Source organism: Cytobacillus sp. FSL R7-0680 (genome assembly GCF_038009245.1).
In the GTDB taxonomy this organism is placed as follows: Bacteria; Bacillota; Bacilli; order Bacillales; family Cytobacillaceae; genus Cytobacillus; species Cytobacillus kochii.
Map to the genome: position 1 here is coordinate 1,324,187 of NZ_JBBPAO010000001.1, position 230,686 is coordinate 1,554,872.

At 35.9% G+C, this 230,686-nt stretch carries 206 protein-coding genes, 2 pseudogenes and 1 riboswitch (2 of these 209 cut by a window edge); of the genes and pseudogenes, 54 read left to right on the forward strand and 154 right to left on the reverse strand.

What is annotated here, in order from left to right:
- The 10 genes from mug to MKY26_RS06705 all read right to left on the reverse strand — a co-directional run.
- Positions 1-431, reverse strand: the 5' portion of a protein-coding gene (gene mug, locus MKY26_RS06660) for a G/U mismatch-specific DNA glycosylase (protein WP_328198079.1). 76 nt of this gene lie to the left of the window's left edge; only the first 431 of its 507 coding nucleotides appear in the window; the start codon lies at positions 429-431; the stop codon falls past the left edge of the window.
- 242 nt (positions 432-673) lie between these two features.
- The gene (gene pbfA, locus MKY26_RS06665; protein ID WP_328198077.1) at positions 674-2,032 is read right to left on the reverse strand and encodes a (R)-1-hydroxy-2-aminoethylphosphonate ammonia-lyase; all 1,359 of its coding nucleotides are present in this window, start codon (positions 2,030-2,032) and stop codon (positions 674-676) included.
- The gene (gene phnX, locus MKY26_RS06670; RefSeq protein WP_095373179.1) at positions 2,022-2,840 is read right to left on the reverse strand and encodes a phosphonoacetaldehyde hydrolase; all 819 of its coding nucleotides are present in this window, start codon (positions 2,838-2,840) and stop codon (positions 2,022-2,024) included. Before phnX ends, pbfA begins: the two co-directional genes overlap by 11 nt.
- Complete coding sequence (locus MKY26_RS06675) at positions 2,840-3,931, reverse strand: 2-aminoethylphosphonate--pyruvate transaminase (protein WP_328198076.1); 1,092 nt, start codon at positions 3,929-3,931, stop codon at positions 2,840-2,842. The genes phnX and MKY26_RS06675 overlap by 1 nt, the downstream gene beginning before the upstream one ends.
- Before the next feature lie 14 nt (positions 3,932-3,945).
- A complete protein-coding gene (locus MKY26_RS06680) occupies positions 3,946-4,935 on the reverse strand; it encodes an extracellular solute-binding protein (protein ID WP_340975126.1) in 990 nt (329 codons plus the stop codon).
- A 16-nt stretch (positions 4,936-4,951) separates the two neighbouring features.
- Positions 4,952-6,574: an ABC transporter permease subunit gene (locus tag MKY26_RS06685; protein WP_341094033.1), complete on the reverse strand. Its 1,623-nt coding sequence runs from the start codon at positions 6,572-6,574 to the stop codon at positions 4,952-4,954.
- A complete protein-coding gene (locus MKY26_RS06690; protein ID WP_307318444.1) occupies positions 6,567-7,319 on the reverse strand; it encodes an ABC transporter ATP-binding protein in 753 nt (250 codons plus the stop codon). Before MKY26_RS06690 ends, MKY26_RS06685 begins: the two co-directional genes overlap by 8 nt.
- Positions 7,320-7,650: 331 nt before the next feature.
- The gene (locus tag MKY26_RS06695; RefSeq protein ID WP_095373175.1) at positions 7,651-8,421 is read right to left on the reverse strand and encodes a DeoR/GlpR family DNA-binding transcription regulator; all 771 of its coding nucleotides are present in this window, start codon (positions 8,419-8,421) and stop codon (positions 7,651-7,653) included.
- A 255-nt stretch (positions 8,422-8,676) separates the two neighbouring features.
- The gene (locus tag MKY26_RS06700) at positions 8,677-9,945 is read right to left on the reverse strand and encodes a TRAP transporter large permease (RefSeq protein WP_095373174.1); all 1,269 of its coding nucleotides are present in this window, start codon (positions 9,943-9,945) and stop codon (positions 8,677-8,679) included.
- The gene (locus MKY26_RS06705; RefSeq protein ID WP_095373173.1) at positions 9,942-10,490 is read right to left on the reverse strand and encodes a TRAP transporter small permease; all 549 of its coding nucleotides are present in this window, start codon (positions 10,488-10,490) and stop codon (positions 9,942-9,944) included. The genes MKY26_RS06700 and MKY26_RS06705 overlap by 4 nt, the downstream gene beginning before the upstream one ends.
- Positions 10,491-10,683: 193 nt before the next feature.
- Between MKY26_RS06705 and MKY26_RS06710 the strand changes: the two genes are divergently transcribed.
- The 3 genes from MKY26_RS06710 (at position 10,684) to MKY26_RS06715 (ending at position 13,581) form a co-directional block, all read left to right on the forward strand.
- Entirely contained in the window at positions 10,684-11,712 is a 1,029-nt protein-coding gene (locus MKY26_RS06710) for a DctP family TRAP transporter solute-binding subunit (protein ID WP_322909409.1), read from the forward strand.
- Between the two features lie 81 nt (positions 11,713-11,793).
- Positions 11,794-11,964: a DUF4083 family protein gene (locus MKY26_RS23380; protein WP_416337090.1), complete on the forward strand. Its 171-nt coding sequence runs from the start codon at positions 11,794-11,796 to the stop codon at positions 11,962-11,964.
- 774 nt (positions 11,965-12,738) lie between these two features.
- Entirely contained in the window at positions 12,739-13,581 is an 843-nt protein-coding gene (locus tag MKY26_RS06715) for a DUF2935 domain-containing protein (protein WP_095373170.1), read from the forward strand.
- Positions 13,582-13,903: 322 nt separating this feature from the next.
- Here MKY26_RS06715 and MKY26_RS06720 read toward each other — a convergent pair whose 3' ends face one another.
- From MKY26_RS06720 to MKY26_RS06750, 7 genes are all read right to left on the reverse strand, one after another.
- Positions 13,904-14,338: a peptidylprolyl isomerase gene (locus tag MKY26_RS06720; RefSeq protein ID WP_095373169.1), complete on the reverse strand. Its 435-nt coding sequence runs from the start codon at positions 14,336-14,338 to the stop codon at positions 13,904-13,906.
- Between the two features lie 340 nt (positions 14,339-14,678).
- Entirely contained in the window at positions 14,679-15,221 is a 543-nt protein-coding gene (locus MKY26_RS06725; RefSeq protein ID WP_095373168.1) for an HD domain-containing protein, read from the reverse strand.
- Between the two features lie 465 nt (positions 15,222-15,686).
- Positions 15,687-17,762: a transglycosylase domain-containing protein gene (locus tag MKY26_RS06730; protein ID WP_341094061.1), complete on the reverse strand. Its 2,076-nt coding sequence runs from the start codon at positions 17,760-17,762 to the stop codon at positions 15,687-15,689.
- A 106-nt stretch (positions 17,763-17,868) separates the two neighbouring features.
- Positions 17,869-20,106: an AAA domain-containing protein gene (locus MKY26_RS06735; protein WP_307313710.1), complete on the reverse strand. Its 2,238-nt coding sequence runs from the start codon at positions 20,104-20,106 to the stop codon at positions 17,869-17,871.
- A gap of 87 nt (positions 20,107-20,193) precedes the next feature.
- Positions 20,194-21,003 (reverse strand): alpha/beta fold hydrolase, encoded by an 810-nt coding sequence (locus MKY26_RS06740; protein ID WP_157734011.1) that lies wholly within the window; start codon positions 21,001-21,003, stop codon positions 20,194-20,196.
- A 199-nt stretch (positions 21,004-21,202) separates the two neighbouring features.
- Entirely contained in the window at positions 21,203-21,781 is a 579-nt protein-coding gene (locus MKY26_RS06745) for a TerD family protein (RefSeq protein WP_095373166.1), read from the reverse strand.
- Between the two features lie 28 nt (positions 21,782-21,809).
- The gene (locus tag MKY26_RS06750; RefSeq protein WP_095373165.1) at positions 21,810-22,391 is read right to left on the reverse strand and encodes a TerD family protein; all 582 of its coding nucleotides are present in this window, start codon (positions 22,389-22,391) and stop codon (positions 21,810-21,812) included.
- A 365-nt stretch (positions 22,392-22,756) separates the two neighbouring features.
- On the opposite strand from MKY26_RS06750, the gene MKY26_RS06755 reads away from it, so the two are divergent.
- A complete protein-coding gene (locus tag MKY26_RS06755) occupies positions 22,757-23,452 on the forward strand; it encodes a hypothetical protein (protein ID WP_341094071.1) in 696 nt (231 codons plus the stop codon).
- 626 nt (positions 23,453-24,078) lie between these two features.
- On the opposite strand, the gene MKY26_RS06760 is transcribed toward MKY26_RS06755, so the two are convergent.
- On the reverse strand, positions 24,079-24,915 hold the full coding sequence (locus MKY26_RS06760) for a LysM peptidoglycan-binding and 3D domain-containing protein (RefSeq protein ID WP_095373163.1): 837 nt from the start codon (positions 24,913-24,915) through the stop codon (positions 24,079-24,081).
- A gap of 300 nt (positions 24,916-25,215) precedes the next feature.
- Here MKY26_RS06760 and yhfH point away from each other — a divergent pair, with 300 nt between their 5' ends.
- Positions 25,216-25,347: a protein YhfH gene (yhfH, locus tag MKY26_RS06765; protein WP_224936580.1), complete on the forward strand. Its 132-nt coding sequence runs from the start codon at positions 25,216-25,218 to the stop codon at positions 25,345-25,347.
- Between the two features lie 118 nt (positions 25,348-25,465).
- Here yhfH and MKY26_RS06770 read toward each other — a convergent pair whose 3' ends face one another.
- Positions 25,466-25,657, reverse strand: coding sequence for a cold-inducible protein YdjO-related protein (locus MKY26_RS06770; protein WP_095373161.1), 192 nt, complete (start codon positions 25,655-25,657; stop codon positions 25,466-25,468).
- A gap of 120 nt (positions 25,658-25,777) precedes the next feature.
- Between MKY26_RS06770 and MKY26_RS06775 the strand changes: the two genes are divergently transcribed.
- Complete coding sequence (locus tag MKY26_RS06775) at positions 25,778-25,924, forward strand: hypothetical protein (protein WP_095373160.1); 147 nt, start codon at positions 25,778-25,780, stop codon at positions 25,922-25,924.
- A 29-nt stretch (positions 25,925-25,953) separates the two neighbouring features.
- Here the strand turns inward: MKY26_RS06775 and MKY26_RS06780 are convergent, their stop codons facing one another.
- Positions 25,954-26,106 carry a hypothetical protein gene (locus MKY26_RS06780; protein WP_157733977.1) on the reverse strand — a complete coding sequence of 51 codons (153 nt, stop codon included), beginning with the start codon at positions 26,104-26,106 and terminating at the stop codon, positions 25,954-25,956.
- A 734-nt stretch (positions 26,107-26,840) separates the two neighbouring features.
- The gene (locus tag MKY26_RS06785; protein WP_341094103.1) at positions 26,841-28,994 is read right to left on the reverse strand and encodes a collagen-like triple helix repeat-containing protein; all 2,154 of its coding nucleotides are present in this window, start codon (positions 28,992-28,994) and stop codon (positions 26,841-26,843) included.
- Positions 28,995-29,546: 552 nt separating this feature from the next.
- On the opposite strand from MKY26_RS06785, the gene MKY26_RS06790 reads away from it, so the two are divergent.
- Positions 29,547-31,031, forward strand: a complete 1,485-nt coding sequence (locus tag MKY26_RS06790) for an aldehyde dehydrogenase family protein (RefSeq protein ID WP_224936585.1) — start codon at positions 29,547-29,549, stop codon at positions 31,029-31,031.
- A 43-nt stretch (positions 31,032-31,074) separates the two neighbouring features.
- Here the strand turns inward: MKY26_RS06790 and MKY26_RS06795 are convergent, their stop codons facing one another.
- The 3 genes from MKY26_RS06795 to MKY26_RS06805 all read right to left on the reverse strand — a co-directional run bounded on the left by MKY26_RS06795 (position 31,075) and on the right by MKY26_RS06805 (position 32,481).
- On the reverse strand, positions 31,075-31,833 hold the full coding sequence (locus MKY26_RS06795) for a MerR family transcriptional regulator (protein ID WP_341094111.1): 759 nt from the start codon (positions 31,831-31,833) through the stop codon (positions 31,075-31,077).
- A 72-nt stretch (positions 31,834-31,905) separates the two neighbouring features.
- Positions 31,906-32,142 (reverse strand): hypothetical protein, encoded by a 237-nt coding sequence (locus MKY26_RS06800; protein ID WP_341094113.1) that lies wholly within the window; start codon positions 32,140-32,142, stop codon positions 31,906-31,908.
- Between the two features lie 210 nt (positions 32,143-32,352).
- Entirely contained in the window at positions 32,353-32,481 is a 129-nt protein-coding gene (locus MKY26_RS06805) for a hypothetical protein (RefSeq protein ID WP_263624167.1), read from the reverse strand.
- 390 nt (positions 32,482-32,871) lie between these two features.
- Here MKY26_RS06805 and MKY26_RS06810 point away from each other — a divergent pair, with 390 nt between their 5' ends.
- The gene (locus tag MKY26_RS06810; protein ID WP_341094124.1) at positions 32,872-34,494 is read left to right on the forward strand and encodes an ABC-F family ATP-binding cassette domain-containing protein; all 1,623 of its coding nucleotides are present in this window, start codon (positions 32,872-32,874) and stop codon (positions 34,492-34,494) included.
- Between the two features lie 129 nt (positions 34,495-34,623).
- Here MKY26_RS06810 and MKY26_RS06815 read toward each other — a convergent pair.
- The 9 genes and pseudogenes from MKY26_RS06815 to MKY26_RS06855 all read right to left on the reverse strand — a co-directional run bounded on the left by MKY26_RS06815 (position 34,624) and on the right by MKY26_RS06855 (position 46,343).
- Positions 34,624-35,093, reverse strand: a pseudogene (locus MKY26_RS06815) (DUF523 domain-containing protein).
- A gap of 143 nt (positions 35,094-35,236) precedes the next feature.
- The gene (locus MKY26_RS06820; RefSeq protein ID WP_341094127.1) at positions 35,237-36,424 is read right to left on the reverse strand and encodes a D-alanyl-D-alanine carboxypeptidase family protein; all 1,188 of its coding nucleotides are present in this window, start codon (positions 36,422-36,424) and stop codon (positions 35,237-35,239) included.
- A gap of 227 nt (positions 36,425-36,651) precedes the next feature.
- Entirely contained in the window at positions 36,652-37,596 is a 945-nt protein-coding gene (locus MKY26_RS06825; RefSeq protein ID WP_095373153.1) for a glycine-rich domain-containing protein, read from the reverse strand.
- Between the two features lie 200 nt (positions 37,597-37,796).
- Complete coding sequence (locus MKY26_RS06830; protein WP_341094131.1) at positions 37,797-38,996, reverse strand: DHH family phosphoesterase; 1,200 nt, start codon at positions 38,994-38,996, stop codon at positions 37,797-37,799.
- A gap of 74 nt (positions 38,997-39,070) precedes the next feature.
- Complete coding sequence (locus MKY26_RS06835; RefSeq protein WP_322909426.1) at positions 39,071-40,402, reverse strand: YjiH family protein; 1,332 nt, start codon at positions 40,400-40,402, stop codon at positions 39,071-39,073.
- A gap of 78 nt (positions 40,403-40,480) precedes the next feature.
- On the reverse strand, positions 40,481-41,779 hold the full coding sequence (hutI, locus tag MKY26_RS06840) for an imidazolonepropionase (RefSeq protein WP_095373151.1): 1,299 nt from the start codon (positions 41,777-41,779) through the stop codon (positions 40,481-40,483).
- Between the two features lie 22 nt (positions 41,780-41,801).
- Positions 41,802-43,478, reverse strand: coding sequence for a urocanate hydratase (gene hutU, locus MKY26_RS06845; protein WP_341094142.1), 1,677 nt, complete (start codon positions 43,476-43,478; stop codon positions 41,802-41,804).
- Between the two features lie 427 nt (positions 43,479-43,905).
- Positions 43,906-44,859 (reverse strand): phosphoglycerate dehydrogenase, encoded by a 954-nt coding sequence (locus MKY26_RS06850; RefSeq protein ID WP_095373149.1) that lies wholly within the window; start codon positions 44,857-44,859, stop codon positions 43,906-43,908.
- Positions 44,860-44,888: 29 nt separating this feature from the next.
- A complete protein-coding gene (locus MKY26_RS06855; protein WP_341094147.1) occupies positions 44,889-46,343 on the reverse strand; it encodes a helix-turn-helix domain-containing protein in 1,455 nt (484 codons plus the stop codon).
- A 137-nt stretch (positions 46,344-46,480) separates the two neighbouring features.
- Here MKY26_RS06855 and MKY26_RS06860 point away from each other — a divergent pair, with 137 nt between their 5' ends.
- Positions 46,481-46,930 carry a cupredoxin domain-containing protein gene (locus MKY26_RS06860; protein ID WP_095373146.1) on the forward strand — a complete coding sequence of 150 codons (450 nt, stop codon included), beginning with the start codon at positions 46,481-46,483 and terminating at the stop codon, positions 46,928-46,930.
- A 470-nt stretch (positions 46,931-47,400) separates the two neighbouring features.
- On the opposite strand, the gene safA is transcribed toward MKY26_RS06860, so the two are convergent.
- On the reverse strand, positions 47,401-47,967 hold the full coding sequence (gene safA, locus MKY26_RS06865; protein ID WP_445293137.1) for a SafA/ExsA family spore coat assembly protein: 567 nt from the start codon (positions 47,965-47,967) through the stop codon (positions 47,401-47,403).
- Positions 47,968-48,339: 372 nt separating this feature from the next.
- Between safA and MKY26_RS06870 the strand changes: the two genes are divergently transcribed.
- Entirely contained in the window at positions 48,340-48,939 is a 600-nt protein-coding gene (locus MKY26_RS06870) for an undecaprenyl-diphosphatase (RefSeq protein WP_095373144.1), read from the forward strand.
- Between the two features lie 349 nt (positions 48,940-49,288).
- On the opposite strand, the gene nadE is transcribed toward MKY26_RS06870, so the two are convergent.
- From nadE to MKY26_RS06890, 4 genes are read right to left on the reverse strand one after another with little or no spacing between them, the layout of a single operon-like run.
- The gene (gene nadE / locus MKY26_RS06875; protein WP_341098672.1) at positions 49,289-50,110 is read right to left on the reverse strand and encodes an ammonia-dependent NAD(+) synthetase; all 822 of its coding nucleotides are present in this window, start codon (positions 50,108-50,110) and stop codon (positions 49,289-49,291) included.
- Between the two features lie 17 nt (positions 50,111-50,127).
- Positions 50,128-51,603, reverse strand: a complete 1,476-nt coding sequence (locus tag MKY26_RS06880) for a nicotinate phosphoribosyltransferase (protein WP_095373142.1) — start codon at positions 51,601-51,603, stop codon at positions 50,128-50,130.
- Between the two features lie 22 nt (positions 51,604-51,625).
- Positions 51,626-52,168 (reverse strand): cysteine hydrolase family protein, encoded by a 543-nt coding sequence (locus MKY26_RS06885; RefSeq protein WP_095373141.1) that lies wholly within the window; start codon positions 52,166-52,168, stop codon positions 51,626-51,628.
- A 14-nt stretch (positions 52,169-52,182) separates the two neighbouring features.
- On the reverse strand, positions 52,183-52,938 hold the full coding sequence (locus tag MKY26_RS06890) for an NUDIX hydrolase (RefSeq protein WP_341094163.1): 756 nt from the start codon (positions 52,936-52,938) through the stop codon (positions 52,183-52,185).
- A gap of 156 nt (positions 52,939-53,094) precedes the next feature.
- Between MKY26_RS06890 and MKY26_RS06895 the strand changes: the two genes are divergently transcribed.
- Both MKY26_RS06895 and MKY26_RS06900 read left to right on the forward strand, forming a co-directional pair.
- Positions 53,095-53,586 carry a DinB family protein gene (locus tag MKY26_RS06895; protein WP_341094167.1) on the forward strand — a complete coding sequence of 164 codons (492 nt, stop codon included), beginning with the start codon at positions 53,095-53,097 and terminating at the stop codon, positions 53,584-53,586.
- A gap of 95 nt (positions 53,587-53,681) precedes the next feature.
- Positions 53,682-54,275 (forward strand): biotin transporter BioY, encoded by a 594-nt coding sequence (locus tag MKY26_RS06900; RefSeq protein ID WP_341094169.1) that lies wholly within the window; start codon positions 53,682-53,684, stop codon positions 54,273-54,275.
- Positions 54,276-54,579: 304 nt separating this feature from the next.
- Here the strand turns inward: MKY26_RS06900 and MKY26_RS06905 are convergent, their stop codons facing one another.
- The 3 genes from MKY26_RS06905 to crcB (MKY26_RS06915) form a co-directional block, all read right to left on the reverse strand.
- Positions 54,580-55,509 (reverse strand): lysylphosphatidylglycerol synthase domain-containing protein, encoded by a 930-nt coding sequence (locus MKY26_RS06905; protein ID WP_307313650.1) that lies wholly within the window; start codon positions 55,507-55,509, stop codon positions 54,580-54,582.
- Between the two features lie 103 nt (positions 55,510-55,612).
- On the reverse strand, positions 55,613-55,963 hold the full coding sequence (gene crcB / locus MKY26_RS06910; protein ID WP_341055748.1) for a fluoride efflux transporter CrcB: 351 nt from the start codon (positions 55,961-55,963) through the stop codon (positions 55,613-55,615).
- Positions 55,956-56,339: a fluoride efflux transporter CrcB gene (gene crcB / locus MKY26_RS06915; RefSeq protein WP_341055750.1), complete on the reverse strand. Its 384-nt coding sequence runs from the start codon at positions 56,337-56,339 to the stop codon at positions 55,956-55,958. Before crcB (MKY26_RS06915) ends, crcB (MKY26_RS06910) begins: the two co-directional genes overlap by 8 nt.
- Positions 56,340-56,434: 95 nt before the next feature.
- Between crcB (MKY26_RS06915) and MKY26_RS06920 the strand changes: the two genes are divergently transcribed.
- A complete protein-coding gene (locus MKY26_RS06920) occupies positions 56,435-56,977 on the forward strand; it encodes a YhcN/YlaJ family sporulation lipoprotein (protein ID WP_095373137.1) in 543 nt (180 codons plus the stop codon).
- Positions 56,978-57,233: 256 nt separating this feature from the next.
- Here MKY26_RS06920 and MKY26_RS06925 read toward each other — a convergent pair whose 3' ends face one another.
- The 7 genes from MKY26_RS06925 to MKY26_RS06955 all read right to left on the reverse strand — a co-directional run bounded on the left by MKY26_RS06925 (position 57,234) and on the right by MKY26_RS06955 (position 62,569).
- On the reverse strand, positions 57,234-57,437 hold the full coding sequence (locus tag MKY26_RS06925) for a DUF6501 family protein (protein WP_095373136.1): 204 nt from the start codon (positions 57,435-57,437) through the stop codon (positions 57,234-57,236).
- A 115-nt stretch (positions 57,438-57,552) separates the two neighbouring features.
- Complete coding sequence (locus MKY26_RS06930) at positions 57,553-57,741, reverse strand: hypothetical protein (protein WP_095373135.1); 189 nt, start codon at positions 57,739-57,741, stop codon at positions 57,553-57,555.
- A 72-nt stretch (positions 57,742-57,813) separates the two neighbouring features.
- Positions 57,814-58,683 carry a gamma-glutamylcyclotransferase gene (locus MKY26_RS06935; RefSeq protein WP_307313644.1) on the reverse strand — a complete coding sequence of 290 codons (870 nt, stop codon included), beginning with the start codon at positions 58,681-58,683 and terminating at the stop codon, positions 57,814-57,816.
- Positions 58,684-58,925: 242 nt separating this feature from the next.
- On the reverse strand, positions 58,926-60,569 hold the full coding sequence (locus tag MKY26_RS06940; RefSeq protein ID WP_322909434.1) for an AMP-binding protein: 1,644 nt from the start codon (positions 60,567-60,569) through the stop codon (positions 58,926-58,928).
- A gap of 241 nt (positions 60,570-60,810) precedes the next feature.
- Positions 60,811-61,281: a GNAT family N-acetyltransferase gene (locus tag MKY26_RS06945; protein WP_328198042.1), complete on the reverse strand. Its 471-nt coding sequence runs from the start codon at positions 61,279-61,281 to the stop codon at positions 60,811-60,813.
- Between the two features lie 25 nt (positions 61,282-61,306).
- The gene (locus MKY26_RS06950; protein ID WP_095373132.1) at positions 61,307-61,810 is read right to left on the reverse strand and encodes a GNAT family N-acetyltransferase; all 504 of its coding nucleotides are present in this window, start codon (positions 61,808-61,810) and stop codon (positions 61,307-61,309) included.
- 15 nt (positions 61,811-61,825) lie between these two features.
- Positions 61,826-62,569, reverse strand: coding sequence for a VOC family protein (locus MKY26_RS06955; protein ID WP_341094210.1), 744 nt, complete (start codon positions 62,567-62,569; stop codon positions 61,826-61,828).
- A 257-nt stretch (positions 62,570-62,826) separates the two neighbouring features.
- Between MKY26_RS06955 and sda the strand changes: the two genes are divergently transcribed.
- On the forward strand, positions 62,827-62,958 hold the full coding sequence (gene sda, locus MKY26_RS06960) for a sporulation histidine kinase inhibitor Sda (protein WP_095373130.1): 132 nt from the start codon (positions 62,827-62,829) through the stop codon (positions 62,956-62,958).
- Positions 62,959-63,643: 685 nt separating this feature from the next.
- Here the strand turns inward: sda and odhB are convergent.
- Together odhB and MKY26_RS06970 are read right to left on the reverse strand one after the other, a co-directional pair.
- Positions 63,644-64,891: a 2-oxoglutarate dehydrogenase complex dihydrolipoyllysine-residue succinyltransferase gene (odhB, locus tag MKY26_RS06965; protein WP_095373129.1), complete on the reverse strand. Its 1,248-nt coding sequence runs from the start codon at positions 64,889-64,891 to the stop codon at positions 63,644-63,646.
- Between the two features lie 16 nt (positions 64,892-64,907).
- Complete coding sequence (locus MKY26_RS06970) at positions 64,908-67,742, reverse strand: 2-oxoglutarate dehydrogenase E1 component (protein WP_095373128.1); 2,835 nt, start codon at positions 67,740-67,742, stop codon at positions 64,908-64,910.
- A 436-nt stretch (positions 67,743-68,178) separates the two neighbouring features.
- Here MKY26_RS06970 and MKY26_RS06975 point away from each other — a divergent pair, with 436 nt between their 5' ends.
- Positions 68,179-68,370, forward strand: coding sequence for a small, acid-soluble spore protein, H family (locus MKY26_RS06975; RefSeq protein ID WP_095373127.1), 192 nt, complete (start codon positions 68,179-68,181; stop codon positions 68,368-68,370).
- Here MKY26_RS06975 and MKY26_RS06980 read toward each other — a convergent pair.
- Complete coding sequence (locus MKY26_RS06980; RefSeq protein ID WP_095373126.1) at positions 68,367-68,696, reverse strand: DUF3889 domain-containing protein; 330 nt, start codon at positions 68,694-68,696, stop codon at positions 68,367-68,369. The two genes, MKY26_RS06975 and MKY26_RS06980, sit on opposite strands and share 4 nt — an antisense overlap.
- 869 nt (positions 68,697-69,565) lie before the next feature.
- On the opposite strand from MKY26_RS06980, the gene qoxA reads away from it, so the two are divergent.
- Genes qoxA through qoxD form a run of 4 tightly spaced genes read left to right on the forward strand, consistent with a single transcriptional unit; the run spans position 69,566 to position 73,360 of the window.
- Positions 69,566-70,480 carry a cytochrome aa3 quinol oxidase subunit II gene (gene qoxA, locus MKY26_RS06985; protein ID WP_341094233.1) on the forward strand — a complete coding sequence of 305 codons (915 nt, stop codon included), beginning with the start codon at positions 69,566-69,568 and terminating at the stop codon, positions 70,478-70,480.
- A gap of 44 nt (positions 70,481-70,524) precedes the next feature.
- The gene (gene qoxB, locus MKY26_RS06990; RefSeq protein ID WP_307313633.1) at positions 70,525-72,471 is read left to right on the forward strand and encodes a cytochrome aa3 quinol oxidase subunit I; all 1,947 of its coding nucleotides are present in this window, start codon (positions 70,525-70,527) and stop codon (positions 72,469-72,471) included.
- A complete protein-coding gene (qoxC, locus tag MKY26_RS06995) occupies positions 72,471-73,067 on the forward strand; it encodes a cytochrome aa3 quinol oxidase subunit III (RefSeq protein ID WP_095373124.1) in 597 nt (198 codons plus the stop codon). Before qoxB ends, qoxC begins: the two co-directional genes overlap by 1 nt.
- 2 nt (positions 73,068-73,069) lie before the next feature.
- The gene (gene qoxD, locus MKY26_RS07000) at positions 73,070-73,360 is read left to right on the forward strand and encodes a cytochrome aa3 quinol oxidase subunit IV (RefSeq protein WP_095373680.1); all 291 of its coding nucleotides are present in this window, start codon (positions 73,070-73,072) and stop codon (positions 73,358-73,360) included.
- A 31-nt stretch (positions 73,361-73,391) separates the two neighbouring features.
- Here the strand turns inward: qoxD and MKY26_RS07005 are convergent, their stop codons facing one another.
- Positions 73,392-73,664, reverse strand: a complete 273-nt coding sequence (locus MKY26_RS07005; RefSeq protein ID WP_095373123.1) for a hypothetical protein — start codon at positions 73,662-73,664, stop codon at positions 73,392-73,394.
- A 337-nt stretch (positions 73,665-74,001) separates the two neighbouring features.
- Here MKY26_RS07005 and MKY26_RS07010 point away from each other — a divergent pair, with 337 nt between their 5' ends.
- Both MKY26_RS07010 and MKY26_RS07015 read left to right on the forward strand, forming a co-directional pair.
- The gene (locus tag MKY26_RS07010) at positions 74,002-75,699 is read left to right on the forward strand and encodes an AAA family ATPase (protein WP_341055758.1); all 1,698 of its coding nucleotides are present in this window, start codon (positions 74,002-74,004) and stop codon (positions 75,697-75,699) included.
- Positions 75,700-76,258: 559 nt separating this feature from the next.
- Entirely contained in the window at positions 76,259-77,116 is an 858-nt protein-coding gene (locus tag MKY26_RS07015) for an ATP-binding protein (RefSeq protein WP_180316964.1), read from the forward strand.
- Between the two features lie 180 nt (positions 77,117-77,296).
- Here MKY26_RS07015 and MKY26_RS07020 read toward each other — a convergent pair whose 3' ends face one another.
- The 10 genes from MKY26_RS07020 to MKY26_RS07065 form a co-directional block, all read right to left on the reverse strand.
- Entirely contained in the window at positions 77,297-78,076 is a 780-nt protein-coding gene (locus MKY26_RS07020; RefSeq protein ID WP_095373121.1) for a divergent polysaccharide deacetylase family protein, read from the reverse strand.
- Between the two features lie 57 nt (positions 78,077-78,133).
- On the reverse strand, positions 78,134-79,213 hold the full coding sequence (locus tag MKY26_RS07025; RefSeq protein WP_095373120.1) for a YkvI family membrane protein: 1,080 nt from the start codon (positions 79,211-79,213) through the stop codon (positions 78,134-78,136).
- Positions 79,214-79,302: 89 nt separating this feature from the next.
- Positions 79,303-80,409, reverse strand: a complete 1,107-nt coding sequence (gene menC / locus MKY26_RS07030) for an o-succinylbenzoate synthase (protein WP_095373119.1) — start codon at positions 80,407-80,409, stop codon at positions 79,303-79,305.
- Complete coding sequence (locus tag MKY26_RS07035; RefSeq protein WP_307313626.1) at positions 80,406-81,242, reverse strand: GNAT family N-acetyltransferase; 837 nt, start codon at positions 81,240-81,242, stop codon at positions 80,406-80,408. The genes menC and MKY26_RS07035 overlap by 4 nt, the downstream gene beginning before the upstream one ends.
- A gap of 3 nt (positions 81,243-81,245) precedes the next feature.
- A complete protein-coding gene (locus tag MKY26_RS07040; RefSeq protein WP_341094262.1) occupies positions 81,246-82,382 on the reverse strand; it encodes a M20 peptidase aminoacylase family protein in 1,137 nt (378 codons plus the stop codon).
- A gap of 12 nt (positions 82,383-82,394) precedes the next feature.
- Positions 82,395-83,240: a MurR/RpiR family transcriptional regulator gene (locus MKY26_RS07045; RefSeq protein ID WP_307313622.1), complete on the reverse strand. Its 846-nt coding sequence runs from the start codon at positions 83,238-83,240 to the stop codon at positions 82,395-82,397.
- Between the two features lie 405 nt (positions 83,241-83,645).
- Positions 83,646-84,722 carry an ABC transporter substrate-binding protein gene (locus tag MKY26_RS07050; RefSeq protein ID WP_341094269.1) on the reverse strand — a complete coding sequence of 359 codons (1,077 nt, stop codon included), beginning with the start codon at positions 84,720-84,722 and terminating at the stop codon, positions 83,646-83,648.
- Positions 84,719-85,519 carry an ABC transporter permease gene (locus MKY26_RS07055; protein ID WP_095373115.1) on the reverse strand — a complete coding sequence of 267 codons (801 nt, stop codon included), beginning with the start codon at positions 85,517-85,519 and terminating at the stop codon, positions 84,719-84,721. The genes MKY26_RS07050 and MKY26_RS07055 overlap by 4 nt, the downstream gene beginning before the upstream one ends.
- Positions 85,516-86,322 carry an ABC transporter permease gene (locus MKY26_RS07060; RefSeq protein WP_095373114.1) on the reverse strand — a complete coding sequence of 269 codons (807 nt, stop codon included), beginning with the start codon at positions 86,320-86,322 and terminating at the stop codon, positions 85,516-85,518. Before MKY26_RS07060 ends, MKY26_RS07055 begins: the two co-directional genes overlap by 4 nt.
- Entirely contained in the window at positions 86,312-87,418 is a 1,107-nt protein-coding gene (locus tag MKY26_RS07065) for an ABC transporter ATP-binding protein (RefSeq protein WP_095373113.1), read from the reverse strand. The genes MKY26_RS07060 and MKY26_RS07065 overlap by 11 nt, the downstream gene beginning before the upstream one ends.
- A gap of 153 nt (positions 87,419-87,571) precedes the next feature.
- On the opposite strand from MKY26_RS07065, the gene MKY26_RS07070 reads away from it, so the two are divergent.
- Both MKY26_RS07070 and MKY26_RS07075 read left to right on the forward strand, forming a co-directional pair.
- Entirely contained in the window at positions 87,572-88,648 is a 1,077-nt protein-coding gene (locus MKY26_RS07070; protein WP_341094295.1) for an endospore germination permease, read from the forward strand.
- Between the two features lie 5 nt (positions 88,649-88,653).
- Positions 88,654-90,102 (forward strand): spore germination protein, encoded by a 1,449-nt coding sequence (locus MKY26_RS07075; RefSeq protein ID WP_341094303.1) that lies wholly within the window; start codon positions 88,654-88,656, stop codon positions 90,100-90,102.
- Between the two features lie 324 nt (positions 90,103-90,426).
- Here MKY26_RS07075 and MKY26_RS07080 read toward each other — a convergent pair whose 3' ends face one another.
- Positions 90,427-91,554 carry a metallophosphoesterase gene (locus tag MKY26_RS07080; protein WP_341094312.1) on the reverse strand — a complete coding sequence of 376 codons (1,128 nt, stop codon included), beginning with the start codon at positions 91,552-91,554 and terminating at the stop codon, positions 90,427-90,429.
- A 230-nt stretch (positions 91,555-91,784) separates the two neighbouring features.
- Here MKY26_RS07080 and MKY26_RS07085 point away from each other — a divergent pair, with 230 nt between their 5' ends.
- Together MKY26_RS07085 and MKY26_RS07090 are read left to right on the forward strand one after the other, a co-directional pair.
- Positions 91,785-92,099 carry a hypothetical protein gene (locus tag MKY26_RS07085; RefSeq protein WP_095373109.1) on the forward strand — a complete coding sequence of 105 codons (315 nt, stop codon included), beginning with the start codon at positions 91,785-91,787 and terminating at the stop codon, positions 92,097-92,099.
- Between the two features lie 43 nt (positions 92,100-92,142).
- Positions 92,143-93,162: an AI-2E family transporter gene (locus MKY26_RS07090; protein WP_095373108.1), complete on the forward strand. Its 1,020-nt coding sequence runs from the start codon at positions 92,143-92,145 to the stop codon at positions 93,160-93,162.
- A gap of 247 nt (positions 93,163-93,409) precedes the next feature.
- On the opposite strand, the gene sipW is transcribed toward MKY26_RS07090, so the two are convergent.
- From sipW to MKY26_RS07115, 5 genes are all read right to left on the reverse strand, one after another.
- The gene (gene sipW / locus MKY26_RS07095) at positions 93,410-93,958 is read right to left on the reverse strand and encodes a signal peptidase I SipW (protein ID WP_340975192.1); all 549 of its coding nucleotides are present in this window, start codon (positions 93,956-93,958) and stop codon (positions 93,410-93,412) included.
- Positions 93,959-94,390: a hypothetical protein gene (locus tag MKY26_RS07100; RefSeq protein WP_095373106.1), complete on the reverse strand. Its 432-nt coding sequence runs from the start codon at positions 94,388-94,390 to the stop codon at positions 93,959-93,961. It abuts the gene before it with no gap.
- Between the two features lie 61 nt (positions 94,391-94,451).
- The gene (locus MKY26_RS07105) at positions 94,452-96,029 is read right to left on the reverse strand and encodes a M4 family metallopeptidase (RefSeq protein ID WP_180317078.1); all 1,578 of its coding nucleotides are present in this window, start codon (positions 96,027-96,029) and stop codon (positions 94,452-94,454) included.
- A 37-nt stretch (positions 96,030-96,066) separates the two neighbouring features.
- The gene (locus tag MKY26_RS07110) at positions 96,067-96,657 is read right to left on the reverse strand and encodes a CalY family protein (protein WP_307313603.1); all 591 of its coding nucleotides are present in this window, start codon (positions 96,655-96,657) and stop codon (positions 96,067-96,069) included.
- A 473-nt stretch (positions 96,658-97,130) separates the two neighbouring features.
- On the reverse strand, positions 97,131-98,090 hold the full coding sequence (locus MKY26_RS07115; RefSeq protein WP_341094346.1) for an MBL fold metallo-hydrolase: 960 nt from the start codon (positions 98,088-98,090) through the stop codon (positions 97,131-97,133).
- A gap of 191 nt (positions 98,091-98,281) precedes the next feature.
- On the opposite strand from MKY26_RS07115, the gene MKY26_RS07120 reads away from it, so the two are divergent.
- A complete protein-coding gene (locus MKY26_RS07120) occupies positions 98,282-98,911 on the forward strand; it encodes a helix-turn-helix transcriptional regulator (protein ID WP_328198011.1) in 630 nt (209 codons plus the stop codon).
- A 306-nt stretch (positions 98,912-99,217) separates the two neighbouring features.
- On the opposite strand, the gene MKY26_RS07125 is transcribed toward MKY26_RS07120, so the two are convergent.
- Entirely contained in the window at positions 99,218-99,829 is a 612-nt protein-coding gene (locus MKY26_RS07125) for a superoxide dismutase (protein WP_095373101.1), read from the reverse strand.
- 418 nt (positions 99,830-100,247) lie between these two features.
- Here MKY26_RS07125 and MKY26_RS07130 point away from each other — a divergent pair.
- A pseudogene (locus MKY26_RS07130) lies at positions 100,248-100,864 on the forward strand (NUDIX hydrolase).
- Between the two features lie 45 nt (positions 100,865-100,909).
- Here the strand turns inward: MKY26_RS07130 and trhO are convergent.
- The 6 genes from trhO to MKY26_RS07160 all read right to left on the reverse strand — a co-directional run bounded on the left by trhO (position 100,910) and on the right by MKY26_RS07160 (position 105,499).
- Positions 100,910-101,872: an oxygen-dependent tRNA uridine(34) hydroxylase TrhO gene (gene trhO / locus MKY26_RS07135; RefSeq protein WP_341094356.1), complete on the reverse strand. Its 963-nt coding sequence runs from the start codon at positions 101,870-101,872 to the stop codon at positions 100,910-100,912.
- 13 nt (positions 101,873-101,885) lie between these two features.
- Complete coding sequence (locus tag MKY26_RS07140; RefSeq protein ID WP_095373098.1) at positions 101,886-102,149, reverse strand: DUF1450 domain-containing protein; 264 nt, start codon at positions 102,147-102,149, stop codon at positions 101,886-101,888.
- Positions 102,150-102,241: 92 nt separating this feature from the next.
- Positions 102,242-103,297 (reverse strand): undecaprenyldiphospho-muramoylpentapeptide beta-N-acetylglucosaminyltransferase, encoded by a 1,056-nt coding sequence (locus tag MKY26_RS07145; RefSeq protein WP_445293138.1) that lies wholly within the window; start codon positions 103,295-103,297, stop codon positions 102,242-102,244.
- Positions 103,298-103,344: 47 nt separating this feature from the next.
- Complete coding sequence (locus MKY26_RS07150) at positions 103,345-103,713, reverse strand: DUF4363 family protein (protein WP_341094372.1); 369 nt, start codon at positions 103,711-103,713, stop codon at positions 103,345-103,347.
- A complete protein-coding gene (locus tag MKY26_RS07155) occupies positions 103,714-104,442 on the reverse strand; it encodes a DUF421 domain-containing protein (protein WP_095373096.1) in 729 nt (242 codons plus the stop codon).
- Between the two features lie 301 nt (positions 104,443-104,743).
- The gene (locus tag MKY26_RS07160) at positions 104,744-105,499 is read right to left on the reverse strand and encodes an exodeoxyribonuclease III (protein WP_341094383.1); all 756 of its coding nucleotides are present in this window, start codon (positions 105,497-105,499) and stop codon (positions 104,744-104,746) included.
- Between the two features lie 116 nt (positions 105,500-105,615).
- On the opposite strand from MKY26_RS07160, the gene MKY26_RS07165 reads away from it, so the two are divergent.
- Positions 105,616-106,056, forward strand: a complete 441-nt coding sequence (locus MKY26_RS07165) for an OsmC family protein (RefSeq protein ID WP_307313581.1) — start codon at positions 105,616-105,618, stop codon at positions 106,054-106,056.
- Positions 106,057-106,110: 54 nt separating this feature from the next.
- Here the strand turns inward: MKY26_RS07165 and MKY26_RS07170 are convergent, their stop codons facing one another.
- Positions 106,111-106,980, reverse strand: a complete 870-nt coding sequence (locus MKY26_RS07170) for a LysR family transcriptional regulator (protein ID WP_322909447.1) — start codon at positions 106,978-106,980, stop codon at positions 106,111-106,113.
- A gap of 116 nt (positions 106,981-107,096) precedes the next feature.
- On the opposite strand from MKY26_RS07170, the gene MKY26_RS07175 reads away from it, so the two are divergent.
- Both MKY26_RS07175 and MKY26_RS07180 read left to right on the forward strand, forming a co-directional pair.
- Positions 107,097-108,011, forward strand: a complete 915-nt coding sequence (locus tag MKY26_RS07175; protein ID WP_322909448.1) for a DMT family transporter — start codon at positions 107,097-107,099, stop codon at positions 108,009-108,011.
- 36 nt (positions 108,012-108,047) lie between these two features.
- Positions 108,048-108,479 (forward strand): terpene synthase, encoded by a 432-nt coding sequence (locus tag MKY26_RS07180; protein WP_307313575.1) that lies wholly within the window; start codon positions 108,048-108,050, stop codon positions 108,477-108,479.
- Positions 108,480-108,556: 77 nt separating this feature from the next.
- Here the strand turns inward: MKY26_RS07180 and MKY26_RS07185 are convergent, their stop codons facing one another.
- The 8 genes from MKY26_RS07185 to MKY26_RS07220 form a co-directional block, all read right to left on the reverse strand.
- A complete protein-coding gene (locus MKY26_RS07185) occupies positions 108,557-109,831 on the reverse strand; it encodes an MFS transporter (protein ID WP_157733968.1) in 1,275 nt (424 codons plus the stop codon).
- A gap of 160 nt (positions 109,832-109,991) precedes the next feature.
- Positions 109,992-112,364, reverse strand: coding sequence for a xanthine dehydrogenase family protein molybdopterin-binding subunit (locus tag MKY26_RS07190; protein WP_307313572.1), 2,373 nt, complete (start codon positions 112,362-112,364; stop codon positions 109,992-109,994).
- 14 nt (positions 112,365-112,378) lie between these two features.
- The gene (locus MKY26_RS07195; RefSeq protein WP_095373088.1) at positions 112,379-112,852 is read right to left on the reverse strand and encodes a (2Fe-2S)-binding protein; all 474 of its coding nucleotides are present in this window, start codon (positions 112,850-112,852) and stop codon (positions 112,379-112,381) included.
- Positions 112,845-113,738 (reverse strand): FAD binding domain-containing protein, encoded by an 894-nt coding sequence (locus tag MKY26_RS07200; RefSeq protein ID WP_095373087.1) that lies wholly within the window; start codon positions 113,736-113,738, stop codon positions 112,845-112,847. Before MKY26_RS07200 ends, MKY26_RS07195 begins: the two co-directional genes overlap by 8 nt.
- Positions 113,739-113,756: 18 nt before the next feature.
- Positions 113,757-114,206, reverse strand: a complete 450-nt coding sequence (locus MKY26_RS07205; RefSeq protein WP_095373086.1) for an SRPBCC family protein — start codon at positions 114,204-114,206, stop codon at positions 113,757-113,759.
- Between the two features lie 196 nt (positions 114,207-114,402).
- Positions 114,403-115,026: a nucleotidyltransferase family protein gene (locus MKY26_RS07210; RefSeq protein ID WP_341094419.1), complete on the reverse strand. Its 624-nt coding sequence runs from the start codon at positions 115,024-115,026 to the stop codon at positions 114,403-114,405.
- Entirely contained in the window at positions 114,998-115,795 is a 798-nt protein-coding gene (locus MKY26_RS07215; RefSeq protein ID WP_341094423.1) for an XdhC family protein, read from the reverse strand. Before MKY26_RS07215 ends, MKY26_RS07210 begins: the two co-directional genes overlap by 29 nt.
- Complete coding sequence (locus MKY26_RS07220) at positions 115,770-116,150, reverse strand: XdhC family protein (protein WP_307313562.1); 381 nt, start codon at positions 116,148-116,150, stop codon at positions 115,770-115,772. Before MKY26_RS07220 ends, MKY26_RS07215 begins: the two co-directional genes overlap by 26 nt.
- Positions 116,151-116,338: 188 nt before the next feature.
- Here MKY26_RS07220 and MKY26_RS07225 point away from each other — a divergent pair, with 188 nt between their 5' ends.
- Positions 116,339-117,112, forward strand: a complete 774-nt coding sequence (locus MKY26_RS07225; RefSeq protein ID WP_341094432.1) for a class I SAM-dependent methyltransferase — start codon at positions 116,339-116,341, stop codon at positions 117,110-117,112.
- A 289-nt stretch (positions 117,113-117,401) separates the two neighbouring features.
- Here MKY26_RS07225 and MKY26_RS07230 read toward each other — a convergent pair whose 3' ends face one another.
- Positions 117,402-118,052 (reverse strand): AAA family ATPase, encoded by a 651-nt coding sequence (locus MKY26_RS07230; RefSeq protein ID WP_095373677.1) that lies wholly within the window; start codon positions 118,050-118,052, stop codon positions 117,402-117,404.
- 199 nt (positions 118,053-118,251) lie between these two features.
- On the opposite strand from MKY26_RS07230, the gene MKY26_RS07235 reads away from it, so the two are divergent.
- The 5 genes from MKY26_RS07235 (at position 118,252) to MKY26_RS07255 (ending at position 123,741) form a co-directional block, all read left to right on the forward strand.
- The gene (locus tag MKY26_RS07235) at positions 118,252-119,316 is read left to right on the forward strand and encodes an AbrB family transcriptional regulator (protein WP_095373081.1); all 1,065 of its coding nucleotides are present in this window, start codon (positions 118,252-118,254) and stop codon (positions 119,314-119,316) included.
- A gap of 290 nt (positions 119,317-119,606) precedes the next feature.
- Positions 119,607-120,554, forward strand: a complete 948-nt coding sequence (locus tag MKY26_RS07240) for a MerR family transcriptional regulator (RefSeq protein WP_224938355.1) — start codon at positions 119,607-119,609, stop codon at positions 120,552-120,554.
- A 46-nt stretch (positions 120,555-120,600) separates the two neighbouring features.
- A complete protein-coding gene (locus MKY26_RS07245) occupies positions 120,601-120,765 on the forward strand; it encodes a hypothetical protein (RefSeq protein ID WP_157733964.1) in 165 nt (54 codons plus the stop codon).
- Positions 120,766-121,385: 620 nt separating this feature from the next.
- Positions 121,386-122,516 carry a CAP domain-containing protein gene (locus tag MKY26_RS07250; RefSeq protein WP_233435241.1) on the forward strand — a complete coding sequence of 377 codons (1,131 nt, stop codon included), beginning with the start codon at positions 121,386-121,388 and terminating at the stop codon, positions 122,514-122,516.
- 217 nt (positions 122,517-122,733) lie between these two features.
- A complete protein-coding gene (locus tag MKY26_RS07255) occupies positions 122,734-123,741 on the forward strand; it encodes an LLM class flavin-dependent oxidoreductase (RefSeq protein WP_095373080.1) in 1,008 nt (335 codons plus the stop codon).
- Between the two features lie 159 nt (positions 123,742-123,900).
- Here MKY26_RS07255 and MKY26_RS07260 read toward each other — a convergent pair whose 3' ends face one another.
- Positions 123,901-124,473, reverse strand: a complete 573-nt coding sequence (locus MKY26_RS07260) for a DUF1836 domain-containing protein (protein WP_341094458.1) — start codon at positions 124,471-124,473, stop codon at positions 123,901-123,903.
- Between the two features lie 129 nt (positions 124,474-124,602).
- On the opposite strand from MKY26_RS07260, the gene trhA (MKY26_RS07265) reads away from it, so the two are divergent.
- A complete protein-coding gene (gene trhA, locus MKY26_RS07265; RefSeq protein WP_095373078.1) occupies positions 124,603-125,250 on the forward strand; it encodes a PAQR family membrane homeostasis protein TrhA in 648 nt (215 codons plus the stop codon).
- A 94-nt stretch (positions 125,251-125,344) separates the two neighbouring features.
- Here the strand turns inward: trhA (MKY26_RS07265) and MKY26_RS07270 are convergent, their stop codons facing one another.
- Complete coding sequence (locus tag MKY26_RS07270) at positions 125,345-126,775, reverse strand: aldehyde dehydrogenase (RefSeq protein ID WP_341098674.1); 1,431 nt, start codon at positions 126,773-126,775, stop codon at positions 125,345-125,347.
- 25 nt (positions 126,776-126,800) lie between these two features.
- Between MKY26_RS07270 and MKY26_RS07275 the strand changes: the two genes are divergently transcribed.
- Positions 126,801-127,475 carry a lysoplasmalogenase gene (locus MKY26_RS07275; protein WP_322909455.1) on the forward strand — a complete coding sequence of 225 codons (675 nt, stop codon included), beginning with the start codon at positions 126,801-126,803 and terminating at the stop codon, positions 127,473-127,475.
- A gap of 140 nt (positions 127,476-127,615) precedes the next feature.
- A complete protein-coding gene (locus MKY26_RS07280; protein WP_157733963.1) occupies positions 127,616-127,765 on the forward strand; it encodes a hypothetical protein in 150 nt (49 codons plus the stop codon).
- Positions 127,766-127,815: 50 nt separating this feature from the next.
- Here the strand turns inward: MKY26_RS07280 and MKY26_RS07285 are convergent, their stop codons facing one another.
- From MKY26_RS07285 to MKY26_RS07300, 4 genes are read right to left on the reverse strand one after another with little or no spacing between them, the layout of a single operon-like run.
- Complete coding sequence (locus MKY26_RS07285; protein ID WP_095373075.1) at positions 127,816-128,499, reverse strand: ABC transporter permease; 684 nt, start codon at positions 128,497-128,499, stop codon at positions 127,816-127,818.
- A 12-nt stretch (positions 128,500-128,511) separates the two neighbouring features.
- Complete coding sequence (locus MKY26_RS07290; RefSeq protein WP_411675032.1) at positions 128,512-129,432, reverse strand: osmoprotectant ABC transporter substrate-binding protein; 921 nt, start codon at positions 129,430-129,432, stop codon at positions 128,512-128,514.
- Between the two features lie 16 nt (positions 129,433-129,448).
- Complete coding sequence (locus MKY26_RS07295) at positions 129,449-130,102, reverse strand: ABC transporter permease (protein WP_095373074.1); 654 nt, start codon at positions 130,100-130,102, stop codon at positions 129,449-129,451.
- A 15-nt stretch (positions 130,103-130,117) separates the two neighbouring features.
- Positions 130,118-131,257: a betaine/proline/choline family ABC transporter ATP-binding protein gene (locus tag MKY26_RS07300; RefSeq protein ID WP_095373073.1), complete on the reverse strand. Its 1,140-nt coding sequence runs from the start codon at positions 131,255-131,257 to the stop codon at positions 130,118-130,120.
- Positions 131,258-131,563: 306 nt separating this feature from the next.
- Here MKY26_RS07300 and MKY26_RS07305 point away from each other — a divergent pair, with 306 nt between their 5' ends.
- A complete protein-coding gene (locus tag MKY26_RS07305; protein ID WP_233435238.1) occupies positions 131,564-132,091 on the forward strand; it encodes a GbsR/MarR family transcriptional regulator in 528 nt (175 codons plus the stop codon).
- A gap of 117 nt (positions 132,092-132,208) precedes the next feature.
- Positions 132,209-133,231 (forward strand): DUF1646 family protein, encoded by a 1,023-nt coding sequence (locus MKY26_RS07310; RefSeq protein WP_340975218.1) that lies wholly within the window; start codon positions 132,209-132,211, stop codon positions 133,229-133,231.
- A 301-nt stretch (positions 133,232-133,532) separates the two neighbouring features.
- Here MKY26_RS07310 and MKY26_RS07315 read toward each other — a convergent pair whose 3' ends face one another.
- Both MKY26_RS07315 and MKY26_RS07320 read right to left on the reverse strand, forming a co-directional pair.
- Entirely contained in the window at positions 133,533-134,591 is a 1,059-nt protein-coding gene (locus MKY26_RS07315; RefSeq protein WP_340978542.1) for a DmpA family aminopeptidase, read from the reverse strand.
- Positions 134,592-134,640: 49 nt separating this feature from the next.
- Positions 134,641-134,841 (reverse strand): IDEAL domain-containing protein, encoded by a 201-nt coding sequence (locus MKY26_RS07320; protein WP_224938368.1) that lies wholly within the window; start codon positions 134,839-134,841, stop codon positions 134,641-134,643.
- A 253-nt stretch (positions 134,842-135,094) separates the two neighbouring features.
- Here MKY26_RS07320 and MKY26_RS07325 point away from each other — a divergent pair, with 253 nt between their 5' ends.
- On the forward strand, positions 135,095-136,273 hold the full coding sequence (locus tag MKY26_RS07325) for an MFS transporter (RefSeq protein ID WP_307313540.1): 1,179 nt from the start codon (positions 135,095-135,097) through the stop codon (positions 136,271-136,273).
- A gap of 157 nt (positions 136,274-136,430) precedes the next feature.
- Here the strand turns inward: MKY26_RS07325 and MKY26_RS07330 are convergent, their stop codons facing one another.
- From MKY26_RS07330 to MKY26_RS07440, 23 genes are all read right to left on the reverse strand, one after another.
- Positions 136,431-137,405 carry a bile acid:sodium symporter family protein gene (locus MKY26_RS07330; RefSeq protein WP_307313538.1) on the reverse strand — a complete coding sequence of 325 codons (975 nt, stop codon included), beginning with the start codon at positions 137,403-137,405 and terminating at the stop codon, positions 136,431-136,433.
- A gap of 119 nt (positions 137,406-137,524) precedes the next feature.
- Positions 137,525-137,812 (reverse strand): DUF3219 family protein, encoded by a 288-nt coding sequence (locus MKY26_RS07335; protein ID WP_095373069.1) that lies wholly within the window; start codon positions 137,810-137,812, stop codon positions 137,525-137,527.
- A gap of 229 nt (positions 137,813-138,041) precedes the next feature.
- Positions 138,042-139,394 carry an aspartate aminotransferase family protein gene (locus MKY26_RS07340; RefSeq protein WP_095373068.1) on the reverse strand — a complete coding sequence of 451 codons (1,353 nt, stop codon included), beginning with the start codon at positions 139,392-139,394 and terminating at the stop codon, positions 138,042-138,044.
- Positions 139,395-139,410: 16 nt separating this feature from the next.
- Positions 139,411-140,877: a CoA-acylating methylmalonate-semialdehyde dehydrogenase gene (locus tag MKY26_RS07345; protein ID WP_340975220.1), complete on the reverse strand. Its 1,467-nt coding sequence runs from the start codon at positions 140,875-140,877 to the stop codon at positions 139,411-139,413.
- A gap of 210 nt (positions 140,878-141,087) precedes the next feature.
- Positions 141,088-142,671 (reverse strand): PucR family transcriptional regulator, encoded by a 1,584-nt coding sequence (locus MKY26_RS07350; RefSeq protein WP_341051348.1) that lies wholly within the window; start codon positions 142,669-142,671, stop codon positions 141,088-141,090.
- A gap of 251 nt (positions 142,672-142,922) precedes the next feature.
- Positions 142,923-143,606, reverse strand: coding sequence for a 4'-phosphopantetheinyl transferase family protein (locus MKY26_RS07355; RefSeq protein ID WP_340975224.1), 684 nt, complete (start codon positions 143,604-143,606; stop codon positions 142,923-142,925).
- Positions 143,607-143,626: 20 nt separating this feature from the next.
- Positions 143,627-145,015 carry a DHA2 family efflux MFS transporter permease subunit gene (locus tag MKY26_RS07360; RefSeq protein ID WP_095373064.1) on the reverse strand — a complete coding sequence of 463 codons (1,389 nt, stop codon included), beginning with the start codon at positions 145,013-145,015 and terminating at the stop codon, positions 143,627-143,629.
- Positions 145,015-145,227, reverse strand: a complete 213-nt coding sequence (locus MKY26_RS07365) for an MbtH family protein (protein ID WP_095373063.1) — start codon at positions 145,225-145,227, stop codon at positions 145,015-145,017. Before MKY26_RS07365 ends, MKY26_RS07360 begins: the two co-directional genes overlap by 1 nt.
- Positions 145,224-152,330 (reverse strand): amino acid adenylation domain-containing protein, encoded by a 7,107-nt coding sequence (locus MKY26_RS07370; RefSeq protein ID WP_341094529.1) that lies wholly within the window; start codon positions 152,328-152,330, stop codon positions 145,224-145,226. The genes MKY26_RS07365 and MKY26_RS07370 overlap by 4 nt, the downstream gene beginning before the upstream one ends.
- Before the next feature lie 15 nt (positions 152,331-152,345).
- On the reverse strand, positions 152,346-153,230 hold the full coding sequence (locus tag MKY26_RS07375) for an isochorismatase family protein (RefSeq protein WP_341094538.1): 885 nt from the start codon (positions 153,228-153,230) through the stop codon (positions 152,346-152,348).
- A gap of 15 nt (positions 153,231-153,245) precedes the next feature.
- On the reverse strand, positions 153,246-154,862 hold the full coding sequence (locus tag MKY26_RS07380) for a (2,3-dihydroxybenzoyl)adenylate synthase (RefSeq protein ID WP_322909463.1): 1,617 nt from the start codon (positions 154,860-154,862) through the stop codon (positions 153,246-153,248).
- Between the two features lie 20 nt (positions 154,863-154,882).
- Positions 154,883-156,043, reverse strand: coding sequence for an isochorismate synthase (locus MKY26_RS07385; RefSeq protein ID WP_095373059.1), 1,161 nt, complete (start codon positions 156,041-156,043; stop codon positions 154,883-154,885).
- 21 nt (positions 156,044-156,064) lie between these two features.
- Positions 156,065-156,838: a 2,3-dihydro-2,3-dihydroxybenzoate dehydrogenase gene (locus tag MKY26_RS07390; protein WP_095373058.1), complete on the reverse strand. Its 774-nt coding sequence runs from the start codon at positions 156,836-156,838 to the stop codon at positions 156,065-156,067.
- 443 nt (positions 156,839-157,281) lie between these two features.
- Entirely contained in the window at positions 157,282-158,511 is a 1,230-nt protein-coding gene (locus tag MKY26_RS07395) for a Zn-dependent hydrolase (RefSeq protein ID WP_322909465.1), read from the reverse strand.
- A 21-nt stretch (positions 158,512-158,532) separates the two neighbouring features.
- Complete coding sequence (locus MKY26_RS07400) at positions 158,533-158,745, reverse strand: hypothetical protein (RefSeq protein WP_095373056.1); 213 nt, start codon at positions 158,743-158,745, stop codon at positions 158,533-158,535.
- Between the two features lie 13 nt (positions 158,746-158,758).
- Positions 158,759-160,231 carry an NCS1 family transporter gene (locus tag MKY26_RS07405; protein ID WP_322909466.1) on the reverse strand — a complete coding sequence of 491 codons (1,473 nt, stop codon included), beginning with the start codon at positions 160,229-160,231 and terminating at the stop codon, positions 158,759-158,761.
- A 92-nt stretch (positions 160,232-160,323) separates the two neighbouring features.
- Positions 160,324-161,733: a dihydropyrimidinase gene (gene hydA / locus MKY26_RS07410; RefSeq protein WP_322909467.1), complete on the reverse strand. Its 1,410-nt coding sequence runs from the start codon at positions 161,731-161,733 to the stop codon at positions 160,324-160,326.
- Positions 161,734-161,757: 24 nt separating this feature from the next.
- The gene (gene preA, locus MKY26_RS07415; RefSeq protein WP_322909468.1) at positions 161,758-163,044 is read right to left on the reverse strand and encodes an NAD-dependent dihydropyrimidine dehydrogenase subunit PreA; all 1,287 of its coding nucleotides are present in this window, start codon (positions 163,042-163,044) and stop codon (positions 161,758-161,760) included.
- 19 nt (positions 163,045-163,063) lie between these two features.
- Positions 163,064-164,431, reverse strand: a complete 1,368-nt coding sequence (locus MKY26_RS07420; RefSeq protein ID WP_095373053.1) for an NAD(P)-dependent oxidoreductase — start codon at positions 164,429-164,431, stop codon at positions 163,064-163,066.
- Positions 164,432-165,135: 704 nt separating this feature from the next.
- Positions 165,136-165,534, reverse strand: a complete 399-nt coding sequence (locus tag MKY26_RS07425; protein WP_322909469.1) for a VOC family protein — start codon at positions 165,532-165,534, stop codon at positions 165,136-165,138.
- Positions 165,535-165,826: 292 nt separating this feature from the next.
- Positions 165,827-167,713 (reverse strand): molecular chaperone HtpG, encoded by a 1,887-nt coding sequence (gene htpG / locus MKY26_RS07430; protein ID WP_095373051.1) that lies wholly within the window; start codon positions 167,711-167,713, stop codon positions 165,827-165,829.
- A gap of 112 nt (positions 167,714-167,825) precedes the next feature.
- Positions 167,826-168,611: an SDR family oxidoreductase gene (locus MKY26_RS07435; protein WP_095373050.1), complete on the reverse strand. Its 786-nt coding sequence runs from the start codon at positions 168,609-168,611 to the stop codon at positions 167,826-167,828.
- 12 nt (positions 168,612-168,623) lie between these two features.
- Entirely contained in the window at positions 168,624-169,490 is an 867-nt protein-coding gene (locus tag MKY26_RS07440) for a MurR/RpiR family transcriptional regulator (RefSeq protein ID WP_233435235.1), read from the reverse strand.
- Between the two features lie 223 nt (positions 169,491-169,713).
- Here MKY26_RS07440 and MKY26_RS07445 point away from each other — a divergent pair, with 223 nt between their 5' ends.
- Both MKY26_RS07445 and MKY26_RS07450 read left to right on the forward strand, forming a co-directional pair.
- Positions 169,714-171,090: an aspartate aminotransferase family protein gene (locus MKY26_RS07445; RefSeq protein ID WP_307313509.1), complete on the forward strand. Its 1,377-nt coding sequence runs from the start codon at positions 169,714-169,716 to the stop codon at positions 171,088-171,090.
- Positions 171,091-171,436: 346 nt separating this feature from the next.
- Positions 171,437-171,607, forward strand: a complete 171-nt coding sequence (locus MKY26_RS07450) for an aspartyl-phosphate phosphatase Spo0E family protein (RefSeq protein WP_095373048.1) — start codon at positions 171,437-171,439, stop codon at positions 171,605-171,607.
- 43 nt (positions 171,608-171,650) lie between these two features.
- On the opposite strand, the gene MKY26_RS07455 is transcribed toward MKY26_RS07450, so the two are convergent.
- From MKY26_RS07455 to tenA, 4 genes are all read right to left on the reverse strand, one after another.
- Positions 171,651-172,466 (reverse strand): ATP-grasp domain-containing protein, encoded by an 816-nt coding sequence (locus tag MKY26_RS07455; RefSeq protein ID WP_224938395.1) that lies wholly within the window; start codon positions 172,464-172,466, stop codon positions 171,651-171,653.
- A 577-nt stretch (positions 172,467-173,043) separates the two neighbouring features.
- On the reverse strand, positions 173,044-175,179 hold the full coding sequence (locus tag MKY26_RS07460; RefSeq protein WP_341094603.1) for a peptidoglycan D,D-transpeptidase FtsI family protein: 2,136 nt from the start codon (positions 175,177-175,179) through the stop codon (positions 173,044-173,046).
- A 295-nt stretch (positions 175,180-175,474) separates the two neighbouring features.
- Positions 175,475-176,755 (reverse strand): MFS transporter, encoded by a 1,281-nt coding sequence (locus tag MKY26_RS07465; RefSeq protein ID WP_307313499.1) that lies wholly within the window; start codon positions 176,753-176,755, stop codon positions 175,475-175,477.
- A 300-nt stretch (positions 176,756-177,055) separates the two neighbouring features.
- The gene (gene tenA, locus MKY26_RS07470; protein WP_095373668.1) at positions 177,056-177,745 is read right to left on the reverse strand and encodes a thiaminase II; all 690 of its coding nucleotides are present in this window, start codon (positions 177,743-177,745) and stop codon (positions 177,056-177,058) included.
- 122 nt (positions 177,746-177,867) lie between these two features.
- Positions 177,868-177,977, reverse strand: a riboswitch (TPP riboswitch).
- Positions 177,978-178,325: 348 nt separating this feature from the next.
- On the opposite strand from tenA, the gene trhA (MKY26_RS07475) reads away from it, so the two are divergent.
- A complete protein-coding gene (trhA, locus tag MKY26_RS07475; protein ID WP_307313496.1) occupies positions 178,326-178,961 on the forward strand; it encodes a PAQR family membrane homeostasis protein TrhA in 636 nt (211 codons plus the stop codon).
- A 122-nt stretch (positions 178,962-179,083) separates the two neighbouring features.
- Here trhA (MKY26_RS07475) and MKY26_RS07480 read toward each other — a convergent pair whose 3' ends face one another.
- The 8 genes from MKY26_RS07480 to MKY26_RS07515 all read right to left on the reverse strand — a co-directional run bounded on the left by MKY26_RS07480 (position 179,084) and on the right by MKY26_RS07515 (position 188,400).
- A complete protein-coding gene (locus MKY26_RS07480; RefSeq protein ID WP_095373044.1) occupies positions 179,084-179,830 on the reverse strand; it encodes a GNAT family N-acetyltransferase in 747 nt (248 codons plus the stop codon).
- Positions 179,831-179,967: 137 nt separating this feature from the next.
- Positions 179,968-181,455 (reverse strand): AbgT family transporter, encoded by a 1,488-nt coding sequence (locus MKY26_RS07485; RefSeq protein ID WP_095373667.1) that lies wholly within the window; start codon positions 181,453-181,455, stop codon positions 179,968-179,970.
- A 345-nt stretch (positions 181,456-181,800) separates the two neighbouring features.
- Entirely contained in the window at positions 181,801-183,123 is a 1,323-nt protein-coding gene (locus MKY26_RS07490; RefSeq protein WP_095373043.1) for a hypothetical protein, read from the reverse strand.
- A 78-nt stretch (positions 183,124-183,201) separates the two neighbouring features.
- Entirely contained in the window at positions 183,202-184,491 is a 1,290-nt protein-coding gene (locus MKY26_RS07495; RefSeq protein WP_095373042.1) for an amidohydrolase, read from the reverse strand.
- A gap of 15 nt (positions 184,492-184,506) precedes the next feature.
- Positions 184,507-185,703 carry a M20 metallopeptidase family protein gene (locus MKY26_RS07500; RefSeq protein ID WP_095373041.1) on the reverse strand — a complete coding sequence of 399 codons (1,197 nt, stop codon included), beginning with the start codon at positions 185,701-185,703 and terminating at the stop codon, positions 184,507-184,509.
- 152 nt (positions 185,704-185,855) lie between these two features.
- The gene (locus MKY26_RS07505; protein WP_095373040.1) at positions 185,856-186,908 is read right to left on the reverse strand and encodes a bifunctional transcriptional activator/DNA repair enzyme AdaA; all 1,053 of its coding nucleotides are present in this window, start codon (positions 186,906-186,908) and stop codon (positions 185,856-185,858) included.
- A gap of 120 nt (positions 186,909-187,028) precedes the next feature.
- Positions 187,029-187,601, reverse strand: a complete 573-nt coding sequence (locus tag MKY26_RS07510; protein ID WP_095373039.1) for a histidine phosphatase family protein — start codon at positions 187,599-187,601, stop codon at positions 187,029-187,031.
- Between the two features lie 334 nt (positions 187,602-187,935).
- Positions 187,936-188,400 (reverse strand): GNAT family N-acetyltransferase, encoded by a 465-nt coding sequence (locus MKY26_RS07515; protein WP_322909473.1) that lies wholly within the window; start codon positions 188,398-188,400, stop codon positions 187,936-187,938.
- A 218-nt stretch (positions 188,401-188,618) separates the two neighbouring features.
- Between MKY26_RS07515 and MKY26_RS07520 the strand changes: the two genes are divergently transcribed.
- The 3 genes from MKY26_RS07520 (at position 188,619) to MKY26_RS07530 (ending at position 192,318) form a co-directional block, all read left to right on the forward strand.
- Positions 188,619-189,335 (forward strand): NAD-dependent deacylase, encoded by a 717-nt coding sequence (locus MKY26_RS07520; RefSeq protein WP_322909683.1) that lies wholly within the window; start codon positions 188,619-188,621, stop codon positions 189,333-189,335.
- Between the two features lie 487 nt (positions 189,336-189,822).
- Positions 189,823-192,039 (forward strand): MMPL family transporter, encoded by a 2,217-nt coding sequence (locus MKY26_RS07525; RefSeq protein WP_341055873.1) that lies wholly within the window; start codon positions 189,823-189,825, stop codon positions 192,037-192,039.
- A 60-nt stretch (positions 192,040-192,099) separates the two neighbouring features.
- Positions 192,100-192,318, forward strand: coding sequence for a methionine aminopeptidase (locus MKY26_RS07530; RefSeq protein WP_095373037.1), 219 nt, complete (start codon positions 192,100-192,102; stop codon positions 192,316-192,318).
- Positions 192,319-192,391: 73 nt separating this feature from the next.
- Here the strand turns inward: MKY26_RS07530 and MKY26_RS07535 are convergent, their stop codons facing one another.
- From MKY26_RS07535 to MKY26_RS07550, 4 genes are all read right to left on the reverse strand, one after another.
- Positions 192,392-193,486: a metallophosphoesterase gene (locus MKY26_RS07535; RefSeq protein ID WP_340975249.1), complete on the reverse strand. Its 1,095-nt coding sequence runs from the start codon at positions 193,484-193,486 to the stop codon at positions 192,392-192,394.
- Between the two features lie 161 nt (positions 193,487-193,647).
- Positions 193,648-193,908, reverse strand: a complete 261-nt coding sequence (locus MKY26_RS07540) for a hypothetical protein (protein ID WP_289433941.1) — start codon at positions 193,906-193,908, stop codon at positions 193,648-193,650.
- 43 nt (positions 193,909-193,951) lie between these two features.
- Positions 193,952-194,968 (reverse strand): FecCD family ABC transporter permease, encoded by a 1,017-nt coding sequence (locus MKY26_RS07545; RefSeq protein WP_445293139.1) that lies wholly within the window; start codon positions 194,966-194,968, stop codon positions 193,952-193,954.
- 2 nt (positions 194,969-194,970) lie between these two features.
- Entirely contained in the window at positions 194,971-195,993 is a 1,023-nt protein-coding gene (locus MKY26_RS07550; protein WP_445293124.1) for a FecCD family ABC transporter permease, read from the reverse strand.
- 109 nt (positions 195,994-196,102) lie between these two features.
- Here MKY26_RS07550 and MKY26_RS07555 point away from each other — a divergent pair, with 109 nt between their 5' ends.
- Positions 196,103-197,074: an ABC transporter substrate-binding protein gene (locus MKY26_RS07555; RefSeq protein WP_370873272.1), complete on the forward strand. Its 972-nt coding sequence runs from the start codon at positions 196,103-196,105 to the stop codon at positions 197,072-197,074.
- Positions 197,075-197,121: 47 nt separating this feature from the next.
- Here MKY26_RS07555 and MKY26_RS07560 read toward each other — a convergent pair whose 3' ends face one another.
- Positions 197,122-197,880 carry a TerC family protein gene (locus MKY26_RS07560; protein WP_095373031.1) on the reverse strand — a complete coding sequence of 253 codons (759 nt, stop codon included), beginning with the start codon at positions 197,878-197,880 and terminating at the stop codon, positions 197,122-197,124.
- A 299-nt stretch (positions 197,881-198,179) separates the two neighbouring features.
- Between MKY26_RS07560 and MKY26_RS07565 the strand changes: the two genes are divergently transcribed.
- Positions 198,180-198,425 (forward strand): methionine aminopeptidase, encoded by a 246-nt coding sequence (locus MKY26_RS07565; protein ID WP_095373030.1) that lies wholly within the window; start codon positions 198,180-198,182, stop codon positions 198,423-198,425.
- A gap of 307 nt (positions 198,426-198,732) precedes the next feature.
- On the opposite strand, the gene fsa is transcribed toward MKY26_RS07565, so the two are convergent.
- The 5 genes from fsa to ileS all read right to left on the reverse strand — a co-directional run bounded on the left by fsa (position 198,733) and on the right by ileS (position 207,163).
- Entirely contained in the window at positions 198,733-199,392 is a 660-nt protein-coding gene (gene fsa / locus MKY26_RS07570; protein ID WP_095373029.1) for a fructose-6-phosphate aldolase, read from the reverse strand.
- A gap of 75 nt (positions 199,393-199,467) precedes the next feature.
- Entirely contained in the window at positions 199,468-200,883 is a 1,416-nt protein-coding gene (gndA, locus tag MKY26_RS07575; RefSeq protein ID WP_095373028.1) for an NADP-dependent phosphogluconate dehydrogenase, read from the reverse strand.
- A 150-nt stretch (positions 200,884-201,033) separates the two neighbouring features.
- Positions 201,034-202,233: an NAD(P)/FAD-dependent oxidoreductase gene (locus tag MKY26_RS07580; RefSeq protein ID WP_341094670.1), complete on the reverse strand. Its 1,200-nt coding sequence runs from the start codon at positions 202,231-202,233 to the stop codon at positions 201,034-201,036.
- Between the two features lie 118 nt (positions 202,234-202,351).
- A complete protein-coding gene (locus MKY26_RS07585) occupies positions 202,352-203,554 on the reverse strand; it encodes an MFS transporter (protein ID WP_095373026.1) in 1,203 nt (400 codons plus the stop codon).
- 546 nt (positions 203,555-204,100) lie between these two features.
- Complete coding sequence (ileS, locus tag MKY26_RS07590; protein ID WP_341094694.1) at positions 204,101-207,163, reverse strand: isoleucine--tRNA ligase; 3,063 nt, start codon at positions 207,161-207,163, stop codon at positions 204,101-204,103.
- Positions 207,164-207,635: 472 nt separating this feature from the next.
- On the opposite strand from ileS, the gene MKY26_RS07595 reads away from it, so the two are divergent.
- A complete protein-coding gene (locus tag MKY26_RS07595) occupies positions 207,636-209,681 on the forward strand; it encodes a molybdopterin-containing oxidoreductase family protein (protein ID WP_341094698.1) in 2,046 nt (681 codons plus the stop codon).
- A gap of 380 nt (positions 209,682-210,061) precedes the next feature.
- Here the strand turns inward: MKY26_RS07595 and pstB are convergent, their stop codons facing one another.
- From pstB to MKY26_RS07615, 4 genes are read right to left on the reverse strand one after another with little or no spacing between them, the layout of a single operon-like run.
- A complete protein-coding gene (pstB, locus tag MKY26_RS07600; protein WP_095373024.1) occupies positions 210,062-210,880 on the reverse strand; it encodes a phosphate ABC transporter ATP-binding protein PstB in 819 nt (272 codons plus the stop codon).
- A 17-nt stretch (positions 210,881-210,897) separates the two neighbouring features.
- Complete coding sequence (gene pstA / locus MKY26_RS07605) at positions 210,898-211,722, reverse strand: phosphate ABC transporter permease PstA (RefSeq protein ID WP_095373023.1); 825 nt, start codon at positions 211,720-211,722, stop codon at positions 210,898-210,900.
- 1 nt (position 211,723) lies between these two features.
- Positions 211,724-212,629 (reverse strand): phosphate ABC transporter permease subunit PstC, encoded by a 906-nt coding sequence (gene pstC, locus MKY26_RS07610; RefSeq protein ID WP_233435231.1) that lies wholly within the window; start codon positions 212,627-212,629, stop codon positions 211,724-211,726.
- 43 nt (positions 212,630-212,672) lie between these two features.
- Positions 212,673-213,515, reverse strand: a complete 843-nt coding sequence (locus tag MKY26_RS07615; protein WP_328197906.1) for a phosphate ABC transporter substrate-binding protein — start codon at positions 213,513-213,515, stop codon at positions 212,673-212,675.
- A gap of 312 nt (positions 213,516-213,827) precedes the next feature.
- Here MKY26_RS07615 and MKY26_RS07620 point away from each other — a divergent pair, with 312 nt between their 5' ends.
- Positions 213,828-214,205: a nucleotide excision repair endonuclease gene (locus MKY26_RS07620; RefSeq protein WP_095373021.1), complete on the forward strand. Its 378-nt coding sequence runs from the start codon at positions 213,828-213,830 to the stop codon at positions 214,203-214,205.
- Positions 214,206-214,349: 144 nt separating this feature from the next.
- Here the strand turns inward: MKY26_RS07620 and pssA are convergent, their stop codons facing one another.
- The 5 genes from pssA to MKY26_RS07645 form a co-directional block, all read right to left on the reverse strand.
- On the reverse strand, positions 214,350-215,045 hold the full coding sequence (gene pssA / locus MKY26_RS07625) for a CDP-diacylglycerol--serine O-phosphatidyltransferase (protein ID WP_095373020.1): 696 nt from the start codon (positions 215,043-215,045) through the stop codon (positions 214,350-214,352).
- A gap of 147 nt (positions 215,046-215,192) precedes the next feature.
- Positions 215,193-216,227 carry a CaiB/BaiF CoA transferase family protein gene (locus MKY26_RS07630; RefSeq protein WP_095373019.1) on the reverse strand — a complete coding sequence of 345 codons (1,035 nt, stop codon included), beginning with the start codon at positions 216,225-216,227 and terminating at the stop codon, positions 215,193-215,195.
- A 26-nt stretch (positions 216,228-216,253) separates the two neighbouring features.
- Positions 216,254-217,807 (reverse strand): fatty acid--CoA ligase, encoded by a 1,554-nt coding sequence (locus MKY26_RS07635; RefSeq protein ID WP_341094742.1) that lies wholly within the window; start codon positions 217,805-217,807, stop codon positions 216,254-216,256.
- Between the two features lie 21 nt (positions 217,808-217,828).
- A complete protein-coding gene (locus MKY26_RS07640) occupies positions 217,829-218,980 on the reverse strand; it encodes a thiolase family protein (RefSeq protein WP_095373017.1) in 1,152 nt (383 codons plus the stop codon).
- A gap of 13 nt (positions 218,981-218,993) precedes the next feature.
- On the reverse strand, positions 218,994-220,139 hold the full coding sequence (locus tag MKY26_RS07645; protein ID WP_341094758.1) for an acyl-CoA dehydrogenase family protein: 1,146 nt from the start codon (positions 220,137-220,139) through the stop codon (positions 218,994-218,996).
- A 235-nt stretch (positions 220,140-220,374) separates the two neighbouring features.
- Here MKY26_RS07645 and MKY26_RS07650 point away from each other — a divergent pair, with 235 nt between their 5' ends.
- Positions 220,375-220,803, forward strand: coding sequence for a MarR family winged helix-turn-helix transcriptional regulator (locus MKY26_RS07650; RefSeq protein WP_095373015.1), 429 nt, complete (start codon positions 220,375-220,377; stop codon positions 220,801-220,803).
- Between the two features lies 1 nt (position 220,804).
- On the opposite strand, the gene MKY26_RS07655 is transcribed toward MKY26_RS07650, so the two are convergent.
- Positions 220,805-221,533 (reverse strand): class I SAM-dependent methyltransferase, encoded by a 729-nt coding sequence (locus tag MKY26_RS07655; RefSeq protein WP_341094772.1) that lies wholly within the window; start codon positions 221,531-221,533, stop codon positions 220,805-220,807.
- A gap of 161 nt (positions 221,534-221,694) precedes the next feature.
- Between MKY26_RS07655 and MKY26_RS07660 the strand changes: the two genes are divergently transcribed.
- Positions 221,695-221,982 carry a hypothetical protein gene (locus MKY26_RS07660; protein WP_095373013.1) on the forward strand — a complete coding sequence of 96 codons (288 nt, stop codon included), beginning with the start codon at positions 221,695-221,697 and terminating at the stop codon, positions 221,980-221,982.
- A gap of 50 nt (positions 221,983-222,032) precedes the next feature.
- Here MKY26_RS07660 and MKY26_RS07665 read toward each other — a convergent pair whose 3' ends face one another.
- From MKY26_RS07665 to MKY26_RS07690, 6 genes are all read right to left on the reverse strand, one after another.
- The gene (locus MKY26_RS07665) at positions 222,033-223,808 is read right to left on the reverse strand and encodes an L-lactate permease (protein ID WP_095373012.1); all 1,776 of its coding nucleotides are present in this window, start codon (positions 223,806-223,808) and stop codon (positions 222,033-222,035) included.
- A gap of 265 nt (positions 223,809-224,073) precedes the next feature.
- Positions 224,074-224,844: an IclR family transcriptional regulator gene (locus tag MKY26_RS07670; RefSeq protein WP_095373011.1), complete on the reverse strand. Its 771-nt coding sequence runs from the start codon at positions 224,842-224,844 to the stop codon at positions 224,074-224,076.
- Between the two features lie 33 nt (positions 224,845-224,877).
- Positions 224,878-225,654 carry a fumarylacetoacetate hydrolase family protein gene (locus MKY26_RS07675; protein ID WP_095373010.1) on the reverse strand — a complete coding sequence of 259 codons (777 nt, stop codon included), beginning with the start codon at positions 225,652-225,654 and terminating at the stop codon, positions 224,878-224,880.
- A 116-nt stretch (positions 225,655-225,770) separates the two neighbouring features.
- Positions 225,771-227,948 (reverse strand): malate synthase G, encoded by a 2,178-nt coding sequence (locus MKY26_RS07680; protein ID WP_341094796.1) that lies wholly within the window; start codon positions 227,946-227,948, stop codon positions 225,771-225,773.
- A 109-nt stretch (positions 227,949-228,057) separates the two neighbouring features.
- Positions 228,058-229,515: an FAD-linked oxidase C-terminal domain-containing protein gene (locus MKY26_RS07685; protein ID WP_307313442.1), complete on the reverse strand. Its 1,458-nt coding sequence runs from the start codon at positions 229,513-229,515 to the stop codon at positions 228,058-228,060.
- On the reverse strand, positions 229,512-230,686 hold the 3' portion of the coding sequence (locus MKY26_RS07690; RefSeq protein WP_307313441.1) for a (Fe-S)-binding protein. Its footprint extends 166 nt past the window's final position; the window shows 1,175 of its 1,341 coding nt (coding positions 167-1,341); its start codon lies off the right edge, out of view; the stop codon is at positions 229,512-229,514. The genes MKY26_RS07685 and MKY26_RS07690 overlap by 4 nt, the downstream gene beginning before the upstream one ends.

Genomic DNA, 230,686 nt, shown 5'->3' on the forward strand with positions numbered 1-230,686 from the left:
GATGAAGGTGCAACAAAATCAATTACACCTGGTACAACCGATTCGCTCTGAAATCCCCAAGATACCTTCTTTTTCTTACTAAATTCTTGATATACACCTTTCCCTACATAACAGGCCACTTCAGGTTGATATTTTTTTAGTTTTTCTAATAGTTCTAATCTACCTGCTTGATATTCTTCCTTCGTAATATCGCTAGCCGCTTTAGTTGGTCTTGAGACAATATTTGTTAAACCATATCCTAATTGAAGTAATTGATGATTTTCTTCTGGTAAGTAAACCCGTTCAGTCAGCCCAGATTGATAGAGGATTTTCCAAAACCGGTTATGACGGTTGGCATAATGAAATCCAGTTTCTGCAGACTTTACACTCGGGTTAAACCCAATAAATATGACTTTTAAATCCTTTTTGAGATGATCATCTATCGGTTTCATTTATCTTTACTCCTTTTATTTTTTCATACAATAACCATAGCATGTGAATAATCATTTTTGCATTGATACAATCTACAATTTTTTTGAGTGGAAGAAAAAAAGACATTTACAATCTTAAAAATGGACAGTGATTATCCTTACAATCATTTTCATCATTTAAAGTGCTGTTTAGACGATTTCTTAATTTTTATGATGTTGCACTTAACAGAAGACAAAAAACCCTCTCAAATAATGAGAGGGTTTTATGCTTGATATGCTCTCAAGCCATTCTCCAATAACTCAATAGCTAAGCTTGCTTCTTTCTCTTTGATAATAAGGGGTGGATGCCATGTGATGCAATTGCCAGCTGCTACTTTAAACGATAGACCATGCTGCAAACAGTAGTAGAGAAGAAACTCGGTCAACTGCTCATCTTTTTCTTTTGTGTCTCGGCTTTTAACAAGCTCGATCGTTATTAACAATCCGCAGATTCGTAAATCCCCAATGCAAGTATACTGCTCCGCTAGTTTCTTTAACTTAGCCGCCATGAATTGAGATTGGCTCAAACTATTTTCTTTTAACCTGTAATCGTCAATATAGTTAAGCATGGCAACGATAGCCGCACTGCCTATTGCTGGCTTTTCATGTGTATAATGACCGAGTGAAACTTCTGCCGCCGTATCAAGCACTTTTTTCACTAAAACAGCAGCTTGTGGCACGATGCCTCCGCCTAATCCTTTTCCCAATACAAGGATATCTGGCTCAATATCATATAATTGATGCACATAACATTCACCGCTTCGGTAAAAGGCGGTTGGAATCTCATCAAAAATGAGTAGGATTCCATGTTCGTCACATATTTTTCTTAACCTTTTAAAATAAGATCGTGGAGGAATATGCGTGTCTGTTGCTCTAATTGGCTCTAGTAAGATGCAACTAATATTCCCTTCATTTATAATCACATACTCCAGATAATTTAACGACTTTTCAGCGATATCTTCTGGTGAGCTTGCACCAAAGACATTCCGGTAGGACTGGTAGGACATTACTTTAATCATCCCAGGTAACATCGGACCAATACCGTTTTTAAATACAGACTCTCCTCCCGCAGAGATTGCATCTAAGCCAGCCCCATGAAATGACTCCCACATGGAAATCACTTTATGATTGCCAGTCACTTTTCTAGCAATTTTCATAGCAAGTCCCACTGCTGCACTGCCTGATGGAACGAATAATACTTTGAAATCTTTTGAGATCGTCTTCTCTACTAACCTTTCTCCTGCCTCCATCGCAATGTCAGCAGTAAATCTCCGCGGAATAAAAGGCAAAGTACTCATTTGTTTCGTGATAGCTTCAATCACATACGGATTTTTATAGCCGACTTGATGCAAGCTATTGCCATGGAAGTCTAAATAACGTTTTCCCTCTCGATCGATTAAGTAGCAACCGTCTGCGTCAACAATGGTTTGTAGACAAGGAGTCGACATCGATTGCCTTATAAAGACCGCTTCGTCGCGCCAAAGTGTTTCTCGACTTACCTGATCAAGTGAATGATTCCACCTCATCCGTGAAGGGCTATTATTCACGTCTCCTTCACGGTGAAGTGCTTCTTTATTTTTCAATAGCTTCCCTTTCCTTCCCGGATCCTTGAAGATTAATTGTTTCTATCAGTGAAGGTAATTCTGTCATTGTCTCAATTGTAAAATCAGCCCCTGCGCTTATAAAGGCTTCTTTTGTTCGTGCCATTTCTCTCTGTTGTTCCTCTCCAGATAATTTGTTAAATTCATTGGCTGATAAGCCCATTTCAGAACTACCAACTATCACCCCAACCGTCCATACGCCGGCTTGCGCACCTTCTTTCATATCTGAAATCGTGTCTCCAACCTTCACGACGTTTTTCACACTCGATACTTTTAATGCCTGCAAGTTTTTAAAGATCATAAACGGATACGGTCGACCGTACGAATCGGTATCATCAGCCGTAAAGTAACAATCAGGTGTATAGCCTTTTTCCTTTGCTAAGGGTACAACAATATCCATCATTGTGCTCGTATAGCCTGTCGTTGACCCTATTTTCAAACCATTTGCTCTTAACTCTTTAACCGTTTCGACCACCCCAGCTATCGGATCAGTAAAATGAGCTAATGACTGCAATAAAGCCGGTTCGAATTTGCTATACAACCTTTCTACATCTGTTTCAGTGAATGGCTTGCCATTTTCTTCTTCCCAAAGACATGCAATCCGGGGCATCGACAGCATGGCGCGAATATGATCGATCTTTAGCATGCCCATTGGTTCTCTCGCCTCTGCCATCGTCACCTCAATACCCGCATCTTTAAAAATATCAATAAAGACATTTACAGGTGCAAAACAACCAAAATCTACTGTCGTACCCGCCCAATCAAATATTACTGCTTCTATTTTTTTCATTATGCTTTCACTCCCAAATAGTTTTCGATAATGTCACATAAACGGTTAATATCTTCTTCGTAAATTTCGCCAATATTGCCCATTCTAAAAGTATCTTCATCAGTTAGTTTTCCTGGATAAATAACAAACCCATGTTCTTTCATATAATCATAGAAAGCTTGAAAACTAAATTGATCGTTCGGATAAATAAAGGAAGTAATAATTGGTGATTGTTTGTCCTCACTAATATATGTATCAAATCCAATGGCTTTCATTCTCTTCCTTAATAACTGATTATTATTTCGGTATCGTTGTTCACGAGCAGGAATCCCTCCTTCTGTATCCAGTTCATCCAAGCTCTTCCCGAAAGCAGCAACGACATGAGTTGGTGAAGTATAGCGCCATTTACCATCTTTGTCCATCACTACCCATTGATCATATAAATCGAGTGAAAGGCTTCGTGCATTACCTTTACAAGAGATGATTTTCTCTCTTTTAGCAATCACAAATCCGAACCCTGGCACTCCTTGAATACATTTGTTCGCACTGCTTATTAAGAAGTCAATTCCAAGTGCAGGTATATCAATTTCCATTCCGCCAAAGCTTGACATTGCATCAATAATTAATGTTTTATTTGTTTCTTTAGCAACGTTGGCGATCATCTCAAGTGGATTAAGAATACCTGTCGTTGTTTCACAATGGACCATGACGATATGTGTAATTTCGTTATCTAAAGACAATAAATTTTTAATCTCTGCTTCTTTCGGATATTCATTATAGGCAACAGCGTAATGCGTATGCTTGATACCAATATAGTTAACGATTTTGACCATCCTCTCACCATAGGCACCGTTCGTAATAATCAATGCTTTATCTTCTTTACTAAAAGCAGAAGTCATAACTGATTCCACTGTAAAAGTGCCGCTTCCTTGCATCAAGACAACGGTATAGTCATCATTTTCTGCATGAGCAAGTTTTAATAAATCTGAGCGAATTTTTTGCGTAATTTGCTTATAATCATCATCCCAAGTACAACGATCAAACAACATTTCTCTTTTAACCGCCTCTGTCGTTGTTAATGGACCCGGTGTTAATAATTTATATTGTTTCATTCGTAAACTCTCCTTTATTTAGCTGAATTAAAGAATGCTTGATGTTTCTCTAATAACTCTACTGTCATTGGTTCTGAGAATATTTTTTGATTGCTAGCAATGTTTTCATCTGCAACCGTCTCGCCATCGTATAAAGCAACTGGATAATAGTCGATTAAACCTTCTCTCGCTTCTTTTACCAGAACTTCAGCCATTTCTTCCGCTAATTTTTTTTGCCCTTCACCTTTATCAATGACGGCAATCGATTCTGTAGTTGAGAAGTTCCCTTCTGTTGGATCGATAAAATCAATTGGTGCGCCTCCCGTTTTTGCAGCAACCGCTTGATGACGCAATCCAAATCCAACCGCGACTTCCCCTGCTTGCACCTTTTTAATAGAACCAGAACCTGAACTTTCTAAATGGGGCCCTGCATTTTTTATAATCCCAGCCATTACCTTCTTACCAGTTTCTTCTCCATACTCACTAATAATTGCCTGAATAAGCATCCATCCTGTGGAAGAATCCATAATATTAGGAATTGACACTAAGCCTTCGTATTGTGGTTCTGCCAACTCTTTTATTGAGGTCGGGACTTCTAGCCCTTTTTGCTCTAAAAGAGAAGTGTTATAAAATAACGAACCAGTATTAGCTAATAAAGGAGTATAAAAGTTAGGATATTCTTCTAAACTACTTGTATCGAAACTTAAATCTTTAAACATGTCATGTTGCTTTTCAGCACTTTCTAAAAAGTAAGAGCTCATTGTGACGATATCTGCTTCAATACTTTTCCCTTCTGCTAATAATTTTCCTCCTAATTCTGATGTTCCTAATGATTGAATTAAATAGTCTCCTTCAAAGCCAGCATCGTTTAATGTTTCTTCCATCACGTTTACTGCTTCTTCATCACCATTTGATAAGATCACGACTTGATTACTGTCACCACTTGCTGCCTCCCCTCCACATCCAGCTAGAATCATGACGATAGCAACTGACAAGAGTGTGAACCATTTTTTATTTTTTCTCATGTTACATCCCTCACTTTTATATATTTTTTAATGATCTTCTTTTTTGTAAATAATCACAGAGTAGTTTGATAATGAGATTAGTGAAGAAGATCAGTAAAGATAGTACAAAAATGTCATTAAATTTAGCAAAGTGCTGTAGTTCTTTGATCTTACTTGAAACAAGCGATGTTTGAGCAGATACGAGAAAAATAATTCCGCTAATCGTGACCATCGCATTGATAAAATAATAACTAAACATTTCTATCACTGTGCCCCAAGAGTTTGGCAGAATCACTCGGTAAATCGTTTTAAACCAACTATCTCCGAGTAATCCTCCCGTTGTTTCCCATGTCGGGTTCATCTTAGATAGAGAATTTTTCGCCATTAAGTAAGGCGTTGTGTAGTAGTGGACAATATTGCATACAATAATAATGATAAACGTGCCTTTTAGACTACTATTATTGAAAAGTAATAGATACGATAGACCAAGTACCATACCAGGCAAGGTATTTGTAATCATTGAAACAATATCAAACGCGCCTTTTCCTTTTATCTTTGTTCTCGCATTAATAATCGCTGAACTGTAGGCTATCAATATCCCAAATAATGTCGTAAAAAGAGCAACGATTAGAGAATTCTTATACACACCAATGAGGTCATTTGATTGAAATACATTGATGAGATGATTCCATGTAAAAGTTGAATCGTAAGGAAAACTTGTTAAAAACGGTGCAATGAACATCACCAGAAAGACAGATAACATACCAATGATGACAATGGAAGATAATAACGCAAAACTCATATCTCTGCCTTTATGTTCAACCATTTCAATCTCAGTGAATTTGTCATAATGGAAATTGAATCGTTCTAAATATTGCAGTAAAAAAACACCGAATAAGGCTGGTAAGAGCATTAATATAGCGATGACTGCCCCATGGCTGAAATTCGGGATTGAACCAAGCATCACTTGATAAAGTTGAGTAGAAACAACCGAGTATGTTCCGCCAATTGAAGCTGGTATCCCATAATCAGTAAAACTTAGAATAAATGAGAGTACAAAGGCTCCACCTATAGCGCCAGTTAATGGACGTAAGATCGTATGAAAAAAACTTCTCCAAGTACCGTCTAACATCAACTTTGAAACAACCATGAATCTCTTATCTATATACATAAATGAGTTATTGATAATAAGAAAGGCAGCCGGTAAAGTGTAAATTGTATAGCCTAACAACAAGCCATTAAATCCATAGATATTAAATAAGGGTTGTCCCATGAGCTGCGTGATTAATCCTTGATTACCAAAAGAATACATAATCGCAAAACCGTATGTAATCGTAGGTAACAACATAGGAATAAGTATCCCAACTTTAATGATACTTTTAAAACGTTTTTCAATATTCGTACAATGTAATGCGTAAGCAATCATAAACGCTAACACAGTTGAAATTACGGCTGTTAATCCTGAAACTTTTATACTGTTCATGAACGCTGTTATTAGTTCGCCATTCGCTAGTACATTTATATAATTAGTTAATTCAAGGCCATTGGTTGTTTGGAAGGAGCGGTAGAATAATGCCAGCATTGGCGATACTAGAAATACCGAGAATAATAGGATGATAGCCATATAGATGACTTTCATTTCCAACTTGATATTAGGCATATTGCTCACCAAACAAATGAAAAATATTTTGCCTTTTAATGTGGAGTTGTTTGAGTATAAAATCTTTCACAAATTCATTATTCGGTTCATGAATGATTTCATGTGGGGTACCAAATTGTGACACATGACCTTGATTAATAATTAAAATTTTATCTGACAAAGTTAACGCCTCTTCCGGATCATGCGTAACAATAATGGTTGTCAATTGAAATTGCTTAGCAATCGACTTGATTCTTTCTTTAATGGACTCTTTTATCACCCCATCTAATGCACTTAACGGTTCATCTAATAGAAGAATTCTTGGTTTCATCACTAACGTTCTCGCAAGCGCGACTCTTTGTTTTTGCCCGCCAGATAGTTGACTGATTTTCTTGTCCAAATGTGGACCGAGCTCAAGGAAATCAATATATTCGTGTAATTCATTCTTTGAGTCCATAGATTTCTTATTCTTCAAGCCATATACAATATTTTCATAGGCGTTTAGATGGGGAAATAATGCATAATCTTGAAAAACAATATTAAAGCCCCTATCCTTCATCTTTACATTCGTTAAATCTTCATTCTCATAATAAATTTTTCCACTATCCATTTTTGTCAATCCTAAAATGATGTTTAATAACGTTGTTTTTCCACTTCCACTTTGACCAAGAAGTGACACGATTTCTCCTGGTTGTATTTCTAAATCAATATTTTCTAATACTGATTTGTTATGATATTTTTTAGATACATTCTCAAGTTTGAGCATATTTAAATCCTCCAATAGTTAGAAAATTCAGTATTTAAAACTGAGCATTCCCCTCTTTTAATCTCCAAATATTTACCAAGAGGAATGATAAAAAGTGTCACAATGATAAAAATTAACCATGTTATAGACCCTGTTACCGCCTACAAAAAATATTATCGCTGCTGAAGTAAGTCTCTTTACTTTAAAAACCGTTTTTCATAATTAAATCAGCATCTAGAAATCCTAACCACGATACAATAGTGCGGCAACCGGCATTGGAATAATCATTTTTCCATTCCCCTCTGAACTAAGGAGGGCAGCAATCAGCTACCTAAACTGCATCCCTCTCCTTTTAGCTCTGTATCCATTGTTCTTTAGTAAGGTCAACTGTGTCCGAATAATCGATATTCGTAATAAAGTAATTCACTTCTTCTAATGAGGCGATTTTATAATTGGCTACCTTATCCACCTTAGAATCATCACTTAGCACATAAGATTTTTTTGATTGCGAGATAAAAACTTGTGACAGAAGACATTTATCTAAGTCATAACTTGTAAATCCAGCTTGATTAGCCACACCGTCGATGGCAATAAATGCTTTATCGACATAAAATTCTTTTGCCATTTTTTCTGCCAAAGATCCGGTTGTACGGAAGTGATCATTACGAACATGTCCACCTAAGAAGATAAGTTCACCTGTGAAACTTCTTAACTCCTCTCTTTCCATTAATTTAATCGCGATGGGAAAGGAATTCGTTATCACTGTAATGCCTTCTTTCATTAATAAACCATCAGCCATCTGCATCGTTGTACTTCCTTCATCAATGAAAAGTACATCACCATCTTCAACAAGTGAAGCTGCTTTCTTACCAATCAATTTCTTTTCGTCGATATGAAGAATTTCTCTTTCAAACATCGACAATTCATTATTTACAGGCTCAACTTTGACTGCACCACCATGAACTTTTTTTATTTTATATTCATTTGATAATTCTTCTAAGTATCTACGAATGGTTTCCGTTGATACATGAAATTCTTTCGCCAATTGATTAACCTTCACTTGTCCAAACTCTTGGATTAAACTCATAATCTTCTTCTTTCTTTCTTCGGCTAGTAGAGACATCCATGTTTGCTCCCTTAATCAAAATTCTTTTGTTGTTTTACTTTGTTTTATTTTGTTTTATGTTGTTTTTTATTATATAAGCAAGAATATCACATGTATATCATCCTGTCAGAGAATCTCACAAACATTTACAAAACCTTAAATATCATTTACAACCGCTTAAAGGGTTTTACATATTTCTTATATTTGTTGATTTATAACAACACAAAAAGACCGCCAAAGACATTGCTTTGGACGGCTCTATTACTCAATGATTTACTCTGCTAACAGCAAAGAGATTTCAGGGAATATGATAACAAGAATCAGTGCAACCACCATAAGCAAATAAAAGGGAACCACACCTCTAATCACTTCACCAATTTTTTCTTTTGTAATTCCACTAACTACGAATAGATTTAGCCCTACCGGAGGAGTAATCATCGCTAACTCCATATTAATCGTCATAATAATGGCAAAATGTATGATATTGATATCAAACAATACTAATACAGGTAGTAAGATTGGCAAAGTGATTAAAATAATCGCTGTTGCCTCCAGAAACATCCCCAATAAGAAAAACATCAAGTTGACACCAATTATAAATATCCACTTATTTGCTGCACTAGCTTCAATCCATTGAGCAAAAATCTGTGGTACTTGTTCCGTTGTTAAGAACATCCCAAAAACCATGGCTGAAGCAATTACTAAGAAAATCATCGCAGTTATATTAATAGACTCTTTTAATACTTCTCGAAATTTATTAAAAGTCATCTCTTTGTAAATAAATATCGACACAATTAAACCGTATAAACAAGAAACAAAAGCTGCTTCAGTTGGCGTGACAGCCCCACTATAAATGCCACCTAAAATAAAAACGGGTAGTAAAAAGCCCCAGATTGCCTTATATGTCTTTTTCCATCTCAATTGAAAGGGAACTTTTTCTAATCTACCATAATTATGTCTCCTTGCATGAAATATAGCTGAACACAAAAGTAAACTTGTTAGTAGCAAACCAGGGATTATTCCTGCAGCAAATAATTTACCTACTGAGGCTTCTGCAACTGTTGCATAAATAATTAACGGAATGGACGGTGGGATTAATATACCTAGCGTTCCAGCAGCTGCCACTAAACCCATCGAATATCTTTTACTGTAACCTGCCTTTACCATCGCAGGAATCATAATCCCACCAATTGCTGCAGCTGTGGCTGGGCTTGAGCCTGAGATGGCAGCAAAAATCATGCAGGCAAGGATAGTGACAACAGCTAATCCACCGCGAAAATGACCGACCCATGATTTTAGTGCTTCAATTAAGTGAAAGGATATGCCACCTTTGGACATAATCACCCCTGCAAAAACGAATCCGGGAATCGCCATTAAAGTTGCTGAGTTTAAAGCATTAAACATCTTCAAACCAACCGTATAAAGCGTAAAATCTACCATAAATAAAGCAACGATACTAGATAGGCCAAGGCTGACTGCGATTGGAACTCTTAATAAACAAAGAATCGTAAATACAACAAAGAGGACAATAATCGCACTCATAAACTAACCCCCTTGTTATGATTTTCTCTATTTTGTTGTTCAATTTCTTCATATAATTCTTCTACTTCACCTGTTAACTCTTTCTTGTCTCCTTTAGCAGATCTATAAGCTTTTCTAATGAAGTAAAGCCCTAGTAGTCCCATACTGATAGGTAATACAAGTAAAGTAATCCAAATCGGAATACCTACGTCAACAGTTTCAGTACCTTGTACTCTTGTAAGCGTTACCAATTTAATGCTTGTAAACATTAAAAAAAAGGCAAAACCCGCACCGATACAATTGCTAATACAGTTAATAATCATTTTTGCTTTGTAAGATAAACGATCAAATAGGATTTCTACACTGATATGACGATTTTCTTTTAAAGCGATACCAAAACCCAAAAAGATGGACCAAACAATCAAAAATTCAAAAATCTCTGTCACCCAAGCTTGCGGCATATTGAGGATATACCGTGTAAATACCCCATACAGACTTACAAACACACCAGCAATAAATAACAAACCAGCCATTCCCTCTTCTAAGCTTGATAGTTTCTTAAGCATGACGATTATCAACTCCCTTTTGTAGATTGTATCCAATATTTATACTTTACTATAAAACAAATGAATAATAAACAGAATATTTATTTATTTTTATTTATTCACAATTTTCATTTATTTTGTTATAATTCTAGATATTGTATCCAATATACTATTTTGTAAGCGATTTCTTTTGTAACTTAGGGGGGGTTTTTCCATGTTAAGAGTAAAATCGATTTTTGTCCTTTGCCTTTTGATTATCGTTGGAACACTTCTGTCTGGTTGTCAAAGTCACCCTACACATGCAGATGCTACCCAAGTAAACGGCGTTCAAGCAATGACTATTAAGATATCCCACGTAGTTGCAGAAAATACCCCCAAGCATAAAGGGGCATTAAAAATGAAAGAAGTGATTGAAGAACAATCCAATGGGAAGATCCGAGTTGAGATTTTTCCTAATAGCTCCTTGTTCGGTGATAAAGATGAGTATCAAAACTTAATTGCCAATAATGTTCAATTCATCATGCCGGAAATGACAAAATTAGTTGGTTCTGAAGTCGGTTTTAATATTCCAGGTATGCCTTTTCTATTTGAAAATGATGAAGCTGCTGAAAATTTTTGGGATGGACCAAAGGGGAAAGAAGTATTAGCGCGTTTACAGAAAGATAAAGTATTAGGGTTAACCATGTGGCCAAACGGAGCCAAGCATGTGACAAATAATAACCGTACTATATCCTCTCCAAGTGATTTTGCTGGATTGAAAGTGCGGACAACTGGAGGGCAACTATTAGAAGAACTATATAAATCATTAGGGGCCGGCTCAAGTTCGATCCCTTTCGGAGAGCTATATACTGCCTTGCAACAAGGAACGGTCGATGGTCAAGATAACCCGTATAGCAACATCGAATCGAAAAAGTTTGCTGAAGTACAAGAGTACTTAACCATTATCGGTATGAACCGTGTTGACTATGCATTACTAACAAACACAACTTTTTGGGATGGATTAAATGATGAGAGCAAGCGTATTGTGCAAGCTGGAATCGACGCAGGTACAGAGATTGCTAGAGATTCTGCTGAAAAGCTCAATGATGAAGCTTATGTAAAAATACAAAATGAGAGCGATATAGAAATAAATGAACTGACTGATGAAGAGATAGAAGCTTTTAAAGAGCATTTACAGCCAGTGTATGATAAATGGAAGGAAATTATTGGCGAAGATATTATTGAGGATGCTGAAAAAAGATAATCCACATTTCCAATAATTACTATAACATGTATAATGGTTAGAAAGCGATTAAATGAGGTGATATAGGTAATGACTGGGGATATGGTCTTTCAACTAATATTGTTCCTCCTCCTTTTAGCTATTCTATTCATATTCACTGCCGCTGTAAAATTTCTTTTTCGGAAAAATAGTATGAAACCAAACCTTGAGGTAGAGCAAAAATTGGACCAAATTATAGAATTATTGCAAAGTGAAGCAAATAAGAAAAGATAGAAGGCGTTCTTTAATGGGCGCTTTTCTTTATTATCATGTTCTTATTCGTTTCTAAGAGATTTCCGCATTATAAAAGCTTTATCACCTTCTTCTATCATAAAAAATATTCATGTTTTTAAAAGTATCATTGTCATAATATAAGTGGTTACGATAAAAAACAATAAAAGAGTAATAGAAGGATAAAACATTGCGCTATATTCCTGCCTTCTGGTTATATAAGTTTGTCTAAACTGCTCTAAGCTTTCCAAGGACTTATTCTTAACTACCCCTTTTATAAGAGTATTTTCTACTTTTTCAGTTCCTTGTTACCATACTTCTGGCAATTCTACTTCGCTTTTTTCGATAAATTCCAAATCCCAAAATATTAGTAACAATATCCTGTATGATTATTTTGGTTATTGGCATACTCAGGTACTTATTTTTTTATTGATCGAGTGAAAGACCAATATTCGTTTTAATGTTAGGTGTATTTATCGTTTTTTATTCAACAAGTGGTGATGTGGTTTATTAGAAAAAGAGTGAAAACAATATGTTGGGAAGGTGACTTATTTGAAAAAATAACTCACTCCCTTTAATGATTTAACAATCCGGCGTTATCCTTGAACAAGGATAGCGCTCTTTTTTCATTAAAGGACCTTTTAAAGGAGGAGGCATTATTTCGTCCTCGTTATTTCATGATTTCAAAATAAAACGGAATTGCTTTAAGGCATATTCAAATGACTATGTAAATATGAATAGAATAGAACAGAAGAAGTATTTCAGGGAGGTTATTGAATGAACGGGGATGATACATCTTTGCATGCTGATACCGGTGTTACATCCGGATTGTTTGTTGAGAGATCTTTAAATGAAATTCGTTTTTGGGCTAGGATTATGAAAGAACATTCTCTATTTCTTCGATTAGGTTTTAGAGCAGAAGATACTCAACTAATTCAAGAGGCTAATCAATTTTATCGCTTATTTGAACAAATCGAACAAACTGCACATTCCTTTAATAATCAAACAGATCCCGAACAAATAAGAAGATTTAATTCAGAGGTACAACAAGCTGCAACTAATATTTTCGCATTTAAAAGGAAGGTGCTAGGACTAATTCTTACATGCAAATTGCCGGGGGCAAATAATTTCCCACTATTAGTGGACCATACAAGTAGGGAAGCTAATTATTTTAGAAAACGATTAATTGAATTAAATGAAGGGAAATTACAAGCGCTTCCAGATGCTATTATTAAAGAGAATGTCTTCTTCTTAAGGATTATGGCAGACCATGCAAAATTTATTGGTCATCTCCTTGATCCGTCAGAAAGGAAACTGGTTGATGTAGCACGGGATTTCAGCAATGATTTTGATCAATTGCTGTATCAAGCAAAGGACTTAGAATCTATGAGGCCACAATCTCAAACCGGTCCACTTTTAGATCAATTCCTGGATCAAAATCGGGTGTCAGTTTCATCTCTAAGGGACTTCAAGAAAACAGCCCGTGATTTAATTGAACAATGTAAAATTAAGAGTATTATTCATCCTCTGTTAGCCGACCATGTTTTCCGGGAAGCTGATAGGTTCCTAGAAATCATTGATATGTTTGACGCACATCTTACAGGTGGTTCCAAATCCTGATCAAAGACAGAAAATTTTGGCTAACCTTATATAACGAACGGGTGGCTTTCGTAAAAAGTAGAAAGGGTTCTACATATTAGTCATATCCAATATGTAGAACCTTTTCATTTTTCTATCTTTTTTAAATTTAGGTCTTGAAAAAAAAATCCCTTACTCTCTTTTTTAAACTTCATATTTTTTATCACAGTGCGAACATTTTATTTTTCTACTGAATGCGTTCATACTTTAAGCATATTCTTTCTTTTTTTTAAAAAAATAACCTAAACCATTCCTTTTTTAAAATAAAAAGCCCCTCATAAAAGAGGAGCCTTACTTAGCTTTATTAGTCTTCTACAACTACTTTTTCCATTACGTCACCATTTTTCATTGCTTTCACAGCTGGCATGCCAGATGTTACTTTTCCGAAAACAGTGTGTACACCATTTAGGTGAGGTTGTGGCTCGTGTACGATGAAGAATTGGCTTCCACCAGTATCTTTACCAGCATGAGCCATAGAAAGTGATCCTTCTTCATGTTTATGTGGATTTCCTTCTGTTTCACATTTGATTGTGTAACCTGGACCACCTGTACCATTACCAGTTGGACAGCCACCTTGAGAAACGAATCCAGGAATCACACGGTGGAAAGTTAACCCGTTATAAAAGCCCTCGTTAATCAACTTTTTGAAGTTTTCTACTGTACCTGGTGCTTCATTTGGGTATAATTCAAATTCAAGTTTTTCTCCATTTTGTAGCTGTATGTATCCTTTTTCAGACATGTATAACACTCCTTTATATTTCAAAATCTTTTCTATCATAACATTTTTTTATGTAAGAATAAAATCTGAAGGTTAATTAATTTAAATGAAGCATTTATTATGTACCAAATAAGCTTAAGAATAGTAATAAAAGAAATATGATCGATGCATAAAATGAGACATGGAGAAAAAAAGTAGTGAGGTTGAATTTTATTTCTTCAGTGTTAAAAGTTTGTCTTTTCGTCCGTTTTTGCATATCATCACCATCCTTATGTAGATGTTAATAATATTCGTTATTCATATGACAAAATCCTCCAACTTTAAGCAAAATAAATAGCCCTTCGTTTGTATGAAGTGCCATTTATTCAGCTTGTCTTTGCTGAAGTTGTTGAGTTAAATGACGATCAATGATACTGTCTAACTTTTGTAGACTTTGCCTTGCTTTGTCAGCAGTAATAGTCCGATAATGATGGGCTCCTCCTGGTTCTTCATCCTTTTCATCTGCTCTTTTAACAATGGATTGTAAGGCCGTACGATCCACTTCTCCACCTGGTAAGAAAGAATCAGTATGAAATAATATTGCAAGTGAGACTTGTTTGGCTCTAATCGGATTTTCACCTAAGCGAATCAGTAATTTATGGGCTCTTTCCGCTCCTTTGATCGCATGAATATCGTTTTTACGATATAACTCATAGTCCCATTTACCATTTTGATTATACCAAGTGTAATGACCGATATCATGTAAAAACCCTGCTTTTGCAGCTAAGTCGACATCCACATTTTCTATCTTTGCTAATTTCACTGCGTGATAAGCAACCGCTACAGCATGGGCAAGACCTGATCTTGTCACATATTTTTTGGCAATATGATGATCAAAAATATTAGTTAATGTAACATCTCTCATAAAAAATAACCTCCTCTTTTTATCCTTTACCATATTTATACCCCGCTAAACAAACGTTGGCTTATAAAGTTATCATATACATTATTATTGTCGAAAGTGTTAGGGCATATTATGTGGAAATTGATATTTTAACTATACATTTTACTTATTTTCTCTTAAAATTGCTAGTGTTTTGTTTGATTATCTAACAAAAATGTTTGTGAGCAATGTCTCTACCACCTCATAAAAAAACATCATTGACTCATCGTAAGAAAAAGACTGGGACAAAACTAAAATGATCTAACCTTAAAAACGAACAATCACCAATGATGTTCTATAAAAATCAGTTGTAAGAAAGCCCATTCCATTGCACTATTTTTTTATATAAGAATAAAAACACAAAAAAACCGAATGATTAGATATGTATACTACTAATCATTCGGATAAATCCTCAACTAGAATACTTAAGTCCCATCTACTTCCTTCTTAATTTACATATTGATTCCATTTATCGCGCAAGTATCTCGCGAAATCTTTTCCGTCTTCAATGCTTTCTTTCATAAATTCTTTCCAAACGGGTAGTTCTTCTTTTATTTTTTCCCCTAGTTTGTCAGATTGTTCTTTAATGGTTGTTTCCATTTTCTCTTTTGCTTTGTTAAAAGTTTCGCCCGTGCTGTTGTTGACTTCTTTAGGTTCAATAGCGCCTTCCATTACCGCTTTGAAAACCGGTACAACATTTGTCGAGGTGCTTCCTGATAAGTAATGTTCTCGGTCCGTTTTATCATACCCCAACCACACTGCGCCAACGATTTCATCTGTATAACCAACAAACCATTGATCTTTTGTTCCATTTAAATCAGCATATGGCAATTGAGTCGAACCTGTTTTCCCAGCAAGTGACACACCCTCTATTTTGGCACCTGCGCCGGTTCCATTTTCAATGACATCTTCAAGCATTGTATCCATTTTTTTTGCGACTGATTTTGATGTGACTTTTGTAGCTTTATCATCATGGGCAACAATCTCATTACCAGTTGGACCAACGATTTTCGTAATAAAATGAGCATCATACCGCTTCCCTTCATTTGGGAAAGTAGAATAAGCTTGTGCTAGTGTTAAAGGAGAAATCCCTTTATGCATACCACCTAAAGCAATACCTAAATACTCATCTTCCTTTTCATAAGGAATGCCAAATCGCTGCAAGGAATCTAACCCTTTCGTTAATCCGATTTGATCTAGTAACCAGACAGCAGGTGCATTAATAGATTCAGCAACAGCTTTTGTCATCTCTACTTCACCAAGGTATTGATCGTTCACATTTGTTGGTGTGTAGTCCCCATAAGTAACTTTTTCATCTTGTAACATTGAATCTGGCTCATAACCTTCTTCAAGCGCAGGGGTATAGGCAGCAAGCGGCTTTAAGGTTGACCCTGGTTGTGCCTTTATATGTGTGGCACGGTTAAATCCTCTAAAAACATGTTCACCTCGCCCACCAACCACTGCACGGACGCCACCAGTTTGTGGATCGAGTAGAACAGCTCCACTCTGAACAAGAGTACTTCCATTACCATTCGGGAATAGAGAGTCATTATGATAAGTCACTTCTAAATTTGCTTGGATATTTTGGTCCATTTGTGTATATATTTTATATCCTCTTGTGAAAATTTCCTCTTGAGTTAAACCATAACGGTTGATCGCTTCATCTAATACCGCATCTACATAGTAAGGGTATTGTCTCTCGAATGTATTTTTTTCCCCTTCTTTTAAGACAATCTCTTCAGCAACTGCTGTTTCGTACTCAGCAGTAGTAATCATGTTCAGTTCCTGCATTTTAGCTAATACGATATTTCTTCTTTTCATTGCGCCTTCATAGTTTTTATAAGGGTCCAGATAAGAAGGTGATTGCAATAAACCTGCAAGCATGGCTGATTCACTTATTGTTAACTCACCGACATTTTTACTGAAGTATTGGTTGGCGGCACTGTCAATTCCCCAGGCACCACTACCAAAGTAAACTTGATTTAAGTACATCTGTAGTATATCTTCTTTTTCATATTCTTTTTCAATTTCAACTGCAAGAAATAGTTCTTCTATTTTTCGGCGGTATGTCTGTTCGGATGTTAGTAGTGCATTCTTAGCTAATTGCTGTGTGACTGTACTACCTCCACCTGTGATTCTACCAGCAAATAGATTGCTTACAAATGCCCTTGTCATTCCTTTTAAATCAAAGCCATTATGTTGATAAAAGCGTTCATCCTCTATGGCAACAACCGCATTTGGTAAATGTTCTGGTAAATCTTCAAATGTTACTCCTTCACTACGATTTGTGGCAAAGCTTGACGCTTCATCCCCATCCTTATCATATATGATCGTAGACTGCTTTAATCCTTCTTGTAATGTAGAAACATTGGCATTTACGGCAAGAAAGGCAAAAAATAGAATCGCAAGTAAAATAAAAGTCAAACCTAATAATAATCCGATTTGCGTTAAATGATATCTTTTCCAAAACTTCTTTATCCATTGCCATAATGTTTTTAATCTCTCTTTTAGTTGAGCTTTCATTGTTTTACTCCTTCATATAAATGCAATAGTGAAAAGTTTTTATTTCCTCTCCTCTATTAAATAGAACGTAATAAATAAAAATAAGTTTCACTTTTATATTATTCTTCTACCAACCATTAGATTTAACCCAGTTGACTAATGTATTTGATATGATTCTTGCACTGACATAAGGGGGTAATAGATTAGTCATTGCTTCAAAAGGAGCTCCAAGCCATAAAATATCATCATCAATCAAGATAAAAGCAAAGCAAGGATGACCTTTTATATGATTAGCCGAAGGAAGCTCAGATAAATGAGACTCGCTACAAATCGTAAGTAAATTCCTTTTCATTAATGATCGAAATACCTCTATATAAGAGGACCCAACACTAAATATTTTCGGCAATCCAATGATTACTTGCTTCTTAGCATGATGTAAATCATATAGTAGGCGTTCACGCTTTTTAGCATAATGCCAAGACAATTTCGGATGAGAATGATTCATCCATTGCCCTATTTCAGCGGGGCCAATCACATGTCCTTCGCTCGTTTGATGTTGCCATAATTTTTTCCATATTTTCTTACTTGATACATGCTGCCTTATAAACGTACCATTTGCTATATGGATAAACTTTCCTTTTGTACGTGTGAGAGCAACATTTAATAATCGTTCACTATTTTGACCGGTTAATAACACACCTGGTCTCGTTTCAGGATCCCCATCGACTGTATCAAATATCATCATATCCTGTTCACTCCCTTGAAAGCGATGGACAGTCGCTGACACAATTTGCGCAGTCATTTTCTCTTTCTCATAGACTTCATCTAAGAACTGTGTCATTAATATCGCTTGTGCCCTATAAGGTGTAACATAGCCTATTGAGCGATTACCCGCCTTATAAGCTTCATGAATGAGTTGAAAAGAGAGCAATAGTTGCCATAGGTTCACACGTGAATGCGTTGATTTTTCCTTTATGCAATAGGCACCTGTACTTGATGTATCTAACAATATAGAGGCACGTTGAGGAAATGGATGACTTTCTACAATGTTCTCTCTCGTTTGATAGACAGATGGATGATCGACAACGAGGGATTGATAAATATATTCATTCGTGAATTTCGATATATCTGGGTGCATTCTTCTTTGTTCATTTAATAAGAACAACTGCGGATGCAGTTTCCCTTTATTCTCTTGACTTACAACACCGGCATGATGGAAAATATCTTCTTGCAACCATTTTTTTACTAAAGGATGCTTTGCTGAAGCTATTGGCGGTAGTTGTTTAAAATCTCCACAGATAATTGTCCGTTTTCCTAGTGAAGTCGCAAGGGCAATTTGAGGGATATATGCCATACTTGCTTCATCTAAAATGATATAGTCGAATTCATCTTCATAGATTAAGGTATCAGTTGCCATTTTCGCCAAGGTTGTGCCAATGATTCTTGATTGCTTTACTAGAGTATTTTCTTTTTTCTTTAGTTTTTCATGTAATGTATGAAGCTTTTTTTCTATTTCAACTAATTGCCTACTATCACGTTGGCTAAAGGAAGAGGATAGATCTAATTTTAATCCTGCTCTTTCCTCCATTAATTGATTTTTCTCTTCTATTAAATCACCATCGCTCATGTTCAATAAGCCAGTCGCTGTAATTGAAACAAACTGCTTCATGAATTCATCTGATTGTCTGCCATACCTTAATAGATCACCAAGATTGTATTTATCCTTTTTCAAGAGAAACTGATAAACTTCTGCCATGAGTACATCCACTGCTTGATTACTATGTGCGACAATTAATATCCGCTTCTTTTTTAAATATTGATTTGCAGCTACTCTTGCTAACGTATAGGTTTTACCGGTTCCAGGAGGTCCCCAAATATAAGTAATTGGATTATACTTCGATCGTAGTACTAACTCATGTAATGATGATTTAATTTTATCTTGCGGATGCTTTACCTCAGTTGAGGGATTCATTAGATGCTTTATTCTTACTCTTTTTTTCTTTTGATCCTTTATTTCCGCTATCCTCTGATAGAGTTGATCTAATAACTCCCAAGGGTCATGCTGCAAATGGGCTTCATGAATCTCTTCACCGAAATAATCTTCTATCGTTACAATAATATTTTTTCCTTCTACAGATACCATTCGGCCCTTTGACTTTCTTTCTCCCCAAAGAACGGTAATGGTTGAACCAATTGGAATTGATAATGGAAAATGGACTTCAAAGTAATAGCTATAGCCCTCTTTTGCATCTAATTTTCTTCCAGCAAAAATATGAAAACTCTTACTACCATATTGTTTTAAGTGACTGATTTCTGCTGCAATCGCTTTTTGCCACTCTTTTATATAAACTTTTGTTGATACCATTTGCTCATACTTCCTTTGTTTTCATTCATAAATATTTACTATACCATATTTACAAACAAGTAGACTCTGCTTGCAATAAAAAGGTAATTAGTCTTCAGCACCATACTCAGTACAAAATGATCTAATCTCGCTACATTCGTTTGGTAAATCACCTTTTAGTAACCACGTTTCAACGATATAAGTAAATAAGTCAGGTTTTGCCAAAGGAAATCCATGGCCAATTTTCAGTAAAGTCACGCCTTGGCAATTTAAATGTGAAGCTACAATGTCTGTTGCAGATTTTTTCATGACTGCTTTTTCTTTCTCACCGACAGTAACCAATATTTTAGTTTTTGCCATTTTAAATTCTTTAGGTATTCGAAACGACATGTTCTCTTGTAATACTCTCATGAGAGTTTCAATCTTCATTCGAGCACTTTCTTCATAATATTTGTCAAAGTAGGCTTCGTTCACATACAATATTTTAGCTTGGATCTTGGAGAAGTATTTATGTTTGATTAAAGGAAATGACCATTTAACTGTGGTTTTTATCAATTTTTCTGTGTATGGATATGGCCTGACCAACGCACTATTGATGATGGCGAAATCTATTAAATATGGTTTCATGCTTAATATTTGTATAATCACTTGAGCACCTAATGAAAAGCCGATTAATATTATTTTCTTACCGTTTGCTTTTTGTTCGAGTAAGTTTATAACTAATTCTGCACTACCTTTTATAGTAAATTTAATATCATCACTGTGCAAACCATGCTCAGGTAAATCTGGAACAATACAATAATAGTTCGAAAAAGGTTGAATTTGTTTATCCCACATCCAACCACTTACGCCACCACCATGTAAAAATACGATTAAAGAAGCACTTTTATCACCGTGTTCTGTATACTTCAAAGCCACTAATTTCACCTATCTTCCTTTAAAATATGACTGATTCATGTATACTTTTCTAATATGCTTTCAATATTAGGATTTTGCATATTTAGTTACTTATTATAGAACGTCCTTGTCGTAAAGAATGACTCTCTTCAATCAAAAATGAACCAGAGATATATGAAAGAGGCTCAATCATTTTTAAAAATGATTGAGCCTCTCTTCCTTATACTTCTAAGCCATAGTTTTTACATAATGCTGCTAGTCCACCTGAGAAGCCACTACCAATGGCATTAAATTTCCATTCGTTATTGTGGCGATAAAGCTCACATACAACAACAGCTGTTTCAATGGAAAAATCTTCTCCTAAATCATAACGTAGAAGTTCTTCATTTGTTTCTTCATTTACTAAACGGACAAACGCATTAGAAACTTGTCCGAAATTTTGCTTTCTTAATTCTGCATCATGAATGGTAACAGCAATTCCGATACGATCAACAGTTGAAGGGATTTTTGAAAATTCGACAATTAATTGTTCATCATCTCCATCTCCTTCACCGGTACGATTGTCTCCTGTATGAATGACCGAACCTGATGGATGTTCCAACTGATTGTAGAAAACAAAATCTTGATCTTGCTGGCAACGGTTTTGATGATCTGCTAAAAATGCAGAAGCATCTAGGTCAAAGGATTCCCCGCCATTATACTTATTTGTATCCCAACCGAGACCGATCACTGCCCTAGTTAATCCCGGGTTTGTTTTCGTTAAATCGATTCTTTGTCCTTTTGATAATTGAATAGCCAAAGAGACTCCCCCTTTTATCGCGTTAAGATTATCCTACTTGTAAGCCGTAATCAGTTGCAATTCTTGCCAAACCACCTTGATAGCCTGAACCAATTGCAGAGAATTTCCATTCGCCATTATGACGGTATAATTCCCCAACAATTACAGCTGTTTCAATAGAGAAGTCTTCTCCCAAATCATAACGAATCAATTCTTCATTGTTTTCTTCATTTAAGATACGAACATAAGAATTAGATACTTGTCCGAAATTTTGCCCTCTTCCCTCTGCATCATGAATCGTAATTACAAACGAGATTTTTGCAATAGAAGCAGGTACATTGGATAAGTCAACTTTTACACTTTCGTCATCGCCATCACCCACACCCGTGCGATTATCTCCTGCATGTACAACTGATCCATTTCCACCTTCTAATTGATTGTAGAAAATAAAGTCTTTATCCGAAGAACATTTTCCAGATTCATCTAATAAAAACACACTAGTATCTAAGTCAAAATCTTGGCCGCCATCATACTTATTTGTATCCCAACCAAGACCGATAACGACTTGAGATAGCCCTGGATTTGTTTTGGTTAAATCAATTTTTTGTCCTTTTGATAATGAAATTGCCACTTTTCATCTCTCCCTTTTCATTGAAAATTGTAAATATGTATACATTCAGTTTAAACGTTTATTAGAAAAACGTAAACTGATATACCCTCGCTTTTCTTCTTAAAAAACAAGTGAAAAAAACCTATTCAATTAGCATGGTTTCTTATGCTTATGGAAAATGGAGTTCTTTCATTTCTGACTCTCATTTTCTTTCGCATCCTGTCTATAGTACATACGTAAACTCCTGATAAATGGTTTCAAAAATTTTTCATTTAATAGGTGAGTGCCTATTATTGCCACAGTTTAACAACGACACTCATATGCTATAAAAACAGATCTGAAGGGAGGTTTATATTCTGTCTAAACATGAGCAAGTAACACCATCATTGTTTCTTAAGGAAAAAAACACTAGTAATCAAGATGTATATAGAAAAAATTATCTATCTGACCTTTTGGAAGAACAATCACAGCTTAATCATAAAGTATCAAAACAGCATCGCGATTTACAACATCAGTTAGAGGAGACGTATGAAGATTTAATGAGCTTTGCTAAAGATGAGAGTATACGCCACGAAAAAAATATACAGCAATACAATGAGGACTGGACTGCTCTTCAATCAGCCTACCAAGCTCAAGAGCAAAACCAACTCGAAATGAATGGTTATCTTCAACAAATTGAAAATAAAAACGAAGAATTACTAATTCAACTAAGAACTAGTCAGTCTTCATATGAAACTCTATTAGCACAATCATCTATTCAGGAAACAGCTATCTTAGAACTTTCACGAAAATTAGATAACCTTGAGAAACCGACTGAAAAAATCCTAGAGGAATTAACAGTCATTATCGATGATCAAGCTACTATTAAAGACAAAATAGAAACACAAGATATCTATCATCAATCTGTTATGGAAAAACTAGAATCTCAAGATGCACTTAATGAGAAATTATCAAGACAAATCGATCATTTAAAATCGATTATTTTTGAAAGAACAGCTTACCTTACAGAAAACTTTAAGTCACTTATTTCTCCAGTAAAAAGTTTTTTTGTTCATCATGAGGAGAAAAACAAAAATAAATAAGACCGGTTTATATTTTTCCTTGCGCGATGATTTTGGTTTATTTTAATTGCCTCATCGCGCATTTATTTCCCCGTTGCACTCATCATCCGTAATTTCAGAAATTACATAATATAGATTTCTTCGTTTTATTAGTAATTTAACGAATCTATTGAAATGAGTGTTGTTTTTTCCTCCACTGATATGTTAAATCACTATAATGATTATCACCTTTCTTTTTCTCATTTTCCTTTTTAATAATGACAAGTGCATTCAACTTGCATATTGTTTATGTTGGACCTTAAGGCAGGTTTGGCACAGTCCAATAAACAGAACCTGAGTCTATAATAATTTTTTTAGTAGAGAATAAGGATATATACTCCTAAAATCATAGCAAAAAATAACAAGGCAAAATAAGTTTAGTTCGTACATTGCCCAAGATGGTTGAGTAAAAAGGGGTTGTGCAACGTTCAAAGAAAAAAATATAATGAAACTTGAATACGAAATAGCAGTGATCACAACTCTTTCTTTCAGTCTAAGAAAGACCCATAGAGCAAAAAAATCCGAACACATAAACCTTTATAGGTTTAAAATGTGTTCGGACTTGTCAGCTAACTATCATACTAGTTTAACCATTTTCTATTTAACAATTAATCTAAGATTGTTACTTTTACTGATTGTCTACCATAATTAATGGCATCCTCTTTATTTGGAATAAAGATATCAATTTTATTTCCTTTAATTGCACCGCCAGTATCTCCTGCGATTGCTTCACCATAACCTTCTACATATACTTTTGTGCCAAGTGGAATAACATTTGGATCAACTGAAATGACCTTCGCATCTGGATTCTCTTTTAAGTTAATCCCAGTTGCTGTTACACCAGAACACCCCTCACAAGATGCTGTATATGCAGTTGCTTCCATTGTAATTTCTTTTGCTCCTTCTTCTGAAGGGGTATTGTTTGTATTTTTCTCTTCCTTAGGTGCATCTACTGTCTCTGCAGGTTCTTCTTTTGCCTGTTCTTTGTTCGTATCTTCATTCACCACTGGTTTTTCTTCTTTAGTTGGTGTAGATTCGGTATTTTCTACCGGAGTATGTACCGGGCTTTCTTTTACGATACTACTCGGTGCACCGGGATATACAACAAGCTCTTGGCCAGGGTGTATCACTTCTGAACTTAAATTGTTCCAGTTTTTTAATGAATCAACCTTCACATCAAGCTCTTTTGCAATGCCCCAAAGCGTGTCGCCTTTATTTACTTTATATTTTTCTTCCTCATATACGTTTAACACATCTTCAATATAAATTGTATTTGAAGATAAGTTATTCCACTCTTTAACCTGTTCAACTGTCGTATTGTATTTTTGTGAGATGCTCCATATTGTATCTCCTTTTTTGACAGTTACTTCCTCGGCTTGCACGCTTGCTGCAGCTCCTCCTGCAATAGTTGCTACAGCTAAAAATGATAATACTGATTTTTTCATTTCGCATAACCTCCTGTATAGCTTGTATTAGCTAACGGTGATAATCATAACAAAAGTTCGTTACAGGAAAAGAACAGGACAATAATAATCTAATGACTTATATAACAGAAGTTTAACAAAATGAGGGTTGTTGCTTAATAAATGTATTAATAGTAATTCTTTTTCCTTAAAATGAAAATTTTTCTTCCTTTTTATTAAAAAATTCAAAAAATAGGTACACATTTTTATTTTAATCGTGTATACTGTATCATAACAGAAGGAATAATAAAATAATTGTTATATAAAAGGAGATGGAAGAAAATGATGAGTCCAGTAGAATTTTTTCAAACTTTACCTAAGAAGGTATGCCCAGAGTGCGGTCAAATAATGGAGGAACAAGCGGAATCCTACTTAATGGAATGTGATCGTTGTCTTTCAAAAAAAGGTGAATAGAACGACAAAAACCGTGTAGTCGCTGTAGACTACACGGTTTTTGTATTAATCTTGCTAAAAATAAAGCGATTATCACAAAAATACTATGCTAATTGCTTTATTTTTAACTGGAGTCAAATTACATTAAGATTTCTGGGAGATCTCTTACTTCTAAAGTTGTGTCACTACCACATAAAGGGCATTTCAAATCTACAGATACAAAATCCTTTCTCATCCAGCCATTACATGTATTATCTAGACAAGCATATACATCCGTACTTAAAATCACTACTTCAGGTTTTTCTTCTTGTGCTTTTTTATTAAAAAACATCGTGATCCCCCTCTAAATTTTATCTTCTACTATTAGTATGGACAACTTTGCTTGGATTAATGAATTTAATTCTGTGTATTTTTTCGTAAGTAACGTAAACTATAAAAGAGGTGAATATAAATGTCATCAAAAGAAAAACGATATACAGTAGCAGGAACTGATATTAATGAAGTGAAACGACTGAATCAACAGTCTGGTTTATCTTATAATGAAGTGAAAGCATTATTAGCTGCAAAATATTTAAATTCAAAAAATGAGCGTAACTAAAGAAGCTGCCAGTAAGCAGCTTCTTTAACTTAATTCTGTGATTTTTTTCTTGGAATCGCGATGTCAATACCTTCAACAACATCCCAATTTTCATCTAAATTTTCTAAATCACCATTTAGCAAGGATAGATTCTCATAAAGATTTTTGGATTCACTTAAAGGCATATCCTCATACTCTTTCAAATCTGTTATCCTCCCTTCATGTAATACTATTGTGTTCAAATTTCACTGTTTCATACACTTCTCAAGCATTTATGTACTATTGTCCAACATGATTGCATAGATAGAAGCCATCACACTTGGAATCAATGGTCATCGATTTAAATAGCAGTGGAATAACTGTTCACATGATTAATATGAATACCTTCTTAGCTAAAAAAAGATAAGCCTATGACAAAAAACTTCTATTTCATTTTCATTAGACTTTTGCAGAATTTGACTGGTTAATGAATATTAACATGAACACAGGTAGGTTGAAGGCTGGAAGAAATAAAAAGATAAACTCGGAGGAAAATTCCAAAAATATAATGATTATTCTTTATTGAATACTTTTTTGCAAGTTGAAAGTAAATGGTTCCAACCTGAAGTTGCGGAAATTTGACAATGTAGCATAACAAAATTCAAAAAAATTAAAAACAGAAGTATTAAAAAATAATAAAGCAGCCATTACGGCTGCTTCGCGTTTTATTTATCGATCAATTTTAAGACAGTTTCGTATCCTGAACCCATATAATTAAACACAGTATCGTAAAAAATATGGATAACCTTATTTCTTCCTATTCTTTTTACCATAGGATTTATATTAAGAAGTTGTAACGTCATTATAACAAACCTCTATTATCTTATATTTATCCGTAAGTCCCATGTTGACATCCTCATTTGAAGGATAGCTTTTAACTTTTATTGATCTACTTTTGTTACGGAAAGCGTATTGCGTTAATATCGACATTTAAAGCACTTGAAGAGGTTACATTTGAAGCTACCGTATAAGCTATTCTAATTTCATATGTTGCAGTTCCAGTGACAGTAGCAGTATTTACATTGGTTGATGCAACAGGAAATCTTGATGTACCTGCCGAACTAACACTTCTTTGAACGGAACGCGTATCAAGTAAAGTCCCATTAAGATATAGCCTTATTTGGAAGGTGAAATTAGCATTGGCCGTAGTAATTACATCCACTGATATCGCATAGTCAATTTTAATGTTTTGAGCAACTGTAGTTGGTACATTTAATGTAGCCACTGTCGTTTCAGTTCCAGTAGTTATTAGCGCAATTGGCCCAGCTACTTCTGTAAAAAATAATTGAGATCCAGTTCCTGTGGCTCCCGTTACTCCGGTCGATCCTGTTGGACCGGTTGCACTTGTGACTCCTGTCACTCCTGTGGCTCCTGTTATTCCTGTTGGACCGGTTAATCCAGCCGTTCCTGTGGCTCCTGTTGTTCCTGTTATGCCAGTTATTCCGGTGGACCCTGTTATTCCCGTTGCTCCTGTTGGACCGGTTACTCCGGTCGTCCCGGTTGCGCCCGTTATTCCTATTACTCCTGTTGTTCCTGTGATTCCTGTTGCTCCGGTTATTCCTGTTATTCCGGTGGCTCCCGTTACTCCGGTTGCTCCTGTGATTCCTGTTGTTCCTGTTGTTCCTGTGATTCCTGTTGTTCCTGTGACTCCTGTGATTCCTGTTGCTCCGGTTATTCCGGTGGCTCCTGCGATTCCTGTTGCTCCTGTTATTCCGGTGGCTCCTGTGATTCCTGTTGTTCCTGTTGCTCCCGTTGTTCCAGTTAATCCGGTCGTTCCTGTTACTCCGGTTGTTCCTGTTGTTCCTGTGATTCCTGTTGTTCCTGTGATTCCTGTTGTTCCTGTTAATCCAGTCGTTCCTGTTACTCCTGTTACTCCTGTTATTCCGGTGGCTCCCGTTACTCCGGTGGCTCCTGTGATTCCTGTTGTTCCTGTGATTCCTGGTGCTCCGGTTATTCCTGTTATTCCGGTGGCTCCTGTTACTCCAGCCGTTCCTGTTGCTCCCGTTGTTCCAGTTAATCCGGTCGATCCTGTTACTCCTGTTACTCCGGTTGCTCCTGTGACCCCGGTTATTCCAGTCGTTCCCGTTGCTCCTGTTGGACCGATTACTCCGGTCGTCCCGGTAGCTCCTGTTATTCCGGTTTCTCCTGTGATTCCTGTTGCTCCTGTTATTCCCGTAGCTCCTGCGATTCCTGTAGCTCCAGTTACTCCTGCTGTTCCAGTTAATCCTGTTGGACCTGTATTACCTGTGACCCCGGTCAATCCGGTGGCTCCAGTTATTCCTGTTGTTCCTGTTAACCCTGTGGCACCTGTTATTCCGGTGACTCCCGTAGCACCGGTTAATCCTGTCACTCCAGTCGATCCTGTTGGACCAGTTAATCCGGTTATTCCTGTGTTACCTGCGATTCCTGTGGATCCCGTGGAACCGGTTACTCCCGTCGTTCCTGTTGTACCCGTTATTCCTGTTACTCCTGTTGTTCCGGTCGCTCCGGTTAATCCTATTGCTCCGGTCGCCCCTGTATTACCTGCAACTCCTGTGGATCCCGTGGCACCGGTTACTCCGGTCGCCCCCGTGGCTCCTGTAACTCCACTCAAACCTGTAATTCCACTAGCTGTCGCATTAAAACTCTCTGGGCCAACACGTGTTACATCTGAATTAACTGCACCAGTAATATTACGAACATAGGCAGTATATATTAAAAACCCAGAACCTTTGGGGACATTGTAATCTGAAGCGGAAAATGCGTACTCTTGAGGACCGTCCTCAGAACCATTAAGAACAATAGTCTTGATACCTGTAAAAATAGTATTAGCATTAGGATTAGTCCCTCGAACAATTTTTAATTCTACAAAATTTGTATAAGTACTGGCTGTGGGACTTAATTTTAAAGTAATAATACCGTCAAATTGAACACGAATGTTTGAAGTGGGGATTGCTTCACTAACATTAAGGCCAACTTGTCCCCAAATTTGGTAAGCAGATGAAGTTGGAATGTTTATAGAATTGGCATAGGAAGCATTTTGAGATATTATTCCATCAAAGAATTCTGGCATAGGTTGTCACCTTCCTTTTTATAGAGAATACAAGTGAATTTAATTTAAATTAACTTTCTAATTAATTTATGAAATTTGGAACAAAAGTGGAACGGCACATTTATTGATCTTTGAAAAAACTGAGATTAAATAAATGATAAAATTTTGTCGCATTTTAATTAAAAGTACAAGAAATAAATAAAAAAATTCGACATAAAATCTAAAAATAGAATTAAAGACCTTTTCCTATATGCTCATGAGTATGTTGAAAAAGTCATTTCTTGTTGGAATACAAATGTATTTTCACACGGCTCTAGGATGAATATAATACCTGTTAATCCACGCATACATATAGATATCAATTCCGATGTTAAACCTTTACATTAGTGCTGTCCGATAAATAGCTTCTTTCTTATATTCATTAAATGTTATGTCGAATATAGACGGAAAATTATAAATCTTCTTAGTTGATTTATAATTTTAAAAAATGGTACTATATTCATGTAAACGGTTTCTATGCTTAACAATTCCAGCCATGAGAGTACATAGACACTATTTTTAAGGAGGAATTCGATGAGTCAGTTAACTGTAAGTGTGAAAGAAAAGGTGGAGAAATTTTTAAGTGGAAAGAAAAAGCTGTATATTAATGGGGAGTTTGTCGAAAGCAAATCAGGCAAAACATTCGAATCATATAACCCAGCGACAGGTGAAGTACTCGCCCATGTTTATGAAGCTGACAAGGAAGACATTGATTTAGCGGTCAAAGCAGCTCGCGAGGCATTTGATAATGGTAAATGGTCAAAGATCTCTGCTGCACAACGCAGTCGACTTCTCTATAAACTTGCCGACTTAATGGAAGAGAATAGTGAAGAATTAGCACAATTAGAAACCTTAGATAACGGAAAGCCTATTAGAGAAACAACAAATGCCGATATCCCACTAGCTGTAGAGCATATGCGTTATTATGCTGGCTGGTCAACAAAAATCGTAGGACAGACGATACCGGTAAGTGGTCCATTCTTTAATTATACAAGACATGAACCTGTGGGAGTAGTAGGACAAATCATCCCATGGAACTTCCCATTGTTAATGGCTATGTGGAAAATCGGTGCAGCACTAGCTAGCGGTTGTACGGTTGTATTAAAGCCAGCTGAACAAACTCCTCTATCTGCTCTCTATTTAGCAGAACTAGTCGAGGAAGCTGGATTCCCTAAAGGTGTCATTAATATTGTTCCTGGATTTGGTGAAACGGCAGGTAGTCCATTAGTTGATCATCCATTGGTAGACAAAATTGCTTTTACTGGCTCTACTGAAGTCGGTAAATCGATTATGTCCAGTGCTTCTAAAACATTAAAAAGAGTAACGCTGGAGCTTGGCGGTAAATCACCTAATATTATCCTACCTGATGCTGACCTTTCAAAAGCGATTCCAGGGGCCCTAAATGGTGTCATGTTTAACCAAGGTCAAGTGTGCTGTGCCGGTTCTCGTGTGTTTATTCAGAAGAAACAATTTGATAATGTAGTGGCTGATATGGCAAGCCATGCTAAAAATATCAAACAAGGAGCAGGTATACATGCTGACACAGAAATTGGACCACTGGTGTCAACTGAACAACAAAAACGAGTCCTTGGTTATATTGAAAAAGGTGTAAGTGAAGGTGCAGAACTGGTCGTAGGAGGAACGAAACCACAGGATGATGGCTATTTTGTTTCACCAACAATCTTTGCTAATGTGCAAGATGACATGACGATTGCTAAGGAAGAGATATTCGGTCCAGTTATTTCCGCAATGCCATATGAAGATTTGGATGAACTTATTGATCGGGCTAATCGCTCAGAATATGGTTTGGCTGCGGGAGTATGGACACGTGATGTAGCAAATGCTCATTATATTGCAAATAAACTTCGAGCAGGCACTGTTTGGGTTAACTGTTATAATGCTTTTGATGCTGCTTCACCATTTGGTGGCTACAAACAGTCTGGAATCGGTCGTGAAATGGGTTCCTATGCTCTTGATAATTATACTGAAGTGAAAAGTGTCTGGATTTCAATGAAATAATATAGAATAAAAAAAGAGTAGCCAAAAAATGGCTACTCTTTTTTTAAGCATATGCTAAAATACTGTCTCTTAAAAGTCGAGCAGCCCCAACACCTGCTTTTTCATCGTAATATTGTGTAAATCTCTCATCAGCGATATACATGTCTGCCAAACCTTTATGTGCCTCAGAAGAATAAGTCGACCATGTATATTGTAACCATTTTTTGTGTAACATCACGATTTGCTTCGCATCTTCTTTTTGTTGATTTTTTTGTTGATTGAATTGTTTTAGTCTTTCAATCAATTCACTCTCAATCTCTTGCATTTCTTTATACTTTTCCTCAGACATTCCCAGCCATGATTTATTTGCCTCTTCTACTGCTTCCTCTCCATATTTTTCTCGAATTTCCTCTCCGAACTTGTTTTCGTTTTCCTCTATTCTCTTCTTTTTGAATGCGGCAAATTTTTCTTCGTTACTCATTTCTATCTCTCCTTTATGATAAGCAATTGTATCTTCAACTGCTTTTATTAGGCTGTCAATATGATGTCTTTTTTCTACTAATGCCTCATAATGCGTGTGTAATATACTTTGAATAGAAGAATCCTCAGATGATGACAAAATCTTTTGAATATCTGATAGCTTAAAATTTAATTCTCGATAGAATAAAATTTGTTGCAGCCTATCGATTTCTCTTGTTGAATAGAAGCGATAACCTGCCTCGTTGACATTTGCTGGTTTTAATAAATTTATTTCATCGTAATATCTTAATGTTCGCGTACTTACACCCGACATTTGAGCCATCTGTTTGATTGAATATAACATCACTTCACCTCCTAATCACTACACTAAATGTTGACGTTGCGTTAAGGTCAATAGAAAAATAAAATAACTTTTTTATTTTTTAGCTAGCCACATGGTCCAACGATCACTCTCCACAATCTTCTTATCACCTAACTGTTTATCTATATACTCAACTAATCTTTCTAATTGTACATCACCTAATTCATGAAGAATACTTCTGCCGCTCCTTGCTTTGATATCCTCAAGCAATGTTTCTTTTAGGGTATATGTGTTTCTTGTTTCCCAAAGCTTGAAAGTCTGTATATCAGTAAATCCTGTTTTCTGTAGCATGTTCTATACAATCGCATAATCATGTCTTCTTTGAACTTCTCTTGTTAATAAGTCAGGATACAAATCAAAAATAAAACCCCTTATATGTGTAGATGTTCCTTTCAAACAACAATCCTCTATTAAAAGATATTGAATATACTTATTGAATGTTAAAAAAATAGAGAGGTGAAAAATTCACCTCTCTAAAATAATCCTATGTAGTTACCATGCTTAGTTAGAAGCAGATGGCATTGCTTTACATGGCTGAATGGTTAATAATGATCTTGGTTTTGTAAGGCTCACTTTAATACCAGCTTTTTTTAAACGGTTCACTAAATCTACGATCTGTGTTTTCTCCATTTATAAAACTCCTTTTTTCCTGCCTTTATACTTTATATATTAAAGGATAATTATGAAAAAACTATGAACAATCCTTTATTTTTTTCCTTCTTTTATAACTTTTTTGTGAAAAAAGTATAAAAGGATTATGATTTTGTTGGATAAAGTGAAAACTTGCTTGTATGTATTGTCCAACGCATCGCATTGTCTATTTTATCATTACTTACCCTTTTAGAATTATGACAAAACCTCAACAATTTCATTTCAAACCATATGTATTTATATTCGCTTTAAAGGGGTAAAATCCCTCTATTTTTTCATGTTTTTCAAATAAATATGATCTAGATTAACACTGTGACTTGAGTTAATGTTATAATTTTATCGATTATGATGCATGGAGGAATATAATTAATGCTAACTGTTACAAACGTAGGTCTCCGCTATGGCGATCGCAAATTATTCGAAGATGTTAATATTAAGTTTACACCTGGCAATTGCTATGGTTTAATCGGCGCAAATGGTGCGGGTAAATCCACCTTTTTAAAAATTTTATCTGGCGAAATTGAATCACAGTCCGGGAATGTTAGCTTAGGACCAGGGGAACGGCTTGCAGTCTTAAAGCAAGACCATTTTGAATATGAAGAATATGAAGTATTAAAAGTGGTTATTATGGGTCATGCACGCCTTTATGAAGTAATGCAAGAGAAGGATGCTATTTACATGAAAGCAGATTTCTCAGATGAAGATGGTATGAGAGCTGCTGAATTAGAAGGTGAGTTTGCTGAGTTAAATGGTTGGGAAGCAGAATCCGAAGCGGCTATTTTACTTAAAGGTCTCGGCATTCCAGAAGAATTGCATATGAAGAAAATGGCTGATTTATCAGGTGGAGACAAAGTAAAAGTATTGCTTGCTCAAGCATTGTTTGGAAAGCCTGATGTTTTATTACTAGATGAACCGACGAACCACTTGGATATTAAAGCAATTGCATGGCTAGAGGAGTTTTTAATTAACTTCGAAAACACAGTCATCGTTGTATCTCATGACCGTCATTTCCTAAATAAAGTCTGTACTCATATTGCTGACTTAGATTTCGGTAAAATTCAAATTTATGTCGGTAACTATGATTTCTGGTATGAATCAAGTCAATTAGCACAAAGAATGGCACAGGATGCAAATAAGAAAAAAGAAGAAAAAATTAAAGAACTACAAAACTTTATTGCTCGTTTTAGTGCGAACGCGTCAAAATCTAAGCAAGCAACATCTAGAAAAAAATTACTTGATAAAATTTCTTTAGATGACATTAGACCGTCCTCAAGACGTTATCCGTATGTAGGGTTTTCACCTGACCGTGAAATTGGTAACGACTTATTAAGAGTAGATGGACTATCAAAAACAATTGACGGTGTGAAAGTGCTTGATAATATAAGCTTTATTATGAATAAAGACGATAAAATTGCCCTTGTTGGGACGAATGAACTTGCTAAAACAACTTTATTCAAAATTCTGATGGGTGAAATGGATCCAGATGAAGGCTCATTTAAATGGGGGGTAACAACTTCTCAAGCTTACTTTCCAAAGGATAACTCAAATTTCTTTGAAAATAGTGAGTTGAATTTAGTCGAATGGCTCCGTCAATATTCTCCTGAAGATGAAAGTGAAAGCTTCCTTCGTGGCTTTTTAGGTCGTATGCTCTTCTCAGGTGAAGAAGTATTGAAGAAAGCAAGCGTGCTTTCAGGTGGAGAAAAAGTTCGCTGTATGCTCTCAAAAATGATGCTAAGTGGTTCAAACGTTCTTTTACTTGACGAACCTACTAACCATTTAGACTTAGAATCCATTACTGCTTTAAATAATGGTTTAATTGCCTTTAAAGGTTCGATGATTTTTGCATCACATGACCATCAATTTATCCAAACGATTGCTAACCGAATTATTGAAATCACACCAAATGGTATCGTAGACAAACAAGTAACTTATGATGAATACCTTGAAAACGAGGAGCTACAAAAGCAAATCACCAAAATGTATCAGGCATAATTGTAAGAAAGCTGGTAGCCATATACGGCTACCAGCTTCTTTAAATGGATATGTAAAGTCGCGAATACCTGAGGACACTCAAAGTTGTATCTATAACAAACACCTACGTAAAAATACATAAATATATCCTTAGTTAATTTCAAGTATTGAATATTCATTAAAGTTATTTTCCGAAATGACTTTAAAACCATTTTTTCTTAATAAGGCTGTTGTGACACCATTACCAACTATTTGTACCCCTTTGAATTCTCCATTGTAAATAACTGAACTACCACATGATGGACTATTTTCCTTAAGGATAATTGTATCTGCTCCCAACTCTTGAGCTTTTTTTAATGCAGCATATGCACCGTTGATATATTGTTTTGTAACATCCTTACCTGACTTTTCGATCACTTTTGCTTTTCCGTCTAATACATCTTCACCATCTCCGCCCACGATTTCAGCTGGCTCTCTTGCGTCGTAAAACCTCCGAGTAATTCCGGACAAACAGTCATCGCTTGATTCTCTAATAAAAGTTTCTGGATTCTTTCGTCTAAACTATTAGATCCATTATATCTTACATTCATTCCTGCCAGACATGCACTTACTACTATCATGTTTTCACCGCCATTTGTTAGTCCCAAACAATCTTTTCTATTGATAATAGTAACATAATTCTTTCTTTTTAAAGTTATATTCTCACATTTACTCACATCTATATAAAAGCAAAAAAGCACAGTAAAGTTACTGCGCTTCCTTCCTACCATCTTCTATTATGGATATCATATCGGTTACGTTTCCTCATTTTTCGTATAAATAAGAAAACTACTATCAAAATGATGGCAACCGAGCCTATAGCAATATAAATAATAAGAGTCGTATTTTCCTTCTCAGTATCATCACTAGCTTCATTCATCGTATGATGGTTCGCTACCTCTTGTTTAGGCTGTTCTCTTTCCAAAGTTATTTCTTGTATCACTTTGTCATTATTATCCACGATTTCTAATACACCTTGATTATTTAAGTGTTCTGTAAATCCTTCAATCGGTAAAGATACCTTGTAGCTATTTTCTGTCGGTTGAAACACTTTTTCACCAACAAAATATTCTTGTTCAGGGACAAGTTCTTTATTTTCATAATGAGAGAAACTGTAATCAAAGATGGTTTTGGTGTCTTTATAAATATCACGTTTAAAATCTGCTTTCATAACAATCGCTGTTAATGCCAATTTCCCATTATCTGCAGTAGATGCGAGTGTTTGTTTAGATTCACTGACAAATCCAGTCTTCCCACCAGTAATCCATTCGTACGGTCTTTGTCCAGTTAGGAGTTGATGATGGCTAATGAGTGTCGTATCCCAAGATTCACCATCCCATTTTAATTCTACAGTACCGAAAACTTCAGCGAAGGTCTCGTTTTTCATAGCATAATTTGTAATGATTGCCATATCCTTTGCCGTTGTATAATGGTTTTCGGAAAATAATCCGTGGGGGTTCGTAAAATGAGTCTCGGTCACTTTTATTTTATTTCGCATGTAAGCATTCAATTTTTTCGAAAAATTCTCTTCATTACCTTCCAAATGAATGGCAATTGCCTTTGCCGCATCATTACCTGAGTTAATGAGCATTCCTTGAACGAGCTTTTTTAAAGTTACCTTCTCGCCCTCTTCTAAGTATACTTTTGTCCCATCAACATCTACTGCTTCTTTAGAAATTGTGACCACATCATTTAAGTTTCCGTTTTCAATTGCGTAAATAGCGGTTGCAATTTTAGTTAAACTTGCTGGATACATTTTTGTGTTTGCATTTTTTTCATACAATATAGCGCCCGTTTCTGTTTCCATAACGATTGCCGTTTCACTGACAATTTCTGGTTCATCATCCTTTGCATATGCTTGTGTACCTAATAACATGAGGAATAGGAAGATGATCATCCATTTTTTCTTCATTCATCCACTTCCATTTCTAGTGCTTTTTACCCTATTGAATTGTACCAAAAAAATTAGACTTAATTAAAGATGATAACAAATTGTTACATAATTGAAAGAACATTGTCGTATTTTGTAATAACTTAACTAATACTAGTGATCAGAACTAAACTTATTACGCACCTAATTTTTTGTCATAAAAAAGAGCATCCTTTATTTAGATGCCCTAATTTACTAATTATATGATTTTAACTACTGCCGCAGCCTCCACCGCAACTCCCACCTGAATCACCACTAGAACAAGAACTATCATTGGAAGGTGACGATGCATCACTAGCACAGGCAAAACCACTACATGAAGAAGAAATAAAGCTATTCTTAGCTATCTCTTCAGGTAAATAACTACTTACCGCTTCCTCAAAATTGTCATAATCATACATTGAAAAATAAATGCTTATAAAAAGAATACTTTGGTGGGGAAATACGGACTTTGATTGCAAACTCTTATCTTGATTTTCATGAAAATCAGTTGCTAATTTAATATTTTCTTTTATCGATTGAATTAATTCCAATTGGATATTCTTCCATTTAGAATGAGTCCGAAAATAAGTCATTAACAATTCTTTTTCACTTAAAGCTTTAAAATCAGCTATAATTTGCGGGTGCAAAGGTTTTCTCATAAAAGATCCCCATATTTTCACACTATTCTCAGATGGTTGGAAATAACTTAAATACAAAAAGTCAAAAAATGCTCTTTCATTATGTGCAGATTGATTGCCACCAATGTTAGGGGTATGGTGTAAATATTGACCAAATAATTGCTGGCAAAAATCAGCATATTTTTGTGTAAACAAAATCATTTCATGCCATAATGCATCTACTTTGCTACTATACATGGGTACTGTTTTAAACAAGCTACATAAAAAGAAATATCTTTTCAATTCCATGAAAAGCCAATCAAATTCATGATCTTTCCATTTTGGATGTTCTTTTAGCACACGATTTCTTAACTGCCTTTTATCACTTTCAGTAAATGAATTCTCTACTTGATGAACTAAAGAATGTGCTATCGGCTGAACTAAACCAAGATTATTCGGGATTGGCAATTCCTTTAAAGGTTTTACAGTCGGTTTTAAGAATTTGGCAAATACGAGAATCATGATGATAAATAAAATTATAAATAAGTACAACATTCTCTCTTCCCCCCTCTCGCTCATTATACACAAGATATTGGCACCCCACCATAAATTTGGAAGATTATAACCAAGCATTCAAAAGCGATGCTTTACCCCAAATTTTCCAAAAAAATTTTATCGTTAGGTTTTTTTCATTCAATGTTTAATCAAAATAAAAAACTCCTCGAAAGGTTTGCTATCTTTCGAGGAGCTATGACTTACTTATTCTTTTTCATATAATTATCGTATACATCATCTTTCGCTAACCAAGCAAAATCAGCTATCTTAATTGCATTCACTGCCGATTGGAAATCTTTAAATACTGTCGCATTTTCTTGATGATTCTTTTCTATTTTCCACTGCTCTTGTTTTTGGTAGATACGATAAATGTCACCAGAGCGTCCTTCATAAATCGTACCATTGCTATTTTCTTTTTGGTTGAATTTATTTTTAGGTGCATCAATTTTTAATGATTCTTCTGTGAATAATTCTACAACAAATTTTCTAAACGCCTCTTCATTCATCGTACAGCCTGATGCTTTTGCATGACCACCCCCACCGTACGTGCCTGCAACAGCCGAAACATCAATGTGATTGTGAATCGTTCTGAAGCTGACTTTGCGACCACCCGTATTAAGAATTGCAATATAATCTAAATGAGGGTATTCTTTTCCCAGCTCATTGCCGAGTTCGGAATGATAAGATTCCGCATGAACAACACCAACAATATGCTTATCAATCGACGCTTGGATAAGTTCTCTTTTTTTACGCTTAATATAGCGTTCAATTTTAGCTTCTTCCATTGATAATAATTTCGCTTCAAGCTCATCAAATTCAAAATCATCTGCGGTTTTTAATCTTTGCAGTATCATTTCTTCAAATTCTTCTATAGAAAACATATAAAATAAATCATTCAACTGCTTCGCTTTTACATTATTATTTTCGTCCCATTCCCAAGTATCATATTGTCGAACCAATTCAATGAATTGTTCAATGGACCTTTTTGGAGATAGTTTTTTTTGCTCAACAAAATACTCATATAATAATGACGTAGCACAAGTTTGTCTACCATCATCATATTGTACTGTTACTGTAGCCCATTCATATTCATTAAAGTGTAGGGCCGTTTTATGATGATCAATTAGTTGTGCATGACCACCCTGATTGACAAAATCATCTACTCTTTTCGTGTTATCTTCATTGATCGATAAGTCTGTTATGTAAAGCTTGGTATCTTTATGGTCCTTTTCAGAAAAAAACTTCTCGACTTTATAGTCTAAGCCTCCGACAGAATTATAATAAACTTGCCCTTCTTCTCCTAATGCTAGCTTGATTATAATACCACAACCAACACCATCTAAGTCGTTATGAGAATATAATTTATACATTACTTCACCCGCTGTTCTAGAATATTTCAATATGTATGCTCTCCCAAAAGAGTTAGTACTATTATATATGAAAAGAACCCTGCATGAAACCGCAGGGCATTAAATTAAAACAGAAGGTATGCAATAGGTGTAACAAGAATAAGAGCAAGCACTGTTCGTTCAAACCAAATAATCACCATTTGCCTAATGGTAATAGGAATATCAGTTGATAAAATGCAAGGAACTAAAGCCGAAAAGAAAATAATGCCGCTAACAGATACAACACCAATAATAAATTTTGTCATCAAAGCGGCTTCTGTCACTACCATAGAAGGTAAGAACATTTCAACAATCCCAACCGATGTCGCTTTTGCTGTTAGCATTGCTTCTGGTAATCCTAATATAGCTGTAAATGGATAAAATAAATATGCAAGCCAATCAAAAACTGGCGTGTATTCGACTAATACCAAGCCAATAAGCCCAATAGACATAATTGAAGGCAGAATGGACATCGTCATTAATACACCATCTTTTAAATTTTGTTTCACATTTTCAAATATTGATGGTGCTGAAGCAGCAGCTTTCATGGCTTCTTTCCACGCAGTTTTTAGCAGAGGTTTATCATATGCATCTTTCTCTCTCCTCACACCTTGATAATACTCATTTGACATGTTTCTAATTGGCCAAATTCTTACCGTAATTGCTGTTACTACAAATGTAATTATGAAGGATGTCCAAAAATAAATCGCCCACATAGACATTAAGTCTAACGCTTTAGCCACGACAATCATAAAAGTAACAGAAACAGTGGAAAACCCAGTCACTATAATTGCTGCTTCTTTCATTGAGTACTTACCTTCTTTAAAGATACGATTAGTAATTAAAATACCGACAGAATAACTACCGACAAAAGAGGCAACGGCATCAATCGCAGACCGTCCAGGTGTTTGGAAAATCGGTCTCATAACCGGTTTCATTATCACTCCGATAAATTCAAGCAGACCATAGCCTACTAATAAAGCTAAGAAGACAGAACCAATTGGAACTAATAAACCGACAGGCGTAACAAGACTATTAAATAAAAAAGGACCCATATTTGGGTCAAATATGAATGCGGGACCCAAGTTAAAATAAACCATAAATGCAATAACTACACCCAAAAGTTTTAAGAAGGAAAATACTGTTGTCACAATCGTTTCTTTCCAATTACCTTTTATAAAAGGATATAGGCCTCCTATCATGATAATCAATAGCAAATAATAAGGAACAACATTACCTAGAAGGTGGCGCAACCCACTCACAATATGATCGATCATGATGGAAGATTGCCCGTTCAATGTTATCGGAATAAAAAACATAAATATACCAATCATACTGTATATGAAAAACTTCCATACATGACTATTGGCGTTTTTCATTTGAGATTTGGTTTTTGGATTACTCAGTTCAGTTTCCATATTTCCTCACATCCTATCTTCCTTTAAATGTTATTTTTTATAAAAAGAGACTGGCACATACCAATCTCTCCCTTACTATTAGTGACTTTTAAGCTTGTTTGTTACTAGGGCACCATTGTCAATAACTATTCTTCCAGCTTTAATTACCGAATGCGTATGGTTCATTCCATATAAATATTGCGTTTGCATATAATTAGGTACATCAAGTATAAGAACATCTGCCTTTTTCCCTTCTTCCAGACTGCCAATCTCATGGCCCTTCCCAATCGCATGGGCAGCATTGATTGTTGCCGCGTAAATCGCTTCAGCAGGCGTTAAGCCCATATGCATACAAGCGAGATTCATCATAAAAGGTAATGAAGCTGTTGGTGAGGAACCAGGATTACAATCTGTAGACAAAGCAACTGCTACTCCTTCATCAATCATTTTACGACCATTTGCTGCTGCTTCCATTAAGAAAAAGGCTGTACCAGGAAGAAGAACAGCAATGACACCTGCTTCCGCCATTTTTTTAATCCCTTCATCTGATGCTTTCAATAAATGGTCAGCTGATATGGCACCTACTGCTGCTGCTAATTCTGCTCCACCATACGGTTCAATTTCATCTGCATGAATTTTTGGTATTAATCCAAGATTTTTACCAGCTAACAGTAACCTCTTCGATTGTTCAGGCGTAAACACTCCTCGTTCACAAAATACATCATTAAAAACAGCTAACTCTTCCTCTACCACAAGCGGGAGCATCTCATCGATGATTAGATCAATAAAAACATCTGGACGCTCCTTGTATTCTACAGGTATGGCATGTGCGCCCATAAAGGTGCTGACAATATCGATTGCATGAAGATGATTGAGTTCTTTAGCTACAAACAATTGCTTATACTCAGTTTCCCAGTCAAGGCCGTAGCCACTTTTTGCTTCAATCGTTGTTACACCGTGTATTAAAAAGCGATCTAACCGTTTTATACTCTCCTCCTTTAATTCATCTATTGTCGCTGCTCTCGTTTTAGTTGTGGTGGCATGAATGCCACCTCCGTTGTTCATGATTTCCATATAGGTGGCACCATTTAACCTCATATTAAATTCTTCTTCACGGCTCCCTGCATAAACTAAATGTGTATGTGGGTCCACTAATCCAGGCATGACCACTTTACCACTCGCATCAATTATCTCTGCTAAATTTATTTCCTGATGAAATTGGCTGAGCAATTCATCTGTTTCACCGATGGCGACTATTTGTTCATCTTTCATTAGTATCGCCCCATCATTAATGACGTGTAATTGATTCATTGCTGCTTTAACTGCTGGTTGTTGTGAATGTCCCTTTAATGTAAGTAGTTCATTCGCATGCTTTATAAACAAATAAGTTGAGCTCATTACCTCACCTCTCCTCTATCGATTATTTTTCGGTACCCCTCTTCAACATTGGTAAATGAATGCCTTTATCTATGGCCGTTTGTTTCGCAAGATCATAACCAGCATCAGCATGCCGAACTACACCCATACCAGGATCTGTTGTTAGCACTCGCTGTAATCTCTTCTCTGCTTGTTCCGTTCCATCAGCAACTATCACCATGCCAGCGTGTAAGGAATAGCCCATACCTACTCCACCGCCATGATGTACTGACACCCAACTAGCACCACCAACACTATTAATTAAAGCATTCAAAATTGGCCAATCTGCTACTGCATCACTGCCGTCCTTCATGGCCTCTGTTTCCCTATTAGGTGAGGCAACAGAGCCTGAGTCAAGATGATCTCGCCCAATTACGATTGGTGCTTTTAATTCACCAGATGCAACCATATCATTAATTATTTTTCCAAACCTTGCTCTTTCGCCATAACCTAACCAACAAATTCTTGAAGGTAACCCTTGAAATTGAATTTTTTCTCTAGCCATTTTAATCCAGTTACATAAATGCTTATTATCTGCAAACTCTCTTAAGATGACTTCATCTGTTTTATAAATATCCTCTGGATCTCCCGAAAGTGCTACCCATCTAAAAGGGCCTTTCCCCTCACAAAATTGTGGACGAATATAAGCAGGGACGAATCCTGGAAAGGCAAAAGCATCTTCCACACCTTCATCATGCGCGACTTGACGAATATTGTTACCGTAATCAAATGTAATCGCACCTTTATTCTGCATTTCAAGCATAGCAGCCACATGAATGGCAATTGACTTCTTAGCTTTTTGAACATAATCTTGTGGATTTTCAATTCTTAACTTGGCTGCTTCTTCCATTGAATAAGCAATTGGAATATAACCATTTAACGGATCATGCGCGGATGTTTGATCTGTTAATATATCAGGGATGAAACCGTCGTCCAACATTTGAGGGAGGATTTCAGCTGCATTTCCAAGCAAGCCAATTGACAGTGACTTTCCCTCTGCTTTTGCTTCCTGTGCAAGCACAATCGCTTCTTTCATATCGTAAACTTTTTTATCCAAATATTTTGTTTCTAATCTTCGGTCTATTCTCGTCTCATCTTTATCTATTGCAATACAAACACCCCCAGCCATTGTCACTGCTAATGGCTGCGCCCCTCCCATACCCCCAAGGCCCGATGTAAGTGTAATCGTTTGCTTTAAAGAACCATTAAAATGTTGCTTTGCCAGTTCTGAAAATGTTTCATACGTTCCTTGCACAATTCCTTGGCTGCCAATATATATCCAACTACCTGCAGTCATTTGGCCGTACATTATTAAACCTTTTTTGTCTAGTTCATGAAAGTGATCCCAATTTGCCCATGCAGGAACAATGTTAGAATTGGCAATTAATACTTTGGGTGCATCTTCATGTGTTTTAAAAACCGCAACAGGTTTCCCTGATTGCACAAGCAATGTTTCGTCATTTTCAAGCTGGTGAAGAGTTTCCATCAAACTATCGTAGCTCTCCCAATTTCGAGCCGCTTTACCAATCCCGCCATATACAATTAATTCATCAGGCTTTTCTGCGACTTCTTTATTTAAATTATTTCTTAACATACGAATAGCAGCCTCTTGAATCCAACCTTTTGAATGAAGTTCACTACCTGTATAATTAATAATTTCTCTCTTCACTTTTTCCATCATTATCCCTCCAACTCATTCATAAGTTTATTTTAACTTAGAATTTTCAGAATAAACCGTCTATTAATATTGGATTATTTATATTTTTTTGTGATTTGTTACTTTGATTTATATAGTTATTTATTCATTTATTTGATTTATATAAAAATATAAAGATTATATAACTAAACCATTTTAATTCTGCCGTTCTATTTTTATTATTCTTCTATTTATAAACCATCTAATTCTTTTTTGATCTGAACCAATTCCGTTTCTTTCACGGTAGAATTGCCTCTTTTAATTAATGTTGATTCTGCTCTCTTCATGCCAGACTCGACAATATGTTTAATGAGACTTTCCATGGATTGATTAATCGGCCAAAACAAAAAAATCCAAACAATCATTCTAGGTTTTAAGGAAAAATTGAATGATTGTTCAGATTGAGTTTTGTTTATGATTTCGAGACGAGATGTTCTAGCTGTTCGTCATTAATAAATCGTTGTATATTTTTAAGCGTCAGCTGGTTAATTCTTTGGACTGCTTCAAAAGTAGCCCCACCTATATGAGGAGTTGCTATCACATTTGCTTGTTTTGACAACTCCGTAATAGAAGGCTCTTTTTCAAAAACATCTAATGCAGCACCTTTAATCACATGATTTTTTAATGCTGCAAGCAGGTCCACTTCATTGACTAATCCGCCGCGTGAGATATTAATAAGAAACGCACTCGGCTTCATTTTTGCTAACGTTTTTTCATTTATTAGATGGCGATTTTTCTCAGATAACGACGTAGAGAGAATAATGTAGTCGGCAGTTGATAGTAAATCGTCAAGTTCAGTAAAGGTAACATTCAGCTCTTTCGCTTTTTCCTCGTTTCGGTAATGGCCGAAAGCAATGACTGACATATCAAAACCACTTGCTCTTTTAGCAATTGCTTGTCCGATTGCACCGAAACCAATAATCCCTAACTTTTTCCCGTAAACTTCGTTCCCCATAGAGAGCTGCCATTTACCATTTTTCATCTCATGATCTTTTTGCGCAATTTGTCTTGAAATTGACAATAATAACGAAAAGCCAAGATCTGCTGCGGAATGTGCATTTTCCCCTGGTGCATTTGTAACAACAATCCCTTTTTTCTCAGCATAGTTCACATCGATGTTATCGTACCCTGCTCCGAATTTAATAATGTACTTTAAATTGGGGGCATGGTCAATGACTTCTTGATCAATTTTCACAATAGCAACGACGATGATATCAACATCTTCGACTTCTTTTAATAACTGTGATTTTGTAAGTCCACTATCACTATGAACGAACTTCACTTCTGCATTTAACTGCTTCGCTTCTTCTATGATTGTCGGATATTCCTCGATAAAGGGATCTCTAATTAAATATAAAACTTTCATTTTCATCTTCACCTTTATGTTCATTTTTGTTAGTACGTACGACTGGTGTTTGCACGAAAAGTACTTGGAGAGCACTTCATGATTTGATTAAATACTTTATTAAAATATTGTTGATTACGATAACCACATTCTTTCGCAATTATTTTAATAGGAAGATTTGTTTCCGTCAATTGCTGGGTCGCCTTTTTTATACGACGCATCGTAACAATCTCTCTAAAGGATTGCTTATAATACTTCGTTAATAAGGAGCTAATATAGCTTGTATTACGATTAAATTTGGCAGCAATCATATCTAAGCTTATCTCTTTCTCATGATAATGTTCTTCTAGATAATGATATATTTGCTTGGCTAACTTCTCGGACTTCGAGTCTATTTGCATGTCTGTATCTATTAAACTAGCTATCAGCTTGATCATTTCTTCTATTACTCGATAAATAAGTGGTGAGTATAGAATCGTTTGGAATAACGCTTGATATTTTTCTTCCTTTTCTTTATCAATTAAATGCCTTGAAATCATGTATCGTCTAATTTGTGCCAAAATACTCGTTAACCTAATTCTAATAATAGCTGGATCAGGGTAAGGCGAAGTTAGACTTAAAAATTGCTCATATAGCCATGTTTTGATTGCTTTTATATCCCCTCGCCGTAAATAATCAATCCAAAACTCCTGCTCTTTTGGTGTTAAAAAAGGGTCAATACTCACCCATTCGTTTGCTGACCATGGAATAAGCTTATTTAGACCAGTGTAAAAAGAAAGCTCCATTCGTTGCTTAATCTTACCGTACTGTGATTGCAGTAGACCTGTATCATTTGTATTTCCTTCGGCTAAAATAATCGCTTCATTTGATTCTTTTTCCCATCCACGAATAAAGGTATGGCATTTTCTTAAAAGATCTTGGTCATTCTCCTCTACAAGGCACAAAATCATCTCAGGTAAAAGAAATACTTTTTTGACATTTGCCCATGAATGACCCATTACATATGTATATAACTTAAATATTTCATATGGATGAATAGTTCTCATTCCTATGACCTTTACATGATGGGCTTGATTTTTTTGCAGTAAGGTTCTATCTTCAGTATTGTCTTCTGCTATTTGCGCATGGTTCAGGCTTTTGCTATGCATACGATAAAGAATCTGAAGTGATCGAAGCACATCCTCTGGTGACACAGGTTTTACTAATAAATCACTCACTCCTATTTCAATGGCTTTCTTTGCTTGATCAAAAGTAGGTTCAATCGTCATTGCTAAAATTTTTATGTTTAAGATAGGCACAAGCTGTTTTAATTTCTTATATCCCACTGAATCGAACATTTCCATTTCCAACAATAAGAGATCCGGACTTTGTTTTTCCAAGGTTGTAAATACTGCATTTGTAGATGATCTTATTTCAATTTGCCAAGTAGGATATACGGTTTTAATTAACCATTTTAATCCCTCTGCATCGACGTTATCTCGATCAGCAATCAAAATTTTATACATTAAAATCATCTCCTTTTTATTATGTTAGCTTAAAATGCAAAAGTAAACAATTTTGAAAAAAAAGATAAAAATGAGACAAGTTCTGCTGTTCAACCTGCATACATATGAAGTACAACCTAATAATGAGGAGAGATAGAATGAAGTTTCTAATTATTACAAAGCAAACGATAATCACTGTTTTATTATTAATTGCCCTTATTGCATCTGCTTCGGTATGGCTTATATCAAAAAATGGGAGTTTAGCGGTGTTTGGGAATACGACAGAAACGACAAGGGAGATTGAAATGGTAACAACGGAATATAAAACAACAATGGAAAATGGGGAAGAAATGGAAGTCTATCGCTGGGATCCAGGAACTGTATTTTTAGAGGTCGGAGAAAAGGTCAATTTAAACATACTAGGTGTGATGGGTAAGGAACATTCCTTTTATATAGAGGGAACTGATATTAAAGGTGTGGTTCAAAAAGGAGAAGAAACTAAAGTCCCCCTCCAATTTGACGAAAAAGGTACCTATCAACTCATCTGCCATAACCATTCCCAAGAGGAAGATCACGGAAAAATGATTGCTTACATTGTTGTACAATAATTATCATTTTCTCTAAGAATATTCAACATAGACAATAGCCAATGAATAATGAAGCGAACAAATTGAATATACTTTTGATTTGTTCGTTTTCCTATTATAATCTCCTTTATGTATCCAGAGAATATCGCTTGGAAAAATCAAAAATCATAAACAACGATTCTATTTTCTTATAATTTAATTTTCAGGAGGGACAAAGGTGTCTAAAGATATGGTTTTTCTTTTTGGTGCTATCGTATCTATGATTGGGTTTCTTCTCCAACGAACTTATCAAACCTGCAAAAGAGATACATAGCCTTTATTATTTTTACCAGTATTCTGTTTTCAAGAATTTATTCGATAATAAATTCAATACAGTAAACTAGTTAAAGAGCGCTAAAACATAGCCTTAAAAAACACAATTCGGTAATCGCAATATGCTTCATAAAAAAACTGCCGTAACTCGTACGACAGTAGAATTTCCTTCTATATTATTATTTTGAAATAAACATTTGTGTCCAATAATGACCGTGAGAACCACCTTTAACATAACCAACACCAATCTCAGTGAACTGACTAGATAAGATATTTTTACGGTGTCCATCGCTATTCATCCATGCTGTTACAACAGCTTGTGCACTTGTTTGGCCAGCTGCAATGTTTTCCCCTGCTGCATTGTATGTTAGACCAAAATCTTTTATCATTTGAAAAGGAGTGCCATATATAGGAGATTGATGACTAAAGTAACGATGATCGATCATGTCTTGAGATTTAAAGCGTGCCACTCGCGCGAGCTCCCAATTTTCTTTTAATGGTTTTAAACCCACTTTAGCGCGCTCTTCGTTTACAAGCTGAACGACTTGAGATTCCATTGATATTGTTGCTTGAGCAGTGGATGGAATTTGAACTGTTTGACCAGGGTAAATTAGGTTGGGATTCCCAATTTGTTTATTAGCTTGAATAATCTCTTGCACCCCTACTTGATACTTCACCGCTATTTTCCACATTGTATCTCCGGATTGCACTGTATGTATGGTTTGAGCACTTGCTATATTTTTCATTCCAAAGACAAGAGTAACAGTTAACAAAAATAATGATAAGTATTTAGTTATTTTTTTCATATTCATATTAAACCAAAATCTATTAAACTATTATAGCGGTAATTGTTGCCTACATTGGGTAAAAGAAGCTTAGATAGTAAATGAAAGGTAATGCAGGAAAAATCATTACCTATAAATTTGAAATCTGCTCTGAATTTACTTTTTTACGTCATTAAAAATTTTATTGAACAATGGTGTAGGGAATTTGCCTTTATTCTCGTCTATTCTTATGATAATGTTAGTTACTTGTTAGAATCAGATGACAGCAATAGGAAAAATGATTATAATGGAGTAATGACACTAGAAACTGATAGAATAGAAAGGTATTGAGAGATGAACGAAATCAATATTAGTTTATTTAGAGGAATAAATGACCTAGGCTTTGAATATCCAGATTTGAACCCAATAATTGTTTTTATTGCCGAATATACCGTAATATTATTAGCCTTAATAACTTTGATGTATTGGTTTACACGTAAAACAAAACATCGCTATATGGTGATGACGGCAGGATTCACATTTATTTTAGCTGAAATTATTGGTAAGTTCGTTGTTAGCAAACTTCACTTTAACTACCAACCTTTTGTCGAATTGGATAATGTCAATCAGCTTATAGATAAAACGGCAAATAATTCTTTTCCAAGTGATCATACGATATTATTCTTTTCATTTTGTATCGTCTTTTGGTTATTTAATAAGAAAAATGTATTGTGGCCCATTCTTTCTGTATTAGTAGGTATCTCACGAATATGGGTTGGTGTTCATTATCCATTTGATGTGATAACAGGGGCACTCATTGCCATCATTTGTGCGATTATCATGTATAACCTTATAGGTAGAATGCAATTGTTCACGACACTTTTAGAAGTATACGAAAAAATAGAAGAAAAAGTATGGCCAAGAAAAAATAAAGGTAGACATGTAAATCGATAGAAGCGGGATGGATCTTTTTTAGATCCATTCTTTTTTTTCCTTTCTGTTATTGAACAAAAATAAGGGGAGATTATGTAGCATTTGCTCAATAATTTAGCGAAAATGCACAATGATTCGGTGAAAACGACTTATACTCGGTATTCATTCAGGTTTTCTATTTGAAGTAACGCAAACCGTTTTGGCCCGACTTTTACCTTCGTTTTATCTTCGTGATATGTTAACACTGTCTACTTATTTAGTTGTTTATTAGCTTTTAAATTCAGTAGATTGGTTATCCCCCTAATCATGTTGGTTAATTACACTTACCTGTTAAAAAAACAGACTGCCAACTAGCAGTCTGCCTACAAGATTATTTCCACCAATCGTCATGCATAGATGCTGGCATTTGTCTTTTATGTTCCGTTATGATATACCTTTGCTCAATTTTCTTTGCAGCTTCCGCACTGACTTCTTTTCCTTCTAAATAGTCATCAAGCTCATCATAAGTAATTCCTAGTTCTGTCTCATCAGCTTGTCCTGGTGTTTGATCAAGTAAATCTGCTGTCGGTACTTTCATATAGATGCTCTCTTCTGCACCTAGTTCTTTTAATAGAGCTTTACCTTGTCGCTTAGATAAGCCTGCTAGTGGCAATAAGTCTGCTCCTCCATCACCGTACTTTGTATAAAATCCTGTAACTGCTTCTGCAGCGTGGTCCGTACCAATTACTAAAAGACCCATTTCTCCACCGAAAATATATTGGGCAATCATACGTGTTCTTGCTTTCACATTCCCTTTATGGAAATCTTTTAGCTCAGCAATATCGGCCACTTCATTATATACTTTTTGAATCTCATCGACTGGTGATTTCACATTATAAACATATGTTTCATCCGGTTGAATAAATCGCAATGCTTTTTGTGCGTCATCTTCATCATGCTGTTCTCCGTATGGTAATCGAATCGCCACGAACTTGGCTTCATATCCTTCCGCCCGTAATTCTTCTACTGCTATCTGTGCTAATCGTCCGGCTAGTGAAGAATCTTGACCACCACTTATACCCAATACAAATCCTTTTGCACGAGCCTGCTTGACATAATTTTTTAAAAAATTGATTCGTTCAATGATCTCTTCTTTCGGATCAATCAATGATTTGACATTTAAAGCAGCGCGAATCTTATCTTGTATGGACATCATTCCTCATCCTTTCATCAAGCTTTAGCATTTAGGCTATCTTTAATTTTTTTCTTTATTGAATCAATCAGTTCTATTTTGTTATTCCAGCAATTTGGACTTAAATCTACAGGATATTCTTCCGGATTTAATGACCTTCTATACTCATGCCATAATAGAGATAGGTTTTCTTTCACATATCCTTGTATCTCTTGAAGACTAGGCTTTTCATAAACTAATTTTCCATCACTAAAAATGTCCTGATGTAAGTCTTTCGCTTCGAAATTGGTGACAAACTTACTAATATAGGTGTGGACAGGGTGGAACATTTTTAAACGTTCTTCTTCTTTAGGATTTTCACTCTCAAGCGCGATATAATCACCCTCTGATTTGTGATTTTCCCTATTTATAATTCGATAAACACGTTTCAAACCTGGGGTTGTTACTTTTTCTGGATTCCCACTAATTTTAATTGTATCTTCCATTTCCCCAGCTTCATTTTCTATAGACACCATTTTATACACAGCACCCAGTGCAGGTTGGTCATAACCTGTAATCAACTTTGTCCCAATACCCCAAGAATCAATTTTGGCACCTTGTGCTTTAAGATTCATAATTGTATATTCATCTAAATCGTTAGAAGCAACAATTTTTGTGTTAGTAAATCCAGCTTCATCTAACATTTTTCTAGCTTCTTTAGATAAATAAGCTAAGTCCCCGCTATCAATTCGAATACCGACAAAATTAATACGATCACCTAACTCTTTTGCTACCTTAATAGCCGTTGGTACACCAGAACGAAGCGTATCGTATGTATCAACAAGGAAGGTACAATCTTTATGTGTTTGTGCATATTTATGAAAAGCGATATATTCATTTTTATATGCTTGTACAAGTGAGTGAGCATGTGTCCCAGCTACTGGGATATTAAACATTTTACCAGCACGCGTATTTGACGTAGCCCCAAACCCGCCAATTACAGCTGCTCTTGCTCCCCAAACACCGGCATCCATTTCTTGGGCTCTTCGGGAACCGAACTCCATTGCCACACCATCATCTAACACTTCCATAATCCGTGCAGCTTTCGTAGCAATTAATGTTTGGAAGTTGATGATATTTAATAATGCTGTTTCTATTAATTGCGCTTGAGCAAGCGGTGCTTCAATTCGTACAATTGGTTCGTTGGCAAAAACAAGCTCTCCTTCAATCATTGAACGAATATTACCTGTAAAACGCAAATCCGCTAAATAATCAAGAAACGCTTCTGGATAGTGTAATTCATCTCGCAAATAAGCAATATCACTTTTAGAAAATTCGAACCCTTGCAGGTAATCAATGATGCGCTCAAGACCAGCGAACACGCCATAGCCATTCCCAAAAGGTAGTTTCCTAAAATAAATATCAAAAACCGCTTTTCTATCATGGATACCATCTTGCCAATAGGTTTGTGCCATATTAATTTGATATAAGTCTGTGTGTAATGCCATGCTGTCATCTGGATATGGCTTGTTCATACTATTTTATACCCCTTTTTCGTTATTTAACTATTGCATTCAGAGAACCACTAAAATGTTCGAGTGCCCATTTATGACCTATTTCGTTAAAACTTGCTGTAGCTCTTTCATAGACAACCATTGAAAACCCTTTGTTATAGGCATCTACAGCAGTGTGTAACACACATATATCTGTACAAACGCCAACTAAATGCAATTCGTTAATGTTTCGTTCTCTTAGTAAAAGTTCTAAATTCGTCCCGCAGAATGCACTGTACCTTGTTTTATCTAACCACTTTACATGCTCTAAACCCTTATTTTCCTCATAAACTTGTTTTAAATTACCATATAGCTCTCTACCTACTGTGCCGTTTATATTATGAGGCGGGTATAGCCTTGTTTCAGGATGAAAATGATCATTTTTTTCGTGTCTATCGATAGCCAAGATCGTTAAATCACCATTTTTGATAAAATCAGCTGTTATTCGTACAATTTCATCTTCAATAGCAATTGCCGGTTCCCCACAAGGTAATGCTCCGTTAACAAAATCATTGGTATAATCGATATTAATCAAAGCCCTTGCCACTAGTATCTCCCCCGTTATCTTTCTTGGTATCGACCTGTATATATAGGTTTCACTACTTCGACTTCATTAAACCTATATAATTGCGTTGCTTTTTTTGACGTTCTTTGCGTGGTTTTACCCTCAACCTTTTCTATAAAAGGAAGGGATTTAATTTTTCTAGCAAATGCTTGCTCATTTAGTATAGCGGGATCTTTTGTAACTGTTGATAATACGGCTTGTAATTCTGAATATGTAAATTCATCTTGTAATAAATTTTTTGCAGCTGTTGTTTGTAACAGCTCTCTTTTTATTACGCTCAATGCATCACAAATAATTTGTCGGTGATCAAATGCAAGTTCTAATTGCAGGACATCATGAATATTCACTAATTTAACGGCAGATGCGTCATCATTTGCATTCATTTCCCTTAAGTCTTCCTCAGAGATAATTGCATAATGCGCATTGGATATGATCCAACCTCTATTATCACGACCGGGTTCATCGTATATACCAAAATGCTTCATATGCACACAATCAATCCCAGTTTCCTCTTTTAATTCCCTAACAGCTGCTTGTAAGGCGTTTTCATGAACGCCAACAAAGCCGCCTGGCAGCGCCCATTTCCCTCCCTCTGTGTTTAACTCCCCTTCTTTATTCCACTTAGCTCTTTCAATTAACAAAAGGTTTAAGCTCATATCGGGTGGAGTAAATGGTTTAGATTCTTCTGTTACGATGGTAAAAACAGCAATATCTGCTGTATAGCCATCTGGTGTTCGATATTTTTTAGTCATAAGGTAATTGCCCCACCACCATGAATTAATTAACAACTTGATAATTGTTAATTATATTTTACCCTACTTTAAAGAAACTTCAACTCTAATGATTTATTTGATTGCAGGAGTTTTCTTTTTTCCTAAAGAATATATGAGAGGAGGAATAATACTTTTTTGGAAAGGAAAGAAACCATGATTGAAAACGTCTCGAATCATATACAAACAGTACGTTTATTAACAATCCAATCACTTGATAAAATAAATCCAGCATTCATTTCGACTGTACCAAAAGGATTTAATAATAATATTCACTGGAATTTCGGTCATATCGCTTATATACAGGAGAGACTTGTATTTGAACTAACAGGAGAGCGAATGGGGATTGGAAGTGAGTATGAAACATTTTTTGCTGCAGGTACTGCACCACATCTTTGGCAAGGGAATCCGCCATCTATTTTAGAAATCAAAGGTGTATTACAAGAACAGACAGAGAGAGTCATTTCCGTTACCAAAAACAAATTTACTAAAACCTTGCCAACCCCATTCACCAATAAAATGGGGATTACTTTTCAAACAGTTGGCGAATGTATCCTTTTTTCTACCTTTCATGAAGGGATGCATTTAGAAACAATTAAAAGAATATATAAAAGCACGATAAATAAGTAAACCAAAAACAAAACATAGTTGACATAAAAAACCCTCCAAATTATAATGTAAACTATATTATACATAAGGTTAACATTATAAATGAGGTGAAAGAATTGACGAAAGAACAATTACGATTAAGATCGCTCCTTACGACAGCATTATTCGCAGCTATTATTGGGATTATGGCACAATTAATTATCCCTTTGCCACTTGTCCCAATTACTGGACAAACATTAGCCATTGGATTAGCAGCCGTCATTTTAGGGTCGAAATATGGCACTTTTTCCGTACTCTTATATTTAGCCTTAGGATGTGCTGGCGTGCCCGTTTTTGCAGAGTTTTCTGCAGGTTTCTCAGTTATTGTCGGACCGACTGGTGGCTATTTAATTAGCTATATACCAGTAGTATGGATTATGGCTAAATACCTTGAGAAAACAAAATTCACATTTGCACATGCGCTTACAGCAAATATCATAGGTATGTTTATTACGTTAATTATTGGAACGGCGTGGTTAAAGTGGATGGCTGACTTAAGTTGGACCGCAGCATTTCTGTCAGGGTTCGCTCCATTTATTATCGGTGGTTTTATTAAAGCGTTGATGGCAGCATGGATTGGATTGCTAGTTAGAAAACGACTCATTAGTGCTCGATTACTTTTTACGAATCAATTATCAACTAAGGCAGTCGATAAAAGAGCCTCTTTTTAAAAAGTGAACGAATGCGCATACATCTAAATTGTGTGCGCATTTTACTTTTCAATATTATAATCTTACATTCCCTCTATATATACATTGGATTTAAACTGACACTGGTCTTAGTCCATTTCTCACTCCTAAGCTTACTACTTTCTCTTTGATTTTTTTCTATCTCCACAATCACATTTAATATGATTGATTAACACCGCCCTTTTTAAGCCCTCTTATCTCTAGTCTAACCAACTTTATATATTTGCCCACATTCCAGTATGCATGCAGTTTAAATCTAAATAGTCGATTTTTTATTATTTCATCCTTAGCTGAAAAAATTTTTTGTTTTTAAATGTCCACAAATAGTAGTCAAAACAACCGGTGTACCAACTACCGCAGGAATAAAGTAATAGCTAAGGCGATAAAACATTAAAACCATAAATGTTAATTCTGCAGGTATTCCGTGAGATTCAAAACCGATTAGAATAACTAAATCAAACGAACCAATTCCCCCCGGTAACATACTTATTATGCCAGCACAAGCAGCTACAATGACAATTGGGAAAACAGAAAATAAAGAAAAATTGACACCGACTATATTTAAAATACCCCAAATACAAATAACGACAAATATCCATTCAAACACAGAGATCATTAATAGTTCCGTTATAAACTCCCTCTTGATAGGCAAACTTTGCAGTTTTCTTTTAATAAAATAGACAAAAAGTAGTAGAGGGGTATAAAGCGCAACAATCCAAATAGCAAGATGAGCTAATCTTAACTCTGAGAAAAGTTCAGATCCATTGAATAATACAATCCAAGACAAGATGGATAAACCACAAAGATAAAATAATGACAGTTTAGCGATTACCTTAATATATGGGATATTATTGTCTAAGTAGGGGCGGTAATAAACCGTTCTTAATGTTGCGCCGGCTACCCCGCCAAACCCAATTAAGTTTGAGTAAGCATTTGCAGATAACGAATACCCTAACAGTTTTTGCATCGGAATTTTAACCTGCAGTAATCGATTTAAAATAACATCATAAAAAAACATTGGAGACAAACAAATTAATCCTAGAATAATAATGAAAAAAATCCGCCAAAATGAAAGCTCATCCAAATAATGCTCAAGTAAAGCCCAGTTGAAATCTTTAAAAAATTTATTTGCTTCCATTATTACAATGAGCAAAATAATACATGGCATAACATATTTTACTATTTGAATTAATTTTTGATTAGAAAAAATTGACACGATAATTCACCTTATTCACTACTTTTACAACCATTTTCATTCCCCTTTTGTTTCGATCCTATTAAATATGTATTCAATACTTGTCCATAAATGAACAACCGATTTATGGAAACATTATTAAGCCTAACATGAAAAGGGCTATCCCGCCTATATAAGTAACAAAAAAATATAAAAATGCCATCTTTTGTTTCTTCACAATTAATTCCACCATCTCCAACTGAACAGATGAAAAAGTTGTAAATGCCCCCAAAAAACCAACTACAAGTAAAGCTGATACATTTTCCCAATGTAGAAAGTGAACAACCACACCCATTAAGAAACAACCAAGTAAATTAACGATAACCGTTCCATAGGGAAAGAGTGAGTTGGTTTTGCTATTTATCAACGTTGATAAGGAGAAACGGGCTATTGCACCAAAAAATCCACCTATCATCACATAAAGTATTTCACTCATTTGTTCCCCTCACCTCTTTACGTTTACCAAAAACAATACCAAGATAGGCCATCACTAAACCTAGTGCGATATTAAATACGATATATACAAAAGCTTGAATGATAAATCCATTTTCAACTAATAAAACCGTATCCGCACTAACAGTCGATAATGTGGTAAATGATCCAATTACCCCTACAGTGATTGCTTGTTTAAGATTAGGATCAATCGGTAATGTGATGGACGATAAATAACCGAGAATAAAGGCACCAAACACATTAATTATCAAAATATCTAAAGGAAATGCACTCTGCCAAAACTGTCCGATGACAATTGTGATAGCAAACCTCATGCTTGCACCTATCATCCCGCCAATTCCAATATATAGATACTTCATCCTTTACCTCCTTGCTTCAAAAAAATTGTTTATGCATACTATCGATTAAATGAGCCAAGCTAACAGTGAAAGAAAAAAAGAAAGGATGTTAAAAGATGAAAGGTACAATCATTGCTGTTGCTCTTTCAAGTTCTCTACTATTAACAGCTTGTGGCATGAATAATGGACAAGATACGAACGACACTGCTTATAGAGCACCAGATATGCATGACCCCGCAAAAGTTGGATATGAAAGAAATGGTAACAATGATAGACCAAGTATTGACAACAATATTCATACTCGTAATGTCGATTATGATGGAACACAACATTCAATGAGGTTTGCCGATAAAACAGCAGATAATATTACACAAATGGACGAAGTTAAAAGAGCACGGGTTTTACTTACTGGCGACAATGCCTATGTGGCAGCAACCTTAGCGAATGGTAATGAATTAACACAAGATCTAGAAAAGAAAATCGCTGATCAAGTAAAATCAACTGACCAGAACATTGATGATGTCTATGTATCAGTAAACCCTGATTTCTACAACCGTGTGGACACATATGCAAAAGATGTTCGCAATGGAAAACCAATTGAAGGCTTCTTCGATGAATTTAGTGAAACAGTGAAACGAATGTTTCCTAATCATGAATAATGGTCAATTTATGGTCTGGTAGGGAATATCCCTATCAGTCCTAATTATACATAACAGATTTTGTAAGTATTAATCATAAAAAAACCTATTCCCATCCATTCAAGTAATGATAAAAATTCGGTTCAATGCTTTCCTCTATGGTCCCAGCTCTTTCATCACCTGCAAGAATTCTCAAAGGTACATTTTACATATATTATGAACTTAGCTATTTTATTGCACATGAAAAAGCTGTCAGTCAATCTGACAGCTTTTTGCCTTAAACTTCTTTAAAATAGTCTTTATAAAAACCACTAACTTTACCAGAGTTGTCAACAATGAAGAAAAACTCTTCTGTTTCATTTTTCACATCATAGATTTTTCCTTCAGTTAAAGCACGATTAACAATATATTTTGCTGCATTCGTATGTACACATTTTACCTTTTTTAACGTGTCACTTTCATGCCATGTTTGATGAATCATTTTTGCCACTCCTTATGTGTTCTCTTATACAGTGTAAAAAAATTAAATGTGTTCTGCAAGCTGTATAGTGATTTTTTTCTATTTAGGATGGTAAATACTTATTTGAAATGTGTTTTTATAGAAATACTTTTTGTAAAAAAGAAATTTTTTCCTTTTCAAAAGTATACATTTCACTTGTGAAAAAATCTTTAAATGTTATATATAGTATATCACAAATATAATCGACTCTAATCATTTCCAAGTATTGATAATGTTGCTTATCATAAACAATCTCAAAGAAGCATGTTTTCGTCAATTGTTTCATTTAGACGACCTTCTTTCATCTTTGGTGACATTGTTATATACCACCAAAGTAGCTTATAGTAAACTTCTTTGTTTAATTCACGACTCCAAGCTTATTTATCTCTTCTTTTAAATGCTGAACATATTTATAACTGAGTCTCCCTTCAGCTGCACGCAAAATCTCCCTCGCATAAAAGGATGGTGGTGAAGACTGGGGATTTTTATCATAAACATGGAAGGTTAACACATCTTTATATATTTCCCCTTCAATTGTCAAATTAACAAAAGTCGGTCGATAGTGACCAACAGTGACTCCTTCTCTTTGGAATAAATAATCTATTGCTTCTATCGGTAATTGATAAACAATACCTTCTGTTTCACCAGAACCTTCAATGATGTCCGCTCGATTCCCATCAGGTGCATAGAAATAATAGCCCATTTGATAGCCTTTTAATACACCTATACCGACGACATTTTTAAAAAAATGGCCAACTCCAGCTTTCATAAATCTTTCAGTATCCATACAAGACCCATATGCAAAATAGTAAAATGTCTTTGGGGAATTCATTTGCAGATTGTATACCTTCCAGTCTGAAACTTTAATTGCATCTTGCTGTAGACCTTCAGCGGGGGAAACATAAATAAAACCTTGTCGCACTCCCTGATCCGTATATACGTGTACTTTTTTTCTTACAGATAATGAATGCTTGTCATCTTTTACATACCCTTCTAAAACATCAATTGCCTCTAAATGTTCGGCACTTAAAACGTATAATTCTCCATATACTTTTTCAGCTAGTTTATCTGATAATTCGACTCTCGGATAACCATCACCCGTATCAAACATGACTCCATTTATCCAAGCTTGTTCGGCCACTAAACGAGCTTCAGTTAAATAATCATGATGGATCTCATTTTTTCGTAATGTGCCATACACAAAGAGGTGAATCGTTGCCATACCCATAAATGCGCTCCTTTATTGTCACTATAGTAATATACTTATTCTTCCTCCTCCTACAATATTCAACAATTCGAAAGTGATTCCCTCCATATTAACAATTTTTTACCATATTTTTACCTTAACTAAATATCACCAATATCCAATAAAGCTAAGCATTTGGGTGAATAAGAGACAAGGCAAACGATTTGCCTTGTCTCTTGTTCTTTACTCTCCACTTTTTATATTTGATTTCTTCTTTTCACTCATCATTTCTGTGCAGTAATAGATTGAATCGCTTGTTCCTTTAATTTGAATTTTTGTATTTTACCAGAAGCAGTCATTGGATATTCTTTCGTAAAAGTAATATGTTTAGGTATTTTATGCTTGGATATTCTGCCTTTACAATATTCTTTAACTTCTTCAGCCGTAATGTTGGCATAGTCTCTTAAAATAATCCATGCCATTACCTCTTCACCGTATATCTCATCAGGAACACCTACAACTTGAACATCTAAAATATCTGGATGACTATAGAGAAATTCTTCAATTTCTCTAGGGTATACGTTTTCTCCCCCTCTTATAATCATATCTTTCAGGCGACCTGTTATTTTACAATAACCATTCTCATCCATAATAGCTAAATCCCCAGTGTGCAACCATCCCTCTTTGTCGATAGCTTGTTCTGTCGCTTCGGGATTGTTATAATAACCTTTCATAACATGATATCCTTTTGTGCATAGTTCCCCTTGAGTACCAATTGGCACTTCATGTGCTGTCCCAGGTTCAACAATTTTCACTTCAACTTCTGGCAATGCTCGACCAACTGATTCCACGCGTAAATTAATAGGATCATCAGTGCGTGTTTGTGTAATAACTGGTGAAGATTCCGTTTGGCCATAACAAATTGTAATCTCTTCAATACCCATTTTTTCAATAACAGCCTTCATTACTTCAATCGGACAATTGGAACCAGCCATCACACCTGTTCGCAATGATTGTAAATTATATTTTGTGAAATTTTTGCTATTGATTTCAGCTATAAACATTGTTGGCACTCCATGAAGGGCCGTACATTTCTCTTGTTCAACCGTTTGTAAAACGGTATCAGGTTGAAATTCCTGTACAGGTACCATCGTTGCTCCAACTGACACACAAGCCAAGGTGCCTATGACACAACCAAAGCAATGGAAGAATGGTACAGGAATACATAGTCGATCATCTTTTGTGAGCTTCATACAAGCGGCAATATTTAATGCGTTATTCACGACATTACTATGTGTGAGCATAACGCCTTTCGGAAATCCAGTTGTTCCTGAGGTATACTGCATGTTAATCACATCATCCGGCTGAAGTGAAAGCAAACGCTCATTTAAACTCTCATCACTACATCCTTCACCAAGAGCTACAACATCTTCCCAACTGTAGGTGCCAGCAAAGCGCTTCTCTCCTAACACGATGACGTTTTTTAAAAAGGGAAGCTTGCTACATTTTAACTGGCCCGGCTGCGATGTTTTTAATTCTGGTGCGATTTTATAGAGAATATCAATATATGATTGGTCGCGGTATTTTTCCATTAAAATAATAGTGGTAGCATCAGATTGTTGTAATAGGTATTCAAGTTCAGCGGCTTGATAATTCGTATTGACAGTTACTAACACAGATCCGATTTTACCTGTTGCAAACTGAGCACTTACCCATTCAGGTGTATTAGAAGCCCAAATCGCTACATGTTCTCCTTTTTCTAAGCCGAGCTTCATAAAACCTTTAGCAACTGTACGACAATACTCATTAAAGCTATGATATGTGTACCTCAAACCTCTATCTGCATAGACTAATGCTTCATGATTAGGATTTTCTTCTGCTCTTTTTTCTAATAAATCGCCAATCGTTATATTTAATAATTCAGACATTTTTTTCCTCCTCAGAAAATTAAAATTGAAACGCTTTCATTTTTTTTATGCGAATTTTGAATGTATTATTTTAGTCCTTATCATTTTAAAGTCAATTTCAAAATAAACCAACCCAAGTTTCTAAATTTTCATATTCCGATGGTGCTTTATGTCCAACAGTTAAAAACAAATGTAGATTTATTCTAATAAAAATAAAAAAGCTCGAATATTTATATATTCGAACCTTCTCGTATAATTTCCTTTATTTTTTTCTTACCATTATATAAAAGTTTGTACTTTTTCTTTGAAAATGGTGTTGAATTCTAAAACCGAGTTTTTCATAGAGATGGATGGCTCGTTGATTAAAGGAAGCCACTGTTAACCTTATTGGGGTGCTTGGGAAGAGCCCTTCTATTTCCATAAGGATCGTGGTTAAAAAACTGCTTCCCAATCCCTTTCCTGTTAAATCCGGTCTCATCCCTATGCCAATATCAATGCAATCATCTATATATAGATGACTGCTATTCACCGGTACTCTTGCTGATTCACCGTAACAAAAAAAACCAATCATTTCTTCCTGTTTATATATACAAAAGTAGTTTCCCGTTAGCCACTCTTGTTTACTGTCTTCTGTTTGAGCGTGATTATAAAAATCGTAAGGAGATGGATATGTCCAAGAACTGAGGATGACTGCCTCGTATTCTTTTACTTTATTAAACGTAGTAGTTTCCATATCATTTTCCTCCAGTTTATCGTTATTAAAATAATTTCAACTCATATACAAGTTCTTCTTGGCGAGTGTCTTCAAACCACTCTTTTCCTAATAACGTAAACCCTAATTTTTCCATAATTCTTATGGATGCTTCGTTTTTTGGATCACATGAGGCTTGAATATATTTTACTTTTTTATGCCTTTTAGCTAATTTGATACAACCTGTGATAGCTTCTGTCGCATAGCCTTTATGCCAATACGATTTTCTGAAATGGGCAATTAATTCAATTCGTTTTACTGATGCATCAATATTAAACCCAGCCGCTCCAATAACTTCATTGTTTTTCTTATCTTTTAAACTATATACCGATAGGCCGTACTCTTTATGACAGTCTTCATACCATTTGACGATTTTAGGAATCTTAACGGAAGCAACTGCTCCTCCACTTCTGGCCATCACTTCCTGATTGCCCCAAATTTCATTCATTTGCTTAATATACTCTTTTTTAAATACAAAGAATGACATTCGTTTCGTTTCATATATGTGCATATGACACCCCTCTTTCTATAACGAATGATAAGAAGAGCCAAAGAGTTGTATTGTTTCCTCGTTGTTCAAAAAAGGTTGTAATGTGATATGAACGGGACGGTTCTTATTAGCGTATTTTTTGTTATATGCTGCAAACTCAAAGGATACGTCTGCAATCATAACGTTTGTACCGTGTTGTTTTCCTTGAAACAACTCACGCCATTCTGCAGCTGTTTCTTCAGGTGACTCTACAATATACTTAATGTCCTTTATTTTTGTATGGATAAGTTGTTGATCTATCATACCTAATGATTTGAATTCTTCATATCTCGTATGGTCATCTTGTTCCCATTGAATAAAAAAAGGAAAAGGCACTTCTCGTTTTGCTTGCAAAAATAGCATCTTCCATTTAATCATTTGCCCATCTGCCCTCATCCGTTCACCAGGAAAGATCGGATAGGTTTTATATCCCTTTTCATTTAATTCTTGCTTTAACGCTTCAATATTTTCTGTGCGAAAACATACTTGACCTAACCCCTCAAAAGTAGCTAAATCCTGTACAGCTTGTTGTACTAAAGGGTTATCTGATTGCATAGCAGTCGCTTTATTTTCTATTGCTAAAAATTCTATATAAGATGAGTTTAAGTACAATAAACTATTATATGTTCCCCATTTTTCATGCCTACCACCCTGAACCGCTTTTATATTCCTAACAGATAAGTAATCGATAATCTCTTGCGGATTTCGTTTAATAAAATGAACGATATGATCAAGTTGCATTGAAGGATACCCCTTTCATCAAAAGAAAATTCATCCAACTTTACCTTAGCTAAGATTAGTTTACCATAACTTTTCTACTTATCTATGAATGTTTTTCACTCAACTTTTACTTCTTAAATGAATTGTGTGTCCTTTATAAACATTTTACATTTCCTTAACAATTAAAATTTTTATACATTTCTCCTTTTCAAAACAGGGGATAACGTTTACAATAAATAAAAGAATATTCAATCCTTTACCTAGGAGGTATGTATCAAATGAAGATAATGAGTAATGAACAGTTGGTCGTCTCGTATCGTGATGCATTAAAGTCAGGTTCTGAAAAGGAATGGATTCGGATACTTAAAGATGAAATTCAAAAACGGGGATTAAAACCATTTAAAGAGTAAAGCATAAGGCGAGCAAATATTTGCTCGCCTTTTTATTTTTATCCTTTCGGTGACGCGGAAGATATCCATCTCATTTTAATTATCTTTGCTTTATTTCCTTAGTGGTTTGAATTTCATTATTTTGTAGTATCTGTTTATAGTCCATATCAGAAATAACACCTAGCTTTTTGAACAGTACGGAATATTTCAATATCCTATTTTTCCTTCCTCTCATAGTAATCACTCCTGCTTTTCTATCATAATATGCATTTTATCAATAAAGTTTCCTTCACGCAACATTTTTACATATCTAAAAATCTTTTTATCAAGTACATATCCCTTACTATTTCCTATAGTGCTTGAAATTATGATTAATAGTGAAGAATACATGATCTTTTTTTTAATGCAACAATAAAAGGTGTGAGTAGCATGTTGAAGAATGATATAGGAAAATGTGAATATTATTTGTTACCATCACCAATCTTGTTTTACTGCTAAAGGGCTGTGATTCTTCCTTTTGTGACAGGATCAAAGCTTTGATTTCTTCTCTTATAGAGGGATATTCCCCTTTTACAATACCCGTCGAGATTCAGATGAAGGCTTCAACCAAGGGTGACTTACAACAAAAAGCGAGGAAGTGAACAATAAATCGCTTCACTTCCTCGCTTTAAACCCTTTTGAGTATTAGTTTATTTTTTATTTTAAATTAAGCTTCAAATAATAAAGACTCAGGGTCTTCAATTAATTCTTTCACACGTTTAAGGAATGTTACTGCTTCTTTACCATCAACAATACGGTGGTCATAAGAAAGTGCAACATACATCATTGGGCGGTTTTCCATTCTTTCAGCATCAATAGCTACTGGACGAGTTTGGATAGAATGCATCCCTAGGATACCTACTTGTGGTCCATTAAGGATTGGTGTTGATAATAATGAACCAAACACACCACCATTAGTAATAGTAAATGTTCCACCTTGTAAGTCAGAAATAGCTAGTTTATTATCTCTTGCTTTTTTACCAAGGCCCATAATATCCTTTTCAATTTCTGCAAAGTTTTTACGGTCAGCATCTCTAACAACTGGAACTACTAAACCTTCATCTGTTGAAACAGCGATACCAATGTCATAGAATTTTTTAAGAACTAGTTGGTCGCCGTCAATTTCAGCGTTTAATAACGGGCTACGTTTAAGTGCTGCGACAACCGCTTTTGTGAAGAAAGACATAAACCCAAGTTTAACATCATTTTCTTCTTGGAATTTATCTTTACGTTTTTTACGTAAGTTCATTACATTTGTCATATCAATTTCATTGAATGTTGTTAACATAGCAGATGTTTGTTGAACTTCTACAAGTCTTTTCGCAATTGTTTGACGACGACGGCTCATACGGATGCGTTCTACTGGTTTTTCACTATTGGCATCAGTTGCTGCTGGCTTAGGAGCTGGCTTAGATGCAGCTTGTGGCTGCGCTGCTTGTGTCGCTTGATTTGGATCGTAGTTCGCAACATCTTGTGAACGTACTCTTCCCATAGGATCTGTTGTTGGAACTTCACTTAAATCGATTCCTTTTTCACGCGCCATTTTTCTAGCTGCCGGTGAAGCAATTGTGCGTTGTTTATTATCTTCCGCTGGTTTGGAATCAGCTGGTTTCGCTTCTTCTTTAACCTCTTGAGGTGCTTCCTCTTTTTTCTCTTCTGCTTTAGGAGCAGGAGCTTCTCCACCTTCACTTACAACTGCGATGGTATCCCCTACATTCACAGTGTCTCCTTCTTCTGCTTTTAATTCTGCAAGTACACCACTATATTCAGAAATGATTTCTACATTTACTTTGTCTGTTTCAAGCTCAACAACATAATCACCTTTATTGACTGTATCACCAGGTTGTTTTAGCCACTGAGCGACCGTACCTTCTGTAATTGATTCTGCTAATTCAGGAACTTTAATATCTGCCACAATAATTTCCTCCTTATTACTTACGTGTTAAAGATTCTTCAATAATTCTCTGCTGCTCTTTTTTATGCACGACTGGATCGCCTTCTGCTGTGCTTGAGCGGCGGCGTCTACCGATATAATTTACCTCTACTCCGTCAGGGGCAATATGTTTTAACCTTGGTTCAACAAAATTCCATGCGCCCATATTCTTCGGTTCCTCTTGCACCCAGATCATTTCTTCAAGATTTGGATAACGTTTTACTACTTCCGTAATGTCAGCAAATGGGAACGGATAAATCTCTTCTACACGTACAATATGGAACCACTCTTTATCTTCAATATCTTTTAATTTATCTTCTAAATCAATAGCCATTTTTCCTGATGTGAAAACAATTCTTTTCACTTGCTCTTTTTTCTCACCAAGGCCAGATTGCTCGAGAATCGAGTTAAACTGTCCTTCTGATAAATCTTTAGCAGTTGCAGCAACTGTAGGGTTACGTAAAAGACTCTTAGGTGACATTATGACCAATGGTCTTACTTCTTCCTGATTCAAAATCGCTGCTTGTCTTCTTAAAATATGGAAGTACTGTGCTGCTGAAGAAAGGTTAGCTACTGTCCAATTGTTTTCAGCTGCCAGCTGCAGGAATCTTTCTAATCTTGCACTTGAATGCTCTGGACCTTGTCCTTCATATCCATGTGGAAGAAGCATTACTAGACCAGATTTTTGTCCCCATTTCGCGCGACCAGCAGAAATGAATTGATCAAACATAACTTGTGCAGAGTTCGCAAAGTCACCAAACTGTGCTTCCCAAAGAACTAAAGTTTCTGGAGCTGACACATTATAACCATATTCAAAGCCTAGAACAGCCATTTCTGACAACGGGCTATTATGAACAGCAAATGAAGCTTTAGCTGTTGAGATTTGATGTAAAGGTGAGAACGATTTACCTGTCACTTCATCATGTAACATGATATTTCTATGGGCAAATGTTCCACGCTCTGAATCTTGACCTGTAAGTCTTACCGGCGTTCCATCTGAAATAATTGAAGCGAATGCTAATGTTTCAGCGTGACCCCAATCAATTTTCCCAACCTCTTCTAGTCCATTTTTACGACGTTGTAATATTTTACTTAGCTTTCTAAAGACTTTATATTCTTCCGGCCATTTTAGAAGTTCTTCATTCAATTGCTGTAAAGACTCTAATGGCACAGCAGTTTGAATGCTTGGTATACCATTTTCCACTGTCTCAGGTGGATTTAATTCAGTTGCATCTTCTTGTTTATCCGGCACTTTATCGTAAGCTTGCTGAAGTTTTTCAGCTACTTCCGAATGAATAGCAGTAACCTCTTCTTCTGATAAGTATTGATCTTTTTTTAATTTCTCACCATAAAGCTCTTTAATCGTTGGTCTTTTATGGATAATATTATACATCGCTGGGTTTGTGGTCATCGGCTCGTCCATTTCATTGTGACCAAAGCGGCGATACCCAATTAAGTCAATTAAGAAATCTTTATGGAATTTATCTCTATATTCAATAGCTAATTTAGCGGCATTGATGACTGCTTCGGGATCATCTGCATTTACATGCACGATTGGAACCTCATAGCCTTTGGCTAAATCACTTGCATATCTAGTCGATCTAGAATCATAAGATTCTGTTGTAAAGCCAATCGTGTTATTAGCAATAATATGGATGGAACCACCAGTATTATAGCCATTTAATTGACCAAGATTTAATGTTTCAGCGACAACACCTTGCCCTGGAAAAGCAGCGTCTCCGTGAATAATGATGGAAAGTGCTTCGTCGTAATTAACTTCTGGGAAACCACCAGTAGTACGTTTATCTTGAGCCGCTCTTGTATATCCTTCAACTACAGGACCAACGAACTCTAAATGGCTTGGGTTGTTCGCGAGTGTTAAGTTTGCAACTGTTGTATTTTCAGCCTTGATTTGTTTGTCTAATCCCAGATGGTATTTTACATCGCCTGTCCATCCATAGCTGATACCAATAGAACCTTCAGATGGGACAAGATCTTTGTTCGGCGCATGCTGAAATTCCGCGAATATCATCTCATAAGGCTTACCAAGTACATGAGCAAGCACATTTAAACGTCCGCGGTGTGCCATTCCAATATTTATTGTTTTTGTGCCATTCGCCACTGAACCTGATACAATTTCATCTAACATTGGTACCATCGTATCTAAACCTTCAATAGAGAAGCGTTTTTGACCGACGAAAGTACGGTGTAAGAATTTTTCAAACTCTTCTACTTCCGTTAATCTTTTGTACACTTTCGCTTTTTCAGGTTTTTGCAAGTTAAGTTTAAGGCTATTTGTTTCAACCTTGCGACGAAGCCAATCCTTTTCTTCTAAATTGTCAACATGAGTGAACTCAAATGCTAACGTATCCATATAAGCATTTTTTAAGTATTCAAATGCTTCTAATCCATCTCTTAACGGAATATTCGCATCTGTACATATAAGATGAGCTGGTATTGCACGTAAATCTGCTTCTGTTAATCCATAATTACTTAAATCAAAAATAGCAACATTCTTTTCTTCCCTATTAACTAGGGGATAAATATCAGCAGCTTTATGTCCGTTTGAACGAATAAAATCGGCAAGACGAATAGCTGATAAAGTTTTTTCAATTTGTGCTGGACTTACGCCAGTGCTTTCTGCTCCTAAACTTACAGGAGCTACCCCTGTTTGTTGCAATGGTGAACCATTAACCTCAAAATACTCTCTCATTTCTTGGTCAACTGATTCTGGATTTTCTAAATACATCTCATAAAGCTCGATTACATAGCCAAGGTTAGGACCATAAAAACTTTGTTCTAAAGGTCCGCTACCCTCTGAAGGCTTCTTCATGGAAAATTACCTCCACAACTCTTTTTTAAATATATTTGGATAATTTATTTCCGCCCCATATCCATTCTAGGATAGTAACAATATTATTTCGTATATTAAAATTCCGAATAATGTTAATTTCCAGAGGACGAAATGTTTCCTAAGCCATTTTACCACGTTAAAGGCGCATATACAAAGGGAAAAAAGAGAAAATCACGAAAATACAGCTAATATTTTTAGAAAAAATACTTATATTAAAAAAGTGAATTAATTTAATTCCTATATCACGCCTATTAGTGTAATAAATTGGAAAGATGAACTAACGTCTACAAGTTGATAATCATTCAACTTCTAAACCGTTTGCCTATTTAAGTATATATCAAAAGCCTTATTATTGGTAGAATTGTGCACTAAATATTCAAACTGAATAAAATACTACGAGAGAGGATGTGAACTTATGGATTTAGCTAGAGCGAGGGAACTACTAAAAAGTCAAAACGAATATGAAGTAACTTTCGATGGCGTAAATATCGTCATTGTCGATCTCTATGAATTAACTAAAATGGCAAGGGTGTGCGAAAGAAACAACGTAGATAAGAATCAAGTTGTTCCACTCGCACAATTAATAGAAGAAAATACAATACGTTAACGGTCCGTTTTTTTCGTTAAAATACGGACGATTTTCTCCGAATCTTTATCATATTCAATAAACACATAGAGCCCATATTCTATCTCCTGTTGACGCATCCAAAGTTTAAACTTTTCTATTTCTGTCTCATCCTTTACTTCTTTTCCAAGATGCTGATAATCAACAATATCTGCTGATGGATATTTTTCCTTTGCGATCATCATCGCTTCTTTACCCCATTTCGCATAAGAAGGTGCATCATAAACGGCAAAGCTTGTTTGAGGGCTTGAAATAAATATATAGCTAAACAACACTATGACAATTGAGAGAAACACTCTTTTCTCCATTTTCTCCTCACCTCTTCACTTTTATTTTTTGATGGAAATATTTATAGTTTTACTATCTTTTCAATGTTTATTCTTTATGAAAGTTTTTTTGGGAAATGGGTTATATAATGAAAGAAAAATTCAAAGCAAAACTTGCTAGTGCAAAAGTAAATATCAATAGATAAAGAAAAGCGGGCAAGTTAATGGTTAAAACTTGCCCGCTTTTCTTTATCTATTGTTCCATTAACCCTTATATCGTAAATGTCAACATAGCCTTTAAAAAATATAAGAAAATGTTCATTATTATTTCATTTGATTAGTTTTAGATATGATTATTTTAATAAAAGTAATCGTACAACATCTAAAACAAAAAGTGGAAGACATAAAGGCCTATTTTGTTCTCTCAAGTAAATCATCTATTTCAATTATTTCTATTAAATGATGAATATCATCAGTCGGGTTATATACACCGTCTAAAAATTGATCAATATCAAATTTCTTTAACAAGATAACCCTCCTCTTTTTTCATCCGTTTCAAAACCATTCGAAGACTTCACACTTTTTTTGTGGGTACTGTTAGTCAAATACACAACATCATTTATATTAATATAATAAATAAAGAAGCAACCTTTAAAATTTATTGAACGATGCAATATTCATTTTTCAGTTTTTTCTTAAAATAGAGTATTTAAATAATATTATTTTTTCTTTTTACTTTCAGTTTCATGAACATTTTGTGACCAAATTCATCATTTGTTCATGAACATTTTGTGACACCTATCACATTCAATTGTTTTTAACCATTTATGATACTAACATAGGGTTACAGGCGTGATATTCACGTTCAAATAAAACAATAGATTTTTAGAAAGATAGAAAGGGGTACATCAATGAAATTGAAAAGGGCTCTTTTATTGGCTATAGTTGCCATTGCCGCTGTACTTGCTGGGTGTGAACCACTTACTGTTCTAAATCCTAAAGGTCCACAGGCCGAAGTCCAGGCTAACGATATTATGATGTCCATATGGTTAATGTCTGGTATTGTTATTGTAGTTTTTGCAATGCTTGCATATATGCTCATTAAATTTCGTTCATCTAAACAAGGAAAAGATTATGAACCACCTCACATCGAGGGAAATAAATGGGTGGAGGCAGTTTGTGTCGGAATACCTGTACTAATTGTTGCTTATCTATCATTTGTTTCTGTCCAAAGTAACTATAAAGTTGAAGCAACACCACCAGGGTATGAAGATAAGGAGCCATTAGTTGTATATGCATCATCATCTAACTGGAAATGGCACTTCAGCTATCCTGAAGAAGATATTGAAACAGTAAATTACTTATATATACCTACAGATCGAGCACTTGAATTTAAACTTTACTCATTCGGTCCAATTACCAGCTTCTGGATTCCACAACTTGGCGGACAGAAATATGCAATGGCCGATATGGTAACAACATTACATTTAGCTGCTGATCATCCTGGTGAATTCATGGGTAGAAATGCAAACTTCAGCGGAAAAGGTTTTGCTGAAAATACGTTTGATGTAACAGCAATGTCTCCAGTTGAATTTGAGGAATGGGTAGATGAAGTTCATCAAACAGCTGATCCAATTACTGAAGATAAATTTGAAGAGTTACTAGAGCCAGGTCACTTAGGTAAGATGACCTTTACTGGCACTCATTTAGAGTTTAGCCCAGCACCTGAAGGGCATGAACATCATCAATCAAATGATGAAGATTCAGAAGAAAATCATGAAAATCATGATGAGCACGAAGGTCACACTGACCACAGTAGCCATTAATTAGATGAAGTGTCTATTGACATCTTCTGAAAGGAGTATACAGGATGGAGTTCTTTGAACGTTTTGCCATACCACATCCAAGTCCAGCTATTTATGCTTCAATGGTAGCAATTGCAATTGTTTCTATTGCCATTGTAGTTGGGATAACATATTTTAAAAAATGGGGTTATTTATGGCGTGAATGGTTAACAACTGTTGACCATAAACGATTAGGTATTATGTATATTATTGCAGCGATCCTCATGCTATTCCGAGGAGGCGCTGACGCAATTATGATGCGTGCGCAATTATCAGCACCTGAGAACAAATTGCTTGATGCACAGCATTATAACGAGATATTCACTACACATGGTGTTGTTATGATTCTCTTCATGGCTATGCCATTTATTATCGGGTTTATGAACTTTGTTGTTCCACTGCAAATTGGGGCTCGCGATGTTGCGTTCCCACGTCTTAATGCACTTAGCTTCTGGTTATTCTTTGCCGGTGCAATGTTATTTAATATCTCTTTCGTTATCGGAGGATCACCAGATGCGGGTTGGACATCTTATTTCCCGTTAGCAGATAATGAATTTAGTACCTCTGTCGGTACGAACTATTATATGATTGCGATACAGATTGCCGGTCTAGGTACATTAGCAACAGGTATCAACTTTATGACGACAATCTTGAAAATGCGTGCTCCAGGCATGACATTAATGAAAATGCCAATGTTTACTTGGTCAGCATTAATTACGAACGTTATTATCGTATTTGCTTTCCCTGTATTAACAGTTGCGCTTGCAATGGGTACATTAGATCGTTTATTCGGTACACATTTCTTTGCATCAACAAATGGCGGTATGGATATGTTATGGGCCAACCTTTTCTGGGTTTGGGGACACCCTGAAGTATATATCTTAATCTTGCCTGCATTCGGTATTTACAGTGAGGTAATCTCTACTTTCGCTAGACGTAACCTATATGGTTATAAATCAATGGTTGCTTCAATGGTAATCATTTCACTATTATCATTCGTTGTATGGGTTCACCACTTCTTTACAATGGGTCAAGGCGCTTTCGTTAACAGTATTTTCTCTATTACAACGATGGCAATAGCAGTACCTACCGGTGTAAAAATATTCAACTGGTTGTTAACACTGTATAAAGGTAAAATCGTGATGACAACGCCAATGCTTTACTCAATGTTGTTTATCCCACTTTTCACACTTGGTGGTGTAACAGGGGTTATGCTTGGTATGTCAGCAGCTGACTATCAATACCATAATACAATGTTCTTAGTTGCTCACTTCCATATGGTAATCATTCCTGGGGTTGTGTTCGCAATGCTAGCTGCCCTTTATTACTACTGGCCAAAAATGTTCGGCTTCATGTTAAATGATCGTCTTGGTAAAATCGGCGCTTGGATTATTGCGATTGGTACATTAGTTGCCTTTATGCCAATGTTCATCTCTGGTTTAGATGGTCAAGCTAGACGTATGTACACTTATTCTGAAGCAAGTGGATTTGGTATTTGGAATATGATTTCTATGGTTGGCGCCCTTATGTTAGCAGCTGGATTTGCGTTAATCGTTTATAATATTTACTATAGTTTCCGTTATGCACCAAGAGATATTGGATCAGATCCTTGGGATGCACGTACACTTGAATGGGCTACACATACGCCAGTTCCTGAGTATAATTTTGCAACTATGCCTAAGATCGATTCCTATGAAACATTCTGGGATTCAAAGAAAAAAGGCACACCGTTATTCCCAGATAAAATTGAAAAGATTCACATGCCGAACAACAGTGGTATTCCATTCATTATGGGAATTATCTTCTTCATGTGGGGATTCTCGTTCGTCTTTGCAATGTGGATTCCGTTAATTATTTGTACACTAGGTATTTTCGCTTGTATGGCTTATCAATCATTTGAAAATGATCATGGAAGATATATTTCTATTGAAGAAATAGAAGAAACAGAAAAAGAATTGGGAGGTAAAAGATAATGAAGATTGATCACTCTCTCCCTCTTGAGTACAGTACTGATGAAAATCGCTTAAAGATTCTTGGCTTCTGGATTTTCCTCGGTGCGGAAGTTATGTTATTTGCAACATTATTTGCATCTTACTTTATTTTGTCAGGTGGTACAGGTGATGGCCCATCGGGTGCTGAAATTTTTGAAATCACACCTGTATTAATTGAAACTCTTGTTCTATTAACAAGTAGTTTCACAATTGGCCTCATGGTTCACGCGATGAGACTTGGTCGCCAAAAAGCAATGATGGGATTCTTTATTGCAACAATCGTACTTGGGGCTATCTTCCTCGGTGTTGAAATTTATGAATTCGTTCATTATGTTCATGTTGGCGCAGGACTACAAACAAGTGCATTTAGTGCAATCCTATTAACCACTTTAGGAACACACGGCGCGCATGTAACTTTCGGGTTATTCTGGGGAACATGTATCCTAATTCAAGTAAAGAAATATGGCTTAACACCAAGAACAACGAATAAGTCATTTATCTTCTCTCTTTACTGGCACTTCCTAGACGTTGTTTGGATCTTCATCTTCAGCTTCGTCTATCTGAAAGGAATGATGTAATGATGAAAGAATTATTCCCGATGAAACAAGTGATGGGATTTATCTTTTCACTCGTGCTAACAGCTGTTGCCCTAATGGTTTACTTCTTTGATATGTCATTTGCAGTTGGAATGACAATCTTACTTGTAACTGCTTTTATTCAAGCAGGGTTACAATTAGTACTATTCATGCATGCTGGTGAATCAGAAGATAAAAACGCCATCTATATTACAATTTACTATGGTGTATTAATTGCAATCTTCACCATTCTTGGTTCCCTACTAACAATGGTTTGGACTTACCAAATTCAATAAATAAAAAAGGAGCGTCCTCTTTCGGGCGCTCCTACTTTGTTTTAATAGATGTTGCTGTTACTTTTGCTAATGTATCTAGTTTAGATTTTCTTCTACCTGTCTTTTCTAATACTTCCTCTGTAGCTACAAAAAAGACGCCCATTAAAAAGACAAAAATGGCTCCCATTACCGTACCAATACCAATACCAGTTAACGTACTGGAAACGTTTCCAAAGAATCCGATCGAAAAGATGATGATTCCGGCAATCAATAATGTACCTCCATAATACTTAACTGCTTTTAACATAGCTTTTGATGTATTCATTTCCATCATCCTCCTTTTCATCCATTATCCACCCTGTTCACAATTATGTCAATATTTTTTCGCGAATTTGACAAAATTATCTCTTTTTTCGGGTTGACTTTTCGATTAATTAGTTATTTTTTATTATATTATGCAAATAATTATAGTTTGATTTTACTTTTAGCCTTATTTTTGACAAAAATAACGGTTTCACCACTTATTTTCTTCACAAATTATGCATTATATTCCTATGTTAACAACGTTTTATACTAAAAATAGCTTTTCTCTCCCTTTATAATGGACATATATTTACATTACCAAAACATGTTTGATATTAATTTTTTTGGGGGTTATAAATTTGTCACATAAAATAAAACGTGCAACTCTCATTCTTATATCACTGTTATTTATGTTAGCTATTTTTATCACCTATTATTTGATGAATAAACCAACCACTCATACAATCCCCTTCTCTCAATTAGAAGCCAATATACAAAATTATTCCCAAGCTGACATTGAAATGAAGGAATATAAAAACGGAAAAATAGAAGTGGTAATAGACGAGAAAAAATTTATTTCTCATATCACACCTAATAGTGATAAAGTTGAAAACCTTGTCGCTACTTATCCAATAGAATATAAATATTCTGCGACTAACTCATATAGTATATGGATTATTATTGCTTTCTTATCATTATTAATTGCAACAGTTATTTATTTGTTTAAATCAGGAAAAATGGGTGCAACCAATCAACTAAAACAATCTGTATCTAAAGCGAAACCGCTCCCCTCGACAACATTAAATGATGTTGGAGGCTTGCAACCAGAAATGAAGGATGAATTATTACAAACCATATCATCCTTAAAGTCGCCAGCTAAAGCAGTAGAATTAGGGATTAAGCCTCCTAAAGGGATTCTTCTTTATGGCCCTCCTGGCACTGGTAAAACATTGCTTGCACAAGCAATAGCTAAGGAATTAAATGCGCAATTTTACTCTTCAAGTGGTTCTGCTTTTAATGAAATGTTTGTTGGTATTGGTGCTGCAAGGGTACGTTCACTTTTTCAAAATGCCCGCAAGAATCAACCTGCTGTTATTTTTATTGACGAGGTAGATGCTTTAGCAGGCAAAAGAAAGCCTCATGGCGGGGAAGAAAGTGAAAAAACATTAACGGAATTACTCGTTCAATTAGATGGTGGGCTATCAAATGATGGTATTTTATTTATTGCAGCAACGAACAGAAAAGATATGCTAGATGATGCCTTTCTTCGACCAGGCAGAATTGACTTCAGCTTTCATATTCAGTTACCTGATTTGAAAGGAAGAAAAGAAATCATTGATATTCATGCAAAAAATCGACAACTTGCCAGTGATGTCTCAGCTTCACTTACTGTTTTAGCTGAATCAACATCCGGTTTTTCTGGAGCTGATCTCCATTCTCTGTTTGAAACAGCAAGTAGAAAAGCAATACTCAATAATCATAAAGAAATTACAAAAGATGATCTCAATTTTGCATTGGACCGAACTATACTAGGAAATAGCAGCCTACCTTTACAAGATGTAAATATTAAGCGAAGAGTAGCCATCCATGAAGCGGGCCATGCCCTCATTGCAGCTGTGACAAAACCGGGTTCAGTTAGAAAAGCGACCATTATTCCTCGTGGCCAAGCATTGGGTTATGTTGCACCTATTCAAAAAGAACTCCATTTATCTACTTTTAGCGAACTGCTTGATCAAGTGGCAATGATTTTAGGTGGAGGAGTAGCAGAAAGACAACTATTAGGAGAGCATAGTATCGGTGTTAGCGGGGATGTCCAACAAGCAAAGCAACTATTAGAACAGATGGTTGAAAACGGTCTCTTAGAAGATGGATTCACCCTTTCTTTTGAATCAAAGCGTAAAGACGAATTATTACAATCACTTTATTTTCAAGCATTAAAACGAGCAGAGTCCTTACTACTCGAACATAGTAAGGCACATGCAGACATTGTTCACGCCCTCATGTCTTATGAAACATTAGATGGAGATGTAATTGAACAATTAGTACGAAACAAATGAAAATGCCAACACATATAAATGAACACTTTCAACCGCCTGTTGAAAGTGTTCATTTTTTAGTTCTTCCCTCTCCTCAACGATTCTATTATTCGACAAAATGAAGCAGGAATATCCAACTAAATGTATAATGTTTATATATGAATATATAACCATGTTAGGAATGATGCTTTTGTATGAATTCATCACAAATATTATACTGCATTTTTTGATTTTAATGATTATACCAATAACAAAAATAATTGTCCCTTCTAAATATCATCATAAAAAGAAAGTTGGCATTTTTTTTGTTTCTATTTTACTTTCCTTAACCTTAACTATTCTTTTTCCAGTGCATCTTTCTAACCATACTGTTTTTGATTTAATGTACATACCCATTTTTATTTGTTTTTTCTATGTTCATAAGTATACCGGCTTATGCTTATTATTTTTCGCTCTTATTTACCGTTTGATTGAAAGCGATACTAGCGATGTATTTCTCATAGTCAATTATCTCGTCCTCGCTTTCATATTTCATTTACTAACAAAATTTTACCAAAAAAGTTCTTTAAGAAAGAAAATATTGATAGGATTATTATTTTATATTCCTATCGCCAGTACTAGAATGATTATATTTTTTAAGAATCAAGAAACGCAATTTTTTATTCAAGCATTATTTCTTGTCTTCGTTTACGCTTTAACATTAATATTGATTATTTATATGATTGAAATGCACCAATCTCATTTATTAATGAGAGAGACGATCCAAGCGGCAGATAAACTCAATGCGATTAGTCAATTAGCTGCATCCATCGCTCATGAAATAAGAAACCCAATGACTACTGTAAAAGGATTTATGCAATTAATGCACGCTGAGCAAAATCTTACTAAGACACAAATACAGTACATCGAAGTCTCTTTAAAAGAACTAGAACGAACCAATCAAATGATTAATGATTTTCTCACTTTATCAAAACCTGCTAATAACACTGTAATAACATTTGATCTTATTCCTAACATTCAAGATGTAACTGAATTTATGAAATCATATGCCCATCTGTCTAATATTCAATTGCAGTGTAAAATAACCCACTACCCCATTTATATAGATGGAAATGCTAATGAGTTAAAACAACTGCTAATTAATTTTATTAAAAATGCTATTGAAGCCATTAATGAAAATGGTACGGTAGAGATTGAGGTTATTTCCTTAAAAAACAAAGTAAAAATTACGGTTCGAGATAATGGGAAAGGAATGTCAAAAGAGGAGTTATCACGAATCGGACAACCGTATTTTTCAACAAAAACAAGGGGAACTGGCCTTGGTTTAATGATTGCCTTTGATATTATTAAAAAAATGAATGGGAAATATGAAATAGAAAGTAATGAGAACGAAGGAACAGCCATTCATTTGTATTTTTCTACATCAGATTCTGTCTAACGATGTCGCATTTCCCTCAATGAAGAAGGAATATGTCACTTCTTGCGCTTGCCTAGGAAATAACAAGAGAATAAAGTCCTTATTTCCTTATGTATTAGAAGTGATAATCGCTTCATCTAAAATTATCACTTCTAATATATCTTTTCATAAGTTAGTTCTTAACTTCTCGGAACCATTCTATTAACGAAGCCATTCACTTCCTTCAATCTGTTCAGATAAAGGAATGATATGAGCCTTTTCTTTCAAATGCTCAATATGTCGATTTAATACGGTAACCATCATTGGTCCCGAAACGCCAACATGCCCTATCGCAATTAGGCGGTTTTCAGTTTTAAGTCTATTCTCCAGTCTCTGAGTTTGTTTTTCAATGTGACTGACGGAATAAGTGTCATCAAAAAAAAGATTGTTCTCTAGATAAGGTAAGTGTAGCTCTTCTGCTATTTCTGGTATGACACTCTTGCCAGTGGTTTTACTATCAAGATAATATAATCCCCTTTCAGCACAAACCTCTAGCACAATTTGCATAATTCTTTTATCTTCAGTGATTTTCGACCCCATATGATGATTCATTCCAACAGCATGTGGTACATTCTCAATTGCGTCCTCTACCCTTTTGCGAATTTCTTCATCACTCAGATCAGCAGTAATCGCTCCTGGACCTAACCAACTTTTTTTCCCTACTTTGGGCTCCATCGGCATATGAACGATTACTTCGTGACCTTTTTCAAATGCTGCATTGGCATCTGCAGTTGTTGAAGGCATAAACGGCATAATCGCAACAGTTAACTTTGCCTGTAAATTAAGAATATCTTCTGTTCCATTCATATGGTTACCTAAATCATCAATCACAATTGATAAAGAAGGCTTCCCCCCTTCATCAACTTGTGCGAAACTGCCTTTACTCATTAATGGAAATAACATGATATGAACTAGCAAGCTTATGAACAATAATCGTTTCATCTCATCACTCCTCAAAGTTAAATTTCCCATAACTTTGAAGAAAATTGCATTTGTTTTTTATAAAGCTGATTTTTTTTCTACTTGCGTGTAGGGCGTTTTTCTATTTCGAACCCACGCTATGATTACAGCAGCAATAAGAACTAAACCTAAATAACCAGTAATCGGATACAGGATACCAACTAAGTTAGTAAATCCAAAGAAACTAGAGACAAAAGATGTCAAACTAATGGCAAGAACTGCCCATTTAAAGTGTTTGCTTTCTCTTTTCACTATCCTTGAAGTAAAGCTATAGATCATTCCAACGGCAGTGTTATAGATCATTCCTAAAAGAATAATTGTCATCAACACACCAATGATTGGAGAGATTTCATTTGCTAAATAGAGCATCGGAATATCGAGTGTTGCCACATCTTCTATTCTTGTGAACATTCCGACATTAATGAGTATTAGCATAAGACCAAGACCCAGACCACCAAGAACTCCGCCCCAACCTGCTTGTTTCGCGTTTTTAGTTGTGCCACCCATAACCGCTAGCATCGCCACTCCACATGTAATGTTATAGGAAACATAAAGTACTGCACCTAGTAACCAATGTGGTGCTGCTGGACTACCTTCTTGAGCTACGAGACTCAATTGTGAGAAGTTTGCATCAGCTGTAAATAGAGCATACGCTGAAATAATCATGACAAGCATGAGAAGAAAAGGAGTGATACTACCGATTATAGTCATGACTCGATTCACGTTTACAAAACAAGTGAACACTGTTAACAGGACCATGATTAAACTTCCTATTTGACTCGCAATACCAAATTGTTGTTCAAATGTTGAACCTGCACCTGCAAACATAATTGTTGCCACACCGAATAAAAAGAAAGTAATAATAAAATCCACTACTCTTCCTATATATTTTCCACAAATATAGTGAACAACATCTTTGTGAGATTCTGTTTGTAGCCTACTACCTATTTGCGTAATATTCATACCGAGAAAAATGAATAAAATCGTAGCGGCTATTGTACCAATAAAACCTAACCAGCCAAAATTAGTGAAAAATTGCAATACCTCTTGTCCAGATGCAAATCCAGCTCCAATGATTGTACCAATATAAGCACCTGCTATTTGAATGATTTTTCTCATAAAACCTCATCCTTATATTGAATTTTCTGATATTTTATCATAATGAAAGCAGCTGCCTATATACACACAGCTGGCTTTCTTATTAGACATTATTGATATGTTTTTTCCATTATTGTATATTTTTCAATGACCGCTAAATCTGGGGCGTAACCTATTCCGTCGTTTTCAGGTACGGTAATATATCCGTCTTCGACAACAACCTCAGGTGTTATGATATCCTTTTCCCAATATCTTGAGGAACCTGCAGTGTCACCAGGCATAATAAAATTGGCTAAAGTGGTTAAAGCAACATTATGAGCTCTTCCAACGCCTGACTCTAACATTCCTCCACACCAAACAGCAATTCCTTGTTCTTGACAATAGTCATGAATTTTCTTTGCTTCTGTTAAGCCGCCTACTCGTCCAATTTTGATGTTAATGATTTTGCAACTACCCAACTCCACAGCTTTTCGTGTATCCTCCAACGAATGGATGCTTTCATCTAGACATATCGGCGTTTTCATTTCAGCTTGAAGTTTAGCATGATCAACAATATCATCCGAAGCTAAAGGTTGCTCAATCATCATTAAATTGAACTCATCTAATTGTTTAAGATGCTGAATATCTGATAAACGATAAGCAGAGTTTGCATCAGCCATTAGTAGAATATCAGGAAACTTCTCTCTCACTTGTCTCATCACATCTATGTCCCAGCCCGGCTTAATTTTTACTTTCATTCTTTTATAGCCTTCATTTACATAGCCCTCAATTAATTGTAGTAAATCTTCTACAGATTTCTGTATGCCGATACTGATACCTACTTCAATCTTCTTCTTTTCTCCACCAAGTGCCTTAGCCAAAGGGATTTGATTTCTTTTTGCATATAGATCCCAAACAGCGCCTTCTATAGTAGACTTGGCCATATTGTTTTTTCTAATAGAAGAAAAGATTTCATTTACTTCATCAGGATGAGTAATTTCCTTATTTAATAATGCTGGAATGAGAAAATCCTCAAGCATATGCCAATTCGTTTTAAAGGTTTCTTCATTATACCAAGGCACCTCAAAAGCAACAGATTCTCCCCAACCAGTATTACCTAATTCATCAGTTGCTTCTAATAAGATAAACTCTTTATCTTGAAAAGATCCAAAGCTAGTGGCAAATGGTGCTTTCATTGTCATTTTTAGATGGCGTAACTTTACTTCCTTTAATTTCATTGATCTCTTCTCCTCACATCTAATAGTAATTTTTGTCTTTTGATAGTGATGATATAGCTTACGTGATTATTTTTTTGGACATCATACGCGGTGTACCCATGCTGAAATAATTGCTGAAAAATTCTTCTTGTCACCTGTCGCCATTCCTTAGCTAGTGAAGGATTATGTTTTTTAATTTCCATAAACTCCGCGGGAATGGGGACAGCAATACTCATTTCATTATAATCAATGGTTTGTAAAGTTTGTTCCATATCGTTTATCGCAGGAAAATCGTTTCGATTCAAAACTTCAAATGGATATATCGGTGTCACATCATAGTTAAGTTGTTGTTTGACATGTGAACTGCTGATTCGCCACTCTATGTTGAAACGATCGCTTGGTAAGCCTTTATTAATTCCATCTACCATTTCACCATAACAATTCACAAGATAATCATTACAAATACCATTTAGTTTTGATAAATTCAAGTAAGCATTCCTGCTTTGTAAAGGATCAAATGTCCAACGAATCAGATTGTATCCCATTTCCTCAGCAGCTTCCCTCTGTGCAACTTTTAGTAGAGCACCAATTCCTTTATCACGATAGCTTTGATGGATACCGAGCATATGAGAACAAAGAAAAGCTTCTCCATTTGCATAACCAGGAAAGCCATAGCTAAACCCAATCAATTCATTTTCATCAAAGGCGCCTAGCATGAGACCACCGTTTTTTATTGCTGTTGCTGTTTGATGAACAGGAATGGGATCCATCCCCCATACGTCTCGCTCTAACTTTTGGATTGTTTCCATCTCTTCTATCGTGGTCAATTTTTTTATCTCTAAGCTAGTGAGCATGGGTTACGCACCTTCTTTTTCTAACGTATTTAAGACGGTTTTGACAAGAATTTCGATACCCGTAAATATCGCTTCATGGTTAAAATTCATTTCAGGATGATGTAAGCCAGGAGATAATCCACAACCAAGTCCGAGCATCGTTGCTTTCAATTCAGGTCTTTTCAAAGTATAAAAATGAAAATCTTCTCCTCCAGATGTGATAATTGGTGGAATCATTTTGTCTTTACCGATTGTATCAACAATTGCCTGACTCATTAATTGCACTGCGTCAGTATCTACTTGTGCAGCAGCAATATCAGCCGTTGTTTTATAATGAATTTCTACCTCGTGAAGAGAAGAAATATGGGCAAAAATTGCTTCTACTTTAGTTGCTAATTGTTGCATCACTTCATTTGTTTGTGCCCTTAAATCTAAACTGAAATGTGCTTTACCTGGGATAATATTACTTGACTCACCACCGGCTTGGAACTTCGTCATTTTAACTGAATGCGGAACCATAGGATTTAATTTAATCCGATTTAATTCTTGAACAATCGCTGCACCTATTTCAATCGCGCTTTGCCCGAGGTGAGGTCTCGCTCCATGGGCATCTTCACCAATAATTTCTCCAGTAACGAACCGTCCAGCTCCGTGCATAATTGCTGGTGAACATTGACCATCTCTCAACTCTTGAATCGGCCTTAGATGTACACCGTATAAATAGTTCAGATCGTCTATTAATCCCTCTTCAATAAACTTTAATGCACCAGTACCTTTTTCTTCAGCTGGTTGGAATAGAAATTTAACCCTGCCTTTTTTATGAGCATTCAAACGATGTAGTACAAGTAATGTACCAATCGCCATGGTCATATGTGCATCATGCCCACACGAATGATTGGCCTGCATTACTCCATCGACTTCCTGCCACAATGCATCTATATCAGTTCTAACGCCAATGGCATTTTCACCGCTACCTATTTCGGCAACAAGTCCTGTCGTTTTTGGCAAGGTTTGAAACAGGATCCCTTCTTTTTTTAAAACTTCAGCAATAAATGTTGTCGTTTTTGTTTCTTGCCAACTTATTTCCGGATTTTGATGGAGATGATTAAATATGTTTGTTAATTTTGGCTTTAGTGCTTCAAGTTCCTGCAATTCTTTCACCTCTTTAATCTGTTAACTGGACTCAAAATAATCATGGAATACTTTATCGTAGTAATCCTTTTCTTCTTTAAATGACCCTTTATTCTCTGTCATCATTGCCGCAATCAACGCATTCAAGAATGAAAAAAGCACTGGAGTAGAATCAAGTGTAGGTTTCTTTCCTGAAAAAAGTGGAATGAGAATGTCGACATTGTTTTTTAATGGAGATAGTGGCGTATCAGTAATGCCAACAACTTTGGCATTTCTGCTTTTTGCTTGCTTTGTAAAATCAGTCGTGCTTTTCACATAACGATGAAAGCTGATTGAAACCACTACTGAAGTTTCATCCATCGAATGGAGGATTTTCAATAAATCATCGGACTCTGTTCGAATAAGATGGACATCATCCTTCACAAGCCCTAATGTAAATGCTAACCAGCTTGCAGCAGCAAATGATGTTCTTGCACCAATAATATAAATCTTTTGGGCTGATTTTAATTGCTCAATAGTCAAATCAAATTTCGCTTCATCTATTGTCTGAATGGCTTGTGTGATTCGCTCTGCATCCATGTTCATCACTTTTTCAAGAAAATGTGGTTCGCCAACAAATGGTTGCTTCATTTGAATATAAGAATCCAAACTGCTTTTATCATGAAATAATTGCTCACGAACTTCTTTTTGTAATTGAGTATATCCTGATAATCCTATTCGATAACAAAAACGGATGACAGTGGTTTCGCTCACACCTGCTTTTTTACCTAATTCACTTGCAGACAATACGGCTATATCTTGATAATTGTCTAGTAAATAACTTGCTAATTTCTGCTGGGTTTTCGAAAGTTTTTCATAGCTCCCTGTAATAACTTCTTTCAGATTCACCTGAACACCTACCTCAAAATGAAGTCTGTACTTTTTATGCAATATATCAGAAGTGTTAACTTCTTATTTATAGTAAATTATCACAATTTTTCAGTTATTTCAATGCTTTATAGAGAAAAAGTTTCAACTGCCATATATTTCTTTTTTATTTAGAGTAAGTTCTTTATTTTTTATCCAAGCATGGCTAACTCTCACGTCCGTTACCCTTCCTATAAATTTAACTGCTCAGCATTTTTAAATGCCACCATTGTTTTGGCCAAAATAATCATAAAGTACGAACAGCATTTGTTGCTTATAACATTTCATTGTACTCTTCCATTAAAAAAGCGGACAAATTCCACCATTGAAATTTGTCCGCTTTTCGGCTGCTATGACGATCTTTTCTAGTCTTTTTTATTTTATTGTTTATTTACGATGCATTTTAAATTCAAGAAATAGTTCGTTATAATAAGCAAGCATTTGTTTACCTAGGTTCTCGTATACCTCTAACTTAGCTGTTTGCTCTTCATCTGGATAGAAGCGCTCATCACTCGTTGTTTCCTCATCCATATGAGGAAGAGCTGCTTTATTCGGTGTTGAGTAACCTACATATTCAGCGTTTTGCGCAGCAACTTTCGGATCTAGCATAAAATTAATAAATTGATGAGCCGCTTCTTTATTTTTTGTTGTTTTTGGGATGACCATGTTGTCAAACCAAAGGTTCGATCCTTCTTCAGGAACCATATATTCCAGTGATTCATTTTCCCACATCGCATCTTGGGCAGTTCCAGACCATAAAACAGCAACGGCCGCTTCATTATTTTGCATTAATAATTTAATTTCATCACCAACGATGGCTTTAATATTTGGTGTTAATGTATCCAGTTTATTCTTCGCTTCCAGTAATCTTGCTTTATCTGTTTCGTTTAATGAATACTCGAGACTATTCAATCCAAAACCTATGACCTCTCTCGCTCCATCAACAAGTAATACATCATTTTTCAAGCTTGGATGCCAAAGATCGTCCCATTGTTTAAAATCAATTTCATCACTTACTTTATCAGGATGATAGAGAATACCTACTGATCCCCAAAAATAAGGAATAGAATATTCATTGTTCTCATCAAAAGCTAAATCAAGAAAACGTGGATCAATATTTTTCAAATTCGGCAGTTGTGCATGATCAATGGGGAGAAGTAAATCCTCCTGTTTCATTTTGTCAATCATGTATTCTGAAGGTACCGCTATATCGTATGAAGTTCCACCTTGTTCGATTTTTGTTAACATGGCTTCATTTGAATCAAAGGTTTCGTATATTACTTTGATACCTGTTTCATCTTCAAATTGGTCTAATAATTCGGGGTCTATATAATCTCCCCAGTTATAAACAGTAATCGTGTTCTCACCTGTATATCCTTGTGCAGTATTTAAGCGGTGAACGATATACAACAAGACAAAAGAAACAATTAATACAAGTGACAAAGCACGTATGAGGTTTTTCATTTTCTAACCCCCATTCGACCTATCTTGCTCGTTTTCTTTGTTATAAAGTAATAACCAACAACTAAAAGCATGGTGAATAAAAATAACAAGGCTGATAAAGCATTAATACTTAGAGATACCCCTTGTCTCGCCAATGCATAAATTTCTACTGAAAGAGTTGAAAATCCATTACCGGTCACAAAAAAGGTGACAGCGAAATCATCCAAAGAATAAGTAAGTGCCATGAAGAAACCAGCAAATATACCAGGTGTAATATAAGGTAATACAACCTTTGTTAACACATCTAATCGACTTGCTCCTAAATCCAGTGCCGCATAAATGATACTCGTACTCATTTCTTCTAACTTAGGTAATACCATTAAGACAACAATTGGTACACTAAAGGCGATATGTGCCAATAAGACGGAAATAAAGCCAAGCTTTATACCAATCATTGTGAAAAAAATGAGAAAAGATGCGCCGATAATAACATCTGGACTAACAATTAAAACATTATTTAACGACAATAAAGTATTTTTTGTTCTTCTTCTTCTTGCATAATAAATGGCCAAAGCGCCAGCTACCCCTAAAACTGTTGATATAGCTGATGAAAGCAGGGCAACAATAATTGTATTTAATACTATAATGAGTAGCCTAGTGTCATTAAATATTTCTTTATACCAATCCAATGTAAACCCTTCAAAGTGATACATGTCACCGCCACTATTGAAAGAATAAAAAATCAGATAAAAAATCGGTGCATATAAAACCATAAAAACAATGATTAAATAAAGAGAGGACCATTTAAATTTCTTCATCTCATTTCGCCTCTCTTTCTTCTACCAGTAAGAAGCATAATGACAACCATAAAGATAATTAAGAAAACAGCAATGGTTGCTCCCATTCCCCAGTCTTGCGTCACGAGAAAATGTTGCTCAATTGCGGTTCCTAATGTAATCACTCGGTTTCCTGCGATTAACCTTGTCAGCATGAACAAAGAGAGGGCAGGGATGAATACGATTTGACATCCTGATTTCACCCCATCTAAAGTCAAAGGGAAAACGACACGAGAAAAGGTTCGCCAGCTTGAAGCACCTAAATCTTTTGAAGCATCAATAAAAGATGGGTTCAGTTCATCTAGTGCATTAAATATTGGTAAAATCATAAACGGTAAAAAGATATAAACAGAAACAAACACAAAACTAAAGTCAGTAAATAAAATTTGCTTCCCACCTACACCCATCACTTCAAGAAATTTATTCGCTGCACCGTATGTGCCAAAAATACCAATAAATGCATAAGCCTTTAATAATAAATTGATCCATGAAGGAACGATAATAAGGAGTAACCATAGTTGTTTATGCTTTGTTTTTGTTAATAAATAAGCAGTTGGATAAGCGATTAATAACGTGAAAAATGTAATTAAAAACGCGTACCAAAAGGAGCTAAGTGTCATTTTTAAATAAACTGGTGTAAAGAATTTTTGGTAGTTCTCTAAGGAAAATTCACCTTCTATATTAAAAAAAGAATAATATACGACTAGGACAATTGGTGTGATAACAAAAAGAGCAATCCATAAAACATAAGGAATTAAATAATAATTACGAGATTTAGCTTTCATAACTTCCCTCTTCATATGCTTCAAGACGCTTATCGAATTCCTCTTCTGTTTCACCAAGACGCATGACGTGTATGTCTTCTGGCTCAAAGTTGAGACCAATTTCACTTCCGACAATTGCTTTTTTTGTCGAGTGAACGAGCCACTCATTGCCATCTTCATCATAACAACTTATCTCATAATGTACGCCTCTAAATAATTGTGAGTCTACTTTCACCTTTAACTTACCTACATTAGGACTAGTAATTTCTAAATCTTCGGGGCGAATGACAATCTCAACCGTTTCATTTGGATTTAAACCGCCATCAACACAATCAAATGTTTTGCCTGTAAACCGAACGACATAATCTTCAACCATTACACCTTCGACAATATTAGATTCACCGATAAAGTCGGCAACAAAACGGTTAATCGGCTCATCATAAATATCATTAGGCGTCCCACTCTGTTCTATTTTACCGTTATTCAGAACAAAAATTTCATCGGACATCGCTAATGCCTCTTCTTGATCGTGTGTCACAAAAATAAAGGTGATGCCTAAATTTCTTTGTAATTCTCGCAATTCATATTGCATTTCTGTTCGCAACTTTAAATCTAGTGCAGATAATGGTTCATCAAGAAGAATAAGCTCAGGTTCATTAACAATCGCTCGCGCAATCGCAACACGTTGCCTTTGCCCACCTGACATCTCTTTTATCTCTCTTTTTTCATATCCTTCTAAGTTTACAAATTTCAAAGCTTCTATTACTTTTTGATTAATCATTTCAGATTTTAATTTTTTTATTCTAAGTCCAAATGCTACGTTTTCAAAGACATTCAAATGAGGAAAAAGTGCATAATCCTGAAAGACAGTATTCACTTGTCTTTTATTTGCAGGTACTTCATTTACCTTTTTATTATTAAAATAAATATTACCTTTTGATGGCGAAATAAATCCGGCAATTAAGCGAAGTATGGTCGTTTTTCCGCATCCAGAAGGACCGAGCAAAGTATAGAATTTCCCACGCTCTATTTCAAATGAAACATCATTTAAGACAGCCGGGTCATTGTCATATTGCTTTGTTACGTTTTCAAAACGAATAATAGTTTGGTCTGACATTTCAATCTCCTTCTTCTATAAGATATTCCTTAGTAATTCTAGATTAAAAAAAACTGATAATCAATACACAATAATAAATATATATAGATATTTTTATCTACGCATAATAATTGGAATTGCTGAAACAATAAGGAAAAAAACAGGTGAGTAATTGTGAATCAAAAACTAAGCTTTATTAGCATTGCCTATATTATTATTCTCGGCATCGGTTTATTTGCTCATGTTGAAATTATTCCTGCTGTATTGTCTACTTCTAGACGCGATACATGGATCAGTATGTTACTTGCCATTATTCCTTTGATTCTATTCACCCCTCTTATTTATAAAGTGGGGCAAACAGTTAAAGGAACACCATTTATTCGAATTATTAGTGAACAATTAGGGAGATTCAAATTCTATATTTTATTCTTCCCTTTACTCGTATATTTAATAATTTCTGCCTTTGTCTCTACAAAAGAAATTATCTATTGGTCACAGCTAAGTTTTATGCAGAATTTCTCCAGTATGATCATTGGCGGTGTACTATTAATTGCCTGCTTCTATTGTAGTTTTTCCGGTGTAGAATCAATGGCCATTATTAGCCGCTTGTTACTACCAGCCGTCGTATTTTTAGGATTTTTTGTTTCTTTCGCCAATATGAAGAAAAAACATTATGAGTTGTTATTACCCATATTCCAAGAGGGTGTACTAGATATTCTAAAGGGAATGCTTTACACAAGTTTACCGATTATTGAGATTGCTTTTGTTTTGTTTTTCCTACCCTATATGAAAAGAATGATTAAAATTAAACATTTAATCATTCTGGGTGTACTTATTATCGGGTTAATGATTGGGCCTGCAATTGGAGCGATAGTGGAATTTGGTCCTAAATACGCTTCCGAATTTAGGTACCCAGCATTTGAAGAGTGGCGAATAATATCTATTGGAAGATATATTTCTCATACAGACTTTTTTGCTATTTTCCAATGGCTTTCAGGTGCTACGATCCGAATTGGATTTTTTATCTACCTCACCTCTCAAATTCTTACGAAAGGGGGGAAAAACAGAACACCCATCTCTATCATTTTTATTTTGTTATTCATTGCAGTTGTTATGCCGTTAGATCAAGACCAATTTTATAATTTTGTTTTTCGTTACTTCTTACCCATATCAACTATTGTTCTTCCTATTCAATTTATTATGGTTTCTATATATATCTTTAAGAATAAACAATTATTCCTAGGAGGATGAAGAGCTTGTATGAGCAATCCCTTTTTACTAAAGAAAAGTTAGCAGAAATCTTTAACCATTCTGCAGATATACACATCAAGAGCATCCCTGTTCGTCATACTCCTAAGGGAGAGCTAATTATTATCTATTGCCGTCCCATTGTAAATATAAAATTAGTCCACTCTCTTGTGATTCCTTATTTAATGGATGAGGAAAGGGAAAGTGAAAAACTTTATAACTACATACAAAGTGACTACAGTTTAAAAGCTAAATTAACAAAAGAAGAATTAATTAACCAAGTATTTTGTGGTAAATTAGCTGTGATATCAAACTTCCGTGAACGCATTTATTATTATGATGTAAAAGAAGAACCAAATAGACAACCAGAAGAATCCGTTATTGAAGTATCAGTAACTGGGCCGAAAGACGGTTTCATCGAAAATATTGACACTAACCTTGGGCTTGTACGTAAAAGGTTAAAAACCCCCTCGTTCGTTAATGAAGAGTTTGTAATTGGACGTCGGTCAAATACGAGGGTTGCACTTCTATATATTAAAGATGTGATGAATGAACAAGTAATTAACGATGTCCGAGAGAAACTAAATAACATTGATGTCGATATTTTGCAAAGTCGTGATGAATTGGAAGAGTTACTAGTAGATAATAAATTCTCACTACTACCACTTACAAATTTCTCAGGACGGCCTGATTTTGTTGTTGAATCACTCAATCAAGGAAGGTTTTCAATTATTATTGATGGTGCCCCAACAGTGATTATCGCCCCCATCAACTTGAGCTTTCTTGTTAAAACAGCCGAAGATAGTAATATTAGCTTTTATTACTCCTCTGTAGAACGAATGATACGTTTACTAAGCTTATTCCTGACGGTGTTTTTACCAGGTTTTTATACAGCACTCGTTATGCATAATGTTGGACAATTACCTTTGCCGTTTATTGCCACTATTACGTTTGCAAAGATGGGTTTGCCGTTTTCTACATTATTAGAAATGATTACAATCTTTATTATGTTTGAGTTGTTTAAAGAAGCGGGTGCAAGACTGCCAAAAGGAATTGGACAAACAGTTGCTGTTATAGGGGGATTAATCATTGGTGATGCAGCAATCAGAGCTGGTATAACCTCGCCGACGCTACTCATTGTTGTAGGAATAACGGCAATCGCAGGGTTTACTCTTGTCAATGCCAGTCTTACAGGTAATGTCTTCTTCTTAAGAATTGCTGTTTTATTAATAAGCTATTCTTTTGGTATTTTTGGTTTTATTCTTTCGTTAATTTGTGTATTTATCCACTTATCTACCCTCAAATCCTTTGGTATGCCTTTTTTAACTCTAGCAAGGCAAAGAAAGTGGTCAGAAGAACTAAAAATGTTCATTACACTTCCTTTTAGCCTGCAGAAAAAGAGAAATCTATCTTACGGTGTTAAAGACAAAACGCGAAAAAATAGTGACAATGATTAAAGAAGGTGTTCATTCACAAACATACTACTTGTCTGATTTTTAATGGTTACCAAAGTAAAGAAGTTCAGCATCGCGTATACACTATAGATATCTGACCCGATTACCAAGAAGAACAGTATATTATTTACCGTTTTAAAACTTATCAAAATTAAGGAAAACGAAAACTACAACAATAGCGATTAAAATGCAGTAACTAGAGCCATCATTCCTACAAAATGAGACGAAGAAAAAAAGGAGTTTTAAACTCCCCAACTTTTAACTGAAATGCTTCATATATTTTCTTTATTATATTTTGATTTTCATTTGTCATTCTTCCGTTTACAATCAATGCGCGTGCCACTTGCGGAAACTCTTTAACTCTTTATAGGGCCTCTTTATTAATGCCTCTACTTGCTTATCTTTAGAAACATTAGGTACTTTTTTTCCTTTAACTTGCTTATAAATTGGGATTACAGAAGTAGCTCCTCCTTCAATAATCCACTTATTTCCATTTCGAGTTAACTCAAGTTCTATTCTTCCTAAATGATTTCCCCAATGCCCCGCTTGAACAATGAATGGTGTTGTCTGAGATTGAAACCATTCATTCGGTTTTTCTGGAAAAATATTATGGCTATGTCCAAATAGAATCACATCAATATTCTCAATCGATTTTAATTCATTGACACTATTCCCTTCATGCGCAGAAAGGCCCTTATCGGCATTCACACCAACATGAGCTAAAGCAATGATGATATCTGCTCCTTTTGCTTTCATTTGTGGAATATACTGATTAGCCGTTTCAGTGATTGTCCTCATTTTTAGCTTTTGCTTAAAATAATTACTATTCCAATCGGCGACAATAGGGGTTAAAAAACCAATCACACCAATTTTAATTGCACGTTCATCCCCATTGGCATCGACCAATGTCCGATCAAGAATCACATATGGGTTCATATATGAAACATCATCAAAGATGTTTTTCGTCATATCCTCATTGTATATATTGCTACTTATAATGGGAAAAGTCGCATCTCTTAAGCTTTCTGTTAAAAAGCCGATACCATAATTGAATTCATGATTTCCGAGTGTCATGGCATCATACCTTAGTGTGTTCATGACATTAATAACCGGGTGAGTTTGTCCTAAATGCATCAATCTTGTTTGAAATATATAATCTGCAAAGGCATTTCCTTCTAAGATATCACCAGTATCAAATAACAGGACATTTTTGTTTTCATTACGTTCATTTTTAATTAAGGTTGCGGTTCTAACAAGTCCAAAATCGCTAACAGATTCGCCTTCATCGTTTTCATCCATTAAATGACCATGCATATCTGTTGTCTGGAGAATCCGTAATTTAACCGGAGCTGATGAGGCATAAACACTAGTAAATAGCGATAACCCGAAGAGCCATCCAATGATAGGAAGGATAAAGAAAACGACAGTTATCTTTCGCATATGACTTTTCATCATTTCACCTCAACACATTTGATGAATTCTTATTTTGTCATGACTTACTTAAAATCATTCGATGGAAAGTAGAATTGTCCTAAACCACTTTATTCCAATTAGCACATTTATGACAAGTATTGTGCATATGTTAGAACAAGCTATTATATTTTTTATCTAAAGAAAAATATATGAAATTAAAAAAAAGTAGGATAGAATAATAAATAGAAGGAAATACTGAGAGGATGTAGGTTTTGTATAAGATATGTTTATCAATGATGTTCATTTGCTATATGTTCATTACGCCATTTTTTACTGAGGATATAAACGAACATCGTTCTCTACATTATGATGATGATGTTCAATTAACGGCTACTATTGCTACATTTAAAAGGCCTACGGAGATTGTTATACCAGAAGAAAATAATCCTATTGTACATAAAATCAATGATTTTGTTCGCTTAGAAGAACCCCATAGCATCATTCAGGAGAACCAACAATCAAAACAGGATCGATTTCAACTACCAGTCCAGTATCAATCCAGTTATTTATCTAATCTCCTTATATAAAAAGATGCTTTATTGTTGAAGATTTTATAGGGGGAATGTGAAAATGGAAAATTTAAAGAATTGGTTACAAAGCAGCGGGATTAAAAGAGTTATTATTTTTGCAATTCTCGTATTCGCATTATTTTTAATGAGAAGTATGATTAATGTCATCCTTATTACGTTTATTATTTCCTTTCTAATGGACCGCTTAGTAAATCTTGTCTTGAAGAAAGTGAACATAAATCGAAAATTCACAGTAATCGGTCTTTACTTATTCATTATTGCGATATTTACTGTTGGAATCAGCAGATATTTACCAGTTATTATTTTTGAAATCTCGCAACTGATTGGACAAATGCAAAGCTTCTTTAGCCAAAAGCACGACAATATTATCATGAACTATATTACTGAATTATATGAACGAAATGAAATATCATCTTATTTAGAACAAGGGGTCACGGTTCTACTGAAATACTTCTCTGATATAAGTTCATTTGGCATACAATTTTTGATTTCACTTATTTTAAGTATTTTCTTCGTTTTAGAGAAGCCGAAATTGATGGCCTTTACAAACAAATTCAAATATAGCAAAGTTGCACCATTTTATAATGAGATTGCTTACTTTGGTTCTAAGTTTGTTCAAACTTTTGGCAAAGTAATTGAGGCACAATTTATTATTGCCCTTGTGAACTGTGCATTAACAACATTTGCACTATGGATAATGGATTTCCCCCATTTAATGGGACTATCTATTCTTATTTTCTTTTTAGGCTTAATACCAGTTGCGGGCGTGATTATATCATTGGTGCCATTAAGTTTAATCGGATATACGATTGGTGGATTCATGCTAGTCATTTATTTATTAGTCGTTATTATGATTATTCACGCAATCGAAGCATATATACTTAATCCAAAGCTAATGTCATCAAAAACCAATTTACCTGTCTTCTATACTTTTATCGTATTGATTTTTGGCGAACATTTCTTTGGCGTATGGGGACTTATTGTCGGTATACCAGTGTTTGTCTTCTTACTAGATGTATTAGATGTGCAAACGACAGGAAAAAAGTCGGTAAAAGTGTAAATATAAGATAAACGCCGTGCATATAGCACGGCGTTTATCTTCATTTTTCTCCTGAAACTTTTAGCTGTGAATGACGACATTATCGTCAGATCAGTTGAATTTATACACTCCCGATTAATGTGGTCTATTCCATTATTTATATTGCTTCAACACGATTTATTACTTTAAATTGATCTCAATACCTAGTAACAATCGATAAGAAATATAAAATAGAAACCTCCTAGGTAGTTGTTCTCGTGAGGTTTCCTTACTGTTGATTTTGAATGGACTTTAAACCCGTTATAATTAAAAATAAAGCATAAATAAGTAAGAAAACACCTGGAACAATTAATAATAACGCGCTTCCCTCCCTAGACTGTGCGAATTGTGTAAAATAGCCTGCGTAAGGGATAGTAAAGCCGGTATACTTAGCTGTTACATTGTCGGAAAGTACGAGATCTTTATCAATTGTATTATTATTATCTCCTTTTGTTTCATACATAGTGTGCACGCCACTATGGATAACATTATGAATACGATGGGTAACAGGAATGCCTTCTTCACTTTGAAAAGTGATAATATCTTGCTTTTGTAAAGATTGCTTTTCATCCTGCTCTAATGGTTTAACGGCAATAACTGCACCTGTTTGAAACGTTGGTTCCATAGAACCAGATAACACAGACTTTAATTGGTACCCTAAAATTGTTGGTTCCCCGCCTGATGCTTTAGCAGCAACAACAACAACCGCTAACACGATAACTATCACCATTAAGAAAACTGTCAAAGCCGTACTAAACCAATTAAGTACCTTTCTCATTTATTCAACTTCCTCTTCTTCCAGTGTTTGTTCAATTTCGTCATCAGAAGATGGTTTTTCGTTACTAACTTCCTCTTCTTCCAGTTCTTCTTGGTTATGTTCAACATCGACTTTTTTTTCTTCTTCTTCTTCAGTACTTTCGTTTTGCTCCTCCTGCTGTTGCTTATCTTCTTTTGGCATCTTTTCATCCTCTTGCTTTTCTATCCCTTGGTCATTTTCCTTTTCATGCTCATTTTCTGTCTCTCGTTTTTTCTCACTATCGCCTACTTCTGCATTAGATGACCAGACTTTACTCTCTACATTTACATCAACGGAGGTTGAATATGTATAACTTGCTTTTGTTTGTCCTATTAAAACTGAATGGAAAGTCAAAATGAGAGAATAGATAGACAGAACAGAGAGTAATAAAACAATTTTTCCATTGCGCTTCATGTTATATCCCCTTTTCTTTCAAGGGCTGGGGAACAAAGATCATTTCCCCAGCATGTTTTAATTACTGAACGCCAACAGCGTTATAAGCTTGTTCAACTGCAGTAACTGCCGCTGAATCTTCACCATAGAGATCTTCTGCAGCATCGATGGCAGCTTGTCTCATCATGGCAAATGTTGAATTTGGTGTTAAATAAACCGATAAGGCCCGATAATAAATTTGTTCTGTTTTTTCTCGGCCAACACCAGTTACTTCCACTCCGTAATGCTCTCCCCCTTCAGAGACAAGGTAAGCAGCTTTATTATTAATACTACTATTAATATGGACACCACCATTATCAAGAGAGCCTGTATACCTTCTATCCCAATGATCTGGATAAGGTTGTTGTGTTCTATTCTCAATTAAACTAGCTGGGTCTTCCATAGAGCGTAATCCAATCGCCCCATTCGCCATAATATCTTCACCGATAATCCAATCATCTCGATCGACCATAGCACCGAATATATCAGCAAATGATTCATTCAACGCACCTGATTCATTGCGGTAAATTAACCCTGCTGTATGTTGAATGACACCGTGAGACATTTCATGTGCAGCCACATCGAGACCACCAGCTAGCGGATGAAATCTAATACCATCACCATCTCCATAAGACATATATACACCATTCCAAGAAGCATTGTTCCAATTATCCCCAACATGTACACGGGAGAGTAATCTTTGCCCTTGATCATCTACAGAGTTGCGATCAAAGGTTTTTTGGTAATAGTCGTATGTCTTTTGAGAATTGGCATGAGCATCAACTGCAGCACCATCGGTAAATAACTTACTTCTACTAACAATATCTTCATTAATATTATTATCATAATCGTATGTAATGACCCCATCACCTCTTGTTTGGTCATACATTTTAAACAAACCATCAATGTAAGATGCCTTAAACATTTGTTTATCTCCGAATACACCATAACCAAATGCCGTTATTTCATTTGCTGCATTAAAGGAATCAATAATCTGCCCATTCTCTATATTTACAAAGTAATGCCAATACCCTACTTCCGGAGAGGTGGTGGAAGCTTTCACAAGATAAACAGGATAATAGTTATCATTAAACTTGTAAATGAATTTTTCTGCTGTTACTTCACTATCATATTGTTTTACTTCGCCAATTGATGCTTCTATTCCTGCTGTTGCAATGGAAATAGCCTTTTTTTCACTTATTTGTTCGGATGAAGTTTTTATTTCAACATCGATGTCTGAAACGACTTCACCGTAAAAACTAACTTTATCGCTATCTGTTCTAATATTAAAAGTTTGTTCTGCTCCATATATAGGAATACCTTTATATAATTGTTGCAAACGATAGTGATGAAAGTTTTCATTTTTGTCAAACTCATAATCTTTTACTGTAAAACTTTCGCTTATTTGTTTATTAGATAAATTAAATTGCTTACTTTTAGAAAGAAGATAGCTTTCAAGTACTTGTTTAGGCTGAACAATTTCACTTGCCTGCATATGTTCAGTAAGATTAGATGAGTGGCTATTCAGTTTGGTTTGTGATTCATTTGCATAAACTTGTCCTTGAATAGGACTCGCTAGCATTCCTAAAATGAATGCTGTTGATAATACTTTCGTTTTTATCGACATGCAAAAACGCCTCCCCATTGCTTATTTTAATTTACTTCTCCTCACCAGCTGTTTGTGAAGCATTAAATACCCATTCTAGATTTAACTGGTCCCCTTGGAATTGGTTTTGATCTTCACCGTTTTCAATAAATTCGAATTGTACCCATATTTCATTTGTTTCTCCTGGAGCTAGGCCACTATTCTGCTTCCATAAAGGATCCCATAGGTCTCTTTGAACGATATCAGGGTCCATATTTTTCAATTCATACAAAGTTGTCTCAAAAATAGGTTCAGACTCTTTCTCCCAATTCCACAAAAAGTTCACACGAATATGTTTGCCAAAATCTTCTGTATTATCAGATAATTCATCCGATACTTGGTAATTTGTAAGCAGGTGAACGGATTCAATTGGCAACGAACCACTATTACTTAAAACAAGCTCTCTCGTGACTGTGTCACCCGGTTTTATGTTCTCAACTTGAAACACAACCTCAGGATTAATTGATAAGTCTAGTGTGCCAGCAGCAAATACATGATTCGTCGCTACTTCATCGGAAAAATAGGCAAATGTCCCTCCTCCAACCAGAGCCAATCCAAGTGCTGCTGACATCATCCCAGATGCAAGCTTTCTTTTCACTCCCATAGTAAATCTGCTCCTTTCAACCCTTTATTTTGACTTTTCTTCATTTGCTGAGACTTATAAGAAAAGCTTACGTCAAACATAAAGGAATCAATGGTTGGAATTAAGTTTCCTATGCCCTATTTAAATATAGTCATATTCCTTCATTTTTCACATTTTTAGTAAAAATGAGGTATTTATTACCATTATTATAGGCGGAAAAAGTGATTTTTCAAGCTTACTATTAGCAACCCTGTTATATGCCAAGCTTGTTATTCCCTTTGCCCTTCTCCTACCTATAGTACTTAGGTATTTGTCTCATCCAACACCAAAAGTTGAGATTTAACTATGCCGTTTCTCTATTATTCTATGATTGTCACAAAGAGTTGTATATAGGGTTATTTAATATCAAGTGGACAGATTTTTAAAAAACAAAAGGGGATTGGACCTCATAAAATGTTCCATATGAGAAAATCCATTTCCCCTATAAAAACTTTTTACTTAATGTGCTTAACAGTTTTATACCGCCAAACTCCATTTTCCATTCCCTTCTCTACTTTGTTCTTTTCTTCCAAATAATCTAAGTGACCAATCACCTCTGACATTACAAGGCTGAACTGCGTATAATATTTGTCAGGGTAAAAATGTTGGGCAAGTGCACTCGCTGTTTTTTCTTCTTCAGAAATATAGGACAGGAATTTTTCAGCTTTTCTTTCTATCCCTTTCAACCTTTTATGTATAAGTAAATGTGGCTCCGTTATACGTTCCCCATGCCCACTATAACAATAGTCAATATCATAGGTTAAACATTTTTGCAGTGACTCCACATACTCAAGGACCGTCTTTCTTCTTTCACCATTCATATAAGGTTCAATTAAAGCATTACTTGATATATGGGCGATAAGGTGGTCTCCACCTAACATCACATTGTTTCTTTCATCTATTAAAGCGATATGATCAGGGGCATGTCCTGGTGTTTCAATTACTTTTCTATTAATAATATAATCATTTTCACTTAACGTTCTATAATCAGCACGCAATCCCTCGTATTGTTTTTCTATGACGATATTCTTAAGCTGCTGTACTCTTTGTTCACCTTCCGTCCCACAACCCATCTCACGATATAACCTTTCATAAAAAGAAGTTCTTTGTTCAAAAAATGACTTTTCCCTCTTTAACCGAGGAATCGCTTCAGCATGAACATAGACGGGGATATTATGCTTTTCAATGATTCTAGGAATCAAGCCTATATGATCCTCGTGTGAATGAGTAAGGATGATTTCATTGATATCCTCTAACAGAAATTGATGGCACTGTAGTGTTTGAAGAAATTGCTGCCAACATGCTTCATGATTAATTCCAGCATCTATTAATGTTAACCCTTTACTGCCTTCTACAATAAAAAAATTAAAAGACCGCAAATCACTGTTTGTCGGTATGGTTATTGGATAAATCATGACCTTATTCCCCCTACTAAACTATTTACCTAAAAATGATTGAGTGAGCACTCAATCAAAATGTCTTATTTCTCTAAAAATTTCACTGGCAATGATTATCTCTTAAGTTTTTTTATACAATATAGTATAATAAGTATGATTGTCAAACCGACCATTGCCACGCGAATATTGTCCATACTTGAGGTGATAGAATGGAATTTCATGCAGAAACAACAAAAGATAAAGTGTTATTTTTATTAAAAAAAGAGTCTTCCATGTCTGTCAACGACCTTAAGGAACGCCTGAATATTAGCCATATGGCGGTGAGAAAACATTTAACCGGATTAGAGAATAGCGGTTTAATCGCATCTATAGAAACGAAACAAGCGCTAGGTCGCCCGACTCAATTCTACTATTTAACAAGTAAAGGCGAACATTCTTTTCCGAAAAATTATGAAGGTCTATCACTTGAATTTCTCAATGATATCGAAGAATTGTATGGCAGTGAAGCAATTGAAAACTTATTTATGAAACGGGAAAAGCGACTAGTGGAAGAGTACGAAAATAGATTACTAGAACAAGCGCCTGATATGAAAATGCAAACATTATTAAACATTCAAAATGAAAAAGGCTATATGGCATACTTGTCAAAAACAGGAACAGACGAATATGAGCTCACAGAGTTTAATTGTCCCATTCTTTCCATAGCCCAATCTTATAAAACAGCTTGTCATTGTGAAACCCAATTGTTCAAGCAAGCATTAAACACAAATCAAGTCCACCGTGTAAGATGCAAAACAGAAGGGCATGATCATTGCCAATTTAAAATTAAATTTAATTGACTGAACTATTACTTGATGGAGTAATAGTTTTTCTTTTTTATTGACACTGGTCGGTTGATTGTTTTGTGGATTTTTAGGGCCTCCCTTTTTGTATGTATCTTCTTTTTATGACATGTCGAATAGGAACAACAGAGTATATTTTTTACTTTGTGTTTGTGGTTTGTGTATATTTTCTATTTGTCCCCTCTTTTTCCTAGATTCCTCATAGGTTGTGTGCTTTTTGTTTTTAGCTTTTAAATGCTTCTACCTCTCATTATGTATATAAAAAAGACCCAAAATCAAATTTTGGGTCCCTCATCAACATCCTTATTTTGATGCTGCGAATAATTTGTTTACTTCATCCCAATTCACAACATTGAAGAATGCTTGAACATAATCTGGGCGTTTGTTTTGATATTTTAAGTAGTAAGCATGCTCCCAAACGTCAAGACCAAGGATTGGTGTTTTACCTTCCATTACTGGGCTATCTTGGTTTGGTGTGCTTGTAATAGATAATTGACCATTTTCAGATACTAACCATGCCCAACCAGAACCAAAGCGTCCAGCTGCAGCTTTAGCGAATTGGTCTTTAAATGCATCATAGCTACCAAAAGCTTCTTCAATTGCACCAGCAACGTCACCAGTTGGTGCACCGCCACCGTTTGGAGAAAGAAGTGTCCAGAACAAGCTGTGGTTTGCATGTCCGCCACCGTTATTACGTACAGCTGTACGAATATCTTCAGGAACAGCGTCTAAGTTAGCAATTAGTTCTTCAATAGATTTGCTAGCTAACTCGTCATGTCCTTCTAATGCAGCATTTAAGTTGTTTACATATGTTGCATGGTGACGATCGTGGTGGATTTCCATTGTTTGCGCATCGATATGTGGTTCAAGCGCATCGTTTGCATAAGGTAATGCTGGTAATTCGTGTTTAGCCATTTTGAATTCCTCCTAATATGTAAAATCTATTTACACTCTATATTTTAGAATACCTTATCTACTTTTTCAACTAATAAGTATAAAAAGTAACTAGAAAATAAAACTCCTTATTTCCACCTTATTTTGTTAAACTTGGGATACAATGAGTGAGAGGGTGACTTTATGAAAGCAGTCCTCCATTTATTTCGATGGTACGTTAGCCAACACATTAAATTGTAACGCTGCGTTAAACAAGATGTTTAACATTTAATGAGCGTACACTTTCTCATCATGAATGCCAACCTATGTTAGGTTCATCAGAATCAGGGATTTCCGAAAACATCTAAAGCTTACCAAACGACGGAGTTTCAACTACAAGCAAATACCGAATTGGATGATTGATAAACATTGTGTAAAGCTTATCAAAGGGGATGAGATAATGAGCGACCAGTGGTTAACATGGGCGAGGAAAATCCAAGCAATCTCACAATCAGGCTTAGCTTTTTCAAAAGATATCTATGATATTGAAAGGTATGAGCAGTTAAAAGAACTGAGTGCTGAGATCATAGGTGAGTACTCAGGGCAAACAATGGATGAGATTGTGGCAGTATTAAGTAAGAATCAGGCTATCAAACACCGAAAATTGACGTACGAGGGGTTGTTTTCAGGAAAAACCAAATTTTGCTAGCGAAAGAAAATGTTGATAACAAATGGTCCTTACCAGGTGGTTTTTGTGATGTTGGCTTATCTGCAAGTGAGAATGTTATAAAAGAAATTCAAGAAGAATCAGGTTTTATTTGTGTTGCGAAGAAGCTCATAGCCTTATTGGATATGAATAAGCACCCACACCCCAAACAATTCTTCCATTATTATAAAATATTTATTTTATGTGAGATGTCGGGCGGACAAGCTGCCTGTGGTATAGAAACCGAGGCGATTGATTTTTTCACTGAAAACAACTTACCTCCTTTACCCCTTAATCGAAATACGGGAGAACAAATCAAAATGGCTTTTAGCTACCTTAAAGATCCTCATAAATTCCCCATCTTCGATTAATCAAAGTAAAAGGCCCATTACCATTTTTGGTTATGAGCCTTTTTCTTATGCATCAATGATTATCTTCTGTAATCGCTCTTGCCACGCTTCATCTGTTAAACCATTTTCTTTCACGTATAAATTATCAGGGTGTGTGCGGCATTCATCCGAACAGCTCCGTAAATATTTATGCTCGTTTTCTTCTGTCGTCATAAAACGTTTATCACATTCAGGATTAGCACAATTGACATAACGTTCACAAGATTCACCAGTGAAATAGTCTTTTCCGACAATGGTATGTTCTTTCTGATTAATTGGCACACTGATTCTTTCATCAAATACATAACATTGACCGTCCCATAGTTCTCCTTGAACTTCTGGGTCCTTACCATATGTGACAATGCCACCATGTAGCTGACTCACATCTTCAAAACCTTCTCTTACTAACCAACCAGAGAATTTTTCACAACGTATGCCACCTGTACAATATGTTAAAATCTTCTTACCAGAAAGTTGGTCTTTATGTTCACGTATCCAATCAGGTAAATCACGAAATGCTTCAACATCCGGTCTAATCGCCCCTCTAAAGTGGCCGATATCATATTCATAATCATTTCTTGCATCTATAACAACAGTATCCTCTGCTTGCATTGCTTCAAAGAATGCTTTTGGCTCTAAATATTTGCCTGTGATCTCATTAGGATTGAGATCATCCTCAAGTTTTAAAGTCACTATTTCATTACGAGGTCTGACATGCATTTTCTTGAATGCATGGCCATTCGTTTCATCAATTTTAAAGACCATATCACTGAAGCGTTTGTCGTTTTTCATCATATCTATATACGCATTTGTTTGTTCCACTGTGCCTGAAACCGTACCGTTTATACCTTCTTTGGCAACAAGGATTCTTCCTTTTAATCCGAGCTCACGACATGCTTTTAAATGATGTTTACTAAAGGCTTCAGGATGTTCGATTGTTACATATTTATAATAGAGTAAGACGCGGTATTGATTATTTTCTTCTGTCATTTCTTCCACCTGCTTATTTCTGTTCTTTCATTTGCGATAATAGTTCACTGGGCGTTTCACATTGTATAAACTCGCCATTAACTATTGCATATGGACTTTTCTTGCATTGCTTACAATGTGATTGGCATTCATATTGTTTGTAAGATACCTCTTTACTAGAAAGAAAAGGACCAAATAGCGTAAAGTCTTCATCAGTATAAAAACGATCGAGGTTCTTTTCACAAAATTCTATCGTAACTTGTTCTTTTTTCGAAAAAATTTTATTAAATAATCCCATTTACAACATCCTTTTTTAGATGTCTATTTCATATTTATCCGTAGAATACTATACCATGCTTTGACAAGCATTTTCAAATAGATTTGTAACCATTACCTTTCCCTAATCTCATTCACTATAACTTTTAAACCGTTCGTCAAAGGAGATTTGCTCATACTAGCAATCATTTCTGCTCTATCCAATTCCATTTGTCTTAACGTATGTAATAAGGAACCAATTGCTTCTTCCTCAACTACTTTAGCGAATCCTTTTTGTGCAAAAGACTCAGCATTTAACAATTGATCTCCTCTACTTTGTTTTTTAGATAGGGGAATGATTAACATGGGCATATTTAGTGCTAAAAATTCAAATAACGCATTGGATCCACCCCTTGTGATTACACAATGAGTAGCGGCAAGGATATGTGGTAATTCCTCATGAATATATTCAAATTGTTTATAACCTGCTTTCCCTAGTAAACTTTCATCAACTTGACCTTTTCCACAAATATGCACAACTTGATAGTTACCTAATAGATTCGGTAATTCCTTGCGAACTTGTTCGTTTATCTTTTTAGCACCTAAACTACCACCCATAACAGTAATAATTGGCTTTACACTAGAAAAATGAAGCAACTTTAGGGCCGTGTTTTTATCGCCGTTAAATATTTCTGGCCGTATTGGTGAGCCAATGGCAAACACTTTTTCTCGCGGAAAATAAGCTTTCGCTTCTTCAAACGAAGTGAACACCTTTTCAGCAAACCGCTGGGCAATTTTATTTGCTAATCCGGGTGTTAAATCACTCTCATGGATAAATGCTGGTATTTTTAGCATTTTAGCAGCAATTATTACGGGGACTGATACAAATCCACCCTTTGAAAAGAGCAAATCAGGTTTTATCTGTTTTATGATTCTCCTTGCGTCAATTACACCTTTCATGACGCGAAAGATATCCCTTACATTCTCTAAGTCTATATATCTTCTTAATTTCCCACTGGAAATTGAAAAATAAGGGACCTCGGTCTTTGCGATTAACTCCTTTTCAATGCCTGTTTTCGAACCTATGTAAAAAAAATCGACTTCGTTCTGTAATTCTGTAATAAGGGCGAGATTAGGGGTAACATGCCCCGCTGATCCCCCTCCTGTTAAAACTACTTTTTTCTTAGCCAACATAAATCATTCTCCTCATTCTCTTATTTAATGGTCTTACTGTTATTTTATTTTCCTAACCCCTCCCATGCAAATTTGATTTCTTCTATTTCAGCCTGAGCTCCTCCCTCATCATGAACATCAATAAAGCCAATTGCGCGGTTTAAACTTGTGCCTATTTGATTCAGTTCATTTTTCTCTACAGAAAACTGCACTCGCATCTGAACAGTTAAAAACCCTTCTTTGGCTCTATTGATTTGTTTTTTTGCACTTTTCCAATCACCTTCGTGAATTGATTGTTCAACTAAAGAAAGCGTCCCTATTACATCATCCCCATCAACAAGTGGTTGTTTAAGAAAATCTCCAGACTTCATTGTGAAAATAAAAATAGCCAATATAAGTAATGGAATCATTTTATAAAGAATAAACTCTTTCATTTACTTCAATCCTTTAAAATCTGTTATATCTACGGGTTTTTTCATTTTATCATGATAAGCGTCAATAAAGAGCATCCCGTTGCTATCAATAATTGCTAGAAAGATATCACTAATTTTTGTATATCCACGATTTTTTAATTCTTTCATCAGCCATTCCTCAGATTTTTGCAATTGCTGCAAATTATTGCGGACAAGCACACCATCATAAATTAATTCCGTCCCTATTCCTTTATATGTAGACTTTAACTGTAAATCTCTTGGGGTAACTGGTAAATAATCCGCTTTTTTTAACACGGATATTTGCCCATCTTTTTCTACAATTGCATAATCTACCTCTTTTAAATCAAATATCCCTTTTTCTCTTAGTTGTTCTTGGAGATCAGAGATACGGTAACGCAGTTTCTTCATAACTTCATCCATAATTTCCCCATCCATAATAACGATGACAGGCTCCCCATCGAAATAGATTGATGCTTGTCGCCACTTCATTGTTACTTTTTGCAGACATAATACAAGAACCGTCCATGTAAATAGCCCCACCCAATATGGCCAAGCATCTGTCGCGATGTCTGCTGAAAGATTTGCGGCCATAGAACCAATCGAGATACCTAAAATGTAATCAAAGAATGTGATTTGACTCACTGTTTGTTTACCTAAAAATCGTGTAAATATAAGTAATGTACCAAAAGCAATAATCGACCTTACAATAACGACCGATGTCTCATTCATTGACTTCACTCCTACAATCATTGCCTTTAGTATGAGCAGAACTAGAAAAAGTATCCAGAAAACCATTGAAGTTTGAGGGGAGTAAATAGATTTTTTACAAATGAAATTTTTTTGTATAGATACAAGGGTTCTTATTTAAAGAATCAAGATTCTCGCACCATCTTTACAAGTTTTGCTTGCTTAGTTAACATCTATTTAATTTTACATTTGTTAGTTGCACAATAGATTGCTTTATCCTTTGTCAATTAATATGCACAACACAAAAAAATGAAGCCTTATTAGACTTCATTTCATTTTCTCCCTATATATCTAATTCTAAGAAAATCGGACAATGATCACTACCCATTGTTTGACAGTGTGCACCGGCATCTTTGATTTGTGCTTTTAATTTTTCCGACACGATAAAATAATCAATTCGCCAGCCAATATTCCGCTCTCTCACTTTGGCCATGTACGACCACCATGTATAGACATCTGTCTTTTCTGGATAAAGGTATCTAAAAGAATCGACAAATCCTGATTCAAGGAGAATTGTCATTTTCCCGCGTTCTTCATCAGTAAATCCTGAATTTCCAATATTGGACTTTGCATTCTTCAAATCAATTGTTTGGTGTGCAACATTTAAGTCCCCTGTATAAATCACCGGTTTTTCCGCCTCTAACGAAAGCAAATATGTTTTTAATTCATCTTCCCATTGTAAACGATAGTCTAATCGGGATAGATCTCTTTTTGAATTCGGTGTATATACATTTACAAGGTAAAACGTTTCAAATTCCAACGTGATAATTCTACCTTCTTCTTGTTCTTCGTTTTCCCCTATGCCATATTTTACTGATAAAGGTTTTTCTTTCGTAAAAATAGCGGTTCCTGAATAGCCCTTCTTAACAGCATAATTCCAATATTGATGATAGCCTTTTAAATCTAATTCAATTTGACCCGCTTGAAGCTTTGATTCTTGTATACAAAACACATCCGCATCCACTTCTGCAAAAAAATCGAGAAAGCCTTTCTTCACACAAGCACGCAAACCATTTACATTCCATGACACAAATTTCATGTTGCTAAACTCCCCTTTATCTCTATCTGACCCTTCTTATTCTATAGGAAGTTTGTCTTTGATAAAAGCCTTGTGATTTGCTATAGTTTTTACGTATAGTTGAAGGAGGAATACTAATGGCTGATCATCAATTTCATTTAAAAGCACACTTTCCAGGATTACGAAATAGCATCGGAACAATCGAAAGTGGACAACTGCATACAAAAGTATCTATTCCACCTGAAATGAACGGTCCAGGAGTAGGGACTAACCCAGATGAAATGCTTCTAGGTGCTGCTGCCACTTGTTATATCATTACATTAGCTGCCATGATGGAAAGAAGTAAAGTGGAAAAAAATGATTTATCGATGGACTCAACTGCAATTGTTAACGAAACGAATGGCGTCTTAACTTATAAGAAAATCATTCATAAACCAACCATCGTACTTACTAACCGTGATAATGAACGTGACAGAGATCTTGCTCTGAGATTGGCTAAAAAAGCAGAAGCATCCTGCATGATTTCACGCGCCATACAAGGCAATGTAGATATTGAACTAGAAGTAACCATTAGATAAAAGTTTTGCTTTCAATCCACGTCTCTTACAGGTATTCACTAGAGGCGTGAGGATTTAATAAAACGACACCAACCACTTCTCCGTGATTTCTACAAATCTTTTGGCTGCTGGTGACAGATTAAACTTCATCGCTAATCCTAATGTGCGATAGCTTTCTTCCTTTAATGGCATTACCACACAATTTTTAGGAATGGTTTCTAATAATAATTCTGGCAATATGCTTACACCAAAATTATGAGCAACCATTGACTTAATTGAATCTTCTGCCATTAATTCAAAGCGAATATTTGGTTGGATCTCCGCTTTAGCAAATAAATCTTTTACTTCATGGTACCCCCCATATGTCGGCATGATAAAAGGGATATCCTTTAACTCTTGTACGCTTATTTCACTTCTTTTTGAAAAAGGATGATCTGTTGACACAATACAACGCAAACGGTCTTTTTTTAACGGAATAACATCAAAATGACTGGAGCTATCGACATTAATAAAGCCACAATCTAATTTTCCATTAAGAATCCAACGGTCAATCGCTTCATAATCTCCTTCAATTAATTCAATACGGATATGTGGGTAACTTTGCTCCATTGATTTAATGATTTCGGGTAACCAAGTAGATGAAACACTTGTAAATGTCCCTACTTTTACTGTTCCTTTCATCAAACCCGTTATTTTCGCTGCCTCTTGTTGTACTTGTTCGTCATAATGTAACACCTTACGTATACTTACAAGCATGCTTCTTCCTTCATTCGTCAATGTAAGCCCACCTCTTGAGCGATGAAAAAGCGTGAAACCTAATTCCTTTTCTAAATTAGCCATCGCATGACTGACTGCAGATTGTGTCATCCCTAGTACTTCTGCTGCTTTCGTAAAACTTTGAAGCTCAGAAACCTTGCTATAAATCTCATATTTAACTAAACTCATCTCGCTACTCCTTTTCATGAAATTATTTCATATAAACAATGAAAAAGATTCGTTTTATTAATGTTAATAGATTCATTATAATACATGTAGAAAATCATGAGAATGGAGAAATGGTTATGAGTATGCGCACGAAAGCAACGATTCTTTTAGTTGTGGTAAATTTTTTCTGGGGATTATCTTATATTTTTATGAAGATGGGAATCGCGTCGATTGAACCATTTAACCTTGTCGCATTAAGATGTTTAATTGCCTTTATAATTGCCGCTACCTTTTTTTATCGTTCTTTACGGCATGTAAATATCGAACTTTTATTTTACAGTTTTCTATTAGGCTTCTTATTATTACTTGTGTTCTCTTTAGTTACCGTTGGCTTAACGATGACAGATGCTTCTAATGCCGGATTTTTATTAAGTATGACGGTCATATTCGTTCCGGTGATCCAAAGTATTTTGCAAAGAAAGTTACCAATCGTGCCAGTTAGAATTGGCATCATCATTACATTTGTTGGTATTATCATCATGACAATTACACATTCCTTATCATTCAATTACGGCGATATTTTGTGTATGCTTTCCGCTCTCGCATACGCTATTCAAATTCTGATTATTGGAAGAGTCACTAAGGATCATGAACCTATTACAGTTGGTATCATGCAACTCGGCTTTGCTGGTATACTCGCTCTTGTTTTAAGTAGCTTTTTTGAATCACCAATCCTGCCCCAAAACACAGTTGCTTGGATGAGTATACTTGGACTAGCGATCCTATGTAGTGCCTTTGGCTTTATTTCCCAAGCAGTGGCACAAAAACATACATCACCAACACAAACGAGTTTAATGTTTTCGCTAGAACCTCTCTTCGCTGCCGGTCTAGCTGTTATTATTCTTGGTGAAGCATTTACCATTCGAGATATCATAGGTGCTTTTTTAATTATTTGTGGTGTGATTGTTGCGACATTAGGGAGTTATCGAGTGCCTGTTAAGGTAAAAACTGAGCAAACAATGGAACAAAAAACAGAAAAAATTCTACTTTAGTACAGCCATTAACTTAATATGGAAAGGAGGAAGTTTATGTTATCACTTCGTAGAGTCTTAAAATTACGTGATTTAGAAATCTTTCATGTATGGAAGCAAGAACATTTCTTATCTTATGTAATCATTGAAGATACTAGAAAACCTTTTACAATTGATGATAAAAAACTAGAGCCACTATGTTATATGGATGAAGAAGATATTGATGAGATACTAAATGTTTTCAGAATTTCTATCATTAATGATGAAAAGTTAAACGAAGAGGATTCGGAAACACTACGATTATATTTTTCGGACTTCGTTAACAATACTCACTTAACAAATTTTATTATGAAGGAATATATTCAAGAAGGTTTGTATGAGAACAAAGACGATATAAAATCCTTTAATAAAATCCTACAAAGTATTGGTTCAAATTATATAATAGAAGAATTTGATGAAAAAAATTGGATTTATTTATCACAAGACTAAGGTTTCTTATAAAAATAGAGCCGTTCACTTCGTTCAGAACGACTCTACTTTTTTAATTTTTTTAAAATGATTCTATATCAATAACCTTTTTTCATCAAATACACACATAATAAAAGTGAAAGAACGATAAAACTAATTAACGCCATAAAACCGCCTGTAAAAGAGCCTGTTGTTGTACTGAAAAAGCCAACAACCATTGGCCCAGCAGCTGCTACTAAATAAGATACACATCCGAATGTACCGCTTATTCTCCCCATCACTTGGGATGAAGCGACTTCATGGAGCATCGTCATGGTTATCGGTGCTGGCATGTATAATACACTTAATAGAATAATTGTAAGTAGAATAACGACTGTAGTATTCGTAGTGTATAAGAAGCCTACGAAGCAGCCTATGATGATGACACTTGCTACGGCGACAAACGCAGCCCGTTTCATCCATCTATCAGAAAGATAGCCACATACTAATTGAACGATGATGGCAAGAGCATAACCCGCTGCATTAATCATAGCTGAATTAACAAAATCAATCCCTTTTGCTTCTGTTAAATAGCTTGGCAAAAATGTAGAAAATCCAAAAAAACCGATGGAGACGCAAGCATATACTGTTGTTAATATCCAGAACAGAGGACTCGTTAAAACAGATTTAACACTTCCTGTATCGATGTTAGCAGTCTTTTTTACTCCTTGCCCCTTTTCTATATAGTTTACTTCTGCAGCATTAGTTGCATAATGTTCAGATGGTTTGTTTCTAATCATAAAAATAAATATGGCCAAACAAATAAAAGAAATAATCGCTAGTGCGAAATAACTTTCTCTCCACCCAAAAGAGGCGGCAATTAATGCGATCGCTGGAATACCAATAACTGGTCCGATTGCATTCCCTGTAAACCAAAAAGACTGTGCTTTCCCTTGTTCTTGTTGCGGAAACCACTTAGCAGTTAAGGTAAGTGCAATGGGGTATAAAACGCCTTCACCTACCCCTAGTAATGCTCTTGACCATAATAATGCCGTAACCGATGTAGCTACTCCACCGATAATCATCGCTATACCCCAAATGGCTATACCAATCATTCCACTTTTAAATGCGCCGATACGGTCGACTACAAACCCCCAGAAAAACTGCCCTAATGCGTATGTAATTAAAAAGACAGAACTTAATGTTCCCTTGATCACATTATCACTAATAGCTAAATCTTGTAAAAACTGTCTTTCTGCAAATAATATATTAATATTAGATTTATCGATCATTGAAACCGTGAACAGTAGCATTAATGGTAGTGAAATATAAATCCACCTAGCATTTGTTGCCTTTGTCATGTTTTCTTCGTGAAGTACATTTGCCTTTTGCATAGTTGAATCACTCCTTGTGAAAATTGGCATGTTAGTAGAAGAGTGATATAATAAATACACTCTTATTGATGGCTTTCCTAGTAATCTTTAAGATAGAACAGGTATCTTGCAATCAAAGGGATTTCCCACAAAATCCTTTGGAAGATACCTGTTTTTTCCTTTAATTTGTTTGTAGTGCTTGAAAAGATGCCTCTGCTTCCTTAATCCATGTTCTTAACTTATTTGGACTGATAGGTAAATCATTTGTTTTAATTTCTAATGGATGAAGTGCATCTACGATTGCATTTGCTATTGCAGCTGGTGGCGCGATGGCACCCCCCTCACCTACACCTTTTATTCCTAGGCGATTTCTTGTTGATTTGAATTCCTGGTGTGCTTTTGCCACCGTTGGTACTTCCATCGATGTTGGTAATAAATAATCCATATAAGTACCGGTAAGCAATTGCCCTGTTTGGTCATAGACGATTTCTTCGTAAAGAGCTGAACCAATTCCTTGTGCAATACCGCCTTGCACTTGACCATCAACAATCATCGGATTAATAACCGTACCACAATCATGTACAACACTATATTTCTGTAAATCTACAAAACCTGTTTCTTTATCAACCTCCACTTGTGCCATATGAATCGAAGCAGCAAATGTAACCGTTGGAGGGGCAAAATAATGTGTTACTTCTAAGCTTGCTTCCATGCCTGCTGGTAAATTCCCTAATTTAGCAGGCAGCGCCGCTCGCCCAACATCTTGATAGGTGACAAACTTTTCAGGAGAAGTCTCTGCATATATTTTCCCTTCATCAATGACTAAATCTTCATCCGTTTTTAGCAAATGTGCGGCGATTTTTAACACTTTCTCTCTCATTTTTAATGCTGCCTCATAAATAGCTGAACCTGCATTTACTGCGCTTCGGCTTGCGTAAGTTCCTTGGCCCATTGGCAACACAGTTGTTTCGCCAACTCGAACAGTAATATTTTGCGGGTTTACACCCAATCCGTCTGCTGCAATTTGTGAAAATACTGTTTCATGCCCTTGTCCTTGAGGGGTACAGCCTAAATAAGCTGTTACATGACCAGAAGGGTCAATAGAGATATGTGCCCCTTCATAAGGTCCTGCGCCCGTACCTTCTACGTAAGAAGAGATGCCGATACCAACTAGCTTACCTTCTTTCTTCTTCTCTTCTTGTTCTTTTCTAAAAGCATCATAGTCAACTAAATCAACTGCCTTGCGTAATGCATCAGGATAATCGCCACTATCATAAATAAGCTGATGGCCATCTTTTACAAGAATTCCTTGATCATAAGGCATGTCTTCAGCTTGGATCATATTTTTCTTCATAATTTCGATTGGATCTACTTTTAATTTTCTTGCGACGATGTCGATAATTCGATCCATTACAAAGACTACTTCAGGTCTACCTGCTCCCCTAAATGGCACATTAGGTGTTTTGTTCGTTAAGATGACTTCACATTCACTATCATAATTAGGGATTTTATAAGCCCCTCTTAAATGATAAGCACTATTATAAGCACAAGTTAAGGCGAAGAAATTAACAGCACCACTATCAATCACAAAAAAATCCTTAATTGCCGTAATCGTTCCATCCTGTTTAAATGAAACTTTCACATCATGGATTTGATCCCTCGATTGCCTTGCACTTGTTAAATGCTCCATTCGGTCCTCTACCCATTTTATCGGCCTCTGCAATTTTTTAGCCAAGTAAGGAATAACAATTTCTTCTGGGTGAACTCCACCTTTTGGTCCAAATCCGCCTCCAACATCAGGTGCTGTAACACGAATACTTAGATCGGGTAATGACAAACAATGTGCTAAAGTAGATCTGATTTCATAAGGCATTTGCGAAGAAGACCAAACTCTCAGCTCTTGATTTCTTGTATCAAATTTCGCCACTACTCCTCTTGTTTCTAACGGATTTGATCCGAGTCGGGGGGTGCGAATTTTTTCATTCATTATATAGTCCGCCTCGGCAAATGCTTGCTCAACATTACCTGTTGTCACATGAAAATGGGACTGAATATTATTTTCTAAATGTTCTTGTATAAGAATTGCATCCTCTTTTCGCGCCTCATATGGGTCAACAAGGGGTTGTAGCGGCTCATAAGTTACTTCAACTAGATCAGCTGCATCTTCGGCGATGTAACGGTTTTTCGCCACAACAATTGCTACAGATTGGCCAACATATGTAACTTTCTTCTTAGCTAAAATATCTTCATAGTTAAAGTTGATTGTTGGCGATATAGCCTCAACCAAATTGGGTGGTAAAAAACAATGTGATTCAAATTGCGTCAATGGTTTTAGGTCTTCAATATCTTTTGCAGTAAATATCCCATAAACACCCTTTAATGCTTTTGCAGCCTCTATATTTATGTCCACAATCTTCGCATGTGCATGAGGGCTTCTTACAAATACTGCCTCTGCCATATTGGTTAAACTAATATCACCTACAAACATGCCCGTTCCAGTTAAAAGGCGATAATCTTCCTTTCTGTGCATGCTTTTTCCGATATATTTATGCATGTTTCTCCCTCCTTTTATACCGTTTGATGTGTAACTTGCTTTACTGCTTTAACAATATTCGCATAGCCTGTACAACGGCAAAGATTTCCTGAGATGGCTTCTCGAATTTCTTCTTCTGTCGGATTCGGATTTTCTTTCGTAAATTGCGTTAATGTCATTAAGAACCCTGGTGTGCAAAATCCACATTGGAGGGAATGGCAATCCGTAAATGCTTGTTGAAGAGGATTTAATTGTCCATCTTCACCAGCAAGCGATTCAACCGTTTCAATTGTAGCCCCATCTGCTTGAACAGCTAGCATTAAACAACCTCGAACCGCTTCACCGTTTAAAAGTATTGTACATGCCCCGCATACGCCATGCTCGCATCCGACATGTGTGCCTGTTAAAAATAATTCTTCTCTTAAGAAGTCTGTTAATAAGAGCCTAGGTTCTATATCTCTTTCCACTTTTTCACCATTTACATTTAAAGAAATATTTACTTTATCCAACCTTCTCTTCTCCTTCCCATGCTCTTGCTATTGCTTCTTCTATTGCACGTTTTAATAGGGTACCAATAAGTTCCCTGCGATAATCAGCACTTCCGTGCAAATCTCCTTCTGGGTCCACACACTCACTCGTTAATTCAGCTATTTCTTTTAATAAAGCTTCTGTCACTTCTTTTCCTATTAATAATTCCTCAGCTTCTTCTATTATAAGAGGAACTGGATTGACACCTCCTACAGCTAGTTGTGCCTTTTGAATAAGTCCTTGGTTATCAAGTTCAATTACTGCTGCAGCAATTGCTAAGCCAAAATCTCCATGTCTCCTCGCCACTTCTACAAAAGAATGCCCCACTCTCTCTCCTTGTGTCATAATTGGAAAGCGGATTTCTTTCACTAATTGATTTGTTTGTAATGACGTCAGGAGATAAGTGAGAAAAAAATCTTCAGGACCGACAACTTCCTCTTCATCCACTGAAGCAATCACAATCTCACCTCTTAATGTTGTCAATACACACGGTAGTTCTGCCGAAGGATCACCGTGAGCTACACTGCCACCAATTGTCCCACGATTGCGAATTTGTTTATGACCTACCCACTTAATTGCATCAATAAGCAACGGACATTTTTCTTTAATTAATAGTGAATTTTCCACTTCCACATGCCTTGTCAGTGCACCAATGGCAATATATCCATCCTCTTCACGAATATAATTTAACTCCTTTATTCCGCTCACATCGATTAAAAAGTCAGGGGTGGATAGCCTCATATTCAGTACAGGTATTAAACTCTGTCCCCCAGAAATGATTTTACAATCATCTCCGTATTCTTCTAGATAGGTTAATGCCTCATTAACACTTGACGGTTTTAAATATTTAAATTTTGATGGTTTCATGCTTGTGCCACCCTTTCGTTACGCCTTTTGTAAAGTGATTTGTTTCTCAACATCTTTAAAAAAGTTTCCAGCAATAAATTTCGCCACACCGCTCATTACTCTGCTTCCTACACCAGCAATCATGCCGCCAACTTCAGCATCACATTCCCATTTCACTTCACATTTTTCTTCATCAATTGCAGTAATATAGCAATCCATTTTTGCTTTAACAAATCCTGGTTTCCCACTCCCTTCTGCTATTAATTGATAGTGTACAGGTGCTTCGATATCTTCAAGTTTTACATTCCCTTTGTAATCCCCTTTAACTGAAGCGATGCCCAATTTCATTTCAACATCATAGGTTCCGTCTTCTTTTAACAGTAGGCTTTTGCATCCTGGAATAGCTTTTTCTAATATTTGAGGGTTATGAAGTGCATCCCAAACATCTTTATTATTTTTTTTCATTTTCACTTGACCTGATAAGATCATTATTTTCTCCCCTTTACACTTTTTGAATTGTGCTAATAGTAATAATATTAATTTTTTCAAAAAATTTTGTCAATAAAATGCGGATGTTTTTGTTTTGTTAACTAAATAACGTTTATTATATAAAACATAAATGTGTAAATAAGTTTGTTTTAGATAAAGAAATCTGTTTTTTTGTTTTGAATGTAAAACTACAATATTATTTTAGCTTTTCATACTCTTTTATTGTGTCTATATCTAATAGAATACCGCGATCATTCACTGCTATTTCTTCCTTATATGGGATGGTCTGAATAAAGTTCTTTCCACTTTGTTGTTGAATCGATTGAATCATTGTATTATTGATGTTTGCAAAATAAACAGGATGGCCAGGCGTTTGATCACATGATGGCCTTATAGATATTGGATGATTTTTATCTCTCGCTAACTGCTGCCCTCTGTGAATAATCATTTCACTTGTTTCCTTTTCTATAAAGGGGGTGTCTCCTAAAAATACGAGTGCATCTTCCTTTGGAAAGGCAACTTGGGTAAGTCCTTTGTACAGTGAAGACGATTGACCATTGGCATAATCCGAATTATAAGCCCAAGAAAAGGAAGGGTCGTTTATCTTTATTTCTTCCATAATGGTAACTGCATCATGACCAATAACAGCTATCACTTCTTTACAATGTAACTTTAATACTTGTTCAATGACATAATGAAGCATAGTTACCCCTTTAAACGGCAGCAACTGCTTCGACCGCCCCATTCGCGTAGATAATCCTGCTGCGAGAATAATTGCTTTTATTGGACGTTTATGATGATTGGTGGATAAATTCCGCACCTTGTAGAAAGCCTCCTTTATGTCTTGTTCTAACTGCAATCACTTCAGCAACAATACTAATAGCAATCTCCTCAGAGGATACGGCTCCAATATCAAGTCCAATTGGACTATGCATTCTTTGTAAGTTTGTATACGTGAAGTGACAACCTTCCAAATAAAGCTGATCGAGGATTTTGATACGTCGTGATTTCGGCCCTAAGACGCCTATATAAGGAGCCAGTGAAGATAAGGCAAATTTTAATGTCTGCTTATCTTTCTCAATATGATGATTCATAACGACAATATATGTACGATTTGTTACACGAATAGAACCTGAGAAATCCTCTGGTCTAGCTATTATTCTTTCGGCATGAGGAAACCTTTCTTCATTGTTATAAAGGCTTCTTTGATCAATGACAACCGTTTTCATCCCGCATTCGGCTGCATATTTAACAACTGGTATCGCATCATGTCCTGCACCAAACACCATCAAAGTAGGTGATGGAACAAATACATCGAAGAATATGTCTACATCTAATTCATTCTCATCTTGTATCATTAAACTTTCTGATTGCGGGTTGGATTGCCCTAACTTTTCTTTAGCAATGGATAAAGCAGCCAATTCCAATGCTTGATCATAGAAAGATCCAATTGGGGGTTGATTTTCTAGATAGCAAATCCGATAATTTTTTTGTGACAAGCTAGCTTCCGTAATGGTCATTAAAACAGCAGCTTGTTGTTGGTCAATGGCATCTAGCCAAGCATCAAAAGGAGGCAATTTCTTTTGCACATTCATCCACCTCCTCAATATTCTGTATTGTATACATTAATGGTTCAATATAGATATGAACCGTTCCTGGACAGCCAAGACCTAACCCCCATACCTCGTCTTCATCTAATTGATACGTTTTAATTATTGGGGTTTTTGTCTCTATTACTTCCTTGGCTATTTCTGCTACATCTGCTTCTAAACAGCCCCCCGATATTAATCCGACAGTAACTCCATCCTCATCGATTAGCATTTTTGCCCCTTCTTTTCGATAAGCCGATCCTTTTACTTTAATAACTGTTGCTAGCGCACAAGGAAGCTTCTTAGCTTTTAGTTTTTGTATTGCCCTCATTACTTCCAGCTGTTCATTTGTCATCGACATCACCCTCCAATGCGTATATATTTAATAGTAAAGATGAAAATTGGAATGTTTTACCTATAAAACAAAGTTTCCGATATAGAATAATATAATCGTTACTTCTTGACTATGTCAATTAAATTTTTAGAAAATTTACAATAGATTACTATTTGAAATTTTTGACTTTTTATTATGGAGGTATTCATTTGAAAAATCCTACATTATCCAATTATTGGCTTTCTCCTCACTCCCCTGAATGGTATAGGCAAATAAGCAAGAACGGGAATGCATACATTTATCCATGGCAATCTACAATTGATTCACCTATTGCAGAGAATATCTTTGATCAACTCGTCTGCTTACATACAAAAGATAAAGTCGCCCTTGATTTTGGCTGCGGTGAAGGAAGATTCACAAAAAAATATGCTTTATATGCCAAGCAAATGATTGGTGCCGATTCTTCTACGCAATTTATTCAGACGGCAATGAAGACAAAGCCCGATAATATATCCTTTATTGTTGCTCATTCAAAACATGTACTTCCTTTTAAACGAGCATTCTTTGATATTGCTATTATCCGTAAAGGGCCTACTTCCATTTATCATCATTTACCTCTTTATGTAAAAGAAGGAGGGCTCATTTTAGGGTTGCACCCTGGTGAAAATGAAGGAAAAGAGTTATCAAACTGGTTTCCTAAACTTTTTCCAAACAACCAACATAACATACCCATTCAACAACATCTCACAAAGATCTTTACAAAGGCTCCTTTCAGGAAATTTGAAATTCACCCGTATCATACGATTGAATATTTACATTCACCCCTTGATCTCATCCACTATCGTTGCTTTGGACAAAAAAAAGAAATCTATGAAGTAGTTAGCTCCGACATACGAGAGATCACTAACATTTTCAAGAAACATCAAACAGTTAAAGGATTACCTATCACCTATGAACGATATATAACAATAGTACACGTGTAAATCCCTTACAATTCTATGGATTAAAGTCATTATTAGAGTAAATATTGGCCTCCCTGCAAGTAGGTAGACCCAGTTTTTATTCTCTAAGGGATAAAAGTATGATTCTTAGGTATGTGTTACTTATAACTCTAGCATGTCTTTTATTTTCAACTTTTTTTGCGGTGGTCATAATTGCTGGATTCTTCTAAAGACAAGATTGGTAACCTTATATAACACGATGACTGATCTTTGATGGAATATAAGATAATAAAAGACTAATCAGTACCTTGTTTATACAGCAAGGTACTGATTAGTCTTCTTCTTTAAATATTTCATGTAAATATCTCTCTCTATTTTCCAAGAAGTATTTCGTTATTTGGTAATGATCTGTTTCTTCATACGTTGTTTCCGCAATGCTACCTTCATCGAAATTTAAAATTGTTGCTCCTGGAAAGCCAAGTAGTATCGGAGAATGGGTGGCAATAATTAATTGGCTTTCTTCTGCTGAGACAATATCATGCATGATTCTAAGAAAAGCAAGCTGCCTTGCAGGCGATAATGCCGCTTCAGGTTCATCTAACAAATAAATACCCTCTCCATCAAAACGATTCAGAAAGAGTGATAGAAACGATTCTCCATGTGATTGTGCATGTAATGACTTGCCACCATAACCACTATATCCTGTTGGGCATTCCCGTTCTAATTCATCAATATGTGAAGAAAACTGATAAAAAGATTCGGCTCTTAAGAAAAAGCCATTTGTTAACTTCGGCATCCAAGAAAGCCTAATGTGGGCAGCTAAGGAAGATTCGGAGGCATGTAATTCATAACTATTACTTCTACTCCCTCCAGCCACATTAAAACCGCATTGATGGGCAATGGCTTCTAATAAGGTTGACTTGCCAGAACCATTATCACCTACAAAGAATGTTACAGGTGACTTAAATTGAATTTCATCCATTGATGCAATCGTGGGAATGGATAAAGGATAGGTATTTTCATGACTACTACTTATTTTCTTTATTTTTCTTAGCAAGGTCTCTCCTCCTGTTTTTAGGATGTCTCATCTAAGCATTTACTAAAAATATGCCATTGTCTATGGTATGATAAACATATCTTTCCAGAATCGAAATTTCTCATAAGAAAAAGAAGGTCTGCACATGAACAAAAGCTATTCACTATTGCTAGCAGTTATTATTGCCGTAGCAGGTGGGGGCATCTTCACCCTACTTCATATCCCTGTAAGCTGGCTATTAGGATCCATAACAAGTATTATGCTTTATTCTATAATATCAAAGAAGACGTTATACTGGCCAAAATCTTTTAGAAACATCGGGATCTTTATAATTGGATACAGTATGGGCCTTTCATTAACAAAAGAAGCGATGGTGTTCATCTTGCACCAACTACCCTCCATGTTATTTTTAACAGTACTTATTATTGGGTTCAGTTTAATCACTTCATTCTTCATAGCAAAATTAACCGGTATCCATTATCCATCGATATTGCTTGGTAGTATTCCTGGCGGTTTGTCACAAATGCTCGTATTAGCTGAAGAAACAAAAGAAATGAATGTGACTGTTGTTACTTTCTTACAAGTAGTAAGATTAATACTTATAATCTTTTTTGTTCCTTTTCTCATATTTGGTCCGTTCTTCCATAATGGCGGTAATATTTTACCAACCTATGAACATACGGCTAGTTGGCAGCAGTTACTACCTGACATTATTCCATTTATGATTCTATCATTTATTTTAGCTATTATTTTTAAGAAATGGAACGCACCAACCCCATTTCTTCTCGGTCCTATTATTGCAACAAGCCTCATGACACTGCTTAATATCAATGGTCCTGAATTACCTAACAGCTTACTTGAGATTGCACAAGTTTTTATTGGTATTAACATTGGTCTCATGATGCATCCAGAAAAACTTGAAAACAAATGGAAATTATTAAGCTTAGGTGCATTGAGCAGCGCTTTATTAATTGTCATTTCGATGGTTCTCAGCTTTCTTCTTAGTCATTTTTATGGGTTTTCCCTTGCTACAAGCTTCTTAAGTTTATCACCTGGCGGAATGGATCAAATGGCTATTATTGCCCATGAAGTCGATGCACAGTTAGCTGTTGTAACCGGCTATCAACTCTTTCGTGTATTTTTCATCTTCTTTATTGTACCACCTTGTTTAAAATATCTATTTTTTCGATATAGGAAAGAAAAAGGGTAACCAGTTGGTGACCCTTTTTGCCTATCCCAAATGATCTACCCTCATCTCAGGACCATTTACCCATTCCTTCCTAAATCTGTTTATTATCTACAAAATTCATTGTCAAAATAGTCAATTTCCTTATAAAGTGCCTACATTTGTGGAATAACGTCTTGTTTTGATATCTTTTGTCAGCAGGCAGGAAAAGACGGGCTACAATGCGGAATAGCTAATTATACGGAATTTATTATGTAGTTCGGAATCCCCTTCCGAAAGATGAAAAATTACACTATGATGAAAGGGAGTTATTCATGAATCAAATTATGCAAGCATATACCATTAATGAAGTATCTAAACAATTAAATATTCCGCCGGGAACACTAAGACAGTGGGAAAAAGATTTAAAGGATATATTAGTTATTCCCCGATCTAAAAATGGGGCAAGATATTATACAGATGAAGAAATTAGCTTACTAGACACCGTGAAAAAGATGCGTAATCAAAATTTAAGTCAAAAAATGATTCGCAGATTACTTAAGCAACATCTTGATTCAGAGTCAATAGCAGACCAACAAGAGAACCCCTTAGAAACATCATTGAATCCTATACTACATGAAGCAACAACTGAGCAAGATCATCATCCTCTCAATATCGAACAACTATCTATGGTCATGACACAATTCCAGGACCATTTATTACAAGAGATCAAGCAAGAATTAAAAACGAACTTTAAAAAAGAAGTTGTAGAAGAAATGAAAATGGAGCTTTCCAAAAATTCTCTTCATACTGTTAAAACCATTTCAGACTCCATCTATAAATCCAACGAGAAGACGAAAGCAGAAATTCAAGAAATGACTGACGAATGGAAGCATGCTTCAAAACAAAGCTCCGGAGCGCTCGAAACCTTGTCAAAAAGAGTTGCGAAACAGTCGAAGCGAACGACAGACCAGATGCACTATATCACGAACAAAATTACCGAATCCTCAGAAGCATCCTCTGAAGAGTTCAAAACAATGATTCATTATATTTCTAGCTCGCAAGAATTAACAGGTACAGAATTTAGCAATGAAATAAATGAATTAAAAGAGAGCATGAATGCCGATCGTGATATTTATGTCGAAACAATGAGAAAAGAACATGAAGAATATTTACATCGATTACGTGAGCGAGAAGACGCATTTCAAGATATGATGCTATCTTTCCGAGATGCTGCAGCGAGTAAGCAAGAAAAAAAATGGTGGCAAAAGTGGAAAAAATAAATTCGTAGGGGCGAGTATCCCCTCAATATAAAGGGGTTTTTATCAAATGAAAAAACAGCAAAAAGCGCATCATGTGGATGAATTATTAGTTACAATGGACAATGATCATCATCGTGTAGATTTTCGTCTAGATGAACTGGAATCGAAAATGGAGATGTTAAAAAGAAAACTTGAAAAATTTGAACACAAAATGCAAATGCTTAAAGACTAACACGCCTGATAATACCCTCTAAAAGAAGCTGGGACATATATATTCTAGCTAAAGATTTATCCGAATGAACAGGAGTATACAACTTCTAATCATTCGGTTTTTTTGTGTGATTTATATCCTATATGAAAAGAATAGTGGAATGGAGCGGAAGACACTCGACTCCTGCGGAAAATAGAAGGAAAGCTGAGACCCGGCAGGCAATGCCGAGGACGCTCAAGCCCCTCCCCGCGGAAAGCGAGGGTCTGTTTGTGCAATGGAACGGACTTGTTTTCATCTGATATTTTATAGATCCTAATTTGTTATTGTTCGTTTTTGAGGTTAGGTCATTTAGTTATGTTCCAGCCCTTTTTTAGTTAATCTTCTTAAAAGCGGTCCCATCCCCCATTTATTCAGGGTATTATCTCTCCATTCAATGACTTCTCATACTATTAGAAAGCCAAAACATTTATCCTTTAAAACAAAACTATATTTTCATAAACAGATTATGTAATTCTGTAAATAACAGGAAATACACCCTTGATGGATAATTATGGATAAGTCGAATGAGTTGTTACCTATGTTTAACGAGACTATAATTTAGGCAATAAAGAGTAGTATCAAGGTTAGAAAGGAATTCTATTTTGAAAAAGATTAGTATATTTTTCTTAATATGTTTACTTATTTATATAAGTTGGCCGTCAATTCGTGAAGCTCTAGGGGATAAAACCAACGAACACTTGAAAGAAATTCAATCATCTATTGAAGAAAAAGATGTTCAAGGCTTTACAGAAGATGCTGTTACTGCTTTTAATCAAATGATTATCAATTTTGAACAATGGATCCAGCCTTCACCTAATGACTCTCCTCCGGCAGAAGATGAATCAATCGAGAAGCCCGCATTATCTAAACCTGATAGCCAAACAATCTCAGTCTATAATTTTGAAATCGGTGAGAAGAAAGCGGAAGTTGAGAATTCATTAGGATCCCCACAAAGAATTACAGCAAATGAATACGGTAGTAAATGGCATGCTTATCATGATAATTATCATCACTTCATCATGATTTCCTATGATGAAAATGAATTAATTAATGGCATCTATACGAATCAAGATTTAATTACTTCTAAAAACGGCTTTCAAATGAATATGACAAAAGAGGAAGTAACAGAAATATTCGGGGAACCGATTAGCGCGATTCGTAAAGGTATAACCAATTATCAATATGCAACCGATAGTAATTATGCACTTTATGAGGTCGATGATAGTTATTTAACCGTTTTCTATGATATTCATGAAAATAACCAAGTAACTGCCATTCAATTAATTGGTAAAGAGCTTGAACTTAATAAAGTTGGTTTCTATGGTGAAAAAAGTGCAGCTTTAAAGGAAGGTTTTGAATTCCAGTTATTTGATTTAACAAATGCTGAGAGAGTTAATTATCGTTTACCTACATTAACTTGGGATGATCCCGTGAGACAAACAGCTAGAGATCATAGTGCTGATATGGCTGTTAATAATTATTTCGGTCATGATAACTTAAAAGGTGAATCACCGTTTGACCGGATGAATGCGGATGATATTCTGTTTCGAACAGCTGGCGAAAACTTAGCCTATGGCCAATTTAGTAGTATTTTTGCCCATGAAGGCTTAATGAATTCTGCTGGACATAGGAAAAACATCCTTAAAGAAGATTACCAGCTTCTTGGTGTTGGGGTGGCATTTAATGATGATAACCAGCCTTATTTCACAGAAAATTTTTATACGAAAAGATAAGCATGCAGAACTGCTCTGACATGCTCTTTTTCATACTGCAAACCATTTAATATAACTATTCACACTTAAGACAAACGTTTAAATGAGCTTTGCTTTAATGATCATATCAGGTAACATTTTATAACCGAATCATTCATTTTAAAAGCAGATAATTTCATTCATGTAATAGAAGTTGCTACAATATGTACAGATACTAAAAAGAAAGTAGCTGAAAACGATGTCAACGATAAAATATTCTGTTTTAGATTTAGCACCAGTCCTTGAAGGTGGATCACCTAGTGAGTCATTAGCGAACTCGCGCGATTTAGCCAAACATGCAGAAAAATTAGGTTATACGAGATATTGGCTGGCCGAACACCATAATATGCCGGGCATTGCTAGTTCAGCCACATCTATTGTCATAAGTGATATTGCCCGCGCTACCAATACAATTAGAGTAGGATCTGGGGGCATTATGTTACCGAATCACTCTTCTTTAGTGATTGCTGAACAATTCGGTACACTCGAATCACTTTACCCAGGAAGAATTGATTTAGGCTTAGGTCGTGCGCCAGGTACTGACCAACTTACTGCGGCGGCATTAAGAAGGACTCGACGAACAGATGCCGAAGATTTCCCTCAACAAGTGGAAGAATTGAGAACTTACTTTGATCCTTCACGCTCGGAACAACCATTACCAGTTAGAGCGGTTCCAGGAGAAGGCTTGAATATTCCAATATGGTTACTCGGTTCAAGTGGGTATAGTGCGCAACTTGCGGGTCAGCTAGGTTTGCCTTTCTCTTTTGCTAGCCATTTTTCACCGGACAATACATTACCAGCAATTGATCTATACCACCGGAGCTTTAAACCATCTGATGTATTAAAAGAACCTTATGTAATGGTTGGTGTGAATATCATTGCAGGGGAATCAAACGAAGAAGGACAATACCTAGCAAGCTCTCTTTATCAATCTTTCTTAGGCATGATGCGTAATAAACGTGGAAAGATGTTGCCTCCTGTTGAGAATATGGACGAAGTTTGGACACCTATAGAGAAACAATTATTACAACAACAATTAGGTTCTTCCATTATTGGTGGTCCTGAGAAAGTGAAAGAAAAGCTTGAAATATTCCTTGGTGAAACTGGCGCAAATGAGATCATCGTCAATGCTCAAATCTATGACCATGATAAAAGAAAAGCATCTTATCAGCATGTGGCAAATGTAATGAAGGAAATAAACGCTTAAGAACTTTGAACATCGAAAGCAAACAAAACTACTTGAAATCTAGTTTGCATGTTTGCTTTCGAACCCATTGTTCTCTTTCATATGCGATCGTACTTAGAAGTCTGGGTTACATGGTTTTAGTTGTGGTACGGAGCACCCTTCCTCATCCATCATTTTGATTCACTTCCGATCTTCTTCCCTAGAAAGTGAATCAATTTTTGCTTCAGCTAAGCGGCGATAAAGATTGCTCATATGAACCAATGAGTTAATCATTAATACCTCTTTCATTTCATTGTTCGGTTGGGGGATTTTTTCATTATAATTTTCAGCAATCGATTTCTCCATCCAGTCAACATTTTCATTAAATTGTTCTTCATTCTCATTTATCATGTCAACATACATATCATAAACGTCTTCTATATTCACTCCTTCTTTTTGCACTTCCTCGTTCAGACTCTCTAACGTTGTTTTAATGTCCTGAATCGATAATATACCTTTCAGTTGATAAATAAGGCTCATCGTTAATATATGTTCTTTACTGTAACGCTTATTTTTAATGGGTGGTAATAGTTTTCCTTTGGCATAATTATTAATCATTGTTTTTGTTAAGATTTTCTCATCTTCATTTCGTTTATAAGAATGGTAGTTTTGTTCAAACAGTTGTATGACTTGATCCATATATAAAGCGATAGACGGAATGTCTTCCATGCGAATAGGCTTTCCTTGTCTGATTTTTTCTTGTTTTTCCATCATTTATCCCTCATTATTTTTCTTACTATCATACATCCTATCATTAGAAATGTAAATGTTGACTATATATTATAGTTAGTAGTAATATTATATGTAGTATTAAAAACTACTTATAATATTATTAGGGGTGTTATCATGTCGTTTATAAGAGAACCCATCAATAGCTTAACTCATTTCGTTGGCGCAATATTGTCATTTATAGGTTTACTGGCCTTAATCATCAAAGCATCATTACATAACGGAACAAACATTGCCATATTCTCCGTTACTTTTTTCGGTATTAGTATGATGTTACTTTATCTCGCTTCCTCCACTTATCATGGGGTGAGAGCAAAACATACAGTTATTGCTTTCTTGAGAAAAGTTGACCATTCAATGATTTTCGTTTTAATTGCTGGTTCTTATGCACCTTTCTGTTTAATCGCACTTGATGGCGTATTAGGAATAAGTTTATTCGCTTTCGTTATCACGACATCCATTCTTGGTGTATTATTTAAAATGGTCTGGTTTAGTTGTCCTAGATGGTTATCCACTTTTTTATATATTCTTCTTGGTTGGGTTATCATCATCGCCTTCCTCCCATTAAGTAAAGCATTGAGCACAGCAGGTCTCGTATGGTTAATTCAAGGGGGCGTATTTTACACAATCGGTGGCGTTATTTATGCGGTCAAACCTAAATTCATGGAATTTAAACATATGGGGTTTCATGAGATCTTTCATATCTTTATCTTATTAGGAACGCTTTGTCACTTTATTAGCGTATATGGCTATGTTCTTTAATAAATTGATTGGTCATGGCAATATTATGTTTGTGTAAAAAAATGAAGGGCTAAGTGAGATAGATGTCTATTTTACTCATTAGCCCTTCTATTCTTTATTTAATTAACTTTTTTAATAGCTTTAATGACTTTTCACTCGGATACCGAAATGGAAAATCCACTTTTGTTGTTTGTTTTAAGATGCTTTTATAATGCGTAAATGCATCAAAACTTGCCCGTCCGTGATAAGATCCAATTCCACTATTGCCTACACCACCAAATGGTAAATGTGGGGAACTTAAATGCATGACTGTATCATTGATACAACCACCACCAAAAGAAATTGATTGCAAGATTTTTTGCTGGACTTTTTTATCATCTGAGAAAAGATAAAGTGCTAGCGGTTTCGGTTGTTCATTTATTTTGCTAATGACATCATCTAATTCCTTATAACACAATACTGGAAGGATCGGACCGAAAATTTCATCTTGCATAATCGGATCTTGCCAATTAATTTCAGTTAAGATGGTCGGTTCGATCAGATGATTTGATTCATCCACTCTCCCCCCATAATAAGATTGACCATTAGTTAAAAATGTAGAAAGCCTTTTAAAATGCTTCTCATTGACAATCTTTGTGTAAGATGTATTTTCTATTGCATTCTCTCCATAAAGACTTTCTATCTGAGCTGTGACTTCCTTAAGAAACTTGTCATGAATCTCTTGATGGACATAAACAAAATCGGGTGCTACACATGTTTGTCCAGCATTTAAGAATTTCCCCCATACTAACCTTTTGGCCGCATGGTTTATTTGGGCATCATGATGAATAATTGCTGGACTTTTTCCTCCCAGTTCTAACGTAACAGGTGTTAAATGATTAGCGGCTGCTTTCATAATGTGTCGACCCACTGCTACACTCCCAGTAAAGAAAATATGATCCCAAGATTCTTCTAACAAATTTTCACTAACTTCCACGCCACCTTCCACAACTGTAATATATTCAGCTGGAAAATGCTCCTCGATAAGGTGAGCAATTAAACGAGAAGTGTGAGGTGTTAATTCGGAAGGTTTGATGACTGCTGTATTGCCTGCGGCGATTGCACCAATTAATGGCGCAATCGCTAATTGAAAGGGATAGTTCCATGGTGCAATGATTAATGTATTACCATATGGCTCAGGATAAATCATATTTTTTGAACCGAACGTAGTTAAAGATGATTTTACTTTTGCAGGTCTCGACCACTTTTTCACATGTTTAATTGTAAATTTTATTTCCTCTAGTAAAACAGCAATCTCTGTTAAAAAGGAGTCAAAAAATGATTTCCGTAAATCTTTTTGCAAAGCCTCCGCTATGCTGCTTTCGTTCTCCTTAATTAAACTTCTTAATGTATATAATGCGTCCAATCGGTAGGTAAGTGCTTTTGTTTTACCCGTATGAAAGAATGCTTTTTGCTGTGCTAAAATATTTTTTTCCATGCTCTTCCCTCTTTCTATTTTCAATTTTATATACCTCCTGCAGGAAAATGGTTTTACACTCTTGAATATATACTAAAAAAATGAGGTGAATCCTATGCGAAAAAAACTGCCATATTTGATTCTTCTATTTGCTATTCTTTATATATTTTTTATACCTGAGGAACCGACAGTCCTAAAAATCTTTTTCAAATTAGTACCGATGATTCTTATTATTCTATACACCTATCGCAATCGGCAAGAAACTAAACCTACTCACTACTATTTTATTTTTTTAGGTCTTATTTTTTGTATGTTCGGTGACGGTCTACTCATTTGGTTTGTGGTTGGATTAACCGCATTTTTAATCGGTCATATATTCTATACGATTGGCTTCTTTAAGATCTGGGAATACTCTTTAGCTAGGTTTCTTTCTTTTATTCCTATTCTTGCCTATGGTATCTTTATGAGTTCTGAATTTGTGGAAGCTCTTCACAACCGCAATGAAAATGAATTGATTATACCAGTTATCCTTTATATCGCTGTCATATCATTGATGTTTTGGTCTGCTATTATGTCAGGGCAATTGTATGCCATCATTGGTAGTTTACTCTTTGTCATTTCTGATAGTGTGTTAGCTTGGAATAAATTTATTTCTTCCATTCCTTTCTCTGGAAGCATTATTATGATTACCTATTATTTAGCACAATTTTTAATTGCTTTTAGCTTGCTTCATACAGTCAAACAAGTGAAGATACAGAAACCAATTTCACCCATAGGAACAAAAGGATAATTTTTCAAATTTATGTTAAAATAAAGAAATAACCTAAATTGGGCATTAGCATAAAATAACAATAAGCAAATTTATTTCACTCTCCCTTTTAGGCTTAACTAGCTATACTCTATCTTACATTGTAAAAGGAGGATACCAGTATGAACAAGAAACAGCATTCTTTTCATTCACAAGATAATGGCGAAAATCATGAAAATGAATTAGAGACAGTTGAGACAGCTGCTGAAAGAATTGAAAGAAAACCAGAATTTGATACGTTCGGGACGGGGTTAAATGGTTACGGAAATTAAGAACAAAAAAATGATGGTGATTCATTTTAAAGATGAATCACCATCATTTTTTATGCCGTAACCTCTTCTTGCTCATTACTTTCCTGTTTCTTCTTCTTCACTGGCATTAAGCTTCTTTCCAACCAGCCCATTATCACATCTGCAATTACTGCCATAAATGCTGTTGGAATAGCTCCAGCTAAAATGATTGCCGTTCCGTCTTGCGCATTTGTTCCACGCATAATAATATCACCAAGTCCCCCAGCACCAATAAAAGTACCTATTGTTGCAATACCAATCGTAATGACTAGAGCTGTTCGAAGCCCTGCCATAATGACAGAAAGAGAAAGCGGGATTTCTACCATTCTTAATATTTGCCATTTTGTCATACCCATTGCTTTACCTGACTCTATTAAAGTATGATCTACATTCCTAATTCCTGTGTAAGTATTCTTAATAATAGGCAATAAGGAGTATAGGAATAGTGCAAAAACGACTGTATTTGTTCCAAGGCCCATCACAAGCATTAATACTGCGAGCATAGCGAGTGCAGGGATCGTTTGAATAACATTGGCTAACGAGAGAACTACACTACTCAAACGTGAATATCTTGCTATCAAGATGCCAACAGGAATACCTACTATCGCTGCAAATAAAACCCCGTAGGCTGACATTAGAAAATGTCTAAAGAACTGTTCCCATACATAAGAACCGTTATTTGTAAAATAAGTAATTAAGTCAGAAAACACATCCATTTAAGCCACCCCCTATTCCTTATCACGGAAATAATTATTTTCTTCTAAAAATTCTTCAGCAATGATTGCGGGTTCTCTTAATTCCCCATCTGCTGCATAATTTAATTCTTGCATTTTTTCTGTACTTATTTTTCCAACTAATCTCTCTAATAATGGATCAAGTTCAGGGTACTTCTCTAAAATTTCTTTACTCGCAACAGTAGAGGAATCATATGGAGGGAAGAAATTCTTATCATCTTCTAATACTTTTAAATTAAAGGCTTTTATACGTCCATCCGTCGTGTAAGCTAAAACGACATCCATTTCGCCCGATGCCGCTGCTTGGTAAACAAGTCCAATTTGCATAGGATACACATTCGAAAAATCAAAACCATATGTTTCAACAAAACCATCATATCCATCTCCTTCACGATTCAACCATGAAGTATCTACACCGAAATTTATTTCATTTGCTAATGCCTCTAAATCAGATACCGTTTCTAAATCCTCTGCTTCTGCTAATTCATCAGTTACGGTAAAAGCATACGAGTTCTCAAACCCATAAGAATCATACCATTTTTGATTAAACTTCTCGTCAAACTCTTCTTGGACAACTTCCATTGCCTTATCAGGGTCAAGTACTGGCTCCATTCCTAATGGTCCTGCGATATCTGTGCCTGTATAACGAGTAGCTGATATATCTACATCATTACTCACCATTGCCTGGTGAAGCACAATAGAAGATCCAAGATTATTAACCATATTTACACTGAGATCGGTTTCTTCTTCAATTAACTGTTTAATGATTTGACCGACAATTTGTGATTCAGAGGTGACCACAGTCCCTACTGAAATAGAATCTTCACTAGATCCGCTTAAACCAGGAAGTGAACAGCCTGATAATAAAAGAGTCATCGTTAACATCATCGTCATGAAAATTTTTTTGCTTTTTATCAAACTAATCACCACCTTATGCTGTTTTTTCTTTGTCACGCATTGATTTAGGCGTAACCTTAAATTCTAATTTTCCAAGTATTAAATCGACTATTAATGCGAGTATGGTGACAGGAATCGCACCTGCAATGATAAACTCAGTTTGATATAAATTTAACCCGCTAAAAATAAAATCACCTAAACCGCCTGCACCAATAAACGCAGCTAACGTAGCCCACCCAATTAAATATACTGTCGATACACGAATACCCGCCATAATAACAGGGATGGACAGTGGTAGTTCAACATATCGAATTCTTTCCCATCCAGTCATGCCCATCCCACGGCCAGCTTCTAATAAGCTTTTATTAACATCTTTCACACCTGTATATGTGTTTCTTAAGATAGGCAGGACTGAATAGAAAAATAAAGCAATAATGGCGGGGATTTTACCTATTCCAAGAATAGGAATAAAAAAAGCTAAAATTGCGAAACTTGGAATTGTTTGAATCATACCAAGCACTGCCATTACGGGTGATGCCGCTTTATCGAATCTTGTAAGAAGAATACCTAAAGGAACAGCTACAATGACACCAAGAGCTGCAGCAATGACTGATATATATAAATGCTCCCAAGTTTTGATCAATAAATCCGAACCGTTATTATTTAAAAAGTCTATGATGGCACTCATTTATATCTCCCCCTTCTACTGTGCACTTTCTAGCTCTTCGTCTCCCCAAATAGAGTCGTAAACGATATCGACTAAACTTGTTCTTGTCACAATACCGACAAGATGTCTTTGCTCATCTACAACCGGCACATATTTGAGCCCTTTCTTTAATATTTGCCTGATCGTATCACGTACAAGCGCATCTTTATACACAGAAAATGTATCAGGGATTAAGATATCGGCTACATCTTTTGCTTTTTTCCTGTTTTGATCAATGGCTTCCACATCAATATATCCTTCTAAAACTCCTTCTTGATCAATAACCAATAATGAGTCTACACGATTTGTTTTCATAACAGTTATCGCATTAGATAATTGCTCATCACTTGTAATCGTTACAGGATGCGCATTCATTATTTGCTCAACTGTTGTAATGTTTGGTTTTGCTTGCACTAATCTTTCTTTTCCAATAAATTCTTCAACAAATTCATCGGCAGGCTCACGTAAAATTTCGTCAGGAGTCCCACATTGTACAAGCTGTCCATCACGTAAAATGACAATCCTGTCTGCTAGTTTAAGCGCTTCGTCCATATCATGCGTAACAAAAACAATTGTTTTGTCTAACTTCTTCTGCAAGTTTTTAAACTCATCTTGGAGGGCATCTCTCGTAATTGGATCGAGTGCACCAAATGGTTCATCCATTAAGATTAACGGTTGATCAGCAGCTAACGCTCTCAAGACACCTATACGTTGCTGTTGCCCTCCACTTAATTCATGTGGATATCTCTCTAAATAATCAGGAGTCATATCAACGAGAGAAAGAAGCTCTTCTGCCCGACTTTTTCTTTTTTCTTCTGGCCATTTTAAAAGTTTAAGCACAAGTGAAATGTTTTCTTGAATAGTCATATGTGGAAATAGACCAATTTGTTGGATAACATAACCGATTTCTCTTCTCAGCTTAACCGGATCTTTTTCCATAATGTCTTCACCATTAATGAAGATTTTGCCTTCTGTTGGTTCAATTAAGCGGTTGATCATTTTCATTGTTGTTGTCTTTCCACAACCACTTGGGCCGATAAATACAATAAATTCACCCTTCTTAAATTCTAAATTTAAATTAGAAACGGCTGTTTTACCGCCTTTATATTTTTTTGATACATGCTCAAATTTCAGCATTTATAACACCCCCATTTTTTCTCTACCACAAACAATACCCAGTTCTCCGTAATATGAATCCTCTTGTCAGACTTTTTACTTACATAACGTAGTATATTATAAACTTCGTAAAATAAAAAGTTTACAAAGTGTACATATTTTATAAAAAATAGTTAAAATAAATATTGTATAATGTTTTTACTCGTTATATCTTATAATAGCTACGTAATCATACGAATTACTCCCAAAGGTGTGATTATGTAAATTTTTACAAATATGATACATTGACATTAACTAAATGATCCTTATATTGAAAGGGTGATTGGATTGAGCGAAAGTTTTGAGCAAATTGAATCTATTTTTATTGATAAAATAGCTGATAATATGAATACGTATGGTGTTTCCTCAACTGTGGGTAGAGTGTTAGGAATTATTTATATGCACAGAAAACCGATGACACTTAGCGAATTATCGGAAGCAACGGGCATGAGCAAAACACGAATGAGTCAAGTAGTAAGAGAAATGGTGGAGTTAAATATAGCGGAAAAAGTATTTGAGAAGGGCATCCGTAAAGACTTATACAACGTTGAACAAGACTATTACCAAACGTTCGTATCACTATTCACTTCCAATTGGCAAAAAGCGATACAAAAGAACAAACAATTTGAAAAGAAAATAAAAGAAGAACTACACCTTATCACATCAAAAAAGGAACTGACCGCCGAAGATGAATTAAAGATAAATGAATTATTAGCCGAAGCAAAGGAATGGATGGAATACTACAAATGGCTAGCTAATCTTGTGGAGTTTTTTGAAAGTGGGGAAGTATTTAAACATGTACCGAAGCCATACTAAAGAATTTGCTATACCCTTTCTTAAATATTTCTTGTAAAGTTTGTCCTATCTTCTCATATATATAACATATCCAACCGTTTCTAAGGTTAGGAAAAACAATTAAATGGGGATTGTTATATGTTAACTGGACTGATCATCATTTTTTTACTTGTGTTGTTTCTGCCCTTTAGTTCGAAAGTAGTCGAAGAAAATTTAGAAATATTTCTTTTCATTATGGGCGTTTTAGCTGTTTTTATTAGTCAAGTCTATACGGAAGCATTATTTTTTAAGGCAGCAATTGCACCAATTAACATCGCAATAGCGGTTTTTATAGCAGGTGTGTTATTCAAGTGGTTTCGACGCGGACTGCAAAATTCAATCGTCTATGTTAGTGAACGCGTACCCTTTTGGTTTTTTATTTTTTTCACAGTGATCTTTTTAGGACTGATTTCAAGTGTTATTACTGCAATTATTGCCGCACTCATTCTTGTCCTTATTGCTTCTTCACTTCCACTACATAGGCAATCACTAATCATTTTTGTTGTTCTTTCCTGTTTTTCTATTGGTCTAGGTGCATCTTTAACACCGATTGGTGAACCACTTTCAACAATCGCTATTAGTAAATTAAATGAGGATTTCTTCTTTCTTATCAATTTAGTTGGTAAAGAGATTCTAATTGCCTTGTTATTCTTCGGTTTCCTAGCCGCTATTTTTGTTAAATCACCCAGCCAAACAGATAAATTCAGCAAAATGGTGCACAACGAGGAAGAAGGCTATGGTGAAATAAGTATCCGTTCTTTAAAAATTTATTTCTTCGTAATGGGGTTAACATTTTTAGGTGCAGGATTTGAACCACTAATTAGTCAATATTTGATCAACCTATCGCCTTCTGCTCTGTACTGGATTAATACATTATCTGCAGTACTTGATAATGCGACATTAGCTGCTGCGGAAATTAGCCCTTCTATGAGTAATCAAACCATTCAAGCGATATTACTCGGCCTTTTAATAAGCGGTGGGATGCTTGTCCCCGGCAATATCCCGAATATTATTGCAGCCGGTAAATTAAATATTACGAGTAAAGAATGGGCGAAAATCGGTTTACCTATAGGACTAGTATTTATGCTTGCTTTTTTTATTGTGCTATTGTTTATTCAATAATTAATCGCCTTTAGATAATATAGCTTTCTTTAACATATACGATTGACCAGTTGTAGGTTCTATCTTATTAAACACTGATTATTTATATGAACAAAACTTCACATAATAGAGTAATAGCGGAGACAAATTGAATCATAAATGTCTCCGCTTCAACATTTGTAGTTTAATAAATAATGGTCTGATCATTTTTTGATTGCTGTATTATTCAACTAAATTTATTTCGAGGATTATTTTATGTATTCCTTTTTCATTTGTATAAGTATGAATAATGTCAAATCCACTTTTAATATTCACTCCTTATTTAAGCTAAATCAAATAAGGAGTGTACAACCGTTTCATTTCTTCCAATGGTCGTTTCAGCTTGGGATAATGAGTTCATAATTGCTTCTTCTGTTACTTCTGCTGCTGCTGCAAACAGCTCATTCATAATTGAATGATCTTCTCTTAAAGTTTTCATCGTATGCAAATAAGATGATTGTTTGTGCTTTATTGTATTTGCAGTAGAAAAAGCAATAACGATATCTCCACTACCATGACTATAATGGCTACCCGTCCTACCCAGTCCAATTCCACATCTTTTAGCAACTCGGTGTAATTGTCTATCACTTAACGGAGCATCTGTTGCTAATACAATTATAATTGATCCGTCAGCTGCTTTATCTAACTCTAAAGGATAATGTAGGTTGTTTTTAAAATAACGATTAAAAGGGAATTCAGGTTTTCCTCCAAAATTACTTAAGACAAGACATCCTACATGAAAGAATCTCCCGTCATTTACTGACAATTTTCTAGAAGAAGTACCTATCCCTCCTTTATAGCCAAAACATACCATTCCCTTACCTGCACCAACTGCACCTTCTTCCACTGGATTTGTTGAAGCGTTCAAGATGGCTTCTATAGTATCTTTAGGTGTAACAACCATTTCTCTTATTGAATTCAGTAGACCATCATTACACTCTCCAGTGACAATATTAATCGTCCCTGTTGTATCTCCAATGTCTTTATTTTCTTGTAACATATATTGCAGGGTACCTTGTGTAACGGCCGGGACTGAAAATGTATTGGTTAACATAATGGGTGATTCTATCTGTCCTAATTCATTTACTTGTACCAGCCCAGTGGTTTTACCAAAACCATTAATAACATACGATGTGGCCACTACTTTTTCTTTAAACAAATTACCACCATGTGGTAAAATGGCTGTGACACCTGTACAGGCATATCCTGTTTCCGTCTTTTCATCAATGGTTTTATGACCGACTCTCACCCCGGGAACATCAATCAAGCAATTATTTTCCCCTGTTGGTATACTACCAATGATTATTCCTCTTTCTCGTATTTTCAATGCTTTTCTCTCCATTTCTTTCAATACCAAAAAAGCAACCTTCCTTGAAGAAGGTTGCTTTTTTTTATTCATTCGTTAACTTATTTAATTCATCAGTTAATTCAATAAATCTCTCTTCGTTTCTTTCTTCAAGAGCGTTATCAATTTCTTGGCGGAGCTTTTTCATTCTGAAGTCAAGTATAGCCTTATTTAACACTTGTTCCGCTACGACTGAGTATTGGTTTTCATCGGTTTGGACTGTTGAGTTAAGCGTGTACTTTTCCATTTTGAAATCAACCCCTTGACCTTTTTTCTATTATAACAAAAAATTTCTGATAATTCAAACCTTAAATGAAATTTATCTTATACTCTATTATTAATTGTTGTTAATATAAATATTACCCCGTACTATCTTGATTTAAACCTTTTTAAAATATGTTTATTCACTTCCTTGCAAATATAATTTTCTTTACTATAATGGATATTTAGGGAATCAAAATATATCTATTGGTATATATATTTATAAATGAGGTGGGGTTTTGGATCAATCAACAAATTCATTACAAAAAGAAAGAATTTGGACTAAGGATTTTACATTAATTTGTTTTGCAAACTTCTTTGTATTTTTAGGTTTTCAAATGACATTACCAACATTGCCTTTGTTTGTCGAAGAACTTGGTGGCAATGACCAATTAATCGGGTTAGTCATCGGGATATTTACCTTTTCATCCCTTATTATGCGTCCTTTTGCGGGACATGCGTTAGAATCAAAAGGCAGGCGGTTTGTCTTTCTTATTGGACTAGCTGTATTTGTTCTTTCCGTTGGAGTCATTGGCTTTATTACGAGTATTGCCTTTCTCCTTATACTCAGATTAGTTCAGGGTTTAGGATGGGGATTCTCTACAACAGCTTCAGGGACAATCGCAACAGATCTTATTCCACAGAAAAGACGTGGCGAAGGGATGGGTTACTTTGGACTATCAGGTAATCTCGCTCTTGCCTTTGGTCCTACTTTAGGATTAGCACTCATTGGTAATATTAGCTTTACTTCCTTATTTCTAATCTGTTCTTTATTAGGACTCGCTGCTTTCATCCTTTCATCATTCATAAAATATAAACAAGTAGATTATACTGCTAGCGTAGTAGAAAAGAAAAAGTTTGATGTTTACGAGAAATCCGCTCTGCCCCCTTCCATATTAATCTTCTTTGTAACCGTTACATTTGGAGGGATTGCTACATTTCTACCTATCTATTCATTACAAAAAGGTATTGATGGAATTGAATGGTATTTCTTTCTCTATGCTTTAGCTCTGCTCATCAGCCGTACTTTTGCAGGTAGAATTTATGATAAAAGAGGGCATCAAGCTGTATTTATTCCAGGTGTGCTCCTTATTATTGCTGCCATGCTTCTACTCGCATGGTTACCGAGTAATGCGATTCTATTTACTGCAGCCATATTATATGGTTTAGGTTTCGGTACGATCCAACCAGCTTTGCAAGCTTGGTCTGTTAAAGAAGCACCGGTCAATCGTAGAGGAATGGCTAATGCCACGTTCTTTTCTTTTTTTGATTTAGGAATCGGTATTGGATCAATTATGTTTGGGCAAATCGCTTTTTACTTAGGATATAGCTCTATCTATATCGTTGCTGCCATTTCAGTTGTTGTTTCTCTATTCATCTATATTGGTATGTTATTACAAATGAGAAAGAACCGCTAACAATCTTGTAAAAAAATAAGCCTAATAGAAAGCCCGAAAAGACATTTTTTCATTGTGATTAAAATGTTTTTCGGGTTTTTAATTATGACTTATACCAAAAACTATTATCTCCAAGCTTCGAGATTAGACCACCTTCATAGGACTGTCTCTTTTATCTTCACACGGCCTCTTTCCTCACATTCAGTCGATCCTTTTCTTCAACCTTATTTATAATCATCCCAAATAAAGCTGCTAATATTTGTTGAAATAGCATGCCAATAACAACAGGCACGGCCACTGGCGGTGGGAAATAGGCAACTGCTAATACAGAGCCTGCACTAATGTTTCGCATACCACCATTAAAAGTAATCGCAATCACCGCTTCTCTATTTTTCCCTACTATTTTTCTAGCAATTAAAAAAGCTACTAAGTATCCTGTAAAGGCTATAAAGAAGACGGTGACAACTAATGCTAGTAAACGTAAATCGAAGGCAGTCAAGTAGGATGAAACAACGGCACTATTAATCATTACAACAGTCGCCATACCTATTTTAGAAAATGGAGCAAGTCTTGCACTAAGTATGTTTGAAACCTTCTCTTTTGCGATCGAATTAACAATCATTGCCAAAATAGATGGAATGACAATCATCATGATTAACCCACTCACCATGCTTATGACATCCATTTCCACTTTTGCTCCTACTAAGAGCTTTAGTGTAAGTGGCACAAGTATTGGTGATAATAACGTATCAACGAGAATAATCGTTAAAGTCAATGGAATACTGCCTTTGTAAATGGAAACCCATATCAGGCTTGAGATTCCTGTAGGTATTGCCATCATTAAAATTAGACCAGTAATTGTATAAGTATCATTTGGAAAAGTAATATGACCAACAGTAAAGGCCCATAATGGCATAAAAATATGTAGAACAAATAAGACAATAAATAGTGGCAAAGGATGAGTGATGGCTTCTTTCATCGATGTAAAATTTGCTTTCAAACTACCTGCGAATGTCATAAATGCAAAGATCCATGGGATAAGACTATCTAGATTTTTTAAATAGATAGCAAAGCATATACCCAATATGACACTAGTAGGAGTAATCAAGGGCATCATTTTATCTAGCTGACTGTTTATTTTCGTTAATATCATCCCTCACTCCTTTCTCTTTTTTATACATATATATTTTAACACTTTTTAGCAATGAATTTTTCGATAAAATAAAAACGTAATATTATGCCTTTATGAGCACAATATTACGTTATTCTTGATTATTCACCTAAAACTTCCCGTAAGGTTACATGATAGTCGCCAATTTCACCTTCACGATACAGATTTGTTACTGATGTATAATATTGAGTTATTGCGGCCTTCATTCTAAAATTATTCGCCGGAACTTGCACATCAAAATTTTCTTCATATAAAAGCACAGCAATATCATGATAGTTCTCACTCGTTACTTTAAAGTCAATGGCAATTTGTTTTAAACCATTTACTGAGGTTTCCTTATATTGATTAATAGGTAATGTATAATTGTTTAATTGTATCTCTTGAACCATTATCGTCTGCTCCTTCCTTACAAATTTATTCTAGCAAATAATGAGTGGATGTTATATTGATTTGCTTATTAAATACCAATGATACAACCTACATAGAAAAATGAATGGTGAGAAATATATTCTCATAACAAATAAAAAAACTAGCTAATGACTTCTTAACACCGTTCATACATACATCTATGGAAAAAAGCACTGGTTGCAATCAATGGCAAGCCAGTGCAGCATATATTTAAAGTTGGTTCATTTGCTCTGTTAATGTATCAATTAAAAAAGTGATATCACTATCAGTTATATTTAACGGTGGGGCAAGTGTAATAATATTATTATATCCAGCAACAGTTGCTCCGTTTTTACCTATTAGTACACCTTTCTCCTTACATCCGGAAATGATCTTATTCACATACTCCACAGCTAGCGGTTCCTTCGTCGCCTTATCCTCTACTAACTCAATACCTATTAATAAACCTTTTCCTCTCACATCCCCTACATAAGGGTGATGTTGCAGCTTTTGCAGTAATGTCCTCTTTAGCGCATCCCCAGCTGTTTTCGACCGTTCGTACAGCTTCTCATCTTCCATAATCTCTAGGTTTTTCAATGCTAAAGCGCAAGCAGCAGGGTTTCCTCCAAAAGTATTCACATGGCGAAAGTAATCATATTCTTCTGTTCCTTTGAAATAATCATAGATTTCTTTTTTCACTGCGGTAGCTGACAATGGTAAATACGCACTTGTTATCCCTTTTGCCATCGTAATAATATCTGGTGAGACCTCATAATTCATAAATCCAAACGGTTCACCCGTGCGACCAAAGCCATTAATAACTTCATCACTAATGAGCAATGCCCCGTGCTTCTCACAAACCTCTTTTACTCCTTTCATATAGTTTTCTGGTGGCATAATAACCCCGCCACCTGTAATAATTGGTTCCATTATGACAGCTGCAACGGTCTCGCTTAGCTCCCATGTCATTACTTTATCTATATCCTGTACTGATTGAAGCTTGGTAGATGCCAAGGTTTCATCTTCCGGTTGGCGATACATATCAGGTGGTGCGACATGAATAAAGCCAGGTGCGAGCGGTTCATATTTATATTTTCTTTGCGCCTGCCCTGTTGCTGCAAGTGTTGCCATCGTATTCCCATGATACCCACGATACCTAGAAATAATCTTGTAGCGTTCATGTTCTCCCTTTTGTTTATAATACTGTCTAACGATTTTAAATGCGGTTTCATTCGCCTCTGAGCCACTATTTGAAAAGAAGAATACATAGCCGCCACCGAGCATTTCATTTAGTTTTTCAGCTAATTTTATCGCTGGTGTATGGCTTTGTGATAAAGGAAAATAACTCATCTCTTTTAATTGTTCGTATGCTGCTTCTGCGAGCTCTTTTCTACCATAGCCTGCATTAACACACCATAAACCTGCCATTGCATCTAAATAGCGATTACCTTCATGATCAGTAACCCAAGCACCATCTGCTTTTTCCGCTATAATTGTGCTATTAGGGCTAAATGGTTTCATCGCGTGCCAAACAACCTCTGCATCTTTCTTAAGCAACCCTTTCTCTTCCTTAATTTCAGCCATGCACTTTTCCTCCTTATTAATAATCAAAACGTGAGGTAATCATCTTCTTCCGGGTATAAAAATTAACACCATCTTTCCCGTTTACATGCAAATCACCATAAAACGAATCCTTCCACCCAGAGAAAGGAAAAAAGGCCATTGTTGCTGGGACACCAATATTGATCCCTAACATACCTGCATCCGCTTCTTCTCTGAACTGACGGACAGCACGCGCATCTTTCGTATAAATCGTTGCGCCATTTCCATATCTTGATTGACTAATATAAGCTAATCCCTCATCTAAATCTTTCGCTCGCAATAAACTTAGCACTGGGGCAAATATCTCATCCTTTGCAATGGTCATATCAGGTGTGACTTGATCAAAAATTGTCGGACCTAAAAATGTGCCGTTTTTCATTTCAGACATAACAGCTCTACCATCACGTAACAGCTCTGCTCCTTCTTCAATGCCTTTCTCAATATATCCTAAAACTTTCTGACGATGAGAATCTCTTATAACTGGTGTTAGCAGGACTTCTTCATTAGATCCTTCACCAATAATTAATTCATCTGCTGCTTGAGAAAGCTTTTCAACAAACTCAGATCCATCACCTACCACAACAACCGCACTACAAGCCATACAACGCTGACCGGCACTGCCAAATGTAGAGCTTATAATATGGCTAATCGCTTTCTCCTTATCCGCATCTGGCATAACAATATGATGATTCTTCGCTCCTGATAATGCTTGCACTCTTTTACCGTAAGAAGCCGCTTTTTCATAGACATATTTCGCAACCGGTTGAGAACCAACAAATGAAATTGCTTTGACGAGGGGATGTTCCAGTAAGCCATTAACTACATCATGCGCACCGTGGACAACATTTAAGACGCCAGCTGGTGCACCAGCTTCCATAAACAACTTCGTCAACTCATTAGATAAAATAGGCGTTCGCTCTGATGGCTTAAGAACAAAAGTATTGCCACATGCAATGGCAAGTGGAAACATCCACAAAGGAACCATCATTGGGAAATTAAATGGTGTGATACCAGCGACAACTCCATGTGGGTAACGAAACATTTGTGAATCGATGTCTTCTGCAATCGTCGACAAAGTTTCTCCCATCATTAGTGTTGGGGCTCCAGCGGCAAATTCCACACATTCAATTCCCCTTTGCACTTCCCCATATGCTTCTTTATATGCTTTACCATTCTCTTCTACGATTAATTTTGCTAATCTTTCATGGTTTTCCGTTAACAAATGATGATATTTATAGAGAATTCTCGCTCTTTTTGGAACCGGTGTTTTTTTCCAAGTTTGAAAAGCATTTGCTGCTGCCTTTACTGCTTGATCAACATCTGATTTCGTGGATATAGGTACCTTTGCAATAATTTCCCCAGTTGCTGGGTTAGGCACCTCCATTGTTTCTGTAGATTGTGAAGGTACCCATTGGCCATTAATAAAATTCTGTAAAGTTTTCGTTTCCTGTTCAATTACGCTCATCATCAAACCTCCTATTAAAGATTGATTATTCTGATTTCATTATCTCTTATTTATTATCCCTTTTTCATTAGACATACTGTAAAAAGGATAACGGTCATTCATAAACAAACGGTCTATATGAAAGAATAGGGTAAATCTTGAAATCAGTGCCTCAAAGGAAATCGTAACAAGCAAAATAAACCGACTACTATAGAGACGGTTCATTCTTTTTTACTTTATTTGTTTTAAATCGATTGGTCGCTGGATAAAATCATAGCTTAATAGCATAAATTCCAATGCCAATCTTTTCTCATGACTCATAAAATCGGAGCCTAATAACTGCTCAATTTTTTCCAACCGATGATATAAAGTTTGTCTAACAATATACAATTTCTGTGCCGTATCTTTTTTTGAGCCATTACAAATTAAGTACATTTTTAATGTTTCCATTAACTTTGATTGATGTGCAGTATCATATTCAACAATCGGTCCTAAATATTCTTCGATCATTCCTTGTAAATTCATATGTCTACTGGCAACTGAGATAATACGAAATATATGTAAGTCATCATAAAACATACTTGAATACGAACGATGATAAAATTGTTGATTCACTTGGATTGTTTCTAATGCCGTTTGATAACTCTCATGCACGGCATTCAAATCAGAAACATATTTTCCAATTCCAAAATTAAAAGTCGTGTCTGATTGCATATCCGAAAATAATTGCTTCATTTTTTCAATTGCTTGTACTACTCTCCTCTTCCAATCAGTTAATCCTCTTTCATTAAATAATATAAATACAATTGCTTTGTGCTTCTCAACGGCTAAGAAAGAAAAACCTTTTTGTTCTAATATGGAGCGAAAATACAACTTGAAATAGGTTAAATTTTCTAACATTTCCACTTGATAGACACATACAACCGCCCCTCGAGGTGCTTTCGGTAAATAGGCAGATACATGGTTTAGTAATGAAGGCGTCGTTTCCTTACCTTCTAACCAAGAATTTACCCACTCACTTTCTTCTAACCTTCTTTTTTCCTCTACATATAATTCACGAATAAAGAATTGTGCTAGAGCGTTAGCTGTTCTGTCTACAATTAGCTGATCATATTCTGTTAAGTGATGAGATGAAGAAATGATGATAAGTTCAGCAAATTTCTCTCCTAAAAGTTCAATAGTAGCTCTTACGACAAAACGTGAAGGTTCTTGTTGGGCTTGTACCTTCTTTAGGATATTTTCTCTTTTTATTTCTGGTAGTACAGGATAAAACTTCGCACTTTCATCTTGAAATAATAATAGAATTTGCACTTGCAATTCTTCATAAATGACCTTCAAAAGTTCATCATAATGATTAATAGAAAGAAGTTTCTTATTTAAGATATGAGAGATTTTTTCTAAATTAGCTAACATATCATATTGCTGATTAATTAAAGATGTATGAATGTCTTGCGTGATTTCTACGAAAGGAACTTCCTTTAATATGAGTATAATGGGGAAATTCGCTTTGTTTGCCATAGAGATAATTTCATGAGGTATGCCCTTCGTATAAGTGCCATATTCAATACATAAGCCTGCTGCATTCGACTTAATTAACTGTTGTACAATTGAGATAAATAATTCCTTTCTCTCTCGCCATGCAACAGCGGTTGAAAGGATTAGTTCATTTCCTTTTAAAAGATTCCCTATTTTCGTTACCTCAACAATATGAACCCACTTCACTTGATCTACTAACCCATCTTTCCCTGCAACTATTTCTATTTGATCGAAATGCTTCCTTTGCAAGATATCATTGACGGTTAAATAGGATTTCATTCTCGCCCTCCTAAATTCTGAATATATAGAATATTAATAGATAACTAGACAAATTGTCAAATATAATAGAAATATTTAATACATTCAGTAAACATAAGAGGTCAACTCCCATGAAAATAAATGTTTATTCTTTTTACACATTTCTTAAACGCATTGCAACAATTCTTCTGATCAAACGCTCTCCATACTCAGCAAGATTTCTTTATGTATTCCGTCATATAAATGAGGTTCATAAAATGAAACCCAGCGCTTTATACTGTTTGTACGCTGGGTTTGATAATTTCTTCAAATGTGACAAGTTGTAGATGATGAGGAAGTTTTTCCTCGGGTGACAATGCGCAAATTGATAAGCTATATTGCTTTAGGAGGTTATATACCTTTACTTTTCCCCCTGGATACCGTTTTTGTTGATGGTTGACATCGAATTCACTCCGATTTTTTTCTTCGAGTTCTATTTCTTGGAGGTCTACAAGTAAACCAGTACCGATGGCTTTTAAATAGCTTTCTTTTATCGTCCAACGATTAAAAAAATCTTTCGCTCCCATACACTCTTCTTCCTCTCGAAACAAAAGGGAGTGTAACTCTGGCTTTGGTTTAGTTATTTTTTCTAAATCTATCCCTACCATTCCATCAGATCCAACGGCACACACACACCAATCACCTGAATGAGACAAGCTAAAAGGGGGAAAAGGGTCCGCGTTCAAAAAAGGTTTACCGTATTTGCTGAATTCGAGCTTTGTAAGATCAACTTTAGGTAACTTTTTCATAAGTATTTTCCTTAATAATAGATAACCTACTAACGTACGATATGCATCTTCTATTCTTCTATAACGGTGGATTTGTGTTCTTTTTAATGGTGGTAAATAGTCGCTATAATGATGTAAAGTTACCTCTGAATGTACTTGCGGTAATCGACAAGCAAAAACTTCAAGCATACCTTCCCCTCCTTCTTATACTAGCTTGCTTTTTTCATTTTTGGTGATGTTGACTTAATAGCGGTTTGACTATTGATCGCAAACAAGCACGCAGCAAGTAGAAGCATAGCACAAAAAATAATAGCCACTTGATATAATTGCTCATTTCCGATTGAGAACATGCTGATAATTAAAGAAATACTCACAATTCCCATTGCTGCACCCAAGCGGTTCTGCACATTAAATAATGTGGTTGCTTGTGACATCTTTTCTTTATTAATATGATGGAATGCCGTATACTGCATTGCAATCACGGCATGTCCTAACGTCAGTCCAATTCCAAATAAACAAATTTGTAAACCGATGATAGAACCAGTAGGGCCTATCCAACTGATGAGTAGGAAAAAGACACTGGATAATAAGAATCCATAAACAATCACACGATAAACGCCGAGAAGTTTTAATGTCAGGGGCATTACTCTTGATGCCACCATTAAACCAATCGCTTCAATAAAAATAGTTAATCCACTTTTTAATGGTGATGCACCAGTTGTATATTGATACATAATCGGGAACAAATACAAGAAACCTTGTAAGCCTGCCGCTCCAAGAAAAGAGAGCATGCTTATTCGTTTAAATGTCTTTTCCTCCAATAATTTTAAGTTCAATAATGGTTGATCTGCTTTTAATGCATGAAAAACATATGTAACAATCATTATTAGCCCAATCATCCCAAAAACGATTATTGGCAGACTCATTCCTGCTGTTAGTCGATTCAACGTATACATAAATAATGGAAAACCAATCACCATTAATAATAAGCCTTTCACATCTAGCTTTTTACCCATATACTCATGTTTTTCCTGTAAAAATAGTGCACCGATTATAACGATGAACAAGCCAATCGGAATATTAATTAAGAAGATCCACTGCCATGGTAAATAAGTAACGATTAACCCACCAATTATCGGACCAAGGGCAGGTGCTATAGCAATTGGAATGACGAAAGACCGCGACAGTTTCGGACGTTCTTCAATGGAAAACGTCCGAAAGATCATCGCCATGCCTATAGGGGCAAACAAGCCGCCTCCTAATCCTTGCAGAAACCGGGCTATGTTTAACATCGATACTGAATCTGCTAAAGCACACATATAAGAAGCGAATGTAAAAACGAGTGAGCTAACCATAAACATCTTTTTACTTCCAAAACGATCACCTAAATACCCTGCACAAGGTAAAATCATGCTAACCCCAACAAGATACCAGACAGTCAATCCACTTAACTGAGCGGATGTTACGCCCAGTTCAGCAGCAATCGAAGGAAGGGCAACATAGACGATTGTTCCGTCTAATGCCGCCATAAACATAGCTAGTATATACACTGTACATAATGCTCTTCTTTGGTATTTAACTTTTCTATCCATTGTCATTACAGTGATAGACTTTCCTTCTCTTTTTCATTTGGAAGTAGACTTTCCCAATGCTCTTCAATATATTGATGGCAGCTTGAAAGGGTAGTTTCCCCCCAAACCACTTGCCAGCCTGTAGGCACATCAATATAACTTGGCCATAATGAATACTGCCCTACATTATTCATTAAAACAAAATACAAAGAATCTTTTTGATCAAATGGGTTACTCATGTTTGTAGACTCCCTTCTAAATGCTTGTTTTCAATTAAACACTTTAACTCTCTTGCGATTCCTTCTCCTATTTCTGCTAAAGGTTCTGGTTGACACATATCTTTATGACGGCAAGCAATATCATATTGTCGCATCCTGCCATGAACATATGGTAACCATCTCGCTGGATCATCATTTTTAAACCACTCTGGAACAATTGTTGACTTGAAGAAAATCATATCTCCCTCATATACTTCTGGGTCATATTCTGACATTATACGAACGGAATTTTGATAGGTTTCTTTAAGATTTTCGATTGTTTCTTCATCCAATGATGCAAGTACACTCCCCTTTTCCTGAAGTAATTCTTTAACCGATTGTATTGTTAATTGATCGCCTTTCACTTCTTGAGGATCATAGCCCCCAAGTGCTAGCATCGCAATTAACGCATCATCTTCTGCTTCTTCTTCATTCATAGAAATGAAATGACCTGGATAGGAATCCATCATGACTAAAAACTCAATTTTCTCGCCCTGCTTTTGTAATTCAACTGCCATTGCATGAACAACGTTGCCTCCTAACGACCAGCCAAGTAAGCGATACGGACCTTTTGGTTGAACAGAACGAATCTCTTGGATATAATCCTTCGCCATTTCAACTAAACTTGTAGGTTTATTTTTCTTCTCTTTAATCCCTTTTGCTTGTAGGCCATAGATAGGAAAACGACTATCTAGTTTCGACATCAATCCAGCATAGCACCAGCTTAAACCACCTGCTGGATGCACACAGAATAATGGCGTCTCACTTCCTGTTTTTCGTAAACCCAATAATGACTGTAATGAAGCGCCTTCTTCTGCATCACCTTCAATCACTTTTGCGAGTTGCGCTGCAGTTGGTGCTTCAAATAACACACCAATGCCTAACTCTTTGCCGAATGTTGATTCTATTTTTTTCATTAATTGAACAGCTAATAACGAATGCCCTCCTAAATCAAAGAAACTATCATCAATACTTACTTCAGTTAAATGTAGGGTTTCTGCAAATAACTGCGTAAGTATTTCTTCTTGTGGAGTTCTAGGTAGATGCCTATCTCCCTGCATTGTCTCCATCTCTGGTTTCGGGAGAGCTTTCAAATCTAATTTCCCGTGGTTCGTTAATGGAATATCATCTGTTCTAACGAAGTGATTCGGAACCATATATTTAGGCAATCTCATTTGTAAAAATTGTCTCAGTTCTTTGTAATCAATCTCATTGTGAGAGATGAAATAGCTAACCAATTGCTTATCACCATGCATCGTTAGTACTGTTGTTACAGCTTGTTTAATTGCAGGATACTGAAGAAGTGCTGCATTCACTTCACCTAACTCGATGCGGAAACCACGAATTTTCACTTGATGATCGGAGCGACCAATATAGTCAAGTGAACCATCTTCTGTCCATTTTGCTAAATCTCCCGTTTTGTACATTCGACTTCCTGCTGATCCATATGGATTAGCGACAAATCTCTCCGCTGTCAGTGCTGGTTGATTTAAATAACCATGAGCGAGTCCATCCCCACTAACATACATTTCTCCTATTACACCTTTAGGAACAGGTTGAAGGTAATCATCTAATATATACACACCTAAATCAGGGATACCTTCACCAATTAAACTACTAGCAGATTGTCGAATTATGTCTTTCGTTAGTTCTAAGTAACTGACGTGAACGGTTGTTTCTGTGATACCGTACATGTTAATAAGCTTTGTTTTTGACATTGCATGCAGGTTATACCAACTTTCCAATCTTGGTAGTTCCAACGCCTCTCCACCAAAAATGATATATCTGATTCGCAACATATCCGATAAATCAATTCCTTCTTTTTCAGCTTCCATTAATTGATAGAATGCAGATGGTGTTTGATTTAATACAGTCACTCGTTCTTTAACTAATAATTGTAGAAAAGCTTGTGGGTTTCTAGTCGTCTCGTATGGGACAATAACTAGTTTTCCACCATATAATAATGCACCCCATATCTCCCAAACAGAGAAATCAAAAGCATATGAATGGAAAAGTGTCCAAACATCATCATGATCAAAAGAAAACCATTGATTCGTTGAGGCAAACAGTCTTACCACATTGCTATGTGGAACTAGCACACCCTTTGGCTTACCGGTAGAACCTGATGTATAAATAATATAAGCTGGTGAACTCGGATATATCTCATTCCCCTCAATTTCTTCTAAGTTAGAAGTATCATACAATGTCAATGTTTGATGTAATTCTAGATCAAACACAATTTGATTCCCTTGTTCTACCTGTTTTTTATCAGTAATCATCATAGCCGCACCAGCATCACGATGGATATATTGTTTGCGATCTTCTGGGTAATCCGGATCTATTGGTACGTAGGCTGCACCGGCTTTCAATACCGCTAAAATACTTGTAATTAACTCCAAGGACCGTGGTAATGATATGGTGATAAAATCATTTGCTTTTACACCTTTATCAATTAACATTCTAGCAAGCTGATTTGCTCTTTCATTTAGTTGTTGATAACTGATTGATGTCTCATCATATGTTACCGCTATTTCATTGCGGTATTGTTCTACCATTTGTTCAAAGTTATGAACGATATGTTCTTGTTTCGCTGTTACTTTCTTTGATTGTAGATGTAATAACTCATTTTTTTCTGTGTCTAATAGAATCGGTAACTTTCCAACAGATTGATTCGGCGTAGCAATGATTGAACTTAAGAGAGTCAACCATTGTTGCAATAAATGTTGGATTTGTTCATGCTTATAAAGGTCTTTTCTATATTCAATCGCACCTTCCAATGTATCTTGATTAAATCCTTGCCAAAATTCAAAAGTTAAATCAAATTTCGCTGTGTTCGTACCGTTAATTTGAATTTCTGCATCCACTCCCTCCACTTTAAATGACGGTTGTGGTGTGTTTTGCATAATAATCATTGATTGGAATAATGGATGAACTTTATTAGAACGGGTTGGGTTAATCGCCTCTACCACTCTATCAAACGGTGTGTCTTGCTGATCATAAATACTCATATTTTGTTTCTTCACGCGATGTAGTAACTGTAAAAATGATGGATTGCCTGAAACATCTGTACGTAGAACAATTGTATTAACAAAGAAGCCAACGATTGCTTGTAATGACGGCTCATTCCTCCCAGCTACTGGTGTACCAAATGGGATATCATCACCAGCGCCTAAACGATGATACAGTGTTGCTAATGCTGATTGTAGAACCATAAACAACGTAACATCTTCATCTTTTGCTAACTGATTGAGTTGTCGATAAAGGTTTTTGTCCATCTCAAAAGTCAATCGTCCACCTTCAACCATTCTTTTTTCTGGTCTTTCAACCCCAAGTGGTAGTGGGATGGCCTCAGGTATGTGGGCTAATTGTTTTTTCCAAAAGGCAAGCTTTTCCTCCATATCATCCACTAACATTTCCTGTTGCCAGAAGGCATAATCACCATACTGAATAGGTAATGAAGATAAAACTGGCTGATCACCCTTAACAAAGGCCTCATAAGCAGTTGATACATCTTCCATAAATGGTGCAATCGACCACCCATCAGCGAATAGATGGTGATAAACAATACATAATATATTCTCTTTTTCATTTATTCTAAATAGATAGCTATGCCAACCTAATTCATTTTCCCAATCGATTGGCATTTTGATCGCTTCATCAATCTCATGATTGAGCTCATTTCGATTAATCGTTTTTTCATAGTATTTCAATGTTGCTTCATCAACTGATAATACCCTTTGATATACTTCACCATCTTTTGTTTCTATGACAGTTCTCAACGCTTCATGCTTTTTCATTACCTCAACTAAAGATTCGTATAAAGCGTCCTTTCGGAGTGTGCCTTTCAACTTGACTACTACAGGAATATAATAAGTAGAACCTACATTTTCTGTTTGTTCGATAAACCATAATCTTTTTTGTTCATGACTCATTGGAGCATACTGATCTCTCTTATGTGGCTTTAACTTTCTACCTTCAAACTTGTTGTCTGATTGTTCTTTCACTTGTTCAACAATAAATTGGATTGTTGGGTTTTGATAAAATGCTGAGAATGATAAACTTAGACCGAATTCCTCACGAAGCTTACCCAGTAATTGGGAAGCAAGTAATGAATGACCGCCAAGAGCAAAGAACGAATCGGTTTCGCGTATTTCATTCAACATTAATATTTGGCGGAAAATATTATAAACATCCTTCTGCAAAGGAGTCCAACATTCGTCATCTGTATAGCTTGCGTTACTTTCCAGCGGATTAGGTAATTCACGCAAATTTAACTTTCCATTAAGCGTCAATGGGAAAGCGTCCAAATACATAAAGAAACTAGGAATCATATAATCTGGCAAAAACTCACGTAAGTATGAATTGAAATCTTCACTTGTTTTCTTCACGTTCTCTGCCGCTATTATATAAGCCGTAATACGTTGATCTCCCGGTTGATCTTCTCTTACAATCACTTTACAGCTTTTCACATTAGGGTGTGCTAACAAGTGATGCTCAATCTCGCCTAATTCCATCCGATGTCCACGGACTTTTACTTGATCATCACTTCGTTTCACATAATGAAGTTTTCCAGATAAATCTCTTATGCCAATATCACCTGTTCGATACATTCTTTGGCCGTTTTCAGTAAATGGATTAGCCACAAACCTTGAGGAGGTGAGCGCTGGCTTACGATAGTAACCGTATGTAACAGCCTCTCCCGCAATATAGATTTCACCTGGTCTACCCGGAGCAACTAGTTGCAGGTTTTCATCCAAAATGTAAATTTCTGTGCCTGAAAGGGCGTCTCCCAGTGGTGGTGAAGTAAAACCATCAACTGACGTTAATACATAATGTGTAGACCAAATTGTCGTTTCAGTTGGACCGTAAACATGATGTACTTCTTGACATAACGTTTGCATTTGCTTAGCTGTATGTGAAGGAAGTTTCTCTCCCCCAACTAATACTTTGACATCCTGTAATTCTTCTGTTATAAATGGCAGGATCATTTGCCAATGTGTCGGTGTTGCTTGAACCGCACTAATGTGCTTTTCCTTTAATTCTTTTACAATATTTGGCGGATCAGAAATGACTGCATTCTTAGCGATCACACATGTGCCCCCAACCGTGATGGGTAAAATCAATTCTAATATAGAAATATCAAACGAAATCGTCGTTAAAGCATAAAAGCGATCCATATGGTTTAACTGTAAATGCTTATTCATTGCCGATAAGAAATAAGAAAGTGACTTTGCAGGTACGAGAACACCTTTTGGATTACCAGTTGAACCTGAAGTATAAATCATATACGCTGGATCTCCACTATTTACGGGAGGTAGCAAAGTTTCACTCTTATCCTTAAAAACATCGATGGTCATAAGATATGGTTGGAAACTTTTTGGTAGTTTCTGCTTCCCTTCAGTATCAGTAAGAATTAGTTGTGTTTGACTATCTTTTAACATATAGTTGAGTCTACTCTCAGGATAATCGATATCAATTGGCACATAGGCACCGCCAGCTTTCCAAACAGCCAATATGGCAACCAAAATATTGGCAGAACGGCTTACAGCTATCCCCGCAATAAAGGGATAATGGTACCCCGTGCTAATCATTTCTTTTGCTAATGCTGAAGTCATCTTATCTAGCTGTTCATATGTCCATATTTCCCCACTATATTCTAATGCCGGATGCTGAGGATATTTCTTTACCATTTCCTTGAATTGAATAAGCGGATGAACGCTTTCAGCTGTCTCACACCCTAAATCTTTTCGCATCAATGCGTTTTCTTCATCTAATAATAAATTAATCTTCCAAATAGGTTGCCCGCCATCAATACTTGGTAGCCTCTTTAGCCAATGGATTATTCTACTTGCATGTTGCTCTACTTCCAATTGCTGAAACTTCGTACCATTTGCTTCAATATCTACTCTTAGACTGCCATCTCTATCTTGCTCAAACATATTCATATTCATTAAATCAATCGGACCTGTGGCTAATTTATAAGTAGTGGCAGCGACATCGCCAAAAATCGGTTGATACGTAAACGGCATAATATTTACTTGAAAAGAGTTCAAAAAACTGCTCTGTCCAATAGTTCCTAAATCTCTTTGTAATTGTTCTTGACGATAATGTTGATGTTTACTATTCTCTCTCGTTTCATTTACAACTTCTTTCACCAGACTCATAAAAGTCGAATCATTAGAAAATGATAGCAGTAATGGTAGAATATTCATTGTTGTTGCTGGAATATTCATCGCAACTGTTGAACGATTCATCATCGGTAATGTTAATAAACTCTTGCGATCCCCCGTTATCTTATATTGATAAACCCCCATAGCTGCAATCACGAGATGTGGCCACGCGATTTTCCATTCTTTTGCCTTGTTTTTTATCTTTTGAAACTCTGTGGCTGTTAATTTTTTAGCAATTTTTATCGTAGATGTTGCCTCAGAAGATTGAAGCTCATTCTGAGACAATGAAACGTCGTGTGTGACTCCTTTATATTTTTCCTTCCAATATTTTTGATCTTCCATATATAACGAAGATTCTTTATACTTGTTCTCTTCTTCAATTAATAGTGACAATGGTTTAAAAGCAGGTTCTGGCTCAAACTTTTCTTTTAGATATGCTGAATAAGTACTTGCCACTTTGTTTGTTATCAATGAAAATCCTAATGCATCACAAGCAATATGATGTATTTTCTGATACCAAAGATATTCATCACTTGCTATTTTAAAGAGAATTTGCTTATATATCGGACCTTTTTTCAAATCAATTGACAGGGATAAGTCATCATTCATGAGATCAATAGCTGTTTGCTTAGGGGTCTTCATTAGACTCACATCGATATATTGAACAGGCACTTCATTCGGTTTTTGAAGAACTTGATATAATTTTCCATTCTCTTCAAAAAAGGTAATGTGGAGGCTGTCTGCTTCTTGAACAGTACTCTTTATACTTTCTATTAATAACGACACGTTTATTCGCCCGTTTATTTCAACATATTCGCCAGTATTATAAGCTGTCTTTCTTTCATCTAATTCATGGGCGTACCAAATACCTGCTTGGGCATCTGTTGCTTGCAGTTTGGTTGCTTCACTGATCATTACATGCTCCTCCTTTTAAGAATAGACTTCGTCTGTTTGTGGAAACATTTCATACCAAGCTTGTAGAGTTGGATTTGATGCCATTTTCATAAAGTTTACATCTGCTCCTTCAGCTCGCCATTCTTCTACTAACGTCATCATCCTAATGGAGTCTAACCCTAAGCTCACTAAGTCATCATCATCCTTGATTTCACTAGGGGAGATATCTAGTATCTCTGCTACTTTTGCCTTTATTTCACTGTGCGCACGATTAGATGCGTTTTTTCCTGATAAATCATGAAGTAGTGCTTCTGTTAATAAAACCTTCCCACATCTAGTTGCTGTATAATTTAATGCCTGTACATGTTCCTCATAAGAGAAATCAGCTACTGCATCGGCAATTAGAAATGGTTGGATATCATACATAAATGCTTCCATTGCCGTAGCTAAACAACCTATATGTGCATACACACCACATATAATAAGTTGATCACGACCATCTTCTTTCATACGATCAAGTAAATTTGATTTCTTAAAAGCACTATATCTCCATTTTGTTTGAATCGTATCATTGTCTGTTGGTGCCAACTCAGGTACAATACCTGTTTGCGCTTCATCTTCGGTTAGTCCTGGTCCCCAAAAATCGGTTAATAAGGCACGGTCTTCATCTTTTTGATTACCTGGTTGTGCCGTATAGACAATGGGTATATTTTTACTTTGACAATAAGCTTTTACATGAGCAATATTTTCAATTACTCCCTCAATCAATTGAGAACCATTCTCATAATAGTTGATAAAATAATTTTGCATATCATGAATTAGCAGTACTGCGCGCTTATTATCAAGCTGCCAATCTACTTTATTTATTGGTAAACTATTTGCCTCAGGTAATGGATAGGTTTTGATTTTTGGTATTGACATAGGGAATCTCTCCTTTTATATTTTAGTAGCTAATTTTTCTTGGATGATTTCTCTTAAGCTTTTTTTACTTACTTTTCCAAGTGGTGTTTGTGGAAACTCATGTACAAATTCAAAACGGTCAGGTATCTTAAATGCGGCAATTCCTTTTAATTGTAGAAACGACTTCAAAGCTTGACCTGTCAGCTGTTCGTTTTGCGAGATAATAAATGCACAAGATCTTTCACCAAGGAATGCATCTGGCATACTGACAATTGCTGCATCTAATACATCTTCATGTGAGAGCAAATAATTCTCAACCTCTTCAGCAGCAATCTTTTCTCCACCACGATTAATTTGGTCCTTATCTCTTCCTTCTACGATTAAATAACCATCTTCCGTTTGTTTAACAATATCTCCTGTCCGATAAAAGCCATCATGAGTAAATGCTTTTTCGTTATGAGTCTCTGCATTGTAATAGGCAATTATCGTGTAAGGTCCTCTTACTTGTAAATGGCCCGTATCACCAACGGCAATAGACTGATCCTCTTCATCTACAATACGAATCTCATCAAATTCAGACATTGGTCTCCCTTGTGTATAAACGATTTTCTCATCTGTATCATCTAATCTCGTATAATTAACCAATCCTTCAGCCATGCCAAAAACTTGTTGTAGTGAACAGCCGAAGCTAGGTCCCACTTTTTTCGCTACTTCAGCACTACATTTTGCCCCACCTACTTGAATCACCTCTAAGCTAGTAAGATCATAATCTCTTGACTTCTTTGCCTCAATCCAAATAATTGCTAGCGGAGGAACGAGTGATGTAAAGTTGACTTTTTCTTTTTCGATTAATGGAAATGCCGTATCTGGACTAGGATCGGGACTTAAAATGATGCACCCACCAGCATATAAGACACCAAAAACACCAGGTGAACTCATCGTGAAGTTATGTGCTACTGGTAATACAGCTAGATATTTCGTCCTTTCACTTAATTCACAGATTTCTACACTTTTTCGAATACTATATAAATACTCATCATGTGTTCTCGGAATTAACTTAGGCAACCCAGTACTTCCACCAGATAATTGGAAAAATGCTAAGTCGCTACCCGAAATATTTGGTAGATTCACAGATTCTTCAGACATTAGTGCTTCAACGTTTAAAAACTCCTGCTCATCTCCTGCGACAATAATATGTTGTAATGTATTGACTTTTCCTTTCACTTCTCTGGCCATCTTCACATAATCATGTCTATCAAAAACATCAGGTATCACATAAGCAACGGCTTTTGTATGTTCACAAAAGTAAGTAATTTCTGTTTGTCGATGCAATGGCAAAGAGAAAATAGGGAGAGCCCCCATACGGAATAGCGCAAAACAAACTTCAAAAAAGGTAATGGTATTGGTAAGTTGCAATACTACTCGATCTTGCTTCTTTATCCCAAGATGGATGAATCCATGGGCTAAGCGATTGGCTCTATCATTTAACTCTTCATACGTAACTTTACGATTTCCTTCAATCAGTGCAATGGATGTCGGTGTTAATGTTGCCATCCTTTCTAATACTTCACCAAAAGTTTCACCAGTCCAGCATCCATTTGAGCGATATTTTGTTGCCAATTCATCTGGCCAAGGTGTATATCCTTGTAACATTTACAACTCTCCTTTATGAATTATTCAATACCTAATGCACTTAACATCGTTTTTAATTTTGCGGCCGTTTCATCACATTCTTCTTGTGGTACTGACTGAGCGACAATTCCTGCTCCAGCAAATAACTTCATTTTTCGTTGACTCAGTTCTGCACATCTAATCGAAATCGCCCACTCTCCATCACCGTTCCTTTTACTATAACCAATCATCCCTGTGAAATAATGACGATTATATGGCTCGAGTTCATTCAACAATTGAAAAGCTTCAACTGCTGGAGTACCACAAATAGCTGGTGTCGGGTGAATACTCTCGGCTAATTGAACAGATGAAACGCCTTCGTCATACAACTCCCCTTCTATTTTTGTTGAAAGATGCCACATCGTTTTTGTAGAAATAACAGAAGGTCGAGCGGGAACAGTTAGTGTTCGACAATATGGCTTAAGATTTCTTTCAATCGCTTCAACGACAAGGCGATGTTCATATAAATCTTTTTCAGAGCAACTTAATTCTTGGGCCATCCTTTTATCATCCTCTTCGTTCGCCATCCTCGGTCTTGAACCTGCTAAAGGATTGGTAATCACTTTTCCTCCCTCTTTTTTAATCAGCAATTCCGGGCTAGATCCTATCAACGTATTTTTTTCATCTGATAAATGAACCGCAAAATTAAATTTATCTTCATTATCTGCTAATAAATTCTGTAAAACATAACGAATATTCACGTTTTTACTAAACTCAATTTGCATTAAACGGCCTAAAACAACCTTTTTAAGCTCTGCATTTTTTATTCTCGCTACAGCCTTTTCGACCATCATCATATATTCCTGTGGTTGTGGATGAAAATTCACCTTATTAGGTAATGGGAGTCGATTTCCTTCTTGATATCTTGTACTAGTCAACGGTTTCTCCAACATCACTTCTTTAGGGATGAATAAGGTTGCCACATCCTTTTGATCGAAAGGAAAAGCTGCTATCATCAGATCATGATGTCCATATGTCCGGGGACACTTCTGCCAAAGTAAATCCACCCGTTCACTAAAGGATTTTCCTTCCTGTTCTTCCGTATGTAATTCAACTTCCTTTCCCTTTGCTAAAATATGTTTTGTGGGAAAACCAAGGAAACTATCGCCATTATTATATAAATCCGCCATTTTATTGACGCTTTTTTCTTGTAATATCGCCATTAATATTCACCTCTTTTTTCGTCATTGTGCACCTAAGCTCGCTCCACCATCTATCACAATATTATTCATAGTGATATGACTTGCCTGATCTGAAACGAGGTAAAGAATCGAATCAACAATATTTTCCGGAGTGGCAATCCTTTGTAATGGAATACCTACGCGATATTCTTCTTGAACACCCTTAATTCCTTGCTCAATAGCACCGTCCTTCCAGAAGTCTCTTTGCATATCTGTGTCAGTGGCACCTGGCGAAACAATATTGCAACGTATATTGTATTTTGCAAGCTCTAACCCTAAACATCTTGTAAACATGAGAGAAGCAGCTTTTGATGCACAATACGCTGACATAGATGTTCTCGGTACAGATGCTGCGTTTGAACTAACTGTAACAATTGCCCCAGATTGTTTGGCAATCATCACTTTACTCACCTCTTGGGATAGATAAAATACTCCATTTGTATTAATAGAAAAAGTATGTTCCCATTCATCCATTGTCATAGATTGAATCGGATTTACTGATATCACTCCAGCAACATTGACAAGAATATCAATCGTTTTATATTTTTCTATTACTAGTTGTATCGTATCTGTTACATGTGCTTTATTTGATACATCACAGATGTAGCCTTCAAATGTTTGATCCCGGTTTGATAACTCTTCCGATAGTTGTTTTAGTTTTTCTGCTTCGATATCTAACCCAACCACTTGGCAACCTTCAAAACAGAGACGCTTGACTAAAGCGGCACCCATTCCTTTTGCTGCACCTGAGATGACTGCAACTTTTCCTTTAAGCATCAGAACACCCTTTCTCAACAGATAATCATTCTCAATTAAAATTAAAAAAGAAAGCGTTCATTTCTTTCTTAGATTGTTAGAAAAAAAATTCCGCTTGAAATGATAATGATTCTCATTATCACATCACAATATTAACAATAGTATAGATTCCTAATATTCGTCAAGGAGGAAAAAAATCCTATTTCGATGAAAACGAATGGTTTTTTATCGGATTGATTTGTTTTTAATGGAAAATTAAGGATTGAATGACGATCGATTGAACCAAAAAATTTTATAAATGTAGGAAAAGTTATTTAAATATCTATAGTAAAAAATACAGGTGCTTTTTTGGAAATTCATTCATTTTTCTTTTAAAAAACCTTTATTTTCTATTAAACTCCAGATAAAAAAGAAACGAACTCTAAGTGAATGTCACTGTTAAGTTCGTTTCTTTGTTCATTCTATTATTTTACAAGTTCCAATACAGCCTCTAACATTACATTGACACCTGCTGCACAATCGTTATATGGAGTAAATTCATCTTCGCTATGGCTTTTTCCATTTATACTAGGTACAAATAACATAGCAGTAGGAATCATACTTGCGATAAACTGAGCATCATGCCCTGCACCACTGGCCATTTTTTTATATGGTAATCTCTGTTCTTTTGTCACACTTTCTAGTAATTGAACCATTTCATTATCAAAATGGACGGTCGAGCGATCCCAGAGTTTTTCAATGGATACAGTACATCCTTCACTATTTACGGTTTCTTGTACTTTTTTTATTTTTTCTTCTACAATTGCCATTACTTCAGGTTCCTTATGCCTTGCTTCTATAGTAAAGATTACTTCATTTGGAATAACCGTATGAACATTAGGAGAAACATCTAGTCTTCCCATAGTAAATACGAGGTCATCTGGTAAACTACTTAATTCATTTCTAATATCTTGAATAAAGTTATTGGTTGTAAATAGTGCATCTTTACGTAAATGCATAGGCGTCGTGCCCGCATGATTAGAGTCACCTACGATTTTAATTTCATAACAGACCATCCCTACTACACAGTCAACTACACCAATCTTCAACTCTTCATGCTGAAGAACCGGCCCTTGTTCAATATGTAGCTCTAAAAAGGCATACGCTTCTTTTAATCTATTGGCTTCAGAGCCATTGAAACCGATCTTCGCCAACTCTTCTTTAAAGACCTTGCCATCAGCATCTTTTTTGTTCAGCATCTTTTCACTATCGAACTTTCCACTTAAAACTCCGGAGGACATCATTGAAGGTTCAAATCTAGCACCTTCTTCATTCGTAAAATTAACTAACATAATAGGAATCTTAGGTGTAATATTATTGTCAACAAGTGTTCTCACAATTTCTAAACCTGTAATTACCCCTAAAACACCGTCGAAACGACCTCCGCATTTTACTGAATCAAGGTGGGAACCGATGACCACCGGTGGACGCTCTTCTAAACCTGGTAAGAGAGCATACATATTACCCATATCATCAGTTTTTACTTCCATTTTCAGTGCTTCACAGCAGGTTTTAAAATATTCTCGTGCTAAACGATCTTCTTCTGATAGAGCTAATCTTGTTACACCATTATTCTCTGTCCTACCAAAATTCGCGAAATGTTCAATCGTTTCTGTTAATCTCTCACTATTAATCCTTACTTTTTGTTTCTCCAAAATGTCATCTCCTTCAACTACTTATTTACGATTAATTAAATGGACAGAAAAATACTTGCGTGCATCAGCTGTTAATATGTGTAACGTTTCAGAGTAAATCGTTGAACCTGTAATTCTCTCAAACTCCACAAAGGCACCACTTAAATTCTCTGTAATGCTTTTAATTGTATAACCGTTATTTAACAGGACATCAATGCTTGTTTTTTCTTTCATATATTCAATGTGCTCAGACATTTGACCATCTCCTTTATTGGACTTTTTCTTTGACTTTAGTATTTACTATTTCCTGTTCATCAATAGATAAAACCCAATCTCTTCCGACTGTAATTCCCAAGTATTTCTCATCACTAGGATCATTCATTTCGCTTTGCTTGTATTTTTTAAACCACCAGTACTTCGCTAAAACATAATAGAGAACGGCTCCAACGACAAAACCTACAATGGAAGAGTAAGTAGACAATAGATTTGCACATATCCCCCCGACAATCCAAGCAATTAGTCCAGCACCATTAAAACCTGCAAAATATTTGAATTGCCCTTCATTCTCATATAATGCTGGCACATTTACTCTTCTTTTTCTTAATAAATAATAATCAGCAAATAATATACCAACGATAGATGTTAGGATTCCCCCAATGACTAATAGCGCTTGATTAAGCACATCAAACAAGCTCCATGGTTGCGCAAGAGTACCAATGATTCCTGCAAAAATGACCCCTACCCAAAAAGGTACTTTCGGCCCGCCTACATTAGAGAAAACAGTTGCTGCTGGTATAATGTTGGCCGAAGTATTTGTAGACCACTGTGCTAAAACAATCATTAATAGAAGAATGCCTAAAATAAATCCACTAGCTGATTCTTGTAATGCCACAATTGGATCTGATGTGCTAACTGCCATATATGATACAGCGCCAATCGCAATCATGAATGTATTCACAATTGGCATCACGATGATATTACCAATTAACTGAGATTTATTGCGTTTAAACCAATTCCTCTCATTTCTTGGGGCTTTAAAGAATCTTGATAAGCTTGGCATATCTGCTGCAAGGGTAGCCCAAAAGCCCATATTTGCCATAATAACAACCATAAAAGCTGTAAAAGCAGTTACACCTGTCGCAGGATTTTCCACCCAGGTCCAGACATCTTTACCTTGGCTTGTTGCATTATCTGATAATGTAATATACATCCAACATGAGATTATAATAATAATAGGGGCAGCTAAATCAGCAAACCTTTCAATCGATTTAATCCCTAATGCTGTATTGATTAATTGTGCAGCAGCAAAAAGAATAAAACATACGAACCACTGATCAAAGCCAAAAAGAAGATTAAGTATCCCGTTTATAGCGGAAGCACCAAAATAAGTGTTTATGCCAAACCAACATGAAGCAGTTATCCCCCTAACAACCGAAGGAATATGTGTGCCAATTGTTCCAAACGGCGCCCGCATGTATACAGGAAAAGAAAGTCCATGTTCCACACCAATATCACCAATTAAGGACATCAATATCCCAATGACCACTGAGCCGATAATGGTTGCTAACAGAACCATAGGAAGCGATAAATGAACAATTCCGCCACCACCAATAGCAAATGCTGCTAGCACAATCGCCATACCAATCCAAATAACTGCAAAACCAAAAGTACCAATTTTCCTTTCCTTATAACCAATTGGCATTAGGTCCGGTGATTTTAAATAATTATCTTTCTTCTCCAATATGGACACCCCCTTAATATGAACAACACATTTAGTAAAGTTCTTGAAGTTGGATACCCTGCTGAAATCATTTCAGCAGGGCGCAATAAAAGTTAAATCATTGTTGGTAGTTTTTCTAATGTTTCTCCGTATTTAGCACGCTTAATAAATTTACCCTGACCTGCTTCTCCTACAAATTGTTTATCTTTGATGATAAAGTTACCCCTAGATAACACTGAAATAGGTTCTCCTGTAATTTTCATGCCTTCAAAAGGATTGTAGTCAACTGCCATATGATGCGTTTTAGCCGACAACGTCCTTTCGACATTGCCATCATAGATAACAAGATCAGCATCAGCGCCAACAGCTATCGTACCCTTTTTCGGATATAATCCAAACAATTTAGCTACACGGGTTGAAGTAATCTCTACGAATTGATTAAGCGATAATCTCCCTTTTTTCACACCTTCTGAAAATAAAATACTTACGCGATCTTCAATTAATGGACCACCATTTGGAATCTTAGAAAAATCACCTTTTCCTAAGTCTTTCTGACCAACAAAATCAAAAGAACATTGATCAGATCCGAGCGTTTGTAATTGACCTGTCTTTAACGCATTCCATAAATGATCTTGATTCCATTTTTCTCTTAATGGCGGTGACCAAACATATTTAGCTCCTTCAAAATCTGGTTTCTCCAAATAGGTTTGATCCAAGACCAAATATTGCGGACAGGTTTCACCCCAGATATCAATACCTTGACTTCTAGCTTCAGCTATTTTTTTAGCCGCATCTGCACACGATACATGCACGACATATAATTGGGATCCAGCAAGTCCGGTAAGTGTTGCAGCTCTACCTGTTGCTTCTGCCTCTGCTTCAGGGGGACGAGTTAAAGCATGATAAATAGGGTCAGTATTTCCTTTTGCTAATGCGTCTTTTACTAAATAATCAATCACATCACCATTTTCAGCATGCACCATGACAAGTGCCCCAAGTTCTTTAGCGGCAAGTAAAGTTTTATATAGGGTCTCATCATCTGCTTGGAATTGATTTTTATAAGCCATAAATACTTTTAATGAAGTTATGCCTTCTTCCTCAACCATTTTCGGTATCTCTGCTAATACAGCGTCACTGCTCTCAACAATTTGCAAGTGAAAACCATAGTCAATGACCGCTTTATTTTTTGATTTTTGATGCCAAGTTTCAACCGCGCTACTGAGTGATTTCCCTTTTGTCGTTAAACAAAAATCAACAATCGTAGTTGTTCCACCAAATGCGGCAGCTTTTGTACCCGTTTCAAAATCATCTTTAGTGACCGTTCCACCAAAAGGCATGTCTAAGTGAGTATGGGGGTCAATCGCACCTGGGAAGACATAATGTCCTTTTGCATCAACGATTTCCGCACCACTCTCTTGAATATTCTCTCCGATTTGCATAATTGTTTCATCTTCAATTAGGATATCTGCTTTGTAAGTATCTGTTGCTGTAACAATTACTCCATTTTTTATGATTTTTTTCATAAGTAACCACCCTTTCTCACTCTTTTACTTCGCTGTACTATTTGCAACATAGCTTATATTTGCAATGGCTTCTTGCCTTTCATTCCAAGTCATAGGTGGTAGTTCATTTCGTTTTTCGACCATATCGATTGCTCCATCTACAGGACAAACAATCGAACATAAATTACAACCGACGCAATCTTCTTCGCGAACTTGGAGATAAGGCTTACCATCAGTTCCGGTCAGCATATCAATACATTGATGGGAGGTATCTTCACAGGCAATATGGCATTTATTACAATTAATACAAACATCATTATTAATGTGTGCGACAATTTGATAGTTTAGATCTAAATCGCCCCAATCAGAATATTTCGGTACAGACTTACCGATGATTTCATTTACCGAAGCGATCCCTTTACGATCTAAATAATAATTCAGGCCATCAATCATATCTTCTACGATGCGGAAGCCATGATGCATGGCCGCTGTACAAACTTGTACGCTTGTTGAACCCATGAGCATAAACTCCACAGCATCTTGCCAATTAGATATCCCACCAATTCCTGAGATTGGCACACCAATTCTACTATTACGGGCACATTCTCCAACCATATTTAGAGCAATTGGTTTCACTGCAGGTCCGCAATAGCCACCGTGGGCACCCTTCCCTCCAACATGCGGAATGGTATTCCACGTTTCAATATCTACACCTGCTAAACTATTAATCGTGTTAATCATACTAATTGCATCTGCTCCACCATTAACCGCCGCCTCAGCTGTTGCAGTTATATCGGTGATATTTGGTGTTAGTTTCACGATTACCGGTGTCTTCGCTACTTCTTTTACCCAATAAGTTTGTTGCTCAACAAGTGCTGGTACTTGACCTGAGGCTGCTCCCATTCCTCTTTCAGCCATCCCATGGGGACAACCGAAATTTAATTCCAGTCCATCGACACCTACTTCTTCCACCTTCTTGACAATTTCATGCCATTTTTCTTGTTTCGGTTCGACCATCAACGAAGCAATGATTGCATGATTAGGATATTTCTTTTTTGTTTCATAGATTTCTCTCAGATTTACTTCCAACGGTCGATCAGTAATTAACTCAATATTATTAAACCCTGCTACTTTTTGACCATTAAAACTCACTGCTGCAAAACGTGAAGAAACATTTAAAATGGGGTCACCTAATGTTTTCCAAACTGCACCTCCCCACCCAGCTTCAAAGGCGCGCTGTACTTGATAACCTGAATTGGTTGGCGGAGCTGAAGCTAACCAAAATGGATTTGGGGATTTAATTCCAGCTATATTTGTACTTAAATCTGCCATTATTTCACCTCCAAGATATTTAAGCAGTTTCTATCGTTTCTTTTAATAGAGTGCGGTGGATGCTTATAGCACTCGCTTTTCCTTGTTGTGCAGCAGACACAACCATTGCTTCACCTTGTCCTCTACCAAATATACAATCTCCACAGGCAAATACCTTACTGTTAGATGTTTGAAAGCTTTCACTATCTATTGTCACAACACCACCATCGTGACTAATTTCAAATTGTTCTATTAAATCAATATAACGACTTTGTCCGATCGCTTTAATCACTGCATCTACTTCAATGGTAAATTCAGAATCAGTTAAGGGTACAGGACGTCTCCTTCCATCTTCACCAGGTTCCGATAAAGTCATCTTGACACATTTAATACCTGTAACTTTCCCTTCCTCATCTCCTAAAATTTCAACCGGAGCTGTTAACCATCGAAATTCGACACCATCCTGCTTTGCAAATTCATATTCAAAATCATAAGCAGTCATCTCAGCCAACGTTCTTCTATATAAAATTTTGACATTATCCGCTCCTAATCTAACTGAACAAGTTGCAGCATCGATAGCCGTATTACCAGCCCCGATTACTGCTACCTTTTTTTTGTATAAGTCATCATGAATTGGTGCTGTCTTTGTTTCTTTTACAAATTCAATCGCATCATGAACGCCATTTAAGTCTTCACCAAGAATGCCCAATTCTGGTACAGATGACATACCAATGGCTAAAACAACAGCATCATTTTGTTCCAGAATTTCTTTAGCAGAGATATCTACCCCTACCCTCGTATTTGTAACAATTTCTACATTCAATTTTTTTACTTGTTCTACTTCCCAAAAAGATATATTCTGCGGTAATCTAAATGAGACGATTCCGTAAGTATTTAATCCTCCCGCTTCACTTTCTGCTTCGTAAATCGTCACTTTATAACCCATTCTTGCTAATTCTCTGGCTGCTGATAAACCGGCAGGACCACTTCCTATAATAGCTACTTTCTTTCCATTTGGCTTTCCAGCATGAAACAGGGTCGCTTCATTCTTAATTGCCCAGTCCGTAGCATACCTTTGTAAATTTCCTATTAAAATAGGTTTAGTAGAATGATTGAGTACACATGCGCCTTCACAAAGTTCTTCTGTCGGGCAAACGCGCGCACAACTAGCTCCTACAGGATTAGCAGACATAATTGTTTTTGCAGATCCAAATAAATTATCTGTGGCAATTTTTTTAATAAAACTAGGGATATCAATTCCCGTTGGACACGCTTGAATACAAGGAGCATCATAACAATACAAACATCGATTGGCCTCATCCAGTGCATCATGCTTAGAAAAAGGCGGTTCTACTTCTTCAAAGTTCAGCTTTAGTGTTGCTAATGTCTCTTTTCGGTCGCTTTTCACTATAGAGTAACCTCCTTAAAAGATAGCATCTTTGAATGTTAGTTTTTCTAACATTAATTAAACTGAATTGTTAGAATCTTATAATCATTTTACTGTGTTCTAATCGATTAATCATTATACAATTCGTAAAATAGTTCACTAGTCTTGCTTGTCAAAATGTAAAAAGCAAAGGTTTGTAAGCGCTTCACTTAATACTTGTTCCAAATAGTTTTTTCTTTCTAATTTTCAAATGTTATTTATCCTTACATACCCTGTAAATATTATTGTTCTTTTATATCCTTAAATGGCAAGCCGACGCAATTTATTATGTCTCACAAATAATAATTGAATAATGCTTGTTTTAAGATCTTGTAAGAAATAGAATCATAAACCTTAAATATTAATGTAAAGAATTATTAGGGAGAGCCTTTACAAGACCCTAGAGATGTTTTTTTAAGAGGATACGAGTGGAAAGGACTTTGCAATTCACTATAATGTTATTTCTATTTATTTTTTCTGTATGGAAAAACGAAAACAGTAGTGAGCTCATACAAAGCAAGTGTTTTTCAAAGATCATTTTTTACAGACTTCTTATGTTTATTAGGTATATACCTATTTCTTAATTATTGATCTACTTTAAATTAACACTGTTTTTCGTGACCTTGTTGTTTTTTACATAAATGAAAGAGAACCTCTCTCGTTGTTCCCTTTCTTACCAGACTTTTTCAAACTTTTATTGTTCCTTTGATCGTTTTAATACGTTCTTGCTCTTCTCCCTTATCTAAGTATTCGAAAAAACCAAGTCGATTTCCCCATGGGTCTGTGAAAGTTCCCCATTTCACTGGTACTTCAGGTCTTGAATGTATTTCAAACCTATTGATTTTTAAAACTTCTATAAGTCTGTCTCTTTCAGCCTCAATATTAGTAACTCCTAAACGCAGAGGTCCGTTACCCTCGGAAAGAGTTCCTTCTGCGACCTGCAACCAACATCCAGGAATGAGTTTCCACTCAGCGAACCCCTCATGTGGAGTAAAATCAGGCTTCTTATTAAGCAGTGTTTCATACCACTTTTGCCCTTCTTCAATATTGGCAACTCTAACTTGAGTAGTCATTTCAAAAATCATTTATATCCCTCCTAAATGTAAAATTAAATATAATACATCTTGTACTTTCCGTTATCACTATGAAAACGATTTTAACGTATAATAAGCTTATCAATTTCCTGGAAACAAGTCATTTCTAATAGCTTTAACAAGCACTAATTGTTCCTTTGAAAGTACATTTACCCCTTCTTACAAATTGAAATGCTTCCTTAACCACGATGAAGTTAACCCAAAATAATCGGAAACGGCGTAAATTAAAATAGACCCGAATAATCGATCGGGCCTAATGTTGAAAAAATTATTTCAAAGGAGATTATTGCATTACCTTACAGATATCATTTGTGAACGCTACCGGGTCTTCCACAGATAAGCCTTCAATAAGTAATGCTTGGTTATAAAGTAAATTGGTATATAAAGCTAATTTTTCATCATCATTATTATTAAATGCAGCTTGGATACTATTGAAGACAGAATGGTGGATATTCAGTTCAAGTACTTTATCTGCTTTGACATTTTGATTATCTGGCATCATACTTAATACTTTTTCCATTTCAATGGTTACTTCACCATCAGCTGATAAACAAACAGGATGAGATTTTAGTCGTTTGGATGCACGGACCTCTTTTACTTTACCAGTAAGTATTTCTGACATTTTCGTTAATATTTCTTTATTTTCTTTTACTTCATCTTCATTGTCTTCTTCTTTGCCTTCCGCATCAATTCCTAAATCTCCACTAGATACTGACTTAAACTCTTTTTCTTCATAATTAACAAGCATTTTAATCGCAAATTCATCAATATCCTCTGTAAAATAAAGAATTTCATATCCTTTATCGGCTACGATTTCTGTTTGTGGTAACTTGTCAATACGATCAATTGAATCACCTGTAGCATAATAAATATATTTTTGCTCTTCTGGCATTCTGCTTATATATTCATCTAATGTTACTAGTTTTTTCTCTTTGGACGAATAGAACAATAGTAAATCTTTTAATAAATCCTTATGTGTACCAAACTCATTGTACACACCAAACTTGATTTGGCGACCGAATGATTCATAGAACTTCTCATATTGTTCACGTTCATTTTTCAATAATGTTTTTAACTCGCTTTTAATTTTCTTATTAATATTTTTGGCAATCAATTTTAATTGACGGTCATGCTGGAGAATTTCTCTTGAAATATTTAAGGATAAATCTTCAGAATCAACCATCCCTTTAACAAAGCTGAAATGATCAGGTAATAAGTCTGGGCATTTCTCCATAATTAACACGCCATTTGAGTATAACTCTAACCCTTTTTGATATTCTTGAGAGTAATAATCAAATGGACGATTTTCTGGGATAAAAAGAATGGCATTATATCGGATGGATCCATCGACACTTACATGCACATGCTTTAATGGCTGATCAAACCCATACCGTTTCTCTTGATAGAAGTTTTGATAATCTTCATCCGTTAATTCATTTTTGTTCTTACGCCAAATTGGAACCATGCTATTAATGGTTTGTTCTTCTATGATCTCTTCAAATTCTTTGTCATTATCTTCTTTCGGTTTACTCGTTGTGACATCCATTTTGATTGGATAACGAATGAAATCAGAATATTTCTTAATAATTGATTTTAATTGATATTCATCAAGAAAATCATCAAAGTTCTCTTCTTCTTCATTTTCTTTTAATTTAAGTATGATGGTTGTACCTACTTGATCTTTCGTTGTTTCCACAATAGTATATCCATCGGCTCCTTGAGATTCCCAAAGATAAGCTTGGTCACTATGCAACGCCTTGGACAATACTTTTACCTCGTCTGCTACCATAAATGCTGCATAAAATCCGACACCGAACTGCCCGATAATATCATGACCATCTTTTGCTTCATTCTCTGATTTAAAAGCAAGGGAACCACTTTTAGCAATGACACCTAGATTATTTTCTAGTTCTTCTTTTGTCATTCCGATACCTGTATCAATAATGGTTAATGTGCGTGTTTCCTTATTAGGAATCACCTTTATGTAATAATCGTCTTGTTCGAAAACAAGTTGGTCGTCAGTCAACGCCTTATAATAAATTTTATCAATTGCATCACTTGCATTAGAAATTAATTCACGTAAAAACACTTCTTTTTGTGAATAAATAGAATGTACCATCATATCAAGCAATCGTTTCGATTCAGCTTGGAATTGCATTTTTTCTGCCATCTTCACAGTCTCTCCTTTATCATGAAATTTTCAAAGACTAAATTAGCACTCTATCTTATAGAGTGCTAATACTATTTTAATATCCTCTTTTTTCCCAGTCAATAGTTAATATTTATAAAGAACGCACCATTCCGCCATCTATTAAAATAGAAGAACCCGTTACGTAAGTATTAATATCTGAACATAGGAAAGTGACAAATTGAGCAAATTCTTCGGGCGTGCCATAACGACCTAACGGGATCGATTGTACTGATGCTTTTTGCACTTCTTCTTTCGAAATCCCCTTTCTATTAGCCGTTAATTGATCAAGATAGTCAATACGATCTGTTGCTATTCTACCTGGTGCAACCGTATTGATTAATATTTGATGCGGAGCCAATTCATCAGCAAGCGTTTTAGTCAAACCGACAATTCCTAAGCGAAATGTATTAGATAATAATAAACCTGGGATTGGTTGTTTAATAGATGTGGAAGCAATATTGATGATTTTCCCGCCATGTTTCTTCATTTCAGGCAATACACTTCGGATCGTTCGTACGTAGCTAAGTAAATTTAATTCGAACGAACGATACCAGTCATCATCCGATAAATCCTCAAATCCGCCACCAGGAGGTCCTCCAGCATTATTGATAAGGATATCAATGGTTCCATATGTAGCTTTTGTCTTTTGAACAAGTTCTGTAATATCTTCCTGTTTTGTAATATCACACGCTTGGTACTCCACTTCCATGAAACCACTTGATTTTAGCTCCTGTTGTACGACTTGTAGTTTACTTTCATCTCTACTCGAAATCATTACTTTGGCGCCTTCCTTAGCTAATTCAAGGGCAATCGCCTTTCCTAAACCTTGACTGGAAGCTAATACTAAAGCTACTTTACCTTTTATTTTTAAATCCATCGACTACTCCTCCTATTTCTTTCTATAAAATATATCAAACCGCTCCCATAAGTCTTCTAACTTCTCTAATCTTTCTTCTACAACTTCTGTCCGCTCTTTCCCTAAATAAACAATTAAAGCATTAATTAAACTAAGTGGTGCGGTAAAGGAGTCGATAAACGTTGGAAGCTTGCTAGAAGCAGTTAATACTACGTCTGCATATGGCACTAATGGTGACGTTAAATGATCAGTAATAGCAATCACTTTTGCTCCATGTTCTTTTGCATATTGCACTTGTTCAATTGTATTCATTGAATAACGAGCAAAGCTGATACCAATCACTACATCATGCTCATCCAACTTAAATAACTGTTCAGATACAGTGTCAGCAGCACCGATTAATTCACTATGTCCAAGGATGATATTTAAATAATATTGCAGAAATACACCTAATGACCGAGCACTACGATTGGCACTGATGTATATTCTTCTTCCCTCTAATATATATTGTGCTGCTCTCATAAATTGTTGTTCATCTAACTTTTCCATCGTCAATTGAATGTTAGCCATATCATCCTGGAACAGAGAGACAACCCCTTCTCTTTCGTGTTCATACACATCTGATGACATTCTCAATCTCTCTGTTGTAGTGAGTTGTTTTTGAATAGAGCTTTGCATATATTGCTGTAGATCAGAGTAACCAGTAAATCCAAGAAAAACGGCAAATCTAACAACAGTAGCTTCACTAACTTTCGTAGATTTGGCTAGTTTAGCGACAGTTAAGAATGGAATTTCATTTTTATGATCTAGCATGTATGTAGCAATTTTCTTTTGAGATTTACTCATTATCGGATATTGATCCGTGATTAACTTTTCGATATTCTCCATTTTGTAAGTCATACCTTTTCTTCAAAATTAACAGATTTCTTTCTCATACATTTTATTATACGTGAAAAGCTTAAAAATTGATAATCTGTATAACCATTAATGAATTATTTATTTCATTTTTATTAAAAATGAAATTAACACTTCACAAATAGATTTTTTCAGCGTATCATGTTCTATATATTTCTTATATTAATAAATATGAAATATACATTTCATTATAGAGGTGAAAAATACAGTGAAAACAAGTTCATTAGATGATGTACACGAACAATTAAAAGCAAAAACGAGTAAATCATATCAATTCTCTTTAGATGCCCAAAGCTATATGCCAGGCGGTGTAACAGCAAATATTAAGTACTTTGATCCATACCCAATTGTTATGCAAAGGGGTAGTGGCGCTTATTTATTCGATATTGATGGCAATGAATACATCGATTACTTATTATCTTATGGCTCTTTAATGCTTGGTCATGGTCACCCAAAAGTGCAAAAAGCATTAGCTGACCAAATGCAAGTGAATGGTACACATTTATTCGGGACGCCTCATCAACTTGAACTCGAAATGGCAAAAAAATTACAAGCACTCTATCCTTCGATGGAAAAACTTAGATATACAAACTCAGGTACTGAAGCAACTTTATTATCAATAAGATTAGCCTATGCTTACACTGGTAAATATAAGATTGCTAAGTTTGAAGGTCATTACCATGGCGGATATGATCAAATGCTTATTAGTGTTAATCCAAAAGTAGATCAAGCAGGTCCAGCATCAGAACCAAATGCTTTAATTGAATCTAAAGGTGTTGACCCCTATCACCAAACTCATACGATTGTTTTACCTTTTAATAATTTGGAAGCAACAGCAGAAATTTTGACAAAGCATAAAGATGAGGTAGCAGCTGTGATTTTAGAACCTGCTCAAAGTGGCTTTATCCCTGCTACACAAGAATTTATGACTGGATTAAGAAAAATAACGGAAGACTTAGGTATTGTTTTAATCTTTGATGAAGTAAAAACCGGCTTTAGATTGGGGCTTGGTGGTGCACAATCCATTTATCATATTTCACCTGATGTAACAACGTTAGGTAAAGTAGTTGGAGGAGGTTTTCCTGTTGGTATGGTTGGAGGTAAAGAAGAGATTATGATGTGTTGTGCCCCTTCTACCTTCTCAGATGTTTTTGACCATAGTACAGGTAAGAACTCCAGTGCCAAAGATGTTCTTTTCCATAGCGGGACATATAATGGTCACCCTTCAATCCTTGCTGCAGGGATGGCAACCATTGACGTATTACAAAATGAAATCTCTACTGTTATAGCTAGAACACATCGTTTAAAACAAGAACTAACAAGTCTTTTTGATAGAAAAGGATTAGCGATGCAAACCATTGGACTCGGTTCCATTTTTAACATCGTATTTACTGATAAAGAAGTATGGAATTATCGCGACTTACAGCAAGCGAATTTTTCCTTACGTAAAAGATTAGATCTATTATTATTAATTAATGGTTTATATACAAAACCAATGAATCGTTTCAGCCTATCTACAGCACACACTGATTTAGAAATTAATAGAACCTTAGAGATATTCGAAAAAGCTTTACAAGATTTATAATCATTAATTGTTTCCAGTGAATAAGCACAAACAAAAACTCCTAAAAATTAGTTTTTGTTTGTGCTATTCATAATTTACCTATTTATCGTTCTCTATCACCATCTGATGCTCATCAATGATTTATTAAATTTTCTCTCTTTTTCATTCTTTTTCCTCTCGTGCTAGACGAAAGTAGAATTCTGCGAATGACACCATTTATCCTTTTACTAGATTTATAGCATTTTGATTCAGGCTATAAAAACTGCAGCTCTGTTATGACTTAATCAGATAACTATTGATTGTATAATATGTAAAAATATGTGATAATGTAATTAGTTATGATATTTTGAATTCGAGGTAATGACAGATGCAGGTAACTTCTATAGATATTGAAAGTCAGATAAAAGATACAAGAGAAATGCTTTTAATTATCGGGGATATTTTTGGCCTATCAGACCCGTTCACTATTCAAATAAGCGAGGAACTCGACCTCTTAATCAATATGGTACAAAAAGAAAAGTACGCAGTTAATAAATAAGTAAAAGCCTAGTTTCCTACGGAAAGAAATTAGGCTTTTACCATTAAGAGACAACTTTATTTCCTGGTGTCGGCGATGTTGGGAATGGTGGTAGAAATTGTGATAATAAATATTGATAAATCGTTTGTTCAACTGATTTTCCTAGTTTATTTAATCCTTGATTCCCAAATAACACATTAAATTCGATAATATAGTATTTCCCTTCGCTCACCATGACATCAAACCCTGCGTGATTAATACCTAATTGACCGGCAATATCTAACACAAGGTCGATAGCTTCTTGGGGAATAAAATCGGCACATAGTTCTCCACCTTGTGCAATATTATGAAGAAACTCTCCTTCTAGTCCCACTCTCCAATAGGCGCCCAATACTTCATTCCCAACCACACATATACGTAAATCTTTTCCATCATTCGGTAAATATTCTTGGATATATAAAGCGTCCACTTTCTCACAATACGTTAGAAAGTCTTCTCTCGATTGGATGAGGAAAACACCTTTTCCCATAGAGTTTCGTGATTCTTTTGCTACAAAAGGAAAGGGAAAAGTATCTAAAACATACTCAATATTGCTCCTTGTATTAGCAAGGATTTCAGTATAGGGAGCATGCTCAGGACTCACCGACCAAAGGGCCCTTGTCATTTCAATTTTACTAAAACCTAGCTGCATTGTTTCTATGCTAGGAAAAATCTTTTTCTTCAACCCATACACAAGTGACGGTACTTGCCACGTTTCAGGAAATAACACGATGTCAGCTTGCTTTATTGCATCTATTTCTTTAAACATATGTTCTGGCTTTATATAGTGCACATTGGGCATACCAATCGTGCGAAATGCATTAAAAGAAACAATTTTCATTGATTCATTCACCTTCATTATTCAATTAGTTTTTCCGTATTACAGATGTTAAAAAATGTATTTAAAAGAATATAAAACTATTAATATCATAGCATTTTTGTAAAAAAATACAATAAATTTTTTCAAGAAATATTATTATTAAAATTTCTAAATATTTATTGTTATTATAAGGAAAAAGAACAAGGTATAATCAGAAAAACAGAACCAATTTTTTTAAAATGAAAAGAGTTGAATGCATTTACACTCACTTTCTTCATTTTTATTCATTTCGAATGCCAAATTTTAAAAACAACTGAGTCAAAAGATTCTCCTGTTTCAATTTCTCGTGTAAGACATCTACCTTAAATTAAACTGGATGGCCTGTTTTGTTAGTCCTTCTAAGGGAACCACCCTCTCATAAATTATTTACCCCATTATCTTACATTCGTTTTACTACGGATTCCAACTACATAACCACCTTCACTAGCAAGAGAGAGAGAGTATTTTTTTGCTTAAAAGATTCATCATATGTCACCATAAAAAAACACCCCGAGCGTTAGACTTCGGGGTGCATATGAAAAGCTCTATTCTATTTTATTTAAAGTTCTTCATTTTCTTCGCCTTTTTTAGTCTTCATTTTAAAATAAGCATCAAATACCTCATCAGCAATATGAAGGTTAATCTTGGATTTATCTGAAGACAACCATGGAATGACAACTGAAATGGCAATTTCAGGATTATCATACGGCGCGTACCCGACAAAGGTTAAATTCCAAGTATCTGGATTCGATTGCACCTTAAGCGGCCCCCCGTAGTAAGCTTGGGCTGTTCCTGTTTTACCTGCAATCTTATACTTTTTATTTGTAATCCCACTATTTGCTGTTCCCTGCGGATGGTTGACTACTTGGATAAACCCATCTTGTACATGTTCAATCCATGCATCCTTCATCGTAATTTTATTCAAAACATTCGGCTCAATGGATTTATAAACCGCACCAAGTTGATTATTCTCAAGATTCGGTTCACGAATTTCCTTCACAATCTGTGGTTGCATACGGTAACCACCATTTGCTATCGTTGATACATATTGCGCCAATTGTAGCGGACTATAAGTATCGAATTGTCCAATGGCAAAATCAAGTGTATTCCCTCCATTAGGAGGAATTGGTGATTGTCCTGTTACTTCACCTGGTAAGTCGATACCCGTTTTCACCCCAAGACCGAACTGGTGAAAATTATATCGTAACTTTCTAATACCTTCATCTTTATCAATACGTAGTTTACCTCGCGGAATGTATTCTTGTTGTCCACCAATTCTCATCGCTATTAGAAACATATAAACATTTGAAGATTTCCTAAGGGCCGTTAGATCATTAATGGCACCAAATCCTGCCGTATTCCAAGATCGTTTAGGTTGTGTTCCGTCAAAATACAAAGGTCTATCTACCAAAACACTCCAAGGTGAGATTACTCCTTCTTCGTAACCTGCTAACACTGTTGCGCCTTTTATAGTGGAACCCATTGAATATTGACTTGTCATATTACCTAAGGCGTAATCCATGACTTCTGTTTCACCAGTTTTTTCATCTTTGACAAATTGTTTGCCAGCCATTGCGAGAACCTCACCTGTTTGTGGGTTCATCGCTGAAACGAAGCCACGATCTAAATAGTAATTACTTCCCCTCAGACTTCGAACATGCTTTTCAATGATTTTTTCTACCTCTTGTTGGAATTCGATATCAGTTGTTAAGACAAGGTCTTTTCCTGCTTGTCCTTCTCTTACCACATCTTGCTTTGTTACTTCACCCGTTTTATCTGTGTAATTTTTCATGATTTTCTTTTGCCCTTGTAAAACAGACTCGTATTGCAATTCTAAATAACTCTTGCCGACACGATCATTGCGACTATAACCTTTAGATTGATAATATTCGAGCATTTCACTAGGCAAGCCCTCTTTTGAACTTGAAACATTTCCAAGTACAGAACTTAATGTTACTTCTCCATCTTCGTCCTTTAAAGCATTATAACGTTCCCAGTCTACCGTTGTATCAATACCAGGTAGTAAATGAAGATTCTCACTAACAAGAGCAAATTCATCTTCATTAACATTTTTGTTCTTAATAAAATGAGGTGTCAACATTCGACTACTTGCCATTTCTCGAAATATCGCTAAAACTTCTAGTTCATCCTTCTTAAAAGCATTCAGTTCTTCTTCTGTTATTCGTTCCCGCGTTCGTTTATATATTTCTTCATCTACTTCTTTTGCTGACATATCACTTGCTTGCAATTCATCTTTTTCTTTATCCGATACTTTTTCTGCTGCTTCATTCGGATACTTTATTATCCAAAAGTCTTGTTTATCTCTTTCCGTAATCGCCTTCAAGTCTTCTTCCGTGTCTTTTTTAATCATTTTCGCTAAAAGCTCTGATGTCTGAATCATTTCTTCTTGAGTTGTAGATTGAGAGCGAGTATAACTTATGGCTAATTGAGGCTTATTCCCTACAACCAGTCTACCTTTACTATCATAGATCTGCCCCCTAGGTGCCGTGCTTGCTACTGGCACCTCCACTTCCCGTTCAATCTCTTTTTTATAATTCTCCCCGTAAACAATTTGAACAATACCTAAGCGGAAGATTAGAATCGAAAAGAGGATAAATACTGCAAAAAACATTAAATTAATCCGAAAAACCATTTTTTTATTTCTTTTCTTTCTTTTCTGCTCTCCCGCCATCATCAACACAACCAATCATCAAAGTATGAATGTTCTTAATTATTACTATATGTAACTATTATATTTCAAAAATATATTATCTATTAAAATTAGATTAATAATATAACCTATCTTACAACAAATATCCAATTTTTTCAATTGTTATGAAGAAATATTTGATAAAAAAAGATCAATTTTACACTTTCAGTAACATTTTCTAAAAAGGACGGTAGATGGTGATCAAATCAGGTATCCACTTGACTGCCTTTTAAGTGATGATTGTTCTTCATTTTTATTAGCTAAATAAAAAAATCGATTGTTAACCAACCGATTTTTTCATTTGACTCATTTGTAGTTTTTGACGATATACTACTGGCTCATATAACATGAATACTCCAATTAACCCAATAATCGCAAAGCTTAAAGGAATATAGAGTCCATATTGATAAGCGGTTGTAAGGTCAAAATTAGCAAAATGGTCCAATACTTTCCCAAAAAGAGCTGGCAGCAACACTGCGCTAAGAAAGCCACCCGTATTGGCGAAACCGGAAATAAGCCCCACTTCCTTTATATGAAAGGACTGTCTAACAACTGTAAAGGTTAGAGCACTCGCACCATTTGCATAGCCTATGATCACGAATAAAAGAATGAATAATAAATACGGTGGCTCTCCACCCAGCAATACTAGTGTGATCCAAGCAGAAACCGACAGCAACTGCACGATAACATACGGTAATTTGACACTGTCAAAAAAAGTAGATAGATAGGTTGTTAATGGCGCTCCGATAATGGCACCAAATAAGCCGTACATAATTACTTCACTTGCACTTGATCTTGATAAACCGTAAATGTCCATACCATAGGGAACAGCCCAAGAGCCAATAAAGCCAATATATGTGCCTACTACACCAAAATGACAAAGGAATGTCGCCCAAGCTTGGCGATTGACTAGTAATCTTCTTATGATGACTAATAACGGTTCATTTGTTTCTTTTTGATTTTTTTCTTCTTCCATTTGAAATTTCTTCTTAGGATATTTTATTAAAACAACATAGAGTCCGATACCGAGGGTGAATATTACGATGCCAACAATTAAAAATGGAAGTCTCCACCCTAATAGAGAAATGGTCGAACTAAAAGGAACTGTTGCCAATAAGAAACCTAAACTTCCTGTCATTCCAGCAAATCCCACTAGCATCGAAAACTCCTGCTGCTTGAACCAAATGCTCAATACAAGAACTAAATTGACCCAAATAGTAGCATCGCCAATTCCACATAATAGCCTAGCAAAGATAAGCATATAACTATTATCTACCGAACTATAGAGGATGGTACCTAGTCCGTTTAGCAGCGTTCCAGCGACTAGAAATACATTTGGACCAAATCTATCAGAGAATAATCCGATGGGAATTTGCAATCCAGCATAAGCAAAAAATTGAATACTCGTTATCAGCCCAATCGTTGCTGCAGTTAAATGAAATTCTTCCATTAATTGATCAGTAATTAAACCAGGTGCTGTTCTTTGACTAACCATAAATAAATAGGCTAAAAGTAAAACACCAAATACAACCCATCTGTACTTACTTTGTTGTTTATTCATTATTTAAACGCCTTCCTCAATTTAACATTCGTCTCTCATTATACGCTTATTGTCTTTATATATATATAGGAAGTTTATATGTCTATGAGGGTGGAGAAGTAGAAGTCATTTCTATTGACTAGATGAGTAGTTGGTGAAGATCTAACTTCTTTTTTAGGAAAATCCGATATGGCAAACTGTCTTAATTGCATAACAAACCTGATATTACAACGATTATAAAGGGTATGATGTTAACAGAATTGAGTTAGTATGAACTAACCTTATTCTGTTAACACTATTCCCGCTTTCATTTATGAAGTTTTATGCATATGTTTTATCACTTAACCACTTTTCTTGGGTATAAGCCATTTCCCAAAAAGCTAACTCATATTGACAGCTAATGGTAAATGCCATTTTCATTTTTTCTTTTTCTGTTTCAGATGCAATTTCAGCAAGCCGATCAAGATGATGAATTTGTTCCAGTACAAGTTTAACAAACCATTCTCCACCGTATGTATCAATCCAGGTACGATAGATTTCTTCTTTTGGTTTTGCCCCTTTAAAGCTCTGCCCAATATCATAATAAATCCAATAACACGGAAGCAAACTAGCGATGACCTCGCCAACTGTGCCTGTCTCTGCTACACGATATAAATGGGATGTATATGCATAGGCAGTAGGAGCGGGTCTAAACTGGTTTAACTCTTCTTCAGAAACTTTTAATACCTCCATAAATTTGTTATGTAACCCTAGTTCAGCTTCATAGGTACCTTGCGCATGCGAGGCCATTCTTGAGGTCATATATAAATTCTCTGCTTTAGAAGCAGCGATTGCTTGCACACGAGCAAAATGTGATAAATAGTAAGAATCTTGTAACACATAAAAGCGGAAACACTCAATTGGTAAATCTCCCTTAGCAATTCCTTTAACGAAAGGGTGTTCAAAATTCGCTTCCCATATATCATGTACTTCTTTCCTTAACGATTGTGTAAACGTTTCTTTTGTTGTCATCATTTCTACCTCTTCTCTTTTTTTATCGAGCATAAAAAATCCAGAAAAGCGAAAAACCACTTCCTATAAGAAAGTGGTTACTGTATACATCATTCATTTAGTTATAGTTATAACGTTAACTAAATTGATATACGCCACTTCCCTACGCTGGTATCAACCAGATCAGGTTCTAAGAGTCTTAAAGTTATTGCACTTTAATCTCAGCCTTTTAAAGGCACCCCTAGTGGATTTATTCAATTATGCTTTCAAAGTTATGTTATCATCTTATCAATAAATGTCAACCTAAATGGCAACTGTAAGTTTAGGAATTGAGCAATGTCAAGCTTCTCTTTCAGTAACGATTATGAACAAGTTGGATGAATGCTGTCGTTACCTAAACACTTCAACTGATCTAACACCGCGGCTTAAATTGGCATTGACTCAAGGATGGATAACTCCAAATATTCTCCATGCATTTACACTCTCCACCCTCTTCGCCTAGTGAAGTTTTTCTTTATAATGAAAGCTTACGACTTTTTATCAGCTAAAAAAATGTTTATACTAGAATTATGATTTTGGATAAAGAATGGGTGAATACTACTTGGAAACACATATTTTTTCAAAGGGAGAAGAAATCGCCAACGCGATCGTACACGGAATCGGTGCGCTATTAAGTATTGCGGCTCTCGTCATTTTAACTGTTTTCTCATCCTTATATGGAACAGCTTGGCATATTGTCAGCTTTGTTCTTTTTGGTACAACGATGGTTATTTTATATTTCTCATCAACTTTGCTACATAGTTTACCTGCTGGAAAAGCAAAGGATGTATTTGAGATTCTCGATCATTCTTCCATTTACTTTTTTATTGCTGGAACGTTCACACCGTTTCTATTTATAACAGTTAAAGGAACCTTAGGATGGACCTTATTTGGTCTTGTATGGGGGCTAGCAATTGCTGGAACAGTTTTCAAATGTTTTTTTGTTAAAAAGTTTTTAGTCTTCTCGACATTACTATATGTTTTGATGGGCTGGCTAATTATATTTGCCTGGGAGCCTCTGGTTACACACTTACCTACACAAGGAATGATTTTCCTCATTATCGGTGGTGTTCTATACACTGCTGGTTCAATATTTTATGTATGGAGAGGATTTAAGTACCATCACGCATTGTGGCATGTTTTTGTTCTTGCTGGTTCGATTATGCATTTTTTTGCTGTTCTCTCGCTTTTACCTTGAGCAAAATTTACCTCTTTATAAATGATCTGCAGATGGCTACTCTCACCACCTGCAGATTTATTAATATCAGTTTGTAGAGTTTTTATCACATTACTTGTTCTATATTAATAATAAACTACTACTTATAATAACTTCATTACTTCATAGCGAAAGCTCAATTTTTTATACCCTTGTTTACGATACATATCCTTTGGCGTGTCATTGCTGTCGGCTACAAGTATAACCCTATGATTGCTAAATCGCTTCATTACTTCATATTGCAAGCTTGCAGCAATCCCCTTTAATCGGTGAGCTGGTAACACACCTACATTATCAATTTCAGCTGTACACTTATTAAAAAATACTTGTAATGAACCTGCTGGCACACCATGATCATATGCGAGTAACTGTAATGTATCTTTTGCATTATGATGATAGGAATGCATGCTTCTATTAAGGTTCACATATTCCTCACCATAATCTAGATCAAAGTTTCTCTGCAATTGTAGATATTCTCCTAAATTATCATTTGTCACTTCCTCAACCACGATTTCGTTCTTTCTATCTTTATAGATAAATTGAAGAGGGTTAATTTCATATAACTCCTGACACCCGATCGTATAGAATTGTTGATAAAGGTATAATAAAACATCCTCTTGAATCATTTCGTCTGCTGGTAAATAAAACTTCAAATGTTCTTGTTTATGCTCTTTCTGATAGTCTTCCAAATACATTTGTGCCAGTTGAAAATCTTGCAAACTAGGATTTATTTTAAATTGGATAAAGTTTGCATCATATTTAAAATAGAACTGTTTTGTGCCATAGTGATCAAAATTGGCTTTTTCTGCTATTAAATTACCATCATGATGTATATCTCTGAAACTAACCACTGACCATCTCTCCCCTACTTATAGCCCTTAAGTATAACGATTAATTCCTTACGGTAAAAAAATACCTCTATCTATTTTATCATTTTTCACAAATAAAGAAGCCCGAACATTTATGTTCGGGCAACAACACCGCATTATTACAAATACATTTCGATACCGGGTCCAATCGGAATACCGAATAATCCAAAAATGAATAGCATGACTACCCAAATTACTAAGAAAACCATTGAATAAGGAATCATTAAGGAAATAAGCGTGCCTAAACCTGCTTTTTTATCGTATTCTCTCATAAAAGCAAGAACTACAAGGATATACGGATTTAGTGGTGTAATAATATTTGTAGTTGAATCGGCAATTCTATACGCTGCTTGGATAAAAGCAGGGTTATAATCAAGTAACATAAACAATGGAATAAAAATTGGGGCTAATAATGCCCATTGAGCAGACCCACTAAAGATTAATAAATTCAGGATAGAGACGAAAATAATAAATCCAATAATAACAGGAATACCAGTTAAATTGATGGAAGATAAGAATTCCGCACCATTGACTGCAATCCAAGTACCTAAATTGGACCAGTTAAAATAAGCAATAAATTGTGACGCAGCAAATATAAGGACGATATAGCCTGCCATATCTTTCATCGAATCTGCCATATACTTTGGAATATCAGCACTTTTTGTGATTTTCTTTACTGTTACTCCGTATGCTGTTCCCATCGTTATAAAGAATAATAAAACAATTGGGATAATTCCACTTAAAAATGGGGAAGGAATCATACCACCTTCTTCGTTTCTAAGAGGGGAGTCTGGCCAGAAGATAATTGTAAGTAAAATAGCAATATATGCTAGACCCGCTATAACGGCATTTCTTAACCCTTTTGACTCGATAGCTGAAACCGGTTCAAAATTCTTTTTCAAATCCCCATCATATTTTCCTAATCTTGGTTCAATTACCTTTTCAGTTAAGAATCCACCAACTAAAGTTAAGAGAACAGTAGAAATCGACATAAAATACCAATTATCAACAGGTGATACAACAAATGAAGGATCGATTGCTTTAGCAGCCTCAGTAGTAATTCCCGCCAATAATGCATCTGTTCCAGCGATTAAGACATTGGCTGAAAAACCTGCACCTACTCCAGCAAAGCCAGCTGCTAAACCAGCTAATGGATGCCTACCAACAGTGTAGAAAACCATCGCAGCTAACGGTGGTACAAGTACGAACGCCGCATCTGAAGCAATATTCCCCATAATACCAATAAAGAAAACAGCATAAGTGACTAATGACTTTGGTGTACTTAAGATCGACTTTTTAATGGCTGTTTCTAGTAAACCAACTTTATCAGCTAAGCCTACACCAAGCATCATAGCTAACACAAGGCCTAGTGGGGCGAAGCCAGTAAAGTTAGACAGCATCTCAGTTAATATAAACTGCAGTCCTTCACCAGAAATTAAACTTTTTATTGCCAACTCTTCCCCTGTTCCTGGGTGCTCAACAGTAACATCAAATTGATTAACAATGAACGTTAATATCATTACAAACGCTGCGAGATAAACGAAAATAAAAAATGGATCTGGTAGCTTGTTCCCTATCGTTTCAATGCCTGACAAGAACTTGGACATCAAGCCCTTCTTTTCTTGTTCGTTGTTTACATTTGCTTGCAAATTATTTCACTCTCCTTACTTCGAAATTTATCGGAATTTATCCTTAACATTTCCGTTATTATATCATCACATTTATATTGTGAATAGTCTTTTTTTAATCTTTTTTGTCTTTTTTATTAATTTTCTAATAAATATCATTTTTATTTACAAATAAAAGAATATATAGGAATTATATGGTTGATAATGATTCTCAATGTTCGTCTTTTATTAGGTGTTATTTAACTTAAACGATAATAAAAACCTAAACAACTGGAAATAATTGATATTTCTAGTGTTTAGGTTCAAATCATACGGATTTATTTTTTATTGTTTGGCAAACTGATTAAAGTTTATTTGATAAATTTTTCGTGGTCTCCCTCGATGACCTGTCTCTTCTCCTATAATTTCAGCTAAACCTATCTTTTCCATCTCCATCAATATTCTTCTCGCGTTGCGATCAGTGCTTTTTAGCCAATGAGATAAATCTTGAGAAGTAATCTTATTTTTTTGGTAGTGTAATGATAAAGACTCAATTTTTGCAACAATCTTACTACTTATACCTGCATCTTTAAATATTTTTTCCCAATCATTTCCGTAAATCCTTGAATGAAAACTTATTTCTTCTTTTTCATTATTAATAATTGTTAATTCTTTCTCTTCATTAACAGATATAACAATAGGGCCCTTAAATTCACGGGCATGAGAGAAAGCCATACTCACATTTTCCTCAGCCTCTAATACCGTTAAGCCAAAGCCTACACCTATGCGAACACGTAACCGACTATGAACAAAAATCTCTTCACTGATCGTCAACATCGATTGGTCTCTCATAAAGAGCTCAAGCTCTCCTCGCGTAGTAAAAATATAGTGAACGCCATCATCCATCTGGACTATCGAACCATTCATTTGTTCACCAACGTCAAGCAAGACTTTCTTTAGTTCTAGTTCTTGATGCTTTAACCGGAAGGATCGCCTTCTTTCTTCACTTTCAGAAGAAGCAACGATGCGTTCGACACCAATAATGACAAGCTGGGATTTCCGGTACCATGATGCTTGCCCCTTTTCTTTAATCGTTTCTAAAGAACGTCTGACCGTTAGTTCTGATTGCTCGATGCGATAAGTTGGGATATTCATCTTCGTTAATTCTTTATACACCTTATTCAAACAAGTAATAGCCACATCGACTTTGTTACTTTCATATAATTCTTTATGAAAAGCAATAATCTCTTCAGCCGGCATATATCCATCGTAAGAATTCATCTGGAAAAGGACTCGATTCCTCACTAGCGGATCGAGTCCTCTATCCATTTCTTCTTCTTGAATAGTGTCCAAGCTAAAACGCTTTTGCACTTGATCGCTATCTAAAAAAACCTTTACTAAGACAGCAAGCAGGCTCGCACCACTTAAAGGAATATAACTCGCTTCTTTTTTTGTAATCACTTTCTTGGATAATGCATAAAAATATGGCGCCTGTCCTGAAAAAAGCCACTGGTCAACCCATTCTCTATTTCTAATAATAATTTGCTCAGTTTCTTCAGTCGATTCATACACAAAGGGAATAAAGTGAAGTTCGCCGTAGTCCGCCCCTGTATCTATAATCATTTTAACTGAATCTTTTGGTCCAATAACCCCCACTCGAATTTTCATTCAACGCACCTGCCTCCAACAAATTAAACAATATAGCCTTATTTTAACATGACTGGTTAAGGTTCGTTCTTTTTTAACTTATTGCCATCCTAAAATCACACGACAAATTGATTCAACGGCGATAGGCAGTACCTCTTCATCATAATCAAAACATGGATGATGATGTCCAGCAGCGAGCGGTGTTCCAAATAACATATAGTTCGCCGCTCCCCCATTATTCCTCACCTTCTCTAACATAAAGGCAGCGTCTTCAGAAGCCCCTAGAGGTAATTTCGGAATCACATTTTTAATATTTGTACTTGCTTTCACTGCCTCATTAATAAAATCCACCCATTCTTCTTGACACTCTGCACTAGGCGCTTGGCCAACGATTTCAACATTTGTTGTGACATCATATAGTGCTGCACTAGCTTGAATTATTCTCATGGCTTCGAGGACCATGTACTCTTCATTAAGTTCAGTTGAAGCACCTCGGGTTTCTAATTGCATTTTCGCATAATCAGCAATAATATTTCGGCCACTTCCAGCCTCTAGTGTTCCTATATTGATGCGCGTCGCACCCCCTGCGTGTCTCGTAATACCATTTAAATGTAATGAAGAGGCTGCAGCGGCTAATAGAGCATTCCTGCCTTCATTTGGCTCTAATCCAGCATGTGCTGATTTGCCAAAGTATTCAACGTTTATCTTTGTACTCGCTAAGAACTGATCTGTTGTTGCAACGATGTCACCAATGTTTAATGAGTGGATCCCTATATGTCCGCTTAAAAAGACATCGGCATCATCTAACAATCCTTTATCCACCATCGGCTTTGCCCCTCGTCCGCCTTCTTCTCCAGGTTGAAATAACAAGGTGAAACGTCCGTTTAATTGATGGCGATTTTCATGAATAAAATGCGCCACACCTAAACCAATGGCGGTATGCCCATCATGACCGCACGCATGCATATAGCCCGCTCTGTTACTATGAAACCCATGCACAAAAGGAAAATGTGCTTCATCCTCTGCTTCATTAATCGGCAGGGCATCAATATCAAATCGTAGAACAATATGTTTTCCTTTTCGACCAGTGTCGAAATAAGCTTTAAGTCCCGTAAAAGCACCTTTCATTAAATATAAATACGCTTTATTTATGCCCGCTTCCATCGCTCTTTGTTCTTCTTTTTCTATCTGATCTTCTGTTGGCAACCCCATTCTTGTATGTGGATGGAGAATCGCTTGTCCCATCTCTACTTCAAAATCAAGCTTTTCTATCTCTTCAGCAATTTTTGCAGTTGTCACATACTCTGTCCACGCTACCTCTGGATATGCATGAAACATTCTTCTCATTTTAGTTAAATACGGGGTGATGTCTTTTATGAATGCTTCCATTGAAAAAAATTCCTCCTATAAACCCTTACTTTGTAATTGTTCAATTGTATCAATGGCAACTTGAGCCATTAATTCCATACCGATCGGCAAAATGTTTTCATCAAGTTGAAAAGAAGGGTTGTGAAGCGGCTTTTGATTATTTCCTATTGAACAACCTAGCCAATAATATACACCTGGATATTCTTTTAAAAAGCGGCCAAAATCCTCTCCTGCCATTGAGGGTGCGACTTCTGGGACATTTTCCTTACCTACAAATTTTGCCGCTGTTTCCTTTACTCTTTCAGCCCATTCCGGAGTGTTTACTGTGGAAGGATAACCATCAAGGTATGTGATTTCGACACGTCCACCTAGCGCCTTAACAGTGTCTGTTACGATTTGATGAAAACGATTCTTCACTTGTGTTTTTACCTTATCTGTTAAAGTCCTTACTGTACCTTCAATAATTACTTCTTCCGCAATGACGTTATGGGCAACACCGCCAGACACCTTACCAACTGTGACTACCGCCGATTCTAGCGGATCAATGTTTCGGCTTACGATCGTTTGCAACATTGTAATTACTTGATTCGCTATAATAATTGCATCTATTGTCGTATGGGGCATACTTGCATGCCCACCTGAACCAGTGATTTTCAAAGAAAATCGATCAGAGTTACCCATCATTGGTCCCGGTCTAACTCCTATTTGACCTGGCGGAAGGTCTGGCCATACATGCTGACCAATAATAACAGACGGTTTATATTCATCAAATACACCATCTTCCATCATGATTTTCGCTCCACCTATTGGAGACTTTTCTTCCGCTGGTTGAAATAAGAGCAAGATTGTGCCGGATATGTTGCCTTTATGTTTATTTAAAATAATTCCAGCTCCTAATAACATTGCTGCATGGCTATCGTGACCACAAGCATGCATCACACCTTTTACTTTCGAAGAATAAGAGACACCACTTTGTTCTTCAATCGGTAGGGCATCAATATCCGCTCTTAAACATACTGTCGGTCCCTGTTTTGCCCCTTTAATAATTGCTAGAATACCAGTTTTTGCAAAACCAGTTTGATATGGTATTTGATAATCGTTTAATTTCTGTTGTATTTTCGAAGATGTTTGTACTTCTTCGCCACTTAGCTCTGGATACTCATGAAGCTCACGTCTAAACAATGTTAATTCAGTAGCTATTTCTTTTGCTTCGCCTTTAAAAGAAACGGTCATAATGATCTCTCCCTCTATCAAATCATTAAGGAAAAATTCCTTATCAATTCCGATAATACACTAAAATGAATCAAATTTGAGGGAAATCCGAGAATTTTTTAAAAATTTACGCTAAATTTCTTTTGTGAATAGAAAAATATCCGTTAAGATACTCATTTTATTTCACTCTCTGTCTCGAGACGTAAAAGATGCTCCTTCCTTTCTATTCCTCCGCCATATCCACCTAATTTACCGTCTGCTTTAATCACACGATGACACGGTATTATAATGGCTATTTGATTGGCTCCGTTCGCATTTCCGACAGCCCTTACATAATTGCTACTTCCTAATAGCTGACCAATTTCCTGATAAGATACAGTTTGTCCATAAGGAATCTTTTGCAAAAGAGACCATACTTCGAGTTGAAAAGGAGTTCCTTGAAGGAAAAAAGGAATTGTAAATTGTCGAAGTTGTTTAGCATAATAAAGCTTGAGCTGCTCTTCTAGGTTTCTATTAATCTTTGTATCCCCTGGTAGAATTCGCGCATTTTGTTTGTTTCTTAAGTTTTCTATCTCTTTTTCAAGTCCACGTCTATCAACAAATTCCAATAAATATAAATATTTTTCATCACTAATACTGATCATCCGCCCTAGAGGTGTTGATACAATATTTGCATATAATATCGATAAAGAAGCTCTCTTAGGAGACCTACCAAAAATCTTTGAGAATGCATCATTAAACGCACTCGATGAATCATACCCGAGTAATACTTGTTGATCTATGACTTTTTTTCCATTTAATATTTCTTTAAAGGCGATACCCATTCTTCTTGAGCGGGCGTACTGCACAAATGTCATTCCATAAATTTCTTTAAACCTTCTTCTGGCAGTTGCTGAATGGATACCAATTTCTCGAAAATCTGCTTCCTTCCATCTTTTTTCCGGGCTTCCCTCAACGGCTACAACTAATTTCTCAATTTCTTTAGGAATGCTATTTGGATAGAATAATGGTGTACACCGCTTACAAGGGCGATATCCTGCTAATAATGCTTCCTCTGCAGTTAAGAAAAATTCACAATTCTCATACTTAGGCTTTCTTGCCGAACAGGTCGCGTGACAAAAGATACCGGTTGTTTTTATACCAACAAAGAAAATACCATCATATTTTGGATTTCTGTCAACTAAAGCTTGATAAAACTCTCTTGCCTTTTCCTCGCCTATAACCATAGTTGCCCCCTCCTTTATTTCGGTTAATCGCTACTATAATTATAGCGAGACTAAGCAAGATTTCTTTCGAAAAATGAACAACTATTTTTATTTTTGGTTTATCCCACTCTCTAAGTTATTTCAATCATATAGATGATGGGTTATATTATATTCTTTTATGAGCCAGTCTTTTTTCTTTAAAGTAATTGTATTAATACAACCATTTAATAGACGGTCTTTTTTTTGATGAATTTCTCCTTTTGAAAAATGATTTAGTAGTGTGCCAATCACCGCACCATGTGCAACAAGAAGGACTTTTTTATGAGGATATTGATAATGAATGGTTGATAAACCGATTTTTATTCTTTCCATTAATATTTTATCACTTTCATAACCCGGGATATTATGTGATGGAAACTGCTCTTTTCTTTCTTCATAAGTCATTCCCTCTGCTTCTCCAAAACATCTTTCAATAAATTCATCCATGACAACAATAGGTAATTGCAGCTTCTCATTTATAATTTCTGCTGTTTGTCGGGCTCTTTTCAAGGGACTTACAATCATTACATCTGCATCCGTTCCAGAAAAATAGTTTCCACATTGCTTCGCTTGTAGCTTTCCTTTTTCGTTTAGGATAATATCCGTTCTACCTTGAATTCTTCTCGCAGCATTCCAATCGGTTTCTCCATGTCTAATCAAACAAATCGTTGTCATTCTTTTCCCCTCCAAAAAGTTAACGCTTTTTTCATCTTGCGTTCATAGGTTATTCATATTTTATGTGTATATTAATAATACAGCTAGGACATAAACAAATTCCCCCCCTTTTGAAATAGGGATTGAACATTGTTCAATCCCTTTCTTATTGTTTTACATACCGATTTTTCTTATTTTTTTATTCGTATGATGCACATACTTGTCCTGATATCATAAGATATTAACGAATAAAAATTTCTTTCCCGCTAAAACCAGTTTGCTTCGCCTTGTGGCCCACCTAGTGACAAAGTCTGCTCGGTGGGCGAATTTATTAGTTTTCAATTTCAAACTCGTTTTATCTATCAAGCTTTTTCTCGTTTTTTTCAAAAAAAGCCAAAGTAATATGCTCACTTACTATCTTCTCGCCCACCAATTGAAAACAATTTTTTTTATAAAAATTGACTGCTGGTGTATTTTTAGTTGCTGTCGAAACCTTCAGTTTTTTTGACTTGTTTTCATTCTCAATAAAGTTTAATAGTGCTTGTGCAACTCCCTTTTTAAAAAAGTTTGGGTGGACCACTAAACGGCAAACCTCTATCACATGCCTATCAATATTGATTGATATAACCCCATATAACCGTTCTTCGCTGTAATAACCAAAAAAAGATTCCCCACAATTTTGCAGCGTTTCTATTGTCTCTTTTAATGGGGGTAAATCATATGAACCAATAATCGCCGCTTCTATTTTATATGCTGCGATTTGAATGGAGAACACCTCTTGAGCTGACTCAAAGTTAGTAATATCAATTGTTTTTATCATTTTACAAATCCCCCAGTCTTCCAACTCTTATGAAGCTTTCACATTGATTGATCATCTGTGGTGTGTATGGCCATTATATCATCAAGTTTTTAAACAAACGCTATAGTTAATATCAAATAACATCATATAAAATCTAGCCATAATCTGAATTTCTTTTCCTTCGATACTTGATTGTCTATAATAATAAAAAGTAATGAAAGGCGGAGAGGAAATTGGATATGTTAACAAAGTGGCTGAATAATGCACATTCAACAGTTGTTTTTACCGGGGCTGGTATGTCTACAGAAAGTGGGTTACCAGATTTCCGCTCATCTACAGGACTATGGAAGCAATTCGACCCAAAGCAATTAGCTAGTATTGACGCATTGAACAATCAACTCAGTGATTTTATGCAATTTTATCTAGAAAGAGTGAACAGTGTACAGCTTGTAAAGCCTCATCAAGGGCATAGCATTCTTGCACAATGGGAAAAACAAGGGTTAATTGAAGGTATTATTACGCAAAATGTTGATGGTTTACATCAAGAAGCAGGTTCTACACATGTAGCAGAACTGCACGGTACATTAAAAAGATTTCACTGTCAAAGCTGTGGGGAGACAAAGGATAGGGAAGATTTTATAAAGCAACAAATCAAATGTCACTGTGGTGGTAAGATAAGACCGTCTATCGTATTATTCGGTGAGCAGTTACCAAATAAAGCTTTCGAAGATGCGTCGCATCTCTCTTCATTTTGCGACCTTTTTATTGTTTTAGGTTCCTCTCTTTCTGTAGCCCCAGCCAATCAATTTCCTTTAATCGCAAAAGAAGCAGGAGCAAAGTTAATAATCATTAATGAAGAATCAACCGATCTCGATCATTATGCTGACTTAGTCATTAATGAGAGGAAGATTGGAGAAGTATTATCCGCTGTGGATCAACAATTACATAGCATTTAATTTAAGAAAATTCGATATAACTTATTAAACGAGCGTTATACATTCTACTTTGTAATAAAAATCATTCGTTCATTCCTTCTATTCAGAACACGTTGTTTTACCTCGGTTAAGCTCATCTTCGCGTTTGGATTCATGTAGGCATATAATTAATTTTTTCTTCATTCTCATAGAGAACTTCCCCACTATCAAAATTGTCATATTTCCATCATTTCATTTCTAAAATGACTAAATTTTTCAGACGGTAACCACAACGATCAAAAAAAGCCTGATAACAATAGTTATCAGGCTTCCTCCCAAGTGGGGCTTAGGATCATATACTTACTATATTATGATTCTTTTCGTTCTGCATTTATTTTGTTAAATAATCTAACATGTTTTTTTATTTTCTTTGCTAACGTTGGCTTAGGCTGAATCAAATGTCATCTAATGTTCATTCTCCGTTCAAATTAGCTAGATAGGATTGATTTTGAAGGAGATGAAACGAATAATGAAATCATTAAAAAAAATCGTGCAATTTTCCAGCAGTAAAAAAGGAGCTAAATGGGTCATATTCTTTTGGATCGTCTTTATGATCCTATTAAGTTTTACTGCACCTAGTTCGAAAGAATATGCTTCAAATAGTAGTGAAAGCAGTATATCTGGCAAAATGCCATCAGAAATCGCTCAAGACTTATACGAAGAAGAATATCCATCAGATGATGGATTAACTGCTTTACTCGTTTTCCACCGTGAAGGTGGTCTTAAAGTTGAAGATCGAGAAAAAATTACTTCTTTTAGTGAATGGTTAACAACTGATGACAAGCCAGAAGCATTTTCTTCTGTCCTCCCTTTTCATCAATTTAATGAATCTATACAAAATCAAATGTTTTCTAAAGATCAATCCACTTTAATTATAAATGCATCTTTAAAAGAAAATATAGATTCTGATGTCGCTAATCAGGCATTTGACTCTTTACGTAATCAATTCACACGGATGGGAGCAACAGATATTCAGTTCGAAATAACAGGACCAGCAGGTATATCCGCTGATACAGTGACCCTTTTTAAAAATGCAGACTTTGTGCTTATGATTACAACCATCTTACTAATATTCTTTTTACTGATGGTCATTTACCGTTCACCAATCATTGCAATCATACCAGTAATAATTGCCTTAATCGCATATGGTGTGATTGACCGCATCCTTGGTATAGCAGGAAAATGGGATTGGTTTACTGTCGATAGTGCCAGTATCTCTATTATGCTCGTCCTTCTATTTGCTGTCATAACTGATTATAGTCTTTTTATTTTTTCTAGGTATCGAAGTGAATTGAAGAAATATCCGTCTCATTATGAAGCGATGCACCATGCGGCTACACCTTTAGCTGAGCCTATTTTCTTTAGTGGCGGTACTATATTAATGGCAATGCTGACATTATTTTTTACTGTTTTTAAGCCCTATAATCATTTTGCACCAGTGTTTGCTGTAGCTGTCATATTAATCTTATTAGCAGGTTTAACCTTGATTCCCAGCATGTTTGCCTTATTTGGAAGAAAAGCCTTTTGGCCTTTTATTCCTCAAATGGATGCAGCAGATACTAATAAGCATCCGTTTTGGGAAAAAGCTAGTCAATTGATTGTGACATACCCAAAAAGAATGGCTGTTTTACTATTAATTATTTTTGGACTTAGTGCTTATCAATTCAGCACGATTAGTCCTTCTTATAATTTATTAAAATCGTTTCCCGAAGATTTATCCTCACGTGTAGGTTTCGAAATCTTAGAAGAGAACTATCCAGCCGGACAATTAGCGCCGTTAACAGTGTTAGTACATCAAGATCAAATTGCGACTAACAATGTTGCAGAAAATGTAGCAAGTTTGCAGGCGTTGGCAAAAAGTATAGAAGAAACAGAAGGAATATCAACTATTTCGCCTTCCATTACAGATGAGATGGTATCTGCACAAGTATCATTACCAAAAGGTTTTCAATCAGATTCTCTAAATAGTTTTTCCTTTCAAATTATACTAGATGATCACCCTTATGAACAATCGAGTATGGATACGGTGGAAAGCTTGTTGCAACAAAAAGATGAGTTAATGAAAAATGCTGGTTTTGATTCTGAAGAAACTCAACTATATTTAATCGGACAAACGGCTAAATTAGTTGATATCCAATCTATGAATCAACGGGATACTATCGTTTTGATAACACTTGTTACCCTACTGCTGATAGGGCTACTATCAATTCAAACCAAATCATTTAAATTGGCGTTCCTTATGGTAGCAACTATTTTACTATCTTATTTTGCCTCATTAGGCTTCAGTTGGTTGATATTTAAATACTTACTAGGGCTAGATGCCATCAGCTATCGAATACCCGTCTATACATTTGTTTTTATGGTAGCCCTTGGAATTGATTATAATATTATGTTGCTAGCAAGAATTAAGGAAAGAGCAAAAGAAGTTGAATGGATTCAAGCTGTGAAAGAAGGCGTGACGCTAACAGGTGGAGTCATCTCGTCTGCAGGGGTTATATTAGCAGCAACTTTTGCAGTGCTTATCACACAACCTCTACAGGAATTATATCTTTTCGGAATGACGATGGCTATTGGTATCTTACTGGATACTTTTGTTGTTCGTGGTTTCTTATTACCCACACTTCTTGTTTGGACTACTAAAAAGAGAAAGATTACTTCTAATTGTGAAGACACATTAAAAAAATAAAGTAGGTATATCTCTCCACACTTTGATGCAAACTAGTAGAAAAAGTAAGGAGGGACTTTCATGGGATTACTCAATGCTTTTAACGAGTGGCGTGAAACAAGATATGCTAATCACGTAGAGAAGATGAAAGATCTCGAAAAATGCCCTGATTGTCGTGGAAAGGGATTTCAATATTTTGCTGGTCAAGAATATATGTTTATGGACGACGATGCCTACTACTGTGCAAGCTGTAATGGCAGTGGTGAGTATGATATATGGGAAAGTAACCAAATTAAATGATATTCCTCCTGAATTTATTTAAATAGACAAACATAGGAAAACCATCTCCAGCATTATCTCTGGAGATGGTTTTTTATCGAAAATCTATTTCAATGATCATTACTTCTGATTGAGATCCTATACGTAGTGTTGGCCCCCATAATCCGAATCCTGAAGTAGTAAAAGAATGTAATTGCTCTTTTTGCATATAACCCCAATCATTCTCGAACAATTTCGCAGTAATTAAATTTGCTGGAAATAACTGCCCCCTGTGTGTATGACCAGATAATATCACATCTGCTCCAGCCACTTGTGCTTCTGTAATCTCATGAGGCTGATGATCTAATACAATAACGGGTAAATCTTTTGTTTTATTCGTAGCAATAAGTTCCTCTATGGTTTTTCTATTTGGGTTCGTTAAATCCTCTCTGCCAATTACTACAAATTGGTCATTTACAATTTCTGCTTCATCCATTAAATAATGAATACCGATTTCATTTAATTCCTTTTTCAACTGTTCATTATCACCACCATAATAATCATGGTTACCAGGAGAAGCAAAAACACCAAGTGGGGCTTCTAGTTTTGCCATCGTTTTATTCATTTCCTGTTCTACATATGGGGTAATATCATCATTAATAATATCACCAGGTATAAGAATAATATCAGGTTTCTCCTGGTTCGCTATTTTCACCAACTTTTCAAGATGATTATTTCCTATAATCGTACCCAGATGCAAATCTGCCGCTAATAAAACCTTTAACTTCCCTTCTTTTGCTTCTGTCGGTTGATCGATTGTTATTTGATAGTCTCTCACAATCGGAGTCCATGCATTATATGTACCATATACAAAGACAAACGTAAAAAACGCAACCATCGCCCACCCTGAGTAAGTGAAAAATTTAGCATTTTTCTTTGAAATAAAATAAAGCAAATTGATAATCGGTAATAGGAGAATACCATAGCCAACAATGACAAGCCAATATCCACCAATCCATTCAATGACCGGCAGATGAATCGCAAATCCAACAAAAAATGATATTGCAAGAAGAAAAACAACCACGATAAATGTTTTTTTGAATCGAAAAGAAAATGTTTTACTTAACCAACGCCATGTATTAAAGCCAATATAGTAACAAGTTAAGCCATAAATAAGTATCATTGTGATGCCAACGAACAATGTAAGCATATTTTTCCCCTTTACATTATGTATAAAGTATAGAACTGTAAAAAATATTATCAGAGACGTTTGTTGAAAACAACTAATTGCTTCTTAATTACAAAAATAATGTTAAATAACTTTATTACATATATAAAAAGAAAGAAGCCTCCACTTTTACTGTGAAGACTTTAAGGTGTGATTTGTTTTTTGATTTGCTGTAATTCTTTTAAAGATAAACCCTCTAAAGATTGTTTAATTTCTTTTGCAATTTCCTTCTTATGTCGTTCTTCATACTCATTCCACCACTGTCTCAGTCCTTCAGTAGAATCAAGAAGATAATCAAAGTCTATCTCCTCGACTGTTTCATCTGTTAAATAATTCATTACAGCTGCAAGCATAGAGTTGAGATGGTCGATTTCCTTACTATTATTTTCTTCCTTTTTAGCCATGTTTTCATACCCTTCATCTATTGTTAACGATAGTATGGTCGATTTAGCTTTTAATTAATAAATAAATAAAATAAGGTGCGCCAATTGCAGAAACGACTAAGCCAATTGGAATTTCTGAAGGTGCTAAAATGGTACGTGAAACAAGATCTGAAAAGAGTAGTAACACCGCACCGACTAACGCTGAAACAGGTAATAAAATTTCATTTCTTGGCCCTACGAGTTTTTTCGCTAGTTGAGGAGCCACTAAACCTAAGAATGAAATGCCTCCACCAACAGCCACACAAGAACCAGCTAGTCCAACAGCAAGTATTAATAACCATTTTCTTTGACGATTGACATTGACACCTAAGCCAGTAGACATCGCATCTCCTAGTGTAAGAACATTTAAATACCTCGCCTTGAATAACACAATGGGTAACAGCACAATTAACCATGGTAAAAAAGCATAAGTATAACTCCAACTCACCCCAGAAATATTACCCGATAACCAAACAGTTGCTTGTGTAAAGGAACGGGGGTCCATTTTTAATTGGAGGATAATAATTAAAGCAGAAAAAGCCGCATTAATACCTATACCTACTAAGATTAACCTTATAGGTGTAACACCAGAAGACTTTTTCCACGAGAAAATATAAATCAAAAATGCTGCAAGCAGCGCCCCACATAATGCAAATATAGGAAGAATAAACAGTTGTAATAACTCAGATTCAAATCTGATACCTTGTGTAAAAAAGATAAACAAAATTACAGCAAATCCAGCACCACTATTAATACCTAATATCCCCGGATCTGCTAGACCGTTTTGAGTCGCACTTTGTAATATCGCACCAGAAACAGCCATACCAATACCAATTAAAATGGCTAGAACAATCCTTGGTAAACGAAATTCGAAAAGAATTAAGTCATATTGACCAGGTGTAGAAGATAAAACACTATTGAAAATAGCAACGGGTGAAATAAAACTGGCTCCAAAGCTCAAACTAGCAATGAAGAGTAAAGCTAATAATATCGTTAGAAAGAATACAACCACTTTCCATTTTTGTTTCCTAGATTTATACATCATTATCTTCCCCCTTCCCTTCTTGCTAAATAAAGAAAGAAAGGTACGCCGATCAATGCCATGATGGCACCAACTGGTGTTTCAAAAGGAGGATTTATCATTCTCGCACCAATATCCGCTAACACAAGTAGTAGACCACCTAATACTGCTGAGCAAGGAATGATTAAGCGGTAATCTGTTCCAACTAAAAACCTAATCATATGTGGGATCACGAGCCCCACAAATCCAATCGTACCCGATATAGAAACTGCTGCTCCAGTTAAAAGCAAAACAACTATAAAACCAATTGTACGTATCAAACCTGTCTTTTGCCCTAGTCCGATAGCTACATCTTCTCCCATACTTAAAACAGTAATGGAACTGCTAATCATAATTGCTAGGATTATACTTATAATAATAACAGGAATAGCAGGAACTACACTTTCCCACTGGATACCAGCCACACCACCTGCATACCAAAAGCTTAAATCTTTTGCGACATTAAAGTGAATAGCAATTGCAGACGAGATAGAACTTAAAAGAGCCGTAATAGCAGAACCTGCAAGAGCCAGTTTAACAGGAGTCAGCCCATTTCGTGATAGCATTCCGACACCAAAAACAAGCCCTGCTCCAATGCTTGCACCGATAAAAGCAGCAAACATAGTTCCAATTGGACTTAAAGTGGTAAATAAGGCTAAAGCAACTGCAATTGCAAATGTAGCGCCAGAGGTAACCCCCATTATAGATGGTGAAGCTAGTGGATTTCTTGTCATCCCTTGCATAATTGCTCCGGCAATGGCAAGTGCAGATCCAACTAGTGCTGCTGCCACTACTCGAGGCACCCTTAAATTCATAATAATTTGATGTGTCGTTTTAGACGGGTCATATGATACAACACTTTCCCATACAGTTGAAAGATTAATATTCACTGCACCAAAAGCAATGGAAGCAGCCATCGATAAACAAAGGATGATTGTACCAAATGTGACGATCATAATCGCAAAAAAACGATTTCTACTCGTGTTTGTTCCATTAAGTAAAGCCATTATGTATCTCTCTTTCATCAAGTTGTGCAAGAAATATCTTGTAATCGATAGTGATAATTGTTATCATTTGCATAGGCTAATTATATCATAGTTCATTTAGGAGGTTAACATCTTGTTTTCATTTCACAAGAAAAAAAACTTATTATTAATTGCTACAATTACAACATCTCTTGCCCTTTTTGGTTGTGGTAATGAGGATGCTGAAAATAGTAACAATGACTCAAACCAAGCAGCTGAGCAAACCGAGGATCGTGTATTAACTGATGCATTAGGAAACGAAGTAACAATTCCTGCTAATCCTGAACGAGTAGTTGCTACATACTTAGAAGATCATCTTGTCGCTTTAGGCATTACACCTATTGTACAATGGTCAGTTGCTAACGGCAAACAAGAATACCTTCAAGAATATTTAAAAGATGTACCTACGATCGCTCATGATTTACCTTTAGAAGCGGTATCTAGTCAAAATCCAGATTTAATAATTATGGATGGAGCAGGTATGGTTGAAGGTGGTAAATATGATCAATATGCGAAAATTGCGCCAACTTACGTGATTGGTGAAGAAGAAAATAGTGATTGGCGTACAGAACTTGAAACAGTTGGTAAAATCTTCGGTAAAGAAGATAAGGCAACTGAAGTTCTTAAAGAGTACGAAGATAAAGCAGCACAAGTTGAAGAAGAGCTACAAAAAGATCATGCTGGTGAATCTGCTGCAGCTATTTGGTTAGTGAATAACAGTTTATTTGTCGTAAGCAAGGATCTTTCTGCAGGTGATGTAATTTATAATGATCTAGGTATGGCAGTTCCTTCTGTCGTTGAAGAAATTTCAGCAGATGCTACTGGGAACTGGTCTGCGATTTCTTTAGAAAAATTAGCAGATATGGATGTGGACCACCTATTCTTTATTAATAGTGATGGTGAAGGAGCAGAAGTCTTATCTGACCCTTTATGGGCAAATATTCCGGCAGTAAAAAATGAGAATGTGTATGAATTCTCTAGAGACACAGGGTGGTTATACACTGGAACGATAGCGAATACACAAATCATTGAAGATGTGGAAGAAACTATTCTTAATAAATAAGACAAGCAAAAAGGCTAAGTTTTCCTTTTGGAATCTTAGCCTTTTTCTTATGCCACGTGATCATGTCCACCTTGTTTATTATGATAAATATGAACAAAAAATGTGATAACGAAGGCTGCAATGATAATACTAAAAAATAATATATGTCCAATCTCTATATGGAACACACTTAATAACATTTTAATTGCAATGATTCCAATAAGAATAAAAGCTGTTGTCTCTAACTCAGGAATCTTATCAATTAGCACTAAAAATAACTTAGCTACTGTACGCATCATTAAAATACCAAGCATACCTCCAATTAACAAAATCCATACTTTATCTGAAACAGCAAAGGCAGCCAATATACTATCTACAGAAAAAGCTAAATCCATTAACTCTACTGAAATAACCGTTCCCCAAAAAACACCAAAAGTACGAATCATCCAACTGTCTTTCTTTACTCCGTCGATATCTTCTTCAGGGGTTTTAAACCAAAATTGTTTAATCACTAAATAAGCTAAATAAGCAGCTCCAAGTACTTTAATCCACCAAAATTTAATCAGCCACATACCTAAACCGATAAATAAAAATCTGAAAAAATAAGCGCCAATTAAGCCATAAGTAAGTGCTTTTTTTTGCTGCTCCTTCGGCAAATGCTTAACCATAACGGCTAATACCAATGCATTATCAGCTGATAATAGACCTTCTAGGACAATGAGTGTGCCTATATAACCCCAAGAAACAGGATCTGTAAGAACCTCTTTCCACATTGACCAATCAAAAAATGATGCATAGGTGGATAACAACTGATTTAATACTTCCATTGACAAGACTCCTTTAAATGAATTGAACCTATTATACTCTTCTATTATATCAAATAGATTCGCTACCCGAAAGTTTCGTTAATCTAACAAAATATTTTTCATTTCCTCTCATAAAGTATGAGCAAAAATAATTCTTTTTAATATAATAATTAACAGAAATGGTTACAAACTTTTGCACCCTATAAGATGTACGGGTATATTCAAGACCTTTCATAGTTGAAGCATGAAGTTTAACAGTAGTTTGTCTAGCATCACGACAATTTATCGCTTCATTAAAAAGCGATGCAGAGGTGAAGCCGATGAGTCTAGGTAAATCTTTTAATCAATGGAAAAATGCACGAGAACATAAACATTTAGAAAAGATGAAACGAAGTAATAGATGCCCAGAATGCTACGGACAAGGCTTTTTATTATATCCTAGCCTTATGTACTCCCTACATTCTGATACACTCTTTTGTCCAGGATGCGAAGGAAGTGGTCGTTTCAATGATTGGGTGACTATTCAAGAAAGAGAAAAGCACACAGAGGATGAACAAGTCGAATAACGAAACTTCTACTGAGCAACACAAGTCGAATGTTGAGTGCCTTTAATTATTTGGCAAAGAGTTTTGTATAAGTTACTGCCATTGCCTTTAACTGGAAAGCGTGAATGGACAGAGAAAAGGATGTTTTTCAGCTATATATTCCCATTTCATTATCGAAGTATGCACACATACTCTTTTTAGCTCTGCTCTAATTACTAGGTAACACATTCTCCTCACGCAATATCAATTAATTTTCAATATCAGTATAGAACAATAGACCAATCAAAAAGCCCTCTCCTAAAAATGAAGGAGAGGGCTTAAAAAAGGCTTATACTGTTTTCCAATCAGCAGCGAACTTTTCCATCCCTTGATCTGTCAATGGATGCTTCGTTAACTGCTCAATTACTTTATACGGAATTGTCGCAATATGAGCGCCTGCTAATGCAGCTCTTGTGACATGATCCGGATGTCTAACAGATGCAGCAATAATTTGAGCATCTATTTGATGAATACGGAATAACTCAGCAATTTTAGCAACAAGGTTAATCCCGTCTTCTGAGATATCATCAAGTCTGCCTAAGAATGGTGAAACATAAGTAGCACCAGCTCTTGCAGCAAGTAATGCTTGGTTCACAGTAAAGATTAATGTGACGTTTGTTTTAACACCTTTTTTGGATAAATATCTTGTTGTTTCGAGTCCAGCCATTGTCATTGGCACTTTAATAGTAATGTTCTTATCACCATTATTTATCTTAATCAGTTCCTCAGCCTCTGCAATCATTTGTTCAGCTGTTTCTGCGGAAGGAGTGACCTCAGCAGATACTGATTCTAATTCTGGAACAGCTTGAAGAATTTCCTCAATTCTTGTTTCAAACTTAATCCCTTCTTTAGCTACAAGTGAAGGGTTAGTTGTCACGCCTGAAAGGACACCTAACTTGTATGCTTGTTTAATTTCATCTAAATTTGCTGTATCTATGAAAAATTTCATTGTAAATACCTCCCTTTCTAGCTTCCTTTAACATTATACCATACTAAAGCTGGTAATCGTTTCTAGTTTCATTTGTTACTTTTCCATCCAATTAGTATGATACGTTCCTTCTTTATCTACTCGCTGATACGTATGTGCTCCAAAATAGTCTCTTTGTGCTTGCAGTAGATTAGCTGGTAATGTTGCCGTTCTATAGCTATCATAATAAGCAATAGCACTCGAGAATGCAGGTACAGGAATACCTTGTTCAATAGCAATAGAAAGAACTTTTCTTAATGAAGACTGGTAGCTTTCAACAATTCCCTTAAAATATGGATCCAATAGTAAATTTGCTAATGCTGGTTCACGATCATAAGCATCTTTAATTTTTTGTAAGAATTGGGCACGAATGATACAACCTCCGCGGAAAATCATGGCAATATCGCCATATTTTAAATCCCAATTCTTTTCATCAGACATTGCGCGCATTTGAGCAAACCCTTGTGCATAGGAGACAATTTTACTCATATATAATGCTTGTCTAACAGCTTCTATTAATTCCGCACGGTCTCCACTATAGGTGTCTTCTTTAGGTCCTGCAAGAATCTTGCTAGCATGAACTCTTTCTTCCTTCATTGCGGAAATGAACCTTGCAAATACAGATTCTGTAATAATCGGGAGGGGTACCCCAAGATCTAAAGCATTTTGACTTGTCCATTTACCTGTCCCTTTTTGACCCGCTTTATCGAGAATCACATCAACAAGTGGTTTGCCAGTTTCGTCATCTACTTTTGTAAAGATATCAGCTGTAATTTCAATTAAATAGCTATCTAACTCACCCTTGTTCCATTCTGCAAATGTCTCATGAAGTTCATTCGCTTCTAAACCAAGTACATGTTTGAGGATAAAATAAGCTTCAGAAATCAACTGCATATCACCATATTCAATCCCATTATGAACCATTTTCACATAATGACCAGCCCCATTTGGACCAATGTATGTACAGCAAGGATCGCCATTTACTTTAGCAGAAATAGCTTCAAAAATTGGTTGTACAAGGTCAAATGCTTCCTTCTTACCACCTGGCATGATTGAAGGTCCTTTTAAAGCTCCTTCTTCACCACCAGAAACGCCTGTACCAATAAAATGGTAGCCTTCTTCTGCTAATTCTTGATTACGGCGGATGGTATCTTCAAAATATGTATTACCACCGTCAATTAAGATATCGCCTTTTTCAAGATATGGCTTTAGCGATTCAATTGTCGCATCTGTCGCTGCACCCGCTTTAACCATTAACAAGATTTTTCTTGGTGTTTCGAGTGATTGAACAAAATCTTCAATAGTTTTAGCACCAGTAAAGTTCTTGCCCTTTGCTTCATTTTGTAAGAATGCTTCTGTTTTTTCATAAGAACGGTTAAAAACAGCTACTGAGAAGCCACGACTTTCTATATTCAAAGCAAGGTTTTTCCCCATTACTGCTAATCCAATAACACCTATTTGTTGTTTACTCATTTAATTGGTCCTTTCGTCTTTCATTTTTTCTTGACTGATACTTTAGTCAAGAATAGAATAACCCTCATCTGTGATTATACAAAACGATAAGGGTGATTACAATCAATCCTATTATTGAACAAACTGTGTGAACTTTCTCACTATATCACTCTAATGATAGTATAGTTCCATACCGTTTGAGTCTCCATTGACAATGAATTTCTTCATTAAATCCGATAGAATCATACTATATACCGTGCCATTGCCGCCATATGTGAGAAGATAATAGGCGTTTGAGTAATTCGGATGTCGTTTGATCATAGGTAAGCCATTATGAGTCTCTCCAAAAAAGCCTGTCCAGTAATAGACAGTTTCTAATTTACCCTCTAACGTGGGGAATAACAAAAATAATTGTTTTAATAATTGATCCCTTTTCTGGACTAACATCCCATCTCTTTTTTTAGAGTCTGAAGTTTTCTCATCAAGACCTCCAATAATGATTCTTTTATCTAATGTACGGCGCAAATATAAATATGGTCTGGCAGTTTCCCAAATTAACATATCTTCTGGCCATTGATAATCAACTGGGTTAGTAGCTAAAGCGTATGAGCTTACAATCATTCCGTTCTTTTCAGCTATATCACTCTGCGCTTCATACCCTGTAGCATAAATTACATATTTCGTTTCAATTACGTTTTTATTATCAGTATATAATTCGACCGTATTTTTCCCCCATTTTTGACCTACAATTTCACTTTCTTCAAAAACGTCCACCCCTTTTTTACTAGCCGCACTTAGTAAATAGTGAACATTTTTAAATATATTAATCTCAGCGTCTCCTTCAGTAACAATGGCACCTTCTTTTTCAAAGGACCAACTATCTCTCATATCTCTCCTTGACAAAAAGCGCACAGGAAACTGATGTGCTTGTAAATTGGCAAACTCTTTTTTCAGCATTGTTATATCTTCACTTTTAGAAGCAAAATATAAGCTTTTTCTTTTTAAAAAATCGGGATTATCTTCTAAAGTAGGCAAAATGGTGTTTTCATAATTAGATATTGATCGAAAGCAGTTCTGTAAATGCATTTTCGCTTTCCTTATGCCAAAAGAGTTAATATAAGATGTAAATGATTTATCATTACTAAATTGTAGTAATCCAGTATTTGCCGAGGAACTACCCATACCGATTTTTCGTTTATCAATGACGATTGTTCGGATGTTTTCTTTCGCTAATTGGTAAGCAAGAAAAGCCCCACTCGAACCACTGCCAATGATACACACGTCACATTTCTTATTCTCTTGCAAGCTGCCATACTTTTTCACGTTGTTCATAGTAATGGGCCAATATAATTTGCCAGTTTTTAAATTCATTGTCATTATCCTTTCATCAACCTATAGAAGGTCATGACATTACTTTCCCCATAAAATATGTATAAGAAACATGATAAGAAAGAAAGTAATGACAAAGAATGGCCATGTCATTACTCATTTACGAAGCTTTTCTATTATGAGATGGCAATAGCGTTAATTTGGTTTTTCTTCTTATATGAGCAACAAAATAGAGCAGAAAGATAACGACGGCGAGTAAAGAAGATAGGATGTACATAAAACCGTATCCCTTTTCGTTTGCAGCAATACCAAGCAGTAATGCGCCCATTGCTAAACCCATATCCATAAAACTTAAGCTCATGGCATTAGCCGTCGCTCTTTTTTCTTTTGGTACGAGTCTAACAGCCCAAGCTTGGAATGTCGGTTGCATGACACCATATGCAATGCCATAAAAAACAGCGGCAATAAATAATGTTGAAACACCTTTTGCAAATGCAATCAGTAACAACCCGATAAATGCTGCAATTGTTGCGCTATATATTAAATAAGCATGTCCAAAGCGATCGAAAATCTTCCCTGAAAATGGGCGAATGATAATGAGCATCGCCACTAAGATGAGAAAGAATAAAGAGGTTTGTTCCCCAACCCCAATAGAACTTCCTAAGCCTTCAATAAAATTCACCACTCCAGCAAACGTAAAATAAAATAATAATACTAAAAAACATGGTAAAAAAGCGCGTGAATCAAAAGCGGATTCAACTATTGACAATTTACTAACTGTCTGCTGATTTATGTTTTGAGAAGTTTTAAGCGCCAGACTACCAATTGTAATCACTATAATAAGAATAAGAGAAAAGTACAAAACGGATTCAAATGAATAGACATTAATCATTGAAATAGCTAAAAAAGGTCCGCTTGTTGTACCTACACTAGTAGCTAACCCAAAATAACCGATTCCTTCACCTAAACGGTGGTCAGGAATTAAATTTGTGGTTATAGTTGCTAATAAAGTAGTAATAAAACCGAAAGCAATTCCTTGTAGTATGCGAAGGATAGTGAATAGAACGATAGAGTTTGTGAATGTTGTCACAAAAATAAACACCAACATACCTATTAAAGATAGAATTAATAACGCTTTTTGATTCAAATACCGTAAGCAAAATCCTAAGAAAAGTCTAGATATAACAGCAGCAATCATAAATGCTGTAGTCATTAACCCTCCATACGTCGGGTTATCACTTAATGCAGTAACATAGATTGGAAATCCCCCTAACAAGGATTGTAAACTTAAAAAAAATAAAAAAGTAAGCATAAGGGCCATGATATACTGTCTGGTCCAAAGCTTGCCTCCTAACGTGTGCATGTTCAACCTTCTTCCTCAAAAAAATGAATATATTATATTTCGACTATCTAAGCAATTATAGCTTAAAATCCTCCAATAAAGTATAATCATTTTACTTATTTTTTTGTCGAAATAAAGTGAAAATTTTTTATTGTTTATGTAAGCGTTTTCATATATACTAAGTATTAGGCGGATAGCAAGTGTGGCTATCAACGTACTTGGCGAAGGTGGGGCCGGTATATTCAATGGTGATCATTTTATTTAGTACATATATAAAGGTTGTGATTAAGCTTGAAAAGAACTAACTTTTCGTATTTTGTTAAGAATAATGAATTTAACCTACAAGCCTACATCAATTATTTATTGTTGAAATATCATTCATCCACTATTCAAATTCAGTCGCATTCTCATCAGACGAAACTTTAATAGCTTAATAATCAAAGCCTATACTAAAAGGTTACCATTACACTTTTTGTAGGGAAATGGATACGTAAAGATGAATGGTTAAACAACATATCCCCCAGTAAAAATCACAGCCATCCGCCATTGGCTGTGATTTTTCATTGTTTAATGGTCTATTTTGAATTTGATTGTTTCTCCATCAACATCAAGATTTGTCATTTCTTCAACTTCTGCTAATGTAATGGTCTGGACAAGTAATGATTCTTGTACAAGCGCCGAAAACTTCTCTAACGCACTTAAAACCCTTTCATTGCCAAACATTGTTAGATGAATACGTAGTTCAACCGCTAACCCTTGCTTTTTTCGAGTGTTTTGCACTTCTCTAATTACTTCCCTCACTAACCCTTCCTGCAAAAGCTCTTCTGTTAATCCGATATCCAGTAGGACCGTACAATCTTTTCCTTCCGCAAATCTATATGGGTGTTTTGCTTTTTTCTCTACTAACACATCCTCATTTTCTAAAAAGAGCATTTCTCCATTTTTCTCTATGTTTAATATTCCATCCATCAGTAACCTATCTTTTTCATGGACCGTTAATCCTTTTATTACTTGCTCAATCATTTTTACTCTTTTACCGAATTTTTTGCCGGCAATTGCGTAATTAACTTTTAACTCAATCATCATGAATTTATTTACATATTTTTCATAAACAATGTCTTTTACATTTGTTTCATCTTTTATAATCTGTTCATAGGGTGACAAATTAACCTTTCCATTAACAGCACTTACGATTAATGTTTGAAGTGGCTGCTTTGTTTTGATATTAGCTGACATCCTGATCGATCTAGTGAGTTCAACAATTTGTCGAATAGCTTTCATTTCCGATTCTAATTGGATGTTAGTCTTCATTTTCTCTTGCTTAGGGTAGTCAGTTAGATGAACACTACTGCCGACTAATTGTAAGTGAATCTCATCGGTGACGAACGGCGTAAAGGGTGCAAATAATCGTGTTGATTGCTGAAGCACTTCGTAAAGAGTTGTATACGCTGCCCTTTTGTCGTGATCTAACCCTTCCTTCCAGAATCTTTGCCGTGATCGTCTTACATACCAATTACTCACATCATCCAAAAATTCTGCCAGTAATTTAGCACTTTTAAAAAAGTCATAACGCTCTAACCCTTCTCTTACCTCCGCAATCGTATGATGCAATCTTGAAAGTATCCATTGGTCAATGAGTGCAAATTCCTTGACTCGATGTTGCCTGAAGTCAAAGCCATCTATCTTTGCATACATATCATAGAAGGAAAAAACATTCCTCAACGTATCTACTATTTTTGATTTTGCTTGTTGAACGGTTTTTTTAGAAAATCGCTTATTATTCCAAGGGGCACTATCACTAAGAAGAGCCCATCTTAATGCATCTGCGCCAAACTCTTCAATCAACGATGTAGGATTTAGAGCATTCCCTTTGCTCTTAGACATTTTTTGTCCTTGTTCATCTAATATATGGCCAAGAGATAAGACATTTTTATACGGTGCAACACCTTTGTATAGGGTGGCTACGGCCAGTAAACTGTAGAACCATCCTCTCGTTTGATCTACTCCTTCTATTACAATATCTGCGGGAAATTGTTCTTTAAATGGCGTGGTCTGTTCGAAAGGATAATGATATTGGGCATATGGCATTGAACCACTATCAAACCATACATCAATGACCTCTTTCTCTCGCTTCATTTCACCACCACAAGAACATCTCAAATGAATACGGTCAACATAAGGTTTGTGCAGATCGATGCGATCATCTACTTTTTCAATCGCTCTTTCTTTTAATTGTGCAATGGACCCTGGGGCACTTTCTAATCCGCATGTTTGACAAGTCCATACATTTAACGGCGTTCCCCAAAAACGATTTCTTCCAATATTCCAATCAACAAGTTGGTCAAGAAAGTGACCGAATCGACCATTCTTCATATGCGTTGGGTACCACTCAACCATTTGATTATTGTCTATCATTTTTTCTTTAACATCAGTTGTTCGAATGAACCATCCTTCCATCGCATAATAAATCAGTGGATTGTCACACCTCCAGCAATACGGATAACTGTGCTCATACTTCCTCTTGCTATAAAGTAGATTTTGCTGTGCTAACATTTGAATGATTGTTACATCACTTTCTTTCACTCTCTTATTTGCTAGCGGGGCAACTTGTTGAACATACCTCCCTTTCTCATTCACGACTTGAAGAAAATCTAATCCATTTTCTTTTACAGCTTGGTAATCATCTTCACCATGTGCAGGGGCAATATGGACTAACCCAGTTCCTGAATCATCCTTTACGAAATCCGCAGCAATTACAATATGCCCCTTGTTGAGCGGAACAAATGAAAATGGTGCTACATACTTTATACCTATTAATTCTTCACCTCGTACAAACTCGATAACTTTGTAACCTTCTTTAAGTACAGTTGAAACCAAGCTTTCTGCAACAATCAATCGTTCATTATTTTGCTCGACTTTCACATAACGTAGCTTAGGGTTTACCGCTACAGCTACATTTCCTGGTAACGTCCAAGGGGTTGTTGTCCAACAAAGTAAGTATTCATTTTCAGCCACTTTAAATTTAACTGTTGCTGAAAGGTCATGCACATCTTTATATCCTTGTGCGACTTCATGCGAGCTTAGGGACGTTTCACAATGAGGACAATACGGGACAACTCGATGCCCTTTATATAAACGCCCACCTTGATGAATTACTGACAATATATGCCAAACTGATTCAATATACTCATTATCGAGAGTTATATAGGGGTTATCCATATCCACCCAATAGCCCAATAGCTCAGTAAACTGTCGCCATTCTTTTTCATATGTGAATACACTTTTCTTACACTCTGCGATAAATGCTTCTACACCAAATGCTTCAATATCCTCTTTGCTATGCAATTGTAATTTCTTTTGTACTTCAAGTTCTACAGGGAGCCCATGTGTGTCCCACCCTGCTTTTCTTAAAACTCGATGTCCCGTCATTGTTTTATAACGGGCAACAAAATCTTTTATCGTTCGACCAAGTGCATGACCAGCATGTGGCATACCATTTGCTGTTGGCGGGCCTTCATAAAAAACAAAGGATGGCGCCTCTTGCCTTTGCTGTATGGACTTTTGAAATATCCGTGTTTCTTTCCAATAATCAGAAATCTTCCTCTCCTTTTCCACATCTCGTTCTTTCATTTGTAAAGACCCCTTTCGATATCCATTCATATACGAAAAAAAACTCGATTCCTATACGTAGAATCGAGTTAAAATATCCCCTCTAAAAAACAAAAAAAACCAACTGTAGTGGTTTGTATTTGCTCTCACTACGTACCATCATACGCGTCCAGGTTATCGGTTGGATGCCGTCAAAGCTTAGTTTCACTTCAGCTTTGCTTCTCAGAGAGGATTTTCATTGTGGTCTTAACGTCAGCCTCTCAGCAAATGGCTAACTCTCTTTGGATAAGATGTGCACAACTACTCTTTCTCGTCAACGAATTGAATAGAATTTAATTAATATGAAAGTATCATATGTTAATAATTATGAATTGTCAATAGAAATAAATATTTTATCATTGCAGGATGAAGAGAAGTAACCTATTATAATAATTATTAATAAAAACATGTTAAATAGACAATAAAGCTTGCCTAGAATAAAGGAGATAACAAAATGACGATTCACACCGAGAAAGAGGGCATTTTCACGTCCGTTTGTTCACTTGATTGTCCGGACCAATGTGGTTTACTCATACATAAAAAAGAGGGGAAAATCATTAAAGTGGAAGGCGATCCTAACCATCCTGTAACGCAAGGGAATATTTGCAATAAAGTAAGAAATATGGCTGAACGGCTATATGGCCCGAAGAGATCAACTCACCCTCTCAAACGAACTGGTCCAAAAGGTAGTCTTCAATTTGAGGAGATCAGTTGGGATGACGCACTACAAATAATTACAGATAAATGGAAAGATTTAATTAAAACACAAGGTCCCGAAAGCATTCTTCCCTATAGCTTTTACGGTAATATGGGTAGAGTGGCTGCCGAAGGAATGGACCGCCGTTTCTTTTCCCGCTTAGGTGCCAGTAGACTAGAACAAACAGTTTGTCAAGCAGCAGGTAAAGAAGGTTACCGTTACACAATGGGTGGAGGCTTTGGCACTGATCCGGAAGAAACAAGTGAAGCCAAGCTCATCATCCTTTGGGGAATTAATGCTGTCAGTACAAATATGCATCAAGTTATCCTTGCCCGAAAAGCAAAAAAACATGGAGCAAAAATCATCGTGATTGATGTCCATAAAAATCAAACAGGCAAAATGGCTGATTGGTTTATTCCCATTAAACCAGGTACGGATAGTGCGCTTGCACTTGGGATGATGCATATCTTGTTCGCTGAGCATATGGTAGATGAGAAATTTCTTGAAACATATACCATTGGACATGAGCAATTACGAACACATGTAAAAAAATATACGCCAGAAGTAGTCTCGTCTATTACAGGGGTATCTGTAGATGATCTTTATCAATTAGCAAGAGAATATGGTCAGAGTACCCCTTCATTTATCCGGATTGGCAATGGCTTGCAACATCATGATAATGGTGGGATGAATGTACGTGCCATATCTTGCCTTCCTGCTCTAACAGGCCAATGGCTGCATAAAGGTGGTGGCGCACTAAAATCAAACTCTGGTTTTTTAGCTTTCAATACCGCGGCTATGCAGCGTCCCGATTTATTAGCAAATAAACAGACAAGATCGATTAATATGAATCTCATAGGCGAAGCTTTAGTACAAAAAGATAAACCTATCCGCTCCATGTACGTTTATGGTAGTAATCCGGCTGTTATTGCACCAAATAGTAATCTAGTGAAAAAAGGGCTTGAAAGAGAAGATTTATTTTTAGTTGTTCATGATTTATTCTTAACGGAAACAGCTCAATTTGCTGATATCATCTTGCCGTCTACATCATCATATGAGAATACAGATTTTTACACTTCTTATTGGCACCATTATATTCATTTGCATGAACCTGTAATAGAACCGTATGGTGAGTCACGGTCCAATCATCATGTTTTTCAACAGCTAGCACATTATATGGGATATACTGAAGATTTATTTAAGGATTCCGAAGAAGATTTAATCACATCCGCTTTAGAGAATACAAAGAATGAATATATGAAGGAAATTAATTTTGAGCGTCTAAAAGAAAATCGCTTTATGAAAGCAGACGTACGTCCATTACTTCCTGGCAAACTTAAGACACCAAGTGGAAAAATCGAACTTTATTCTGAATTAATGGAGAAGGACGGTTTAAATCCACTGCCGACCTACAATCCAATTGTAGAAGAAGGCGATGCGCCATTTTTATTCGTTCCAGCACCAAACCATAATTTTTTAAATAGTACTTTTTCAAATAATGACAAGCATATTAAATTAGAAAAACAACCAAAACTCCACTTGCATAACAAGGACGCACAAGCTTATCAAATTGAAGATGGAGATCTAGTAAAAATCTTTAATGATCGGGGAGAATGTGAGTTAACCGCTGCTGTCGGAGAAAACGTACTTCCTGGGGTTGTTGTTAGTCAAGGTCTTTGGGCTGATGAGCCAGGTAAGAAACAACTCGTTAATACCCTCACACCTGATAGAGTCGCTGATATGGGAGGCGGGGCGACTTTCTTTTCTGGCAGAGTGTATATTGAGAAAGTCATTAGTAATTAATCCTTTTGAGAAATTGGACAAATGTCAAAAATTACAGAATGGCTAGGACAAACTGTTATCATTGAACGTTTGTTCTAGTCTTTTTATGGTTCTTAAGGGAAGAAGACCAATGATTAGGTTTACTTCTTTAGATTAGTTTCCGTTTTGCATCAACTAAATTGGAAGGTGACCTATTGTTATTTATGTTTAGCTATTTACATCGCCCATGTCCGAAATTGCTCACCTGTTGCCTGTTTCTCCCCTTTTGCGCTAATCTCACATCTCATTAGTTTGGTAGCTATGCATTTACTTCTTCCAATCATACATTTTCCCAAAGAAAAGAGCCGAACAAATCCCTATTTAATAATGGAAATTTGTTCGGCACCTAACGTTTATTTTTTTTAGCCGAATCTGCCAGTCACATAATCTTCTGTACGGCTATCTTTTGGCATGGAGAAGATTTGATCGGTTTGTTCAAATTCAATGACTTCTCCGTTAAGGAAGAACGCTGTCTTATCGGATACACGAGCAGCTTGTTGCATATTATGAGTAACGATGACGATCGTATAATCTTTCTTCAAATGAGCAATAAGTTCTTCCACTTTAAGTGTTGAAATGGGGTCAAGTGCTGAAGTTGGCTCATCCATTAATATGACGTCTGGTTTCATGGCAATTGCTCTGGCAATACAAACACGTTGTTGTTGACCACCTGATAAACCAAGTGCCGAAGATTTCAAACGATCCTTTACTTCGTCCCAAATCGCCGCTCCACGTAAACTTTCTTCAACAATTTTATTCAATTCTTTTTTATTTTTAATCCCTTGCATTCTAGGCCCATAGGCTACATTATCATAGATGCTCATTGGAAATAGATTTGGCTTCTGGAAAACCATACCGACTTTTGTTCTAAGTTCAATAACGTCTTTTGATTGATATATATTATTGCCATTAATGTGGATATCTCCATTAATTCTCACACTATCAATTAAATCATTCATACGATTCAATGTTCTTAAAAAAGTCGATTTTCCACATCCAGAAGGACCAATTAATGCTGTTACCTCTTTTTCACGAATATCTAATGACACTTGATAAAGCGCTTGGTTATCACCGTAGAATAAATCTAAGTCTCTTACACTAATTTTCACTGAACGCTGATCATTTTGATTTTCAACATTTGCAGACTCTTTTACTTCTTTACGTTCTAGTGTTGTATTCATGAATAGAACACTCCTTTTTAATAGTCAGCTTTATTAAGCTTTTTAGAAATAAATGTTGCAGCAAAGTTTAGAGCAAGAATCATTACAATTAACACAATACCAATTGCTGCTGCTAATTCAATATCACCAGATTCTTGTGTAACAAGATACGAGTGAACCGTTAATGTTCTCGCTGAGGAGAAAATCCCTTCAGGCATTGCAGCTACTGTACCTGCTGTTAAAAAGATCGCTGCTGATTCACCAATGATACGTCCCATAGAGAGGATAATCCCTGATAAAATCCCGGGCATAGCGCTAGGTAAAATGACTTTATATAGTGTTTGTAACTTTGTTGAACCTAATGCAAGGGAACCTTCTCTATAACTAGCTGGTACTGTTTTTAAAGCTTCTTCTGTTGTACGGATGATCACTGGTAAAACAATAATTGTTAAGGTCAAGGATGCTGAAATAATAGACATCCCCATCGCCAATGTGGTAACAAAAAATACAGCACCGAATAATCCGTATATAATAGATGGAATACCCGTTAAACTCTCTGTTGCAAACCGGATCATTCGAACGAGCTTTCCTTGTTTCGCGTACTCCTGTAAATAAACTGCTGCTAAAATCCCAATTGGAGTGGCAATGACTAGCGATATCACAATTGTATAAATGGTAGTAATAATCATTGGCCAAATTCCACCGCCGCCGACAGGTGAATAGTCACCAAAGATAAAATCAAGATTAATTAATCCGATACCTTTATAAAAAATATAACCAACGATAATAAGTAGGATAGCTACAGTTAAGAAAGCGCCAAACCACAATAAGCCTAATAATAAATTATCTTTAAACTTTCTCACTTTACTTCCCACCTTTCGAACTTATTTTTGCTAATACGAAATTCAATATTAGAATGAATGAGAATAATACAATTCCTGTCGCAAATAACATTTCTTGATGTGTACCATAAGCGTAACCCATTTCAAGGGCAATATTCGTTGTAAGTGGTCTTACACTATCAGTTAAGCTTGTTGGTATAATCAAACTATTACCAGCAACAAGAATGACTGCCATCGTCTCTCCGATTGCTCGTCCTAGCCCTAATACAATGGCTGCCATAATACCTGATTTTGCTGCTGGAACAACGACTTTAAATATGGTTCCGATTGGCGAGGCACCTAATGCTAAGGAACCTTCTCTATACGTTTTCGGTACTGCCCTAATGGCTGTTTCAGCAACGGTTACAATTGTAGGTAACATCATGATCGCTAATACGAGAATAACCGCTATTAAACTTTGCCCTTTTACTAAGCCAAGATTATTTTGTAAGAAAGGAACAATAATCGCTAAGCCGAATACACCATATAATACAGATGGGATACCCGCTAACAATTGTACAGCTGGTGAAATAATTTTTGCAATTGGTTTCGGGGCTATTTCCGATAAAAAGATCGCCGTTAATAACCCAATTGGTACTCCAATGACAAGCGCCCCAATCGTTGCATAAATGGAAGCGACAATCATCGGAAAAATGCCGTACTTATCTTCACTCGGTACCCAATCAGACCCGAAGATAAAATCAATAAAACTATACCCGTCTGCAATGAATGGGTTTGATCCTTTAAAGAAGACGAATCCAATAATGAGAAATAAACTAAGCACAGAGATTAACGCACAGATTAAAAACAATTTCTCTGAAATGAACTCCATAATATATTTTAATCGATTTGATTTATTTGTTTGTTTTACTTCTGATGGATTTGGCAAAACACATACCTCCAAAGTCACTTGCTAATTGTTTGATGTAGCGTTATTCTTCTATAATTGGTATAGCCCCTGCTTCTGCAGCGATTTCCTGCCCAGCTTCACTTAAAATGAAGTCAATAAACGCTTGGCTTTCCTCTGATAAGTCTTTATGCACGAAAAGGAAAGGACGAGATAATGGATATTTCTCTTCAATTACATTTTTAGCGGTTGGTTCTACCCCATTAATATTAATCGTTGAAATTGTATCATCTATATATTCAAAAGAGATAAACCCAATAGCATGTTCATTTGTTGCAACTGTCGTTTTTATATTTCCGTTTCCACTAGCGATAATTGAGCTCCGTACTAACTCACCAGAAGAGTAGTCAACAATTTCCTGAAAAGCATCTCTCGAACCTGACCCGTCTTCACGTGAAACGACAACAATCTCCATATCTTTACCGCCTACCTCTTTCCAGTTTGTTATTTCACCAGTAAAGATCTTTTTCACTTCATCCATTGTTAAATCTTTTACTTTATTGTTTGCGTGTGTAACGACTACAATTCCGTCAAAAGCAATGATTGTAGGTGATACTTCTTCTTCTTCTCCTGACTCTAAGTTACGAGAAGACATGCCAATTTCGGAAACTCCATTTATTGCATTTGTAATTCCTGCTGAGGAACCAATTTGATTGATTTCAATGTTCACATCTGCATTTTCCATATATTTAGCAGCTAGCTTTTCTGCTAGCGGACCAACTGACGTAGAACCAGAAATGGATATCGTGCTTCCGTTACCTGTACTAGCTTGTCCCTCTCCTTCTTCTTCACCACCATTGCATGCAGTCAAAATTAAAGTAAGTGACAAAAGTAACAAAATACTCTTCCATTTTCGAAGTTTTAACATAGAAAAACCTCCACTTTAGATTGCTTTTAGCTATTTTGTTTGTGTTAATCCCAATATAACGAATCATATTTAATTCTCTATTAACCTTTTGTAAAGCCTTTGTAAATTTCATCAATATACCCATAAATTTATGGAGAAATTGTAAAAATCAACCTAATAATATTATTAATTTTTCAAACTTTCATTTTTTAGAATACGTTTATTATCTCTCCATTATATGATTTAAAAACATTTAAAGAAAAATACGCGGAAGTATGGGCTTTTTTATGTAGGTTGTGGTACGATGATTGCTAGAATAGGAAGTGATTATTGATGATTAATATTGAAATACCTCATCCAGACTTAGTTATCACTAAAAAGAAGCCTGGCGGGGAACAAGGAACAACGGCCATCAGCCATTTATATGGTTTTACGGACTTTACAAAGATTCCAAGAGATAGAGGTGGAATGATTTTATTCTTTGACAAAAAAGAGAACCTTCTTTTTGTTGGGAAAGCACGTAAACTAAGACAACGTGTAAAAAAACATTTCGACGACCAAGTGTCTCCCATTAAAAATCACCGTGAACAAGTGTCTAAAATTGCATGTATGTATGTTGATGATCCTGTTGAGCGTGAAATATACGAAACCTACATTATTAATAAGTTAAAAGCAAAATATAATACTGAAAAAGTTTTCTTTTCAAGCTAATTTTATTTTAGTTATGGGATGAAGGAGAAACCTCCTTCATCCTTTTTTTATAAAATGATTTTTCTCTCCGAAAGACTCAATTAAATTCCTGACTTTATGGTTTCCTAACAACAAAAAAAAGACTCCCAAACTGTAAAATTCTTACTAGTCGGAAGTCTTATTATTTTGGTTCTTTTTAAAGCGGTACGCTAAATAGGCAATGTATAATGGAGTGGCAATATAAATTAAATAAGGATAGGAACCATATGTCCCTTTATAAAGAACAAAAAGCATACAGCCTAAAAAGATTGTCACAATTGTCCCGTACTTTGGTAATGGGATATCTTTTAAACTCGGAATACGAATACGACTGACCATTAAAAAACAAAGCGCGGTAAATACAACTGTCGTAATAATACTGGGCACCCAGTGACCAAACAATGTTAAAATAGCTAAAATACCACCAGCGGCAGTAATCGGAACACCGATAAAATAATGCATGGACTGCTTACTAGTACCAATATTGAATCGTGCTAAGCGATATGCACCGAATAGCGGGAATAACCCAGAAACTAATAATCCAATAGAACCAAATTGGTAAAAGTATGTATAATATACGAGAAATGACGGTGCAACCCCAAAAGTTACAACATCCGCTAATGAATCTAATTCTTTGCCTAGCGTACTATCTGCTTTTAACATTCTCGCTGCACGACCATCCATACTATCAAGCATCATACCGATAATAATCAATATCGCCGCATTATTATATTGGCCATGAGCAGCAAATCCAATAGACAAAAATCCACAATATAAATTGCCTAAAGTAAGCATATTTGGTATCATCTTAATAAATTTCACTTACAATCATCACTCACTTTTTTGTGATCTACGTTGCAAAAATAAACCTTCATTTAAACACAAATCACTTTTTAAGGTTTATCTATTATAACACTATATTCTAAGTTGTTACTATATATGTTTGACGATTATTAAGTTCTTTTGTCCCTATTTCTTTTTTTGAGGATTTCTCAAGTCAGAATATTGTTGAATACAAGACCAGTTATCATCATAAACGAAACTCCCTCTTTGTTGATGATAATTACTTTTGGGTACTTCATCGATTTCTAACACAGGTGTTAAGCAACAATCGACTTGCTCGCTAACACCTATCCAATCAGTAAATGATCGCTCCTTAAAAACTGCACAAACTTGTTTATAAACAGGATCACTTACCTTCATCATATGACATGCTATCCATTCGGGATGTTCAACAGCTAAACAAAAAGATTGCCAGAACTTCTTCTCTAATGCGCCTAATGCCATATAGCGACCATCACTTGTTTCGTATAAACAATAGTTAACAATGGTCCCTGCTAAAACCTCTACACCTTGTTTCATTTCTGTCACTTGATGAACGAGATGGTGGTTACCCATCAAAGCCGTCATTGTATCTGCCATACTTACTTGATGGTAGCTACCCTTTGCATTTATCCCTCTTTGAACAAGACCTGCTAAAACTCTTTCGCTTGCCACAATCCCTCCGACTAAATCAGCTATTTGTTGAGAAGGATGAATGGGACGTCCCTTATCATCCTTCCATTGTGCTAACATCCCGCTAATGGCCATATAATTCAGGTCATGACTTCCAAAGGTAGAATAAAAAGTATTTTCACCATACCCAACCAATGAACAATAGACAATTGTGGGATGGTATGTTTGGATCGTTTCATAGTCTAATGTTAAACGCTTCATCACACCCGGTCGAAAACTTTCAATGATTACGTCTGCTTCTAGTATTAGTTCCTTCACCTTATTTAAATCCGTTGTATCTTTTAAATTGAGGAAATGACTGTTTTTACCGCGATTATTACTCGTAAATATGACACCTTGGCCTTTGCCCATCGGCTCTAAATGTCGTGCAGGATCACCATTCGGTCCTTCTATTTTAATTACTTCTGCTCCAAGTTCTGCCAATCTAAGCGTGGCAAAAGGACCTGGTAAATAGTTTGTAAAATCAATTATTTTCACACCTGTTAACATATATTATCCCTTTCATTTACTGGCGGTTATTTTTGCAATAGTTCCTGATTTCTTAATACAAATTTTTGGATTTTCCCACTAGCATTCCTCGGTAGACTGTCCACAAATTCATATCTTCTTGGTCTTTTATAATTTGCAAGGCTTTCACTTTGCTTACAAAATGCATCTAAAATTTCAGCAGTAATATTCTCCTCTTTTTTGACAACGTAAGCAATAACAACTTCTCCCCAATGCTCATCTGGTACACCTAATACAGCTACATCTAACACGGAAGGATGTGCATGGATAACATCTTCTACTTCCCGTGGATAAATATTCTCTCCCCCTGAAATCACCATATCATCAACACGGTCTTTCACATAAAGAAAGCCTTCATCATCGAGATAGCCCATATCTCCTGAGTGATACCAGCTGTTATGGAGTGCCTTTTTAGTTGCTTCCTCTCTTTTATAATAACCTTGCATCATACTTGGTCCTCTCACAATGATCTCACCTACTGTACCAGTTGGAACGACTTGATCATCATATGAATGACCATCATCATTAGGTGTAACAATTCTTATCTCATGGTTCAAGCAAGCTTGCCCCGCCGAGCCTGCTTTACGAATCTGGTCTTCATCACTAAGGAACGTAATTGCTGGTCCCATTTCAGTCATCCCATATGCTTGAGTTAACTTAACACCCAATTTCTCCCGACAAGCAAATACGAGACTAGGGGCCATTGGAGCTGCACCATATAAACCTTTTTCTAATGTTGAAAGATTATACGCCTGTAAATCTTCTTGAAGCATCATATTCCACATTGTTGGTGCTGCAAAGAAAGCGGTAATTTTTTCTGAATCAATCAGTGATAATGCTTTTTTTGCATCAAACTGGTGGAGAATGGTACTCTTCGCTCCAATATGAACTCTTGGTAAAAAAGCACAATGTAACTCTGCACAATGAAACATAGGCGCAGCAACTAAACCATTATCATTCTGATGATAATTTAGTGCATGGATAACAATCAGACTTTGTTCTGTCATATCTTTATGGCGATGCAGCACGCCTTTTGGTCTCCCAGTTGTCCCACTCGTATACATAATCGCATATAGATCATCAGATGATAGTTTCACTTCTACGTTCTCTCTATTAACAGCTGTGATTTGCTCATGATAACTTTTGGCAAAAGGAGGATGGTTGCCATCAATTGACCAAAATTGAACTGTGGGGAAACTATTGGCCACTTTTTCAACAGCTGTCTGTAGAGTTTCTTCAAAAATAAACACCTTTGGTTCAGCATCAGAAATAATAAATGACAATTCTTCTGACATCAGCCGGAAATTAATAGGATTAAATACTGCACCTATTTTTGCACAGGCAAAAAACGTCGTTGCTAATTCTTCTGTATTATATAAATAGGTAGAAACTCGGTCTCCTTTTTTTACTCCTGCTACATGTAACGCCTGTGCTAATCTATTGACTTCGTCTGCCCACTCACGATAAGTAAACCTCAAATCTTTTCTGACATCATATAGCGCCTCCTTCTCTGGAAACTTACTTACCGTTAAATCAAAGATTTCTGCAATCGTCATTGTCATCTATTATTCCTCCCTTTTTTATTAAAAGATTTTTTCTATAATTGTTGCGTTTGCCATACCCATACCTTCACACATTGTTTGTAACCCATATCTACCTTCTGTACGGTCTAATTCACTCATCATCGTTAATAATAAGCGAGCTCCACTTGCACCCAGTGGATGGCCTAAGGCAATAGCACCTCCATTTGGATTCAGTTTATTCGCATTTGCTCCTGTTTCTTTCAACCACGCTAATGGCACAGAAGCAAAGGCCTCATTCACTTCAAATACATCCATATCTGCCAAGGTTAATCCAGACTTGTGCAATGCTTTTTCAGTTGCAGCTATCGGACCTGTAAGCATCAAGGTAGGGTCTGACCCAATAACGACGCGGGTAATTATCTTAAATCTTGGTTTCAATCCTAATTCACGTGCTTTCTCACCTGACATAATGAGCAAAGCACCTGCTCCATCACTTATTTGACTTGCATTTCCAGCATGTATGATGCCATTCTCTTTAAATGAAGGTTTCAATCCGCCTAACTTCTCTATACTCGTTCCTTTTCTTGGCCCCTCATCTTGATCAAAATTGAATGTTGCCCCACTATCGTCAACTAACTCCAGTGGCATAATTTCATTTTTAAAGCGATTTTCTGCTTGAGCAAGTAGTGCCTTTTCTTGACTGTGATATGCATACTCATCTAGTTGAGCACGAGTGAACTGATATTTTTCTGCTATTCTTTCCGCCGATAACCCTTGATGGATAATCTCATATTGCTTTGTCAATTGCTCACTCGGTTTTACACCCTGATAACTTGAACCAATTGGTATTCTCGACATACTTTCAACGCCACCGGCAATAACGATATCCATATCACCTGATGAAATCGCCTGGGCGGCAAAATGAACCGCCTGTTGACTCGACCCACATTGTCGGTCAATCGTTGTTCCTGGTACTGTAATTGGCAATCCAGAGATAAGAGCCGCCACACGAGCAATATCTCCTGTTTGTTCACCTATTTGTGATACACATCCTAAAATAACATCATCTACTAGTGTTGGATTTAACCCTGTTTTTTCTACTAAACTTTTAATGACTGCACCAGCTAAGTCATCAGGACGTGTATTTCTTAAAGAACCGTTCCTTTTTCCGACTGCACTTCTTATCCCATCAATAATAACTACTTCGCGCAAAAGAAATCCTCCCCTATAATCCTAAGTTTTTAGCAATAATTGATTTCATCATTTCATTGGTTCCTGCGTAAATACTGGCAACAGGTATGTCTCTATACCTTCTTGCTATTTCATATTCTTCCATATAGCCGTATCCACCATGAAGTTGCATGCATTCTGTCGCCATTCTTCTCGCATTCTCTGTGCATTTCCATTTAGCCATTGAAACTTGAGTGACAATATCCTTTTGTTTCATATGGTCATAAATTAACTTTTGAAGAAAGGCACGGCTCATCTCTACATCTGTTACCATCTCTGCCATTTTAAACTGCGTATTTTGAAAAGAGCTAATAGCCTTTCCAAACGCTTTTCTTTCTTTGATGAAAGCCATTGTCATTCTAATCATTTCTTCGGCAGCAATTTGGGCAGCAATAGCAACAATTAACCGTTCTTGTTGAAGCTTTTCCATTAAATAGTAGAACCCTTTACCCTCCTCACCGAGTAGATTTTCACTAGATACGACACAATCATCAAATATAAGCTCTGCTGTATCCTGACAATGTAAGCCAACCTTGTTTAGTTGCCTTCCTCTTGTAAACCCTTTCATTCCTTTCTCTACTATAACTAAGCTGATTCCTCTATATGGAGGGGTCACCTTCGTATCTGTTTTTACTGCCACAATAACCAAATCTGCATTCATTCCATTTGTAATAAAGGTTTTTTCACCATTCAGTACATAATGGTCATCAACTTTTATAGCTGTCGTCCTAATCGATGCCAAATCAGAACCTGCGCCCGGCTCAGTCATGGCAATCGCCGAAATGAATTCGCCTGTCGCACACTTTGGTAACCATCGCTTCTTTTGTTCTTCTGTACCATATGTTGTGATATAAGGGATAACAATATCATTATGAAGGCCGATACCAATCGTTCCGGATCCGACCCTTTCTAATTCTTCATTTATAACGACAGAATAGCCAAAATCAACACCACTTCCACCATATTCCTCGTCGATGTTTGGGCATAAGAAGCCTTGCTCACCCATTTTCCTCCAGAAAGCTCTAGGAATCATACCATCTTTTTCCCATTGTGAATAATAGGGATAAGCTTCTTTATCTAAAAATTTCCGTAAAGACTTTCTAAAGAGTTCATGCTCTTCTGTTATATATGTATCATTCATATTTACCTTTCCTCCTTTACTATATTTTATTATATTTTTCTTATTTTTTCGAATATTATTAATATAAATCCCGCACATAAGCAATATGTAATTATGAAATGGATTTCGTGAAGTTGATTTCGACAGATAATATCCGTTTATTGGAAATAACATCATAAAGCTACTAACGTTTGTTGCATGATTATTTTTTTTTGATATGATTACTGTATGAACGTAGGGAAGGACCTGGCATAAAATGAATGATCAAACTGTTTTTGAACTTATTCATGCGATGGAACAAGTAACCAACCGCATGATTATTAAATGGAATCAATCTTTTAATGAGGGATTAGGTATTTCTCATATTCTTCTGCTTAGTCATTTAAAGCGCGATGGAAAAATGAAACCTATCGATCTGGCAGAAAGCCTTGGTATCGCACCATCTTCTATTTCGCATCTTATTCAGAAGTTATCCAAACGGTATTATATTAAACGAATACCTGATTTAAATGATAAAAGGATTTCATATTTAGAAATCACTGATGAAGGCTTAGAAGTATTAAAAAAGGCAGCTGAAGACGGACATCAACTGCAAAAAAATACATTTGCACAGCTCACAAATGAAGAAATAAAACAACTATTAGCAATCTATCAAAAGTTAAATCTTACCCTCGATCAAATGTGAGCTACGTTTTCATCGCTCGTATCACTCGGTAGCCTAGATGGTTACTTAATTGTAAGTTAAGTTGGTAATGATCAATTAACACTTGTGATAAATCTTCTTTTAATAACTTAATATGTTGATGGGAACTATCGTCTCCCATCTTCACTCCTTCTGCAATCATCTCTGCAATCGTACTTGCCTTTAAAACCTCGACCTTTTTAAAGCCGGCAGTGTCTAAAGCCTTCGTCCAATCTTTTTCACTTAACAGTTTTTCTAATTGATAAAAAGCCTTCATTTCTTCTTCCATTTCACTAGTCATTGATGATTCTTTTGTCATCTCTATTAAATAGAGTCTCCCTTTGTCTTTTAATACACGTGCAAATTCCTTTAAAGTATTCGCCACGTTAGTAAAGGCGATAACAGATTCAGATAGGATCAGATCAAATTGTTGATCAGAAAAAGATAACTTCTCCACATTACCTACCGATACGTGAAAGGGTTTTGCTAACAAGCTCGCCTTTCTTCTTGCGGCCTGTACCATTTCTGCATGTTTGTCTATTGCTTCTATTCTCGCACCATATAAATCACTTAAAAGATAAGATGTACTTCCTGTTCCACAGCCTGAATCGAGAATAGTCGTTTCTGTTGTAATAGGCTCATTAATTAGTAACTCGCTCGTAAGTTGCTTCCCTCCAGGGTGAGCAAATGGGACCTGAAAATAGGCTAAAGCATCTTCATAAGAATATTTCATTGTTCCCCTCCTTGTATACTATCTATATTATTCTAACTTTCTAGTTGTTGACACTGGATAAAAACTCCGCTCTTCATATAGGACATGCACCTATTCAAAAAAGAAAGGTGGACATACCATAAGGAGAGAAAGCATTTTTATTTCCCGGAGGTGTTATTTTAATGAGTGGTTATTATCATCGCTGTTATAACGGAATAGGAAAGCCTGTAGAAATCAAAATGAATGATGGTAGGATTCATCGTGGAATTATTGAAAGAGTATCTAACGACAGAGTGTATTTACGTCCAATGAACAAAAATTATGGTGGTTACGGTTATGCAGGCGGATACCGCAGAGGTGGTTGCGGTCGTGGTGGTTGCGGTCGCGGCGGTTGGGGCTGGGGATTCGGCGCAGGGATTGCTTTAGGTGCTATTGCTGCCTTAGTCTTTCTTCCTTTATTTTTCTGGTAATTCCAACAAAAAAGTAACCGCTAAATATAGTGCGGTTACTTTTTTTGTTATTACTTTGAAATTGTTTGATTATATTGATGCAACGTATTAAGCCTTTTATTGTTCGTGGCTATAATATAAAATGCAGCCAAAATGATAAGAACAGCAATCAGTGTGCCGAGGTTAAATAAGCCTTTACTTGAATACCATACAATAGAGTACCCTATAGCACCTGCAAATAAAGCGTAATAAACAAATGGCAAAAGTGTTTTACGAATAACTTCTCCCTCTTTACCGACGAGTCCTACTACTGCAGAAGCAGCAACAACATTATGGACACAGATCATGTTACCCGCTGCTCCACCAACTGCTTGTAAAGCTACAATCCAGCTCGGATTTACCCCGATTTGGCTACCGACATCATACTGGAAAAGGGAAAACATCATATTACTAACCGTATTACTACCAGCGATAAATGCACCAATCCCACCAATAAAGGTAGCAAAGAATGGCCAGAATTCTCCAGCTAATGCCGCTGCCCCATTTGCTAATTCGATTGGCATTTGTTCATAACCGGCGGCTCCACCACCAGTATTGATGAATACTTGAACCATTGGAACGGTGAACACAAGTGCAACTGATGCTGCAGCTGTTGTTTTTGCCGAACTACTCCATGCTTTTTTATAGGAGCTAAAATTCATTCCATGGATGAAAAATGTAATAATTGATACTAAAATAAGAACTGTTCCAGGTGAATAAAGAATCTCAAAGCTTGCAGTAATACTTGAGCCGAATATATTTTCCAATTTAATAACAATAGATTGTAACCACTCTTTTAAAGGAAGCGTTTTCAATCTAGTTAAAACTAAAAAGACTCCCACTAGGATATACGGTGACCATGCTTTTAGTAACCCCATTTTTTTCCCATTGTTATTTAGTTGTACTTCGATTCTACCTGTCCACTCAGGATCCCATTTTGATTTCTCTTCAAAGTCCCACGTTTCATCTTTTGGAAGGAGAAAACCTTTTCTAGCTGCAAGTACAACTATCAGTAAACCAACTAGTCCCCCTGTCATAGATGGGAATTCTGGTCCAAGTGTATTTGCAACAATAACGTATGGAATCGTCATTGCAAAAGCTGCAAACAGCGCAAATTTCCATACTTTAATTCCTTCTGCAAAAGATTTATTTTTACCAAAAAAGCGAGTCATTAAAGCAACAACAAATAATGGAATAAAGGTACCGGCGATCATATGCAAGATTGCGGCATGACCACCAATCGTTGTTACAACATTTAAGAGATTGTCAGTTATACTTTGGTTAGCAGATAAACCTGTTTGTACACCTACTAATACAGGTGTACCCACAGCTCCAAAAGTAACTGGTGTACTTTGTATGACCATGCCAGCCACAACAGCTGCCATTGCAGGAAATCCTAAACCAACCATTAACGGAACTGCTACCGCAGCAGGTGTACCAAAACCTGATGCCCCTTCAATAAATGAGCCAAAGAGCCAAGCAATAATAATCACTTGAATTCTTCGATCTGGCGAAATATCTATGAAGCCTTGGCGAATGGTTCTCATGGCTCCACTTTCTTGTACAGTATTTAATAATAATATTGCACCAAAAATAATATATAACAGTGTAATGGCCACAACTAAACCATTTACACTTGCTGCAGCTACAGTATTGAATGGAACCTTCCATACAAATAATGCTAATGCGGCAGCAATTAGAAAGGAAATCGGCATTGCTTTACTTGCCGGCCATTTAAGTCCTACAAGAAAAATGGCAACAGCAATAATCGGTAATAATGAAATAACTGCTAAAACGCCTGTACTCACACACACTCCCCCTTATTATCTTTGTTGTTATATAACTAAAATATTTTGTTATACAACAAATATTATATATATTAATTATACTAATTTATTATGCAATTACAACAATATTTTGAAAATTATAAATTGATATTTTTTATTTATAATTAAAGTTTTTAAGAAGTAGAATGATTGATCAACAGATGAGGTAATAACAAGTGTTATTCGTCTAAAAAAGTAAAAACGCTCCCTTTTTTATAAGGGAGCGTTTTTACTAATTGAAAGATGACTATTCATCTAAATACCCTAACCGTATAGAAACACTCTTTCCAATATCAACCATAAAGGGAGCGAGTTCCTGCAAACGCTCTTGTGACATTCTTATTAATGGACCGGATACACTGATCGCAGCACATACATTGTTTTGATAGTCAAATATTGGAACAGCAATACACACAATTCCGTTTTCATTTTCCTCTAAGTCAAGAGCAAAACCTTTTGTCTTAATCATCTTTAAATTTTCTAACAATGCCATTTCATCTGTAATTGTATGCTCTGTATGAGGTTTCAACCCTTTTCTCTGTATAATATCTTTGACTACTTGTACTGGTTGATGTGCTAATATCGCTTTACCAACAGATGTACAATGCATAGGCGCACGTTTGCCAACAGATGAGTGCATTCTCAATGCTTCATTCCCATCGAGTTTTTCGATATAAACTACCTCGTCATTATCTGGTACCACTAGATGAATGACTTCATTCGTCTTTTGCTCCAAATCCTGTAAATAAAGCTTCGCTTCTGAGCGGATATCTATTGAATCAAGCAATCTAGTACTAATATTTAATATTTTGTAACCTACTTTATATTTGCCTGAATCTTTTACTTGCTCGATATAACCATACTTCACAAGAGTTGATAATATGCGGTGTACGGAGCTTTTATTGATATCCATTTCATTTGCAATTTCAGTCACACCCATACCGTACTTTCTTAAACTGATCATATCAATAATATCAAGCGCTCTACTTACCGATTTCACCATATTATCTCTTTCCATACCTTCACCTCAATCAAAACCTACAAAAATCATTTATGACTTTACTTCCGCTTTACTTCTTACGACTGTATTTGTTAACTGACCGATTGATTCAATCTCACATTCAATTATATCACCTTCACCAATCAATTCGGCGCCTACAGGGCTTCCAGTAAGGATAACATCTCCAGCCCTCAAAGTCATTACTTTCGATAGAAAAGCAATCATCTTTTGTATAGAAATAATCATTAACTCAGGTGGGCTATCTTGCTTTAATTGACCATTCAGATTGGCTCTAATGCGAGTTTCTTCTAGCTTAAGCTCTGTTTCTATAACTGGCCCAAGAGGAGTAAAAGTATCAAATGCTTTACCGACCGTCCAATGACCGTCTTGATGGAAAAATTGAGGAGCTGTTACATCATTACCAATCGTATAACCAAAAATATGATCAAACACATCTTCTTCAGCGACATCTTTTGTTTCTTTACCAATCACTACTGCCAATTCTGATTCAAATTTAACTTGATCAATCCCTTTAGGAATGATTATCTCTTCATTCGGACCGATTACGGATGATACCGGTTTAAAGAAAAACACTGGAACTGCTGGTAATTCCTCTGGTAGTTCTTGTTTATCACTAACAAAGTTTGCACCGATTCCGATAATTTGGGTGGGAACAATAGGAGAAACAAGTTTAACATCACTTTGATCATAATAGGTGCCTGTCTCTTCCCACTTATTGAATATATCACCTGAGATTTCTTTGATCTCCCCATTTTCAATGATACCTTGTAATAATTGATTATTAATCGTAAATCTTACAAATTTCATTTAAAATCCTCCTACTACAATCATTTAATTTTTAAATTACAATTTCAAGTCCCACTCTTCTTACTATATTTAGAAAGAGTGGCCACAAACGAACCACTCTTTTATTCATTATTTTTTTACTGTTTTACAGCAAACTTCGCTTTTGCCTCAATTCTACGACGGTGTAAAATTGGTTCGGTATATCCACTTGGCTGTTTAACTCCTTCAAAAACTAGTTCACATGCAGCTTGAAAAGCAACAGATTCCTCAAAGTTCGGTGCCATCGGATAATACAATGGATCATCCGCATTTTGTTCATCCACTACTTTCGCCATTCTTTTTAGAGTAGTCATCACTTGGTCCTTTGATACAATACCATGATGCAACCAATTCGCCATATGTTGGCTCGAAATTCTTAAAGTCGCTCGGTCCTCCATTAAATCAATATTATTGATATCTGGGACTTTTGAGCAACCGATGCCTTGATCAACCCATCTAACGACATATCCTAATATCCCTTGTGCATTATTATCTAACTCTGCTTGGATTTCTTCCCCAGTCCAATTAGTATCCTTTGCCACTGGTATGGCAAGTATCTCGTCTCTTAAGTCAGTCTTTTTCACTGATAATGATTGCTGTACTTTAGCCACATCTACTTGATGATAATGAAGGGCATGAAGTGTAGCTGCAGTCGGTGAAGGAACCCAAGCTGTATTTGCACCAGCTTTAGGGTGGGCCACCTTTTGTTCGAGCATGGCTGCCATTAAATCAGGCATCGCCCACATACCTTTTCCTATTTGCGCCTTCCCTTTAAAACCGGTAGAAAGCCCTGTTAACACATTAGATGTTTCATATGCTTGCAGCCATTTTGTTGACTTCATATCATTTTTACGAATCATTGCGCCCATTTCCATTGAGGTATGCATTTCATCTCCGGTACGATCTAAAAATCCTGTATTAATAAATACAACTCTCTCTTTTACTTCTTTAATACAAGATTTCAAGTTTAAAGAAGTTCTTCTTTCTTCATCCATTACACCTATCTTCAATGTATAACGATCGAGTCCCAATAAATCTTCTGTTCGGTTAAAAAGCTCATTGGCAAAAGCCACTTCTTCTGGACCATGCATTTTAGGTTTTACGATATAGATAGAATTATTTTTACTATTTTGATATTTTCCATTTCCAAGTAATGTATGTTTTGCTGCTAGTGAAGTAATCACACTATCCAAAATTCCTTCTTGAATTTCCTCACCATTTTCTGTTAATATCGCCTCATTTGTCATTAAGTGACCCACATTTCTGACAAACATGAGTGAGCGTCCATTAAGCGAAAAGGTATCTCCATTAGGTGCCAAATATTCACGATCATCATTCATAGCCCTTGTGATCGATCGGTCACCTTTTTTAAATGTAGAAGTTAAATCTCCTTTCATCAATCCTAACCAATTACGATATACAAGTACTTTATCTTCAGCATCAACTGCTGCAACTGAATCTTCACAATCCATAATCGTTGTAACTGCAGCTTCTAATAAAATATCTTTAATTCCGGCATCATCGGTTTTTCCAATTGGATGTTGACGATCAATTTGAATCTCAAAATGTAGTTGATTGTTTTTCAAAAGAATGGCCGTTGGTTCTGTTTCTGTCCCGCGATAACCGATAAATAATGCTTTATTACGAAGAGATTCTTTTGTCCCACTATTCAATGTAATAACTAGTTCACTGGCTTCAACAGTATAAGCAATCGCTTCTTTATGACTGCCTTCTTGTAATGGGATTACTTCATCTAAAAAGTTTCTACTAAAAGCAATTACTTTCTCTCCACGAATAGGGTTGTATGCACCTTCTTTCGTTGCCCCATCTTCAGTACTAACCGCATCTGTGCCGTACAAAGCATCATATAGACTGCCCCATCTCGCATTGGCAGCATTAATTGCATAGCGCCCATTATTAATTGGAACAACTAATTGTGGTCCTGCTTGAATGGCAATCTCATCGTCAATATTTTGAGTAGTAATTTCAAAATCATCAGCTTCTGGGAGCAAGTAGCCTATATCTTCTAAAAACTGCTTATACTGTTTCGCATCAAACGTTTTTTGTGTTGTATGCCATTCATTAATCTTTGTTTGTATGTCTTCTCTTTTTTGTAGTAACTGTTTATTCTTCGGAGTTAAATCGGCAATTAACTTTTCAAATCCTTGCCAAAATTGTTCTGAATCTACCTCTGCTCCTGGTAATGCCTCTTTTTCAATAAAATGAAATAATTCCTCCGCGATTTTAAGACTGCCTTTTTCTACATATTGCGTCATGATAATCCTCCTTGTTTGTTATTACAAAACACTGTTTCTATTATTCTAAAAAAAATATACCATGATTGACTGATCGCTTCAATGATTTTTAGATTATTCTTACGATTATTTATCCAATAATTTTCTCTTTTATTTCTTTTTTCACTTCTGCACATCTACTTGGAGACGGAAATAACTTGCCAGCATTCAAAAGATTATCCGTATTAAACACAGATCGAATATCCGTTTGTGCTGCAATTTCTTCATCAGTGAAAACGAACCGCATTTCTTCCCTCTTTTCAATACCTACTCCATGTTCACCTGTAATTGTTCCACCAACATCTGCACACACTTTTAGACATGCACTACCAGCTGCCAGCGCTTTCTCTGTTTCGCCAGGAACTCTCGCGTCAAATAAAACGAGCGGGTGTAAGTTCCCATCCCCAGCATGAAATATGTTGGCAATTCGCAAGTCATATTCTTCACTGATCTTATTAATTCTTCGAAGAACTTCAGGTAATTTACTACGTGGGATAACGCCATCTTGAACAAGATAATCAGGTGATATTGCCCCCATTGCACCAAATCCTGTTTTTCTATTAGCCCACCATGCTGCCCGTTCTTTTTCATCCTTTGCTGCTCTTACTTCTCTAACATTACGATGGCGACAAACCGATAAAATTTGCTCAATTTGTTCATCGATTCCTGCTGCAATACCATCTACTTCGATTAATAAAACAGCTGCTATATCTTTCGGATGACCAACCGGAAAGGCCGCTGCTTCTACTCCTTCAATAGCTGTCTTATCCATCATTTCAAGTGCTGCCGGAACAATACCTGCTGAAATGATATCCGATACTGCTTGACTACCGTCTTCAATATCATCAAAATAGGCTAACACGGTTTGTTTTCCTTCTGGATTTTTTAATATTCTGACGATGATTTTTGTTACAATACCTAATGTACCCTCTGAACCTGTAATAAGGCCTAATAGGTCATAACCAGGTTCATCTAAAATACCGTTTCTACCGATTTCAACTATTTCTCCATTTGGTAGAACTAATTCTAACCCTAAAATGTGGTTTGTTGTCACACCGTATTTTAAACAATGGGCACCTCCAGCATTCTCTGCCACATTCCCACCAATGGTACAGCAATATTGACTCGATGGATCTGGTGCATAGTAATATCCGCGTTCAATAATTTGATTTGTGAGTTTCAAATTCACATAACCAGGCTCGACAACTGCTCTCCTGTTATCAAGGTCAATGTCAATTAATCTTTTCATTTTAACCATGCTAATAATGACCTCATTATTAAGGGGAATCGCTCCACCACTCAACCCTGTACCCGCACCTCTCGCTAAAAAAGGTAAGGAATGATCATGACAATACTTGACAATACGTGCCACTTCGTCGGTTGAATGAGGAAAAACAACCGCTCTTGGTAATGATTTATGAATCGTAAACCCATCACAATCATAACTGATTAAATCTTCTTTATGATAAAGAATAGCCTGTTTATCATTTAACAATTGAGAGAGTCCATGAATATGTCGATCTTTTGTTTTTAATTTCCATTTCTTCATCCTCTACTCTCCTTTTGATAAGCCCAATCTAATAGTTGAACGGTATGAACAACCTTTTGACTGCGCCCATGATTTTTCACACCAATGGCCATTTGCAACATACAGCCGGGGTTCCCCATGGAAATCATCTCGACATCATCTGGCACGTTTTCCATTTTACTTGCTAATACAGCTCCCGCCATTTCAGGGTTGGTAATATTATAAATACCTGCACTCCCACAACAACGATCTGCATTCGGCATATGGACCATCTCTACTCCAGGAATATTTAATAACAAATCTCGTGGTTCCTCTCTCACACCTTGACCATGAGCAAGATGGCAGGCATCGTGATAAGTAATTCTTTTATTCAAGGAAGCTTTTGGCTTTTCATAACCTGTATCATAAAGGAACTTCGAGATGTCCTCCACTTTATCTGCTAACGCTTCTGCTTTTTCTCGCCACTCTGGCTCCTCTTTAAATAATTCACCATATTCTTTCATCATACAGCCACATCCCGCTGCATTGACAATTACTGTATCGTCGTTCTCAAAGGCAAGAATATTTTGTTTTGCCAGTTTTCTACCCATATCTCGATCACCTGCATGAACATGTAAAGCCCCGCAACAGGTTTGATTTTGAGGAATATGGACATCATTACCATTACGTGTTAACACGTTTATAGTAGATTCATTGACATCACTAAACATAACATCCATTACACAACCAGTTAACATCGCCACTTCACGTTTAGTTTCTTGTTTCGCTTTAATTACTGATCCGTTACGATGTTTTTTCTTTACTGATGAATGAATCTTTGGCATGACCCCTTCCATATCAACTAAATGTTTAGGCATTATTTGAATGAGTTTCGTTTTTCTAACCAATGTTTGCATTCCACTTTTTTGATAGAACTTCAGCAGTCCACCTAAAGTTTGCAGACGATTTTCATGTGGAAATATCCCATGTAAAAATAACTTGTTTACAGACTTTTTCCATCCTTTTAGAGGAATAGCTTGCCTTACTTGCCCACGTGCTTCTTCAATTAATCCACCAACATCAACATCAGCCGGACATGCTGTTGTACAAGCTCGACAATCTAAACATGCAAATACAGGATCCATAAACTCTTCGTTTACCATTAATTTCCCTTCTGCCACAGACTTAATTAAATAAACTCTTCCCCTTGGCG

Coding starts and splice junctions, on each gene's coding strand:
- MKY26_RS06940 (WP_322909434.1), bottom strand. CDS start 60,569: ATGTCTGAATTATTAAATATAACGATTGGCGATTTATTAGAAAAAAGA.
- MKY26_RS06970 (WP_095373128.1), bottom strand. CDS start 67,742: ATGAAGAAGCCTTCAGAGGGTAGCGGACCTTTAGAACAAAGTTTTTAT.
- MKY26_RS06675 (WP_328198076.1), bottom strand. CDS start 3,931: ATGAAACAATATAAATTATTAACACCGGGTCCATTAACAACGACAGAG.
- MKY26_RS07550 (WP_445293124.1), bottom strand. CDS start 195,993: ATGGCTTTACTTAATGGAACAAACACGAGTAGAAATCGTTTTTTTGCG.
- yhfH (WP_224936580.1), top strand. CDS start 25,216: ATGATGAGTCCAGTAGAATTTTTTCAAACTTTACCTAAGAAGGTATGC.
- MKY26_RS06775 (WP_095373160.1), top strand. CDS start 25,778: ATGTCATCAAAAGAAAAACGATATACAGTAGCAGGAACTGATATTAAT.
- MKY26_RS06790 (WP_224936585.1), top strand. CDS start 29,547: ATGAGTCAGTTAACTGTAAGTGTGAAAGAAAAGGTGGAGAAATTTTTA.
- trhO (WP_341094356.1), bottom strand. CDS start 101,872: ATGACAGAAGAAAATAATCAATACCGCGTCTTACTCTATTATAAATAT.
- MKY26_RS07565 (WP_095373030.1), top strand. CDS start 198,180: ATGAGTCTAGGTAAATCTTTTAATCAATGGAAAAATGCACGAGAACAT.
- qoxB (WP_307313633.1), top strand. CDS start 70,525: ATGGAGTTCTTTGAACGTTTTGCCATACCACATCCAAGTCCAGCTATT.
- qoxD (WP_095373680.1), top strand. CDS start 73,070: ATGAAAGAATTATTCCCGATGAAACAAGTGATGGGATTTATCTTTTCA.
- MKY26_RS07260 (WP_341094458.1), bottom strand. CDS start 124,473: ATGATGGAAAAACAAGAAAAAATCAGACAAGGAAAGCCTATTCGCATG.
- MKY26_RS06725 (WP_095373168.1), bottom strand. CDS start 15,221: ATGAGAGATGTTACATTAACTAATATTTTTGATCATCATATTGCCAAA.
- MKY26_RS07370 (WP_341094529.1), bottom strand. CDS start 152,330: ATGATCAGTGAAGCAACCAAACTGCAAGCAACAGATGCCCAAGCAGGT.
- MKY26_RS07080 (WP_341094312.1), bottom strand. CDS start 91,554: ATGATGAAAAGTCATATGCGAAAGATAACTGTCGTTTTCTTTATCCTT.
- MKY26_RS07180 (WP_307313575.1), top strand. CDS start 108,048: ATGTTATCACTTCGTAGAGTCTTAAAATTACGTGATTTAGAAATCTTT.
- MKY26_RS07200 (WP_095373087.1), bottom strand. CDS start 113,738: ATGAAACCATCAAAATTTAAATATTTAAAACCGTCAAGTGTTAATGAG.
- MKY26_RS07560 (WP_095373031.1), bottom strand. CDS start 197,880: ATGGAAGTATTAAATCAGTTGTTATCCACCTATGCATCATTTTTTGAT.
- MKY26_RS07540 (WP_289433941.1), bottom strand. CDS start 193,908: ATGGCTAAAAAGGAAGAAAATAATAGTAAGGAAATCGACCATCTCAAC.
- MKY26_RS06770 (WP_095373161.1), bottom strand. CDS start 25,657: ATGTTTTTTAATAAAAAAGCACAAGAAGAAAAACCTGAAGTAGTGATT.
- MKY26_RS07505 (WP_095373040.1), bottom strand. CDS start 186,908: ATGGTTATAGGCGAGGAAAAGGCAAGAGAGTTTTATCAAGCTTTAGTT.
- MKY26_RS07315 (WP_340978542.1), bottom strand. CDS start 134,591: ATGGAGAGAAAAGCATTGAAAATACGAGAAAGAGGAATAATCATTGGT.
- sda (WP_095373130.1), top strand. CDS start 62,827: ATGAAGATAATGAGTAATGAACAGTTGGTCGTCTCGTATCGTGATGCA.
- phnX (WP_095373179.1), bottom strand. CDS start 2,840: ATGAAAAAAATAGAAGCAGTAATATTTGATTGGGCGGGTACGACAGTA.
- MKY26_RS07435 (WP_095373050.1), bottom strand. CDS start 168,611: ATGGATTTAAAAATAAAAGGTAAAGTAGCTTTAGTATTAGCTTCCAGT.
- htpG (WP_095373051.1), bottom strand. CDS start 167,713: ATGGCAGAAAAAATGCAATTCCAAGCTGAATCGAAACGATTGCTTGAT.
- MKY26_RS07300 (WP_095373073.1), bottom strand. CDS start 131,257: ATGCTGAAATTTGAGCATGTATCAAAAAAATATAAAGGCGGTAAAACA.
- nadE (WP_341098672.1), bottom strand. CDS start 50,110: ATGTCCATACAAGATAAGATTCGCGCTGCTTTAAATGTCAAATCATTG.
- MKY26_RS07375 (WP_341094538.1), bottom strand. CDS start 153,230: ATGTCAATACCAAAAATCAAAACCTATCCATTACCTGAGGCAAATAGT.
- MKY26_RS07155 (WP_095373096.1), bottom strand. CDS start 104,442: ATGAATGAGACATCGGTCGTTATTGTAAGGTCGATTATTGCTTTTGGT.
- MKY26_RS07650 (WP_095373015.1), top strand. CDS start 220,375: ATGAATGATCAAACTGTTTTTGAACTTATTCATGCGATGGAACAAGTA.
- MKY26_RS07005 (WP_095373123.1), bottom strand. CDS start 73,664: ATGAATACATCAAAAGCTATGTTAAAAGCAGTTAAGTATTATGGAGGT.
- MKY26_RS06975 (WP_095373127.1), top strand. CDS start 68,179: ATGGATTTAGCTAGAGCGAGGGAACTACTAAAAAGTCAAAACGAATAT.
- MKY26_RS06935 (WP_307313644.1), bottom strand. CDS start 58,683: ATGGGTATGGCAACGATTCACCTCTTTGTGTATGGCACATTACGAAAA.
- MKY26_RS07660 (WP_095373013.1), top strand. CDS start 221,695: ATGAGTGGTTATTATCATCGCTGTTATAACGGAATAGGAAAGCCTGTA.
- MKY26_RS07685 (WP_307313442.1), bottom strand. CDS start 229,515: ATGAAGAAATGGAAATTAAAAACAAAAGATCGACATATTCATGGACTC.
- MKY26_RS07205 (WP_095373086.1), bottom strand. CDS start 114,206: ATGATCTTATCAGGTCAAGTGAAAATGAAAAAAAATAATAAAGATGTT.
- MKY26_RS07165 (WP_307313581.1), top strand. CDS start 105,616: ATGGCTGATCATCAATTTCATTTAAAAGCACACTTTCCAGGATTACGA.
- MKY26_RS06855 (WP_341094147.1), bottom strand. CDS start 46,343: ATGTATAAAATTTTGATTGCTGATCGAGATAACGTCGATGCAGAGGGA.
- MKY26_RS07390 (WP_095373058.1), bottom strand. CDS start 156,838: ATGCTTAAAGGAAAAGTTGCAGTCATCTCAGGTGCAGCAAAAGGAATG.
- MKY26_RS07065 (WP_095373113.1), bottom strand. CDS start 87,418: ATGTCAGACCAAACTATTATTCGTTTTGAAAACGTAACAAAGCAATAT.
- MKY26_RS06825 (WP_095373153.1), bottom strand. CDS start 37,596: ATGTTGTACTTATTTATAATTTTATTTATCATCATGATTCTCGTATTT.
- MKY26_RS07115 (WP_341094346.1), bottom strand. CDS start 98,090: ATGATTTATCCAATAACCATACCGACAAACAGTGATTTGCGGTCTTTT.
- MKY26_RS06890 (WP_341094163.1), bottom strand. CDS start 52,938: ATGACTAAAAAATATCGAACACCAGATGGCTATACAGCAGATATTGCT.
- fsa (WP_095373029.1), bottom strand. CDS start 199,392: ATGAAATTTTTCATAGATACAGCAAATTTAGATGAAATTAAACAAGCA.
- MKY26_RS06930 (WP_095373135.1), bottom strand. CDS start 57,741: ATGAAACAATTGACGAAAACATGCTTCTTTGAGATTGTTTATGATAAG.
- MKY26_RS07110 (WP_307313603.1), bottom strand. CDS start 96,657: ATGGGAGTGAAAAGAAAGCTTGCATCTGGGATGATGTCAGCAGCACTT.
- MKY26_RS06690 (WP_307318444.1), bottom strand. CDS start 7,319: ATGCTCAAACTTGAGAATGTATCTAAAAAATATCATAACAAATCAGTA.
- MKY26_RS07530 (WP_095373037.1), top strand. CDS start 192,100: ATGGGATTACTCAATGCTTTTAACGAGTGGCGTGAAACAAGATATGCT.
- pstB (WP_095373024.1), bottom strand. CDS start 210,880: ATGAATACAACACTAGAACGTAAAGAAGTAAAAGAGTCTGCAAATGTT.
- MKY26_RS06730 (WP_341094061.1), bottom strand. CDS start 17,762: ATGAAAGCTCAACTAAAAGAGAGATTAAAAACATTATGGCAATGGATA.
- MKY26_RS07125 (WP_095373101.1), bottom strand. CDS start 99,829: ATGGCTAAACACGAATTACCAGCATTACCTTATGCAAACGATGCGCTT.
- MKY26_RS06805 (WP_263624167.1), bottom strand. CDS start 32,481: ATGGAGAAAACACAGATCGTAGATTTAGTGAACCGTTTAAAAAAAGCT.
- MKY26_RS07190 (WP_307313572.1), bottom strand. CDS start 112,364: ATGCATAAATATATCGGAAAAAGCATGCACAGAAAGGAAGATTATCGC.
- MKY26_RS06760 (WP_095373163.1), bottom strand. CDS start 24,915: ATGAAAAAATCAGTATTATCATTTTTAGCTGTAGCAACTATTGCAGGA.
- MKY26_RS07330 (WP_307313538.1), bottom strand. CDS start 137,405: ATGATATTAACGAAAATAAACAGTCAGCTAGATAAAATGATGCCCTTG.
- MKY26_RS07595 (WP_341094698.1), top strand. CDS start 207,636: ATGACGATTCACACCGAGAAAGAGGGCATTTTCACGTCCGTTTGTTCA.
- MKY26_RS07485 (WP_095373667.1), bottom strand. CDS start 181,455: ATGTCCAAGTTCTTGTCAGGCATTGAAACGATAGGGAACAAGCTACCA.
- MKY26_RS07495 (WP_095373042.1), bottom strand. CDS start 184,491: ATGGAAGCATTCATAAAAGACATCACCCCGTATTTAACTAAAATGAGA.
- MKY26_RS07385 (WP_095373059.1), bottom strand. CDS start 156,043: ATGGCGATATTACAAGAAAAAAGCGTCAATAAAATGGCGGATTTATAT.
- MKY26_RS06700 (WP_095373174.1), bottom strand. CDS start 9,945: ATGAGTGCGATTATTGTCCTCTTTGTTGTATTTACGATTCTTTGTTTA.
- MKY26_RS07535 (WP_340975249.1), bottom strand. CDS start 193,486: ATGCTTACATTGTTCGTTGGCATCACAATGATACTTATTTATGGCTTA.
- MKY26_RS07675 (WP_095373010.1), bottom strand. CDS start 225,654: ATGAAATTTGTAAGATTTACGATTAATAATCAATTATTACAAGGTATC.
- MKY26_RS06945 (WP_328198042.1), bottom strand. CDS start 61,281: ATGGAAACTACTACGTTTAATAAAGTAAAAGAATACGAGGCAGTCATC.
- qoxC (WP_095373124.1), top strand. CDS start 72,471: ATGAAGATTGATCACTCTCTCCCTCTTGAGTACAGTACTGATGAAAAT.
- MKY26_RS07465 (WP_307313499.1), bottom strand. CDS start 176,755: ATGAATAAACAACAAAGTAAGTACAGATGGGTTGTATTTGGTGTTTTA.
- menC (WP_095373119.1), bottom strand. CDS start 80,409: ATGAAATTAAAGGAAGTAAAGTTACGCCATCTAAAAATGACAATGAAA.
- MKY26_RS07255 (WP_095373080.1), top strand. CDS start 122,734: ATGTCAACGATAAAATATTCTGTTTTAGATTTAGCACCAGTCCTTGAA.
- MKY26_RS07630 (WP_095373019.1), bottom strand. CDS start 216,227: ATGTTAACAGGTGTGAAAATAATTGATTTTACAAACTATTTACCAGGT.
- MKY26_RS07025 (WP_095373120.1), bottom strand. CDS start 79,213: ATGAGAAAAATCATTCAAATAGCAGGTGCTTATATTGGTACAATCATT.
- MKY26_RS06715 (WP_095373170.1), top strand. CDS start 12,739: ATGAACGGGGATGATACATCTTTGCATGCTGATACCGGTGTTACATCC.
- preA (WP_322909468.1), bottom strand. CDS start 163,044: ATGGCAGATTTAAGTACAAATATAGCTGGAATTAAATCCCCAAATCCA.
- MKY26_RS07380 (WP_322909463.1), bottom strand. CDS start 154,862: ATGTTACAAGGATATACACCTTGGCCAGATGAATTGGCAACAAAATAT.
- MKY26_RS06980 (WP_095373126.1), bottom strand. CDS start 68,696: ATGGAGAAAAGAGTGTTTCTCTCAATTGTCATAGTGTTGTTTAGCTAT.
- MKY26_RS06835 (WP_322909426.1), bottom strand. CDS start 40,402: ATGGAAACTGAACTGAGTAATCCAAAAACCAAATCTCAAATGAAAAAC.
- MKY26_RS06680 (WP_340975126.1), bottom strand. CDS start 4,935: ATGAGAAAAAATAAAAAATGGTTCACACTCTTGTCAGTTGCTATCGTC.
- crcB (WP_341055748.1), bottom strand. CDS start 55,963: ATGAGTGAAATACTTTATGTGATGATAGGTGGATTTTTTGGTGCAATA.
- MKY26_RS07440 (WP_233435235.1), bottom strand. CDS start 169,490: ATGACTTACAAAATGGAGAATATCGAAAAGTTAATCACGGATCAATAT.
- MKY26_RS07400 (WP_095373056.1), bottom strand. CDS start 158,745: ATGTCTGAGCACATTGAATATATGAAAGAAAAAACAAGCATTGATGTC.
- MKY26_RS07140 (WP_095373098.1), bottom strand. CDS start 102,149: ATGGGATTATTTAATAAAATTTTTTCGAAAAAAGAACAAGTTACGATA.
- safA (WP_445293137.1), bottom strand. CDS start 47,967: ATGAAAAATATAGCAAGTGCTCAAACCATACATACAGTGCAATCCGGA.
- MKY26_RS07320 (WP_224938368.1), bottom strand. CDS start 134,841: ATGGAAAAGTACACGCTTAACTCAACAGTCCAAACCGATGAAAACCAA.
- MKY26_RS06870 (WP_095373144.1), top strand. CDS start 48,340: ATGAACGAAATCAATATTAGTTTATTTAGAGGAATAAATGACCTAGGC.
- MKY26_RS07160 (WP_341094383.1), bottom strand. CDS start 105,499: ATGAAATTTGTGTCATGGAATGTAAATGGTTTGCGTGCTTGTGTGAAG.
- qoxA (WP_341094233.1), top strand. CDS start 69,566: ATGAAATTGAAAAGGGCTCTTTTATTGGCTATAGTTGCCATTGCCGCT.
- MKY26_RS06860 (WP_095373146.1), top strand. CDS start 46,481: ATGAAGTTTCTAATTATTACAAAGCAAACGATAATCACTGTTTTATTA.
- MKY26_RS07310 (WP_340975218.1), top strand. CDS start 132,209: ATGTTAACTGGACTGATCATCATTTTTTTACTTGTGTTGTTTCTGCCC.
- MKY26_RS07360 (WP_095373064.1), bottom strand. CDS start 145,015: ATGACAATGGATAGAAAAGTTAAATACCAAAGAAGAGCATTATGTACA.
- MKY26_RS07365 (WP_095373063.1), bottom strand. CDS start 145,227: ATGAGTAACCCATTTGATCAAAAAGATTCTTTGTATTTTGTTTTAATG.
- MKY26_RS07670 (WP_095373011.1), bottom strand. CDS start 224,844: ATGGAAAGAGATAATATGGTGAAATCGGTAAGTAGAGCGCTTGATATT.
- MKY26_RS07355 (WP_340975224.1), bottom strand. CDS start 143,606: ATGCTTGAAGTTTTTGCTTGTCGATTACCGCAAGTACATTCAGAGGTA.
- MKY26_RS07050 (WP_341094269.1), bottom strand. CDS start 84,722: ATGAAAAACCTCATACGTGCTTTGTCACTTGTATTAATTGTTTCTTTT.
- MKY26_RS07245 (WP_157733964.1), top strand. CDS start 120,601: ATGAAAAAACAGCAAAAAGCGCATCATGTGGATGAATTATTAGTTACA.
- MKY26_RS07520 (WP_322909683.1), top strand. CDS start 188,619: ATGTTAACAAAGTGGCTGAATAATGCACATTCAACAGTTGTTTTTACC.
- MKY26_RS07655 (WP_341094772.1), bottom strand. CDS start 221,533: ATGAAATATTCTTATGAAGATGCTTTAGCCTATTTTCAGGTCCCATTT.
- crcB (WP_341055750.1), bottom strand. CDS start 56,339: ATGAAGTATCTATATATTGGAATTGGCGGGATGATAGGTGCAAGCATG.
- hutI (WP_095373151.1), bottom strand. CDS start 41,779: ATGAGCTCAACTTATTTGTTTATAAAGCATGCGAATGAACTACTTACA.
- MKY26_RS07285 (WP_095373075.1), bottom strand. CDS start 128,499: ATGGATGTGTTTTCTGACTTAATTACTTATTTTACAAATAACGGTTCT.
- MKY26_RS07100 (WP_095373106.1), bottom strand. CDS start 94,390: ATGAAGCGCAATGGAAAAATTGTTTTATTACTCTCTGTTCTGTCTATC.
- MKY26_RS06705 (WP_095373173.1), bottom strand. CDS start 10,490: ATGCTTAAGAAACTATCAAGCTTAGAAGAGGGAATGGCTGGTTTGTTA.
- MKY26_RS07335 (WP_095373069.1), bottom strand. CDS start 137,812: ATGGTTCAAGAGATACAATTAAACAATTATACATTACCTATTAATCAA.
- MKY26_RS06880 (WP_095373142.1), bottom strand. CDS start 51,603: ATGAACAAGCCATATCCAGATGACAGCATGGCATTACACACAGACTTA.
- MKY26_RS07620 (WP_095373021.1), top strand. CDS start 213,828: ATGATTAATATTGAAATACCTCATCCAGACTTAGTTATCACTAAAAAG.
- MKY26_RS06955 (WP_341094210.1), bottom strand. CDS start 62,569: ATGCAACTTGATCATATCGTTCATTTTATTAAACGAAATCCGCAAGAG.
- MKY26_RS06710 (WP_322909409.1), top strand. CDS start 10,684: ATGTTAAGAGTAAAATCGATTTTTGTCCTTTGCCTTTTGATTATCGTT.
- MKY26_RS06735 (WP_307313710.1), bottom strand. CDS start 20,106: ATGGTATCAACAAAAGTTTATATAAAAGAGTGGCAAAAAGCGATTGCA.
- MKY26_RS06800 (WP_341094113.1), bottom strand. CDS start 32,142: ATGCTACAGAAAACAGGATTTACTGATATACAGACTTTCAAGCTTTGG.
- MKY26_RS07340 (WP_095373068.1), bottom strand. CDS start 139,394: ATGGCTGAAATTAAGGAAGAGAAAGGGTTGCTTAAGAAAGATGCAGAG.
- MKY26_RS07615 (WP_328197906.1), bottom strand. CDS start 213,515: ATGTTAAAACTTCGAAAATGGAAGAGTATTTTGTTACTTTTGTCACTT.
- tenA (WP_095373668.1), bottom strand. CDS start 177,745: ATGACAACAAAAGAAACGTTTACACAATCGTTAAGGAAAGAAGTACAT.
- MKY26_RS07170 (WP_322909447.1), bottom strand. CDS start 106,980: ATGAGTTTAGTTAAATATGAGATTTATAGCAAGGTTTCTGAGCTTCAA.
- MKY26_RS07500 (WP_095373041.1), bottom strand. CDS start 185,703: ATGACCGTTTCTTTTAAAGGCGAAGCAAAAGAAATAGCTACTGAATTA.
- MKY26_RS07510 (WP_095373039.1), bottom strand. CDS start 187,601: ATGACAACGATTTGTTTGATTAGACATGGAGAAACCGATTGGAATGCT.
- MKY26_RS06920 (WP_095373137.1), top strand. CDS start 56,435: ATGAAAGGTACAATCATTGCTGTTGCTCTTTCAAGTTCTCTACTATTA.
- MKY26_RS07295 (WP_095373074.1), bottom strand. CDS start 130,102: ATGAGTGCCATCATAGACTTTTTAAATAATAACGGTTCGGATTTATTG.
- sipW (WP_340975192.1), bottom strand. CDS start 93,958: ATGAGAAAGGTACTTAATTGGTTTAGTACGGCTTTGACAGTTTTCTTA.
- MKY26_RS07645 (WP_341094758.1), bottom strand. CDS start 220,139: ATGAATGATACATATATAACAGAAGAGCATGAACTCTTTAGAAAGTCT.
- MKY26_RS07235 (WP_095373081.1), top strand. CDS start 118,252: ATGAACAAAAGCTATTCACTATTGCTAGCAGTTATTATTGCCGTAGCA.
- MKY26_RS07090 (WP_095373108.1), top strand. CDS start 92,143: ATGGAAAATTTAAAGAATTGGTTACAAAGCAGCGGGATTAAAAGAGTT.
- MKY26_RS07230 (WP_095373677.1), bottom strand. CDS start 118,052: ATGGATGAAATTCAATTTAAGTCACCTGTAACATTCTTTGTAGGTGAT.
- MKY26_RS07345 (WP_340975220.1), bottom strand. CDS start 140,877: ATGAGCGTAATTGAACAGGAAACGAAAACTTTACAGAATTTTATTAAT.
- MKY26_RS07580 (WP_341094670.1), bottom strand. CDS start 202,233: ATGAATTTAAAAACTGGCAAATTATATTGGCCCATTACTATGAACAAC.
- gndA (WP_095373028.1), bottom strand. CDS start 200,883: ATGAGTAAACAACAAATAGGTGTTATTGGATTAGCAGTAATGGGGAAA.
- MKY26_RS07680 (WP_341094796.1), bottom strand. CDS start 227,948: ATGACGCAATATGTAGAAAAAGGCAGTCTTAAAATCGCGGAGGAATTA.
- MKY26_RS06720 (WP_095373169.1), bottom strand. CDS start 14,338: ATGTCTGAAAAAGGATACATACAGCTACAAAATGGAGAAAAACTTGAA.
- MKY26_RS06795 (WP_341094111.1), bottom strand. CDS start 31,833: ATGTTATATTCAATCAAACAGATGGCTCAAATGTCGGGTGTAAGTACG.
- MKY26_RS07020 (WP_095373121.1), bottom strand. CDS start 78,076: ATGAAACGATTATTGTTCATAAGCTTGCTAGTTCATATCATGTTATTT.
- MKY26_RS07150 (WP_341094372.1), bottom strand. CDS start 103,713: ATGAAAGAGTTTATTCTTTATAAAATGATTCCATTACTTATATTGGCT.
- MKY26_RS07635 (WP_341094742.1), bottom strand. CDS start 217,807: ATGACAATGACGATTGCAGAAATCTTTGATTTAACGGTAAGTAAGTTT.
- hydA (WP_322909467.1), bottom strand. CDS start 161,733: ATGAAAAAAATCATAAAAAATGGAGTAATTGTTACAGCAACAGATACT.
- MKY26_RS07545 (WP_445293139.1), bottom strand. CDS start 194,968: ATGTATAAATCTAGGAAACAAAAATGGAAAGTGGTTGTATTCTTTCTA.
- MKY26_RS23380 (WP_416337090.1), top strand. CDS start 11,794: ATGGTCTTTCAACTAATATTGTTCCTCCTCCTTTTAGCTATTCTATTC.
- MKY26_RS07450 (WP_095373048.1), top strand. CDS start 171,437: ATGCAGGTAACTTCTATAGATATTGAAAGTCAGATAAAAGATACAAGA.
- MKY26_RS07460 (WP_341094603.1), bottom strand. CDS start 175,179: ATGATGGCGGGAGAGCAGAAAAGAAAGAAAAGAAATAAAAAAATGGTT.
- MKY26_RS07515 (WP_322909473.1), bottom strand. CDS start 188,400: ATGATAAAAACAATTGATATTACTAACTTTGAGTCAGCTCAAGAGGTG.
- MKY26_RS07175 (WP_322909448.1), top strand. CDS start 107,097: ATGAGTATGCGCACGAAAGCAACGATTCTTTTAGTTGTGGTAAATTTT.
- MKY26_RS06785 (WP_341094103.1), bottom strand. CDS start 28,994: ATGCCAGAATTCTTTGATGGAATAATATCTCAAAATGCTTCCTATGCC.
- MKY26_RS06850 (WP_095373149.1), bottom strand. CDS start 44,859: ATGAAAGTTTTATATTTAATTAGAGATCCCTTTATCGAGGAATATCCG.
- MKY26_RS07455 (WP_224938395.1), bottom strand. CDS start 172,466: ATGAAAATTGTTTCTTTTAATGCATTTCGCACGATTGGTATGCCCAAT.
- MKY26_RS07280 (WP_157733963.1), top strand. CDS start 127,616: ATGAACAAGAAACAGCATTCTTTTCATTCACAAGATAATGGCGAAAAT.
- MKY26_RS06950 (WP_095373132.1), bottom strand. CDS start 61,810: ATGCACATATATGAAACGAAACGAATGTCATTCTTTGTATTTAAAAAA.
- MKY26_RS07350 (WP_341051348.1), bottom strand. CDS start 142,671: ATGAAATCCTATTTAACCGTCAATGATATCTTGCAAAGGAAGCATTTC.
- hutU (WP_341094142.1), bottom strand. CDS start 43,478: ATGATGGAAAAAGTGAAGAGAGAAATTATTAATTATACAGGTAGTGAA.
- MKY26_RS07490 (WP_095373043.1), bottom strand. CDS start 183,123: ATGAAAATTCGAGTGGGGGTTATTGGACCAAAAGATTCAGTTAAAATG.
- ileS (WP_341094694.1), bottom strand. CDS start 207,163: ATGAAAGAACGAGATGTGGAAAAGGAGAGGAAGATTTCTGATTATTGG.
- MKY26_RS07585 (WP_095373026.1), bottom strand. CDS start 203,554: ATGCACACGTTAGGAGGCAAGCTTTGGACCAGACAGTATATCATGGCC.
- MKY26_RS07275 (WP_322909455.1), top strand. CDS start 126,801: ATGCGAAAAAAACTGCCATATTTGATTCTTCTATTTGCTATTCTTTAT.
- MKY26_RS06695 (WP_095373175.1), bottom strand. CDS start 8,421: ATGTCTCTACTAGCCGAAGAAAGAAAGAAGAAGATTATGAGTTTAATC.
- MKY26_RS06925 (WP_095373136.1), bottom strand. CDS start 57,437: ATGATTCATCAAACATGGCATGAAAGTGACACGTTAAAAAAGGTAAAA.
- MKY26_RS06820 (WP_341094127.1), bottom strand. CDS start 36,424: ATGAAGAAAAAATGGATGATCATCTTCCTATTCCTCATGTTATTAGGT.
- MKY26_RS06810 (WP_341094124.1), top strand. CDS start 32,872: ATGCTAACTGTTACAAACGTAGGTCTCCGCTATGGCGATCGCAAATTA.
- MKY26_RS07525 (WP_341055873.1), top strand. CDS start 189,823: ATGAAATCATTAAAAAAAATCGTGCAATTTTCCAGCAGTAAAAAAGGA.
- MKY26_RS07220 (WP_307313562.1), bottom strand. CDS start 116,150: ATGACAAATGAACAGCTGGAAGTAATGAGGGCAATACAAAAACTAAAA.
- MKY26_RS07240 (WP_224938355.1), top strand. CDS start 119,607: ATGAATCAAATTATGCAAGCATATACCATTAATGAAGTATCTAAACAA.
- MKY26_RS07185 (WP_157733968.1), bottom strand. CDS start 109,831: ATGCAAAAGGCAAATGTACTTCACGAAGAAAACATGACAAAGGCAACA.
- MKY26_RS07425 (WP_322909469.1), bottom strand. CDS start 165,534: ATGATTTTTGAAATGACTACTCAAGTTAGAGTTGCCAATATTGAAGAA.
- MKY26_RS07055 (WP_095373115.1), bottom strand. CDS start 85,519: ATGAAGAAATTTAAATGGTCCTCTCTTTATTTAATCATTGTTTTTATG.
- MKY26_RS07120 (WP_328198011.1), top strand. CDS start 98,282: ATGGAATTTCATGCAGAAACAACAAAAGATAAAGTGTTATTTTTATTA.
- MKY26_RS06685 (WP_341094033.1), bottom strand. CDS start 6,574: ATGCCTAATATCAAGTTGGAAATGAAAGTCATCTATATGGCTATCATC.
- MKY26_RS07060 (WP_095373114.1), bottom strand. CDS start 86,322: ATGAAAGCTAAATCTCGTAATTATTATTTAATTCCTTATGTTTTATGG.
- MKY26_RS07035 (WP_307313626.1), bottom strand. CDS start 81,242: ATGCTCACTAGCTTAGAGATAAAAAAATTGACCACGATAGAAGAGATG.